Genomic DNA, 230686 nt, shown 5'->3' on the forward strand with positions numbered 1-230686 from the left:
GCCAACACAATTGTTCAATTTCCGATTATTTATGGCTGCCGGACCTCTTCAAGTAGTAGTTACTTTTGCGTTCGTCTTAGTCTTATTTTATACTTCAGTTTATGTAGCGGTAACTTGGTTTATTGACTATTTTTACCCGCAACACACTTTCTCCAAACGCTGATTGAATTTTTATTTCTTTTAGTCCTTTTAATTCCTAAAAAAAGCCGCTGACAACTAATTCTCAGGTTGTCAGCGGCTTTTCACATCTAAGGTCAACTAGTTTTAAATTTCAACTTCGTTCTGTGTACAATTAGTAAATGCAGCCCAAAGAGTATCAACATAACAATTGCACTCATCAGAAACGGAACACCGTGACCTACATGGTCCCATAGTCTCCCTGATATCACTGGTCCTGCCACCATCCCTGAGCCTTGCAAGGTCAAGAAAAGCCCCCAGACAGTCCCTCGTTCCCCCTTAGGCACTTGCTTAGCCAGAAAGGCGTTCCATGCCGGGAGAATAAGCGCGTAGCTTATACCGACCAATGCCACCGCGATAAAAGCAAGCGGGAGCCAGCGTACCTGTGAGAACAGGGCAAGGGAAAAGGCGGCAAGCAAAAAGCCAATGTTCAGAAACACAGTTGTTCCTATTCGGTCCACCAGCTTGCCTGCTGGAATTAGAGCAAGCACCGTAATTCCCCCACCTGCAATCAGAAGCAGACTAAATTGATTCGGACTAACATGAAGCTCCGTACGTGCAAACAAGGTAACTACAGGCGTCATCAAGCCAATGGCAAAAGCCTGAAGAAATAAGGCCGGATATAGTAGGCGACTGACTTTAAGCGTCGTTCTGACCTGATGCAGTGTTCTTTTTATACTTTCTAATGGACTGATTTTTTTACGCTCAATAGCTCCGCCGAGCCCCTGCATGTCCCTTACAACTGCATGAGTGCCACTTGACGAGATTCTTTTAGGTAGAAAAAGCGCAACTACAACTACTACAGCAGCACACCCTAGCAGGACCAAAAAGGCTACACGATAGCTTTGTCCACCCTGATCCATCAAAAAATTCACTACAATCGGACCGATTCCCGTTCCTGCGAGCGATGCCATCTCTACAGCACCCATAGCTGCTCCACTGCTGCCGCTTTTAGTAGATCCCGCCAATTCCGTTATTCCGGTCATCACACAAGGCCAAAGCGGGGATGTCCCGATCCCAAGAATAAGACAGGCAATCGAGAGCGTAACTGCTGTTTTGGCATATATTATCATTCCAACAGCTACTAGGATCAACAGCAAGGCACTTGTCATGGTCCAGCGAAATCCTATGCGCTCCATAACCCAGCCAGAAGGACTGCGGAATAGATTATCCCCCAAATACTGGAGTGCAAAGGCAAAGCCTACTACCGTAACAGATAGACCCAAAATATTCTCCATATATACGGGTAACAAAGCGACAAGTAGCGACCCTTTAACAAACTCAACTAAAAAAATAATTACCCACATCTCCATGATAAATGGCGACGTCAAACTGATATGTGTACGTTGCGCAGCTTTTGTGGACATTCTATCACATCCAAATCCTAGTATTCTGTAGATTGTTTTGTTATACTGATGCTTGCCTTAAATTTTAATATTCGCGAAAGGTTGTGACAGCATTAAATGAATCAACACCGTACTCCCCTCTTCACAGCTTTAAAAAAGCATGCCGCCGGCAATCCCGTTCAATTTCATATCCCGGGGCATAAGAAGGGGCTAGGAACCGATGCCGAATTCCGTGAGTTTATCGGCGATAACGCTCTATCCATCGATCTAATCAACATCGCACCGCTTGATGATCTACATCAGCCAACTGGAGTAATCCAGGAAGCTCAGAAGCTGGCTGCGAAGGCTTTCGGCGCCGACTATACGTATTTTAGCGTACAGGGCACGAGCAATGCCATCATGACGATGATCCTCTCTGTCTGCTCACCGGGTGATAAAATAATTGTGCCGCGCAACATTCATAAATCTGTGATGTCGGCCATTATCTTCTCCGGAGCCAAGCCTGTGTTTGTCTCGCCTGTTCAGGATGAGAATCTCGGGATAGATCACGGCATAACGACCAGTTCGCTGGAACGAGCGTTAAGGCGTCATCCAGACGCCAAAGGAGTTCTAGTAATCAATCCCACGTACTTCGGTGTATGCGCCGACCTGCGTTCGATTGTCGACCTGGCTCACCGTTACGGTGTACCCGTATTGGTGGACGAGGCACATGGAGTACTGATTCATTTTCATGAGGATCTGCCGGTATCGGCCATGCAGGCCGGAGCGGACATCGCTGCCACTAGTGTGCATAAACTTGGCGGCTCCATGACGCAAAGCTCGGTACTGAATCTTAATGCTAAGACGGGTCTGATTAACCCGCAACGGGTACAGACCATTATGAGCATGCTGACTACAACATCTACCTCATATATTTTATTAGCGTCTTTGGATACATCAAGACGTAATCTCGCGCTGAACGGTCATGAAATGGCGGAAAGAACCATCAGACTGTCCAACTATGCACGCGAAACGATCAATACGATCGAAGGCCTGTACAGCTTTGGAAAAGAGATCCTTGGGACAGAAGCTACATTTGATCATGACCCAACTAAGCTCAACATTCATGTGCGCCATTTAGGGATCACAGGATACGAAACCGAAAACTGGCTGCGCGAGAAGTACAACATCGAAGTAGAACTAAGTGACATGTATAATATTCTTTGCCTTATTACCCCAGGTGATACCCAAGAATCAGTAGATAAATTATTAGCTGCACTTCGGGTGTTGTCCGCCATTCATTACAGCAAGGGTGAAATCTACGAACTTAAGGTTCAGGTTCCAGAAATTCCACAGCTTGCTCTGATTCCAAGGGACGCTTTTTATGCGGATACGCAGTTAGTTCCATTCCGTGAATCTGCTGGCTACATTATTGCAGAGTTTATATATGTATATCCGCCTGGAATTCCTATTCTTCTCCCTGGCGAGGTTATCACTCAGGATAACATCGATTATATTATTGACCATGTGGAGATCGGACTTCCGGTTAAAGGTCCTGAAGATCGCAGCATCACGAACATAAAAGTGATTGTAGAAGCCGATCCTATTTCCTAAGCCCCATCATTTTCCTAAAAAACTTCATTCATTTATACAAAAACCCGATACCATAATAAGTATCGGGTTTCTGTATATAAACATCAACTGTCATATACACAATAGAACAGCTTAATTTAGTCGCTAAAATCTATTCTTGCTGAGCAAGCAGATTGTTGTAAGCTTCTTCAACAGCTTTCCATTCTTCTTCATCTTCGATATTGTACAATACCATTTCTTCGTCTTCTTCTTCCATACGCAGAATAATGCCATCCGCTTCAGGATTTTCCTTTTCTAACAGCAGCGCGTATAGTTTCTCACCGATGTCGAAAGTTTCAACCAATACCATTTCAACATCTTCGCCCTGCTCGTTCGTCAAGGTCAGCACAAACTCCTCGTGCTCATGGTCGTGATCATGCCCGCAACCGCATGCTTCACCATGCTCATGTTTGTGATCGCTCATTGTAATACCTCACTTTGAATTGTATTATCCTACATCTGGTATACTACCACGTTAGATTAGTTCAGGTCAATTTAGAACCCTTAATTAAGAGCTGTAATTACCTTTTCTGACACAAGAACGTAATCTGCATTTTTGGAAGCTTTCATGTAGAAGCCTACCCGATATTTGCCGGTTTCTTTAAAATCATAAGTAAACTCCGAGGTCGGAAACCAGAAATTATCCTTCTGCGAGCCTTCAAGCTCCTGCGACTGAATATCCTTAACATTACCAGAGGGGTCCGTTATGGCTACTTTTACAGCTGAAACCTCTTCTGTTAAGCTATCTACCTGGGTTAATATTTTAATCTTAAGCTTGCCTACGTTTACGTTACCAAAGACCGTATTATCCTTAAAAAGAACAATATGAACATTAGGCTTAAGAATCGTCACTTTTCCAGATCCATCCCAATTCACTACCCCGCCCGCTTCTCTTGCGGGAATATATGTTTTTCCATCAATCAAATAACCGCCGTCTACAATTTCCGTCCCGTTGCTCCATACCCTGATTTTCTTACTCACAGAATCGGCGAACAATAAGGAGCCACCCATCAAGGAAAAAGCAAACACACATAAAGTGACTTTTTTCCATCTATTCATTTGAAACCCTCCAAATAATTCATGCTATTAATGTATACTTACTTTGTCTCAGCAAGTTGCGCTAATTGTAGGTAAATATTTCATTCATCTTCCGAAAAATGATATTATGTACTTGTTCAAAGTTGATATATTAGCTAACAGCGATTTCAGGAGGGTACTTTCTTATGAGTCTGAGCCTACAAATGCTAGGAACTGGCAATGCTTTTGCAAAAAATTTTTTCAACAATAACGCCCTGCTACTAGCTGATGATTATACCCTACTGATTGATTGCGGGATTACTGCCCCACTTGCCATACATACCATCGGGAAATCCTTCAGTGACGTTAACGCTACTCTAATTACGCATATTCATGCGGACCATGTTGGAGGTCTAGAAGAGCTAGCACTTACGCTAAAACACGTATACGGGAAAACAATGAGATTACATTTACCAGAGACGCTTGTTGAGCCACTTTGGAACAACACCTTAAAGGGTGGATTATATCAAAAAGATGCAGTAGCCTCCCTGACCGATATCTTCGAGGTTAAACCTATGAAACCCGGAATTACGTACAAGCTCGCTCCTTCTCTTTCGCTCGAGATCATACATACGCCGCATATTCCTGGCAAAGATAGCTATTCCCTTCTAATAAATAATGAGATTTTCTACAGCGCGGACATGACTTTTCAGCCGGATCTACTTATACGCCTTGTCCGTGAGCATGGCATCCGTATGATTCTGCATGACTGTCAGCTTGGTGGATCAGGTGTTGTTCACACCACGCTGGAGGAGTTAATGTCTTTACCTGAAGATGTTCGACGTATCATCAAGCTCATGCATTATAGCGATGAACAACCTCAATTCGTCGGACTTACTGGAGAGATGGAGTTTATTGAGCAGCATGTAATTTATAAACTCTGATTTGATAAAAAAAAAGACCGTACATTGACGTCCGATGACGTATGTACGGTCTTTGCCTTTTGAACTATGAGAAACTCGGAAGATTATCCAAATTGTTGGTTGGATCCCCATCCGCGTCGCCGCGAATATAAGTTCCTCCGTCTTTACCTTTAAAAGCATTCACTCCGGCAATATTTCCGGCCTGTACTTCTTGAAGCGCTTGGTCATACGCCAGGACACGTCCTGTAGAGGTCTGGAAACTGGTTAAATCTCCGTCTCCATTTTTCTGTACAGCTACGAAACTTTCGCGTTCGTTATTTGGCACTTCAGCTCGCCCCTTGCACTTGGATTTGCCATCATATGGCACATCCTAGCTTGCTTCATAGAACGGTAAATTATGTGCACTATTTTTAAAGAGTTTTCTGCATCCGTACATGTAGAATACCTGCGTCATAAAAAGGTTCCGTAGAAATCACTTCATATCCTAGCTTCTTGTAGAAATTCTCAGCTTGGCACTGTGCATCAAGAATCGAAGCTTCCAGTCCAAGCTCCCGAGCAAGCTCTTCCATAGCTAGCAACAGAACACGTCCGTATCCTTTGACTCGATAATCTTTCAGTACGGCGATACGCTGCATTTTGGCTGTACCTGCTTTGTAATAAATCAATCTTCCCGTAGCCACAGGTACACCTTCATCTATAATTAGAATATGGTGCGCATTCGGACCTATAACATCGTATTCATCAATTTCTTCCTCAGCCGGTACCATTTGTTCCTCTACAAATACTTTAGTACGAATATCCAACCCCATCTGAAGCTGTTCCTCTGTAGTTACCCGTAAGATTTCTGCCGCCATGTTAGTCCCAAACTCCTCTCTCTATGTATCCAACGATAGTTGTCTATTATATAAAAATTCGACTAGAAAGAAAAGCCTGAGCATGAGAAATCATCTTCTACGCTGCTCTAATCTGCAGAATATACTTCTTCAGGAATCGAACGATTGTATGTGTCTTGCATCACTGGTGACAATGGAGGGTACTGACCTTTTGGCTTTCCATCTAGGTTAGTCATTTCTTTGATTTCCATGACTTTTGTTGGCTTCGCCTCGGAACATCCTCCCAAGACCATCAGTAACAGCAGACAAACGCCGACTTCCCATTTCAAAAATTTAAGCATGGTTTTACTCCTTTCACCGTTCAACTGCGGTTATTCTCATTACAGCTTTGACGGTTCATGAGTTTTATAAACCATTGGATCACTTCATTGCCCGATTCTAACCCTTATAGATTCACATTTCCAACGGCATGGACCATGTACATCATTCCTCCCAAAAAGCCAGCTAATACAAAATAAGTGATACCGTATTTCCAGCGTGAGCTAGCCGGCACATCGTAATACTTGTCGTTCTCATAGACAGAATAGCTGATATCACAATTCATCTTTAGATGAAGCCCATTCTCTAAGGTCACAGGCTCTAGCTGCGAGATACGTACCTTTTCAATGATGCATTGCTGCGGAAGCGCAGCTCTACCAATGTAGTTCAGTTGATCCCATCTCACCCCTACATACTGCTGTCTTTCCAAATCACTGTAAGTAGTAAAAGGTAAATCTCTTCTATGCTCTGGTCCTGGAATCATGTAGCCTGCATCTCTAAGTGGCTCTACTGGAATTAAGAAACTCTTCGTTACAGAATAAAGGCGATTGTTAGTGCGTCTCTTCACATATTTGTTATACAGATCGTAAGCAAATAACGCCCAAATAATAAAGAACAAGATCGAACGCATATAGATGATGATGGCTAAACCACCCACGAGCCCCACAAGCCACAGCCAGCGCGTCACCGCGGTTGCAATACGGCCGCCGTCAAGCGGGTGAATCGGCAGCAGATTGATCAAATTAAGTAAAAAACCTATATAAGCCAAGGAATAGAGAAGTGGACTATCCATGTAATAAGCCGCCCAAAAAACGGCTGTAGCCCCAATGGTTCCTAAGATCGGACCTCCAAAAGCAATATAAGCTTCCGTCTGGGCATCCAGCGGTTGTTTTTTCATTGTAATTAAAGCTCCCAAAAACGGTATAAACAGCGGAGCGCTGACTGGAAGCCCGATCCGTTTCGCTGCTATTACATGTCCTAATTCATGGACTAGCAAGAGCAGGACAAAGCCCACGGCAAACCCCCACGGGTAAATCAAAGCATAAGCCCATATTGAAATCATCATTGATATTAACGGCCCGGCAATTTTACCTATTTTCAGAAGAGACAAAATCGCCTTTCCTTTAATCAGGAGCATCGCCGCCCCGCCCCCCAACCATTTCCATGGCGTGGAAGAATTCTTTTTCTGCTCATTTTGCGGCAAGATCTCAAGCTCCTTTTTCTTTCAATTTTTATCTAACTGCTGTACATTACCCTCCATTTTATCATAAGTGCTTAAGGAGTATTTCCATAAAAAAGCACTCGGCTAAGTATACGACGCAACTTTTAGAATCGTTTCAAGGTCAAACAAACAGATAATGGATAATTTTCACTATTATTTAAGGGAAGAAAGTGATTCCGCTCCAATACACAACCACCACCTCACACAAAATAACCCGAATTTTATGGTTACCCTATAGGCTAACGCCGTGAACGTTATAGGCTACGAACCATAGACTGTTATCAGGGTTATTCAATTGAGGAGGTTATTTATGGATACAAATGCAAATTTACATCAACAGGTCAGTTGGAATTGTATGAACAAATACGTTGGTATTACAACGACTGACGGTCAGTCCTTTGATGGCTTTATTGCCCATGTAGATCAAAACTATGTTACTCTTGCGGTTCCTAGCAACGAAATGGTAGAACGTTTAAACGGAATGCCTACACACGAATCGGCGTATAGACAATTTGGCTTCCGGCCTGGCTTTTTCCCAAGACGTCGCTTCTTTCCACGACGCATCCCTTTTTTCGGTATAAGCGATATATTTCTACTCCCGTTCTTTATCTGACGTGGCTCATGGGGATGGAGCGGCATCCCCTTTTCTTATTATTTTAAAGACTATGTAAACTATCATCCCTATAGATTGTAAAAAAAGAATTGCCATCCTACTCTATCGTATGGTATTATGAAATTCGTCGCAGGACGGTAGCTCAGCGGGAGAGCACTATCTTGACAGGGTAGGGGTCATGGGTTCGAACCCCATCCGTCCTATATGTGAAAGCCTTGATATTCAAGGCTTTTTTTGTTTTCTATTCACTTATCATTCTATTAAAAATCCCTGTGATACGAATTTGATACGAATCGCGTTTACTTTTCGTATCAGTTCATGTGATCCTCTGGGAAAATATCATCGCTTCTATCCTCCAACCAATTCCTAAATTCCGCTTTACTGATATATAATTTCCTTCCCACTTTTGCAACATGAAATACGTGGAAGCCTGTTTACAATCCTTTCAATTCTATCGCTGTCCATGCCATCTTCAGGCTCATGGAATCAGAGCCAAAAGAGAAAGAAGCCGCTACTGAAAGCAGCAGCAATATTCCTAGGAGTAAAAACAGACCGAAATACGATTTCCCTCTTAAATTAGGGATAACAGCTGTTTTATCATCTAGATTTCTATTTTTTTCATACGTTGACACTAGCTTCTCAACTACAAAATCTAGCTGCTTATCAAGAGATTAGATATCGGAATAATATGAAAAATCAATATATAGCCTTGCAGCTTGTCCCCAGGCTCCATCACAGCATGTCGAATATCCAGCACTTTAACGGCTGCATAATTCCATGCGGCAATATGATCTTCCAACTTCATCTTGCATTTCACTCCGATCCGTTACACAATCTGTTTAAGTTAATTACATCTTAAACATTGATAATGATTATCAATTATATCTGGAACCGTTTATCTCTCATAATGGGGCATCATGCCTATGGTTCCTTATATAAACGTTACTTGAACTAAACAAGAACAATCTCTCAATATTGCATCCCCTATAATTTAGCATTAATATAAAATAATGAGACTTACTGAAAATCGTTAATGAGTATTGTTTTGAGGATTATTGCATTTTCGCAAACTCACTAAGGAGTAGGAGTGTTTTTTATATGTTATAGGGGAAAACGAATATTGGGACCAATGACTGAAGCTGATGCTCTACGTGAATGGTTTACTCTTTCCGGTACAGTGAAGGACATTTATATTATTGAGGTTGATGAGAACAATAAAGTAAGGCGCCAGATTGGACCCACAAAGAAGAAAAAAAAATAAGCATAGCCTGCAGCAACCTACTATAACTTGATTGAAAAAGAGATAAAACGTAAAAAAGCCCCACCGACCTTTATTGGTTGATGGGGTGTTTTATTAAAATGGAAATTTAGTAAGCGAGAATATTAAGAGTACCATCCCAACAATCGAAGACAGAGCAGCCATTTTATCTTTAGTTTTAAAATAGGTAGCTCCTCCATTAAAAATCAGAGCTCCACACATCCCCATCATTGTCCAAGACATGATCACTTGATCCTGACCGCGGAAAAATAGTATTGCCAGAATGATTGTTGCTGCACTAAATAAAATACCGAACAACCTTAGTGCTTTCAGCAAAAAATCCCCTCCCGAAATTAATGGGCTAATGAATTTGCAGCTTACTCGATATTACAAGAAAAAATGTAGCCAATGGGCCACAAAGCAAAGAAATTAAAAACCAGTTTAATCCACTCCTATTTTTACCTTGTGCTAACCCGGCATTTATTAATGCCAATGTACCCCATCCAACAAAATACCCGTTATCCATCACGCACACGACCTTTCAACATCATTTTATAGGAATACGAATATCCAATATAATGGTTTCATCATAAGCAAATGTTGCAGGGATTTGTTATACATGCTGAGATTTCAACAACTACTTTATTCTTGTGGCGATAAGCTGTATCGTTTCATCAGAGTCTTTTACAAGACATTTCAAAGTAATGCCCAGGACAAGTGAAAATAAAGAGATCATAAAACTAATGACTGTAATCATTGCTCCTCTTAAGTCATTTGTGAAATTATAACGCAAGATTTCTGAGAAGCTGCTAGTAGAAAAGAAAATTATAGTCAAAATAAAAAACAATCCAAAAACACAAAATAAAATGTTTGATATTTTATTAACTCTTTCAAAATAGCTCATATATTCAACTCCTCTGATCAAGATAATAATCCACCAAGACATAAATGGAACCGGCAATACCAAAAAGGATAATGGCTATACTACTATTCAAATGATATTCCTGTATAAAGCGTTCATCGTATGCCTTGTAAAAGAAAACATATCCCCCGATACCACTCAGAAGCAATATCATTATGCGGGTAATCAAAGGATTTGCAATCATTCGAACAACCCAAGAGAAAGGAAAAATTATAATTGGGTAAAGAACGGCTGAAAAAAGAAATGCTAAGAAAATAAAAACAAACCCTATATTTTGAAACCCATAGTATTCAGTCGTACTGATCTTATTTCCTTCCCATAGCTCTAATCCAAAAGTGGCCAAGGTGAATAAAATCGTCGAAACAAACCATAACATGATATGCTTTACTACACGCAAAGTAATCCCACCAATTTTATGCTTTATATATCAGCCATTTTATTCATAAGTTCTATTGTTAAATCTGCTTCCAATAATCATTTAGCACTTGGTTCTATTGAAGTTAAAAAAGGTTTTTGCCCTATTCTACTATTATAGGAAACAAAGTACTCCTCATTTATATTAATCAACTTAAATATTCCTTTTGGGATTGTGACTGTAGTTTGATCACCGCTCATATTTTGTACTACTATTTCTCTTTTATCTACTGACACTACATTAACAACAGCAGATGTACTTGCCATCAAAAGGTACCATATTATAAATAAAAAAATGATCAAAGGAAGAAATGAGAAGATTTTACGATTATTCATATCTATCACCTCAGAGTAAGGATCATCTAATGGGCATGGTAGTTACCTCCTATCCATTGCCGAACAATTCTTGTATGTATTTTTCCGACATATATTCTCTAAATTCTTTATCTAATAAGTATATTTCATCTTGTTTTATCCACTGGTAGTTAAAAACAGTTCCACAGTCCTCTCCTTCACCCTCTCCAGTGAATCTCCACTTTTCAGGTAATCTTGTTTCTGGAATCAGAAGGTAGTCATGTCTTTCAACATTTGCATCTATATAATCCTTATAATAATATTGTGTTCCTATTTTCTTTACTAATTTAAATTGTTTAAGTCCACTTTCTTCTTGAATTTCCCTGAATAAGGCTTCTTCTTCTGTTTCCCCGGCATCGACATTACCACCTACTAATCTAAAGGGTACTTCTGGTACATTAAGATAAACTAATAAGGTCTTTTCTCCAACTTCATTGTCTTGCAAAATAAATCCGTATACCTTCTTTCTAATCGGTTTCCCTATTTTCATCGTGTCCCCCTTATTTAGCTTTTTATAAACGAAAATAAAAAAGTATTTGATCATTGATCAAATACTTGCTCAGTCGTACGGTGTTATGAATATATGCTCCCTTGTGGTCATCTACGTTTACGCTATTCGAACATCCATAAATTTACTTTATTGTATTCTGAAAACCTGAATTAAACAAGTGTAACTCTTTAATTCCCACCGCTGATCAAAATAGCACTCCGCTTCTGTTTAGCACATTACAATCTATTGTGCATTTTATATAGAGAAGCTTAATAGAAAGGGGTGGATCAGAATGGCAACTCGTCAACCTGATTTGGTATTGATCACTTGGAGCAGAAATCCTTTGGTTCGTGGCTCTGCACGTAGGATTATCTCTGTCCGCATCATTGGAAATGCTGAGCCTTGTCGACCTAGCTTAAGACCCAACGGGCTACTTGACACCGCCTTAGCTTGTTTATTAGATAATGACATTGGTTTTAAAGTTGTGTTTCGTAAAAAAACTTCAAGGATTAGCGGCTATTTGCTGTTACAACGCCATTAATATTTTCAGAGGGCAGCTAAGTTGCTGCTCTTTTTTAACGTTGAATAGAACCTGAATCTGATCGAAATTAGGTGAGTCCATGAACTTACAAGATGTAAAGAAGAGCTATGATTTAATCGTAAACTTAGGTATGTCTTGTGCTCCTGCTATAAATATGCAAAGAAATAACTTGAGAACATTCTCCATGCCTCTTGACTGGATGATTTCTTATTCATTAACTGATGTAACCAGACTTTATAAGAATAGATTTCAGAATTTCATGGAGTTCACAAATCTGAAGATGCTCGAAGAGACACATTTTTTTCTAGAGGATGGAGTGCCCGCTTATCCTAATGGAAACAAGAAAGCGTTAGTGAAATCGTATTTTATTCAGGATACCTTTTATAACATTATCTCTGTACATGATTTCCCAATCACTTTGGGTAAACATTGGTCTACGACCTATCCATCTTATAAAGCAAAGCTGGATTTACGAATTAAGAGATTTTGGGACAAATTACTAAGCAGTAAAAAAATTCTATTCATTAGATGGTTCGCCACATACGAACAGGCTGTAGAGCTACAAGCGATTTTGTCTGATATATTAAAGCCGAACGAATTCACTGTCCTTATCCTTTATCCTGTTCGTGAATTAACATCAGTACGAGAAATCCATTGGAATATTAATCATATTTGTGTGTTAGAATTTCCTGATGATATGAACGATTATGATAACTGGGATTATATTTTGAAAGATATACAAGTAACGAGCGATTAATTTATCTCTTATTAAAAAATGACCCTCTCATGGGTCATTAATGTTGACGGCTTCGGTCAATCAAATGATTAATCATTTCTTGCGCAGCAAAAACATATGGATTCAGATATAACCTACTGATACCTACAAATATAGCAATAGGGTTACTGACTCCAAAATCGCTTTGGCTCCAAAGTGATTTTGGATTTGTAAGTTCAGGCTCTACAAGATCATACTTTTCCATCAGCCTTTCCTTTGTGTCACTTTCCATTACAGCTCCGTTTCCTTTATCCGCAAAGACTGCTCCTGATGAAAAACACGCCATGATCAGAACAAAGGAAATGATGAGTGTTGCTAGTTTCTTTTTACGCATAATACAGCTCCTAATTCTTTCTTTGGTCTACACTAAACTCTAAACCTTGTACCAACTCAAATATTTCTCGGGTAATCGCAGGAAATCTATGTATTCGACATTCTTGATCAGTTCTAGATCATATTCTATAAAAATAATGGGATAAAAAGTATTAAATTCTATAATACACCTTTCTTCATATAAAAACAAAAGCACCCCACAGTTAAAATTAGTAGGGTGCTTTAGAATAATTCTCCGTATTTACAATACCAACATCCCACTAAATATTCTATGGGGTTGGAGTTCCGCCATTGGCATTTAGCGTTTCGCCACTAATATAGCTCGATTCCTGGCTAGCAAGAAATACATACGCCGGAGCCATCTCTGCAGGCTGTCCCGGACGACCTAGTGGTGTGCTCGCACCGAACTCCTTCAGCACTTCCTCTGGTTGCCCACCCACCACCTGAAGAGGTGTCCATACGGGACCTGGCGCCACTACATTGACTCGAATCCCCTTATCAGCTACTTGCTGAGCGAGAGATTTACTGAATGTATTGATCGCAGCCTTGGTCGTCGCGTAGTCCAACAGGATGGGCGAAGGGTTATAGGCTTGAATGGAAGAAGTGTTGATGATGGTGCTACCCGGTTGCATATGTTTCACTGCCGCTTTACACAGCCAGAACATAGCATATACGTTCGTTTTAAAGGTATCGTCAAAATGCTTCGTAGTAAGATCAGCAATATCGGGGACGAATTGCTGTTTGCCCGCTACATTGGCTAAAATATCAATCCCACCCAGCTGCTTGACTGCAGTATCGACGAGCTGTTCACAGTACTCCTCGTCCTTAAGATCACCTGGGATGGCGATTGCGGTTCGTCCTGCTTCCTGCACCAGCTTGAGAACCTGCTTTGCATCCTCTTCTTCCTCCGGCATGTAGGATAAGACAACATCTGCGCCTTCACGAGCAAAAGCAATCGCAACAGCTCGGCCTATCCCGCTGTCTGCCCCTGTAACAATCGCTTTTCGTCCAGTCAGACGTCCGGTGCCTTGATAGGTATCTTCACCTGTATCAGGCACGGGATTCATCATCTTCTGAAGCCCCGGCTCTTGTTGCTGCTGTTGAAATTCAGGTCCTGCCTTGGTGTACTGAGTGGTAGGATCTTGCATCGTATATTGGTTAGACATCGATCAATTCCTCCTTTATTTTTAGAAAACCATTTTTTATTTAACGAACTCTTTTTTATGTAAACACAACAGTACACCGCTAAACATACCTCATCGATAGCATAGTCCTGAATATTTCCACAAAAAATACCCCAACTACCTGTTAAGGTAGCTAGGGTATCTCATACTTTAAGTATCATTAATCATTTAATGGCCTTAAATTTCCTCTGATCTGTCTGGAACCGACTCATAACGAGTACGTATTTCACGATTTTTAGCGTAGATGTATAAATCTAAAGCCGCTATTCCTCTACGTGCCAATTTTACTAGCAGAACGAAGAAGTAGATTCCCAAGCCAATTGATATCAACCAAATTAAAAAGAACAAAACACCTACTCCCCCTCCGAAAAAAAGACCTGTGTGTTCCATACGATTTATCCGCTCCTTAAGCAATTTTCATTTTTTATCAGTCTATATTGCATAAGCTTAAATAAATATATGGAAACTCACACATGAATCGGGACACCCTCCATACAGTTTCGCGTATACATTACATAAAGGAGTGATAAATCATGGGCTTTTTTATTTTCCTCTTTGTTCTGTTAGCGCTACTTAACATCTTTTTCCCACGATTCGGATGGTACATGAGATACGGATGGATGGTCAAAGGTGACGTTGAGCCGAGTGAGGCTTATTTATTAATGACCCGCGTCAGCAGTATAGTGGCACTTATTGTCCTCTTTTTTATCTGGTCTAGTTTCTGACTTATCCTAACGCTCTTAATACATCCTCAATCTTACGCTGATGCGACAATACGCCGTAATTCATCCAGGCCATGAAATCCACCTCATATACGCTGCCGTTACGTACAGCAGGTAAGTTGCGCCAGAGTTGTGTATCCAGCAGTTCCCGTCCTCCCCCTTCAAGCTGATCAAAGGTAATAAACAAATGATCCGCAGTCAGATTGGCAAGCTCTTCTTTTGTCAGGTTCACCCGATTCTTTCCACGGGTCAACTTCCGAACCAAGCTATGGGGTTGCAAGCCCAAATCATGATGAAGCACACTTCCTGTATACCCCAAATGCTCACATCCATAAAGAGTGATTCCGTAGACTGAGATTCTTAAACAAGCTATGGTCTGACTATGGACGGAACGGGTAAGCAGCTGCTTGGCTTGCTGTGCCTGATGCTCATAATTGTCGATCACTTCCTGGACACGTTCCGTTCTGCCAAAGACGGCTGCTGCGGAATACAAAGTGGCACGCCAATCCTCTTGATGAACAGGCAGCTTGAACAACGGAGCGATCCGGCTGCACTCCTCCAGATGCCAACGATGAAAGCCATTATCCAGCAAGATCAATTCGGGCGTATACCGGGAGAGCTCCTGCCAATTACGAGTCGAAATATCTACCTCAGGCACATTGTGGAGAGCCAAGTACTCTTGTTTCCCCCACTCGGCGTGAGAATATTGCGCCACAGGCGTAATATCCAGAGCCAATAGATAATCTTCCAAAAAAGGAGCAAACACCCTCAATCCATCCTGATGGAAGCTTCTGTATTGGCCTGGAGTAACACCCACCGATCTTTTAAAACGCCGATTAAAATAATACTCATTACTATATCCGACGGATACCGCGATATCATGCATACGGTCATTCGTCAGCAGTAGCTGCTGCTGTGCTCTTTCGATACGAAGCCCGTTCAAATGCTCCAAGGGAACCCTCCCTGTCACCTCTTTAAATGTTTGTGTGTAACGCGCACGTGTAATACCTGCAACTTCAGCCAACTGATCAACGGTTACGGCTTGGTTATAATGCTCCTCCATATAGTGAATGGAACGCTGTATTGCCTCATGATCACCCGTGACCTGAACGAAAGAGGAATTTGCACGCATGATTAGCAGTAGCAGCTCCTGAAAGCGCGTATGGCCTGCGAACCATTCGATCTCATCTGTGCTTCTACGGCTATGGTAGATAGCCTCTAGCAGTAATTTACATTGTGAAAAGGGTCTACAGCTTAACAAACCAGATCGAAGGAGGTCCTCTTTAGTCCTTCCTTCTATTTCACTCTGCCTGTTTTCCCCGGTTTCGATGATTTCAAAAGTAAGCCGATAAAAGCTAAGCCCCCGCTCCTCGGCATTGATTTTGCTTAATAACCCTGGTTCGAACAAGAACCCATTACCTTTTTCCAGTGGAAACTGCCTCAACTCAGCCTCAACATACCCCTGTCCTTCCGATACAATGAGTAGTGTATGATCCTGAAACACCTCACTCTGTCCGCTTCCTGACAGGGATTGGGTTTCTATATTTATCAAGCTATAGAATAGCTTCCTTCTATTGCTGTCTTGCAAATCTTTTGCCATTCTCCCGCCCCCAATTGAGAACCATTTTCATTCACTTCAGTGTAAAACAAAAAAGAAGGTCTATCAAGGGTGCTGATAGACCTTCTTTTTGCTATTCCTTCAAGGCAGCTGCCATTTATTTCACCATAGCTTCCAGCAGGTCATCAAGCTTCATCGAATTGGCCGTGATGGCACCAGTCTGCCAGTGGGAACGTTCCATTCTATAAACATTCCCGTTCTTCACTGCGGGTAGGCTCTTCCACAGCGGCCCATCAAGAATTTGGATCGCTTCCTGATTCGCTTCAGTATCCCAGCCCCCGTTGTCAGGGAATACGATGATATGATCCGCTTCGAGCTGAGGAATAAGTTCTTCGGAAATAATAGATTGATATTCGGTCATTTCTGCAGCCATAGGCACGGGTGTCAGGCCAAATTGAGAATAAATCACACCGATAAAACGGTTTTTAACACCGAACAAAGCAAAGGTCTTATCCGCTACGTTGAGCCGGATCACTGCTACTTTTTCTTGCCCCAGAGCCTGTTGCAGTTTAGCTTTTCCATCTGCCACTTTCTGATCATACTCGGCGAGCACAGCCTCAGCCTTCTCCGGAATACCGAGCGCATCTGCAATCGCTGTAAGCACTTGTCTTGAGTCCTGCAGCGCCGCCTCAGGGAGACGATACGTTGGTGCTATCTTGGAATATTGTTCATACCTCGCCGCATCCGCGCCTCCGTCCGCAATAATCAAGTCAGGGTCTTTCTCCAACAACGCTTCCAAGCTTCCGGTGATATCAAATTCTGGCACATCGAGATTTAAGTAATCCTGTTTGCCCCAGCTTGGATGATACCACTGAACCACCGGGGTAATCCCCAATGCCTTCAAATAATCTTCAAGGTAAATCCCGGCCACCCGTTTAGGGTTGACTGGAATCTCAACATCTCCGAATTCTCCTGTAATCGTCCGAGTTGCAACCTCTTCCGAAGCATTTCCACTTCCTTCGCTCGGTGTGCTGCTAGCTGAGGTTGATTCCTCTGCATTCTCTGTTTTAGCAACATTATCTTTTGTAGTATTGCTATTCGTTCCGCATGCCGCCAGCGCGGTCAATGCCATAATAAGTACTGCTGACCATAAAAACTTCCGACCCCATCTTACCATTATCCCTTCACTCCAATGCTATATTTTCATTGATTATCATTCTCAATAATCATTATCACAATAGTAGCATGACTTTTATAGCTTTCAATGCACTTTCTCTGCAAAAATCTTATACAAACTATTAACTAGTTTCTTCCCTTCTTCACAAATTTCTTATTATTTACGATTGATTTATACAATGCTATCGCTTACAATAAACTCATAAACGCGCGTTTATGAAAAGAGGGGAAACATGCGCAGCGAAGATATAGCTAAGTTGGCCGGGGTTTCCCGAAGTACGGTATCCCGCGTGATCAACAATTATTCCAACGTCCCTGAAGAGACCCGGGCCAAAGTGCTGCGGGTGATTGAGCAACATCAGTACGAACCGAACAGCTTTGCAAGGGCTTTAGCCGGTAAGAAGACCGATACGATCGGACTCTTCGCCATCAGTATGAATGAGAAGGAGAATACTACCCGAATTTATCAGAACAATTACTTTGCTCCATTCGTTGATGCCGTAGTCGACACCTCGAATGCCCGAGGATGTTATGTACTGATTCATACAGTTTACTCTCCCGACGATTTCATCAAGGTAAAGCAAGCTTTTCTTCAAAAACGGATTGACGGCGGTATCATTGTCGGCACTCAGAAGGATATTAATATCGTCCGAGAAATGGTAGGGCTCGACTCTCCTCTCGTATTAATTGATTATGATATTTCTGAGATTATGTCGGAGCATCTTGACCGCAATCATCTGGCCATTGTGAACTCCAAAGATTACGAGGGCACCACAGAAGCGATTGAATATTTGATCTCTCTGGGTCATCAAGAGATTGGCATCATCTGTGGGCAAATGAATACGTACTCTGGACGAGAGCGTTATACGGCTTATGAAGATACGCTGAAGAAACATGGCCTGCCTGTAAATGAGAGATTTATTCTGAAAGGTGATTTTCTGAAAGAGACTGCTTACGAAGAGGTTAAGAAGCTCCTTGCTTCTGGTGAACCTTTGCCAACGGCCTTCTTCTCCTCCAACGATGATATGGCTATATCAGCGATGGAAGCGTTCTCCGAGCACGGAATCATTGTCCCTGAAGATCTCTCCATGGTTGGATTTGATGACATTCAGCTAGCATCCCGTATTCAGCCTAAGCTGACCTCTGTACGCTTGCCGATCTATGAAATGTCTAAGGCTGCAGTTGAAAAAGTAATCGAGCTGTGTGATTCACAGCAGCCGACGTTTAGCACGATCAGCTTTCCAGCTCGTTTAGTGGAGAGAGATTCCTGTCAACCGCCGAAGAAATAGCTTAAGATCAATCCTTCGCTGAAGAAATCTACATATTTTTCCGTGAAGCTGCTATTTGATTCGGTATCGAAACTACTGCTTTAATTGTCTTGCTTAAAAGCATTGAAAAAACTCCCTTCCCTCGAGGGAATTTTTTCTGAAACTTATAAACGCGCGTTCACAATCGAAAGGAGACTTTCTCACATGAAATTCGGAACCTTTGACGACACTCGAAAAGAGTATGTAATTAACACACCTAAAACCCCTTACCCTTGGATTAACTATCTTGGTAATGAGCAATTTTTCGGACTTATTTCCAATACAGCTGGTGGCTACACCTTCTATAGGGACGCTCGTCTCAGAAGATTGACCCGTTACCGTTATAACAATATCCCACTGGATACCGGCGGCCGCTACTACTATCTTTATGACGATGGTGATTTCTGGACCCCAGGCTGGATGCCAGTAAAACGTGATCTCGACTTCTATGAATGCCGTCACGGTCTTGGCTACACTTCCATTACTGGCGAACGGAACGGAATTTCTGTGAACCAGCTTGCTTTTGTCCCTATGGGTCATAATGCTGAAGTACATCGTCTTGTAGTGAAGAACACGAGCTCTGCTAAAAAATCCGTGAAACTGTTCTCTTTTGCAGAGTTCTGTCTCTGGAATGCACAAGATGATATGACTAACTTCCAACGCAATCTCAGCACCGGTGAGGTTGAAGTGAAGGATTCCGTTATCTATCACAAAACTGAATATCGTGAGCGCAGAAATCACTATGCTTTCTACTCCGTAAATAAAGAAATCGCTGGTTTCGATACTGATCGTGAAGCTTTCGTAGGGATGTACAACGGTCTGGAAAGCCCACAAGCTGTAGTTGCAGGCGAACCTACTAACTCCGTAGCTAGCGGTTGGTCCCCTATCGGATCACACGCACTTAACATTACGCTTGAACCAGGTGAAGAACAAAGCTTCATCTTTGTACTCGGCTACATCGAGAACCCTGAAGAAGATAAATGGGAATCCCTGAATGTAATCAACAAAAAACCAGCAGAAGCTATGATCGCACAATTTGCTACAGATGCTCAAGTAGATGCTGCACTCGCTGCACTTGCTGCTCACTGGGATAACCTGCTGTCTAAATATCAAATCCAAAGCGGCGACGAGAAACTGGATCGCATGGTTAACATCTGGAATCCATATCAATGTATGGTTACCTTCAACATGTCCCGTTCTGCTTCCTACTTTGAATCCGGTATTGGCCGTGGTATGGGCTTCCGTGATTCTAACCAAGACTTGCTCGGATTTGTTCATCAAATTCCTGAACGTGCTAAAGAACGTATTCTCGATATTGCGGCTACACAATTTGAAGATGGCAGTGCCTATCACCAATACCAACCGCTCACTAAAAAAGGGAACAACGAAGTCGGCACCGGCTTTAACGATGATCCGCTTTGGTTGATCCTAGGAACGGCTGCTTACATTAAAGAAACTGGTGATACCTCGATTCTTGATGAGCAGGTTCCTTTTGACAGTGATCCGAATAACACCGCTACGCTGTTTGAGCACTTGAAACGTTCCTTCGAGCATGTAACTAACAATCTCGGACCTCACGGCTTGCCGCTGATCGGGCGCGCAGACTGGAATGACTGCTTGAACCTCAACTGCTTCTCTACTGAGCCAGGTGAATCTTTCCAAACTACTGCCAACATCGAAGGTCGCGTTGCGGAATCTGTATTTATCGCGGGTCTGTTCGTCTTCGTTGGACCGGACTATGCTGAAATCTGCCGGATGCGCGGACTTAACGATGTAGCTGTGGATGCTGAAGCTAAGATTGACAACATGAAAGAAATCACATTGACGCACGGCTTCGATGGCGATTGGTTCCTTCGTGCTTATGATCACTATGGCGACAAGATCGGTTCCAAAGAAAATGAAGAAGGTAAAATCTTCATCGAACCACAAGGGATCTGCGTAATGGCCGGTATCGGTGTGGAAAATGGTCAAGCTGAAAAAGCTCTATCATCCGTACAAGAGCATTTGGATACTAAATACGGTATCGTATTGCAACAGCCACCGTATTCCAAGTACTATCTGAACCTGGGTGAAATTTCTACGTACCCTCCGGGCTACAAAGAAAATGCCGGTATTTTCTGCCATAATAACCCTTGGATCATGATCGCTGAAACTGTACTTGGACATGGCGACAGAGCGTTTGAAATTTACGCAAAAATTGCTCCTGCTTACCTGGAGGATATCAGCGAAATTCACCGCACAGAGCCTTATGTCTACTCCCAAATGATCGCAGGTAAAGATGCCGTTCGTCACGGGGAAGCTAAAAACTCCTGGTTGACTGGTACTGCTGCATGGAACTATGTAGCCATCACTCAATCGATCCTTGGCATCCAAGCGGATTTCAATGGTCTGAAGATCGATCCTTGTATTCCTACTGAATGGGATAGCTTTGAAATCACACGTGTCTTCCGTGGAGATACTTATGTGATTCAAATCAAGAACCCGAACCATGTATCCAAAGGTGTAGTTAGTCTTACCCTGGATGGCACAGCTGTCGAAGGTAACATCATTGCTCCAGTTGGAGACGGTGCAGTACACCACGTAGTTGTAGAACTGGGTTAAAAAAATCCGCTCAACCGTTCACTTGAACGATTGGGCGGATCTATAATTAACGCTGGATGACTCCTGAACTCTTCAGGGGTCTTTTTTTTACCCTTCCACAACATCTGCTCTTAAATCACTCGCAACCTCAAGCATTCTCGGGATCACAGCTTCATTATTTCCAGAAACGTAAATATCCCCTTGATAATGCCTAAATGGGATTGTAGTATCACCAAAGCTCCACATAAAGAAATCTCCCTCAATAGACATCGTAGTGGCGCCTGCTACTGTATAAACTGATGTATAGGTGAAATCAGGTTTGGATGCGAAATACTGCTTGCACTCTTCTAAAGATATGGTTTGTGTTGAACCTCCATCATTTTGCATAGCTCGTGTAATTCGATAACGTTTGCTCATTGTGATGCCTCCAATATTTTCTGTAAAATGATCAGCTACCTTGTCCCGATCAAATATAGCATACAATAAAGCGTAAATCCCAGCTATCCTAAACCTTAAATTACTTTGCCTGTCCCATAACTCACATACTACCTTCCGGAATCCATACCTTCATTTCACCACTGCCACGATTGCCCCACAAGTAATATGGAACAGCTTTGACCTTAACGGATTGAAGGGGTGCTTTCTCTCTGCTGTAAAGTCCACCACTCCAGCTCTCTTGATCAACACACAGTCCATCTGCCTCGACAACAACAGCGCCACCAAGCAAAGTCTCATCAAAAGCCGCCGTAAGTTCACCGTCTTCTTTTAAAGAAATAGAGCTTAAAGGCTCACCATTATCGATACTTTCAAGGCAATACACAAGCGGTCCGCGTTGAATCGTTACTTTTTGAGCATCTGCACGCAAATTGGGATGAGCGTAAATGCGATGTGCCTCCATTGGGTCATTCACTAAGATTATGTCTCCTGCTCTCCACATTCTCCGAATAACGAGGTAGCCCTGCTCGATGTTCTCAGCAGTGTTCAGCGCTTCACCATTGACGCTGATTTCCATTCCTAGACTCCACGATGGAATCCGTAAAGCAATCCCGAACTCCACTTCCTCTTTCGGATTGATCTTCATCGAGACTGTACCTTTCCATGGATAGTTGCACTCTTGCTGAATCGTAACATCCGTTCCACTCAGCTTAGTGTTCAGATTACTTCCAATATACAAATTCGTATAGAGTGTATCGCCATGAACCGTGTAAATATATTGATTGAGCGAAGTAAGTAGACGCGCGACATTCGGAGGGCAGCAGGCGCAGCCAAACCAGCCTTGACGTTCAGACTTCACATGATGTTTCTCCGGGTTGCAACTGCATGCCTGAGGCCATACTTCCAGTGGGTTCACATAAAAATAGTGCTTGCCATCCTGTGCCATCGAGCCCAGTACATTGTTGTAAAGCGCCCGCTCCATGACATCGGCATACCGTGCATCCGGTGATATTCTCAGCATACGCTGTGCAAAAAAGATCAGCCCAATAGAGGCACAAGTCTCTGCGTACACCGAATCGTTTGGCAGATCATAATCGAAGGTGAACGCCTCCCCTCTATGTGTAGAGCCGATCCCGCCTGTAATGTACATTTGCTTGTTCGTAATGTTATTCCACAGCCTCTCGCATGCTTCACGGAGTGATTCATCTCCCGTAATAGCGGCAAGGTCAGCCATAGCAGTATACATATAAACCGCACGTACAGCATGGCCTACAGCCACTTCCTGCTCTCTTACTGGAAGATGACTCTGGTAATATTTTAAATCAAGATTCTCCTTCCGACCTGTGAAAAAATTGATGTTCCCCAGATTATTCCATTGTTCCTTTAAGAAATTAGGCTGTTGACCTCGCTCATTAATAAAAAAGCTGCTGAGCTTCAAATATCGTTCCTCACCTGTCAATCGATACAACTTAACCAGCGCGAGTTCAATCTCCTGATGCCCATCATAGCCCTGCATTTTACCTTCTTCCGGTCCAAACACAGAATCGATATGATCAACCATTCGGCACATGATGTCGAGCAGTTTTCTTTTGCCAGTAGCTTCATAATAAGAAACGGCAGCTTCTATGAAATGTCCAGCACAGTACAGCTCATGACAATCGTTCAAATTGGTCCAGCGTTTACCCGGTTCTTTTATCGTAAAATAAGTATTTAAGTATCCATCTTCCTGCTGCGCCTCGCCAACGAGGTCAATCACTTCATCCGCTTGACGCTCTAGCTCAGGATCACGTGTGATGCTTAAGGAATAACCAACAGCCTCCAGCCACTTAGCCACATCACTATCTTGAAATACCCAGCCGTAAAACTCGCCAGTCTTCCTGCCCGCAGCAATCTCAAAATTAGCAATGGCATGACTGGGTTCAGCTCCCAGTGCTCTATCGTGCAATGCCTCATATTGATAGGGGATAACAACGTTCTGGACCAGCCTAATGTATCCGCCCCAGAAATCATCTTGAATGGTAACAGTTTGATCTTTTACAACTTCTTGATCCTGTATAATTTTGTTCATCTTCATCTTCCCCTCAGCCTTATTTCATACTCGCTAATAATAATTATAGGGGGTAGAATAGATTAAAAATACGAACAGAAGCAACCCCTTTTTTGTACTATTTCACACTTTAGAAAGGAGGGATAATTACAAAATGGGCCTTTCATTTATACATTTCGCTGCGCCGCCATTTCCTTATTTTCTAGAATGCAATCGCACGGTTTATCAACCCGGGGATCAGCATCCAAATAGAAGCCATATTGGGGTGTTTGATCTACTTATTGTAGAACAAGGCTGTCTATTTATTGGGGAGGACCATAATCAATGGGAGGTTTCGGCGGGACATACACTGCTATTGCTGCCCGATCGCTATCATTACTCCGTTAAGCCATGTGATGAGACCACTTCATTTATATGGATTCATTTTCATACCCTTGCAGATTGGTCTAGCTCTGAGGGTGGACCCGTGTATATCAACCGTGAAACACATTTTCGGCAGTTTCTTACTTATCCGTATACCGTTCGAGTGCCACAGTTCGGTCCCCTCCCTGACCCTTTTGAACGGAGTGGACAAGCCGAGATGCTATTACAGCTGTCTACAGGCCGGCGTTCCAGCGCAGTTTGGCAGCAGCAACGGATATTTGAAGAAATGCTGCGGATGATGGATCTGGCACAGCATGATACTTCAGAAAGTCACGCGGTGGAAATCGCAGAGCAGACGGAGACTTATATCCGTAATCATTATGCGGAGCCTCTCTCCAATGCCTCACTAGCGGACGCACTGCATTTTCACTATAACTACCTTACTCGCTGCATGAAACGAGTATATGGGCTGACTCCGATGGAGTATTTGACGGATTACCGTTTGGAACAGGCTAAGCTATTGCTGCTTAAGACTGAGCTTTCTATAGCCGGAATCGCAGAACGTACCGGCTTCGAGAGCGCCGCCTACTTCTCGCGTCGATTTGCTCAGCAGATCGGAATCTCTCCGCTTCGCTTTCGTAAGCGTTACTCCCGTTAAAAACACAAGCAGCACGTCTCCGATTATTGGACACGTGCTAATTCCTCCATACAGTAACATTCATACTTTCATTTCTGAATTGTTTACGCTTAGTTACTTGGTGTCTTTTGAGCGTTAGGAACCAGCTATCCCTCACACACTATGTAATATAAGACTTTTTAACCCTGATTCATAATCAGGTTTTTTTGTTCAACTGCAATTTTTTGGAAGTGACAAGCATATTTATAGACATGCCTTTAATGTGGAGATGTTAAATATGCGGCCATTAAGATACCTTATCATTCTTTTAGGAAGCTTACTCGTTGCTACGGGAACTAATTTTTTTCTCGTACCATATAAAATCCTGGATGGGGGAATAATAGGGATAGCCCTCATTATTAATTATTTATCCGACGCTAAAATTGGCGTAGCTATAATTCTCTGCAGCTTTCCTATCTTTCTGCTCGCTTGGTTAAAGGAACGCGATATCTTTTACAACAGTGTACTCGGCCTATTGATCTCATCATTTCTAATCGAGCTTCTCGGTCCTTTCCAATATCACTTTCTATATTATTTTGAGTTTGGTTCCATTTCTAGCGCCATTATTGGCGGTTTTTTGATGGGAACGGGACTTGGGATTATGCTGCGGTTTAAAGCAAGTACGGGGGGCACCGATCTGCTCGCTCAATTTATAAAAAGGTATGTCCCGCTGAACCTTGGATTCATCATTTTTTTGACCGACTTTATGATTATCGGCGCGGGAGGACTCCTGATTTCCAAGGAAACCTTCTTCCACTCCATCCTCACGATTATCTCTGGGGGCGTGGCTACGGGTCTATGCACACTTGAGACGAAATAAATGGAAATAAATAAGAATACACACGATCATACGTTCGTATTATAATAAGGAGAAAAAATATAAGGTATCTCTACCTCACCTGGAGCGTGTGAACCTATGAATAAAGAGCGTGTCATTATGCTATCTGATTGCCAAAGCTTCTATGCCTCTGTGGAAAAAGCCTCTAATCCGCAGTACAGCAATAAGCCGCTGATCGTTGCTGGAGACCCAGCTAGACGGAGCGGTATTGTGCTGGCTGCCTGCCCTATAGCCAAATCCTATGGCATTACTACCGCTGAGACGTTGAAGGAAGCGCTGGCAAAATGCCCCGAAGTCATCGTGGTCAGACCACATATGCAGCAATATATCGATGTCTCCTCTCAAATCACAGATATTCTACGTAAGTTTAGCGACCAGGTAGAGCCCTATTCTATCGATGAACAGTTTATTGATGTCAGCGGTAGCCTCCGCTTATTTGGCAGTCCAAGGGAGATCGCTACCGCCATTCAGGATCTAATTCGTAGAAACACAGGTGTGCGTGCGCGCATCGGCATTGGATATTCCAAGGTTACCGCCAAAATGGCTTGCGACCTGTGGGCCAAGAAGAACGCGGATGGTATATTCACCCTCGCTAACGAGGAGCTTCCGAATGTGCTCTGGCCTCTCCCCATTAGCGAGCTGTTCATGGTAGGTCGCCGCATGTCCGCCCATTTCCAAAGCATGGGTATTACGACAATTGGACATTTGGCACAGATGCCGCTAAGCGAGCTGAAATGGCGCATGCGGGAGAAATTTCACAAAAAATGTGATATCGACGCCGAGCTATATTGGCGGATAGCCAATGGCATCGATGACAGCCCCGTGAGCCCAAGCACCTATGAAGTCGCACCCAAGAGTGTCGGGCACCAAATGACGCTTCCAAGGGATTACTATAAGCTGCAAGATATTAAGACCATCATTCTTGAGCTATCTGAGCTTGTATGTAGACGTTGCCGCAAATTGAAAGTACATGGTGCAGTCGTGTCTATCGGCTGCCAAGGTGCCAGCTTTGATGACCCCACAGGCTTCTCAAGACAAACTAGAATGAGCGATCCTACAAATGCCACCCTGCTGGTATATGAGGCAGCTCTTTCTCTCTTCAAGCTCCACTGGGACGGTCAGCCTGTGCGTAGAATCCACTTAAGCCTGTCCAATCTATCTGACGAAAGCCAGTACCAGCTAACCCTATTTGAGTCTCGCCCTCGCTATCGTGAACTCGAACGTGCGACCGATGCCCTCAAGAATAAATATGGGGAGACGATCATTGGGCGAGCAGCTTCTTTTACAGATGCCGGGCAGCTTAAGGACAGATCTGGAAAGATCGGCGGACACTATAAATAAAAACTATATTAAAATACACACCATATCGTTTATAATGCTATATTGGGGTTGTTATTTTCACGTAGATGAAGCGACAATCGAAATATGTAAACATAGATAATCACATTCCAGAGGAGGACCGGAGAAGTTGGATAGCACGAGCAACACTAACACTACGTATTATGAAATCGTTGATCTCTGTCTTCTTGCTGGCAAGATCATGCTGCAGAATGGTGCAGAAACATCCAGAGTTGAAGATACGATGACACGAATGGCAGGATCCCTCGGGTTCCCAGGAGCACATAGCTATGTGACGCCAACCGTTATTATGTTCACCACAAATAGAATAGAACCTGTTAAGTTATACAGAATTGCGGAGCGAACAACAGATCTGCAGAAGGTATCGGAGGTCAATGACATTTCTCGGCGTCTAAGCGAACGTCAGATTACAGCTGAGGAAGCTCGTGCAAAATTAGGAGAAGTCGATGAAGCCTCACCTGTCTATCCCGTATGGCTGCAGATCTTAGCAGCCGCCCTTACTGGTGCTTGCTTCACCGTTATGTTTAAAGGCAGTTTGTGGGATGCTCTCCCCGCCTTGCCGATTTCCGGACTGGGCTTCGCTGCGGTCATTTATCTGCATCGTTTAGTGCAGACTAAATTCTTCGCAGAGTTTTCTGCTTCCTTCCTGATCGGACTTCTAGCCTTCTGTTCTGTAAAGCTGGGGATTGGTCAAGAGATGGACAAAATCATTATCGGCTCCGTTATGCCTCTAGTACCCGGACTACTCATTACTAATGCCGTTCGTGATCTGATGGCCGGTCATCTGGTCTCAGGCATATCCAAGGGAGCCGATGCCTTTCTAACTGCATTTGCGATCGGTACAGGTATCGGGCTTGTACTATCACTATTTTAATATCCATGTGAAAGAGGTTAGCCCTTCATGATTTTGCAACTTATAACCAGTTTTATCGCCGCGGCAACCTTCTGTATTCTATTTAATGCGCCTAAGCGCTCACTACTACAGTGTGGTTTTGCCGGAATGGTGGGCTGGATGGTGTATGTGCTTCTTAATGTAGAGTTCGGGCCTGTTGTAGCTACGTTTGCAGCTAGTGTAATAGTGGGCATCGTCAGCCAATTTTTTGCGCGATCCTTCAAAATGCCGGTTATTATTTTTAGTGTAGGTGGTATTATCCCGCTTGTTCCGGGTGGTCTCGCTTACGATGCTATGCGTAAATTTGTGGAAGAGGACTATACTCTGGCTGTTGAAATCGCTGTTCGGGCATTAATGCTCTCTGGAGCCATTGCAGCTGGACTTGTGCTAAGTGATGTAATTGGACAAATGTTCCGTCGTCGTGCAATCAAATAACAGCATACTTCTTCAAAAAAAAGAAATCGCCTGTTGGTACAATGGTGGTCACCCATCCATCTCCCAAGGAGCGATTTCTTTGCTCATCTCTATGCAAATAACGCTTCAGGGAAGACTAAAGGCGCAGCACCCGGATGAATACTATTGATGCTAGTGTTCTTGATCCAGGACAGCCCTACAGTACCCTCACCCGCATGAACAGCCACAGCAGGAATATAGGTCATAATCTCAGTTCGTATGTCAGGCGCCATTGCTTTGATGTCCTCTTCTAGCTTGAGTGCCATCTCTAAATTATTCGAATGCATGATACATACATCACTAACAAGCCCTACATCCTGTTTAAATATCTCCAAAAGCGCTTGTTGCGTCTTCTTCATTGTACGGATTTTCTCCACAACAACGACCTTCCCTTCGTCAAAACGAAGCAGCAAGTTTATACGCAGCAATTGGCTAAGTACAAATTGTGATCCAGAAACACGTCCACTGCGATGAAGTTGTGTCAAGCTTGCAGGAATTAAGTAAAAGGACATATTCTCAATAATATTTTCAATCTTCGCTTTAATTTCTAGTCCAGAAAGACCCTTCTTCTGCCAATGTATACCGCGCATGATCATTTCTCGGATTGGATAAGCGCCAACCTTGGCATCAATTCCAATTACATTGGCCTCCGCTATTTCGGCGCCTTGCATCGAAGCATTGTAAGTGCCACTGAGCTCTGAAGAAAGATGTACAGCAATAATTTCATCGTATTCTTCCTTCAACCGTTCGTATAGCTCAATAAACTCACCGATTGGAGGCTGTGAGCTGCCTACCTTTTCATGCTGGCGCATTTTCTCATAGAAGTCATCGATCGTAATATCTATATTCTCTTTATAACATTCGTTGTTAATAATAATCCGTAACGGAATAATATATACATGATTATTCTTAGCGAACTCCGGATCTATGATACTTGTACTGTCGGTTACCCAGGCAATTGATTTCATGGTCATTTGTCACTTCTCTCTCTCATAAAAAGGAATAGTAGAATGAATGAGGAGACAAGGGCCAAGAATTCCAGACCAGTGAATCACACGCTCATCCTGAATAATCAACTTAAGAATTGAACAGCGGTTAAGTAATCCGCGTATTCGTAAATTATACAGGATAACAAGCGTTAATATAGGCAAAACAGGTCTTTCATGCAAATTTCAATCCATTTAATTCAACATTATTCGACATTTTTTCACATTATATATGACGAATATACCTATCCTAATAGAGCCACTTCATGTTATGAAAAAGCTAAACCACAGCAAAAATATCCCCGTTCCCGGCATCTGTCAGTTTTCCAACTTCAACTCATCCATCTGCTTCTGAATCTGAGCGACATCTACCGTTCTTTGAAAACGAACCTCCGAGCGACTATAACGATCCTGAGTAATGGAAGTCTGTTCAAGCAAATCGCTAAACAGCTTGCGTAGCTGTAGCATTTTGTCCCGTTCCGCTAGCGCATCGGCGATCGATTGATCACTCGGATCAAAATCGTCTGCTCATTCACAGCTCTTTCTAACTCCTGCAAAAGAGCTTCAGGTTGTTCAGCCGGCTCCTCACCCTCTTGAACTTTAACGACTCGCTCCAGCCGCTGCTTTAGCTGAACGATTTTACGGGTTAGATCATTTCGATTCACTAACGCTTCCGCAAGTTTCAGATCTGGACTCCCCCTATAATTTTCTGATAGCTAGCGAATAAGGCTCGTGTGAAAAGATGCCGTGGTGTTCAGCACAGCTAATCCTCCCAAATCGATGTCTCTAAATGATCTACGAACTTGCGTAATTTACCGGCTAGCTTGCGGTTAATGGTTCCATCCTGATACATTTGCTGCACCTTATCCCGCTGCTCTTGAATGGCTTTCAGCTTCATTTCAAGTTTTTGATCATCAACAAGCCCATCCTTTGTCCAGCCTTTCCCTTGCTCCAGACGAGAAATTAACTGCTCATAACTGCATGCAACCTTCTCGGCTGCACTTCGGTTGTTCTCGTTCTTACAGACATTAATAGCAGCTATAGCAGCATGGGCCATGGCAATTTTCGCTTCTCTAGCACACTCAGCCTGTTGCAGCATTTGTTGGCTAGCTTCCCCTTCATTCTGACCTGAGAACATTCCCGCAAACAGTCGTCTGATCTCGGTAATCGATATTCTGATTTGTGAATTTAGACTTCTGGCTAGAAAGACCTCACTATGATCCAAGAATTCTCCCAGCTTCTGAGCCACTGAGGCGGGAATCTCATTGTTCTCTAGCAATCGGTTCAGTTCTTTACGTTCAGCTTGCAGACCCACAATCCTCGCTTCAACACCCAGTCGGCGGAAGTTCTCGAGTGCTGGATCATTCGATTGGTCCTCACGGTTTAGACTATAAACCTTTTCTCTAAATTCACTCAAAGCCGGTTGTGCGGATTCCTTACTTTCTTCTGTCATCATACTTTGCAGCATGGTTAAACCGGCAGCAATAACTTTAGACTTGGCCGCCTGCTCGGCTCCTGTCTCACCTGATTCGGCAACTGGCTCTTCTTTACCTGCTAGAATTGGCAAAAAGATACTAGCGATCAGCAGCGACATTAGAATAACACCTGCGGCGATAAAGATGATTAAATCACGCTCAGGAAATGGCGATCCATCCCCAAGAAAAAAGGGAATCGAGAACGCACCGGCTAAGGTAACCGCTCCACGCACTCCTGAAATCGTGAGGATTAATAGTGACTTAACAGATGATTTCTCCATTTTCCGCAGACGAGATCCTACTAAAGAGAACACATACACCCATACAAACCGTAGTACAAACAGCAGCAAAGTAATGGCTAATACATAACCTACAACTATAAGATTATCCACGGCCGTATCACGGTAGATCACTTCAATAACATCTGGAATAGATAAGCCAAGAATAAGAAAGACCAGGCCATTCAATATATAGAGCAGAACAGACCATGTACTAGCGGATACCAGTTGTAGCTTATACTGCGGAGATACGGCACGGTCCTTCTCAACCGCATGAATAATTCCCCCTGCAACCACTGCCAAAATGCCAGATACCCCTATCTCTTCACTGATCAAATAAATAATAAAAGGAGTTAGGATTTGCAGCAGCACATGCACTGTGATATCCTCCATCCCCAGTCTGCGAATAATTACGCTTAGCCGAATCAGAAGAAAAGCCAATAATGCCCCAACGATCAACCCACCTGCAGCTATAATTACAAAGCTAATGGAGGCTTTCGGTAAAGAAAACATACCCGTAACTGCTGCAGCAATGGCAAAGTTAAAGGCAACAAGCCCGGAAGCATCATTCATTAATGATTCGCCCTCTAGAATGCGGTGAATACTCTTAGGAAGATGCACTCTTCCAGCGATTGCGCTGACCGCGACCGCATCTGTAGGTGACAAGATCGCTGCCAGAGCAAATGCAGCTGCTAGCGGGATCGTTGGAATCATCCAGTTGATCGAATATCCAGCAATAAGCACCGTAGCAAAAACCAATCCCAGCGCCAGCATTAATATCGGACCCCGTAAGTTCCATAATTCATTTCTTGGCGTCCGTTTCCCATCATTGAACAAAAGCGGTGCAATAAACAATACGAAAAACAGCTCTGGTTCCAATGTCATATGTATTCCCAAAGGCATTAACACAACCATTACACCCAGACCAATTTGAATTAACGGTATTGGCACAAAGGGAATAAATCGGTTTATGATGTTGGAAATTGCGATAAGGCCCAGTAGGACGAGTACAACTAGAAAAGTCTCCAAACCACATCAACTCCCTTTTTTATTTGGTTATTATATCGTAAAGCTTCGGGTAAGGGAAAAATATAGAAATAGAAGTTCTCAACAATAATGTCCCCTAGAAATCACACAAAAAATACACCAGATATATATTGACAAAAATATTTATTTATGTTATAATAATAAATTACGCTATTGAAATTACATTTTATTTTAAGTATTATATGCATTAGCCTAACGGCATCGCTCTTATCATCAATCATGGAGGGATCTTATGCATATTGCTAGTGGAATAGAAATGTTAGAGATTACAGCACAGGTTATGGGCGGGAGTGATACGATTTACCCCACGCTGCTCTGGGATCAAAATTCTGCTGTACTCGTAGACACTGGATTTCCGGGCCTGCTCCCAAAATTCAAAGAAGCTCTAAAAGAAACCCATGTGCCTTGGGAACAACTGCGCACCGTAATCATCACACATCAAGATCTAGATCACATCGGGAGCTTACCTGATTTACTGTCAGAAGAATGTCTAGAACTGACAGTTCTGGCTCACGAAATCGAGCAGCCTTATATTGAAGGAGAGCGAATGCTCCTTAAACACACCCCCGAAGCTTTAGCTGCGGCAGAAGCCATGATCCCCCCTCATGTACCAGAGGAATGGCGCCGCGCTTTCCTATCCGTGTTATCTCATCCCCCTAAAGGAAGAGTAGATCAAACCATAGTGGATGGGGAAATACTGCCTCTTGCCGGTGGAATTACGATTATCCATACACCAGGACATAGCCCTGGACATCTGAGTCTATACCATCATGATAGCCGTACGCTAATTGCCGCGGATGCTCTTACCGTTCAAGGCGGTGAACTGCACGGCCCCACTCCTTCGGCAACGCCTGACATGAAGCAAGCTTTAATCTCTCTGACAAAGTTCGCCGAGTATGAGATTGAAACGGTCATTTGCTATCATGGCGGAATTTATCGCGGACACGCAAACAAACGGATTGCTGAAATTGCGGAAGCAAGAGAATAGACTGATGCAAGAAAGCAGAGCCCTTATCTGGCTCTGCTTTCTTTTTATATATAGTCCTTACTCGTTATACTCACTTATGATTCCGAAACAACTGTAAACCGTTCACGAATATGCTGCGGCTGTTCAATTTCATCTACAATAGCAATCGCATAATCTTCATAGCTGACATAGCTCTCACCTTTGGAATTCACAAGCAGATGATCTTTGCCTTTCACATAAGAACCCGTTCTTGTCCCAATTGCAAAATTAGCGGATGGACTAACGAAGGTCCAAGACAGCGAGTCTGTACCTTGCAGGATCTCCAGGTTCTTCCCTTGATTCGTAGCCGTTGGCTTGATAAAGTCAGGGAAATCAGGGGTATCTACCACTTTAAGCGTCTTAGCTTCATCTACATATAAACTTCCCGCACCTCCAACTACAATCAATCTTGTATTAGGGGCATCCTTTAATGCTTCAATAAGCACATTTCCGGCATCCACATGCAGATGCTCTTGTCCAAATGGTGCTCCAAAAGCATTCACAACAACATCAAAACCCTTCAAATCTTCAGCGGTAAGTGCAAATACATCCTTTTCGATGACCTTTGCCTTACGATTTGCAACTTTCGATGCATCCCGTACAATGGCTGTAACTTCATGGCCTCTATCTAGCGCTTCCTGAGTGATTCGGCTTCCGGCTTTTCCACTTGCTCCTACAACTGCGATTTTCATATTATTTCCTCCTGTATATGTTTACGATGTTTTTACTTTAGTATTTATATCAAGGAGATCCTGAACGATGCTTCTGTCGATATCGAGATCAAACTTTCTCCCCCAAAAGCATTCTGTACCCGTACTAGTGATCCGGTCATAATCTTCTATCGTTAGTGTTCTTGGATAATCCGGTCCTGTTTCCCAGTCTGTATACCTCTTAATTTCACTCCGTACATTGTTCTTAAACCCACTATTCAAAATAATCGTATGGAAGAAGATTTCATCTCCACATAATGTGTTCTTAAAAAATCTAACATACTCTGGAGAAGTAGAAGTAAACTCCATGATGTATTCCATACATTCACCTGTAATAGACATCCAGTTAGAGCCTTTATACAGCGATTTTGGCAGAACACCCAACCTTCTATGCAAGAATGGAACGTTCATTACTGCTTTAATATACCTCATTCTAATGGCAGCCATACGCCTGGTTCTTGAGATCAGGAATCTAGGATAATAAACCGACACCCGCTCATAACATCCCCACGTTTCAGAAGTATTCGGTAATTGCTGATGCTTCACAAATTCGTTCCCCTGATTCTTCTTAAAGAAATCAAGAATAACTTCGTTGGAAGCTAAGGGCAGATCCTGACCACTTATGATGTGTATATAATTGAATTTCCCATGTTCTTTGATCAGCGCAAAACACTTCAAAACACATTCAATCTGACTGTAATGTCCCCACCTTACATCAATAGGCTCTTTCACAAAATGAATATCGTTACGATGAGTAATATCACCTTCAATACCACTCTTCTGATCGACATGTAGGAAAAACTCGACGGAGTCATTAGTTAAACTATCGATTAGCATATTGATCTGCTCAGGATTTTTGTGACAAAGGATCACATACGCCATTTTGAATGATTCCAACAACCTTCACCCTTCCGCCCATCTTTTTTCCAAATATTATAAAATAAATGGACAAAAATGGATAGTTCTTTCTATCCAGAAAAAGGTGAATTCGCTGGGTGATTAGTTACTTCGTATGACTTTTCACTATAAGTCTGATTCCAATGTTCCATGGATCTTTGAATGTAGGGGCTCCATTCTCTTCAACAACGGTGTAACCCGCCTGCTTAACACGCTCCACTACAGACGTACGCTCCTCTTCATTCGGAAGAAGTAAGGTGAAATAATCAATTCCTACTGCATCAGCAGGTGCCACAGGTGCGCCTTGCCCTGCCCATATATTCAATCCAATGTGGTGATGATACCCACCTGCTGAGATAAACATTGCCGCACTGCCATAATTAGCTACTAGATCAAAACCAAGCAAACCAACGTAGAACTCCTTCGCCTTAGTTAAATTACCCACATGAAAGTGTACATGTCCGATCACCGTTCCGGCTGGCAGCCCGTTCCATTGTAAACCTTCAGAAGCCGCCAACAAACCATCTACATCCACTGGGTCCGTTGTCATCATTACATGCCCTTCCGCATCATACTTCCATGTATCCCTAGGACGATCTCTATAAATTTCGATTCCGTTGTTATCCGGGTCCTGAATATACAGTGCTTCACTCACCAAATGATCTCCCTGACCCACTTCAATTCCCGATGCGATCAAATTGCGTACAACGAGTCCCAAGCTAGGACGATCCGGAACAAGGATAGCAAAATGATACAATCCAGCCACTGAGTTCGGACGAAGAACCTTTGCATTCTCAATCTCCCGCAGAATCAATAACACATTCTGACCGTCAGCAGTCATTTCCACCTCACGGCCAGATTGCCGCAAGACACTTAACCCCACCACGTTCTGATAAAAAGTGAGCGAACGCTCTAAATTACTTACTCTAATTTGTACCAGACCAATCTCTACATCCGGATGAAGTGTTGTTTTAGTTGTCATTATATTTCCTCCCACTATTCCTGTAACTTAATCAGTTACAAATTAACTATCTTTAGTATAGTTACCTTCTATATGTTTGTCAATTACCAACAAAAAAATCATGCTGACTGATTCACAGCCAAACATGATTCATAAGAACACCTCATCCTTAGGAGTGCCATTCCTGTAAATATTCAGATACACTGGATTCAAGAAGTCCAATTAAGTCTTCATCCATATACTTATAATCATCTGATATATTCAAACAAATTATTCTTTTGCCGATTACACCGTCTCTGAATTTATCTTGAATTCTTCGAACATGCTTCTTCTCCATCACAAAAATAACATCCGCCCAGCCCACATGTCCTTCAGAAAGTTTGATTCTGGCATGATCCTCTGTTCCAGCAGATCTCACTTCATGACCATCAATTCCTTGAAATATCTTCTCCGCAGTTAAACTCCGCCAGCGATTCTGGCTGCAGACAAACAGTAGTTTAATAGAGAGCACCTTCCTTATCCGATTAATACCTTATTTCGTTTGTCGGTTTAGATAAACCCTCCTATTTAAGGAGGCATCCGAAACCCATGTTGTTAATAAGTCTTTGTTAAAAAGATATTCATTACCAACTCTGATATAAGGGAACATAGTCCCTTCAAAAATGCCCGATCTACTTAAATTCTCATGCTCCGTTTTAATAATATTCATCACTTGATCTTCAGTCAGATTTAAGTATAAGGCCGTCTCTTTAATATCCATCAAAAGCTTATCTGCCGTTACTATGGATGGAGTCTGGTCTTGATCAACTTCCAACTCTTTATCGCCATTAGTTATTGAACATCCAATAATAAATGAAATCCCTAGAATAAGACTCGCCACGATAATTGAGATTTGATTAGACTTCATTGATCACCTCCACCGTACACTTCATAAAGAGGTCTGTAGCTTGGGTGTTCTTCGATTTGCGTAACGACAACACCTTGCTCTGAGTCCATCACACGGTAGGCTTTAGATTCTTCTCTTGTCGACATCACCTTATATTCATTATCCTTGTAGATGATGGCACAGTTATTATCCACTGCGATTCCGAGCAAACCTCCGTCTTTTACCATACGCGAAAAATCCTCAACCCGAATATCCTCATTATAATGCGGACAATGAATACCTGGCAGAATCCCCATCGCTTCAAGCTTAATATACTGCCAGTTCCCTTGGTCGTCGAACGCTTCAGAGTCACTATGCCCATATTCAAACCAGCAAATGGAACCTGCACTCAGCCCTGCCAAAATAGTCCCCGAGTTGTACGCTTCTTTTATAAGAGCATCTACGCCGGTATTTTTCCAAATCTCCAGCATCTTTCGGGTATTACCACCACCAACATAAATCAGATCAGCGGATATAATTAACTCTGCGATTTCTTCATGGGTATAGGTTTGGCTCACAAGCAATAAATGACTTGTTTCACATCCTAGAATCTCGCCGTACACTTTGTTGAACGTATCACAATAACCTGGTGCATCACTACTAGCTGTTGGAATAAATAACGCTTTCGGATTAACTTTCTGGGTTAACTTCACAACTTCACGATCCATTTCAAGCGTTTCTAAATCGATTAGCTCTCCCCCACCGATTACCACGATAGTCCCCATAATCTCCCCTACTTTCACTAGGATCTGTTTTCTCCCTTTCTGTATTCCTCTGCAAGAATGCTGTAAATCTCCAAATCAATGAGCCCTTTACCTGACCATACATGGGCTTGTCTTAACGTCCCCTCTTTCAGAAAGCCACTTTTCAAAAGGACCCGCTTGGACCGCTCATTAAAAGGCATGACTTCAGCTTGGATTCGATTGACCTCTGCCGTCTCAAATAAATATTTTTTCACCATTTCAACGGCCTGAGTTGCAATCCCTTTCCCCCAATAAGACTCCGCCAAAAAATAACCAATCGTGACCATATCCACTTTTTGATTAAAATCCATAGCTTCGATGATACCTAGCAGTATGTACGGATTATTTTTACGGAAAATTCCCCACTTCACTCTTAACCCTTTATTAAAATCACGTTCGAAATGTCCGATCATATTCTTTACTGTATCTTTATTATGTTTCGGAATAATTCCGCAGTACTCAAACACTTGATCATTGCTATAAATTCCAAATACCTCTTCAAGGTTACTAACTTCAATTTTTTTCAGTGTTAGTTGTTCGGTTTCTAAAGTAGGGAATTGCTCAAATACATGACTAAGCTTCAATTCGTTCCCTCCGTTACTTTTTGATGTTGCGAATCAAGGTTACCGCTCGAAAGCTCATCTTCTATCCCCGCGCATTCCCTCTATACTGCGCAGTTCTAAGCTCTCGAATATAGGGCTCTGTAGCTGGCATAACTGCATCTATGGCTTGTTGAATGGCTAACTCAATATCATAAGGAACTCTTACAAATTGTATATTAAAAGATGCTGTTGTCAGGCCTCCATACTCCCCCTCCAAAATCACATAAGATGCCTGAGTGACATCTAGAGGATTCCCCACACTGCCAACATTAAATAAAGTCTTCCCTTCTAAATGTTGTATAAAAGCATTGTGAATGTCCCCATAACCTACGATATCCGCTTGTCGCTTCTCCTGGCAGAGATCAGAACAACCAAACATAGATAACCGCTTCTCATAATCGTCCCAAGGCTGAATCCGTTCATAGTAGCTTCGCGGTGAAGCATGAAATAATCGGATAAACTTACCACTCATCATAAACTCAATCGAGAACGGTAATGTACCTAAATAAGCGAGGCGGTCTTTACCTAACAAATTCCGACTCCACCGGGCCATTTCAAAGTCAACATCCTGATTCATTAAATCATCCCAGTTTCCCATAACACTGATTTCACAATTGTTCTTAATGATATCAACGGCTAGATCTGAATTTGGTCCTTTACCAACAATATCACCTAGACAAAATATCCTGCTAATTCCACGCTGCTTAATATCCTCTAATACGGCTGTCAAAGCCGGGATATTTCCATGAATATCTGAAATTAATGCGATTTGTTCCACTGTAAATCCTCCGTTCATTTTCCACTTCAGCATATTAGAGTTTCCCTATATGAAGTATTATCTGTTTTATGCCTTCTAAATACAGATTCTATGATTACGCCCTACTTCCCTTCTTTAAGTCACTACTCTCCTGACCCGAGCCATTCGGAGCCTCTTGATATGTTTCCAATAAAAAAAGACCACAATCACGTTAGCACATGTTGTGGTCTTCATTCTACGTTGCGATATGGAGTGGTTATATTTCAGGCATTTCATTCACAATCTGCTCCAAAGTAACCTCCTGAAGGACATTCTCCATCGCCTTTTGCGCGAGCGAGAATACCGGCACAATGGCGCTGGCTATATTTTTGCCGACTGGACAATCCGGGTTAGGGTGCTCATGAACCGAGAACAACGAATCCTCCTCCACCGCGTTTACTGCCTTATAAATCTGAAGTAGTGTAATCTCAGCGCTACTACGTGAAAGTGAGGCTCCTGCGACTCCGGGGCGGGCCGTTACCAGTCCTGCTTTTTGCAACATACTAGTTAGCCGGCGGATAACTACAGGGTTGGTGTTCACACTACCAGCTATCCACTCCGAGGTACTTTTACCCTCTTTATTACTGTCGATTAACGTTAATATATGAATGGCTACCGCAAATCGGGTGCTGATGTTCACTATAAATCTCTCCTTTTGCCATACTACCCGGCTAGCAACAAGTGCATTAATCAGATGCAACAATAATAGTTACATTTTATGCATTTGTCAAACACTTAAGGAGATGCACTTCAGGATCTTAATTAGTGAATATTATGCTTTTTGAAATTACCACCCTTAACTTCTGCTACATCATATACTACAACAAAAGCGTTAGGGTCAATTTCATGAATGATTTCCTTGATTTTGCTTTCTTCCAGACGGTTAATTACACAGGTAATTTCTTTGAATTGTTCATTGGAGTAACCACCGTATGCATCAGTATAGGTTGCCCCACGTCCCAATCGGTCACGAATCGTTTCCACCATAATTTCCGGTTGAACGGTGATGATTTTGAAAGTTTTAGATCCGCTCAAACCTTCCTCAACGATATGAATCACTTTAGAAGCAATAAAATAAGCAAGTGCGGATAGAATCGCCCCTTGTAGACCAAATGCAGTTGAAACAACAATAAAGACAAACATGTTTAGGAATAAGATTAGATCACTTGTCCCAAAAGGTATTTTTCGTGAAAGCAATACAGCCAACATGTCGATCCCATCTAACGCTCCACCATTACGTAACGCTAAGCCCATACCAAAACCGATAATAATCCCGCCTACAACAGTAATTAATAATGTATCTCCTTCAATAATCGTTGGCACATGGTGCATAAGGCTTGTACCAATGGCTAATGAAGCAATACCGATAATGGAATAAATAGCAAAGCTTTTACCAATTTGCTTATACCCTAACCAAACAAATGGGATGTTAATTATAACAATTAGCAGCCCTAACGGTAATCCAAACAGCTGTGAGCCAACGATACTTAGGCCTGTTACACCACCATCTGAAACGTTGTTAGGTATTAATACGGATTCCAGGCCATATGAAGTTATAAGTGCCCCTATAATAATTAATATGACTTTTGAAAATATCTTCAGCTTATTTGATTTTTGATGCTGTCTTATTCCATGCATTCCATTTCCCCACTTCAAATTAGTTTTTTATATCACTGCAAGTGAAAAACATCCACTGGACAAAAGCCGACAAAAAACAGTCTATAATAAATGTCACCACTTTGGCAAATCAGACGCCGCTAGTATGATATCTATTATTTTACCCATATGACTTAAAATAATCTTATCGTTCCATAAAAAATGAAAAAACCAGACTACGAAAATTCGTAATCTGGTACTCTTCTCTATCACACCTTCAAGTATTCGTTATATAATTCCTCAAAAGTATCGTATCGTTCAACTTTCCTTCCCACCTTATTATATTCTTCCAGATATTCATCCATGACCTGCAGGAACTGCTCTTTAAATAAATGCAGATGATCTGAATCAAAATACTGCATAATATCAAACTTTTTTGTTCCCCTTGATTCTGTCATTTCATCAAGAAAATTTTGTGTGCCCATGGCTGCATAATAAGCATAAGATTTATCATTTAATTCCACACTTGCTATAACCTTATTGCGGCAGTTACACCATAATTCCTCAAAGGTGCCACCAAGATTATCATAGGTTGGGACAGGCTGAATCACAAAATCCTTATACATTTTATTATATAAATCATTGACGCTTTCTAAAAATCTATATGATGCACTTCTGATTTCAACGATAGTCTTCGCATCGATCACAGCCATATATATATTTTCAAAATCATCAGGAACATAACGATACGTAGCTATTTCCTCCAGATATCTCTTAAGTCCCCTTTTAAAATAGGTATTGTTCAAATGTGTTAGAGCATTTACCGAATTGTATACAACTTCGCATGAAGCATACCTCACTGCTCCGATATCTTCAGAAAGTAATGTATTCGTATATTCTTGTTTTGCTATGTCTATATTCTTTTTCGCTCTACTAATACATTCACTCCCTATAGGCTTAGCCAAAGCATCGAGAGCTCTTTGTTTATATAAGTTTAGCTTTTCCAGATATTCGGGTTTCGCACAATATAACAGCTCTAAATCTATCAGACACGAAATCATTGGGCTCTCAAGATTCGCTTGATCTTCTATCCTTGTTTCCCATGGCGTACAATAGATGTCGTATCCAACATCCTCCAGAATAAAACACGAAGATATCCCCCAGCCTTGGGCCGTGTTATTAATTATAATTAGATCAAGATCGCTTTTTTCATGAAAATCTCCGGTACTGAAAGAACCTGTAAGCCCAATGATTGCAATGTCATCAGGAAAATCTCTCTTAGCACGTTCAATAACCATACTAATAAGTCTGTCATTTTTATTTAGAATTTTTTGTCTAATATCCGCATCCATATCCAATTCTCCCCTTAATCCATATTAATTCCATTGTATATGGATATCGCTCAAGTAAATATCCCGACTTTATCTATATTCAATCTATACCAAGAAAATCTCATCTAAAGGTCTTCCGTCACAAGGATTAAAATCAATCCCTAAAATCTTTGCCATCGTAGGAGCTATATCTACCATTTTGAGATCCCCTATGGGAAAATCACTTTTCACCTTATTCCCTGAGATCACCAAGTTGCATCTATAATCCTCTTTATCGGGAGAGTAGCCATGCGTAGCATATTTAATCCCTTGTTTGTCCAAATCAACAATCGTAGGTTCATCCATGCTCTCATCGAAACAATAGCCTCTTCTAGCTTCAAGCATATATTTAGTAGATGGGCCCACATGAAGTTGATTCAGCCGCTCTCTAGTATACATTTCCTCTATACCTGAAGCGTCATCATCCATATATTCCTGAATAACAGCTAACGCTAATTGTTCAGCTTCTTCATCACCTTCTTTAATATGCAGATAAGCGGATCCGCCCCCACACTGAAAGTAAGCTCTCCACTTCATTTCGCCGTTCTCTTTATAGATCAACCCTTTTTCCTGCAAAAGGTTGTTCAAATGCACTTTGTACCGAACATTGAACTGGCCATGGTCACCCAAAACTAAAAAAACCGTGTCATCCTTTATCCCGGCTTCATCCACTGCTTGCATTATATCACCTAATCTCTTATCCATACGTGTGATTACCCGCTTCACTTCACCGCTGTCAGTACCGTAGACATGCTTGGCGTCATCCAGATCAATCAAATGCATCATAAGAAGATTAGGCTTTTTACGCTTAATCGTTTCCATCGCACACTTTGTCGTGAAGTCATCCAGATAAGGCTGTTCAATTCCTTTTCGAAGCCGTCCATATTTCAGCTCCATTTTAATGCAATATAACGGGCTCCCGCTTTTTAACACCTTCAGTGCCTGATTTTCGTTGTTGATGGCTCTGATTTCAGGGATATTATATTGGATTGAGGATTTCCCTGATACCGGCCAGAGGATTCCTGCGGTACTCATGTTATGCTCGCGCGCAGCATCATAAATCGTGGGCACCTTTATCGCATTTCTGAACCAGAACCAGCTTTGCTCCTTTTCCTTCACAAACGGCTGAAATGGATTATTATGGTGGATACCATGCTTATCTGGATATACACCGGTTGCTATCGTAGTGTGTACCACATAAGTGAGCGTGGGATATACACTTTTTAATTGATTACTATGCGCTCCGTTCTTAATCAATTTCGATAGGTTTGGAAGACGGCTGGCCATTTCCCATTGGTCTTCTGAAAAGGCATCGTAAGAGATGACAATCAGATGTTTGGCCATTGCCGTTTGTTCTTTGCTTGACTTCATAGGATAAGTCCCTTCGGTTCATCTTGTTCAAGCTTCTCTTTTGGTAAAGTTATAAATACGAAGAATCCAATAATGAATAGTGGGATAATCGCTAAAATACTAAATTTAGCGTTGCCTGTTAGGGTAGTTGTTAATGACATTACAGCAGGACCCACAATCGCCGCAAACTTGCCAAAGATATTGTAAAAGCCAAAGAATTCATTGGATTTTTCCTTAGGAATAATCTTCGCATAATAAGATCTGCTAAGCGCTTGAATCCCTCCCTGGGCAGATCCAATTAGCGCTCCCAGAATAAATATATGCCACACTGAAGTAATAAAGTAAGCCGCGATACAAGAAATAATATATGTAAAAATCCCCACGATGATCATCGTTCTAGCTGAGTATTTTTTGGCAAGATTACCGTACAGAATAGCACACGGAAATGCGATGATCTGGATAACTAATAATATCCCCAGTAAAGTAAAGGTATCAAAAGCATCCGCACCCAGTACCGATGTGGCATATGGCACTACCATTTTAATAATCGTATCTACCCCATCAATATAGAGAAAGTAGGCGATCAAGAATACAAATACTACTTTATGCTGTCTGACATTTTTAAACGTGTCTCCCAGTCTTTTAAAGCTATTAATGACCGGTTTGGGTTCAGGTTCTATGTAATATCTTTGCTGCACATCCTTGATCATAGGCATGGTCAGCAGTCCCCACCAAAGGGCAGTGATTATAAATCCAATCTGATAGCCGATTGATTTATCCATCCCCATAAACAGAATCAGCAGTAAGCTGATACCGAATGGAATAACGCTGGCGATATATCCAAAAGCAAACCCTTTTGAGGATACCTTATCCATCCTTTCATCCGTGGTTACATCCACCAGAAAAGAATCATAAAAAATATTGGCCCCGGCAAATCCTATGACTGACAAAATATAAAATACAATCAATAACTGCCACTGCCCACTCGCAGGTGCAACTAAAGCCAGCGAAGCAGTAGCTATCACACCGATCAATGAGAAAAATATGAAGAAGCGTTTTTTCTTATCCTTATAATCTGCCATCGTTCCTAAAATCGGGCTAAGGATGGCCACCAGAATACTCGCTATGGAATTAAAATACCCCAAATCCATGCTGTTGTTAACATTCGAAAACATCCCAAATACAATAGGCAGTAAAGCCGTTGTAACCGCCATCGAATACGCCGAATTTCCACAGTCATATAAAATCCATGATTTTTCCTCTTTACTTAGTTTCATCTAACAGCCACCTTTTCACCTAGTTCCTTCTGTTATATCACTTAAGCATATGTGGCATGTTAAATGCATGTAAAACTACACTTCATAATTCCACTGGAGAGCTGATCCTCATGTCCTCTCCTGTATTGTCAAATTTTTAAGGACCTCAGCAACCTGTAGAGCATACTTTTTACTCAAACGTGACTTACCAAGATTACTCTTCACAATCTTAATCATTCGGGTATCTCGGCTCTTAGCGAATTTCTCCAGCATGGCAAAGCCCGCTTCAGGTTCACTCGCCACAAATACACTTAAGCTGTATTCAAGCCCCTTAGATAATACACGAAAATGCTCAGCGTCCTCATATTGCACTTCCCCACTACCCATATTTTCCATGATTCGAGTAGCCAACTGAAGACAATAAAGCGTATTCTCTTTCTCTTTTAAAAGAGGAGGATGCGCTAACGCTGCTACAAAAGCTCTTTGTTCAAGCCCGTTCGCACCCTCCTCCCACATGTCGATCAACTGCCTGATAAGGGCAAAACCATCCTCCCCTATACTTTGCAGCGCCATAGCAGACGCTTCACGCATCCTCCATCTGGAGTCGTTCATGGCTGTCTTAATGATGCTCTGAATCATAATTCGCTGCTCTTCTTCAGCGTAGCTGTAATAAGCGCCCAGCGCTCTAACCGCACAAAACGGCAGAAACTCACGGGGATCATTCACCCCAGCTTCTGCCTCTGTAAGATTAGCCCAGGAATTAAGAAACTCCCAGTCTGTCCCTGTTAGTTTAGGATGGGCAAAATGTTTGGCAAAATTTCCTGATAGCTCCAAATTCACTCGTGGTCCGGGAAGATTGCTCTCCTTCATCAGCAAATCTCTAAGCTGTACCCACTGCTCCTTATCGCTTACCCATTGCTGAAACAGCATATCAACCATTTTTTGTCCAGCCATCTCTGGTCCCTCCGGTATTTACCTTTAGATTTGAACAATCCCCTGCATCTCGTATGGATAATCAATCTGCTTTTTTACCGAATTCATCGCTGCTTCTCCAGCCAAGCGTGAAATCAGATATAACCCCAGATCAATGGAAGTGGACACTCCACCACCTGTAATCACATTACCATCATGCACAATACGGGTCTCCACAACTTCTTCACAGTAAGGTTTTAGTAATTCATAGGCAGATGGATGGGTAGTAGCTTTCTTCCCTCCTAGCAGCCCCGCAGCCCCAAGCAGCAGTGAGCCTGTGCAGACAGATACCTTATAAGGAACATTGTGAGCACCAGCAATCCACGAGACAAAACCTTCATCATAACGAAGTTTCCGTGTCCCCATCCCTCCAGGTACAAATACCATGTCATACTCCGAAAGCTCTGGCAGCACTTTTCCAGCTTTAACTGTGAAACCTAACTCATCCGTCACTTCCTCCGACGCTGCACATATATCCCAAGACAAATTTTTGCCGATTTCAAATTGCCCCAATCGATAAATAACATCATAGAACCCCGCAAAATCTAAGAACGTAATCCCGTCAAAAAGTATAAAGGCGATTTTCAATTTCGCACTCTCCTCTTTATGGCTTGGTTAGGATAATAGGCTCACCTTTAGTCACAATAATCGTATGTTCAAACTGTGCTACCCGGCCATTGTCTACGACACTCAGTGTCCATCCATCCGACTGCTGCTCCACGTAATCTGCTCCAGTAGAAAGGAAGGGTTCAACCGTAATCACCTGTCCCTCTTTTAACACTGTAGTCACTCTTGGATTGTAGAAAGGTAAGATTTCAAAAGGCTTCTCATGGAGTGATTTGCCAATCCCGTGGCTGCACAGATTACGTACCACTCTATAGCCGCGTTTCCGAGCTTCGAGTTCCATCATTCTGCCAATCTCATTGACCTTCATCCCTGCTCTCAGATGATTGATCACGCTCATCATAGTTTCCTCTGCACTCTGGCATAGTCGAAGAATGTCATCATTATAAGGTGGTAGTTGAAACGAAACTCCGGCGTCCCCATAATAACCATTCAGTTCAGCAGATACATCAATATTGATCAAATCACCAGCATTAATCACTCTAGGACCAGGAATCCCATGAGCAACCTCTTCATTCACACTGATGCAGGTGCTGCCTGGAAAATTATACGTTATCATTGGGGCTGAAGATGCACCGAATTCCGCTAGAATTTCAGCTCCAATCTTATCAAGCTCCGCTGTTGTCATACCTGGAGTTACTTTCTTTTTCATCTCGGCGATGGTATGTCCTACTACTTTCCCTATGGCTTTTAGCCCTTCTAAATCTTGTATGGTATCACTCGTCATCTATCACACAACCCTCTCACTTCTGGTATGAATCACTTGTCTAACTTCTGAAATGCACTTCCATTCCACTGAAAAATATCTTCCATCTGTTTACCCGCTACATTATCGTAATAACTTCTCTTGAAGCTATGATCATCCACTTTATCAAGCTTTATCGAATACCCCTTTGGACTGCTGATAAATAAATCAGAGCCGAGTTTGATCCCTAATTCCTCTATAACGTTATTTTTTCTAAGCGTAAATAGCTTGTAGTAGTAACCGTTACTGGATCCGTACTGACCAATCGTAAAATCCGGATCGCCGTCGCCATTATAGTCCTCAAACTGAATTTGAAAAAAATCATTAAATATTATGGGATCCTCAAAATGTTCACTGAGTGGAAAGCTATTCAAAGTTCTCCCTTGATTATCGATAAGAACAAGCCCAAATCTGCCACTCCAATTCCTTCCCATCAACGGACCTGGTATTGTCCAATCCTCACTGTAGGTTCCATCTAAAAGCTGCAGATTCAAGAATCCAGTTCTATTAGTTAAGGGATAGAGATCATTATGTGATATCGTTACTGGCCCTGTAACCTTAACAGAAGACTCCAGCGACTCCGTCTGTTCTATGTTCGCCTGATCTGCTGTTCCATAGATGAGTTGTCTTATTTGATCTGCGTTTTTCACCGGAATAGAGTAGCCCTGACCACCATTCTCAGCTGTAGTAAATACTCCTTTATAACCGGGTTCATCACCTATTGCTATGTAATAATCCTTCGAGTAGCCATCACCATAAACAAGTTCCATTTTAAATTCAGGGGCCCAATCCAGCTCCCCCGATAATTTATTGCTCTTGTTCATAGCCTCCGAAAGCGCCTTAATCAGAGCGGAGTCCTTCAGTATTAGGGTCTCAAAATGTTCGGGTCGATCAACTTGGTTCTGATCACTAGTTGTTACAGGAGTTAAAGACACTCCGGCGATCCACCTTGCATTGATGAAGCCCACCTCATTCTTACACCCGCTTAAAAGAGCAACCAAGAACAAGGGTACAACCCATAGTAATTTCCTAATGCGAACCACCTCCAAGAAAAGAAACATAACCTAATTATAACAGCGTCCATAAATATAAAGAAATCGACTTTCCGAACCATTACAAGCATAAACGCCTTCGGCTTCCCTATAAGGACGGCAAGTGTTTAAGCGAGAAATATAAGGATAATTTATAGCATGGAGCATATAAATTCTTATATTTTTAAAAAAAGACTATAACCTGCTCCTTTAATGAGTGGTTCTAGTCTTATAAAATCAAGTAAATATGTAGTGATATGATCAGACGATTAAGCTTGAATTGCGCTAACCGTCTTAAGCCAAGCCTCTGCAATAAGTGCATGGCCCGCAGGTGATGGATGTACTCCATCCGGAGCCCAATAAGCAGGCTCTGCTTTCACGGATGCCGCAGCAAACAGGCCATCCAACGGAACAAGTAATGCACCATATTCACGTGCCAATTCACGAACAATGTGAATTTTAGGGTCCAAATCCTGGCGCCAAGTTCTACGATCTTCTGGGACAGGCAACACAAATGGCTCGATTAAGACTAAATTAGCAGCCAGCGAATGCTGCGTGCGTTCGATCAGGTCACGATATGCAGCTTCAAATTGTTCAGGCGTTGTTTCCTGACCAGAATCAAAGCGGCGCCAAGTGTCATTTATCCCAATATATATGGACACCCAAGTCGGCTTCAGATTCAGGCAATCCTTCTCCCAGCGTTCCTGCAAATCTACTGCACGGTTGCCGCTAATTCCACGATTATAGAACGTAAGATTCTTCTCAGGATATAAATGCCCCAGACGAGCGGCGACCATCAATGCATAACCTACACCAAGCGATGAAGCATCATCATAATTACGACCCCAATCCGTTATACTGTCGCCTTGAAACAGAATGACATCGTTTTGTCGGAATAACATCACGTAATCCTCCCCTATTTTCCCCTGTTAATATTAGCCAATATAGTATATCAAAAATGAATACTACGTACTAGGACAATCATTAACAATTCATGGTAGAAACCACTAGAGATCAACAAAAAAACCTGCTCAAATTAGAGCAGGTTTTCCTAATAATACAATTAATAAGCTAAGCTAAACAATCCTTTAATGTGGGACAAGTAACGAATATTACTTGCTTCCTTCATCAAGGTTGCAGGCAATCCTTTTAGCGGAGTTGAGCTAGCACCAACGATGGCTACACCGTCTTTACGACCTAAGCTCGCAAGCGTACCTGAGTTGATCGGACTAAAGGATTCAAATGATTTATCCTTCAAGTATGCATAAAGATTGTACCCGATCAATTCGCCCATTTGCCAAGCGATTTGTGCAGTCGGTGGATATGGACGACCATCTTCGGCAAAGACAACGGCGCTGTCACCTGCAACGAATACGTCTTTGTGTGATGTGGATTGCAAGAACTCATTTACCGTTGCACGACCACGGTTCACTTCAAGACCGGATTCACCAATCAGTGGATTTCCTTGTACGCCGCCAGTCCATACGAAGGTGTTAGCAATAATTTTTTGACCATCTTTCAAGTCAATGACATTATCCGCTACATTCGTAACAGGTAGTCCTGTCAAGAATTGAACACCACGTTTTTCTAAGCTTGCCACTGCGCGTTCGATCAATGCATCTGGCAATACTGGTAAAATCTTAGGACCCGCTTCAACCAGCATCAGTTTAATTTCTTTAGGATCCACGCCATATTTCTTAGTGAGTGTTGGCAACACATCAGCGATTTCACCAACAAGTTCAACACCTGTTAAGCCACCGCCACCGATTAGGATGCTTGCATCCGCTGGATTTTTAGACTTCGCATATTCACGGATACGCTCATCAATATGACGATGAATTCTGTTAGCATCTGCTGCCGATTTCAAAACCATACTGTATTGCTCAAGACCTGGAATGCCAAAATAAGCCGTAGTGCTTCCAAGACCCACAACTAAAGCATCGTAGGACAATGTCACACCATCAGATAGTGTAATTTGTTTGTTTTCAACAGAAAAAGAATTCACCTTTGCAATTTTCAGGTCGATATCTTTACCTGCAAAAAGCTTAGCTAATGGCATAGCAACAGCACCTTCTGCAACACTACCCGCTGCAAGACGATGCAATTCTGTAATAATTTGATGTGTAGGATATTGATTAACGACTGTAATTTTAGCTTCGTCCTTCTTCAGGTACTTGCGTACAGTTAAGGCGCTTAGTAGACCACCATAACCTGCTCCTAGAATGACAATATGTTTAGACATGATGTTTCCTCCGTCCTTACGAATGAGATATAAAAAATATTATTTCTGTTGACTGCGTTCGCCGGCAACTTGAAGATAAGCATTTACGAAACGGAAAAGCTTCTGTGCTTGTGGATCTTTCATCATCTTCATAAGACCAAATACACCGATCACATCGCTATTTTCATTCGCACGATCTTGCGCTTCGATCACTGTAGCTGCCATATTCTTCGCCGAATGCACCACTGGTTCAGCAAGTTCTTTAATTGCACTTACCGTATCACTTTTCAAGACTTCATCCGCAGCAACAGTTTGAACAAAGTCATATGACTTTGTGAGCACGCCGACAAGCTCTGTTAATTTTGGCAACTGTTCCACTAAGACAGTTAACGACTCCTGAACTTCAGGCTTCAATAGCTGCTCTAGAACATTCATTTGTTCTTGAGTGACAGCTAATTTTGGTGATTCTTGCTCAGGTTGTGTTTGAGTGATTGTTTCTGACATATCCGAATCTCCTCTGCAAATAAGCTTTGCTGCTTAATAGTAATAAAAAAATAAAAACTTATAACGCCATATTTCTATTATAGCACTTATCAAGTTATAAATGTCACAAAGTTTTTGATTTTTTCTAAAGTTTTGTGATTTTTATTACATTAAAATAAATTAGTCATAATTTTCGATATTTTATACATGCATAGATGATTAAATGCTTATTGTGTAAATTTATTCAAATTCATCTCCGCTTTCAATAAAACCTCGACCATTGCCGGATTGTTCTTTAATGGTAGCAATCTAAAATACAGAGAACGAACGAAATTTTTGGTGTTCACACGAGCAACGTACTGGCCACGGCTTCTCGGCCACCCCCCACATTGCTCCAAGTTGCGAATCCAGTCGACAATAGATTGTTGTGGAAGTAAATGATGATCTATCATTGTAGCTACAATCGTAGCGATCCGTTCATCTTCTTCGTCGCTAAATATGTGCTGATCGTTGTAAAGCATCCTTTGGATGACTGCCAAAACCTCTTCCCTTATTGCAGCATCACTCTCCGAGCAGAGTACCAGTTCATCCAAGGCATCTGCGCCATGGGCTGCAGCATGAGCCCAGCCTTCTTCAGGCATAAATCCTCGTAAATCCTGTTCTTCCTCATAATATCTAATCAGCGCTTCCTTCACATTTGTAAACTCTGCGCTAGCTAAAAAAGCCTGTTCCCTATGCCGCTGAAGAATCAGCGCAACGATCAGTACCGAAAACGTTCTTGTGAACACAGCCTGATCTTCTTTGCTGCCAATGTGATAGAACAAATGCTGCTCGTCAAGGAGAATCAAAAGTAGTTCACGAAGCTCCGCATCACTAAACCATTGTTTCTCGTTAATCCATTTGTAGAAGGTGGAATAAATCAAGTCGTCTCGTAGCTTCGGCTGCGGATCTCCTATGTACTCAAGCATCAATTTCACATAATCCCTTAATTGTTCTCCACTTCTAAGCTCGTAATCGTTCTCTTCAATTCTTTGCAAGTCTTTTATCAACTGCTCTCTAGTATCGTTCAACATTCCCACCCTTTCATTAATAAAAGCAATTTAAATTTTTCGTATCCTAATATCCTAATTTACATCCCAATATTTTACAACATAGTAATTATTCTTCGACATTCCAAAGTACTTAGAGAGCTGAATGTAAATGAAGTGAATTTAATCATTGACGAATATAATTAACTGTGCTATTTTGAGTTAGTAACTAATAGTTAGTACATTTATAAATATCACTTATTTATAATTAACAAGCAAATACATAATATATGGAGGAATAACTCATGAGCGCTTTTACAGATTTGATTGAATCCCGCAGGTCTGCTATGAATTTTGTTGAAGGGGTGAAGATCCCTCAGAATGAACTAGAGGAAATGTTCTCTTACGCCAGATTGGCTCCATCTGCATATAATCTTCAACATGCCAATTATAAAGTGGTTGCTAATGAGAATTTAAAAGAAGAGATTCGTAAAGCGGCTTACGGTCAATATAAAATCCACTCCGCCTCAGCGGTAATAGTGGTGCTCGGGGATAAGAATGCTTATCTAAAAGCCCCAGAAATCTTCGGAGGACTTAAAGCTTTAGGGGCTATGAGTCAAGAGGATTATGATGCAGAGATAGAAACGATTAACAATGCATACAAAGGAAATGATGCTTTCCAAAGAGATGAGGCTATTCGGAATGCTTCTCTGTCTGCCATGCACTTCATGCTGATTGCCAAAGATAAAGGCTGGGATACCTGCCCGATGATCGGCTTTGATCCGGAAGCGATTCAATCCACTTTAAATCTACCCGATCATATGGTACCGGTTATGCTGATCACTATCGGCAAAGACAAGAAACATAAAATCAGACCACGTGGCTATCGTAAACCGGTCAATGAATTCGTTGAATTTATCTGAGGGATATTGGAAGATATCGATAGATATAACAAAAGCGTTTCATCCGATATTTGAAGTTCGGATGGAACGCTTTTTTACTAAGGATGTGAAGCTTAAATCTTTCTTCACTACTTAGCATACTGAAGAATTGCAATTGCTGCTCGTTCCCGTCGTTCGGCGTTCTCACTAACAAGAGCTTCCTTCAATATATCGAGCGCCATTGATAATGTCTCTTCATCCACATGCATTCGATTACTCACCGCTTGCTCTGAATCAGAAGAACCTGTAATCCACAGATCCACACGAGCACTAGGCATCGGCCCCTTATACTGTTTGACCACTCCACTATCGCTAAGAAACTCTTTTATCCCTGCGTTTAGATCGGTTATAGGAAGACTTTTCAGCCAAGTTACACCACGTCGATGGCATGTACCGATGTCTGGCGCGTCAAATAATTCATTGTAAAAATAATCGCCAAGATCTCCTAGATGTACCCAGTCGCCATCACACACCAGCACATAATCGCCATCCTGCATCGTATGTACAAAGAGTTGAATGGCTTGTATATGTTCTGTAAGCTCCAACTCACTGTATTGGTATGTATGAATCATCCGATCACGGAGGTCCACTTTACTGATGTTCTCCAAATCCCCTATTCCGGGATATCCGATACTCACATAATTATCCTCTAAAAATGCTGTGATTCGTTCGGTCCCAAGCGGTTTTGATCCCATCTGAAACAGATTCATAGATCATCCCTCCAAGTAATTAATATAATATTTTTCCAGCAAAGAGAACTCTTCATAGCAAGCTCATATGCCTATCCTCCATCCTGCGTCCTCATTGGTGTAATTAAAAAAAGTGTGGATGAAGTCATGTCTACAGGCTGTATCACCAGTGGTCTTTCTTTTCCAGCAAATTTTATTCTAAGCGTCTCACTATCGATCGCCCGAAGGATGTCTCTGAAATATTTCCCGTTAAAAGCTACTCGAAAATATTCACCTTCTAGATACTCCAATGGAATCTCCTCTTTTGCCTCACCTACATCGGCGGTCCTGGATATTAAATGAAGTATACCGGAGGGATATACACCGAGCGTTACACTTTCACCAGCCAATATAGCAATACGTTCAACCACACGTAACAAACGCTCTGTCTTAACGATCACTTCAGATATATATACTTGTGGAATTAAATTATCGACATAGGGATAAGTGCCCTCAAGTAGCGCAGACTGAACCCTCAAGCCATCAGAAATAAATCTGATTTGTTTCTGACCTATATCGATTTGGATGCTGCTGCCCTCATCATCGTTTATTATTTTTAAAAGATCCTCAAGGGTGCTGCCCGGTATAATGACATTTAAAGGACTTGCTCCGTAATCTTCTACGTTTTCAACAACATGCTGAGCGAGGCGGATGCCATCAGTGGCGACTACGCGAATGTTTTGATTATCTATTTGAAGTGAAACACCTGTGAGCACAGGTCTAGTCTCCAACGAAGAGACCGCAAAAACCACATGTTTAAATATTTGCTTCAAAAGTGTGTTCTTCATGCGTATCTTTTTGGTGTTTGGATGATCCACGTAATGGATTCTCGGAAATTCTGCAGTGTCCATCCCGCATAAACGAAACTGAGTATTGCCCGATTGGATATTTAGAATCAATGTCTCTGCGATTTCCAGCCTAATTAATCCAGGGTCAAGCTTGCGGATGATCTCATAAAAATAACGAGCGGGCACTACGATCTCACCTGGTTTGTGTACAATCATCGAATCAATCTTCACAGGAAGCTTATATTCAATGGTCATTCTTATATTGCTGGCTGTTAAAGTCAGACCCTCCGCTTGCGCCTGAATATGTATTCCGGAAAGAACACGGGAGGAACTATTCGCGGATATAGCTTTTAAGGCTGCTTGTAGTGCAGTGCTAAGAGAATCTTTTGACACATGGATTAGCAAAGACCTCACCTAACTCTCCTTAGATTCCTTTGCAAAATGTGCCTCAATAATGTTCCGAAATACCTGGGAGCGAGATACGTTCTGTTCCTCACAGGCCTGCTCTATCTCCTGCCAGATGTTTTCTGGTAACGTCAAAGATACCTTTTTAGTTATACCGGTGCTTTTTCTGCCAGCCCCTTCCCGAAGACCTCCCCTCGTAAAAAGAAACCCTAACTGCCCGTCTTTAGTAGCTACGCCTACCTTAACTTTATCCTTAGAGCTGCTTGTGATATCGCTTGTGATTTTAGAATTGAATTCACTTAAAATTTCATCTCTGTGTTCGTCTTCGAATTTATGATCACTCAATCCTCACACCTCATAATTTGAATTTAGTAACTAAAATCAATAAATCCACTATTTTCATAATACCATACATGCCAATAATCCACCACCATTCTAGACACAAAAAAAACACCCCATAGATCGGAGTGTGTGGTTAGCTGGGTAAGCGTTCGAAATTGTGATTGTAAGAGTTAATTACCACACTATCTCAAGATATTCTGGTAATTTGGTGTAAGGTCAGACTTTCGTGGGTCTCTCAAATGCTTGAATGATTCTAACTTCACCTTAGGACCAGGAGTGATTCTAAAAGTCATAGTGTCCTCTCCAACGGAAAGATGTGGACCCACTGTAGGGTGTATATTGAGTGTAATTAAGAAATCAAACCGACGAAATCCATTCACTCGCTTTATATCTGTAACATCTACTAAATAAGGATACACTGTAGGAGTTACCGTCAGAAGTGGCGCATAAATCTCAGCCATTTTTTTCTCAATATGGGGTAAAAGGAAGAGCATTAGTGTGTCTTTGTACATGAGCTCGCGGGAATCCTGATCTGGAAGCTTCGGTTCCGATTCAGATCTAAGCGGAGCCTCAGATTGCGGTTGAACTAAGCCATTAGCGGAGCAAGGTTGTTGCCCCAGCAAGAACATACCTGCGATAAGAAGAGGAGCAATCCAGCTTTTTTTCATCAAAATAGCCTCCTTAGGGAACTTTTTATAAATTCCCCAATGAGGCCCTATTTTTATACGCTAAATCTCAATTGTGTTAAAAAGAAAGGGATCTCCCCTAAGATAATTCCTTAGAATCGCTTGCGCATAAGGCTGTTCTGCTTTCAGTCCCTCGGTTTCTCTAGGGTCGGGTGCGTGATGGCAATAATTTTCGATCATAACCATGACCGTAAAATTCTCTAAAGTCTGAAACCACTCCCCATCAAGCTTGGCCACACTTTCGTAACCCTTAATGACCAGTACTCTTTGTAAAGGATACAACCCTAGAATGGTATGTGCCACATCATAAAGATAATATCCCCAGCCACATCTTCCGAAATCAATCGGTCGAGGTTCACCCTCTTTAAATATGATGTTCCCTTGATGTAAATCACCATGGATAACCCCATAAGTCCTTCTGTTCTTATTTTTATGCTGCTTGCTTAACCAGCCGTATAATTTCTCAGCCGCAGACTGATACAGCACGAACTCATCATCCGAAAGAAAACTATGGTAGTGCAGCTTTAATCGGAGCATTGCTTTTCTAAAACTATGTTCATCCCACACAGGACGATTAAAGCCTGGAGGTAACTCAAGCTGCTGTGCCGCTTTATGTAGCTTGGCTAATAGAACGCCTTCTTTGTAAATTTGTTCTTCGGTAAGTCTTTCGTTCGCATGTTCGCCTTCAACCCAGCGCATTAACGATGCATATATACCATCCTCATTACCTTGCTCCACTTTGAACGTAACAGAACCCGTTCGATCATGAACGCCTTTCGGCAGAGGGACATCGATTTTGCTCTTCAAAAGCTCCAGCCAAGCGATTTCGGAGTTAATTTCTTCTTTAGATCTCCCCGAGTGAAGACGCAGCAAAAAAGTCCCCTCTTTATTAGTCTCTATTACAAAAGTGCAGGTGTCCGATCGTTGGATAAAACGAATCTGTGTCCAATCGAGGTCAAAGTGCCAGAGCGCCATTAAAGCTGCTTGCTTATAATTATTTCTCATCGCAATGGAATGTACACATCAACCTCATCAGGCCACGTAGGATTAGCAAACTGATAAACTTCAATAGCCAGTGCATGATCATACTGCTCTCTCTTCATCGCTTCTACTCTTTCCGTCTCGTGCCCTACAAAAGAAGAAGTAATACTCAAGCCTATTAGCTTCATCTCCGGTAATTCGAGCACTTGGGTTACACCTTCATCCATCATGAATAATTCATCCCTTCTATGATTATTTAAAATGAAAATATCTGAAATAAATATTTCTCTTGAAAATAATTTCAGAAAACTAAATAATATAAAGCAGTACTACTTGTCGGATCTATCATCTTAATAAGGGTGGAGCTTCATTACAGACAGAAGAAAGGTTGAACATCGGCACCATGAACGCAATTCCAAACCTCAACAAGGAACCAGCCCGTGTGGAAAAAACACGCAAAGAACCTTTTCCCATCTCTATTCTTTCGCTTACGGTAGGCGCTTTTGCCATTGGAATGACTGAATTTGTCATCATGGGTATTTTACCAAATGTCGCCAAAGATTTACAGGTTAGTATTTCTACTGCAGGTCAGCTCATCACGATGTATGCCCTTGGGGTAGCCGTCGGTGCTCCTATTCTAACCATCCTTACACAACGAATTCCGCAAAAGAATCTGTTATGCCTGCTCATGGTATTATTTATTCTAGGCAACGGAATCTCTGTATTTGCTCCAAACTATACCGTTCTTATGGTTGCTCGTATCATCACAGCTTTAACACACGGGACTTTCTTTGGCGTTGGTGCAGTGATCGCTTCTAATCTGGTCAAGCCCAATAGGCGGGCCGGAGCCGTATCCATTATGATGGCTGGTCTAACGATTGCTAATATCGTCGGTGTTCCTCTAGGAACATTTATTGGGCAAAACATGGGCTGGCGCGCCTCATTTGCTGCGATAGCAGTCATGGGCGTCGCTGCACTAATCGGCATTCTTATTTTCATTCCAAAGATTAAACAAGACAAACCTGCTAGTGTAATCCAGCAAATTTCTGCGCTAGCTAATCCTAAACTGCTTCTATTCTTACTGATCGGTGCACTTGGTAACGCCAGCTTATTCACAGTGTTCACTTATATAGCGCCACTGCTAATGGAAGTTACCGGCTTTGCCGAGCATAGTGTGACATGGATTCTAGTTCTCTTCGGCTGTGGTGTAACCATCGGGAATATCGTTGGCGGGAAGCTTGCAGATTGGAAGCTGATGCCTTCTATCGTGGGACTTTATTTCGCGGTTAGTGTCATTCTTACGATCTTTTCCTTCACAATGCATAGTCCAGTAGCCGCGGTCATCACAATATTCTTCTGGGGTTTGGTATCCTTTGCGGTCATGCCAGGACTACAAATACGGATCATGAGTCTGGCTCAGGCCGCTCCTGCCCTCGCTTCTACAACCAGTCATTCTGCAGGTAATCTCGGAAACGCAACAGGTGCCTTCATCGGCGGATGGGTCATTTCTCATCTTGCGATTACTTCGCTGCCATGGGTCGGTGCCGTTCTGGTAGGACTCGGTCTGGTACTGGGGATTGCTTGTTATGTAGCAGAACGTAAAGAGAAAGTGGCGTAATTTTTATAGGCTTATATTAAAAAACGAGGGTGTCTCCAAAGCGATGAAAATGGCTTAGGGACGCCCTCGTGTTTCATTTTACAAACTATAGCTATCTACTATCTTATGGCTTCATTCTTCTAATGCTCAGCATCTGATTTGCCCCTTTTTGAAATTCATAAGGAACCTCCATCTCCTCCACAGCGAATCCTTGTTGAACCATCTCATCTATAAGGCGATTTAAATGCTCATATCTTTTGCAAGACAGATCAACTAAAGGGAAAATACGAAGCTCTCCGCTAGTCACCCGCATAAGTTCATTAATAGTCCTTAGATGAAAATCATAGTCCAGCCGATCACTATACATAAATAGGAAATGCGCAGACAAAGTCAGATCAAAATCCTCATCATTGAACGGCAGATTAGGTAAAATCACAGGAACATATCGCTCCGGGGTTTGTCTCTGATCCCTGATGTTATCGTTTAAAGCCCTACTCCTCGTTTGTGTCAAATCCTCTATAGACTCGAAGTAGTCCCATACAAAATTGCTCTGTACCTTAACCAGTTCAGACATAGCATGCTCAATATCTTGAACACCTTTATCTTCAAGCTCATCCGCAGAGTAATAATAAGCGATATCCGCAGCAGTCACGTCACTCCCTAACTGATTCGATATCGCTGTAAAAGAGCAGGCACCTGCAGGACAATCCAAAATCCGCCTGCCTACAAGATCCGCTTCTTTCAATTTGAACATCTGTAAATATTCCTCAAAGGTCCTTCCTATAAAAACAATCCTCTCCAACTCAAGCTTTCCCTCTACTCCGCTCATCTCATCTCACCTTTCCTCATCTCGGCTAATACTGCTCGCTTTTTACTTCTGTTTAAATATATGTATAAGATAATCTATAAGAAGTCCTAGAATCAGGAACGACCCAAAATGAATAACATACGTGGGAAATCTGACGCTGATTAATATACTGCTTGCAGCCCATTCCGTATTATTAACATCAACCATCCAGTTTGCAAAGGGCTTCATGAAAATCAGCGTATCTATAATTGGATTAAGTCGTACAAGAATGATGTTTGCGATCTCAATCCCCAAATAATCACCCAGACAGATGATGATACTAATAATCGAAAACCAGAAACTGAATTTTCTCCTTAAAAACATCAAGCACCGCCCTCTCTTTTTTTCCTAATACATACAATTCGTTTAAAATTTAAAATATCCTTGTCGCGGATAGCTCCTGCTTTAAAAAATGATACAATCTGGAGCTCGCCAGCTTCAAGGGATAATCCGAAAGTTTACATAGGATACCGCAGGTCATATCGATAACCTTTCCCTCCAGTTTTCGCACTACCGTTCCTGCAGGGGCCGGATTCAAGACTATCTCAGGGACAAGAGCGACGCCTAAGCCACTTTCCACAAAATATTTTAGAGCCGACATGCTTCCAATCTCCATAGTATCGAACGGTGCACCACCTGATTCCTGTAGCATACTTTCTAATTTTTTGCGATAAGGACAGTTTGCTGCCGTAATAAGTAACCTATGATCCTGTAAATCCTCTGGCGTGATATTCTCCTTGTAAGCTAGCGGATGCTCTTCTGGCATAAGTAACACAAATTCCTCCGTAAATAAGGGTTCAAAATAAAGCTCCTTACCCAGCTCTGGCGCTGAACATACAGCCATATCAATTTCGCCTCGCAAAAGCAGTTCACTGAGTGCAACGGTTCCCGCGATCTCCACGGAGACTTTCACTTTCGGAAACTGCGTCATAAAGCTGCTTAACAGCTGCGGCAAACGATAGCTCGCCGTCGGATCCGTTACCCCTATGCGGAGGTTGCCCGCCTCACCTATCTTCAAATCGACCAAACGGCTCTGCAACCGCTCCATATCCTTAACAATATGTAAGCTCTCTTCATAAAACAATCTGCCAGCTTCACTTAAGCTGATTTGTTTTCCCCGCTCAAGCAGTTGACATCCTAAGTCGGATTCAAGCCTCTGCATTTGCATCGTGACCGTGGATTGGGCATAATTCAATTCCTCTGCTGCACGGTTAAAGCTTCCTGAACTCACAATGGTTTGAAAGGTTTTTATTGTTTTTAGATCCATTCCTGAGCCCTCCACTACTTAATTCAAATAAATTGAACCAAACCTTCAATTAATTCAATTATACGAAATCCAATAATCACTATAGAATACTCTATATCAACAACATACGCCAACCAAAGGAGTGAATAAGGATGGATCTTAACAATAAAGTAGCCTTAGTAACTGGTGGAGGTACTGGAATTGGCAGAGCTGTAAGTCTAGAATTAGCCCGACGCGGAGCCCTTGTTGCAGTGAACTATTCTAGATCCGAGGCGGAAGGTAATGAAACCGTGAATACGATTATGAATCAAGGTGGACAAGCGATAGCAGTACAAGCCGATGTTTCTAAGGATCAGGAAGTGCGAAGTATGGTCCATTCGATTATTCAGCATTTTGGGACGTTAGATCTGCTGGTGAATAACGCCAGTATTACTAAACATATTGCGCTGGGTGATCTGGAAAAAGCAACGGAGGAAGTCTGGGATGAACTCTATGATGTAAATGTGAAAGGAATGTTTTTCTGCGCCAGAGCAGTTGCACCATATATGAACCTGAGCGGTTCAGGCACCATCGTCAATCTCGGCAGCATCGCCGGACAAACTGGCTTAGGCTCTTCCCTTCCTTATGCGGTCTCCAAAGCTGCTGTTCATGGCCTCACGAAATCTCTAGCCCATGCGCTAGCTCCAACTATTAGAGTGAACTGTGTCGCACCGGGAGCTGTTGCTACCAGATGGTGGTCTGGTCGAGAAGAACAGATGCATAAATTAGCACCTAATCTGCTGCTCCAGCGTCTATCATCCACTGAGGATATCGCTCAATTCGTCTGCGCGACACTCGAACAGGAAGCAATGACCGGACAGATCATTACGGTAGATAGTGGACAAACGTTGTAACAACTAAACAAATGGCATATCAATTGAAGCGCCGATAGAATAATTAGGGAATTTCTCCCTGTAATTCTGAAATATCTACTCATCCAAATAGTAATTACGGAAAACCTCCCTATAATTTAGCTGATTTGCTAGAAAATAAAGAAATCTCCCTGATTTTTAGGGAGGAATTCCTTGTTTTCGTTCATTTAAGGCTAAACTCGGCTATTTTCGGGGGAGTTATTCCCTAATTCCTCTCTAGCCTGCTCGATCGTCGTTTGGTCTATTTATTAAAGATAGAAGCTGCCCCAAAAGTAGAATTCTCTACTTCTAGGACAGCCACTATTGCATAAATATTGGTGATGTCTTTAGTTAGGTTCACTACCCCAAATCAAGTTTCCTGACACGTATGCTGGTGTTTTGCTCCAGTCCACATAGTTGGTATCTACCGCATTAAAGGAATAATCTCCGGTTTGAGTGTAATTCGTCCAATCCTCTTTAGACACACGCACCTGAATGTCGATGCTCGCACCCGCCGCAAGTGAACCTGCTGCACTTGAGAAACCAACCTCCAGATAATAATCCGCATTTGCTTTAGCTGTTGGCAATTTTACAAATGTTCCTGTTACATTCGCGCTTCCCACCTGTGACCAGTCGCAGAAGAAGCTTTGTGCCTTCTCACCATCAATAGTGTAATAGTATCTCACTTTCACATCAGAGAGTGTCACAGCACTTGTGCTCGTATTCACCAGCTTAAACTTTGGATTCAACGTATTTCCGGAAGCAGACAATGAACTATTATACATCTGTACTTTCAATGCTGCAGTAGGAGCTACTGTCGTATCCGCAATCGTGACAACCAAGGATTGTGTGGTTCCTGCACTAAACTCAAAGGTCAGCGTAGTGCTTCCCAACGCTTGGGTTGCCAGATACTCTTTCTTAATCGTTACTGTAGAACCACTCACTGTATAATCTGTGCTTGCTACGAGGGTGGCTGTTCCGTTTTTGATCGTGCTGAGCGTGTTTCCATTCAGCGTCATGGTTACTGCGACGTCGGCCTGATTCGCTGTTTTCTTATCAAAGCTTGCGGTTGTTGGTGTTATCGTGGAGTTACTTACTGGTGTTGTCGTATCCGTCACTGCAACCGCTAAGGATTGCGTCGCTCCTGCGCTAAAGCTGAACGTCAGCGTGGTCGTTCCTACCGCTTGCGTCGCTAGATACGCCTTTTTAAGGGTTACTGTTGAACCGCTGACAGTATAGTCCGTTCCAGCTGCAAGGCTTGCCGTTCCGTTCTTGATTGTGCTGAGCGTGTTTCCATTCAGCGTCATGGTTACTGCGACGTCGGCCTGATTCGCTGTTTTCTTATCAAAGCTTGCGGTTGTTGGTGTTATCGTGGAGTTACTTACTGGTGTTGTCGTATCCGTCACCGCAACCGCCAATGATTGATTAGCCCCTGCGCTAAAGCTAAACGTCAGCGTGGTCGTTCCTACCGCTTGCGTCGCTAGATACGTTTTTTTAAGGGTCACAGTAGATCCACTGACCGTATAATCTGTACCAGTAACCAATGTCGCCGTTCCGTTCTTGATCGTGCTGAGCGTATTTCCATTCAGTGTCAGCGTTACTGCGACGTCGGCCTGATTCGCTGTTTTCTTATCAAAGCTTGCAGTTGTTGGAGTAATGGTTGAGCCTGTAGCTGGTAGATTGACAGGATCAGCATACAATGTGCCTCGGCCATTCGTTCCGAGATATACACGTCCGTAAATTCTTGGGTCACCAGTAATCGCCATATTAATCTTGGCGTATTGGTGGGCATCGTCATTAATACGAACCCAAGTTGCGCCAACATCATCGGAACGGAAGACACCCCGCACGCCATCAATCTTCGCTACCGTGTATAATGCCATGTAAGTTTGACCCGGCGCAGCCTTTCCATAACCAATGAGATCAGCTTCTTGTACGTTGGTTAACTTCGTGAAGCTCGCACCAGAGTTCGTGGAGTGCCACAAACCATACTTATTCTCAGTCGTATTTCCTCCTGCAAACCAGATGTCACCTTCAATACCTGGTACTGCTGTCATGCTGATCTGAGCTTCATTCGGCTGTAATCCAGCTACATTATTGGTTGGGAAACCTGAAGCTGAAGTGGCAGTAAATGTAGCTCCGCCATCCACACTAACATAGAAGACCCCAGCAAAAAAACCATAAAATTTGTTAGCATTCACTCGGTCAGATGCTACTTTTGCTCCTACAGGTAATCCGGCGCTTGCTGTCCAAGAGTTACCTGTTGTTTTGGAGTAGTACACACCAATATCCGAGGTGCTCCACAAAATAGAGTTCCCACTTGCAGACACAGCTACTTGTCCATGCCCTACTGTTGTTTTGGTGCCATTTGACGGTTCGGAATTTGGCATGTACCAGTTCACACCACCATCGTTAGAGATACCAATGGATTTCATACTTGGTGTCTTCTCTTTATCTGCACTGCCTACCCGTACCATATAAGATGGACTCAACTCTGCATAGTCGATACTCATTGTTGTTGCCCATGAAGGACTGGTCTGGAATTTAGTTGGAGCTACCGACAAATCCTCATGACGGAAACCAGAAACGTCACCAAGTGCAGTGATCAAATGGGAGGTTCCCGTTGGCGGGCTTATCAGTCCGAGCACAGCCGTTTCCTCCACACCCTTGGCCATAACCGAGATATTCACCTTGCCTCCGGTATCCCATGAGGTCAAATTGTTCGAGCCATAAATGGTGGCCCCCGTCCCATACATCATCCGGTTAGAGTTGAAAGGATCAATTTCCAGATCGCCCATCATCCAGCCCAGTTTTGGTGAAGGATCAAGAGAGGTCGAAGTCGTTCCGTGATCGAGCCAAGGTGCTGCTGTGATATCCATACTGAACTTATAAGTTCGTTCTGGATAATTGCCCCAGTCCCAAATTCGGCTCCATGTTGCACCACCGTTAGTACTGCGGAAAATCACTTCATCAGGCCACCAAGCGTTTAAACTGGATACCATAACTGTGTTAGGATTCTGTGCATCCACAGCTAAACCACCGAAGCCATACCAATTATCCGTTCCGGTTGAAGGACTGATATTCGTCCAAGCACCGCTTGTTTTATTGTATTTCCAAACCTCACCTTTACTTCCGTCATAAGGACCTACACCATTGCTATAAGTAATATACAGATCGCCTGTAGATGAAAGCACGCCATGATGTGGCAAGTAGCCTGTAGGTTGTCCTGCCAGAGCTGTCCAAGTCACGCCTCCATCTGTACTGCGATAAACGCTGCTTGCTGTGTCGGCAACCCCTACGTATATCGTTTGAGTCGCATTGCCAAGTGTTCCTGTGCTCTTATCGAACGTAATCCAGGATAAGCCAACGAGATCATTTCCGTAATCCAGTGTCGGATTCTGAATATATGTTCCTACATTCGTAAAAGAGGTTACCTTCGACCAAGTAACACCGGAGTCCGTACTTTTCCAGAGCCCATTGCCACTTCTGGCTCCGAAGAATAAAATATTATTCTTATTCGGGTCAATGACAAGGCGTTCACCCGCAGAGCGGCCCGGCATATTGCCACCTACCTTAAAAGGCAGCGGAGTGGTTTGCCAGGTGTTTCCCCGGTCACTAGAGCGCATGATCTGACCGTTATTATCCCAGGAGTTAGTATAAGTACCTGTTGCCATATAGACTTTGTTCGGATCAATAGGATCTGTAGCAAGGGCATCTACACCATTCTTATTCCAATCGACCCAGCCTACGGAGTCACTAATCGAAGTCCAACTAGAGGTAGCCTGATTCCATCGATACGCACCCCCGATATCTGTTCTGGCATAAATTAAATTGGGTTCGGACTGATTAAAAATAATTCCGGGTACAAAACCACCGCCGGCTCCCGTTACAACACTCTTCCAATTGTAAGGTTCACTTGCGGCCGCATGAGTAGTAGCTGGGAATGCAGAGAATAAAGAGCCTATCATCGCGCCAAGCAGGATTAACAATCCAGTTTTTCGGATACGATTACGAATCACGTTTTACGCCTCCTACAATTTTATTGGTTTGCTTTTGCTTTCCTCCTACTCTGTATCCCTGCTTCTTCCCTCCCCCCTAAATTCGACTATTTAAATTTTTCTGATAACGCTTTCATTATAATGGTAATGTTTTTCATAATCGATAGAAAATGGTTGTATTTTCATGAAGTTTGTCTCTAAAAATCGTACCATTTTCACACCTTAGATTACATTTCACAAGCATAAATGCCTCCCCTAAGAGGAGTGTCAAATCAAAAATCCAGAAGAATCCCAAAAAAGCCCTCTCCACCCTAATGGTGAAGAAAGCTACTACTGGTTAATGCGTAAGCACAAATTCATCCAGCATCTTACCATCCACATCATAAGCCTGATAAGTCAAACTATCCTTGGTAACACTAATCCCTGCGAACATTTGCTTGTAGTTTTGAAAATGCACCGCATGATAGAACTGATCCTCTTTTTTCTCATTAAACTTCCCACCAGATGCATTGGTCACCACATATACCGTACCTTTTTTAGCACCTACCGGATTCTCACCTTCAGGAACGATTTTTCCAGCCCGCAAAGGGTAGGATCTGGAGTACTCATGATTATGACCCTGCAGCACCAGATCGACCTCATATGTATCAAAAATATCCGTCCAATCTTCAACCTTCTTATATGAATTGCCCCCGTATGCCGGACGGTGCATCGCAACAATCTTCCATTCCTTATCCGTGCTCTTCAAATCTTGCTTCAGCCACTCAGCTTGCTTTTTCAAATTGCTCTCCGTATTCAATACAGACACATGTACAGGACCGTAATCGAAGGAATACGAGGTGCCCGCAATAGAACCTTTTGCCCCGTTATCTGGCAGGTTGAAATGAGAAGTAAAGTCCGTCGCATCGTCATCAACCTGATCATGATTTCCCGTAACAGGCATTAAGGGTATCGCAGAAAGCAAGCCTTGCACGTTACCAAAAAATTGATCCCAGCCCGCCGAATCCTCCGGGTCCTCCGTTAAGTCACCATTATGCACAATAAACTTGGCCTCTGGAAAGGTCTGAAAGGCCTTGCTCAATGTCTTCCCCCACAGTTTAAAATCATCCGCCCTCTCCCCTTGAGAATCCGCGACGTTGATAAACGTAACACTATCTAGTCCAACCTCTTCCGTGGTAAATTCCGCAACTGAACTCCATCCTCCCTCAAGCCCGCTGCCCACTCTGTAAGAATATAACGTCCCAGGTTCAAGTCCTGTAACCTCCGCTTTGTGAAAACCTCTGGGACCATGGTCCGTTTTGATGGCGCTACTATTTGCTTCTACCCTTAGTACATCCGATTCTACAAAAGAGGACATCTGTCCCTTTACTAACTCCAGAACTCCTGCGGAATTGGAATCGCTAGTATACCAAGTAAACGCACGACTCGTTCCCGCATCTCCCTTAAAGGTGGTAACAAGATCATACGGGGCTGATGATTTCTTGGAGCTCCCGGATTTGGACCACTCCATCCCAACAGCCACCAAGATCAGAACAATCACTACTATCCCTAGGATGATGGCGAATTTATAGTCTTTCATCACGGCTCCTCCTTCATTTTTCTCTCTAGTCTTCTAACTAAGATAGCCTTCCAGAAAGTCAGAAGTCAAATCTATAGATCTATACTTTTGTTAACGCAGTGTAAAACATTCAGCTAACATTCAGTCTATTTTAAGTTAAGCATAAGGTCTGTCTCCTAGAATTAGTTGTGCAACAAGGTTAGCCAACGACAGAGATAGAGATAGAAACGAGGTGGGAAAATGAGTAACAAGCTTCAATTCCGGCATGAACTAAAATTCTTCATTAACTATCATCAATACCTTGTATTACGCCAACGATTACAGAGTTTGATTGATACAGACCAGCATGCCAATGAAAGTGGCGAATATCATATCCGCAGTTTGTATTTTGACGACATCAACAACTCGGCGCTTGCCGACAAACTCGGAGGTCTCAGAGAACGCGCCAAATATCGTATTCGTATCTACAACATTCAAGACAACATCATTCACTTTGAGAAAAAAATCAAAATGGACGATTATATCGCCAAAATTAAAGAGCCGCTGACCCGTCAAATGTACGACGAGATCATGGCAGGTAACTATGAGGTCCTGAATGTCCCGGACAGTCCACTGTTCATGGAATTATACAATCAGATGCGCCATAACCTTCTTCGGCCGAAGGTCATCGTGGATTATGTTCGCGAGCCCTATGTTTGCCACAACGGCAACGTGCGGATCACGTTCGATAAAGAATTACGAACCGGTCTGCATTCGACGGATATTTTTGATAAGGATTTGCATCCGATTCGGGCGATTGATGAGAACTTTATTATTTTTGAAGTGAAATTCGATGAGTACATTCCGGAATACATTAAGATTGCGCTGCAGTTAGAGGGGCTGAACAGACAGTCCGCTTCAAAATATGTGATCTGCCGCAAATTCTTAAAAACCAACACTTGGGAGGATTATTGATTATGAATGCATCACTAGCAACAATGGCAGCAACCGCAACAACAGATACAACCACAAATACTTTTTCAGATATCATTAAAAACTCGGTGATAGACAACTTTGTCTCCGATATAAGCATCTCGAAAATGCTAATCACGTTAGGTGTGGCTTTTCTGATCGGATACTTTATTTATCTGCTCTATAAACGTGTATTTAGCGGAGTGTTATACTCCAAAAGCTTCAACGTCTCGCTAATGGGCATGACCATGATTACAGCCACTGTCATTATCGCTATCAACTCTAACCTGGTTCTGTCCCTCGGTATGGTCGGCGCATTGTCCATCGTTCGTTTCAGAACGCCGATCAAAGATCCAACTGATCTGATCTTCTTATTCTGGGCAGCAGTCGCAGGGATTGTAACTGGCGCAGGCTTCTTCACTTTGGCTATTGTGGGTTCAATCATAATCGGTCTAATTCTGTTCCTCTTCATCAAGCATTCTTCTATCGAAACACCATATTTGCTGGTCATTAACTGTGATAGCGATGAGAGTGAACATGAAGTCCACAACCATATCACCAAATCCGTGAAACGCTACAACGTGAAGCAAAAAACAGTATCTGCAAACAATATCGAATTAACACTAGAGCTTCGTCTGGATGATAAAGTAGGTGGCTTTGTCAACACAGTTTCCGACCTTAAAGGTGTAAAAAATGCACTTCTGATTAGCTACAGCGGTGACTATGTATCCTAAACATAATAAGATGAAAGGCGGTGCCCCAGATGAAAGCAAGAGGTAAATCTATCCTGCTGAGTCTTTGTTGCCTGCTGCTGGTCATCGCTGTAGCTGGGTGCCAGAACGCAAGTCCATCGGCAACAAACGAAACTGCAACAGATTCTAAGGATAAGGTAGTCTCGAGCGACGAGAAAAATCTAGACGAGCAGGTCTTTCCAAAAGATAAGGTCGTCGATGTCAAAATCACTTTGGACCCGGATGATTTTCAGGATATGCTGGATAATGCCAGCGCGGAAGAATATAAAACCGCATCGGTTGAGTACAACGGCGTTAAATTCGATAACGTTGCCGTGCGGACCAAAGGAAATCTTAGTCTCAGAAGTGTAGTACAGATGACAGACTCTGATCGGTACAGCTTTAAAATTTCTTTTGATGAATATGTGAACCAGAACTTATTCGGCATCAATAAGATCAACCTGAATAACAATTACAGCGATGCTTCTTATATGCGTGAATTTCTGACCTATGAGCTCGCTGAGAGTGTCGGACTCCCGACGCCGAAATATTCCTTCGTTAATGTATACGTCAACGATGAACTGAAGGGCTTCTACCTCGCGGTGGAACAGATCGGCGACGCATATTTGGAACGCAATTTCGGGAACTCTTACGGCGCACTTTATAAAGGGGAAATGACCGGTCAGGGCAGTGACTTGACTTGGCTTGGTGACGACCCTTCCCTCTATACCGGATTAGTAATGAAGTCGGATAAATCTAACGATGAAATTCTGATCGATATGCTGAATGAGCTTAATAACGGCACCGATTATGAAAAATACATCGACGTAGAGGAATCGCTGAAGTATATCGCTCTAAATGCGGTCACGGCAAATATGGACAGTTATTTAGGTGGTAATAAACAAAATTATTACTTATATGAAGACGAAGGCGTCTTCTCGATCCTGCCGTGGGATTATAATATGGCTTTTGGCGGCATGGGCAGCGCAGACGTACTGATTGACGAGCCTACACAAGGCACGCTGGCTGAACGTCCTCTGATTGCGAAGCTACTTGCTAACGACGAATACAAAGCGAAATATCACGAGATCGTCAGCGAAATGATTAATGGCTATCTAGCGGATGATACGTTTCAAACTAGAATGGATCAGCTGGACATGATGATTTCCAGCTATGTCAAAGCAGATCCTTCTGCTTTCTACACCTTCGAGCAATATGAAGAAGGGATTAAGTCTGTTAAGACCTTCATGTCGAACATGGCTAAAAATATCCAGCAGCAGCTCGACGGAACCATCCCTTCCTCCGGTGACGGATCGGGAAGCGGTATGGGTGGTGGCATGGGCGGCGGCGGCTTTGGAGGTGGTGCTAGGAATGGCGCTGGTGCTGGAGAAGGCGCGAACGGCGCGGGTAACGGGCAGACTGGCGCGGGGGCGGATCAGAGCGCGGGTGGTGCTGCACCGAACGCCGAAAGCGGGCAAGCTGCCACGGATGGGCAGGCTCCTCAGGGCGGCGCAGGCGGTGAGCCCGGTGCCATGGGCGGACCGGCTATCCCTGATGCCGGCGCGGGTCCCGGCAGTAACACGCAAGCAACAGCTGGCGGGCAAGCTGCTCAAGGTGGTCAAACCAACACCGACGGGCAAGCCGCTCAGGGTGCGCAGACCAATACCGATGGGCAAGCCGCTCAAGGTGGATTCACTGGAGGGCCTGGCGGTGCACCGGGTGCCATGGGTGGACCAGCTATCCCTGAAGGTGGAAATGGCCCTGGCGGTGGCGGAATGGGTGGCGGTATGGGTGGCGGTATGCCTGGTGGCATGGGTGGTAACTTTGGCGGCAGTGCTGGCGCTATGCAGCAAAAAGGCAGCACGAGTGAAGCCATCACTACTGGGGTCGCGATACTTCTCTTACTGCTGACTGCAGTCTTTGTGACCTTCTATAAGCGGAAACGGCTGTAGCCAAGTAAAAGTAATTCACAACAAAAAAACATAAAAGAAGCTCCCGTCGTTTATCGGCTGGGGCTTCTTTCATGTCCTAAAGATCATATGCCAAATTTCCACAAAAAAACCGTGAACAGTCTCAAACTTCACTCGAGACTGTTCACAGTTATAAATTCAAACTTTTCTCTTATCAAAGTATCCAACTCAGATCACGGAATCCAACGATCTCCGCTTACTCTTTCCGCCCGCGCAATATACTTATAGCCGCTATTAAAAAGGCAAGTAAAGATATCCCGACTGCGATGTAGACCATTGGATTGACACTGTTTGATTTTTCCTCATCTTTCATAATAGCATTATGCTCTTCCATGCTCATGGAATCGCTCTTGACATTGGAACCGTGAGAATGTTCATCCCCACCGGAAGCTTGTACAATTGTAGTAATGGAATGCGGATTCTCTGTTCCAGCCTCACCGGACCATTGCACCAAGCTTCCATCGGCATAGTGCTGATAAGCATCCCATGCAATGTCGCCAGCGCCATCAGGGTTCTTGGCCGTAAAGTAGAAGCGTTGGAATTGCCCCTTCTGAATGCCCTCACCATTAGCTATCCAGCTAACCTTATTCCCCTCAATGGTAACATCCCATCCGGGTGTAGCCTCATATTGTTTAAACTCGGCACCTGCTGGAACTCGTAGATCAACTTGTACAGTTGCCACGTCTTTTTCCGAAGGAACCTTTAATGTATAAGTCTCCCATGCCCCCGTGCTAGATTGTGCTGGTGCCACGGTTACGTGCGCGCTAGCCACTGCTGCGAACAATAACAGTGTTGCTGCAGCTGGTGCGAATAACATCATTATTTTTCGAGATAATCTGTTCATAGTTAGCCTCTTCTCATCAATAATTATATATCTTCGTCCTTAATTCCCTGCTATACATCTTTCGAAAAATCTCGTTTACGCGAAGCAAGCCCTTGCTCCAAGGCATAACGCGTCAGCTGCGTTCGGTTTTGGAGTTGCAGCTTTTGGAGGATGTTCTTCAAATGGTTTTTTACGGTATGCTCCGAAATCCCCAAGCTCACTGCAATCTCCTTGTTTTTTGATCCAGAAGATACACAGCTTAAAATTTCTTTCTCTCTAGCCGTCAACGACTCCCCTTCATCCGTTACAGAGGGTACGGTGAACTCCTTCAAGATTTGAAAAGCCAGCTCCCGACTAAGCGGTGCTTCTTCATTAACAATGGCCTGCAAATATTGAATCCAGGTGGAAGGTGCCAGATTCTTTAGCAAATACCCCTGTGCTCCTTGCTTTAGCGCTTCGAGGAGGTGGGAAATTTCGTCCGATACGGTAACGATAACGATTTTGACATAAGGATATTCCTGCTTGATCCGGCGAGTCGTCTCCAGCCCGTCCATTTCCGGCATCTGAATATCGATTAGGATGAGATCAGGCATCCACTGGGCTGTGAAAGCGATCGCTTCAGCACCACTCTCCACTACTCCAATGACCTCAAAACTATCATCCATGGACAAAATCTCGCACATCGCCTCACGTGCATGCGCATGGTCATCTACAACTAAAACCCGGTATCGGCTCATGGACTGACTTCCCCTTTCGTAATTTCAACCTGGGTGCCTGTGTCACCAGAAGTCAGCCTAAGCTTCCAGCCCATCCCCTCGACACGTTCCTTCATGATCTGAAGTCCGTAGCTGCCACTCACTTCAAATGGATCATACTGAAATCCTTCTCCATTGTCTGTAACAACTACCCTCCAGTTCTTCTCATCGCCAGCGCCAGTAATTGAAACCAGTCCAGCTCGTGTATGCTTACGAACATTAATGATCGCTTCGCGAATACAGGATAACAATTCTGATTTTTCCGAAGGGGAGAGCGCATCATCTTGCAGGCTCCATTCGAGAGAGGCTTCAATCATAATCTCGTTCGCCATCTGGGTTAGCTGATCTTTTACCGACTGTTCCAATGAAAAAGAACTCTGCTCTGAGAACGGAATCTTCAGATTGGCAATGGCCTGCCGCACATAACGGTTCACCTCATGGACCGTCTTTTTGATCTGATCCACATTTTCCTCACTGACCTCACCATTCTTGCGGCTTGCTTCTAACCGGTCGATTTTGACAGATAAGAGAAATAAAGATTGCGCCATTCCATCATGCAGTTCTTTGGCAAGTCCTTCCCGAGCCTTCATTGCATCTTTAAGCGCACGTTCCTGCTCCAGCTCCCGCTGATTCCGTTCCATAAGAGAGAACAAAGGGACGAGCAACACAAGACTGACTAAAAACACCAGGACTGGCGTCAAATAGTTCCCCAAATCCATAGAAATATAAGGCATTAGAAACTGGTGACGCACAATCTCCCAGATCCCCACCATTAGCGTTGGCAATAACAGGATCATATACTTTATTTGTTTATACGTTGCCGTCCCCTCCTGCACATCTTATGCTTAACAATATCACCGTCTCATCTAAGCGACATGACTCGATCGGGCTATATAGACCCATTAATGTTACAAATTTAAGTATTTTAAAAGGTGATTGCTGACATTCATAATATCATAAGCAGGCTTTCTTATATTGTAGCAAAAAAAAGATACATCTCACGATGCACCATGTCATTTCTACTTTTACTGCGAAATCCTACCTAAAGTGGTGAAGTATAACGTCCATATTGGATATCCATTTCTTTAAACGAATCTCCCTCTCCTTTCAGAAAAAACGTATTTACTCCCTCTGAGCCCCACCAATTCAGGCCGAGTAATGGGCCCTCTGAGGTATCAGCAGCAAAAAGGATGGAGAACATTTCAGGCATAACCTCTCCGCCATCATCCACCCGCCAGACCGAATATTCATCTCCTTGAATCACCGCTGGATAGTCCATGAAGGTAAATTCATCTTTTTCTTTCCAAACGAGACTAAATAACATATTCTGATCCAGCCTTACGAATTGAACGAGATACAGCTGTCGATCTGTAGATAGGTCTGCCAGCTTCCAGATTTTCTGAATTTCACGTTTTTTCGTATCTACAATACGCTGTCGAATACTTTCCTCCACAGTAGATAAAGCTTCTTGACCCTCTAAGGATTCAATAGGCAAAAGCGCATCAACCTTAAAGTCTGTTTGATCCGTCAAATAGTAGGTTTCATCCGGGGTCGCACTTGCTTCTTCCACCGTAAAAAGATAACCCGCCAGATTTACAAAATTATGTGCCATCTCCCGGCCATTGCTGTTCTCTGTTCCATCCTGCCATTTATTAAATTTAACCTTTAACACATTCCCCTGATCACCAATAGCCTCATTTAATTGTGCCATCTCCTGATCCAGCCCTTTTTCATGCCCGGTAACTAGAATATTCCGCCCCTCTGCATCCGCAAAGCCAAAATTCGTCTTCAGCTTCTCAGTATCTAGATAAGCTTCAGTCTTCTGCTTGCTTGGAGTTGGTAATGGCTCTGCGCTTGGAGGAAGCGTTGGTGAAGGTAGTACAGTTTCAGCACTTTGTTCCGGTGTAGACTCAACATGATCGCCATCACTGGTCATAGAGTTGTTGCTGGAACAACCCACCAACATAAGAGCAATAAAGAAACTTACCATAAGCTTATTCATTCTTTTTCCTCCAAACGAAGTTAGAATATTCCCATGCTCAGGTAACGTTCCCCCGCATCAGGTGCAATACATAGCACTCGCTTGCCGGCCCCGAGGCGCCGTGCTTCCTGCAATGCTGTCCATACTGCGGCTCCACCTGATGGTCCAAGCAGAATTCCTTCCTGTGCTGCCAGCATTCTCACGGTATTCAGTGCATCTTCATCCGAAACTTGAACAATTTCATCGTAGACCTTTGTATTCAGAATGGCGGGTATAAAGCCCGGACTGGTTCCAACCAGCTTATGCGGTCCAGGCTTTCCACCGGATAATACTGGTGAGCCCTGCGGCTCAACAACTAGAATGCGAATATCTGGAAGCTGCTCACGCAACACTTCCCCAGTTCCAGTTATCGTACCACCTGTTCCCGAAGAAGCAACGAACACGTCCAGCTTCCCTTCCATTTGCTCCATAATTTCAAGAGCTGTCGTAGTACGGTGAATGTCAGGGTTCGCTTTGTTCTCAAATTGCTGTGGAATAAAGCTGTTTGCCACTTCTTTCCCTAGCGCAATTGCTTTTGCAATAGCTCCCGGCATCCGCTCCGCTGCAGGAGTCAGCACAACTTCAGCGCCATAAGCCTTTAGAATATTGATTCGTTCCTTCGTCATATTGTCAGGCATGACAAGAATCGCTTTATAGCCTTTTGCAGCGGCATTCATAGCCAATCCAATGCCTGTATTTCCGCTTGTCGGCTCTATAATGGTCCCTCCGGGCTTCAGCAGCCCGGCTAGTTCTGCTTGCAGGATCAGATTATAAGCTGCTCTATCCTTTACACTGCCACTGGGATTGAAGCGTTCCAGCTTTACATATAGTTCTGCATCTTGGGGGGTGGTCAACCGATTTAGTCGCACAACCGGTGTATTCCCAATCAGCTCAGTTATATTGTTAACAACTAGTGGTGTCATATATAGTGCCTCCTTCATTACTTTACATACCCTTCATTGTAACTTGAGTGGCACCTCCTGTCGATTCTGGAGCTTGCAAGCTCCCTAAGTTAAAAAGCCGCCTCCCAAATTTATGGGCAGGCGGCTTCATTATAACTGACTACTGATCTACAATTTACGGATTCACGTTAATGGTAAAAGTAGAAGTATTATTCTTAATATTTGTTACCGTGTTCGTAATCTTCAGATTGTTGAAGGTTGCTGAGCCTCTGGCTGGACCTTGACCAGCCTCAGCAGCTTCATTCACCCAGATACCCACTCCGGATTTACTATCAAAAGCATCGCCGCTCTTCTGCGCACCGGTAATTGTAACATTATTAAAGATGGTATCTGTTACAGGGAATTGTGGAGTGGAACCTACATAGTTGGTCTGGAACATGATGCCATGATAGGTCGGATCAATGATATCCACATCATTGACTCGGATACCTTGGAAGACCTTGGAGGCCGAGAATACCCAGATCGCCGGGAAAGTCTGCGCGCCCCAGAAATGCCCACCTGCACGAACAATAGAAATATTCTCAAAATTCGTAGTCGGTGAAGCTCCGAAGCCATTCATCGGATATCCAAAGTCTAAAGAGCTGATTGTAATCCCGGAGTAGCAAAGTGTATCCGCAATATAAATATTACGGAAGGTATTTGCGTATCCACCATAGACAGCTACACCAGCAGCACGCCAAGTCAAGATTGAAGTGAGGTTCTCATAGATGTTATCCTTCATATCTGCACCACCAGAATCAATCGCCGAGAACAATGCAAAGCTATCATCACCTGTTGCCCGTGCTTCAATATTAGACACCAGGTTATTCGTGCTTCCATTAGTCATATTGATACCGTCAGCGAAGGTGTTACGTATACGGGAGTTTTTAATCACCATGTTATCGGTATTGGCTCCCCAGTACATACAGACCTGATGTTCAGTCCAGATGTTGTCGATCGTAATGTTCGCCACATTGGAGAAATCAAATACTTTACCAGGACCGTCGATACGAGAAGTATAGTTTCCGAAATAAGCGAAATTCGCAAAGGTAGATCCATTCGCAGTATCACTGGCTCGGAATCCGACATCGGTATTCTCTTGGTTAGTTGGAGCAATGAACCTTGTATACCAAGGACCCGCACCGATAACCTTCACTGCCTTGCCGTAGACCTGAAACTTGTTAGAGGTCTGATAGTTTCCTGGTGGCAAATATACACCTACGAGATTTCCTGTGGTGTCCATCCGCACTTTATCAAGCGCATTTTGAACATCCTGATGCGTAAAGCCTGCAGGAACAGTGTATTTAGCCGGATCTGGATTAGCAATCGGTGAAACCTGCTCAAGACTGATGAAGTCGATGGCGTATTGGGAAGTGTTAGCGGTATCCTTTTGTAAACGGATCGTACTTCCTGCCGGAATGGTACTATCAAACATAATGTTAGCTTCATCATAAATATGCCGTGGAGAACCTGCGCTTGGCGAATTTCCAGGACTTGTCTCAGAACCGTACAACCATGCATATTTAGAGGTTAAGTTAATAGCTTTGCTAAAGACACCATTAACATAGATGTTAAGCGTAGCATTTGTGCCGTCACCACTCGCTGAATCTGGAATCGAGAAACGAGTAACCAGAGTGTTCGTGCTGGCTTTTGTCGTGAATTCAACATAGCTACCTGTGGTGTTCAGAGTGACTGCTCTTCTGCCTGAAGCCTCACCTGCAGGATCGCCGATGGTCCGGTTGGCTGAAAGCTTTACGGCCCCACCGCCAATAACTCCATCCTCAGCCTCATACATGTCGTAAGGCATGTTCGCACCTCGACCGATGAACAGTGACTGCGTCTGAATATTATTAGCCCGTTTTACAGGCAGCTCATTAGCATCTACTGCAATTTCACTCTTCACAGTATATTTGCCATTTCCTGCAGTCCAATTACCAAGAGCTACAGGCGCTGTGGTCACCCCACTTGCGATCACGCCGTTATAGGAGCCTGTTAGAGTCTTAACCACCGCATTCGTAGTAGCATCTAAAACCGTCAGAGTTATGTTATGCGCACCACTCGCGGAAGCTGCTGTACCTTGATTCTTAATGGCAACTGAGAAGCTTACAGTGTTGCCGCCTGCTGGATTGCCAGGTGTCCAACTGACGGAGGAAGCAACCAGATCAGAACTGGACACTGGAGCAATAATAAGGGAAGCCGGACTAGTAAAACTATTATTCCCCTCATTTGATTCAATCACTGTATTATTCTCATCGACCTTTGCACTTAATGAGTAGGTTGCTGCATCTTTTGCACCCAGGTTAAGAGATACGCTCGTTGATGCGCCAGCAGCTAGAGCACCTACTGGGCTAGTCCCTACAAGGGTAGTACCCAAATAAAAATTCACATTAGTGGCAGCAGATGCTAGAGATCCGATATTCTTAACTGTTGCATTAAGAGTAATGGCATCCGTCTCAATTGGAGAGGTTGGAGTCCATGTAAGAGCAGTCACCGTCAAATCTGGATTCGCAGATGGTGTACCAATTACCTGAAATTCAGCAATTTGTCCAGCACTTGAACCTGAGTTGGTAGTGATCTTTAGCTGCAATTCACTAGCTGTAGCCGTGACCGGAATCGTCACTGTATTACCGGTTGCCGGATTAAAGGTATACACGGTCGCAGGTACAAGACTCGTAAAAGCCGTTGTATTCTGATTATGCCCAAGCACTTGAATGGTCTGAGTACGTGTCGACCACGCCGATGCAGGATTCAGCTTGAGAACAACCGATGTAACATCAGCATTGCTGCCCAAATTAACAGTTAATGTGTTCGGATAACTTCCCCCTGCCCCCTCCCAATAAGTAGTTACATCACCGTCATTCGCATTCGTCTGCACAAAGGTAAAGACCGAGGACGACGCAGTTATACTTTTGTTCACAGCCAAATTTGAACCCGTCCCAGGTGTTGGGGTTACCGTTGGTGTCGGTGTTACTGTCGGTGTTGGTGTTGGCGTTGGTGTTGCCGTTGGTGTTGCCGTTGGTGTTGCCGTTGGTGTTGGGGTTACTGTCGGTGTTGGTGTTGGTGTTGCCGTTGGTGTGGCCGTTGGCATTGGGGTTGACGTTGCTGTTGGTGATGGTGTTGCTGTCGGTGCTGAAGATGGAGTAAGGATCAGGTTGTCCAGATTCACGTTTCCAGTATCACCAGCGTCATATTTATAAGTAATCGTATTAGCACCAGCATTCAAGGCTAGCGTTTCAACCTTTGTGGACCATGTATTCCAGTTGGCCAGATTTAAAAGAGAAGATTGCTTTAATTTCGTCCCATTTACATAAATACTTACCGTTTTTGTGCTGCCTGAAGCATTTGCATATTTTAATGCGGCATCATAGTTTCCAGCAGAGGCAACATTAACACTAAAGGCAGTCGTTGCTCCTTGTGTCAAATAGCCATCTACAAATCCGGTTCCGGTATAACCGGTATGATCTGTATTGACTTTTGCTCCACCGGATAAAGCAGCATTCTCCGCTTCATATCCTGTTGTTGGAAGTGTCGTTGTGCTGCCATAAATCTCAAATTCCGATAACTGTGCTGCTGGCCATCCTGTATTTGCCGTGAAGTTCAATTTAACATATCTAGCACTCGCAGCTGTAAAATTAATGGTCACAGTATTAGATCCGCTTGCTGGATTAAAGGTGTAATTGGCAGAGGCTGCTAAATTAGTGTAAGTAGAATCATCAGAGCTTCCCTCCACCGACAACGTTTGGGTTCTTGTTTCCCAGTTCGTCGGCAGTTTTAGAACAACCTGATTGACACTGCTTACGTCGCCTAAGTCCACTTTAATCCATTGCGGGAATGCGTTACTTACACTCTCCCAATACGTTCCTTGATTGCTGTCATTGGCATTAGTTGCTACATAAACATCGCCAAATGAGCTTGAAGTAATGCTTTTACCTTGGGCTAAATTCCCCGCAGCTAAACTCACCGAGGGGTACAACGCTAATTGACCTACAAACAATATTACAATCAAAAAATACATTACTGCCGACTTACCCGTAATTTTTTTAGAAGCTGCTATCATTAGAGAACCACCTCCCAAAGTTTTGTGAAGCTATGCAGCCAATAAGAATACGCTTTCAAAATAGTATTGTTATAGACATTCGCCTCCTAAAATGGACCTGATAGTTTTCAACGAGACTTAACAATCGTTTTATTATTAGCTGCCTGTCCTCCCGTATCCTTGACTCTGACTTCAATAAGTCACTGATCTATACCCAGAGGTTGACCACAAACTAACTAATAATGGTAATAATATAAGTTATAGGCAGGTGGACGTCGATGGCAATTTCTATGCTTAGTATGTGGGATATTACGTTCAACCAAATAAAAAAAGAAAGCTCCAGAGAGCACTGGGATTCCCCCTCAACTCTCCGAAGCTCGCCTTATACATTAAATCTAGCTACCAGCCCCTGTAGTCCATGAGCCATTAAGTTTAATTCACTTGCAGAGGAAGCAATTTGTTCCACCGAAGCCCTTTGCTCTTGTGAGGCTGCCGACACATGTTGTGTACTCGCTGCAGTCGTTTCTGCAATTGTCGTAACACTTCGAAGCGATTCCACAATCTCTTCCGTAGCTGCTGTTATCTCTTCCACAGCTCCGGATACTTCCTGAACCTGCTCGGCTAGTGAATCTATAGATAACCGAATCTCACCAAAGGAACGTCCAGCCTGCTGAATAATCTCCGTGCCTCCCCTTACTTCACTCATACTACTCATCATAACCTTCATCGCATTATCTGCTTCACTTTGAATCCCGCTCGCCATTTCCGCAATTTGATTAGCGGATTCTGCGGATTGCTCTGCCAGCTTACGAACCTGGTCGGCAACTACAGCGAAGCCTCTCCCTTGCTCACCCGCGCGGGCTGCCTCAATAGTCGCATTTAACGCCAGCATATTCGTTTGCGAAGCGATCCCTTTTATAACTCCTACAGCACCGCCAATTTCCTGTGATCGATTTACAAAGCCTTGGACTTGCTGTGACAAAGAATGTATAGATCGATTAATGGATTCCATCTGCTGACCTGCCGCCAGAAGTGATTCATCTCCGGCAATAGCAAACGACGCAGAACGATGCGAGGCTTCAGAAATATCCTGAACACTGGAGGCAATTTGACCGATTCCAATCGATATTTCTGAAATTGTTATTGTATTGGTCTGTAGATCATTCATCTGTTTAGCAGTTCCCGAAGCTACTTCACCCATAATATCCGATATTCGTTCTGTCGCTCCTGCTGTCACTCCACTATCCGAGGTAAGATTTGTAGAGGAATTCGCGAGACTATTCGCCGATAGCTTCACTTGTTCAATCATCGAGCCCAAATTTTCTGTCATTTTATTAAAATTAAACGCCAGTTCACCTATCTCATCTTTTGACCGGACGTTTAGCTTGCGAGTAAGATCGGCATCTCCATCTGCAATCTCCTTCAGCTGTGTGTTCACATCCCGAAGTGGTTTAATAATTCGTCCAGATATTAATAGTGCAAGAATTAGGGCAAGAACAACCGATAATCCGGTCACACCAAAGCTAGTAATCATAGCGTTATTACGATGGGCTTCTGCTTGACTCTGCCCGTTCTGTATTTCCTCCATGAGCATGCTCTGGAATACAATCTGAGATTCAATCATTGCATCTAAAGATAAATTGGTAAACTTCTTCTGCGCTTCCGGGAAGTTTCCGTCCTTGGCTAAGGCGAAGGCTTCCTTCAAAACGATCAAATAATCATTCCATTTCCCCTTCAGCTCCGTTACACCCTTTAGTTCTTCTTCACTTAATCTAACACTCTCCAGCTCCTTGATGGCATTCTCAATCGATGGGAGCGTCTCTTCGTACTTAGACAGATATGATTTCCGCTCAGCCTCTGTGTTGCTCATCACATAACGAGCCCCTAGCTCATCTGCCGTACGAATTTTATCCGTTAATCCCTGTACAAGCGACAGCTTGTTCCAGTTGCGATTGACCTGATCCGTCAGCATCGTAGCCTTTCCTTGAAACCATGTATTTCCTGCTATTGCCACTAGAAAGACCACAATCACAGCAGTAAATCCCAATATCATTTTTCCGCGGATATTTCTGAACATCGTTGTTCCTCATCTCTATATGTATAGTAGGTTTCTAATTGGTACTTTTATCCTACTATCGTTCCCTTAAGCCACTCTGAATTTGAACTGAATGTTCGCTTAAAAAAACAAAAAGACCTCTACGTCCGGCCCAAGGCTGGAACTAATGGTCTTTAGAGATCTTTTTATTCGTATAAATTTCCGTTCGCCAGCTCCGCGAGCTTCCCTTCGTCCAGTACGCTTAGGCGTCCACGATTTCGTGTAATAATTCCTTCATCAATGAACCGACGCACGATCCGGTTAAGATGCCGATAACTTGTACCTAGCAACTCTGCTGTCTCTATAAGGCTTGAGGTCCGAATCTCCTCCACACGTCGGTCACCGTTTTTATCGGCGAATAAAGACATCAAATAGCTGGCAAATCGATTCTCGACCGGATACAACAGGTTAAGTGCGGAGGCTTGGCCGAGCGTATGCAATTTGTGACTAAGTTCCCCTACGAGAAAACGTAACAAAGCTGTATTTTCCTCAAGCTCTCTCAGTAGTAATCTTCTCCCGGCAAAAAGAATCAAGCTCTCACCCACAGACTCCACTTGATTCTTAACAGGAAAGCGATGAAGCAGCTCCACATCCCCAATCACTGATATCGGATTTGTAAACCGCACCAGCATAGATTTGCCGTTCGGCAGCAGTGTCTGAATTTTGAGCTTGCCCTCAACCAATATGAACATCCCATCCAACTGATCGCCAACCAAACACAGCTTCTCTTCACCCGTATAACGTCTCAATTCCATTTTATATGTGACTAGCGGGCTAAAAATTCCGTCCAGACCGTTCTTCACTGCCAAGGCACGGACAGCTTCACGGTCATTTATCGTTTGCATGTGGTGCCCCCCTCTATTGTTTGCTCAAATAAGTGTAATTTAGAATACCCCACAAAAAAAGGACATATGTCCTTTTTAATAATATAAGAAAGTATAAGTTTCACACAATACTATATTTCTTATATTTCTCGCTTAACCGCTTACCGACCTTGTAAAGGAAGCCGAAGGCGTTTATGCTTGTAAGGAAATCCCAAAACATCTTACATCACAACAGAGTCCACACTATATCGGATCATATTCACTTTCTGATCTTGTAACCAAAATTCTAAATTCCGATGATTGATTTTATCCACATACCCGATAATCTCAGCCCCTTGTTCCCCTCTTTTATAATAAGAAGTGCCATAAGCTTCAATCACATCATCTGTAGAAGACCCCACATGAATACCTCTGGCAGTACTCATCTTCAGATCTGAATAGACGCTAATTAGAATGATTTTATCGTCACCACGCGCTGTGGCTACTGTTGTTTCGTTGTCCAAATGATAATATTGATACCGTTCAATATCGTCACGTGGTTTAGGTGCCTGGGTGAGCGATTCGAGACTCTGAAGCAGCTGGATGCCTCCCAGACGTTCCTGCTCTAGATTGCTGCTGGATACGCGAGAGTAATGACTTTGTCTTGGGGCATTGTATAAATAAATATGATAGATCCCATAACTTAAACCTACCGTAATAAAAATGATGATAAATAACCAGCCGTTACTAAATGGCTTTTTTCTCACTTTCCTCACACCTTCTTCTAACCTTTACTGTGCAAAATACTTCTCCAGCTCACGCTGCGCCTGATATTCCGGGAAATTAAAGGACTGCCACTTCCGCTCTCGCTGAGCACCATCCCACCATTTGTTTTTCAAAAATTGATCTAGTATCCCGTCTTCCTTACGACTGAACTTAATCAGAGAAGGGATGACTTCCGGTGACAGACCAACCAAATAATCTGCATCCAGCTTACCACTCACCTCATAACGCTCCATATTCTTATTAGCTATAATGACATCCATACCTATATAGTTCATAACAACATAAGAGGTCAGACCTAGCACAATATAACATTTAGCCAACGGCAAACGGGGCACTACAATCCGTACAGCTGCAAGAATCAACAGCAAACCCATAAATATCATAAATGCATGAACTAGGAAACGAATCGTAGTATATCCATACGCCTCTTCATATAGGGTTAGTCTAGTATAGGCAGAATACAACATGACAGTTGAACAGCCAACTAAGATATACAGCATAATATTAATGACTTTTTGGAGCAGTCCTCCCCTCTTTCCTTCTGATCCCAATGCCAGCATTAGAATCACGAAATTAATCGCGGTCACCATAATTAACTCGAAGAATCCACTACGAGCGTAATCAGCATAGGAACTACCCTCTGGTAACATCCCTTCCCAAGCTCCAAACAAGTAAGAAAATTGGACGAATACGAACAGAACATATACCGTGTTAATGGCTATAAGAATTGTCGTCATAATTACTGGATCAACCTTAAAGGTCACAGGCGCCTGCACAGGTCCGTACTCCCTTGGTTGCACATTCCAGTCATAGACCTTCGAATCTACAAAGCCCCATACTAAGCCGAACAATCCCATGCCTATCAGGAGTACCCATAACGTCCGTACAATAATTTCACCAAATGAAATTCGATCCAGCATATTTGGCAGCCATATTAGCACATGATGAAACACACCATCGGCCGAGGCCAGCAGGGTAATCACAACAAGCAGTATCGGTAAAGAGATCGCAAGTCCTGTAAACACTTTCCCCAGCACTTGCTTGCGTCCATCCTTCACCTTACTATCACTGCTACTTTTGACGTCCTTGAACACAGTACCCCAGTGGCGAAAGTTCTGGGGAAGCAAATGCTCTAGTGTATCCCAAAGTATTCTGAATTGACTCCAAGAGGGGCGTTTATCACTTAGCAAATAAGTCATATGTAATAAAATCAGCATAGGGATTACTAATAGGTTCAACCCAAAGTAGAAAAGATTATGAAACAACACATAGGTCATCGAGAGTAGAAAAATCGCTCCAAACCAGAAATAACTGAGTTTGGTCAGTTTGCGCATTTTAGCCTTAGCGTAATAAAGCATATAAACATAAAACAGACAAACGAAGATAGGATAAGAAACACCTGGCAACTTTCCGTAGAACAACAACTGATGAACAATCGCCAGTAAGAAGGCAACAATTAAAGCGGCAAGTGATCGATTAAGCTTAAGCTCCGTTTCATCGGTCATGGTAAACACCCCCATATTCTTACTTTCTTATCCTTATTCTAAGTGATAAAATAAGAAAAAAAAGAGAAAGAATTTTTTAATAATTTCCTATTTTCTGAAAGGGACTTAAACCATGAAGCTGCATAGCCAATATTTAAAGCTGCACTCACAGTTTGGGGGAGTCACAGAAATCTCAGTTACGATGGATGAGCTAGCCTTGACCTTCGGATGTACACACCGCAATGCCATGCATATTGTGAATAAAATGATGCAGCTGGAATGGGTCCAATGGACGCCGAAGCGCGGACGTGGAAGTCGTTCCTTATTACAGTTCCTTGTCCCTTCCGAAGAAATTGCGCTTCAATCCATGATGCAGGCTATCAGCCGTAAAGATGTTCACAAAGCTATTGATGGCATCAAAACCCATGCCAGCTCTTCCTCGCTGCAGGATACTTTACAAGGCTGGCTGCTGACCTATTTTGGTCATCATTCCGAAATCCGAAGTGACAAACAGATTGATACCCTGCGGCTTCCCATCACCCAGCAGCTACATACCTTCGACCCGCTTCATATGAATCTATTGGCAGAGTCTTTTGTTTCCAGTCATGTCTTCGACGGATTAGTGAGACGTAGCGGGGAACGGGATAAGATTGTGCCTAGTCTTGCTCATGCCTGGGAAGTGGATGAGAGCCGTACGATTTGGACTTTTTTTCTTCGCAAAGAAGTGCTGTTTCATCATGGAAAAGTACTGACGGCAAAAGATGTAGTCTATTCCTTGGGACGGCTGATGCAAACCTCAAAGCGGACACTCTATAGCTATATTTTCAAAGAAATCCAGCAAGTTATCGCACTAAACCCATCCACCGTTCAAATTACACTTAAACAGCCCAATGAGCTATTCCTCCCTTTCTTGTGTACGAGTAGAGCGGCAATTGTTCCGCGTGATTTAGAAGGAATGGACGAACCTAGCTTTGGCCGCAGACCTGTGGGGACAGGACCATTTAAGGTTGTGGACATGAATGAGGACACTTGTGTGCTGGAGGTTTTTCCTTATTATTTTCTAGGAAGAGCTCATTTAGATCGAGTCGAAATAATGTATGTTCCGTGGGAAACTGCGTCCGATTCCTCAGATACTGGCTCGGCTTTTCATGTGATTCAGAATCCTTCATCCAACAATTCTTCTTCTTGGAGTCGGATTCATTCAGAGTCCTACATCCGTAAATTTGTTACCTGCAATACACAAAAAAAAGGACCGCTTAGCGACCCCCTTCTTCGGGCAAAGATCGTATCCTGTTTAAAAGATGATTCAGAGTCTGTAACGCTTAAGTCGATGGAAGACCTTGAGGTCACCTTGCAAATAACCACCATTCCGCAATATGCTAACGATGCTGAATGTATTGCTGCTAAACTAGAGCGTCAAGGTTATCCGTGTACGGTTGTTTCCGTGTCTCCAGAGGAGTTCAAGGGCCCGATCCGACTGGAGTCCGACCTGATTGTTTTTTCATTATTTCGTGACGAGGATGAACAGCTTCGTTTATTTGATCTATATCTCACGCTTTCCCAGCATATAGAACCGCATACTCGTGCGGATATTGAAGGCTGGCTCTATACCATTGCACGAGAACCTAACCCTGAGGCTAGATCCGAGAGCTTTAGTATGATCGAGAACCGTCTTCTTGAGGAACATCATCTGCACATCTTGTATGAAAAACCCACCCAAACTGCTTATCTCCCCTCGGTCCGAGGCGTAAGCTTCAATAGTCAGGGCTGGGTTGATCTTCGTCATTTGTGGTTCCCGCCGCTGCTCTCCAGCGACAGTACTTCATGATATACGCAATGCCCAGTCGATTGCAGAATCATCGGAGCCCTTTTCCAATCAAATTGGCAGAAACTGGCTCCTTCCCGATTTCCCTTGCCCAAACGGACAACTGTCCGACATGATGAATTTCATGAGCGATCACATGGCGCATCACTTCACCCCAAGTATCCGTCACGATCCGGCCATCCGCCAGGTGATCCTCAAAAATATTCCGCTCCAAACCCGCATGCCAAGAAAGTACAAAGGGCTCTACATCGGGCCGGAATTTCGCATCTAGTTCTCTTACCCGCTGCAAAGACTTGTAATGTTCGAAATCCTCCTGAAAATCCGGTTTACCTTGCAATACTTGAATCCAGCTCCACTCCACATCAACAATATGAAACAGAGTCTTCAATATGCTGCCTACACCACCAGTACGTGCCCCAAGTAGCTCTTCTTCAGAAATACTCTCACACCACTCGTACCATTGTTCACGAACTATCCAGTTATATTGAAAGAATGTTTGCAGATCAAGACCTCCTTTTAATGGGAACTTAGATGTTTCCGGTACCCTTCCACCTTCTCATCTCTATACCCTAACGATTCATAAAAAATATGCGCTTCCTTACGCTTCTCTCCAGAGACTAAAATGATATAAAAGCAGTCTCTCTCGTGAGCCATTTCTTCAATGGCAAGCATTAGTTTTTTACCCACACCTTGACGACGGGCCCGCGATGAAACTACTACATTCTCAATTACCATAAACGGTTTGCAATCTCCTACCAGGTCATGACAGACAATCCCCATCAAAGACCCCATCAAAGACCCGTCCACAAAAGCGCCCAACAATATGTACCGACGATCTGTCTTAACTACTTTAAATACTTTTTCTAGTTTATTAAGATCCGATGGTTGATCCATCAGCTCCTGATATAAATCACCAAGTTCATGGAGAGACTCCAATTCTATTTCTTTAATAACGACCATGGATGTTCAACCTGCTTTCTTTAATTTAAGAATCTTTTTCATACATGCTCCACTATTTAAGTACCTTCAGTTCAAATTCATCCTTCTGCCCATCCCACTCTACAACAACCTTAATAATCGAGTCCTCGTGTTCAAACGCCCCGCTTCCAGCTCTTTTGGACTTCAGCTCACTTTTTCTTACTCCCTCGACATCTTCTAAGGTTTTACTTCCTCCACCTGATGTTCCCTTGAAGCTATATTTAAAAGAATTAATCTTATCAAGATCCGTTTGCTCACCTTTATATTTAAGCTCAAATGTAGATTGCTGCGAGGTTTCATAATCTGGTCTCTCACCCTTTTTATCGATGAACTTCTCTGTTGCCTTTTGAACATATTCAGCCGACCATACTTTTCCTTCACCTGTAAATGTGTAATTGTGTTTATAGGTAGTTGTATTGCAGGCAGCAAGAAGAACTATGATTATTCCAGACAGCATCAGCGCGGATAGCTTCTTAATCATTATAGATCCCTCCCGATTCTGATAAAAAGCGAATAGTAACTGTTGTCCCCTTACCTTTAGAGCTATTATAATAAATTTCCCCACCATATTTTTCTACAATATTAAAGCAAATCATTAACCCTAAACCGGTTCCATTACTTTTTAATGAATAAAAAGGCGTGCCCAGCGACTTAACCTCAGCCTCGGACATCCCACTTCCTTCATCGGTGATCATGATCTCGATAAAATTATTATTTCTATTTGCTATGACTGAGACGGATTTCCCTACATCCGAGGCTTCTAGCGCATTTTTTATAATATTAATGAGTAACTGCTTAAACTCAATTTTATTAATGGAAATAAAACAATCTTCCTCTACCTTTATATCGATTTGGTTATCAGATAGCATGGCATAGGAATGAAGCAGACCCGTAACACTTTGAAGAACATCCTTCACATCTACTTTCTCTAGTCTTTGATCTCCATTTGGTTTGGATAGGGTTAGAAATTGAGAGATAATCTGTTCTACTGTGTTTAATTCATCAATCATTAAGTTGAACTTACTTTTTTTAGAATCATCAAATGAATCGTCCTCTTTGAACAATTGCAAAAAACCTCTAACCACGGTTATAGGATTTCGTATTTCATGTGCAACAGCAGCTGTTAATTGTCCTACCATCTTTAACCGCTCGGATTGCTGTAATTGTTCATAATACAGTTGCTGCTTTTTCATCCGTTTAAATGATAGATGGAAAATGAAAAATAATAATGCTTGAACAGCTATTATATTTATAATGTTGCCTATAATGTCATGATGTAAGTAACTATATAATGCACCTTTATCAATGAAGATGACATAACTAAAAGTAATTACCATCAATATTCCATTTATAATAAAGGAAAAGTAGAACAATTTTAAATCGAAAAATAGTATAGAAAGTGCAGGAATAAGGCAAATCAAAATATAGGTGGTCCAAGTTTGAGGATATAAAAAGAAAAGCGTATAGAAGTACGCAAATCCAAAAAGAATGATGATCTTTCTAAAGGTATATGTCTCATACTTAGGATAGATCCATAAACTAATGGATAGAATTATCACGCACAAAAAATGTACCATATATCCAAAATTAATCCCATTCAACTCTGTTGTAGACAGTATTAATCCAGATATCATAAGGGTAATGTTTAATATCATTACAATGTAATAGATTTTTCGATTCACCTGACTGTAAAACTCTTTCATGAATTCACCACTTCTATATTAATTTAACCCTTTTTTGGATACTACCCTCTCTAGAGGCAAAATTTAAGGGCACCCACTTGGATGCCCTTTCTACATCTCATACATTATTGTAATTATATCAGCCACTTTACTAAAATGGGAATAAATACTTTTAGCCCTAATTATGATAAGCCTCTCAGTTATGTGTCAATCTATAAAAAAATAGACTGCTCTCTCACTAAGCAAAGCAGTCCATTTATAGTATCGCTTTTATTCCATATCCTTATCAATATCCTTAGGGATCCGGCGGGCTACATCCGTTGCAATAGCTGCATGGATCACTGCCAGACGCACTAACTCTACCACTTTTTCGTTAAAAATACTTGGGATTACGTATTGCTCATTAACCTCATCCGGATGAACGACTGAAGCAATCGCTTTTGCCGCGGCTAGCTTCATTTCAAGGTTCACTGTTTTTGCTCTGCAATCCAGTGCGCCACGGAAGATACCCGGAAAACACAGCACATTGTTGATCTGATTCGGATAGTCACTTCTACCTGTCGCTAACACGCGAACAAAAGGCTCGGCCAATTCTGGTTCAATCTCCGGTGTCGGATTAGCCATTGCAAACACAATGTTATCGCTGGCCATACTCTTGAGATGATCGACGGATAGAATCCCACCACGTGACACCCCAATAAAGACATCTGCTCCCTGTATAACCTCCGTCAGTCCACCTTCAATACCTTCCGGGTTAGTTGCATCAGCAAGCTTCCGCCATTCCTGATTATCATACTGAAGATCTTTTCTAAGAACACCTTCACGATCTACCGCGTAGATTTTGCGAGCTCCTGCCGCCAGAAGCATATTACAGATGGACACACCAGCCGCACCTATACCCACAACGACAATTCGAACATCTTCGATAGATTTATTTACTACTTTAAGCGCATTCAAAAGACCTGCCAAAACTACAACAGATGTACCGTGCTGATCATCATGAAATACCGGAATATCCAGCTCTTCGGCAAGCCGACGTTCAATCTCGAAACAGCGCGGAGAACTGATATCTTCTAAGTTGATTCCCCCAAATCCAGGAGATACTGCTTTAACGATATTAATGATTTCATCTGAATCTTTAGTATTTAAGCATAGTGGAAAAGCATCGATGTTCGCTAATTGCTTAAACAGCATAGCCTTACCTTCCATGACAGGCATAGCCGCTTCCGGTCCAATATCCCCTAGTCCAAGCACAGCCGTTCCGTCTGTAACGACGGCTACTGTATTCCGCTTCATCGTCAAAGAATAGGCTTTGTTCGGATCTTCAGCAATCGCCGTACACACTCGGGCAACTCCCGGGGTATACACCAGCGATAAATCCTCCCGATTTTTGATTGGCATTTTAGGTGTGATTTCAATCTTCCCGCCTAGATGAGCTAGAAATGTTCGATCTGACACATTAATTACTTTGACCCCTGGCATCTTCGATAGTATAGACATCATTTCTCCATTCGAGGCATCTTGCACGTTTATTGTTATATCTCGAGTTGTTACATCCTTACCTGCACGAATCACGTCAATAGCAACGATATCTCCACCTGCAGTGGCAATTCCTGAAGCAACATCACCAAAAGAAGCAACCGATTTCCGAATTTCGAGCCTGACAATCATCGTTGTTGCAATAGCCATGAATTAGCCTCTCTTTCTTCAACCCTAAGATTTCAAATACACTATACTATACCATTTAAACAAACTTTCTTCCTATTGAATAGATCACCTTAGTATTTTTCTTAAGATAGTATTCCCTTCGGCACCCGGACCAAATACATCAGGGATTGTAGCGACGGGCACAAAGCCGTTTTTACCGTAAAAAGCAATCACATCATAATCTTCTGCATAGGTCAGCATAAGTAAACAGTAAGCTCCCCTGCTCTTAACAACTTCTTCTACATGCTGAAGTAAAATACCTCCTATTCCTTTTCTGCGATGATCTTTACATACTCCAATATCTAGGACTTCGGCTCTTGCTCCAAGCGCGGGAATGCCAATCGGTGCCTCCTCATGCAGAACGGCAACAATACCAAAAGCATCGTCTTGTTCCTTCTCATGATAGGCATAAAACAACGCCCCCCGCTGAAAATGTGATTGTATGCGGCGTCTCAGCCACTGCTCATGGTTAGGATTGTTTCTATCCAGATGGATATGTTCAACCTCAGCTAAGAGGTCCAAATACGGTTCGATCTCATGTTCACGAATTAACTTTATAATAGACATTTCAACAATTCTCCCTTAATAACAAGTTATATACCAGCAGTCTGAACTTAACACGTCCACTGTACAAATAACATGTAGAGTTCGATTATAATGTTACAATACACAATGAAAGAGTCCTACACTACGTCTAACTTGCGTTATATCATAGACAATGACAAGTTGACTGATCAGAATAAATAATATATACATGTCTTACCTATAACGTAGTTGAAGGAGCTTACACTTATGACAGAATCATTTCAAGCATTAGTTGTCGACAAAACAGAATCATCATTCTCCGTCGCTGTTAAGCCGGTTACCTTAGAAGAACTACCCGCAGGAGAAGTTGTAATTAAGGTTGCATACTCCAGTGTGAATTATAAAGACGGATTAGCCAGTATCCCTAACGGAAAAATTGTAAGATCATACCCTTTTATTCCAGGCATCGACTTATCCGGTACTGTGGTGTCTTCTACAGACGAGCGGTTTCATGAAGGACAGCAAGTTATCGCTACAGGGTATGGTATGGGTGTATCTCACTTTGGAGGATATAGCGAATATACACGAATTCCTGCCGCTTGGATCACCCCACTGCCGGAAGGACTTACACTAAGAGAAGCTATGATTTATGGTACAGCTGGACTAACTGCAGCCTTGTCCATTCAAGCTCTGGAAGACAATGACTTAGCACCAGACAAAGGCAAAGTACTCGTAACGGGAGCGACCGGTGGTGTGGGTGGATCGGCTATCGCTATGCTAAGCACAAAAGGCTATAGCGTAGTGGCCAGCACTGGTAATACAGAAGCTAACGAATATTTGAAAACTCTTGGCGCGGAGGAAGTCATTTCACGCGAGGAGGTTACGGGCGGATCTAGCAAACCATTAGAAAAGCAACTATGGCAAGGTGCTGTTGATTCCGTTGGTGGAAACTCACTTGCTTCGATTTTGAGTAAAATCTCCTACAGAGGTTCTGTTGCTGCAAGCGGCCTGACCGGTGGCACTTCTGTTCCAACAACCGTCCTTCCCTTTATTCTTCGAGGGGTTAACCTGCTCGGTATTGATTCCGTAGAGTGTCCTGCTGAGCTACGCGAAAAGGTGTGGACACGGATGGCGACTGATTTGAAGCCTGCACAGCTTGAGAACCTTGTAGATCGTGAAGTAACCTTGAATGAACTGCCACAAGCATTGGAAGATATTCTGCAAGGAAACACACGAGGCAGAGTGCTTGTCCGTTTATCTTAAGCCCTAACAAGAAAACCTCCCGGGAGATTTAATCTCAGGAGGTTTTTTGTTGTTACTCTTGATTATTTGAATATTGATAATTCGGCTGTTGTTGTACATAAGGCTGTTGGCGATAGTGCTGTTCATAGCCTTGAGTGTAGTATCCTTGCATTGGGTAAGGCTGATAATTAAATGCTTGCGTCGCTGGAGGCATTTGTGAAGATATAGGGATGGGCTGAGCTTGCATATGAGCATATGGCTGCATGTTTGGATGCATGTTAGGTTGCATATTTGGTTTCATATTTGCATGCATATTCATATTGGGAGCCATATTCGGGGCCATATTATTGACTCCCTTTACTTTATCTTCTTCACAGCAGTCGGCAGGTGGGCCGATAAAGGTGCCAGGTTTAATAGGAGCTAACGCTTCCTTTACCAATGCTTCATTCAAACAGTAAGTATGGGCCAATACATTTGCCGGAGTTTTGCTCAAAATATCCGAACCTAAGATAACCTCAGGAATAGGTGCGTCAAAAATGGCAAGCAGATGTGTATTATCGACAGTAGCTACTTCATAATGCCACCAGCCTTGCGGCACATTCGCCACTTGACCTGGACATATTGGGAAATGAAGAAGTTCATTTGTAAACGGATTGAGTATAGACACTACTGCTGAACCGCAGATACAATAGACAAGCTCTGCCGCATTTTGATGATAATGAGGCTCCACCACATTCGATTTGCTAAGAAAAATATCAAGGAGTGAGGTATTCTCCAGTGTGTTCAGCTGCTTAACCGACAGCAAATTAATGTAGTTGTTGGCATCCTTTTTAAAGAGAGTATTAGTGTTCACATCGAAAGTAAATTGTGTATCAGGGGACGTATAATCCATGTATGAAGTCACTGTTTATTCCTACCCTTCTGTTCCCGTAAATTTTTGATTTCCTAGAACAACATATGCGTTTGCCTATGCCTAGGTGCCGGAGATTCACTGACTCCAATAAAAATTCATCTTTCTCTGTCAATCGGGGCATCCTCTATAATGTTAAATTCTCACACTATACAGGAGGCAAAGTATGAAATCGATTCACATTAAAATAGTATTTGCGTTATGCATCTCTATCTTCACCATTATGGGGTTGCAGCCTTTGAATCAACACCCCGCGGTTGCAGCCGCTAACCACAAATCCTCTACCAAACAGACTCCATTAACCTTTGTTCTGATCCATGGGTCTTGGGCTACAGCAGGTTTTTGGGATGAAACAGCCGCAGAGCTTCGTAAGTTAGGGCACACCGTCTACACACCGGAATATGCAGGACATGGCGCGGATAAGAATAATAATGTAACACATGAGCAAATCACAAAGTCCGTTGTCGACTATATCAAACAAAAAGACTTGAAGGATTTTATTCTGCTCGGACATAGCTTTGGCGGATCAGTCATTCAAACAGTTTCCCAGCAAGTACCTGATCGGATCAAACGGATCGTGTTCTTTGATGCCTTCGCTCCGCTTGACGGACAAAGTGTGGCAGATCAATTTCCTGCTGAGTCACTTAAATCCTTTGAACAGCTAAGAGACGCTTCCGGTAATAACACCATCACGCTCCCTTTCCCGCTCTTCCGGGATACCTTCGTCAACACTGCCAGTCTTGCGCAAGCACAAGCCTTTTATAAACAAGCTCCGCCTGAACCAGCTACCCCACTGTTTGAAAAGCTGGATCTCAAGAAATTCTACAGTCTCCAAATCCCTAAAAGTTATCTTTATTTGACGGAAGACACGGCTATCCCACAAGGTCCATATGGGTTTCACCCGACTCAATCCAGTCATTTGGGCGTTTTCCGCTTCATCGAGGGCAAAGGTGATCATATGACCACTGTCCGAACCGAGCCAAAAATGATGGCGGAATTGATGGTCAAGGCGGGTAGAGATTAGTCGCGTAATAGCGGAATAATGCATTCAGGCAGTAAAAAAGAGCAAGCGTACGGGAATGTTCCCTACTACGCTTGCTCTTTTTACAATTCTCCGCATGTCATTTAAGGATTCGGCTTCACTCCGGTAATCACCCAGCTATTATGATCTTTAACAAGTGAGATCGTCAGTAGCATGGATGGTTCCGGACCATTTGAAGTCGCGGAATCTATGCGCATTTCTATGACCTCTGAATTTTGGTTAATTACTGTTTCTTTAGTAACCTCGTACTTTGTGATCCATGGGCTGGATACACCAGTTACCCAGTTCAGTTCAACAAACTGTGGATACATAACCTTTTTGAGTTCTTTGGAAAAGATCGAATATTGAATCGACGCATTCCTGTGCTGTAAACCGAACCCGTATAACTCAGCCGCTTGAAATGCTGTTGGTAATATGATTCGTTTAGACTCCGGGGCTGGCAAAGGCATGGCTGAGAGCAGCTTTCCATTAGACTGAATCACCGTTCCGTTATCAGGTGCACCTATTGCGATACCTGGCAGAAGCAATACGCCTGCGATCAGGGTAGCCGCCAATTTCTTTTTACTAATCAGAATCACCTCATAAAAAGCTTTTTCACCTCATGTGAATTGAATTCTAATTATTCCCCGTTACCGCTAACTTTTATGTAACCAAAATGCCAACAAAAAAAGCGACCGTGACAATAACGGAATCGCCTGTGAGAAATAGAAATCTATTATCGTTCTACCGATTGTTTAAGCCGTTGATCAGGCGTGAAAAAGAGTCGGTAGCTCAGTACACTTAGCAGTATACTTGTTATGGCCGCAGAAGCGGTGAATGAGAACACAATCAGAATCTGGTAGCGAACAGCGATTACCGGATCAGCGCCTGCTATAATCATCCCCGTCATCATACCTGGAAGCTGGACAAGTCCTACTGTCTTCATTCCGTCGATGGTAGGGATCATGCTGAATTTCACAGATCTTTTTCTAACTTCATGGATCGCTTGCGGAACGGTAGCACCGAGTGACAGCAGGGTCTCGATTTCCCCTTTGCTCTGCTGTATTTCGTGCTTGATATGGTTAATGAACAAACCCGAGACAACCATAGCGCTACCAATGGTCATGCCACTAATGGGAATGATATATTGTGGGGTCGCCTCAATAATATGTAAGCCGAGCAGAATCCCCATCATAAGGAGCTCCATAGTAGCGATCGCAAGTCCAATTCTCCACACTAATCCACGTAGACCTTTTCCTCTTTTCGCTGCATTCCATGCGGCTACACTTATCATAAAGATTATTATCAAAATAACATAGATCATCTGATCGGTTTTAAAAATAAATTGCAGTACATATCCGACCGCAAGCAATTGAATTGCCGACCTTATAGTGCCTACAATAATATCTTTTTCTAGTCCGAGCTTTTGCCATACCGAGACCAACATCGTCCCTAACACAAACAGAAGCGTGAAACTCAGTGCAGTATAACTCATAAGAATGACGCTCCTTCTAACGGTCGAATAAATCTTTTTGCCAAGTTTTCCGCAGATTCAGCAAAAAAAGATTCACTCAAGTGCTGTTCCAGCTTACCATTCCCCATAAACCATGTAGTAGTGCTTATTCGGCTAGCCTGTTTAAGGTCATGGGTCACCCAAATCATTGAAGTCCCTTCTTCTTTATGCCACTGTTCTAGTAGATCCTCTACCCTTTGAGTGCTGTCAATGTCTAGTGATGCAGTGATTTCATCGAGCAGTAGAACATTAGGTCGCAGCAGCAATGACCGAATCAGGGATATCCGCTGCTTTTCACCGCCAGAGCAATCTGCTGCTTTTTTACTCAAATCCAATTGTTCCAGCCCTATTTGTTCCAATAGCCGCTGTACTAATTTATGGTCATATGGTCTGTCATGCAGCTTGCTGACAGTTCTTAGGTTATCCTCCACACTGCCAGGCAACATAACCGCTTGTTGAGCCACAAACCCGATTTTCATTCTCCACAGCTTTGAATCCATATTTTTGAATGAAGTGCCCTTGACAAGCATATCCCCTTCATCTGGAGCATCCAGCAGAGCCATTATTCTAAGTAGTGTGCTTTTACCTTGACCCGAGGCACCGATCAGAGCGATTCGGTCCGATTCAGATATTTCAGCGGAGATGTCCGAGAATAGATATTTCGAAGCTTGTTCGCTACTTTTCCAGTTCAATTTTGCAAGTCTTTGAATTTCAAAAATACTGCTCAATGCCTTACCTCCTATTGCCAATCGAGAAAATATCATACCATTTCGTATTATAGCATTTTAGCTACATAAAAAAAGAGAAAGGCATCTCCCCCATGAGACATGCCTTTCCCATATATTAATTAATTTATTGATTAAACCGAGCTGTAACGAACACCGCAGGTGAATTCCAGTAGATCGTTACCTCATTCGTAGAATAACTAAGTTCATGATCGGCAAAGCACTGAGCGGCTGGTTTTCCTTGTAAATGTTCTACTACATATTCATCATGAAGCCCACTATCTGGCCCCCCAGATACAAGACCCGGCACAGGATCAACCACATGGTCACCAACAGATGGACGATGATGCGGATGCATCACTGGATGATCGCCAAATCCGGTAACATAACTGATATCCAGTACGTTACGACCCATCAGATAGTGCAAATGATCTAGCGCACAGTCCGCAAAGCTCGAATCTCCACTAAAATATTCAGCCACTAGCAGCAGCATAGCATTGTTCATTACTAGCATATTGCTACCCCAAATATAGTCTTCCTCTTTTAAGGAGATCCTATAGCCATCCTCGCGACTCTGTTCAGATAAACATCCAGCTTCAGCTAGAAGTCCTTCTCTTAAGGAAGCATACAAAGCACGGTCTGCTAGATCTTCACCATTTAATAGATACGCAAGTGTGCCGTAGCCCCCCATATCTGCCCAGCCTAGACTGTATTTTGAAAAAGACAACTGCACCAGTTGCAGAACAGCTTGATGGTATTCTTCTTTCCCCGTCGTACGATAGAGCTCCGCAGCTGCCCAATACCGCTCATCCTTGTCGTTCCCATCTCCATATTCACCGGTGCTAATTTCTGGCGGATTTATAAACCCTGGCGCATCTGGGTGTTGAACAAGCCATTCCCAAGCTAGTGTTGCGGCATCCAGACATTTCTTCGCATAGGCTGAGTCAAAGGGCTCATATATCCGCGCTGCCATGGCCATGACTCCAGCAAAATCTCCAGTGGCGGTTGCTGACACCGGTGAGAAATATAGATCTGCTGTATCAGCCTCTGGCATCACATCCAAATCTGGAAAGCTCAGCGTAGTCAGCTTATGATACACTCCACCTGTTCTATAGTCTTGCATTTTGAATAACCAATCCAGCTCCACTTTGCATTCCAGCAGTATATCTGGAGTTATCCCCCCACTTTCAGGAATCGGGATAGCGCTTACAAAAGCAGATGGATATAACTCATAGGCTAGTAAGAGATCGGCGATGGCCTTGGCTCCGGGTCCACTATATTTACCATAATCACCTGCATCATGCCAGCCTCCAGAACAATCTAGCCGACGCTCCGTTTCACCATATACAATTCCCTCTGCTGTATGACATGCCTTATGCTTCCAATCTCCAGCATACTCTTCAGTCAACTCAACCCCGCAACGATAATAATAAAAGGCCTTCAGCAAGCCCTGTTGAAGCTCCTGATAAGGTTTATCTGAGATTATAAATGATGCCGAAGCTATCCCCTCACCTTGCTCAATCCGGTATCTGCCCACTGCATGAACCTCAGAAAAGTCACCTGTATGTACAGTTACTCCGCTTGCCTCATCAAATCTGGGAGTACCTGTCTGCCCTTCGAATACAACATTTCCATGATCAACATCAACAACCTGAAAGTCATGTCCAGCACCAGTAAACACTGCAATCTTTTCTCCACCCACCGGATATCCGATTTGATTTACAGTAATGGTTCGGAGTTTACGCTCACTCATCTTCATTCTCCTTCATATCAATTTGATGAAGCCAATGATTACAAGTCTCTCTTTCAAGTTGAGAATACTCTATTCTAGTTGTACGTGGCAATGATAACTACAATAAAAAAACCTAGAGTTAACCAGAAACGGTAACTCTAGGTGATATGATCAGCTTATTTGTCTCCAAGCAGCTTAATAAAGTTAGCTGGAAGTGTGAATTGCTGATTGTGAATCACTATACGGCGAAGCTCTTCAAAGGAACTAAGATCATCATCTTCATCGTCGTCTTTGATTTCCTTAATGTCCCGATGCAGTCGCTCCATTTGCAGATCAAGTGCATGAGCGGCATCCGCTGCATTTTTCAATTCACGCGTCATACTCTCTGGTACTGACTTATTATATTTATAGAAAATTTTATGTTCGAGACTTGCCCAGAAATCCATAGCAATGGTACGAATTTGTACCTCAACGCACACTAACTCCTGACGATCTGACATAAATACAGGTACCTGAATCAGCAAATGCAAACTTTGATAACCGTTAGGCTTGGGATTCTTAATATAATCCTTCACTTCAAGAACCGTTAAGTCGTCCTGCTTCTGAAGCATTTCACTTACATGATAAATATCTGAGATAAAAGAACAGGTAATTCGTAGACCTGCAATGTCTTTAATACAATTTCTCACAGAATCTAGAGATAATTCTCCATTTTTGCGGAGCATTTTGTTCATAATACTCTCGGGAGACTTGATTCTCGATTTGGTATGTTCAATAGGACTGTAATCGTGTAGAGACTGAAACTCCTGTTTGAGGATCTCAATCTTCGTCTCCATCTCATCAAGCGCAAATTTATAAATCAACATAAACCGGGTGATCTCGTGCTTAAGCTTCTTAAATTGTTCGATTTGATTCTCGGGGGTCATTATCCATTTCTCCTCTTGTAGCTTTTCTCTATATTTATCATAGCCAATCCACTAGTGAAATTCAAATTCAGCGAGCGAATGTGAGGTTATTCAAAGTTAATTTGATTCAAATCCCATATTTCAAATGGGGTATTAACCTACCCATATTCTACCACAACCAATGATTAGCAGAAAAAGAGCTCCCTCTCGGCAGCCCTTTCATCTGTTACAGTAACTGTTCTTTAGTTAAGCTGTTTCCACTTTTGCTCCAACGTTTGAGGGACATAGCTTTCTAATTTTTTTAATAGTTCCAAGGGTTCTTGATCTATATTTAACAAGCTAAGATGCGAAGCGTTAGAAAATCCCTCGTTAATGCTATGTTGAATTAGATTCATCAGAGGATCAAAATAATTCCTGATATTTAAAACCCCTACCGGTTTCTTATGTATACCGATTTGTGACCAGCACAAAACCTCAAACAGCTCTTCATACGTTCCAAAACCGCCGGGTAAAGCAATAAACCCATCCGCCAATTCTCCCATTTTTGCTTTACGTCCATGCATATCGTCCACTTCTATCAGCTGCGTTAATTCTCTATGTACCATCTCTCCATTAAACAATCCCCTAGGCATAACTCCGATCACCTCACCTCCACCGTTCAAAACAGCATTGGCGACTTCACCCATTAATCCAATTTTTGACCCCCCGTAAATTAAGCGATAATCGTTCATAGCCATGTAGTTTCCAAGTTCAACAGCTTTGACTTTATATTCCTCATGCACCCCTAAATTCGATCCTGCAAAAACACAAATTGATTTCAAATCCTCATCTCCAAACTATATATTGATAATATCCGACATCTAATATACTATATGTTGGAGAATAAATCATATAAAAGATTAAGGAGAGCTACATAATATGGAGATCAATGAAGTGCAGAAATGGATTAAAAGTTATTATGGACAAAGAGGCTGGACCGATTATGGTCCTTTTATACGGGTTGGATTTCTTATGGAAGAGACAGGTGAGGTTGCACGGGCAGTACGATCCTATGAAATCGGAAGAGATCGCCCAGATGAATCTACCCCTCCACCAGAGCAACTGAAACAAGACTTGATTGAGGAAATTGGTGATGTGCTAGGCAATATAGCCTTGTTAGCCGATTTGTATGGTATCACTTTAGAAGAGGCATTTACTGCACATAAGGAAAAATTAGTTAAACGCTTTAATTCCTAAGGAGAAGTAGAAAAAGGGCTACAATCGGCATCACCGTATTGTAACCCTTCTTTATCTAACTATTTAAGCCTCGTTAACTATTACTGCCTAATGTATGATTCGAAATAGCATTAATTATTGTTTCCCAATCATCTGGGTGAACTTCGTGACCCGTTCCTTCTAGGGTTAGTAGCGACGCATTAGGAATTTCATCGGCAAGCGCCAGACCATGCTCCAAGGGAAGTACGCTATCTTCTGTACCGTGGATAACTAAGGTAGAAACTATGATATTTTTCGCCTTCCCCTCGTAGTCATCCACTCCTGTAAGAAGCGAATGATTAAACATGCTGAGCAAGTTGTTTGCACGTTTTATTTCCATCCTAACTTGTTTATACGCTCTTTTCTCATCGAATTTATGTTTTGATCCACAGAGTATGCTGGAACCGGAAACCAAGTAATCTGCGACCGCTTTTTCATCTGACCAATCCAGACTAGCTCCATTTGCATGAAAAGCGAGGATCCTCTCATCCATTGGAGGTAAGTTCCGGTCATTATCATCAGATTCAAAAATGCTAGATGCGACCAATGTTAAGGTTAGAACCTTTTGGGGATGACGTATAGCAAGGACTTGTGCAATCATTCCACCTAAGGACATCCCAACGATATTTGCCTGTTCTATATTATAAGCGTCAAGTAACCCAGCAGCATCATCGGCCATATCAATTACCGTATAATTAGAACTCCCAGGCTCATATACAACAGAACGTCCCACATCCCGGTTATCATACCTTATAACATATCGTCCTGTATCTGCTAATCGTTGACAAAACTCCTCATCCCAATAAACCATTGAACAAGTGGCACCCATAATTAGTAATATTGCAGGATTGCTGGGGTCTCCAAAACTATCCGAACATATATCAATTCCGTTTACTTTAAATATCTTTTCGCTCATTGTTTATTCCTCATTTCATTCGAATTTGGTAATCAAAGAATGCACACTTAAATAAGACCCGTCACATTTTGAAATAAATGGATGTTGGTGTCATTGAATTGCACCTCGAATTAACGCAAACGAATGAACTTGATAATCACGATAAGCACTCTCCTACTTCATATTAAAGGGTTGTTAACCCAATTTCGATTATAACATAAAAAGACTATCCTCTGATTTTGAATCAGGAGATAGCCTTTCCATTTATCCAGATAAAACTATTCGTTAAATAAATACTTCCTCAACGGTCAAATTTCGCTCCTTGGATAAATCCCTAAACGTAGTTTCATCTACTTTCACTAACGGTTTAAAAATATCCAAAGGGTTGTTCATAATAATCGTACCTTGCTCTCCGTTGCTAAGCTGAACACTTTTACCTACGAAGTTCGGCAGTAAATGTCCAATCAAAGCTTGTACCGCATTTCCATTCAGCTTGCCAAAGCCCAGCTCATGCACCTTGCGCAGAACGGTAATCAGCCCTTGTTTGGGTTGATTCACTCTTGCAGAGGTCATCCCAACATAGGCATTAGCAACAGCCACAATCAGTGTATACGGGTGCAGGTCCGCCTTACGAAGCATATTAGGATAACCAGTCCCATCCTCGAATTCATGATGCTGAAGCGCCACCAGAGCGGTCTTCTCGTCATTCATAGATTTAAGAATAATATCGTATCCATACGAAGTGTGACGCTTTAGTTCTTCAGTTTCCTCAGGGGTTAAGATCCCCGTCTTATTTAAGATAGATGGGTCGATCTGACTTTTTCCTATGTCGTGTAAATACCCTGCCCGGCTAATCTCGTAGCGTTCTTCTTTGGTATAACCTAACCAAGTCGCTATGTAAAATGATAGCAGTCCCACCTGTAATGAATGATTGTATGTACCAACGTCTTCTCGTTCAAGCAACAGCAATAAGGAAACTACATCCTTATGTTCATCCATTTTTTCCAGCAAGGGCTGCAACGTAAGATCAACATCTGACTGCGTGAAACTGCCCTTGCTGAGTGCTTCTAGAAAAATAGATTCATAGTTTTGGATTGCTAGATCAAAGTTTCCATTTAAGCTTTGCTCCAGATTCGTTCCCTCATTATCCATCGCAATGCTGCGAGGTTCAATATCGACATAATCGATACGATGTCTCATCAGGAGGGTGATTTCTTCTTGGTAAACAATTGTCCCTTTTGGGAGCACGTGTAAACCAACACTATTAAAAGTGTCCAACATAAGACAATCGCCATGTTTGAGATCCGTGACATGAGCTTTCAAAATTCTGCACCCTTCCTATCAATAGGTATATTTTACCTTAAGGATAGCTAAATTATTCCAAAGTCACAATATGGTTAAAGTCTCATTAACACTATCAATTAGTTCAAAAGACCCCCGCAACATCACCTAAAAAGGAATACTAAAGTCCGCTATCACTTTTCCAATCAACTGATCCTTCGCTACAAAAGGAGTAGCCCAGAGATGAGCATCGTAGCTTATATTCCGGTTATCTCCGAGAAAAAAGTAATGGTCCGACGGAACCGTAACGGGTCCAAAAGTATAATTCATCCGCTCATTAAGATAGGGTTCATTGATCTCCGTTCCATTTCTGTAAAGGGCCCCATCTTTAATTTCAATGGTATCACCTGGCAACCCTATCAACCGCTTTACATATCTTTTATTCTCATCACCTGCTACCGGAGGCGTAAACACGACGATATCTCCATGATCGAGTGTCGTCATCCATAACATTTTTTCAACGATTAGACGGTCATTAATTTCAATTGTAGGAATCATAGAGCCAGTAGGAACCCTCATGGCTTCAGCAACATAAGTTCTTACAAACAAAGATAGGACCACTGCGATAGCAACACTAGGCAAATATTGTTTGATAAATTTCAACATAATTGCTCACCTCATATTCATTTTATAAACTCTTTGATCGGTGCAGAAGCTTTTTTCGCTCGTTCATATTCAGTTCATATTGTCGTCATGTATAGTTCATCTTCATCGGGTAAGCTTCCTTTAGCAATTCGTTAAGGTACTAAAATAAAGCGATTAGAACAGGAGAAGATACGAGTGAAACCAGAAGAAGAGGTTATTAAAAAAAGGATGAATAAACCGCTTAAAATTATACTTATTTCCATAGGGGCTTTAGCTACTGCAATAGTACTTTTTCTAGTGACTGTTTTTGTCGCTAATATTTTCCTCAACAAATCGGACCAAGCTAAAATAAAACCCTATGGTCAGTCTGTAAGCGTCGATGGTAAAAATATGAACGTTTTGATTCAAGGAAAGGGTGAAGAGACAGTCGTGCTCTTACCTGGTTATGGAACGGTGGCACCGGGACTTGATTTTAAGCTGTTAATAGATGAACTATCTCCATTTTACAAAGTTGTCGTGATTGAGCCTTTCGGTTATGGATTAAGTGATAGAACTGAAAAAGAGCGAACCACAGAAAACATTGTGAGTGAAATTCATGAAGCTGTAAAGCAGCTTAATATTGACCGTTATATTCTAATGGCACACTCTATTTCCGGTATGTACAGTTTGAATTATGTGAACAAATATCCAAACGAAGTGAGTGCATTTGTCGGGATTGATAATAGTATTGCAACGGAAGACAGAATAGGTGTTAAAATACCAACAGGAAAATTAAAACTACTTAGAGAATCAGGCTTGGGCAGATTGTTATTTAAATCAAGTGGAAATCCCTATGCTGAATTGCCGTTTGATGATGAAACTAAAGAACAATTGAGATTGCTTACGCTTAGAAACACTTATAATTACACTAACTTAAATGAAGTGGAACATATGTCTTCTAATTATAAAGGGGCTCTAAATTCAACTTTTCCAAAGGATCTCCCCCTTTTGCTCTTTGTTCAAGGGGATGATACTCTCTTAAAAGATTGGATATCATTGCATGAAGAGCAAGTCAAAAATTCCGTACAAGGAAAATTGGTAAAACTTGATGCAGGACATTATCTGCACCATACCAAATCAAAAGAAATCGCCGAAAATTTTAAGACATTTATGAAAGAAATAAAATAAGTATAGATTGTATCGCTCAGATTGTCTAAAGCGTTTCACCTATTCTCCATGCTGCTGCATCATGTGCAAGCTTCCTTGCATTTCATGCCGCAGCATTTTTTTTCTTATTCATAATCGTTAATATTTACGTACCCACACTTCTAAAACCGCTCAATAATGCGATTCATTTCCCCATCTACGTCCATCAAAGTATTCTTAGGTATATGAATGACCAACAAACCGCCAAAGATCTGTTCACATTTCCCATCATTCTCTGTAATCCGTTGTTTAAAAGCAGAAATGGCTGCTGAATCAACAGCCTCTTTACTGAGGAGCCAAGCGTACCTTTTGAAATGAGATTTCTGTACAGTTTCCTGATAGTAATAGATCCCTAGCTCTTCTTTCACCCGTATAATATCACCCATTGTAACACTTGGATTAAAGATCGGCGTCTCTTCGATGCGGTATTTATCTTTACCGACTGGAGTAACATCAAGGATTTCTATTTCACGGCCTGCTGGATCGAAGCAAATATGTAGTCCTGACGAATCTAGCATCAGCACACCTCAATTCTATTCAAAATCTGATCTTGATGATTCTAAATAACACAAAACACAATAAATACATTAAGCTTGTAATCCCGAACAACCTGAAGATTCCCGGCGTTAAAAACATATATAAACTGTATGGAAAACTCCAAATAAAGGCGAGAAGCATGAGAAGGCTTCTGTTTAAAGAGACACCTATCGCAAGTAATCCGGCAGGCAACACCAGCATTACCATACTTATTATAATACTGGATTGATTCGTAACCTCAGCATACGGATTAATGAATATAAATATAAACCATAAAAAAACGGTCATCAAACTGGATACATATCCAATGAGTTTAATGATTGTTAAGTTTATGGATTGCTCCATTCCATCACCTCAATTCTTTCGCAATAATTCTCTCCAGCCATTTCCACGGGAGCAGCGTTTTGCCTAAGATCAAGATCCGGGTGCCTTTGCCGATAGGATACCGAAGCCTCGGTGACTTCATTTCAGTAATACGACCGATGAGATCTGCCACTTGCTTTGGATCAGGTGCAGTTTCAGCGGTATGCTTGGAATATCGTAGCACAGCGTCCAGACGGTCTCTATAAGGAGAATCCTCGACTTGACGAATTTGTGCCATTCCTTTTCCCCAAATCGGAGTACGGAAGGAGCCAGGTTCAATTAATACTACACGTATTCCATAAGGAGACATTTCATGACGCAGACTTTCACTGAATCCTTCTACTGCAAATTTGGAAGCTGCATATGGAGCATACCCCGGAAACCCGGACAACCCGCTTATACTCCCCACGTTAATAATCGTACCACTTTTCTGTTCTCGCATAACTGGCAGCACAGCTTTTGTGACCGCGACTAATCCGAAAAAATTCGTCTCCATTTGCTGACGCCATTCTTCCATGGATATCTCTTCTATGAAGCCGCCTATAGCAAAGCCTGCATTATTTACCAAAACATCAATTCTTCCGAATGTTTCATGTACTGAGGTTATAGTCGCCTGTATAGAATCACTATCGGTAACATCCATGGTCATAAAATGAAGCTGCTTCAAGAGTCCTGCTTGCTCTGCCTGCTGTTCAAGCTCGCCTTTACGACTCAAATCGCGCATGGTTGCTACAACTTTGAATCCCTGTCCTGCTAGTTTAAGGGCTGTGAGCAGTCCAAATCCACTAGAGGTTCCGGTTATTAAGGCCACTCGATCATGCATTCGATCTAGATGTGAATTCATCTTTGACTCTCCTTATGTTTCATTATTTCAAAAAAGCAAACAAATGTTCTTTTTCGGATTGACTATCCATTAATTTCAAGTTATAGTAAGTGTATCATTTATATTCCTGCGGGAGAAGCACCTCGCAAGATAGGCATTCATGCCTATCTTGGAGGTGCTTTTTTTGCGCACATAGACTAATTAAGGAGCTGAAATGAATGTTTATTCACAATTTTAGTTATTTAAAGAGATTTGTCCAATTAATCCTAGTAGTAGCTCTCCTCAACATCAACCTTACATTAGCTTCTGCAGGTACAGACTGGGATTCAGCCTTAGATGACATTAACGGTCTCCATGGTAATTATATCTCGCTTCAAGCAGCCCTCAAGTCCGATAGCTCAAAAATTCAAATGCTACGTAAGCAGAACAATGAAACTCTGAAATCTATTCACTCTGTCATAGAGTCAACAGATAAGGTTCTGCTGAGTCGTTTATCATCTGAAGCAACGTCGGCTCAGAAGAAACATGCTCCTCTACTGGACCAATACAGCACACTCAGTAAGCAGTCTACCGCAGCCAAGAAAGCTAAGGACTTTAAGACAGCCACTCTCCTGGATCTAAGACGCAATAAGCTCAAAGCTGCGGTAACACTCGCTAGAACTGAAATTAAGGCCAAGACAGACGCTTTGGCAACTGCCCGCAAGCAAACAGCTGCCAAGATCAAGCCTATCAAAGATGCTCTGGCACCAATCACAGCTCTGAAGAAGCAAATCACCGCCGAGAACAAGAATATCGCTGTAGCGCAGAAAGTTCGTTCAGAAGCAGATAAACAATATAAATCGGCTGTAAAACAAGGGGATGCAATTAAGGCAGTATCAGAAATGAAAATATCCTATGAGCAAATGAAACGAATTCATGACATGCATCAGAATATTTACAGCTGGGAGCAGAAGATCTCCCTAGCTCTACGATCTGCAGAGTCTAAGCTTCCATAAGGATTCGCTCCCAACGGCTCATATCAGCTTCACTAACATACTAATTAGTTGGGCTGCGGGCACAATTAGGAGCTGAGCAAATATAGTACCTATAAAACGTGAACCCATCAATACCACATATATTTTTCCTAGTTGATCACGGTATTCTACATTTTCAGTGGCTTTATGGGTAATAAGACCAAGCTGTGGGTCGATAAATATGGTCAGCAGTATAGTCGCCATTCCGTTAATCAATCCTGAGGCTTGAGAAGCAGTCGTGCTATATTGAGGCATTAGATGAGCAGCATACAAAGATGATATGACCCCTACGGTGTAAAAGGCTGTAACAAAAACATTCATAACAATAAAACGTTTAGGAATCCCCAGGTATCTGAAGTTATATAGATTCACTTTTGGTTTTCTTATGTATTTTCTAGTATTTTTTAACTGCCCGATCGTTACGCTCGTAAGCAGCTTGGGAATAGAACCTTCGATTTCAAGCTTTGAGATGATTCTCCCAAACAAGCCTACAAAAGTAGGGAAAATAGCAATGGCAATTAATGTCCCTAATGAAGAAGCTAACAATATAATTCTCAAGTAATTAAGAAGTGGGAAATCAGAATGTATTTTGGCATAATCTACGAATTTAGCCGTCAGTGGAGCTTGAATCATGTTTGCAGTTCTTGACACGAGAACAATAATGCCTGTCAGAGACAAAGCAATAGCTATCTTGTTCAGCTTCACCCCGGCGTATCTTACCGAATAAGATAAGGTTTCTGCTGTATGAATAATCATTGTAAGCAAGCATACTACAATCAAGCTATTTACCATTTTTAGGTTCATCTCCATTAAAAGCTATTTATCTATTCGGTGCAGTTTTGGGCGAAAGTATTGATCCAGTCCGTAAGAAAGCGTAATTCCAACGGTATATCGAACAAGGTCAATCCATAGGAATCCCTTTCCGAGAATCAACCCACCGAGTATGGTAGCACGGATGCTGTTGATCCACTCTGCTTGATACAGTTGGCTAAATTCTATGCCGAAACTAAACATCAGGCTCCACATAAAAGCGATCCACAGCTTCCGGTTCACTAGCAGTACACGAAACATAAAGTAAACCATGCTGCCCCAAAGCGCATCTCCAAAATGTCTCGTTACAAACAAAGGTAGCTGTTCCGAGAATGCTCTAGAGCATAACCCCAGTACAATAACAATTAAGCAGATGCATCCATAAATAACTCTTTCTTTTAAAGCATTGACTCTCATTTCCATCCTCTATCCTGCGTCTGACTTGAAATTTATGCTTGATATAATATTAATCATCACGATATAAAACGGATAAATAATCATGGCCCCTATTATGATTAACCCCGTTACCGGAACTGGTTTATCCGCAGCTTCTGTAATCGGGAACCATGCTGCGAATAAATTAATAAACAGAACCAAATAGGGAAACCACAGGATCGTAGTGAAATATATGGATTTTTTACCGCTCAAATATTTTCTTGTCATCCAAACAAACCCCATAGAAAAAAATATAAACATCACAAATATGAAAATAAGCTGCAAGTTATTCACTTTATCCAGCTCCAAGCCAGAAATTCTACTAATACGATAAATATTTACTAGTAGCTCTATTACGACAAACAACATAAAGGCATAAAGTACGCTTAACGAATTCAGCTTAATAAAATACTTCATTTGCTCAGGACTTCGGGGTTCCACATTCGTTCCACACTAGTAAGCTCTAATTCATCAAATTCCAGCCTATAAATATCTGGTTTCGAAGTCTGTTCAAAGAACTCATAACCATACTCTTTATTGAAGTAATTCAGGATAATGGTCATGATATTCCCGTGGGTACCTAGTGCTATTTTGCCGCCTTTATTTTGCTGGATCAATTGCTTCATGATGGGGATCGCACGCTCTTGCGCTTCCTGAGTACTCTCACCATTTGGCATTTTATATTGTAAGTCTGTGAATGATGTCTGGATACCCTGAAGAAATTCTTGTTCACTGATCTCGATTTCAACGCTTGCGATGGCTCTTTCTCTAAGTTCCTCATACAGCTCAATTTCTTGATCCGATGCCTCAGCCAAATACTTAATCGTATCTATGGCTCGCCTATAAGGACTAGAAACAAAATGTGTGATCTCTTCCTCCGCCAACAGTTCTTTAATTCTATATGCGTCCTCATGCCCTTTATCAGATAATCCTCGTTCTCTCTCATCCCCAAGCACAAAAGGTGATACTGCGTGCCTAATCATATAAATAAAAGTCTTCATGAGTTACTCCTCTCCAGCTCATTCAAATATCGTTTTTGCCACTTCGCGGTCTTTCTTGAAAATCTCCACTGGATAGGGAATGGCCATCTCGGGCAGCTCACTCTCTTTAAAGAACTTAAATTCTTCGACTTCTCCATCCATTGCTCTCAGCGTTCCACGGATGATAGAACACTCAAATACGATGACTGTATATTCCACCTGGTCTCCATTGTTATATTCGTATCTATATTTCCCTCCACCAAAAACCCCAAGAATGGAAGTAGGATGCACCATTAATCCAGTCTCTTCATATACTTCTCTGCGCAAAGTTCTTCCCGGCCGTTCCCCTGGCTCGATGGCGCCTGCTGGCAATCCCCACAAGGACTCTTCAGGTTTTCGAATAAATAGAATTTCATCTTCTTTATTTCTTATTACTGCAGCTACGGAAGGCATCATTAATAACTCTGAACCCACTTTTCCTCGGATCTCCTGATAATACTCAGACATCGGCACGCTATTCATCCATCCTCTCACACCGTTTTGTAGAACATCATCCTATTTTCCTCCGGCTTCCCAAAAACCCACATTATGTATATATTAGACATCACTGTGATGGAATCCTTTAGAATCGGTAATATGCTTAGCGTGGAACAAAAAAAGCTTCCGAACGGCTCAATACTTTCTGAGGTCCGGAAGCAGTTACAATGAGGTGAGACTTTGAGCTTAATGTTTCCCTTTGTAGCCGGCAAGCTGTACGATCATGATGACAAGAACAAGCAATGAAATGAGCTGGTCAATACTCATCTGCGTCCGCCTCCAATCCCAAATGAAGGATGGCTCTTCGGACGGCATTTCCTCTCCCAAGGACACTGCTTCGTTCCCCTTATACACACTATGTAACGTGAGTTCGATTTATTACTTTAAGAATGACTTACCCCTCCATACGAGCAAGTTCTTTCTCCACTTCATCTAGTTGATCTTCGCCGAACACTTTAAAGCCATTTTGCCGTAATAACTCCGTAGTTGTACCTTCTCCTGACATCTTCGTATCCCTAAAAGTACCATCATAAATATAAAGACTACCACAAGAAGGACTATCCTGTTTTAATATTGCAAATGTAACTTGATGTTCTGTAGCCAGCTTCAGCGTTGCTTGAGCACCCTTCATAAAAGGTTCCGTAACATCCACACCTGCACCTGTTACTACCCGCTCACCTTGCCGCTGGGCATCTGGACGAGGCGTTGATAACCCTCCGACTACCTCAGGACAAATGTGGACAAAACGCCCTTCCTCATACCACTTCAAGAAACGAGCATCGAGACACGGTACATCACCATTATCAAAACGCACTTTATGTCCTAACAGACATGCGCTTACTAGAATCTTCCCTGTCATCGTAATCTCCACCAGTCCGTCTAGTATTTAATATATGGCTATATTATTTACGACACAAAACTGATATGCAAGATCGAAATGCTTGTCACTGAAATGTTTGTGCTTCATATACAAAAGAATGCTTATTATGCCCATATAGGCATCATTAATCTTGATATTGGGGGGTCTTCTCACTTCTATACCGACTCCAGCAAGTCCACAATAAATCAGCCATAAGATAGAGTCCCACGAAAGGAAATATAATTCCCCAAACATTATAGACTAGTGAATACAAACGCTCCATAAACGGCTGAATCCCATATACACAAGCTACCGATAGCGCCCACCAATATAGGGAGAATCGAAGGCAAATATGCCCTTGCAGTTGATAAGACATCCCTGAGTAATCCCACCATTGCTTTTGAAAGACAGACTTCAGCAGCCAACCACTTACATATTCAACAGCTGAAGGAACGACTAACGCAAGCAGGAGGAAAATTGGGAAAGGCAGGGTTAAGTCTCTGGCAATCAATAGAAGCAGTGGTGCAAATCCATACATTGGTTTAAAAGGGCCTTTTAGAAAGCCTTCTTTGCGAAAGCTTCCATTACTATATAAGTTATATGTACCTTCCAATACCCAGCCTAAAAAAGAGTAGATCATAAAATAAAAGAAATATTGGCCCGCCACTGCCATCGCAGAATCTCCGCTTGAAGAAAATATAGAAGTCATCATGTTATACAGCACTCCTAGTTGTCATTATTTTCTTAAATATCCATCCGGCCCTATTATGCCTTAATCCTTCAGGAGATATGCGCAACAAAAAAGACATAACCCGAAGGTTATGTCTTCATTACAAATTATAAAAAGTGAAGCGGATTCTCTATCCATCCACGCTTATGGTTTAAGCCGTTCTTCATGATTCTGAGCCGATATTAGCAACTGGTCGTCGTCTTGTTTCTTTAACGTATCCGTTGAAAGTTCACTACGTACGCCAAAGTTTGAACCATACTTTTTCTCAAAGTTGCCTGCAAGGGCCTCACCACGTTTTTGCCGATATCGGCTGTTCTCATTCCGACTACGCATTTCATTTCCTCCCTGCTACATGAATGGCTGAGATCTGTGAAATTTGCGAAAAACTACTAGGAACTTGGAGAAAACTCTCTGATGAGGTTGTACCTGAATTCATTATACAATAATTGTTAAAATCATCTCAAGCAAAAACAGACTGCCCAATGAAGGACAGCCTGTCTTCCGAATCATTTAGTCCAAATCGTTAGGAAGCGGATCAGGATGCGAGGACTCTGCAGGCTTGGCTACCCAATCGTCTGCTTCTGGCTCGATGTCCACACCATTCTCCATCTTCTTAATTTCAGCTAATGAATCGCCGTCTTTATTTTCCTTGTTGCGGATTTCCGCTTCATCTTGAGAATAATCTGACATGTGAAATCCTCCTCAGGTGCTTTGCTTTATTTGTTCCTTAGTTATAGTTACCCGATGGAGTGTTTTGCAAACATAGTTACGATGAATGAATTTAAGGGTACATGATCCAAGCTACCACCGGACCGATACATGAACCGACAATAGCACAAACGGTCATCGCTACAGAGCTCATTGAAACTGACTGTTCACCGTATTCCAGTGCCTTTGCAGTCCCAAGTGCATGAGAACCCGTTCCTAACCCGATCCCAATCCCAACTTCGCTTCGAATCTTAAACAGTTTAATAATGAGAGGACCGCCAATCGCACCTGTAAATCCGGCAATCATTACAAATACGGAGGTTAGCGAGGAGTCCCCACCTAAACCATTTGAGATTTGTATCGCCACAGGTGTTGTGATCGATTTTGGCAAAATGGACAGAACATACAATTTAGAGAATCCTAGACCAGCCGCCAAAAGCAGACCACTAAACATCCCTAATAACAGACCTGCAATCGCCCCCCCTAGGATGGCTGGAAGATTCTCAACTAACACATTACGTTGTTTATACAATGGGTAGGCTAGCGCCACTACAGCAGGACCGAGTAACTGATTGATCCACTGACCGCCTATCATATATGTATCATACGGAATATGAAAATATAGAAGTATTGCTACAACAAGGACAGTTGCTGTTAACGCGGGAATCAGTACAGGAAACCGAAAACGTCTATAAATTACGGACATCATCAAATAAATAGCAACATTAAGCAGGACAATTCCTGTCGCGATAAAAAACATTATAATTCCTTCCCCTTTTCGCTTAAGCTCTTGCTGCTCCAGCCCGCCTTGCTCTTTCCTTTCAAGGTTGAAAGCCATTGACTCGTATGTGCTGCTGCTGCAATTGTGAGGACGCTGCTAACGATAAGAATCAAGATTAAGAGCAAACCTCTTCCACTAAAAATATCCATATGCTTCACGATCCCAGCCGTCGCTGGAATAAAAAATAACGGAAGATAAGCTAATATTGTTGTTGCACCATCTTCAATCCACTTCACTGGTACAACCTTGAATAGCAATAAAACAAAGAGCAGCAGTAATCCGACGATACTCCCAGAAACGGGAAGTTGCAGCTGCTTTTGCAGGAAGTCTCCAGCCAAGTAGAACAAATAAAGCAGGAACACTTGGATAATTATGCGAATGATTTTCATGATGCAGGATCCCTTCATTATTAAATTAACTCGATAAAGCTTAAAATGGGTCACCTCAATAAGAGTATCAGAGTTTTCATGAAAATTTCAATTACTTTTCGAATCTTGTAAGAATTAAACAAAAATAACCTGCATGATCTCCAAGACACTGGAGACTTTGCAGGTTTCATTATTTTCGTTATGCAGCTCAAAAATGAGATTCCAGCTTAGTTAAACCCACTGAACGACTTGCCCTGCGCTTTGTCTTGTTTTTCCACGTGGTTCATTCAAACGATACCCAAAGGCTACCATGCAGGAGATTCCAAAATGTTCGGCATCCATAATCCCCTCTTCGGCAAGAACTTGCTCTATCTTCGCCTTATCGAAACCTTCCATTGGGCAAGAATCGATTCCGATTAAAGCGGCTGATGTCATCATATTACCAAGGGCTATATAAGTCTGACGGCAGCTCCATTCGAACATTGCACGCTCATTCTCCATCAATCCGAAATCAACCTTTAAGAACTTATCGAACATATTACCTTTCCCCTCCATCACTTCTGGAGGTAGCTCCTGCACATGCTCCATGATCCCTTTAATATAATCTGAATCAGCAGCCATATCTTTAGGAAGACGTGAGAGAATCAATACAAAATGACTTGCGGTTGACAATTGCTTTTGTGCTCCCCAGGCATGAGCACGTAATTTCTCACGTATTTCCGGACTTTGTACTACGACAAAACGCCAAGGCTCGAATCCGAATGAACTTGGTGACAGACGTCCTGTTTCCAGAATAAACTGAAAGTCTGACTCACTAATTTTTTTATGACTATCAAATTCTTTAGTTGCATGTCTGAACTGGTAAGCAGACAGGATTTCATTCTTGTTTAATGATAAAGTATCCATATTTAACACTCCTTTTATTTGCTTAGAATCAACGGCCCATTTGACTGTTTGCCGTTCTCATGCTTAATATTAGAATATATATCACTTCTTTAAAAGTACGCACATTAATGTTATGTAGTATACAAAATGATACTATGGGAGTTGAACGGCTATGCGTGATCGAAAAGGTGGATTCGGAGATTTCCCAGGAGGCAATAAGGAAGCTTGCCCTGTGGAATTTACGCTCGATGTTATAGGAGGAAAATGGAAGGGGATTCTCATCTATCACTTGATGGATGGAACGAAACGCTTTAACGAATTTCGCCGAATATGCCCAGGAATCACTCAACGCATGTTAACCTTGCAGCTTAGAGAGCTGGAAGAAGATGGAGTTGTTCACCGTGAGGTCTACCATCAGGTTCCCCCGAAAGTCGAATACTCGTTAACTGAATTTGGCAAGACACTGACCCCTATTATTAAACTCATGAAAGACTGGGGAGAGGTTTACAAAACAAAACAGCTTTCCGCAGAAAGCTGTCCAGAAGGTATGGATATTACGGTGTAGCTTAAAGCTGCACCTTTTATTTTTCAAAAAATGCCTCGGCCTTTTCCTTATGTTCGTTGGTTACCTGACCAGATATCGCTTTAATGCCTGCTGCAATGATCGCTGCATCATCTGTAAATCCAAGGCCGAGAATCGCATCGGGTATCGCATCAATCGGGGAGATGAAATAAGCCAACGCTCCGAAGGCAATTCCTTTTGCCCATAAAGGGGTCTTTGCGTCGACTGCGCAATAATACATCGCAATAGCATCTTTAGTAAATGGGATCTTTCCTGCGAACTTTTTAGTTTTAGTCCAAAAACTCCGCGTCACCATCTCCTCGTTCTCTTTACTGTATGGAAACTTCTCTGCTGTGAGTTCCGCAGTGATCTTATCATCATCTTTCTTCATTAGATTTTCCCTCCGCAAGGTTCATATGAAGTACATACAGTCAGTATACCCTCAGCTATTATTTATATCTTTAAGATAAACTATAGCTCGTTCTATGAAACTTACACAATATCATTTAATTTCTTTGATCTTATTCAAATCACTGCTGCATAACGCTTCAAGATTCTTAAAGATTCGCTCGGCATCCCAATCCCACCACTTAAGCGCTTCTAGATGTTCGATCAATTCATCATCAAAACGTTTTCTAATTACTTTACATGGATTTCCTCCAGCCACACTATAAGCCGGAATATCTTTCACAACTGTTGAATTGGCCGCGATGACGGCCCCATTCCCAATATGTACACCCGGCATAACCGTAACATTCTGCCCTATCCACACATCGTTGCCGATCACCGTATCTCCTTTTAAGGGTAGCTCTGATAGTTCTGGAACCGCATGCTCCCAGCCATTAGACATGATATTAAAAGGGTAGGTCGTAACAGAATTCATTCGATGGTTCGCACCATTCATGACAAATTCAATACCTTTGGCAATCGCACAGAATTTCCCAATAATAAGCTTGTCTCCAATAAAATCATAATGATGAGTCACATGCTCCTCAAACTTTTCCGCACCGTCTATATCATCATAGTAAGTATAATCGCCAACCATAATATTGTTCCTTGTAATCACATTTTTAATATAACAGATGCTTTTGATCTGTTCATTCGGATAGAGCGAATTCGGATTCGGTCCATATTTCTCCATAATATCGCCTCCTTCTCTTTTGATAAAACATAGCAGAGATCACAGATCTTTTCAAATAAGTACGAATCATGAACATAAAAAGCGGCTACCGTGTGGTAACCGCCATTACAAGTACTTTATCGCTTTGATAAAACATCTACTTCGTATTGCTTCACATCGCTCAGCCAACTTTCTCGGACAGGCACACCATTCGTCGCACAATAATAATCCCAAATAGCTCCGAACGGATAAGATTTCAATTCCTCTACCAATGCAAGTCTAGTAGTATAATCCCCATCCAGTTCAATTTGCTTCAATAGCTCTATCGGTTCCAGCATCGCACGTAGCAGGGCTTTGATTGTGTTACGTGTTCCGATCACCCAAGCGGCAATGTGATTAATACTTCCGTCAAAGAAATCGAGTCCAATATGAGTTCTTTCTAGGAATTGACCTCTAACTAGTTCACGAGCAATCTCCAGCAGTTCATCATCCATAGTCACCACATGATCGCTGTCCCAGCGTACTGGACGGCTAACATGCAGCAACAATTGATCACCAAACAGCAGCCAAGAGGATAATTTATTGGAGATGGTCTCGGTCGGATGGAAATGCCCAGCATCGAAGCAAACCGCTTTGCCCCGACTTAGTGCATAACCCATATAAAATTCATGCGAACCTACCACATAACTTTCTGAACCAATTCCGAACAGCTTGCTTTCTACAGCATCAATGTTATATTGCTGATCGATCTCCTCGCTGAAGATCTCGTCCAGTGATTGCTGAAGTCGCACTCTCGGTGACAGACGGTCGATCGGTGTATCTTTATATCCATCTGGAACCCAGAAGTTGGTTACACAAGGCTGACCTAGTGCCTGACCGAAAGATTCGGAGATTCGGCGTGAAGCCTTGCAATGAGCAATCCAGAAATTGCGGATTTCAGGATCCGAGTGGCTTAGTGTAAAGCCATCATTAGCTTTTTCATGAGAGAAGCAAGTGGGATTGAAATCTAATCCAAGTCCCTGCTCCTTAGCCCAGTCCACCCATCTTTCAAAATGCTTAGGCTCTAGCGCATCAAGATCTACAGTTTCTTCCGTATCAGCATAAATAGCATGTAAATTAACTTTATGACGTCCAGGGATAAGTGCTAGTGCTTGCTCCAAATCACGGCGCAGCTCCTCCGGATTTCTAGCTCGCCCCGGGTAACTGCCCGTGACCGCGATCCCGCCACTTAGTTCCTTTTCCTTATTCATGAAGCCCTTTACATCGTCTCCCTGCCAACAGTGCAATGAAATTTTAATTGCCGCAAGCTGTTCTAATACTTTATCTACGTCAATGCCATGCTGTGCGTAGAGCTTTTTCGCTTCATTATAGCTCGTCTGAATGCTCTTTAAGCTTTCTGTACTCTGCTCCATGCTTGAGCCTCCTGATCTTGTCTTAGTGATTTCATTTAGGGGTATTTTTCCCCTTCTTTTGCTCGTTTTCCGCTTTTTGCGCTCAATGATGGGGATTTATACCCTTCTTTTGCTCGTTTTCCGCTTTTTGCGCTCAATGAGGGGGATTTATACCCTTCTTTTGCTCGTTTTCCGCTTTTTGCGCACAATGAGGGAGATTTATACCCTTCTTTTACTCGTTTTCCGCTATTTACGCTCAATGTGGGGCATTTATACTTTTCTTTTACTCTTTTTCTGCTTTTTCCGCTCAATGTGGGGTATTTATACCCTTCTTTTGCTCATCCATAGCTATTTAATAGTCATCCCATATATTCTCGGTTACTTTATTAGTTACTCTTAAACGATCTGCAGTCGAGCAAACTCAGCTAATGCCGCGGTTTTTAGGAAAGAGTCCATCTCTTGTGGAATATAGATTGTTACATCAAATGAACGATATATAATTTCTCTTGCTTCTTTAATATCTGTGACTGTACCCACGCTGATCATTTGCATAACCACATTACCTAATGCGGTTGATTCCGTTGGTCCAGCATAAATTTCCATCTCTAGCAAATCGGCCGCAATCTGGCATAGCAATCCGTTGTTCGCCCCTCCGCCTACGATGTGCAGCCGCTCCCATTTTTCACCGGTCAATAGCTGAAGATCCTGAACGTAGAAATAATAAGAAAGAGCAAGACTGTCAAACACACATCTGGCAATCTCCCCTGGTGTCTTTGGTACCCACTGTCCGACTTCCGCACAATAGCTCTGTATCTCGCTGATCATGTTGGATGGATTCATGAATCGTTCATCATTGCAGTAGATGATGGATCTAAAAGGAATTTCTTGCGCTGCCAATTCTACCAGTTCGCCGAAGCTGTATTGACCACCATATTCCTCACGAACCTTTTGGATCAGCCACATCCCCATAATGTTCTTAAGAAAACGGAATGAGCCGAAGGCTCCCCATTCGTTTGTATAATTGCGCTCCATCGCTTCTGGACTTGTAATGGCTGAAGCTCGTTCCACCCCGATGAGTGACCAAGTACCACTACTGAGAAATCCCCATTTGTCGCTACTTGCAGGAACGCCTAGTACAGCTGATGCTGTATCATGTGTGGCAACTGCTATGAACTCACAATCTGGAAGATCACTCCGTGCCACCAAGTCATCAGTCAATCTGCCAATTCGTTCCCCAGGTTCCGTTAAGGGAGGAAACTGCTCTTTTGAAAGACCAAGCAGTGCCAGTAAATCAGTATCATAATCCCGAGTTTGCAGATTCAGCAGACCCGTGGTTGAAGCATTCGTGACTTCACTAATTCTTCGTCCCGTAAGCCGATAGTAGAGATAATCAGCGACTAACAGGATTGAATGTGCTGCTTCAAGATCTGCCTGATCATGCACAAACAGCTGGTACAACGTATTAATCGGGAGAACTTGTATCCCCGTCTTTCGGTAAACGCTTTCAGTTGATATATTGCGATGTACGCTTTGTACCGCTCCATCTGTTCGGGAATCACGATAAGAAAAAACTTCATGAATTCGTGTACCCTTCTGATCTAGAAGTACGTAATCCACGGCCCAAGTATCAATTCCGACGGTACAATGCTCAATTCCTTTTGACTTCGCCTTCTGCAAGCCTTTTACAATTTCAGCAAATAAATAATCGACGTCCCAATAAAGATTACCATTCTTCTCAGAGAACCCATTACTAAAACGGTGAATTTCTGTTAATGATAAGGTTCCTTCCGGTTCTTGCAAGGTTCCGCAAACGACTCTCCCACTAGAGGCTCCAATATCAATAGCAATATGATTCTGACCCTGTTTATGTGCCCCAGCATTCATTCTTAAACAACACTCCTTATCTCCTCATCAGCCTACCAGCAAGGCGAATACGATTCCAGGGCCATGCACACCTATCGTCAGATCATTCTCAATATCCGCTGAACGGCTAGGTCCAGAGATAAAGTGAATACCTGCGGGGAGACCCGATTGTCCCGCTTCATCAAAATCAATAAGCACCTCACCCAGACGAGTCTTCAGCCGCTCCAGCGGAACGATGGCAATTAATGCGGTTGGCAACAGGCTGACAGAGCGCCCTTTATCCGCAGAAGATAACACTGTAATAGAGCCTGTATAAGCAACTGCATAATCCGCGATCACAATCCCAATATCGGCTTCCGCCGCCCTAGCTTTCCATGCTTCTTGCATATCCGTATTCCAGACAGATACCCGCGAATCTACAAGTTCTTCTTCTAGCCGAAGTGCCGCAAGCTCAGCTACATTTTGCCGGAGAATATAACGGGCGAGCATATCACTCGCTTTATTGACGATAAAAGCTTTAGCTTCATCCATCGTTGCCATGCGAAACACATGTCCACCTGCACTTTGAAAATTCGCAGTAAATTGATCGATGCGTTCTTCTGGACTCCACTGGAATTCTTGCCAATAATCTGGAGCACCGCGAAAAGGATGTAACGGAGCCGCAGTCGTTCTTGGCCGCTTCAGGCGACGAGCGATATCGATCATGAATGCCTGCTGTTTCTCACGAGAATCATGGTCCATACGCTCCAGCCATTCTCTGTGCGTTTCCTCAGTCATATCCGGGCTCTCCTTTCAGTTCTTCCGCCTTCCGTTTCGCTAATAAATCTTCCATCCGTTTCTGTATCGACGGGTCCATCTCGCGACTATTTTTGTCTAACTCCTCCTGCAGCTCTTTCCAACTCTCGCGGAAGGATTCATCCGCCAGCTTCGGAGCGATCCGGTAGTTATTCCAGCCTTTCAGCGGCCCAAGCTTTGACGGAATTCCGCCGTCCCTCACAAGTAGCTTTTGTCCGATTCTACCTACTTTCATCACACTACTGAATCGCTGTGACTTCGCCATAATCGCACCAAAACCTTTCATGCCAAGACCTTCCGCTTTGTCTCCATAACCTCTCTCTACCTTACGTCGCCGTAAATAGATAAGCATATCATGCAGAGGGATTTTGACTGGACAAGCTTCATAACACGCACCGCATAGACTCGATGCACCTGCGATATCATCCCATTGATCTACATTTTTGTTCAGCGCTGGGGTCAACACTGCTCCGATCGGTCCGCTATAAGTTCCACCATAGGCATGACCGCCAATATGACGATAGACAGGGCAGGCATTCAGACAAGCTCCACAGCGGATGCAGTTCAATAGCTCCTGAAACTCTGGATCGCCGAGCTGCTCAGATCGACCATTATCAAGGATAATAATATGCTGCTCTTCCGGTCCGTCCCCATCATCCTTTCTACGGGGTCCTGAAATACCGGACATATACACTGTTAGCTTCTGGCCAGTTGCTGAACGAGGTAATAACGTAGCCATCACCTCAAGGTCGCTCCAAGAAGGAATAATCCGCTCCATCCCCATCAAAGTGATTTGCGTCTTTGGCAAGGTGGTGACCATGCGAGCATTGCCCTCATTCTCGAATAGCACCATGGAACCTGTCTCTGCAATTGCAAAATTGCATCCCGTCATCCCAATATCCGCTTCTAGGAATTTCTCCCGTAGCTTGCGCCGTACAAATCCTGCAAGGATTGTAGTCTCAGGCAAAAGCTCCTCCCCTGCCTCCTTGGACAACAGCTCAGCAATCTGATAGCGGTTCTTATGGATGGCTGGGATAATGATATGAGACGGAGTTTCTCCGGCAAGCTGGATAATATATTCGCCAAGATCTGTTTCAATCGTCTCCACGTCAATGGATTCAAGAGCCGTATTCAAATGCAACTCCTCAGTCACCATCGATTTTGATTTGACCACGGAAGCCGCTTGTTTTCGCTGTGCAATCTCTAAAGCAATCTTCACTGCCTCTTCACCCGTTGCCGCAAAATGAATATGCGTGCCGTTCGCTCTTGCATTGTCCGCAAATAGATTTAAGTAATAATCCAGATGAGCGATCGTATGCAGGCGAATTTGCCGCCCACGTTCGCGCCATTCTTCCCAGTGTCCATGATCGTTCGCCGCTTTCTGTTTCCCGTCACGCAGCCTTTCCGTAGTAAAGCGAACCGCCTTGCGCAAAAAGTCATTATTCAGCGCCAAGTCGGCACGCTCTTTTACCGTAGCTGGCTTCACATTAATCGATTCCGATTTAGTCTGAGCGGCATTCTGACTCATTGTCCACTCACCCCCTCATACAGTAGCTCTGCTAAATGCATGACTCGGACCGGTTTGTGGCGATAACGCAAATTCCCAGCAATATTCATGAGACAGCCCATATCCAGACCCGTTAAGACTTCTGCTTCCGACTCCAGCACATGATCTGACTTCTCGGTGACCATCGCCCCGGAGATATCAGACATCTTCACCGCAAAGGTTCCACCAAACCCACAACAGTCCTCAGCAAAAGGTAATGGCACTAGCTCCATCGCCTTCACATTCTGCATAAGTAACATAGGCTCATCACGAATCCCCAGAATCCGAGTGCCATGACAGGAAGGATGATAGGTAACTTTATGCGGAAATACGGCCCCAAGATCCGTTACGCCAAGCACCTGTACCATGAACTGGCTGAACTCATAGGATTTACGCTGCAAATTCTGCGCCTTGACCAAATTAATCGGATCATCCTGAAACAGTTTCGGGTAATGATGAAGCATCCCGGTGCAAGACCCGGAAGGAGCAATGACAAAGTCACTGTCTTCGAAAGCCTGCAAAATCGTAAGTGCAGCTTGACGTGCCTCATTCCAGTAGCCACTATTGTACGCAGGCTGTCCGCAGCAGGTCTGCACTTCGGGAAAATCCAGCTGCACGCCATATCTGGAAAGCAGACGTGCCATCGCTTCTCCGACCTTCGGGTACACAGCATCACTGATGCAAGTAATAAACATCGATACCTTCATGTCTTCACCTCCTGCAACACTATTTTCTACACGGTTGTTATTGCGATGTTCAGCTCCTGTAGCTGCTTTAGCTGTTCTGTGGCAGGGCTGTAATCCGTTATCACAACATCCAATTCACTAGTCGTGGCAACATGTGTGAACGCTTGAATTCCGAATTTGCTGGAGTCACAAAGTAGGATCACCTGCTCCGCGATAGAAATCATCTTTCGCTTCACCATCGCTTGCAGCTCATTCGATTCGCTGGCACCGCGTTCGAGATGAAATCCTTTGCAGGAAAAAAACATCTTATCCACGTGATACAACTCAAGCGAACGCTCGGCTAAATGACCAACAAAGGACATCGATCTGCGGCTCAGTTGACCGCCAGTTGAGATCACATCTATTCGTTCCTTCCCACTTAACTCCGCAGCTACCCTAATAGAATTAGTCAGTACAGTTAGTGGCATATCCGGCAAATGTGAGGCCATATACCATGCAGTTGTGCTAGCATCCAGCAAAATCCGATCTCCCGGCTTTATCATCATCACTGCTTCACGAGCAATCTGCTGCTTCTCCGCTGCGTTCATAATTTCACGTTCAGCATATGGCGTCTCTGGCTGACGATCACGTAGACTAACTGCACCGCCGTGCGAGCGTAGCAGCCTCCCCGCCTTTTCCAAGCGATCAAGATCCCGGCGGATGGTCTCCTCCGTCACTTGGCATAATGTACTCAGTTCCGAGACACGAATGCTGCCACGTTCATTCACTAGTTCTACGATTCTTTCATATCTGTCTGCAATCAGCATGGCTTCCCTCCGTTATATCTATCTATATTCCATCTTCAACTTATCTAGTAAAAGCTGCCGGCACTCCACCGTCAATCGTCAGCATGCAGCCCGTAGTCTTCTCTGACTTGGATGAAGCGAAAAAGGCCACCCCTTCAGCAATATCACGTGGATAAATATTTACAAGCAGTGTTGTGCGTTTACGATAATGTTCCTCTAGTTGATCTGGCTCAATCCCGTAAGCAGCAGCCCGTTCATTCCGCCAGTTCGAATTCCAAATCGCTGAGCCTTGTAGAATGGCATCCGGCAAAATGGTATTGGCGCGAATACCGAACTCTCCACCTTCAGCTGCAATACAGCGAGCTAAATGTGCTTCGAGTGCTTTGGCAGAACTGTAAGCCGATACGCTTTTTCCAGCAAATATAGAGTTCTTAGAGCCAATAAATACCATGCTACCACCGATCTTTTGCTCCTTCATCACCTTGAAGGCTTCACGTGCAACGAGGAAATATCCAGTTCCTAGCACGGAAATGTTCAAGTTCCACTCTTTTAATGAAGTCTCATCAAAAGGACTGGAAGTCGCAAGCCCAGCATTGTTCACAATAATATCTACTCCGCCATAAAAAAGTGCTGTATCTGCATAAGCTGCGGTAACTTGCTCCTCCTGCGTTACATCCATTTTAACAGCGAACGCACGATTCTCACCGTATTTATCGTTAATCTCCTCGGCAATTTTCTGTGCGCCCTCCAGATTGAGATCTGCTAGCACAACATGCGCCCCTTCGGACACTAGACGACGAGCAGTTTCGCTCCCGATTCCTCCTGCGCCACCAGTAATGAACGCAACCTTACGCGAGAATTCTGCTTCTGCTGGTGCCAGCGATAATTTATATAATTCCAAAGGCCAATATTCCACATTGTACGATTCGTTCTCACTTAGAGAGACGAAATCTCCCAATGCGGTAGCTCCGCGCATAACAGCAATCGCCCGGTGATACAAGGCGCCGCTAATTTTAGAGTTGCTCCAGCTTTTGCCTGTGTTGATCATTCCCACTCCGGGAATTAGAATCACACGCGGTGCGGCTTCGAACATTACATCTCCCTCATGCTTATTGCGATCGAAGTAAGCTTTATACTGCTCTTTGTATGCGGTAATCGCTTCGTTCAGCTTCGTCTTTAAACCATCAATATCACTGGCATTTGGTTCCCAATTCACAAATAGTGGCAGCATTTTGGTATGTACCAAATGATCCGGACAAGCTGCACCTACACTGGATAATTTCTCCGAGTTAACTCCACCTACAAAACGCAGCACATCCTCTGCGTCATCAAAGGTCAGTATCATTTTGCGCTCATCACTGACTGCGCCTCTAATCAATGGCATTACTGCAGCTGCTACAGCCCGCCGCTCTTCTTCAGGAAGCGCTTCCGATTTGCGACCTCCGAACAGATTCTCATCTTCAATTCTATCTTGGATGTAACGCTCTGCTTCATTAATGATAGAAATCGTCTTCGCGTAACAAGCTTCCGGCGTATCCCCCCAAGTCACGAGGCCATGCTTCTCCATCAACACCAATTCTGCTTGAGGATTAGCAAGTACGCCTTCAGCGATCATTTTGGATAAAGTGAACCCAGGACGAATGTAAGGCACCCATACGAAACGATCCCCATAGATTTCCCGCGCAATATCTTTACCGTTATGAGCACAGCATAAGCTGATAATCGCATCTGGATGCGTATGATCTACATGTTTGAATGGTAAAAAAGCATGCAGCAGCGTCTCAATTGAAGCACGCGGATGCTTAGGATCAATCATACAATTCGCGAGGTAAGCCACCATTTCCTCATCAGGCATTTCCTCCCGATCAAACAAAGGTGCAATATCCTCAAGCCGCAATCCGGTAAAATTGCCTGCTTTCATCGTAGCTAGGTCAGAGCCGCTACCCTTCACCCACATGACTTCAACCTCACGACCACGGAAATCTAATTCTATAGTTTTACTAGAGGTATTCCCTCCTCCAAAATTACAGACTCTACGATCTTCACCCAACAGATTGGAGCGATAGACCAGTGCATCCAGACCTCCGTTGATGACTTTTTCCCGTGCAGAATCCCATAAACTTTGTACCATTTGTGAATACCTCCGTTTTTGAATGTTTATTTTTTTGTTTATTTTTGTTTGTTTTGATTTTAATCTATTTGTTTGTGTTTGAATAGAGCGTTTTCAACAAAATTTAAAATTTATTTCACAAGTTAGACAATTCCTCCTTGGATGAACTGAAATTCCATTGCGAAAAAACAAAAAAAGAGTTGCCAATTAGCAACTCCTTCACCCCTACTATTCAGCAACGACTCGACTCATAAACTAATCCAGTAATTACATTTCCCATCCTCGATACCGCTAAGTATTCCTCTGTTTTCTTCAATAACCTTTCTCGAAGATACATTGTTCGGCTCACAAGTCAGCATGACCTTATCAATCCCCAGATCCGCAGCTTTTTTTAACAACTCTGCTAAAAAAATCTTGCCAAAGCCCTTTCCTCGTTCACTAGGCCTGATGCTATATCCGATGTGCCCACCTGATTTTCTTAATTGATCATTTAAGGAATGTCTTAGCTTTCCAACACCAACAGGATAAGAGTCAATCAGTAACCAATAGTTGGTTTGCGGGACATAGTTTGGTAGGAGATTATCGCCTCTTGAGAGTGCTATCCGATCTCTGATGAAATCAGGAAACTCACTGTAAGCCAAATCAAACCCATTGTTAACGAATCCATTCTCCCCAGGGCCGATCTCCATAATCATTTCAAAAATATCGCGTCCATCTGACAAACTAGCTTCCTTTAGCTCAATCAACATCATAATCCCCCCTAGAACACAAAGTTGCTTACCATATCAAAAAATTTTACTGCAAAAAAGAGCCCTCTGCATTATTTAATTGCACTTTCTACAACTAAAATTAACTTCAGTACGCCTGTCTATCGTTAAGTGTACTTTGTGCAACTAAATTCCCCCAATTAAGCTGTATCCGCTGATTTCCAGAGATATAGTTGTACAAAGTACATCTATATCACAATAACCGGAGTAAAGTAGCTGTTTAGTTGTATAAAATACACTTATCTGCTCCGCCCTCTTTTTCACAGTAATATTTCTATTTCTATCTCCTCCTTGCGAACTCTCGTAGTATACTAATTGGAATAAGATACAAATGTTTTATTTTGGATAAGGAGGTTTGAGATGGTAAATAGCTTTAAGAATGCCAAGGCGCAAGAACGAGTGTGGCACTCCTATGAGCAGATGATTGAGCAGTGGCCCATTCCGCTTGAGGAGCTCGATGTTCCAACCACATATGGACTGACGCATTGTATCCTTGCTGGTCAAAAGAATAATCCACCTTTACTACTGTTTCATGGTGTTGGTGATAACTCGGCGGTCATGTGGATCTTAAATATCGAGGAGTTATCGAAGCATTTTTATTGCATCGCGATTGATACTTTGGGTGGACCCGGAAAAAGCATACCTACCGAGCAGTTTAACAAACAGAAGTTTGAGCAAGTAAAATGGATTAATGAAATAGCGATGTATCTGAATATAGACGTCTTTAATATTGCGGGTGTGTCCAATGGCGCTTATATTGCTTTTAATTATGCGACCAAGCAACCGGACAAAGTGAACCGTGTCGTTTGTTTGGAGGGCGGGATGGTCACTGCACCGTTTAAAGCCATGATCCAAACTTTAATGATGATGTTCCCGGAGATTCTGATTCCAACGGATCGCAATTTACTGAAAGTTCTGAAGAAGTTAAGTGCACCTCACTCCCCTTTATTTGACAACCATCCAGCATTAGCTGCTCATCTGATCCTTTTAATGCGCACTCATAATCAGCAAGCTATGTTTGTGCATAAGCTTCATCCATACGATAAAAACGCTGCAGTCGCAGTTAGAGACAAGCTCTATTTTCTAGTTGGAGAACACGCGCTAAAACAATCGAAGGATTTCATAAATATTTTAGAAGATGGAAAGTTCTATTACCAAGTCATCCCCCATGCGGGACACGGGATTAATCATGAGCAACCGGATAGAGTAAACACTGAGATCATCAATTTCCTGATAGACGATAAGGATAAATCACTTGCATCCAGATGAAAGCGCTACTATTATGTTTGTAATTACACATACCTATCCTAGATAAGGAGATGATTTCCATCAGATACGGAACATTAGCGCATACATTTGGTTGTTTACCCCTCAAATCGTTGACAGCAACGCTTCAGATTTATGATATCGATTTTGTTCAACTTGCTTTATCCAAAGCTATTCAGGACATCGATACCTCCACAGGTAAATTAAGTCCAGGCCTCGCAAACTATATTGGCGAACAATTTGACAGAGCAGGTATACGTATCGGGGTGTTAGGCTGTTATATCAATCCCATTCACCCGGATCCTGTTATTCGGAGATTAGAAATAGATCGCTTTAAAGAACATCTTCGGTATGCCCGCCAATTCGGCGCCCCTATGGTGGCTACGGAGACGGGCGCACTGACTACTTTCCAAGCACAAGATCCGCTCCATTACGAAGAGATCGGCTGGGATATATTAAGGGCAACTGTACAAGAGCTTGCGGAGGAAGCTGAAAAATGAGGTGTTTTTCTCGGATTGGAGGGTGTCTGCACACATACTCTTTCTACACCAGACAAGATGCACCGCATCTTAGATGAAATCCCCTCTGGCAATATTGGGGTTGTCCTGGATCCATGCAATTTTATTGGTGACGCTGTAGATATGCAGGATCAAATTGTTGATGACGCCTTCAGGTTGTTCGGGGATCGGATCATTTTGGCGCATTTAAAAGACATCTATCAAGATGGAGAGAGAATTTACCACGGTAAGGCTGGTGGAGGGCATTTTCATACCGAAGCTTTCCTGAGCAAACTCCAAAAATATAAGCCCATGATCGACCTATCTTTAGAAGATATAACGAACCTCGAGATTAATGAGACCGTTGCTTTACTGAAGAATATTTCTCATATGGAAAAATAACGCTTTTCAAAATTAGCTAAATGGTACCTTTCTATGCGAGTTGAATAAAATAAGAAACAGAACGATTGAGTAACATCGTTTGACGATTAAGCCCTAACTTGGAAGGGACGGGATTACCGATGAGATTCACATTCCCTATTCTGACCTTATCTCATGGTGGAGCTCAACGCATGCTGGTAGAACTCGCCAATGGGCTAACAGCTATGGGGCATCAGGTTACTATCCTCATGCCTGTGGATGGGGTTGTTTCCTATGATGTCCGCTCCACCTTAATCCGTTCCACACATATGGAGCTTCAAGAACAGGACTATCCCATAGGCGATGTTATTGTTTCTAATTTCCATACGACAGTCCCTACCTCTCAAGCAGCTAGCAATCAAGGAAAAGGAATTCATGTAAGATTGTCATTATGTTATGAACCCCCCTTTTTACCAGATAGTTCGCTGTCGTTCCCTTCTTATCATGTCACAGAGCATCTAATTGTTTTATCGCATTGGCAGCAGGAGCTGATTCGTTTAAATCATGGGATCACAGGAAAAATCGTGCCCATTGGCATTAGCTCCTCCTTCAAGAATATGAATATCCGTTACAGTCTTCAGGAGCCTTTAAACATAACAGCTATATTAAGAAAAGCAGAACGTGGATTCTCATGGCACCGTGAGCAAGACTATCTTATAGAGCAGCTGGATCACGTGAAAAATCAATGTCCCAATGTAAATATTAACTTTATCAGTCCGCCCGACGAGTTCAACACTTCAGAAGTTCTCCAAAGAATGAAAGCTACTGGCAAATATCGATTCTTCACACCTGCTAATGATGAGGAGCTCTGTTACCATTACAACGGTGCAGATATCTTTGTTAGTTCTAGTATTTTTGATACGGGTTCTTTGCCGGGGCTTGAAGCCATGCGGTGTGGCGCAGCACTCGTCTGTGTTTATTCAGGCGGAAATATGGAATACGCAAATCACGAGAAGAATTGCCTGCTCTCCTATCGGTACGAGAATCGGCTTGGTGAAGATGTCATCCGCCTAATTCGAGACCCAAACTTAAGAACTAAATTAGCCGTACAAGGTGAAAGATCTTCCCTCAAATGGACATGGGCAAATAGTGTCAGGTTATTTGAGCAAGCGGTTAGGGACTTCTTGTTAAAAACTAGACGATCTTAAAATAGTGAAGGCTACTCTCTCTTACGATAGTTGCCTGGTGAGACGCCATAACGTTCCCGAAATACCCTGTGGAAATAGGTGTAGCTTCCAAACCCCGTCTCCTCTGCTATTCGCTCTAAGGTATAATTGGTGTTGTCCATTAATCGAAGTGCCATAGCAAGCCGAATTTGCCCAGCATATTGCATAATAGAGTAGCCGAATTGAATTTTGAATACATGTACGGCCCTCGTTACACTAATTCCGGCATGGGCAGCTACATCCTTTAGCCTGATTTCTGATGTAGCATGCTCCTCTACATAACTCTTCATCTTAAGCCCGTGTAACAGTGAGGCTGATGATGATGCAGGTGCTTCTTCCATTGCCCGATCTAACAGCAGACATAGCGCTTTAAACAGCGCCTCAAGTATTTCAGAGCTACCCCCATCTAGTCTTCTATTCTCCAGATCAAGCTGTTGCCATATACTTTGCAGCTTGCCATCATCCGCAATTCTAACCTTCTTCGGTCTTTCGCGCAGGTTCCACCACTGATCCACCCATTCCCCTGTACACATTACAAAATAGTCCACACTATGTCCCAGCGGACTCTTCTTTTCCCCGATTCTCAGATCATATATATCTTGAGGCTTAAATAATAACAGATCACCAGGCACCACGGATACCATGTCCCCATCGATCAGTACTTCACACTCCCCTTCTGCTTGCAGCCTGATGATATAGGTATCCAGCCCACTGCGATATAATTGCCGAAAAGGCTGAGTATGGCGAATAAAGCCGCATAGGCTTATTTGGACACTATTAGTTTTTATAGCATTCACTCCTCTTCTCTAAGTAGTCGATGACCAGATCGTTGAGGTTCTTAGCCATATTGTTTCTTCAAAGAGCAGTGAATCTCCTTCTATAATAAAGACAGAATTTATATGTACAGGAGGTTACCAACCACTATGAGTAAAATTGTCCGCGTCATTCAAACAGCAAAAGAAACTACCGACCGTCTGACAGAAAAAGACCCTCTGATCTTCCTCCCCGATACATCAGGCGTCGAATCAGAGCTCATCAATATTTATGATGATCTGGAGTATCAGGAAATGGAAGGTTTCGGTGGTGCACTTACCGAGGCTTCTGCTGTTACCATCGCTAAACTAAGTGAAGCTAAACAAAAAGAAATCATCGACGCTTATTTTGATCCTGAGCACGGAATTGGGTATACCCTTTGCCGCTCGCATATCCAGAGCTGTGACTTCTCACTCGGCAACTATGCTTATGTAGAAGAAGGCGATGCAGAGCTCCGTTCGTTCGATATTTCCAGAGATCAAGAGTCAATTATCCCCCTAATCAAAAATGCTGCAACAGCTGTTGGTGAAGATTTCCGTTTGTTCTCCTCTCCTTGGAGTCCGCCAGCTTTTATGAAAACGAACGGTCAAATGAACGGTGGTGGAGCTCTTAAGCCTGAATACCGTGAGGCTTGGGCCAACATGTTCGTAAAATATATTCAGGCTTACGCAGCTGAAGGCATCGATATTTGGGCTGTTAGTGTTCAGAATGAAGCGAAGGCTGTTCAAATCTGGGATTCTTGCCTTTATACTGCCGAAGAAGAAAAAGATTTTGTTCGTGATTACTTGGGACCTGCCTTGGAACAAGCCGGTTTGGCTCATGTAAAGGTTATGATCTGGGATCATAACAAGGAGCGCGTGTATGATCGTGCCAAGGTTGCTTTTGAAGATCAAGAAGCTTCCAAATACATTTGGGGAATTTGCTTCCACTGGTACTCCGGAGATCACTTCGAAGCCCTATCGGCCGTTCATGATCGCTTCCCAGACAAGAAGCTGTTCTTCAGTGAAGGCTGCCAAGAAGGTGGCGTTCATCTCGGCTCATGGAACACAGGCGAACGTTACGGCCATGATATCATTGGTAACCTGAACAACTGGATGTCAAGCTGGACGGACTGGAATATTGTCTTGGACGAGCAAGGGGGCCCTAACCATGTAGGTAACTACTGCGATGCTCCAATTATTGGAGATACGAAAAACGATGAAATTATATTTGAGAGCTCCTTCTATTACATCGGGCATTTCAGTAAATACATTCGCCCAGGTGCTAGACGAATTGGGCACTCTAAATATACTGATAAGCTTGAAACAACGGCTTTCCGTAACCCAGATGGCACCATTGCTGTTATCGTTATGAACCGCACGGAACAAGAGCTTCCTTTCACCCTGCGCTTCCATAACAACTTGGCTGAGAACATGATTCCGGCTCATGCCATTCAAACCCTGCTAATAAAGTAAAAAGAATAAGGAGGTTCTCTTTATGCCACTCGCAAAGAGAGAACCTCCTTTGTTTAAATAAGTGAAATAGGATGTTACAGCCTAGCCGTCAGTATTTCACATAATACTCTATTCTACATTCACATAACGACTGTAAGCATCGGTACGAATTTTAACCAGCTTCTCCAGTCCCATTCCCCGCAGCTGTTTCACATAATCAGCCCAGCCCTCGTCAATTTTACCTGTAATTATAAACTGAGCACGCATTGTATTGACATAACTATCGATGTCCGTAGTCAAAGTCGGCAGCAGCTGAAACTCTTCAGCGGTGTACATTACATCAGGGAAAGGTGGCGTTGTATAATCGCTTCCCAGCTTATCGAGCTGCAGCTTCAGTCCATCTCCGGTTTTTGGGTTTAGAAAGATGGATTTTTCAAACACTGGACTGACATATTTCGGCCCGAAATCCCGGAGTGATTGATCCCAATACCAGGCATCAGCACTGGTACCCATCGGTGGGTCCATCAATGTATAAGAACCGTTAATATTTTTCTTAATAACGGTGTCTATCGCTCCCCAGAAATTTTGAATGCTTGCTTCATTGGTGTAGAACTGATCAGCCCAGCGGGCAGCAATCTCTGGGTATTTGCAAGAAGTGGAAATTAGCAGCTCGTTGCGCTCCAGATTCATTCCATACGGATTTCCTATGGTGTAGCGCTTACCATCCGGTCCTGCAATCGGAGGAATCGTGATATATTGATCACTCCATTTGCCAAATACGGCATCCGGCGTCCACTGATACGAGAATCCTACGATAGGAGCATCCGGATTAAGAAACTTGGCTGATCTCATCGTTTCATCTTGCGTGAATAATTCTTTATCAAGCAAACCTTCGACAAACAATTTATGCTCCCATTTGAGCCCTTCTTTGTACGCCTCTGAAACAGGGTAATATACCGCATTTCCGTCCTGGACGACCATAAAGTTATTGTTCAGATCCGTGATTCCGAAAGGACTGATAAGATCATTACTTACTTCGATAACAGGTATCTCATCCAGCCTTCCATTCCCATTAGGGTCACGTTCTTTAAATGCTTTTAGCACGTTGTATAAATCATCAATCGTATCGGGAATCTTCAATCCCAATTTATCCAGCCAGGTTTTGTTAATCACGGGTTGGCGTGAGCTTTTAGGACGTAAAGGTAATCTTGCAGGCAAAGAGTAGATTTTCCCATCAGGAAAAGCACTGATTTTTTTCAATTCAGGCTCTTCCTGCATGGCTGCTTTGAGGTTAGGCATATAGCTTTCGATATAGTCATCAAGCGGCCTGAATAAGCTTAAATTATTGACGATATCCGAATCTCCGAAGGTCTCACTCCCTAAAATGATATCTGGAAGTGTACCGCTTGCCAGCATAATGGACTTCCGCTCACTCCAATCATTAGCAGACATCACCTGCCATTCGATTTTGACATTCGTATTTTTTTCCAAATCCTTCAGCCATTGATTCTGGATAAAGTTATCTCCCATGCTTCCCCACCGAACCGTTAGAACCTTCAGCGTCATGGGCTTATCCACGATTGGCAAACCTTCTTTATGAAATTGACCCGGATCAGATTCAACAGAGTTTACCCCTTTATCCCCTTTACAGGCTGTAAGGCTAGCAAGCAACGTTGTAACTAGAAGAATGACGGTGATTGTTCTATTGATACTGTTTTTGGGTTGCTTTTTCATTACGGTCTTGCTCCCTCACAAATGTTAGTTGAAAAGTAGAAGAGCTTATTCCTTCACTGCGCCGATCATTACCCCTTGGTTAAAGTATTTTTGCACAAATGGGTATACACACATAATTGGAACAGTTGCTACGATAATAACCGAATACCGCATCATATTTGCGAGCCGTAACGCGATTTGTGCGGCTTCTCCGGTCCCCATACCAGACTGCATCTGATTGGTAATCAGAATATTTCGCAGGATCAGCTGCAAAGGATACATATTAGGATTTTTCAAATAAATCAAGGCATTAAAATATGAATTCCAATAACCTACAGCGATCCATAAACCTAACACTGCAATAATAGCCTTCGACAACGGTAGAACTATCTGTGCAAAATAACGGAGATTGCCACATCCATCAATTTGCGCTGCTTCCCATAAATCGCCCGGAATACTAGTCTGGAAAAAAGTTCGTGCCACTATGATATTAAAAACTCCAACTGCGAAAGGAAGTACCATTACCAAGAAAGTATCATAGAGATGGAAATCACGAACCGTTAAAAAAGTAGGAATCAACCCCCCGTTAAAGAACATTGTAAATATGAAAAACAGCGAAATGTATTTCCGCCCCACAAGGTCCTTTCTTGACAACGCATAGGCAGCTGAAATATTAACTACTAAACCGATTGCAGTCCCAACCACCGTGTACAGGATGGTATTCCAATACCCGATCCAAATATTCTCATGACGAAGTAGCTCTTTATAACCATCAAAAGTAAACCCTTTAGGAAATAACCAAACTTGACCTCCAGCAACCGCAGAAGGATCACTAAACGAAGCAATGACGATAAAATACAGCGGATAGATCAGGATGATTAGAAAAATTGCTGATATAACGTACATCACAATTTCCATTATAGTATCTGAGGAGCGATTCTTCTTTATTTTTCCTACATTTCCTTTAGTCGCTGTCTCTAAACCTCCCATTTCAATGCTCCTCCCTTCTACCACAAGCTATTTTCGCTTAATTTTTTAGAAATCTGATTGACCATGATCAATAAAATAAAATTAATGACCGTGTTGAACAGGTTGATCGCCGACGAAAAGCTATACTGACTGCTGAGCAGACCAATTTTGTAGACATAAGTAGACAGAATTTCACTTGAAGTGATGTTCAAGTCATTTTGCATTAAGTACACCTTTTCAAATCCAACCCCTAGCAGTCCCCCGACCCGCAGGATAAGCAATGTTATCGCTGTTGGCATCAGCATCGGAATATCGATGTAACGAATTTTATGCATCCGACTTGCGCCGTCTACGGTTGCAGCCTCATACAAACTAGGATCAACAGCAGAGAGAGCAGCGATAAAGATAATGCTGTCCCAGCCGACATGCTGCCACACATCCGACCAGACGTACACACTGCTGAATAATCCGGCAGAGCCCATTAGATCAGGAGCTTCTTTTCCAAAAAGACTATATACATTGCCCAGTAGTCCGGTGCTAGGTGAGAACAGAATCATCATTAAGCCCACCATAACTACGGTTGAGATAAAATGTGGCATATAGGATACCGTCTGAAAAAACCGTCTAAAACGGTTTGGTCTCATCTGGTTAACCATCAGCGCAAGTATAATCGGAATCGGAAACGTAATCAGACTGTACACACTGATAATTAGCGTATTTTTGATCGTTGCAGAAAATTGATAGGAATTAAAAAACTTCTCGAAGTATTTGAATCCGGCCCATGGACTTCCGCCTATTCCCAACGCCGGGCTATAATCCTTAAAGGCAATGAGCACCCCATACATGGGTTTATATGCGAATAATAACGTAAGGACTACTGCAGGAAAAAGCAACGTATATAAACCCCAGTTTTGTTTGATTTGTCCGAGTTTCCGACTCAAATGAATTGGATCAGATTTCATAACATCCCCTCCTTATTAAAAATAGAGAATGCTACCCCACAAATTTATGTAGGGCAGCACCTTTTTCGAAAGACGAATAGGTTATTTCACACTCATATAACGACTGTAAGCATCTGTGCGAATCTTAACTAATTTTTCAAGCCCCATTTTATTAAGCTGTTTGACATAATCATCCCAGCCTTCGTCAATTCCGCCTTTGCTAATAAATTGAGCGCGCATTGTATTCACATAACCGTCGATATCCGTGGTCAAGGTTGGCAGCTCCTCGAACTCATCGGAGGTATACATAACGTTAGGGAAAGGCTCTGTTACATATTCACTACCCAGCTTATCCAGCTGCAGCTTCAGTCCATCTCCACTTTCAGGATTAAGAACGATTTTCTGTTCAAAGGACGGGCTCACATATTTTGGTCCGAAATCTCGAAGAGACTGATCCCAATACCAGGCATCTGCGCTGGTTCCAGCTGGTGGATCCATCAATGTATAGGTGCTGTCATCATTCTTCTTAATTACAGTTCCAATCGCACCCCAAAAATTCTGAATGCTCGCTTCGTTCGTGTAGAACTGATCTGCCCAACGCGCAGCAACCTCTGGATACTTACTCGAAGTAGTAATCAGCAGTTCATTACGGTTAAGACTCATCCCAATTGGATTACCGATTGTATAACGCTTACCATCCGGTCCGGCAATCGGTGGAATCGTCACATATTGATCGCTCCATTTACCAAACACAGCGTCCGGGGTCCACTGATACGTAAAGCCTACGATTGGAGCATCCGGATTTTGGAACTTCGCCGATCTCATCGTATCATCCTGAGTGAATACCTCTTTATCTAATAAACCTTCCGCATACAATTTATTTTCCCATTTAAGGCCTTCTTTGAACTCCTCCGAAACAGGGAAATAGATCGCTTTTCCGTCCTTGATGATCATATTGTTGTTATTCAAGTCGGCAATTCCGAAAGGACTGATCAAGTCATTCCCAATTTCAATAAAAGGAATCTCATCTTGTTTGCCATTTCCGTTTGGATCTTGTTCTTTGAAAGCTTTAAGTACGTTGTATAACTCATCAATCGTTTCAGGAGCCTTCAGGCCCAATTTATCGAGCCAAGTTTTGTTAATCACAGGCTGACGAGAGCTTTTTGGACGCGATGGAAGTCTTGTTGGCAGTGAATAGATTTTCCCGTCAGGAAAAGTGCTGATTTTTTTCAACTCAGGCGTTTCTTCCATGGCCGCTTTAAGATTTGGCATATTTTTTTCAATATAATCATCTAACGGCCGGAAAAAGCTTAGATTATTAACGATATCAGAATCTCCGAAGGTTTGATTTCCGAGGATAATGTCTGGAAGTGTACCGCTAGCCAGCAGAATGGACTTCTGTTCGGCCCAGTCATTGGAGGACATCACTTGCCATTCGATTTTGACATTTGTATTTTTCTCCAGATCCTTCAGCCATTGGTTCTGCGTAAACGTGTCTCCCATGCTTCCCCAACGTACGGTCAGCACCTTGAGTGTTACAGGCTCATTAACAATTGGCAGACCTTCTTTGTTGTAACTGCTCGTCTCACTAGTTGCAGCATTATTCCCGTCTTTTCCACCGCAGCCAGCAATACCAAATACCATAGCCGCCGCCAGCAGACCCACAGTCCATTTCTTTGCCGTCTTTTTCTTACTGTGTTGACTCATCCTCTTAATCCCCCATTTCAATTAATCAAAGATTATCTGAATAGCTTAATCATAACGTCTTATTTTTTCGTATTCCGGACCCTTTAAGACGGTTATCCAGACCTTTGAATCCGCTTACAAAAAACACAAAATCAAAAGCCTTCGCTTGAAGGGACTTAATAACAGTATCCCGACTTCTGTATGTGCTTTCCGGACTTTGCGGTAAATCGCTAGCGAGTTCTCCTGTATTTTTCCTGCAGAGGTCTTATAATGATTTTATGAACAAAAAAACAGCGAAGCACAAAACCTACCCCATTCGTCATTATATAAAAGTCATGATGGCAGTCTCGTTCACAGTCCTCATTCTGGATTTAGCGATCAGCATTACTTCCATTTCTATCGTTAAGCAGCAGTCCACTCGAAATTTACAGGATACTGCGGCACTCTACATTAATCGTATCAATCATGATTTCGCTTACATTAATCACTATATGGGCTGGACGCTTGGGAACGATGAGAGCTTGCTTGCGATGAATACTTACGGGGTCAACAGTATCGAGTTCTTGAAGGCAAATGATAATCTGCATAAACGCTTTACCGAGCTGCAAAAAAACTACGGACATGAGTACAACTTTTTCTACTATTTGAAAAATGAGAACTACTTTTTAAATTGTGCACCGATCAGTGTGACCTATACGGATTACAGGCAGCTCAAAACGAAGATTATTTCTTATATTGATGATAAGGAGATGTATGAGAAGTTTTATTCCAAATGGACGCCTATCCTTGTTAACAACCACTACTACGTAATTAATATCGTTCCTTATTACAATCGTTATTTAATTGGACTGATCTCCGCCGATAATCTGATCCGTCCTCTACGCCAAATTAATCTGGGTGCCAATGGTTATGTTTCTCTCGTAGATGAGAATGAACAGCCTTTATCGAGTCCCATATCGAACAGCGGAAAGCTGATAACGGAAGAGAGAGGCTTCTCTAATCTTTTGCAATCGCGTACAACAATCAACAGCGCCTTCTCGGACACCACCTTCAGCACTAAAATGGTCATTAAATATGGCATATTCGAAAAAATAATCATTGCTCAGCTGCTTATAATGTTACTCTTCTTCATTGTCACTTCCACTTTATGCATCGTCCTGCTGTTTTTCAAGAAAAGAGTACTAGGCCCGATTCAAAGCTTCTCTGAGAACCTTGCTTTCATTAATGAGGCTGGGCAACCCGCAGATTTCAAAAGCAGTGAGATTATAGAGCTGGAACAAGCAAACACACAGTTTAAAGATTTAGTTGATCAAATCAAAACCTTCAAAATCGCTATGTACGAGCAGGAACTGGAGAAGCAGCGGATACAACTGGATTATATGAAGCTACAGATCAAGCCCCACTTTTTCTTAAATTGCCTGACTAGCATCTATAGCATGGCCCAAATTGAAATGTATAAAGAAATTGAGAATATGACGTTATCTACGTCGAAATATTTCCGTTATATTTTTCAAAATGGAGAGAATTTTGTCCGGCTGGAGGATGAAATTGAACATGTCCGAACCTATCTAGAGATTCAAAAGCAACGATATCAGGATGCATTTATTTACAATATTGAGCAAGAGGATCAGGCAAGCTGTGTGGAAATTCCGCCATTAGTGCTGCAAACCTTCATTGAAAATTCTATTAAATATGCGATTTCACGAGAACATGAAGTAGAGATCAGGCTTACAGTCCAGCGATTACGGATTGAAGAGGAAGACATGCTCGTTATCCAGCTCACCGACACCGGTCCCGGTTTTCCACCGCAAGTGTTAGAGAAGCTTAATCTTGGTGAGCCCTTGGATCAAAGCAACGGTATGCAGATCGGTATTATGAATACGCTTAAACGGCTGGAATATCTCTATTTAAAAAGAGCAACTATCACCTTTTCCAATTTGGAGAGCGGCGGCGCTAGTGTAATCTTATCTCTTCCGGAGCTTCCTAAAAAAATCTAAATGAATGGAGAGCTAACTATGAATGTACTGCTTGTTGATGATGACTTTTATGTTATTGCTGCATTGCAAAAGAGAATAGATTGGGAATCGTTACACATTGATACTGTCTATACAGCAAATAATGTCGCTCAGGCACGTGAAATAATAGAAAAGCATTCTATTCAAATTCTAATTTCGGATATTGAAATGCCTCAGGGCAGCGGATTGGAATTACTGGCATGGATTCGCGAAGGGAATTATAGTATTCAGACTATACTTCTTACTAATTATGCGGATTTCAACTATGCCCAGAAAGCGATTGAATTGCAAAGCTTTGAATATTTTCTGAAGCCCATCGAATTTGATAAGCTGATGCTGATTATCCATAAGGCTGTCACACAGGCTAAAGAGCAGCAAAGAAATGAAAAAGCCATTCAAGGCGGTTACTTTTGGCAAAAAAACCAAGCGAAGATTCTCGAGCATTTTTGGCGTAAGTTGGTTAGTGGAAGCACATCATTTCCGATTAAATTAGCGGACATCACCCTTGCCATTGAGGAACAGAACCTCTCCTATCAAATGAGTGACACTCTGCAGCCTTTAATCTTTAACCTATTTCCTTACAACGGCAGTATGGGAAAAGAAGAGAAGGATCTTTTTGATTTTGCTCTGCTGAACGTATTATATGAATTGTTACAGAGTCCTTGCTTTACCATCGAGAGTATTCTGGAATATAAAGATTATAATTGGATCGCCATATTAAAATGGAATCAGACACCCGACACGTCCTTGCTTGAAGAATTATGCTCTTCCTTTATTCAAAAGGCGATTCCTTATTTAAAATGCGACGTCTGCTGCAATATTGGTTTATACGATAAACTGAATCATGTGGGGAATGTTCTGAAACAATCGCTTCGCATGGATGAGGAAATTACGAGATGCAGAAATCAGACTTTTTTAGTGGAAGCCTATCTCTATCAAAATAAAACTGGCTATACGCCACCGGATCTTGTCTATTTGGAAGAGCTGCTGAACCAGAATCAGTTTACTACTTTTCTTGAGGAAGTTACGAAATCTCTAAGGGTTATGCTTAACAATAGAACTCTGGAGACCTCTGTCCTTAGCTTGTTCCGCTTAGATATTGTTCAGCTAGTCTATTCATTTCTCAACCTCAAAGGGATACGGTCACACAAACTATACTCCGGCAAAACTAACGATAAATTATCCTTGCACTCTCTGAACTCGATCGAGGATATGGAAGAATATCTTAAATATCTAGTGACTACAGCGATGAAATACCGTGAGTTTGCCGCACAGACCAAATCCGTCGCGGAGGAAATCAAACAATACATTCATTCGCATTACGGTGATGATCTGACACGAAATGATTTGGCCGAAATTGTCTACCTCAATCCTGATTATCTGGCAAGAATATTCAAACGAGAAACTGGTGTTTCATTAGGCAGCTACGTCATCCAAGTTAGAATCGCGGCTGCAAAGCATCTATTGGAAACCACAAATATGTCTGTTTATACTGTCGCAAACAAGGTTGGCTATAACAACTACTCCTATTTCTCTAAGCTGTTCAAACAAGAGGTTGGACTCCCTCCCAACGATTACAAAAAAGAACAACAATACAATCCAGCATATTAAAAAGAGGGTGTCTTAACGACGAAAACCCCCAGAGTCAAAATCATGACTACTGGGGGCATTTTTGTTAAGCTTGAATCGCTACATATTTGTCGCCAAGCAGATTTTTAAAATAAGTGCGGTTATATAACATGCTAGGATGGGACGGATAAAAGTTCAACGCCGTTTCATTATGATGATTCGCTAACTCGTGTTGGCCAAGGCGATCATAACAGAGTGCCAATTGGAGATGCGGCAGCCAGGTATAAAAAATCCCATTTTTCATCCCCATCGAATCGTTATCCCGTGGCAGCTGTATCGCAAGCTCATACCAGTATGTTGCTGGGTGCAATTGACCCTTTTCCAATAGAAGGGCCCCAAGTCGGCAGCAGAACTCTGAACGTGGTTTATCGTACTGTAACGTTCTGCATAATGCTTCATATGCACCGTCTTTATCCCCCAGCCGTTCCCGGCATTCGGCAAGCCTTAAGCAAGCTTGAAAATTATCTTCTATCCAGCCCTGTCCACCCGCCAAAAACAGCTCGTAGTATTTGCAAGCCTCTTCATTTATAGCATGATCCCTTAATTCATTCGCATAATAATACTGATCCCTTGGAGAGAATGCTTCACCCTCGGCCACTCTTTTTTGGTAAATCCGCAAATTACGGTCTGTATATTCCTTATCCTTCTCATGGGTAATACAGACATCGCTACTAAAGGAAGGGCCACTTACCTCTAGATATTCATGTACTGGGCCAATCCATTGAAAATTGCAGCTCCGGCGAACTAGCCGATTCCGACGCAAGCTAGCTGTGACATTCCCCGCCTCGTCAAAAGCCAAATTATACTGCATGTTCACGCTGTGAAAATGCCCTGGCAGAATCTCCTTTAGCTTTTTAAACAGAATCTGATCCGCTTCCTTTATATAGTCATCCGCATCCAGCCACAAAATATACTCCTGAGTAGCTTTACTGAAGGCAAAATTACGTGCGGCACTAAAGTTATCGATCCATTCAAAATCGTAAATCACAGCTCCGTAGGACATTGCGATCTCTTTAGTCTTATCCGTCGAGCCTGTATCCACGATAACCACTTCATCTACAAGATTTGCAACGCTAGACAAACATTTATGCAGGCTTTTTTCTTCATTTCGTACAATCATACATAAACTAATCGTGACCATACTCGCCCTCCTAAGCGTTTTGTTTAAAATTTCTTTCTATATTGATATGCAGGGTTAGTGAAATGGAATCCTACACTTGCTTTTTAGAAAGACTTAGGTGCTATTTTTTGTTATAATCAATGCAATGCGTTGTTTATAAATTCAGACATATATAAAGGGGACGTTACCATGACTCAAATTATTAAAACTCTAACTATTGCAGGCAGCGACTCCAGTGGTGGCGCAGGCATCCAAGCGGATCTAAAAACATTTGAAGAGTATGGTACCTACGGCTTTAGTGCCTTGACAACTATCGTTACAATGGACCCGGACAACGGCTGGCACCATAATGTTTATCCAATTGACGCCTCCATTGTTGCTGAGCAGCTAAAAACTATTTTCGCAGGTGGTCCAGTAAATGCCATGAAGACAGGTATGCTGGGAAGTGTTGAAATTGTGCGTGTTGCTGAGCAAGCGATCAAAGAAAATCTACAGACCAATGTAGTGATTGATCCGGTCATGGTCTGCAAGGGTGAAGATGAAGTCTTGAACCCAGACAGCGCGGAGGCTATTCGTGATTTACTGCTGCCACTTGCCACTGTGGTTACACCAAATCTGTTTGAAGCTGGCGTTCTTTCAGGTCTTGGCAAACTTTCTACCCTAGAGGATATGAAAGAAGCTGCTCGTCTGATTCATAAGCTCGGAGCAAGTAATGTCGTGGTTAAAGGCGGCAAAGCACTCGGGGGCGATCAAGCGATTGATGTCTTCTTCGACGGTGCTGAGTACACCGTATTTCAAACAGCCAAAATCGAGCCTGCTCACAATCATGGGGCTGGATGTACCTTTGCCGCTGCCATTACAGGCGGTTTAGCTAACGGTCTGTCCGTTCATGAAGCTGTAGCAAAAGCTAAAGATTTTGTCTCCGCTGCCATTCGCAATGGCTTTGCGTTCAATGAATATGTGGGTCCTGTATTTCATGGTGGCTATCGTTTAGAACGTTAGAACCCTAAGCTACAGATCCTGAAACAAAAATGGCAGTCCAGATGCTGTATTTCAGCACTGAACTGCCATTTTTTTATTGGGTGAGTATAATTACTTAAACCCTGGAAAATCAGCCAGATCGGAAAGACGGATGAAAAATACAATAATTGCTAACACGCCAAGCAGGATAATCGGAAACGTCTCTTTGAACGAATCTTTTTCGCGTATATGAACCAGAATTCCGCCGATAGCTGTAACGCCAAGTATAAGTGCGCCTGCTGCTGCCCAGCTAGGCTCCCAGTAGCCAACAACCAATACTGCCGCTGCCACAATCTCAACTAGACCCGTTACTACTCGAAACCATTGTGGTAAACGCCATTTTTTAAAGTTATCCACGTGCATTTTTGAACCCGCTACTTTTCCCGACCCTGCCATAACGAAAGCAAGTATCAACAAGCTTTGTAATACGATGGATACAATATTCATGATCATCACTCCCTAAAATAATTTGCAACTATAATAAGCACATATTAAAGTACATGAACCCACTGCTAAACAATAGATGTTACTTACGCTACTCCGCTTTGTTTATTCCCCCTTGCTATTATATGTGCTCACCTCAAGCACAATACCTACAAAATAAAATTGCAGTGCCGACTGCAACTCACTTTATTATAGTAGCTTAATAAATATTTTACCAGTACCTTTTTTATTGAAAATTAAAATATTAAGAAAAAAACTCTACCCGCTCCATCACATTAGTAATCGTATATTGGCGTAAATATTGAATGGTCCGTTGTTCTGTCTCCTGGAGAATTTTTTCAAGCTCTACATCGAGCAAAGCACTTGCTCCACAGGCCATATCCACTTCTAACTCCTCCGTCGTTGTACTAACTGCTTCATAAATCTCTCCCAGTGTAATCTCATCGGCAGATTTCAGAAGAACGTACCCGCCTTCTCTTCCACCTTTGGACTCCACGATTCCCGCAGTTGCCAAAGACTGCATCACTCTACGCATAAAGGTCGCGTGTGAATTGACTTGGCTTGCAATCATTGCACTAGATAAAATGCTTCCGCTTTTAGCCAGCCAAACGATGGAATGTACCGCTATTTTAAAACGGGGAGGTCCGATGTTCACTCCGCGATTAGCTGTACTCATGCCCCATCTCCCCTTTCAACTGCAATTATATAAAGCACATTATAGAGTATAACAAGGGATGGAGCAAACCAACGAGGGCACATCCCATTGGAAATTGCCCTGTAATATTTAGTATTTCTCCGATCAACTATTCAAAACCAGTAAATTTAATACTTTGTTTATGCTTACGTCTATTCTGATCATTCCACGAGAGAACGACTTCCAGTTCTTTTGCCCCATTCATTATAAAAAAATGGCTAAAGCTAACCGTCTCATTCGGCTGCATAGCATAGCTAAATGGATCTACTAAGATGATTTGCTCCTGATTAGGATCCTGCATTGGTCGGTACAACTCAAACGTTACATCTATGGTATCTTCACTTAAGTTAGTGACTAATAGCTCGTAGCTCTTATATTTTTCCGGCTGTGGCGAAGGCAGTTTACTTTTATGAAGCTCCACCGCCCATTTGGGTGTTTCATTCTTTAAGGGTAAAACACTTGTAACAGCAAAAATACTAGAACCACCAGTAATCATTAAACACAGAACTAGCAGTGTCAGTAAAAGCTTTCTATTCAATGCTCATATCTCCTCGCTATAGGTATGCGTTTAAGATTCACGAACACTGATTTTTTATGCGTTTTTCGGCAAAAAAAAGTACTCGAATCAAAATTCGAGCACTTCATACACACATTATTTTATTAAAATAGATAAGGCACTTTTAGAGGCCAAACGGAACGATAAACCATCCTTGCCCTGCAATTTCACAGCTACATTCTCGTCCTTTTCACTATCGTTGAACAGAACAACCGCAATGGAGTGATCTGTATTCTTAAAAGCTACGGAACGAATCACTTCTTGATTAGTGGAAACGTCAATACGCACAGCCTTAGGACGTATGAATTTGCTGAAATGTGCCAGTGCATAGTAGTCCAACGTATACGTAAGTTCTTTAGTCTCTTGGTTGACCGTCACCACACCGCGACAAGTACTTTTGCCAAAGCCCGGTACAGTTGGACCGTTCTTCTCATCTAAGGCCATATTCCACAAGACAAAGGATTTACTATGGTTTCTGAGAATATCAATCCCTGTTCTCATGACATTCGAGAAGGCTTGTTCAAACGGAGGAATCCATTCCCCACCAGAACCTTCTGTAAAATGCACTTCTTTATCCGCGAAAGCTTTTAGAACCTCTGATTGTGCTGACGCATTCCCGCCATACCAGTGCCAAGCTACACCGTCCACTTCATCTTTCGCATAATCCAGCACCGTTAGTGGATAATCTGGACGGTCCCAGTTGTGATCGTAGCAAAGAATTTTTGTGTTGATGTTGTGCTTCACGAAGCTAGGCTTGAGATAGTTTTTAATGAAATCTCTTTGCGCTTCAGGCAGCATTAACATACTTGGATAGTGCTTTGGTTCAAACAGAGGCTCGTTCTGCGGTGTTACTGCATAAGTTGGCAGACCGTGCTTTTCAAAGGCTTGAATGTATCGTACAAAATAATCGGCATAAGCCTGGTAATGTTCATGTTTAAGCTCACCAGCAATCATAGATCCGCTAGTCTTCATCCAGCCTGGTGCACTCCAAGGTGAAGCCATCAGCTTGATCTCAGGATTAAGCTCCAATGCTTGTTGTAACAAAGGGATAATATCAGCTTCATCATGTGCGATGGAGAAATGAGTTAATTCTGTATCCGTTTCCTGAGCAGGCATATCGTCATAGCTATAAATATCTCTAGCATAATCCGATGCTCCCATTGGATTTCTTAATACGGACAAGCCAATTCCATCTTGGGAATCAAAAAGCTTGCTCATGACTTCTTTTTTCTGTTCATTATTCAGGACTTGGTTAATCAAGTAGGCGGATGAATCCGTAAAGGATGCCCCAAAGCCATCCATTTCCTGAAAGGTTTGATTCTCATCGAGGTTTACAGTAGTGACCGGCTCATCTGAAGCCATTGGAGTCAATTGTTCTAGCGTTTGCTCTACGAACAATTCATTTTCCCCTGTAGATTGATAAATTTTAAGTTTTGTCATGTTGTTTCCCTCCACTTTTCTATATATTTTGCTATGTTTCTGTATGATAAGGCCCCGGTAAAGGGGCCCCATCCAGCCTTTTACTTATTTAAGACCTAATTTTTCTTTGTTGCTCTTCATTTTTTCAGTGCGAATTTCTGCGATCTTATCCCAGTTGTTATCCTTCAAGAATGATTTGTAAGCAGCCAAGGTGCTATCAAATGTTGCTTCATCCTTAGCACGAATCATACTCACAAGCGTAGTGTTCCAATTTGTATCGATTGCAGATAGGCTACGAGCTTCAGGCGTTCCTTGAGCCGGGTTGATATTTTCAAGAATAAAGTGTGGTTTCAGCTTTCCTTTACCCCACTCTTGCATTTGTTTAATAGAATCTGCGAATGCGTCATTACTTAGAGCTTTATCGCGGTCATGTCCAAAGAACATAAATTCGCCCATCCGGTAATCCTTTTTAAATTTATCGGCATTATTCAATTGAAGATCTTTGATTTCAGGTAAAAATTCAATTTTACCCGCTTCGTTAACCTTATAGGTTTCCCCTTCAATACCATAGTTCATAAGCTTTTGTCCTTCTTCACTCAATAGATAAGTGTAGATCTGAATCGCTTTGGCAGGGTCTTTAGCCTTTTTAGTGACATAGGTAATCATCCAGCCTGTAATTCCTGACTGATTCAACGTTGGCTCATGTCCAACTGTGCTTTGCGGTCCATCAATAGCGATATATTCTTTGTCTGGATTTTCTGTCATGAAGATTTGCAGGTTACCACTTTGTTGAGGTGTTCCATCGAGCATCAGCGTTGCATATTTACCGGATTTCAATTTTTCTTCAAAAGCCGTCCCGTCATCTGCAAAGCTGTCATCGCTGATGTCACCATTTCTGTAGACTTCATTTAATGTTTTCAACCAAGTCAGATAATCCTCATCTAGGTTACGGTTGTAGAATTCACCATTTTCGGTTTCCATCGGTACGCCGATGAAATCCTGAAGAACATCTCCCAAAGAACCAGTGCCTGTGCCAATAGAGTTAAAACCAAAAGGAATCATTGCCGGGAATTGCTTTTTGATTTGCTGCATAACACTCTTGAATTCTTCAGGAGTTCCAATGGTTAGTTTTCCAATCGCTTCGTAAACATCCTTGCGGATTACAAATGCCGTTTTAGCAGGAATGTTACCGCTGTCAAAATCGTTTTGCGTATTAGAATAGTTAGGATAGCCATAAGTCTTACCGTCTGCTAATTGGAACCAGTTCATCGTATCTTTTGCTGCTACTTTATTGAAATAAGGATCATATTTATCCGCCAGGTCATTCAAAGGCAATGCCCAAGTTGCGGCCTTTTGTACCACTGGTGAGTTCGAATCAAAGATAGTCAACATATCCGGCATTTCGCCACCGGCAAAAATAGTATTTAACTTCGTGTCGTCCCCAGTAATGAATTTAATATTGATGTTCAGGTCCTCTTTAATCTTTTTAGTAACGAGGTCCTTACCAAAGTCTGTGTTCCACCAATCCGCATTTACATACCAAGTGAGATCCGTAGTTTCTTCTTTTTTATCAAGCTTCCAAGCTGGTGTTTCTGGGTCAATTGTATATCGCCCTTCAATGGAGCTTAATTCTTTGCTGGAGTTATCAGAACTACCCTTCGATCCACAACCCGTAAATACCAATACAACAGCCATAAGCGCAGTACAAAGTTTGAGTCCTTTTTTCCCAAATGCTTTGTTCATCCCTTGTTTCCCCCTAAAAAAGTTTTGGTAGTAACGGAAGTGTAGATCTGATAGTACAAGCTACACTTCCGATGGATCATTTCGTACATAAGTGTTTGTTATAAAATCCCTCCAATCTTTCTATTCTTTCACCGCCCCCATCATCATTCCTGAAATAAAGTACCTCTGTAATATTGGATACATCACAACAATCGGCAAAGTTGTAATGACAATTGTTGCTAGTTGAACCCCTTTAGTAGTAGTTTCGATAATCGCAGATCCGCCGACATTTTGCATGGATTGCGTTTGCGACTGAACGATAATTTCATAGAGCTTCATCTGCAGCGGATACAGTGCTTGATCGGTAATGTATAATTTGGTAGTCATAAAGTCATTCCACTGCCCAACCCCGTTAAATAACGCGATCGTAGCCATAGCCGGCATGGAAAGAGGGATAAAAATCTTCAGGAATATACGCCAGTCACCTGCACCATCGATTTTGGCCGACTCTTCAAGTGAATCCGGTACGTTTCTAAAGAAGTTCATTAGAATAACTACGTCATAATAACTGAACAAGGCTGGGATAATATAAACCCAAAAGCTGTTCAATAGACCGAGTGATTTAATCAATAAATAGGTTGGAATCATACCACCTGAGAAGAACATGGTGATTACACCCATGGCAACGTATAGCTTGCGGCCACGTATGTATTTTTTACTCAAGCCATAACCGATCATCGCGCAAAAGAATACGTGGGTAATGACACCGATGAACGTTTTGGCAATGGAGACTAGAAAGGCTAATCCTATCGTCTCGTCATTAAACACTGCGCGGTAATTCTCTAAGGAGAAATCAGTAGACCAGAATATAAATCCACCTTCCGCGAGCGCTTTACCTGAGCTTAAGGAGGATATGACCACATTCCATAAAGGAACAACGATAATTACAGTACAGATACAGAGTAAAATAATATTTATAGTGTTAAAGATTCGACTGTCGAGATCTTCTTTAGCTACCGTACGATTCACAAAAATGCCTCCTTCTACAGAACTGATTGATTATCATTTAATTTGCTGGACACTTTGTTGGCACTAATCAGTAGGATCACAGAAACAATGGAGACACCTAAACCAACAGCAGTAGCATAAGAGAAGTCACCTTGCGTCATACCCATACGATACACATAAGAATTGATTACCTCTGCTTTGGCACGGTTCTGAGAATTCATCAAGACCAATGTTTGATCCAGATTCGATCCTAATAAACCGCTTACAGTCAGAATCAGATTTAAACTGATAATTGGCTTCATATTAGGTAGGGTAATATTCCAAATTTGTCTCATACGACTTGCCCCATCTATTTTGGCAGCTTCATAATAAGTAGGGTCAATTTTGGACATGATGGCTAAGTATAAAATTGTTCCCCAACCTGCCTCTTTCCAAATATCCGATAACGTTGCAATCCACCAATACTTGTTCACATCAAGCAAGATATTTACCGGTTTCGAAATGATCCCCAAATTGAGCAGGATTTCGTTAAACATACCGGAGGAAGAGAACCAAGCAATCAACATCCCGCCCAGAACGATCCAGGACAAAAAGTGTGGTAAATAAGAGATTGTCTGTACTATTTTCTTAAAGCGTCCACCGCTTAATTCATAAATCATGACGGATAGAATAATTGGAATAACAAAACCTATAGCTAATTTCAGAAAGCTGATCCCCAAGGTATTGACTACAGCATCCCAAAAATATTTGTCTGATAAAATAATTCTGAAATTATCAAGCCCCACCCATGGTGCAGAATCGAGCGTGTCTATTACGGTGTAGCTCTTAAAAGCAATCGTTAATCCGTAAATAGGAATGAAACAAAAGATAATCATAAAAATGATTCCCGGGATGACCATGGACTGAATCTCCCATTGCCTCTTATAATCAATCACAAATTCTTTGACCCTCTGTCCCATAGGTTTCTTACTGTTCATTGGATTCTTCCCGTTCACTGGCACTACGGCTAATTTATCCACGTTTTTCTTCTCCCCTCCAAATCATGATCCCCATAACAATAAAAACGTTTTTATTTCTTTTTAAAAAAAACCTCCTAAAAGCAATAAAATTATCAAGCATAAACGCCTTCAGTGTCCTTATCAGGACGATATACTTTCTTATATTTAAAAAATGATCGGATACTATCTTGTTGCCCTTCTTGAAAGCGTTAGTACCGATCAATCTTCACTTGAGTAGAACCACGTACAATTAGTTCACCTGGCAATTTCATCATTTCGCCCTGTTCCTTCTTCTGAATCATGCGAACCAGGTGATTTATGGATAGAATACCTTGTCTGGCAATTTGATTTCTTACCGTCGTTAATGGCGGTGAGAAATACTGCGCGATATCAATATCGTCAAACCCCATAACGCTTATATCCAACGGGACTTCATATCCATTCGATTTCAAAGCTTGAATACATCCAATGGCACTCAAATCATTCCCCGCTAAAAAAGCATCAGGCATTTTTTCAGGACTTAAATGAACTAGAGACTTTATAGCGTTATAGGTGCTCTCTTCCTCAAAATATCCTTGGATAATATACTCTTCGTTCGTAGGAAGCTGATATTGACGCAAAGCGGCCAAGTATCCTTCTTTCCGCTGAACACTGTCATACATCTCATCTACACCAGATATGTAAGCAATTTTCTTGTGTCCCAGACTGATTAAATATTTAGTTGCTTCGTAAGCAGATTCAAACGAATTAAAGATTACGCTTCCCATCGTTTCATTCTTAAGTGGTCGATCCAGAAACACAGCCTTGATCTTGTCTTTTACCATTGCGGCAATTTCTTCTTCATCTATTCTCAGCTCTTCATAGATAATGATACCATCCACACGTCGACCTAGAATATTGCTCATAATTACTTGTTTATCCTTTGTAACAAATACATTTAATCCATAACCTAACCGATCACATTCACGAGACATGGACTCCACCAGCTTATAGAAGTACGGGCCCGCTACACTTGTCGTGAAAAAACCTAGCATTTTAGTTTTTCCGTTCCTTAGGAGCTTGCCATTTAGGTTTGGAACATAATTTAATTGCTTCGCAACCTTAAGCACATGTGATTTGGTCTCCGGATTTAATACATCAACGTCATTTAGTGCGTTGGAAACTGTAGAAATGGACACTCCAGCCTCTCTAGCAACGTCTTTGATAGTTACCTTTTCCATAACGATTCAATCTTCCTTTACAAATAAAAACGTTTTTATAAATTTAAATTATCATAAAAACGTTTTCATTACAATATGTTTTTTTTATTTTTATTAATTCTCTATTTCGTATCATTCACAATATCTGATTAGCAGATTCCCCGAGATCCTGATAATTTAATCTGCAGGCAGTTCGTAGACAGTGAGCAATACTTATATGTCCCTCCATCCACACGTCTCATTTTAGAGTTAATCAGGCCTGCTTTTTGTAGCTTGGCAACATGGGTGCTAACCATCGCACTACTTATATAGAGCTCGGCAGCCAGTTCTTTAATATGCATCTCTTTTCGGTCTAGTAGTTCGATAATCCTTAACCTGACTTCACTTGCAAGTGCTTCATAGACTCGAAGCGATTCTGAATCTGTAGTTAAGTGCATTTTATTGTCTCCTATGCCTTTGAATTAGTATTTTTATGTATTCACAAATCAGTTCCTTAGTTAACAATAATATTAATCATTAATTTAACATAAGCGAGATAAGTATGGATGCAGTGTAGCTACTACCTGTGATTATATTCAAGCTAAGAAAAAGAGCAAGAAGAAAATTAAAGTTCGAAGATGTATACCCACTAGAAGAACACTGGTCGTGGCTGCTGTCTCATTACATTACTAAAACATGTGAACCGTGTAAAGATGGTCTGCGTCGGCCAGCTATTAATGATATTGCACCTATCATGACCGAGAATATCCTAGAATGTGATCGTCTATGGGTGAACAGCTATACAACCGGACATAAACGCCCCTTTGAACCTTTTTAACACTAAGGATTCAGAGGGGCGTTTTTAGTTTTTATTTTATTCTAAAAATCGTTACGGATTGTTTAGGGAACTCATAAGAAAAACTGCTGCCCATCGTCGTAAAATTGGTTTGCTTAGGGGAGACAAACTCTTTATTCTCGAAGTTATTTTCATCCTCAAGCTGGTAATCTGATAGTTCATATACTTCGATGGACAAGTCCTTTTTTGCCATCTCTTCTAATATAATCTCAGCAGAAACGCTGTTCTCTTGTACATTCACTGTCTTAAGAATGATATCCCCTGTGGAATCCTCCACACTTGCTGTGTAATAAAGCGGTTCGATGACCGGAAGTTTGTCCTCCGTCTCATTGATCAGCTCTCCGTTAATATAAGTACGAATATGTCTGCCTGATACTTCTAGCATCAGATTGTATTCTACGTCTGTTTCAACTCTAAACATAGAATGTGTAAGCACAGAGTTTCTCCCGTTAATAATTGATGCCACAATGGAATCCTGATTCTGCCAGCCACCTAGTTCCCAATACAAATGACTCTGATCATCTGCTTTACCAAAATAGAACACAAACCCTTTATTCCCTGCGGTTCTAGTAGCCTTAAAATTCAAGGTATAGCTCTCCCACTCCGTCTCTCCAAGCTCTAGTGTTCGTTTGGCCGTTCCGTTCTGAGCAGGATCAAGCAGGTTTGATACTTCTTCTGACAACTCAGAATACGTCTTCACTTCTCCCGTAACATTGTTGACCAGTGTGATTTCTGAATATCGAGCAGCGGATGCATCCACACCCAAGCTAATCGCTCCTGTGATCGCTTCAACTTTGCGTTCCTCAGGTACTGTGAAGCCGTTCGCTTTTATCTCCAGTAGCTGATCTCCCTGATGGTTCATGAATAGCTTTTGAACATAGTAGTTCGCAGTTCCGTACACTTCATGATTATTAAACCAGATTAGATCCGGCTTCCAGTTGATATAATCCACATTGCAGAGCATAGGAGCATAACATGCCAAACCAACCGCATGAGCGTTGTTCTGAAGTCCCGTCATAAAAGCCGCTTCCACTAATGCGTTATAATAGGTATTGCCCCATGAAGCATATTCACCTAAGAATACTTTCGGTTCGTCGCCCTTAAAGTCATCATAACGATGATGATTCGCCAGGAACCATTCAGGTGTACAGTAATAATGCTCGTCTACAAGATCAGACTTATTCTCTTTTGCCGATGTCCAGCCCCGCTCATATTCCTTACCAGCAGAGAATGGACCGCTCGAATTAATGACCTTAATATCCGGATATTTCTCTTTAATGGCTTGATGAAAGTATGGATATCTCTCGAAAAAGGGTGCACCTACCTCTTCATTGCCGATGCCGATATACTCTAACCCAAAAGGTTCCGGGTGCCCAAGGTTCGCACGTATCCTTCCCCACTTCGATGAAATGTCCCCATTGGCAAATTCGATCAAATCCAGTGCATCCTCAACCCAGGGCATTAATTCACCCAGCGGCACCATACGTTTATGATGCGGATCGTAGCCGCCCGGAAGAACGGGAATCGGCTTAGCTCCAATATCCTCACAGAACTGAAAATATTCAAAGTATCCTAACCCAAGCGTCTGATTGTAAGACCAGTTATTCCGCCTTGCCGGCCTTTGTGCCACATCCCCTATTGTATTCTTCCATCTGTACATAGAATCTCTGTCATCTGGATTTAAGGAACCGTCATGTACCAGACAACCTCCCGGAAACCGCATGAATTTAGGCTTTAAGTCGGCGAGTAACAGTGAAATATCTTCACGCATGCCCCCAGGTCTGTTCATAAAGGTCTTCTCCGGAAACAGAGAAACCATGTCCAGATATACCCTCCCGCTGCCTTTGGTAACGATTACAAGACGTGAACTAGTATCTGTAGCCTTAGACTTAATAACTGCTTCGTATCGAGTCCATTCGGAGTGATTCACAGCGATTTCCGCTTCACCATGAATGATACCATTTGTACTTTCAATGGATATGATAAGGGGTACGTCAAAGCTTGTCTCCCGACGAGCATATACCGAGAACTTATAATTCTCGCCCTCTTTTACCGGAATACCACTATTGAATCCCAGATTCATTAACCCAACGCCGTCACCTTCAGCCACAACATCAATGGCTACATAATGTGGATTACGATCATTCAAGGGCTCGCTATCTTCCACGGTGATTACAGTTTTCCCATCTCCACGTTCTACAGGCTCCCAAGCCATTAACGCATGATAATCGGCCCGATCGATCGGATCAAATTCAAAGGATCGATTCTGAACTAGCTCAGCATAAAGTCCACCATCTGCCGCATGATTTAAATCCTCAAAGAAGATTCCAAATAAATCACCTAATGCTGCACCATGCTTCTGTGTATGTATTGTCAGAGTTCCTTCTGTCTTCATTCTTTCATCACTCCCTTGTAAAATTCTGTTTAGTTTATAATTATATTACTTAGTTCATATCTATATAAATAATTATAGTGAGTTCACTTCACATTCGTCAATTCAGATGCTTTGAATGTACAACAAAAAAGCCGATATCGTATGAGAATCCATACAACATCGGCCTTTATAACACAGGTCCATTTATACCTACTCATTTATTTAGCAGTCATTTGCCCTACTAAGAACTCAACAAAATCAGTTGATTTGTTCTTATCTTCATCTTCTCCAAACACCCCAATGATCATCTTCCGTGAATGAATTGGAAGGTCTGTAGCAAATTTCGTATCTGTGATATCTACGCCTGTGATCCATTCTTCACCGTTCTCCGTATTTTTTATACGTTTCAAACGAATATCATCTAGAGGAAGTCCCGCTGATTTAACAAACGGCTCTAGATTCTTAAGTCCCTGCTGTTGTCCAATCCAATCAAAAGTAGCATCATCCAAAATAAGAATATTCGGACGATCCGCCGCCAGCATCGCCATCGCGCGCTGGATATAAGTCATATCTAACGCGCCTCCACCTTCTCCACCTGTTGAGGGAAGGTATACGACTTCCGTCTTTACCCGCTTCCAAGCTGGATAACGATTGACGATTTCTTGTTTAAGCTCTTCATCCTTACCTGATGGATCTTGAGATTCATAATTTCCTAGGAACATGATAGTTACATCCACTGGCGGGAGTGAAGCTTCATATTTTTTGGCTTGATATTGATTATAAAGAGCATTACCTCCAAAGATTAGCACTAACAGCACAACGATAGATACAAATGTATGGACTTTATATAGCCTAAAAAAATTCTCCGATTTACGCGCTATGCCGGAAAATGCTCCCCATTTCTCTAGCCGCTTGTCCTCTGCCTCCTGAATTTCCTGCTGATCTAAGCCGTCTAAGATCGTTTTGTAAGCCAGAAATTCTTCTTCATAGGCTGCAGCCTCAGTTTCTGAGGAATTTGATTTACGGCGTTTCAAGTGCAAATCAAACTTTTTATTCAATTCCTCCCGGGTAATGTCTACAGGCAAGTCCAAACGTTCGTATGCCTCTTTTAACTTCTCATTCAAATTGATGACTCCTTCCTGATGCTTTGCTAGATATCTGATCGTAAATTTGGTTCTATGTATTGAATTAGATTGGACATACACATATTGCAAAAAAATGAGCGAATTCGTGAAAAATACAATATATGAACTCAATTAAACTATATCATGGAGTGCTAGACGCTAACAAGTAAGCGTTTATCATAGGGCTTAGAGGCATTCTATTACTCTAGTCCAAACCATGCAGCTGTTTAAATTGCTCTGGACTCATTCCAGTCAACCGCTTAAACACTAGACAAAAGTAGCTGGCATTTTCGAAGCCCACTAACTGAGCAATTTCATACATTTTTTTATCTCGTTCATTGAACATTAGCTGTTTACTCAAGTTAATACGTTGCTTGTTGATATAGGTTACAGGTCGATCATGAATTGTTTTTTGAAAAAGCCTGCATAAATACTGTGGCGACACTGCAATAACCTCCGCAAGTTCCTTTAATGGGAGGGTCCTATGAAGATTCCTTTCTATATGTCGCAACACCGGTTTAATTCGCTCCAATTCAAGAGCCTCGTTTAGAGGAGAAACTAGGTTGCTTTTTAAATCCAGTAGCAGCGCGTATAGTTGTTTGGATCGTTCCAGATTCGTTTCCAGTTCATTACTATCTGACAAGTTGAGCATTTCTTTTAAAGGATTTAGCCACTTATCCTCCTTCAACCTTGCAGGGCCTGATTCGCGGATTCCTGCGTACAGCAGCATTTGACCGGCCTCTCTACCATTAAATGAAATCCATGACAGCTTCCACTTACTACTTATTGGCGCATACGAATGCGTAATATTCGGGAACAAAAAGAATACATCCCCTGAACCCACAATATATCGTTTCTCCTGAATGACAAGTTCGCCTTTGCCTTCGTGAATCTGATGTATTTGGTAATCCGGAAATCCGGTAGGACGTAAGGTTTCTGCCTGATGCTCCCAAAATCCAATGGTTGTAGCATACAGCGGCAGCATATTCGTATCTTCCGTTTGGCAAAAAATTATTTTACTCTCCATCTGATCACTCGTTTCATATTTTGTTATATTGGATGAAAAATCTTTTATATCTCTTACCATTACTCCAATTTATAATATGAATATAATAACATCACTATTATAAAGGAGATTTACTCATGCGAGCAAAATTTGTTTACCAGCCTCCTGCAAATGGTTATCCAGAATGGAATAATAATCCGGAAATCTTCGAACTAAATCGCTTGGATGCACATGCTTCCATGATCCCTTATAGCAATCTAACGCAAGCCCTGGTGGGAGATAAAGAAACCTCACCATACTACAAAACGCTTAATGGTATTTGGAAGTTCTCTTTTTCCGAAACACCTGATCTACGGGTCGTGGATTTTTATAAAGCTGATTTCGATTGCAGCAATTGGGCTACGATTCCTGTACCTTCTCACTGGCAATTCCATGGGTATGATTACCCGCAATATACGAATGTCCGATATCCTTGGGCGGAATCTGAACCTGATCTCAAGCCACCCTTTGCTCCGACAAAATATAATCCCGTAGGCTCGTACATTCGAACCTTTACTGTACCTGAATCTTGGAACGGTCAACCTGTATACCTTAGCTTTCAGGGGGTTGAATCCGCTTTCTATGTATGGATAAACGGAGAACGGGTCGGTTACTGTGAAGACACCTTTACACCTTCCGAGTTCGATATTACCCCTTATTTAATTGCTGGTGATAATAAACTAGCTGTCGAGGTCTATCGTTGGTGTGATGCCAGTTGGCTGGAGGATCAAGATTTTTGGAGGCTTAGCGGTATTTTTCGGGAGGTCTATCTGTACACGGCCCCTTCTGTTCATGTTGCTGATTTTTTCGTTAAAACCGAGCTAGATGAAGCTTTCGTACATGCGGATTTAAACGTAGACATCAAAGTAGAGAATTATTTTAACGAGAAACTAAACCCTTATACACTCCAAATGCAGCTATACAATAAAGAGGAACAGCCTGTATGGGAGGCTCCAATATCTACGTTTACTTCCTTTGATCAAGAGGGCGTTCATCATTTCAAGCTTTCTGAGCATGTAGAATATCCTTATAAGTGGAGTGCTGAGACACCGTATCTGTATACATTGGTTCTCTCCATGATTGACGATAAAGGAAACACTACTGAAACGGTCAGCTGTAAGGTCGGATTCCGTACCTTTGAGATCAAAGACGGACTTATGAAGATCAACGGCAAAAGAATTGTACTTAAAGGCGTTAACCGGCACGAGTTCTCTTGTGACACAGGACGTGCGCTATCCAAAGACGAAATGATCCGAGATATCAAACTGATGAAAACACATAATATTAATGCGGTTCGGACCTCTCACTACCCGAATCAATCTGTTTGGTATGAGCTTTGTGATGAATACGGACTTTACGTAATCGATGAAACCAATCTGGAAACGCACGGTACTTGGCAGTATGGGCAACAAGGTATACATGAGGGAAATGTACCTGCTAGCAAACCAGAATGGCGGGCCAATGTGATTGACCGTTGCAACTCCATGATGCAAAGAGACAAAAACCATCCTTCGGTTATCATCTGGTCACTGGGGAATGAGTCCTACGGTGGTGATAATTTTATCGCCATGCATGACTATCTCAGAGAAGCTGACCCGACACGACCTGTTCATTATGAAGGAATCTTCCATTGCAGAGAGTCAGAAGCAGCTAGTGATATAGAGTCGACTATGTATGCTAAACCGCACGATGTTGAAAAATATGCGCTAAGTCATCCTCTGAAGCCTTACATCATCTGCGAATACAGCCATGCTATGGGGAATTCTTGCGGTGGATTACACCTATACACCGATATGTTTGACAAGTACGATGTATTTCAAGGTGCATTTATTTGGGATTGGGTGGATCAGGCTATCCGAACCAAAACATCCGAAGGTGTCCCATATTTAGCATATGGTGGTGATTTTGGTGAGTCGCCACATGATGGAAATTTTAGCGGAAACGGATTGCTTTTTGCCGATCGCTCGGTTACTCCAAAGCTATTTGAGGTCAAAAAATGCTATCAAAATATTAAAGTAACTGCTTTAAATATCCGTGAAGGTCTCTATCAGATTCGTAATAATTTTTTATTTACCGATATTGAACAATACGAACTTAAATGGGAAGTTTCTTTAGACGGAGTAACTGCGCAAGAAGGTTTGCTGCAAATCTCTGCTGCACCAGGAGAAATCGTTGAATGCACTATCCCTTATGAACTGATTTCACATAGAGGTGATCATGAAGCTATTCTGAATCTCTCCTTTATTCAGCGTTCAGAAACTTCTTGGGCTGATGCTGACCACGAAATCGCTTGGGAACAGTTTATTTTATCCCCGCGTATCGTGACAAAGGCTCCAAAGACAACGGATGGAACGTTACATGTGCAGGAACATGAAGGTGCATTGACCGTACAGGGTGGGAATTTCACTCTAAACTTTAATACAACAACTGGTGAGCTAAACTCATACTATGCTGCCGGTAAAGAACATCTGCTTGAACCCGTAAGACCTAACTTCTGGAGAGCGGTCACGGATAATGATCTTGGCAATGGATTGCCAAAGCGCTGTGCAGTGTGGAAGCAGGCTTCTAATGAGCGGAATCTGTTGAGCATGAAATATAGAACTGAAGGAAATCTCTGTTTCGTTTCCACCACTTACCTTCTGCCAACGAATCCGTACTCTACCCTTCTGATTCAGTATGAGATTCGCCCTGACGGATCTTTAGAGATCCTGCAAGAACTGAATCCGGGTAGTAGCGCTCTGCCAGAAATTCCTGAGTTCGGAATGATGTTCGTGCTTGCTGGAAGACTCGATACCCTTTCATGGTACGGCCGTGGACCCCATGAGAATTATTGGGACAGACAGACTGGAGCACCTCTTGGCCGCTATACGGGCAAAGTCAGTGACCAGTTCATCCCTTATCTTAGACCGCAGGAGTGCGGCAATAAGACGGATGTCAGATTTGCTTCGATTACAGATGGCAACGACGGATCAGGACTTTATTTTGATAGTGCAATCCCTATGGAGATTAATGCTCTGCCTTGGAAACCCGAGGAATTGGAAGCACATGATCACGTATATAAATTGCCAGTCTCGAACAAAAGCGTACTGAGAGTCAACTACAAGCAAATGGGAGTTGGGGGTGACGATAGCTGGGGTGCACCAACCCACGAAGAGTTCACTCTGCTGGCTAATCGCCCATATTCATTCCGCTTCACCCTTTCTCTTCTCTAATTTTTTCTATTAAAAAGGCCGTCTCTGGTTGGTTTCTACCAAACAAGACGGCCTTCTTCTATTTATTTCAATCTCACCGACAGAGTTTTGCGTGCTCCTCAATGACTTCCTAGCCTTATCAATCTTTTTTTCTGGCTATCAACTCCAATAACAATAGGCTTGTTGTACAAATCAAATAGCCATAATGTGTTTTGTCCATTGAGTAAAAGGAAACTTTAATTTATGATAGTTTTCGTCGAGAATGATTATCATTATTGGTGATCGCTACATATTTTAGGGAGGCAATATTATATGAATAAGGTAAGACAACCGTTCGCCGTATTATGTGTACTCTTTCTGATGACCACAATACTACTCGCCTGCGGAAACTCAGGAGAACAACCAGCCAAGAACAATTCGTCGAACGCAGCCGGAAATAATACTTCAGCTACCACTGTACCTTCTCCAGAAACATCCGACAAGGGCACTAATGAAACTGCGGCAACTACTCGCTCCTACACGGATTACATAGGCCATACCGTAGAAATACCTGTTAACCCGAAGCGCGTGATTTATTCAGGAGAAACCTATGGAGATCTACTTGCACTTGGTGTGCAAGCGGTAGGATATCCACTTTCCATGGGTGAGGGTCAGGTTTTTGAAGATCAGCTACAAGGTGTCGAAGATGTAGGGTTCCCTATCAATCTGGAAAAGACGCTGGAACTTCAGCCTGATTTGATTATCTATGCAGGAACTGATGAAGCTGATTTCGAGCAGCTGTCCAAAATCGCACCCACGATAATATTTGATACATTTGCCCCACTAAATGAACGGATGCTTGATATTGGTGGAATTCTTGGGAAAACGACCGAAGCAGAGGCATGGCTGGCTAAGTATAAAACGAGTGAAGATGCCATGTGGGAACAATTAAAGGCAGCGGGCATAAAAGAAGGAGAAACAGCTTCGGTCTTTACTTATTATCCTGGTGACAGACTATTTGTTATGGCGACGACCGGACTTTCCCAAGTCCTTTATGGAGAGAATGGCTTCAAGCCAACCCCAGCAATTCAGAAGGTCCTTGATGAAGGTATGGGATTCCAGGAAGTATCCATGGAAGTGCTTAAAGAATATGCCGGAGATCGGATTTTCATTCTAACTCCTGTGGCCGATGAAGCCAAGCAATCCACAGCTACTCTATTAAAGAGTCCGATCTGGAAAGGTCTCCCTGCCGTTAAGAACGGATATGTCTATACTCAAGATATTATGAAGACTTCAAGTGATGCAACAACAAGAGAATGGCTGCTCGGTGAACTCCCACAGCTTTTGAATATGAAATAATTTTCACCTTCATGAAGCGTTTGGCACTTAGCTGATAGAAAACTGCAAGAAGCATGTCAACAGCTGTTGATATGCTTCTTTATTTTATATACAATGAATTAATTGATAATGATTCTCACCAAATGAACGGAGGCTTCCTCTTGCTGCAAACATTACCCGTCGCTGCACCGCTCCGCTCGTTGCTGTTTCAGCTGACTGATGCGGAACTACATATTCAACCGGCAGGCTCTTGCACTAAGGCTCTTTCAGCTCACTTTTATAGACTTCTAATATTCACTGGCGGTAGTGGACAGCTGATCCTTAGCGATCAAACCATAACACTGACTACAGATACATGTTATCTCCTATCTCCTGGAACTTCCTATAGCACGGACAATCAAGAGACGACTCTTTATTATTATCTCATCACTTTTACAGCAATTAATAACGCCGAGTTTCCCGAATATTATTCAGAGGAACTCCTTCCAGGTAGGCAGGAGCTAATTGTCCACCCGTTCACTAGGGTAATCCGCCTTGCGGAAGATCTGCTTATGAGCAAAAAAAATGCCGATGATGTGCATTTTTTTAAGCGGCAATTAAAATTCCAAGAATTGCTGCTCTTACTCTTTGAGCATAATTATCCTTCCGAGCAGGTGCCAAGTCCCGCGGATTCCGTGGAAAAGACCATCCAATATATGCAAGATCACTATACGGAGAGTATCACCGTGAAGCAACTGGCTGAGCTCGCAGGGATAACATTGTGGCAATATACTCCGATCTTTCAAAAGCTTACCGGAAAAAGACCGCTCGATTACCTGACCGAACTGCGCATTAACCATTCGAAGCGTTTCCTTCTGGAATCCTCTGAACCGCTGCGTGAGATTGCTCGTCTGGTTGGCTTCTCCGATGAATATTATTTTAGTCGCCGGTTTCGTCAAAAGACTGGAATTACACCCGGACAATATGCGCATCAGCAAGGTCGGAAGCTTACTGTGGAAGACTGGACTGGCCATGTGGTGGATATTCCGGAGCGTCCAAAGCGCATTGTCTACCATGGTGAGACGCTTGGCGATCTGCTCGCATTAGGTATAAAGCCTATCGGAGGAGATGAGGTCTTTGCATGGAACAGAGTCTATAAACATCGACTTAAGAAGCTCTCTAACGTTGGCTTTCCTCTGGATCCGAAGCTTACCGCTTCATTACATCCTGACCTAATTATTATAGCTAATTCAGATGATAAGGCCTATCGAGCAGTCGTCGACATCGCCCCGACACTTACCTTTGATTCATTTGCTCCACTTGAACACCGTATGCGGACACTTGGAAGCTGGTTGGGTAAGCAGCACGAAGCAGAAGCATGGCTGGATTCATTCGCAGCAAAAAATGCTGCCATGTGGCAGCAGCTTTATATGAATACTCTTCGACCTGGAGAAACAGCTTCTGCATTGATTTATGACCATGGAAATCATCTATATGCTATGGGAATGTCCGGTTTGTCTACTGCTCTCTATGCCCCTAACGGTTTACAGCCCACAGATGAGATCAAAGCGATTCTCGATGGAGAGTTAGGATTTGCAGAGGTCGATCCAGCAAGGCTGCCTTTCTACGCCGGAGATCATATCTTTATGCTTATTCCGGAACGTCAAGACTCGCGAGTTGCTATGGAGAAACTACTAGACAGCTCACTATGGAAGAATATACCCGCTGTACGTAAGGGGCAAGCTTATCTGCTTGACGGAAGCAAATGGAACTATGGAGATGCTTTAACACGTGAAAAGCTTCTAACGCTGTTGCCTAAGCTGCTTGGAGGAGGCTAATCAATCAGCTCTTTTAATAAAAATCCTGACCATGATGCTCAGAAGACTCAAGTGAAATAGAAGTCCCACCATAAAGTATGCAAGCACAATAAAACCACTAGAAGCTTCTATAACAAAAAATAACTTGGCAGGCCAATAGGTAGGAATCCACGCCCCGATAAATTGCCATGGTGATGGAACAAAATAAGCTACGATTGGTCCTGCTATAAACAGACCACCGATCTTTGATAAAGCTAATCCTTCTACCTTATTTGCAGCGAAAGAAGCTAGGAATAATGCAAAACAAGGGGCTTCAAATGCTAATAGTATAAGGATGTATATATGCTCTAATTGGAAGCTAGATAAGCCGGAGACTATAAAAAATAGCGATGAAAGAAATGTACAGAGAAGAGATGGAAGAACTAGACGATACACCATGTACCCTCTGCGCATTAATGGTGTAACCGCGTAATAAGAGATGACATTCTCATCTCTTTCATCAAGCATTAAAAGACCTGTCATCATACCGGTTAGCATGGGAAAGGTCATGACTAAGAAAATCGCAGCAAAGCTCCTATATTTATATAAATCGAAAGCATAACCGTTCGTAAGCCAATCGGCTATCATTGGAAATCCAAATCTTGAGACGACTAGAAGTGCTAAAGGAGCAAAGATGCCGACCATAAGCACTGGGTCCAAACCAGTATGCCGGATATCGCTTATAAAAAGCATACGATACTTCTTCATTTTCTTGCTCCTCCCTTACCTATGCGCATCATTACATGATTTTCGAAGGACATTTTTGCCCATACGTATATCACAACATTCCATAGCAGTAATATCGATATGGAGTAGATGTAATTGCCAAATGACATAGCCGAGGTTCCCGAACTCAACAAGCGAAGTGTTCCTTCCGTAGGAAGCCATAAAAAAAGTTTGGAGTTCCACACCTTAAAATAACCAAGCAATGGAAGTATAAAAGGCAATGCGAATACTTGTGATAGTAGAATGAAACCATTAATTGTCTGACAACGAGCCACAACTCCAATCGACAATAACGTCATAAAGCTTGACGTTAGAATGATTCCAGTAGAAAAGCCAAACGGGGATTGCGGAATCCCGCTTGCTACTACATGAATAACCCAAGCGGCTAACAGGGATAGTACAGACAATGAGCCTGCTTTTGAAAGCAAATATTCTCTAACACGAATCGGAGTAACAAATAAAGGATCATGGATGCCCTGGTCTCTTTCCAGCAGCACAATCCCCCCTGCGAGAATAAGCCCTAAAGCACTCGGATCACTAAAGGTCAATAACAACATCGTTTGTTCTCGATAATGATCAGGAATAAGATGCAGCAATACCAAATAAAACGCACAGATAATGACGTAGATCCAATAAAACCCATGCCTCCATTGAAACCGGATGTCAAAGGCAAACGCAGATCTGAATCTCATGTTAACTGCCTCCCAGTTACGTCAATAAATATTTGCTCCAAAGACGCCTCCTGCGAATGAATGGTTTCTATTGGATGTTCACGAACAAGCTTTAAGAAATATTCATTCTCCCCTATACCATCAAGTGAGAATTCCTCATTTCTAACTTCATTATGATGGCGGTATTCCAGCCGCACTCGTTTTTTTCCATTTAGAAGCTTAAGCTCCCGAGGAGAATCAATCAACTTAATCTGACCGTCTACAATAAAAGCGACCCTGTCGCAGAGCTCCTCAGCGGCTTGCATATTATGTGTTGTAATAATTACAGTTGTCCCATTTGCCTTTTTTTCCAGGATTAAATCCTTCATTCGTTTCGCATTAACGGGGTCGAGCCCGGAAGTGGGTTCATCCAGAAATAGAATTTGCGGGTTATTTAAGAGTGCTCTACAGAAATTCAGCCGCATCTTCATCCCCTTCGATAACTGGGAGACCTTCAAATTTGCAGCTTCAGTGAGATTTACTTGCTCCAGGAGAAACCTCGGTTCCGCTGTTCTCCCTGAATACAGAGAGCGAAATAGCTGCAAATTTTCCAGCGCAGTAAACTTCGAATAGAAATTTGGAAACTCAAAAGCTACCCCTATTCGCTCAAAATACTCCGGTCCGGTATTTCTTATTTCCTTGCCCATTACGTTAACGCTGCCGAGATAATTTTTTAAGACTCCAATTAGTATTTTTTGTGTTGTGCTTTTACCCGCTCCCGAAGGACCGAGAAAACCAAACACTTCTCCTTGAGGTATGGAAAAGTTAAGTCCACTAAGGGTTGGCTCTTTTATTTTTGGGTAGGTAAAATGAAGCTCCTTCACTTCGATCATTTCATACTCCCCCAGTCATATTATCTTTCAAAGAAGTCATCCCCTCAGCCAGAACCCCTATCAAAAGCTCTATAGTTGCCTGATAGCGTTCATCACCGATCTCTTCCTTATGCAAAGACAGAAGGACTACAGAGCGAATCATGCTTACGATTAATTCCGGGTCAATCCCAACCATGATACCTTCGGCTTGCCATGATTGAATGAAAGGAATAAAAAAGTCTTTATCCTCTGTAAAATTTTGTTCCAACAACTCATTAGGTAACTTTCTTAATAGCTGCTCCATTTCGCTTCTTACGAACATCTGGCGGACGATCGGACTCTCTTCCATAATGCGGAAAGATTTCAGTAAAAATAATCTGATTTCTTCCTTATTTACAGGCACGCCTACGCTAAATGAATCGAACATTGTACTACGAATTCGTTGTTCCTCTTCAAGCAATATGTGATAGAACAATTCCTCTTTCGATCCAAAGAACATGTAAAACGAACCTTGCGCAATCCCGGCAGCTTTTGTTAATTCTTCAACACTAGTTTTTTTAATGCCATGTACTTCAAAACAGCGGCGACCTTCTGTCAACAATTTATGTTTAATCCATTCTCTTTCTTGTTCTGTGAATTTCTTAGGCATACATCTCAACTCGCTTTTATGGTTTTATGAATAATTTTATTTTATATTCACAAGTTAACCCGACAACCATATTTTGTCAATCTATTTCTCTGTAAGCGCCAAATTAGCTTGAAAAATCTATGCTATAATCATGCAGTAACACGAAATGGACTAATGGGTGGGAATACACAAATGAAATTGGAACGTTTGATTTCTATGATCTACAAGCTGTTGAACCACGAAGTTTTATCTGCCTCCAAGCTGGCTGAAGAGTTTCAGGTTTCCCAGAGAACTATCTATAGGGATATCGATGTCATTTGTGCCGCAGGCATCCCGGTCGTATCGTATCAGGGAACTAAAGGCGGATATGGCATCATGGACGGATATAAAATGGATAAAAGCCTGCTCCGTTCTTATGATGTCACTTCTTTGATTACCGTGCTGAACAGTCTCTCTTCCGTGTTTGAAGACGAACAAGCGCAAGGAACCATTGAACGGCTGCAAACGATTGGAACAGAACAACAGACTTCTAGTCTAGCGGTGGATTTTGAAACACGTCGTATGGATCCCGATGCACTTTCTCTTTTACGTACGGCTATTACGGAACGAAATATCGTCCGTTTTGATTACATCAATGTAAAAAACGAACGCACAGCCCGTAATATGGAACCAGTAAAGCTTCATTTTAAATATAGCAACTGGTACATCTATGGTTATTGCCAGGAACGACAGGATTATCGAGAGTTCCGGCTATCCCGGATGATGAATTTGCTTCTGACACAGAATACCTTTCATTCCCAACATGAGGTACCCATAGAGGCCGTTTGTTCAAACAGGGTCGATCAGGTTGAGGAAGTCGTGATCCGGGTGGGACCTGAGGCTTTGGCAGAAGCGCTGGATCAATTTCACCAGGTAGATAAGGAATTTCATACCGATGAGAGCATGACGATGCGAATTCCTGTGTATAAACCATTGGAAGCCCGCTGGCTATGGTCAATTCTGCTAAGTTTCGGCAGCGGCGCTGAAGTCCTCGAGCCTCTTGCACTGCGAGGTATCTTAAAAAAGCAGTTGCAAAATACCCTAAATCTTTATGAAGAAGTATGACAGTCTGCTGTCATACTTCTTCTTTTATATTAACAACAGCTACAAAATAATCTATCACAACTCAAAAGGAGATCATACAATGACCAATCATCCAGTAGAAATGTTTAATTACCACATTTGGGCGAACCAAACGATCTTGGGAAGAATCAAGGAACTCTCTCCCTCTGTGCTAAATCAAGAAGTGAATAGCTCTTTTCCCACCATCGCTCATGCCCTTAGCCATATCTATGCGGTGGATACGATGTGGTATCTGGTTTTAACAGGCACTGGTATGCCTGAGGCTTTTCAAAAAAGTATCCCGCTAAATATGAGCATTCTAGATTCGGTTGATGAATACGCTAATCTTTTTGCCCAGCTATCTGAACAATACAAAGAATGGATACAAAACCAAACCGATTTGGAGAAGACTATTCTACTTGATAACCCATTCGCTGGAATCCGGCAAACACGTCTATCAGAAATTGTGCTGCATACCGCCAATCACGGGACTTATCATAGAGGTAATATATCTACTATGTTACGTCAGTTAGGACACGCTTCTACCATGAACGACTATTCCCTTTTTTGGTATCAGATGCCTGCGGAAGCTATTTAATTTATGCAGATTGAAAATCTAATTAAAGTGAAATCGAGAGAACATTTAAGAGCTTGGCTTCAGGAAAATTGTAAGACTGAAAAATCTTGTTGGGTACTCGTAAGTATGACGCCAACCCCAGAAACATTGCTATATTTGGATGTGGTTGAGGAATGTTTGTGCTTTGGATGGATCGATGGAGTGAAAAAGAAAGTTTCTGAAACGGAGCTGGCGCAGCGACTGTCTCCCAGAAGCAAACGAAGCTCTTGGACAGAATTAAATAAAGAACGTGTCCGCCGCCTCGAAAAACTGGGGTTAATGAGTGACGAAGGAAGAAAGTTACTTCCCGATATGAATCTCGCTTCTTTTAAAGTCGATAGGGTTATAGAACAAAGGTTAAAAGAGGAGCAGCAGGTATTTGAGAACTTCTTAACCTTTCCCGCTCTTTATAAAAGAGTCAGGATCGACACGATACAAAGCAATACACATCAACCAGAATTATTTAAGCGTAAATTAGATAAATTTATAAAAAACACTAAAGAAAATAAAATGTACGGTCAATGGCATGATCATGGACGGCTTCTAAATTATTAAACTGCTAGATCATAAGAATGCTTTGTAACTCTTGCAGATTGATTAATAAAGATGAGAAACCCAGTCATTCTCATGACCTTGGGTTTCTCTTTTTATATTTAAATATGGAAAAATAGCATAATGAACGACTTCCAGCTTACTTGAGCTCAGCGTTCAGCCTCTCAATCAACTCTAGCAATTGCAGCGGCTCACTAACTGTATACGTCGGACGCTCAGTCTCATCTGCCGGCTCATGGGAATAACGGGGCGTCCAGCTCTGAAAAATGCTGGTGATGCCTAGCGCATTGGCCCCCTTCATGTCACGGCTAAGATTGTTGCCAATCATAACGGTACGGGAGAAATCCGCTTCAGACAAATCAAGCGCACCAATAGCAGCCTTAAACATGCGCGGGCTTGGCTTGACTGCTTTGATATTCTCGGAAATAATCATGGCGCTGAAATAATCGCTTAGTCCATGCTGCTTAAATACATTTTTGAAGGATTGCGCATCACCGTCTGCAACCAGAGCAAGCGTGTATCCTCTCTCATACAGGGTCTGAATCGTGATATCTGCTCCCGGAATCAGATCCGCACTCTGTACGATTCCTTCTTCATCCCTAATTTCAGTCGATTCATCAACAATGGTATCTCCGCTGTCAAAAAAGATAATTAACCTTTTCTCGTCCATGTTCTCAATAACCGTCCTCTTTATTTAATGGGTGAGTTGCCTGTGGATTCTCGGATCACCAGTTCAGGCTGCAATACAATTCTTTGCTTGATATCATCTGTATGATCCAGACTGCCGATCAGCAAATCAAATGCCATCTTCACCATCTGATTCATCGGTTGAGCAATAGTTGTTAACGTTGGATTCGTCACGGTTGACAAAATGGTATCGTCATAACCAATGATAGAGAGCTGTTCCGGTACAGATATTCCCTCTTCCTTCGCAGCCTGGAGTGCGCCGATGGCAAGCAAGTCGTTGCAACAGAATAATGCTGTCGGACGCTCCATGCCGCGGAGAATCTCGGATGCTACCCGTTTACCGTCTTTGATATTCGACTCACACGCAAAGATATTCTTCGGGTCCAGTGAAATTCCAGCCTCAAATAATCCAAAGCGGAAACCCCTGACCCGCTCAAAGCTGCTGCTTACATTGAAATCCTCGGACAAAACCGCCATCTTGCGATGACCTTTTTCAAGCAAATGTTCAGCGGCAATAGCGCCTCCTTTGAAGTCATCGTTCAATACACGGTGGACAGCTATGTCTGCGGTCTCCCGCGCAATCATAACAATGGGGAAGGATTTCTCTACATGCAGCGCCAAAATATCCGCATTTCCCACACCTGTTCCGATCAGAATACCGTCAACATTTTTTTGCTCCAACAGCCGAATGTATTTCTCTACGCGTTCATCTTTGTTATCTGTGCTGCACACAATAACACTATACCCCTCGGAGTGTGCCAGATCCTCTACGGTTCTAGCTATCTCGGAAAAAAAGGGATTCGAGACATCTGGAATAAGAAGACCAATGGTATAGGTCTTCTTCCCCATTAGTGCCGAAGCAATGACACTGGGCTGATATTGCAGCCGCTTCATCACCTCAAGGATTTCATCTCGCTTCTTGTTGCTTACTTTTCCTTTACCGTTAATCGCATTGGAGACGGTAGCAATTGATACGCCCGCTTCCCTGGCAACATCATATATCGTGGTCGTTTTCATGGCATTAACCTCATTATAAATATTAAGTGGATTGGAGTCTTTGCATCCTCCCTTCACATAAGTTAAGCGCTTAACCTAATGTTACTATGACGACAGCAATAAATTCAATTCATTTTTCTTGGAGGTTTAGATGCTTCGTCTTCTGCCGCTCAATGCTAGGCTTGGTGAATACGCCGGAACACACAAAGAAGTGCCCCGAAGCCATGAATTGTATGGCTTCGGGGCACTCTCTTTTTTCCAAATGGATATCTAATTTAAAATGGATTAAAGCCCCTCAGCCAGAATCCGTTTCAAGAACATCCCTGTATAAGATTCCTGTACTTCAGCGACCTGCTCCGGTGTGCCTTCAGCTACAAGCCTACCTCCAACTGTCCCCCCTTCAGGGCCAATGTCCATCACCCAGTCAGACTCCCGAATCAGTTCTAAGCTGTGCTCCACAACAACAACCGTATTTCCCGTATCTACCAATTTGCTCAATAAGGTATGAAGTTGCTTGATGTCTGACGGATGTAGACCTGTCGTTGGTTCATCGAGCAAATAGAGCGTATGATTTTTAGATGGCTTGCTCAGCTCTTTGGCCAGCCTGATCCGTTGTCCTTCGCCGCCTGATAAGGTTTTGACAGATTGTCCCCATTTAAGGTATCCAAGACCCACCTCACATAACGTCTCAATAATACCGGCCATTTTGGCCTCCGGCTTAAGAATCGGCAAGCTTTCCTGTATAGACATATCCAACAGATCTGAGATAGAGAAGCCATCATACTTCACCTGTAAGACCTCATCCGTAAACCGTCTTCCTTTGCAGGCGTGACACTTTACTTCTAGATCAGGCAGAAAGTTCATGTCTACGGACAATACACCAAGTCCCTGACAGGTTTCGCACCGTCCCCCCGGTGTGTTAAAGGAGAAATGCTTGGAGGTCAGTTTTCTTTTCTTCGCCTCTGGCAAAGCCGCAAATAACTGACGCAGATGTGTAAATACATCGGTATAGGTCGCTACATTAGAACGCTGCATCCTACCCATGGGTGATTGGTCAAAGATCACTATACTCCCGACTTCACCTAGACCCGTAATCTCCTTACAGCCTGTTTGTTCATGACCATTAGAGCTTCCTTGCGCAAGAATATCAAATATAAGCGTAGACTTACCCGAACCCGAAACCCCTGTTACAGATACAAGACAACCAAGTGGAATGGAGACTTCTTGAATATCAATATTCCGGTACTGTGCCTGCCGGATAGTGATCTGCTTTCCGTTCCCTTTTCGGCGAATACGTGTGGGAACTTCGAGACGCTCTTCTCTGAGATAAGCTCCTGTAACCGAAAGCTCGCTTGCCATCAAATCTTCTAAACCACCTTCACCAACAACGATTCCACCATGCAATCCAGCACCTGGACCCATATCAATAATATGATCCGCAGCACGCATCATCTCAATATCATGTTCAATAACGAGCACAGTATTCCCAAGATCACGCAGCTCCTGAAGCACACGAATAAGGCCAACTGTATCCCGAGGATGTAGTCCCGTCGTCGGTTCATCCAGAATGTATAACACACCGGTCAACCCTGAACCCAGCAGTGATGCTAGACGCAGGCGCTGTGCTTCCCCGCCAGATAAAGAGACTGTCTGCCGGTTCATGGAAAGATAACCTAGGCCAACATCGATAATCCGCTTTAGTCTAGTAGGCATATCATGAAGGATCGGTTCAAGTAGATGTAGTCCTTCGGCAGGCAGTGCCGCCTCCAGTCCTTTCGTCCACTCATATACCTCACTAAGCGACCAGTCGGATACATCTATGATCGATGCGTCAGCTACTCGAACTAGACGAACTTCTTTTTTCAGGCGAGCTCCTAGGCATTCCGGGCATTGCTGCTCATGAAAAAATCCGCCATCTTTCTCCTGCGTACCAGCCTCCCCTTCCTTCTCCTTATACCGCCGCCACAAACCGGGTATAACACCTTCAAACTTCGTCCCTTGGATTGGCTTAATATTAGGGAAATGGCGTTTAAAAGCTTCACTCTCCACACCGTAGTAGAGCAAATCACGCTGAATCTCACCGTAATCCTTCAACGGTTGATCCGGGTCAAACACAAATCTGAAATGTTTTCCCGCCGCTACTAATATCCGCATCTGTATATCCCGATGAACGCCATTCAGAGAAGCTACTCCCCCCTCTTTCATGCTAAGCTCTGGATTAAATACCGCTGCTTCATTTATAGTCGCCACAGACCCAAGTCCACCACAAGCTTCACAAGCCCCTTCCGGTTTATTGAAGGAAAAATGTGACATGCCAAGTTTCTCAAGCTCAGCTCCGCAATGCGGACAGCCCATCGACTGACCTTCCATTTCCTCGTCTTCTTCTATTAGTAGCCCCCTCGCTTCAAAAGAAGGTGGTATGCTACCCTTGCAAGAAGGGCAAATCCGCTCCCCTAATCTAGAAAAAATAAACCTGACAAAGGTATAGATGTCAGTTACAGTCCCTACTGTCGAGCGTGGATTACGATTCGTAACATGCTGTCCAACGCTAATGGATGGAGACAGTCCAACAATGGACTCGACCTTTGGTTTACTGATCGTATCTGAAGTCATGCCCATGGAATCTAAATACTGTCTTTGGCATTCCCGCTGAAGTGTATCCATAGCTAACGTCGATTTTCCTGATCCCGAAGGTCCCGTCAGAACAACAAGCTTATACTTAGGAATCGTGAGCGAGACATTCTTCAGATTGTTCTCTCGTGCACCTTTAATAACAATAGCTTCTTTCACCATGATTCCCCTCTCAATTAAAGCAATCACACTAGATATATCTCTTATCCATAACCATTTACGAATGCTGTCATACTACTTTTTTTGCAAAAGTATGCTTAATTCGATAGAATGTATTTGTAAAATAACACATTTTAAAATAACTTCATAATCAAATATCTCGATTGACGAGATATAAAGATTTTAAAAGGGGCGTTATCCTTTGTCAAGCCATGAACAAGCACAACCTACACCAGAGCAAGAACAATTCACCTTACTCATGCGTGGTCTGGGAACCCGAACGGTGGTATACCAGCAAAACGTAGCCGCCTCTCTTGGGTTATACAATAATGATTTTTTGTCTGTGGATATCCTGCGTGAAAAAGGCCCCATTACCGCTGGAGAGCTGTCCAAACTAACTGGACTTGCCACAGGTAGCGTTACTGCATTAATAGATCGTCTCGAAAAAAACGGATACGTTCGCAGACAAAATGACCCTAATGATCGCCGTAAAGTAATTATTGTCCCGTTGTATGAAAATAAAGAAGATGTCATTGACACGTACATGCCACTTCATACCGCTATGGTTAAATTGGCTGCTTCCTATACGGATGAAGAACTTGCCCTCATTTCACAATTTTTAGGCAAAGCCAGCACCGTTCTAGACGAGCAGATTGATCATCTCAGTTCCCCAACGCGTAGTAAGTCTTCTTCTTAAAGCTCATAGTTATAAACTTAAAAGGACGATAACCAAAGAGTCGAATGACTTTTGGTTATCGTCCTTTTGTTAAATTATAAGAAAAAAATAAGTTAATTCTATCTCCGAATACCAATCGTTACAATTTCGCATGGACCGATCTGTAAGGCCGAACTACCTTTCTCTTCGCTAGAGAGTGGGTTACTCTCCTCTTCCAGGATCGACGTCTTATAGAAATACTGCTGCGGTATCGTTGAACGGATGGTCAGGTCGGTACTTTGCTGACTCATGTTGTACCAGCGAAGCAGCAGGTCTCCAGTCTGCTCGTTCATTTTTAGAGAGGAAAATGCGAGCTCCTGACTCTCCCATTCGAATGGAGTATACACCGGAGCAATCGCTCCTTCATGTACATCAGTCTGACATACGACCCAAGGAATCTGGAATTGATAAGCTTCAGCAAAAGCACCTGAGGTTATACCATCTCCTGTGTGTGGGATGAGCTCCATACCTACAACATGCTCTCCGAGACATTGCGCTTCCGGAGTTGGGAACAAACCCCAGTCTCCCAATTCGCCCACACTGCGGAGTAATGTAATCGCAATGGTGTTACGACCATCTCTTAGCACTTCATATTCATTTAATCCAAAGTTAGCGACGGTTAGACCGGCTGTTTCATTACTGATATCAACAAAGGCCTGCTGATGCTGCGTGTTACTCGGATTCATCCATTCTGTAGCTGGCTCAATATTCCGCTCCGCAACCTCAAACATCGAATCCACATGATGTGTGACGGCGTTCAAATCTGTCGGAAATAACACACGAATCCGGTGATCTTTGGCTTTATTGTCTATCGTCGTTTCGATATGCAGCCCTTTCCCGCCCCGCTCCAAGCTAATTACGGTACGAAGTTTAAGAATGACTGTGTCACTACTGCGCTGCGCTTTCCGCTCGGGGTAGTACACAAGGGCACGCTGTTCCTCGTCCAGCTTATTATCTGCTGAGGCTGGAATCTCCCAGTCATGCTTAATTTGCACAGATGCTCGATAAGGTGTATTTTCCAAAACGCAAATATTCGCCTGTAGTCCCTTGGTCGTTAAAGCTTGTTCACCCTCTGGCTGTTTATACATGTATTCATTCCCGATATCACCTGTGTTCTCATACACACCAAGATCCCGGTAGGTCATGCCACTGGCTTTGTCACTTAGCGTAAATGAACCATTATCATGGATCACTACTTTGATGGCCTCATTCTCCAACACCCGATCCCCTTGAAGCAAAGATTCAGGAGCTATAGGCAACCCTGCGTTAGCACGACGAACCCACGCATATGCACGAAGACCCAGCGCCGGAACTTGCACAGCTTCAAAGGTAAGTCTTACTCGGCGGCACATATAGGGCTGGCGGAATTTATCGTCAGGCAAATCATAACCAAACTGAAGACCCAAATCCTCCATCTGGCATGTAATGGTATTCCCTTGATCGTCTACTAATTCACGACCGTTTAAGTCAATATCTTTCATACGGCTGGCCGTTTCTTCTAGAGAGAAACCCTCTCTCAAATATAGACGTGCCGCATCAATTTCTATGCTCACTGTACCCGTGCGTCTCCACCCTGTCATATTCATGACTACTAACGGAAGCACTTCTTCACCATATGCTGCAAAACCGGACGTATTCACAGCTTCAGCGATCATGCGCTTACTATCATCAACAATGGTCTCTGCTACATGACGGCTTTTATCAAAGCGTGTTACCATTTCGCGATGTACCTCATCCACGCTGCAGCCACAAATGCTGTCGTGAGGATGGTTCTGCATTAACGTCTTCCAGGCATAGGTGAACAGATGATGAGGGTAATCTTTGCCCAATACATGTGCGAATGAAGCGAGTGGCTCAGCCACCTTTTCAAGCAAGACTTGCCCTTCCTGATTCATCTGTTTCAAATAGACACGAGCAGATGCAGTATTCACTAACGTCCCCCATCCGTCAGTGTGCTGGCTCCGCAGTTCGCCCTTTACGGTCGACAAGTTGTTGTGATCCATTACATCTTCTACAGCTTTAAGGTAATCAGGGAAGTTGGAATGGATAAATTCCATATCTGGATATAACCGCTTCGCAGTTTCAATAGCCTCCGGCAAATCCAGTTGAGCCGGTTGATGATCGCAGCCGTTCATGAATAATAACTCGCCTGTAGAGGCAAATTTCCGAGCATCTGCTAACTTCTTCTCCCAGAACTCTTTTGCCTCTGCTTCATTCACTGGCACTTCGTTTCCGTTCGAATACCAATTCGCAAATAGAATTCCAAGTACTTTCGATCCATCCGGACCTTCCCATATCAGCTCAGAGAACGAAGATTCATATCCACCGTCCGATACTGTATTGTTGAATCCAGTCGGCTTTACACCTCTTCCAAAAAAGGCATTATTGATGCCTGATTGCTTCATTAATTGTGGAGTCTGACCCACTAGACCAAAGGTGTCCGGAAAATAACCGATCTTAGAAGGTTCACCGTAACGCTTCGAATCCTGATGACCAATCTGCATATTACGTACATTTGCCTCTCCGCTGGTAAGGAAAGCATCTTGCAGAATATACCAAGGTCCAATCAGAAGACGACCTTCCGTAATATGTTTTTGTAGACGATCTTGATTCTCGGGACGAACTTGAAGATAATCTTCCAGAATGATTGTCTGTCCGTCAAGATAAAAACTCTTAAATTCACCATCCTCATCCAATCGATCCAGCAATTCATCGACCAGTTTAATCAGGCGTACATGATGCTTTTCATATGGAAGATACCATTCCCGGTCCCAGTGAGTATGAGAAATAATATGGGCAGTCTGAGGTTTAATAGATTTATTTGAGCTATCCAATGTGAAGACCTCCTTATATGCAATACGTACTCTCTACTAAGATCCTTAATGTAGTAGATGTGGATAAGTTATATGGATTTCAACTTCCTGCTGGCGATACACGCCAAGAAGATCACCTTTATAGTCCGTAGCAAACAGGACTGAACGTTCCTGTTCCAACAAGAACGCGTAGGTTCGACCAGTGGCTGAATCCTTCACCTCGATTTTCGCATCCTGAGCATATTCCGATACGAAGGTGAAGAGCGCTCCTGTAGCAAAGCTCAATTTCCGTCCGTAGATACCTACTAAGTCCCCTCCGCTAATCCACTCCAAGTCACACTCCACATTAGCAGCATGGAGCGCGTAGCGATACAGTGCAGACGTAGTATCACTTCGGTCGCTCAATTCAACGGGCAGTGGACTCCATAGGAGACGACCCTTGCCAAGCGGGATGTTTATGACTGAGTCTATAGTAGAGCTTCCGCTTCCGCCGGATTCGTGAATCATCATTTCCTTCGATACCTCAGCAATCCGTCGGTGACCGAAGGAGACGGGGAGTTCTTGGCCTTGAAGGCTAAGCACTTCTTCACGGCGCACATTACGCAATTCACGCTTGCCAAGAATATCACTTAAGCGCTCTGAAGAACGCCAGTAAGCATCAATGTCGAGCGGGCCTGTAGCAAGCAATACCGCACCAGTCTCTTCAACGATGTGTAACAATCTTTCCATCGCTGCATCATCGAAGTTATGCGCGCTTGGCAGTATAATAAGCTTCACAGGATGGTTCTCCAAATCATCTAGATGGTATTCAGAAGCCCCTCTGAAAGGCATCTTTAGATCATATGAAAGAATACGGGTAAGCTCTGTTGTAGCAGCGAAAGCCAGCTTCCGGTTAGAGAAATCATTCGAATACGGAAACACCACAGCGATCTCTTCCAGTTTCCGATCTCCAAATACGTCACGAATGCCTTCTATAAACTTCCCGAAGTCATAAGAGACATCCGCCTCTGGCTTTTCAGTTCCATCTGCTCTCAATGCTCCGATATGTGACTCATTCGCATTATCCATATAGAAGTTCGTATTCCAAATCCAGTGTATGGCCCCCGCACCAGCAGTTCCAAACGCATAGGCATATTTGCGTTCGAGAAGATTTCGCAGCTCTAGCTCCGAACGTTTGGCTCGTCCATCAGGAGTTTCTACATACATGACGCCAGTCTCTTGAATTAGGTTTGGCTTATTAGGTGTCTTGGCAAAGATGCCGTCCCACACCAGATAATCATTAAACCACCAGGAATGTACAGTGGTGTAATCCACCGCCTCCTCGTAGAAGAACGGCGAAGGTCGCTGTGCCCCTAGCCCTTCATCCTGACCGACCGTAACCATCTGATCTGGACATTGCTCCTTAATGGCGTCAGATAACTGCTTCACCCAGCGGTTATGCATATCCATGGAGAACAAGCAATAATCAAGCCAACGCGTCCCTCTTTTAGCGCTGTGCATATCCTGTACATCGAAGTTCATCTCTTTCGCTTCTGGCAGCCCTGCCGATTCAAAGTCAGGAAGCTGTGCGGGTGTCATATTCCAACGTTCCTGTAGTACTTCGATTTCCCCATGTCTATGTCGAAGCCATTCTATGAAAGCTTGTTGCTCGAAGCGATCATGACATGAACTCGGACCATCCGAGAAAATCCGTGCCGGATCAAACATCGATGGTTCATTAATAAGATCCCAATCTACATTCGAAGACGCTTTATGACGAGATACAATAGAACGAATGAACCGCTTCTGAGCCTCAACACTTTGTGGGTCCAAATAAGGATTCACCCCACCCCACGTTTCCGGTGTGAAGGAGAAGAACGTGAAAGTCACCTGAAGATCATGCTTCTTCGCCGTCATGATAAAGGCATCAATCGCTCGCAGTACCTCTTCTGAAACATGACCATCGTCTTGCATCACGTTACGATAAGCAGTCCAGATTCCTGTTCGGATCCAGTTAATCCCTGCCTTCCGCATTTGACCCATATCGCGATCCCATACCCCAACGTTCGGCAGAAATAGAAATTTCCGTGCCACATCACTCGTCATATAAGTCATCCCCACAACAGGTAGCGGACGCCCATCTTTTATGAAATAATCTCTTCCACTCGTTACCGGTTCACCTGCTGCTAGAAGTTCAGGGGCATGCCCCCAGAACCCTTGACGTAGAATACGGACCTCACCATCACTGGCTTCCGCTTCGCAGATCACTTGGAACAGACCACTCCTAATTTCCAGAGGAATAGGCACCCGAACGATGTTAAGCTCAGCATTAGCCTTCATCTCCAAACAATCGGACCAACGCAAGGAGGGATCGGATTCATGCTCAACATTCATTGTTAACTTCCAATTGTCTTCATTTCGCAAAGAAGGTTGTACCCGCTCAAGCTGCTGAATCTGAAGTGTCAGAGAAGCCCGTTCTCCTGACTCATATGACGCGTAATTTGGCTTAACCCACATTTCCGTTACACCCTTACTACAGAAACGAACCCACTCAGTCATCGCGGACAGCCCTTTTTCCTTCCATAAAGAAGCCGTTGCAGCCGTATTTACGAACAGCCAGCGTGAGCCTGCAAATAAACCAATCGTATTCTCCCAAAGAACTACTGGAGCAGCAGTTTCCCGCCCCTCATGCGTAATTCCCTTCAAAAGCGGGTAAATCCGTGTGCTCATCGGACCTGCTGACCCCATTTGATGGGGTAAATCACTCGTCTTCGTCGTATGTGGCACAAGGTTCCATGTCTCTTCACTCGCTATAAAAAGAGCTTCTTGCCCCTTAAGCAGAGGAATGACATCTGATGCAAGCAAGGACTGGTTGCGAGAACAATCAACACGCAGTACCTCATGAATAGACAGCTCTTGGTGATAAGAGGTCTGCTCTGCTTCCACATGCCATTGTTCATTTTTCCAGCGAACGGGTTGTTTGAAGGGGGCACCTCCAATGCTGATCAGCCCACCACCTCTTTGCAAATATCCAAGAATGTCTATCCATGCCGCTTTTGGAAAATAGGGTGCATGCAGATTAATGAAACATCCACCTTCGGTTTCCTTAAGCGTTGCTGCAAGCTGATTCGCATTCACAATCATACCGAACTCACGCATGGATTTAACCGCATCACTAGGAATAGAATTGGAAATTGGGAAATCAGAATCATAGAATATGATTACAGGTCTGCTCATAGTAGTCCTTCCTTCATCGATTTGTAGACTAGTTGGGAGAACAGACTATTGGACCAGGCAAACCATTTTCTAGTGAATATATTCGGGTCATCGACATGAAATCCTTCATGCATAAAACCAGTCCCCGCATCCGTTGCCTCTAGCATCGCAAGCATGTCCAGCTTCTCTTCCTTCGTGGAAGCCGTCAAACCTTGCATAGACAATGCCATATGCCAGATATAATCTTTCGGAGTATGTGGACTGCCAATCCCTTTCGCTGCTGTTCCTTCGAAGTAAAAAGGATTCTCCTTGCTCAGCGCAAATCGCCGTGTATTCTGATAAATCTCATCATCTGCCGTAACATAGCCGAGATAAGGAATCGACATGAGCCCCGGTGTTCCCGCATCATCCATCAAGCAGTAGTTGCCGTAGCCGTCGGTCTCATAGGCGTAGATTGGTCCGAATCTCGGATGACGATAAATACCATACAGCTTGATTCCATGATCAATGTCCGCTTCTAATGCTTTAAGCTCTTTTAGAAATTCAAGATCACGGAATACCCATTCTGCGAATTCCTGCATATGACGTAATGCAACAACGGCGAACATATTCCCCGGGATATTGTAATGGAAGTCGCAAGCATCATCGCTTGATCGGAACCCGGACCAGACCATCCCCGTGTAATTTACAGGCATACCAAGACCGTTGTTGCGTAACGTATCTTCAGGTATTCCATTATTACGCATAAAGCTGTAAGGAGATAATTCAGCATGGCGCTGCTCAGTTTTAAATAAGTTGTATATTTTGACCATTGCTGCCTTAAATCCAGCGTCGAATATATCAGTCTTCCCCGTTTCTTTCCAATAGGCATAAGCCAGACGCATAGAAAAACAGAGAGAATCGATCTCGAATTTACGTTCCCACACCCAAGGGGACATTTCCGTAATATCGCTAGTGCTCCAATGCCAATCATTCGCTGTTTCGTTAAACGCATTAGCATACGGATCAATATGTATATACTGAATATGTCGTTTAATTAGACCGCTAATGATACGTTGAAGATCCGGATCATTCTTCGCAAATGGCACATAGTGCATAACCTGCTCCACAGAATCTCGCAACCAGGAAGCAGGGATATCACCAGTAATGATGAATGTTGTTCCATCATCCATGAGCTTAGTCGTTGTCTCAAGTGTATTCGGGAAGCAGTTCTTGAAGAGCTGCAATAGTTTAGGCCGATGCGCTAATTTCTCCTCTGCTTCGTTCAATACTTCTTGAATCGATTGTGGAAGCGGAAGCTTCGGCATTGAGATGGTTGGCAGTCTGAATTGTTCCATATTCCCACTCCTCTTGATAAAAATGAGTATAGATAGAGAGACGGGCAGCATAGCTGCCCGTCTCCACTAATCCTATTTGTGTTACCTTTAGATTAATCGTAGGCGTGTTACGTTCAAAGCTTATTTCTTTGTCTGGTTCCACTCATCAAGCTGCTTTTGAACTTCAGCAATGACTTTTTCCAGTCCAGCTTCTTTAAATTTCTTGGTTGCTTTTGGCAGATATGTTTTAGGATCAACAGAACCTGTGTATAGAGCTGGCATAAATTCTTTAGTTACGTTGTTGATGGCCGCTACTTCTGTTTTTACAGGTGTAGGATCAAATGCAAAACCGAAGGTAGGAGCTTCTTTTGACGAATCATTAAACTTCTTGAAAGCATCCCATTTATCAGCAGGGTCATCAGCATGCAGATAAGTCAGTAACATATTTCCAAGCGTGAAGCCTGGCATTGCATAGCTATCTTGCATAGCTGGCAGATCTTCAATGACATTCTCGGAAATTTTCTTGTAATGAGTGCCTTCAATACCATAGTTGAGCAAATTGCGTAAGTACTTATCTGTATTCAAAAGATTCAAGAACATCATAGCCCGTTCAGGATCACCTGAGGTTACGGAAATAGCGTGCATCGAACCTGCGGCGGACTGTGTATACACATAAGGCTCATGCATAGGCGAAGTTACAATTTCATAACCTGCTGAACGAGACCAACCTTTTTCTGCATAAGGCTGTGTAATTTCGCGATCGGCAAACCATTTACCGGTCTTAATATTATCAATACCTTCAAGTGTTGCAACGTCTGGGCGTAAGTAACCTGCTGTGTAAAGTCTGCGCATCGTATCTAACGATGTTGCAAGTTCAGGTGTCTCCAGAATATTAACAACCTTGCCATCTGTGGAATCCATATAGACCCCGATAGGTAACTCATCACCTAGTACATAGTCAAATGGCATGAATGGTTTAAAGCCTTTAGGAACAGCTAGCGGTGTAATATCCGCAGGCTCATTCTCTTTAATCGTTTTAAGAAGTGGCTCTAGATCATCTAATGTACGAATATTGGAAATGTCCATGTTGTATTTATCAACATATTTCTTATTGAAGCGCCATACCCATTGCTGTCCAAGCTCCTTATTTACAGGAACACCATAGATCTCACCTTTAATCTTAGTTCCTTCTAAGAAACGTGGGTCCAAAACCTCTTTCGTTTCCTTTCCATACTTATCTAGCAGATCGTTCAGACCCAAGAAGGTACCGTTAGCTGCGTTACGGCGGAAATCATTTGTCCAAGAAGAGGTAAAGGCAATGTCATAAGGCTCACCAGAAGCGGTAATGACTTGCATCTTCTTATCGTAATCACCCCAATCGAACATCGTAATGTTCAACGTCGCATTAATTTTTTCTTGGGTATATTTATTAACTTCTTTTAATACAAGATCCAAGTCCTTTTGAGGTCCACCAATTAAATACATCTTCAGCTCATATGGCTTTAATTCCGATGTACTCCCTGCTGAATTCCCTGCTGCCGCTGAATTGTTTGTTTCTTTAGCAGCATTTGTATTATTATTCGAACCACATCCAGCAAGTAGGCCAGACAAAAGCATTGTTCCAGCAAGAGCGAGCGTTAAACTTTTTTTCACTTTCATTTCTATTTTCCCCCTTTAGTTTAATGAACTCTTTATTTATATCGACTCCTATTCTAGCGATTCGAATAAATACATCTTATTAGTGTTACTCTTTTAAAGAGCCCACAGTTAAACCTTTTACAAAATACTTTTGGAAGAAGGGATACGCTAGTGCTATAGGCAAGGTCGCCAGTACAACCATCGCCATACGAACAGTTTCTGTCGGCAATGTCGCAGCAATCTCAAAGCTTGATCCCATCTGCATGCTGTTCTGGATAACAAACTCCATATTATTCTGAATTCGCATCAGCATCGCTTGGAGCGGCACAAGACTCGCATCATCTATATACAGCAGCGCATTAAACCAATCATTCCAATAACCCAGCGTACAGAACAATCCAATCGTTGCAATCCCCGGTAATGAGATCGGAAGTACAATTTGCAGGAACGTCCGAAACTCCCCTGAACCGTCAATTTTGGCTGCCTCAATGAGTGCATCAGGCACTGAAGTCTGGAAGAAGGTTCTCATCACTAGGATGAAAAAGGCATTCATCGCTATTGGCAATATCAAAGCCCATATCGTGTTGTACAAATGTAAAAACTGTGTGGCCACAATATAGTTTGGAACCATTCCGCCTGAGAATAACATCGTGAAGAAGGCGAAGAAGCTGAAAAAATTACGATAGCGAAATGATCTTCGAGAAAGAACATAGGCGTAAGTTGTAATTAGAAATAAGCTAATGAGCGTACCTAGTACAGTAACAAGTAAGGTAACTCCAAAGGAACGAAATAACTGATCACCTGTGTTAAAAACAAACTGATACGCCGCCATACTAAATTTTTCTGGAATTAAGCTAAATCCATTTAAAGCGAGTACTTTCTCATCTGTAAAAGAAATGGCTATGACAAACAAGAACGGAAACACACAGGTAAAGGCGAAAACTCCAATCACAATATTGAGTACCACATTCCAAAAAGGAGTAATGGCGTTGTTGTCGACTTCTTTCGGCTTACGTTTGAATACTTCCATAACGTCAATTGACTCCTTTCTAGAATATCGCGTTTTCTTTGCTGATCTTTTTCACAATAGAATTCGTTACAATTACCATGATAAATCCAACGATCGATTGATATAGACCCGCTGCTGTACTCATCCCCAGGTTTCCTGTCGTACTCATGCTTCGATAGATATAAGTATCGATAACATTCGTTACGGAGTATAGAACACCGGAATCCCGAGGTATTTGATAGAATAGACCGAAGTCAGATCTAAAAATACCACCAATCGCTAGAATAGTTAGCGTTACCATTAAAGGCTTAAGCAAAGGAAGTGTAATAAACTTAATTTGCTGCCATTTGCTGGCCCCATCAATCATTGCCGCTTCATAGTAGGACTTGTCGATACCCGCTATAGCCGCTAAGTAAACAACACTTGAATAACCAATTGATTTCCAAATTCCCATGAAAATTAGGATATATGGCCAAAAGCGAGTATCACCATACCAGGAAACAGGATCGCCTCCGAAGTAAACAATCACTTGATTCAAGATCCCTTTATCTACACTTAGGAAGCTGAATGTAAAGAAGCTAATAATAACCCAAGAAAGAAAATAAGGCATAAACATCGCCGTTTGATAAACTTTGGCCATCCGTTTGTTCACAAGTTCGTTCAAGGTGATTGCAATGCCCACCGCAAGAACTAAACCGAGAGAGATCAACGCCACGTTATACAGTATCGTATTTCTTGTAATAATATAGGCGTCCTCTGTCGAGAACAAAAAGTTGAAATTTTCAAGGCCAACCCACTTACTATTTAAAACGCTTGCAAAGAATCCGTCCCGATGAATCTTGAAATCCTTAAATGCAATAATGGTTCCGAACATCGGTAAGTAACAAAAGATTAGGAACCATATTGTCCCTGGTAATACCATAAACCACAGTACTTTATCCTTATTTAAGCTTTTGAAAAATGCAGACACTATTCCACATCCCCCTTCTCTATCCCCAAACAATCCCCGTAATACCCTTTCGATCTTATTTCCTTGCCCCTTTAACTATCTTTAATTCTGCGCTATAAAAGCGGTTTCATAAAGTTGAAAAACTCCAGAATGATATGTAAAAATTAAAGATCGCAAGAAAAAACGACCTCCGTGAGGCTTGAAAATCCTTAAGATTTGAACAAAAAAAAGGAAACATTCCCGTGACCAACGTTCGTGAACCCTCCACTTGAACGTGATACCGGGGAACATTTCCTAAATCCTACGCCTTTTCTTTTTTATACATATTTCGAAGTTCTGTTGGAGATATGCCTACTGATTTTTTGAACTGGCGATAAAAATACGCTGGATCTAGATACCCTACTTCAGCTGCAATTTCATTGGTTAATAACGTAGTTTGAAGCAGCAGTTGTCTTGCTTTTTCAATTCGGAATTGATTCACATAATCAGAGAAGCTTCGCCCCATCTCCTTCTGAAATAGCTGTCCCAAGTAAGTAGGATGCATATTCATTCGCTGACTGAGCGTCTTCAGAGATAGTTCTTCTCTATAATGTTTGCTCACTTGATCCACCATATATCTCATATTCGGACTGAGTTCCTCACTCACTAGCGATAATTGGTCCAGCGTTTCATTCACACTTTCCTGCACATGATGAAGCAACTGCTCAATGGTATGGATGCGTAGCAAAGGATTAAACACAGCACTGAAATTACAGTTCTTCTCCATATTCTTAGCGATCAACATTAATTCAATCGCCACGTTGTAATTATCAATGCGTGTAATCACGCCACATCCGAACAGCTTTTGGAATGTTTCTGCGATAAATTGATTTGCCGCCTCACGCTCGCCAGATAATAATAATTTAGTAAATGCTTCATAATCAATTTCGAGCTTTTCCTCATGTAACACCATCTTAGACAGTTGGTCCACATCTATAATCGGGTAGCCCGGCAGCATCAGATGATCCACATATAAACTTTTCGCTTTTTTATAACTTTGTGGTACTTCTTGAAAAGTATATTCCTTACTTCCTATCGTAATCCAGACAGACTTTCCTAATTCATGCATAATCTCACATTGCACTTGTTGCAGCATGCAATACATTTCTTCTTTGTTCTCATCTTCAGTCGACTCCGCAACAATAAGAACAAGATCACCTTCCATATCAATAAATACAATAACTGTTCCGCGCTCTGCTACGGACTGCACAGCGATACGATAACATTCTTCCATAAGTTGATTAGGGTGCAGTTGACCCTCATCCTCTTCATGTTCCGTAATAAGCCGAATTGCAGCCACCGTAAAACATGAACAGTCCAGGGAAATATTTAAGACTTTTGAACGATGCAATAGCTCCTGTCGATCTATATTTCCAGTGACCCAACGATTTAGAATATTGTTACGTAAAACTTGCTGATCCTCCTTCGCATGAAATTGTTCAACATCCTCTTGATTGAGGACCTCAACAATTTGCTCAATGGTCGATTCCAATTCTTTTATATTAATGGGTTTAAGAATATAATTCTCAATGCCTAGACTCATTCCAGCTTTTAAATACTCAAATTGTTCATAGCCGCTTAAGATAATAAATCTCATTTTTGAATCAAAAGACTTAATTTGTTGAATGAGTTCAAGTCCCGTAAGCTTTGGCATCGTAATATCTGTAATTAATATGTCAATGGCTTCATTATGGCTATGCAAAAATTCTAAAGCTTCTTCCCCATTACTCGCTTGCCCTGCGATTCTTAGTCCATAATCTTCCCATTCGATCACTGAACGTAATCCTTCAAGAATAAGAGGTTCATCATCCACAATAAGTATGTTGTGCATTATTTAATACTCTCCCTTACCACTGGTATATTCATGATGACTGTTGTTCCTACACCGATCTCACTAGCAATCGATAATCCATATTCAATCCCATAATAAAGCTTAATTCGCTCATTCACATTACATAGTCCAAGCGAGGAAGGTGGTGCATCCATTCGCATACTGACTTGAAGTGTTTTTTGAAGTTCCGTTAGCCTGCTGGGAATAATCCCATTTCCGTTATCTCTAATAGCAATTTGAATGCTACCGTCTGATTCAGTTACTTCAATGCGGATTAGGTTATCAGAGCGTTCGGGCCTGAATCCGTGAACAATATAATTTTCAATGACCGGCTGAATCAGCAGTTTAACGATAGAACAATTCATAGCCACTGGACTTATTCGTGACTCGATTTGAAGCTTATCTTTATGCCTAATCTGAAACAGCTCAAGATATAGATTGCAATATTCAATCTCATCAGCGATGGTAACAACCATACTTTTCTTAATCATCGTTCGGAATAACGTAGATAAAATGTAAATCATCTGACCTACATCCTTCGCACCTTGCGAAATAGCCCGCATCCTTATAGCTTCAAGCGTATTATATAAAAAATGCGGATTAATCTGCGATTGAAGAGCAACGAGTTCTGCATTTTTTTGCGTAATTTCTGAAATGTAAACTTTATTAATATACAGTTCTAGTCTTTCACACATATAGTTAAAATTGTTGGCAATGAGCTGCAATTCATCCTCCCGGTTAAGATGAATGCGCGTGCTTAAGTCGCCTTCCTGTAAGCGCTTCATAGATTTGACAATGATCTTCACTTTTTTAGAGAAACGTAAAATTATTCCGTATGTAATGGACATTGCCGCAACAATTAGTGCTGCCGTAATCCCGATAATCCAATTTCGTACTACCACCATTTCTTTGTTTACCTGCGACTTCTGAATGATTCCTGCCACAATAAGACCTGAGCTATTCGTTGTATTTAAGTTAACTTTGGATAATCCATCCAGTGCAGTCCAGTTGTCTGAATAAAGACCAGCGATATGCGGATACTGCTGTCCCATATACCTTCCTAAGGAATCATATATGACGTCACCGCTTGGTGTTAGAACCAACACTTGGCCATTATTCTCTGTACCTTTCGTACCAAGCCATTTTGAAATAAGTTCAGCATCAAAATCTATAATGAGCATACCGATCGTTTTCAATGAAATCGGATCTTTAAGCTCCCTAGTCATCGTATACAAATTGTTATTGTCTTCCCTTATTTCCTTAAGTAATAATTTTTTCTCATGCGAAACCCAACCATTCTTAGGTATGGGTGATTTTTGCTCCGAAATATCTATATCTCTTTTGTAGAGCTGTCGTGTATTATTTTTATATAAATAATAAAATTCTTTCTCAGTGCTGTATAAGATAACGTCAGAGATACCACTTTTCTGATTCAAATACGTTTTGAAGTAAGTATCGAATGTATGGGGTACGAAGCTCCCAATTTCAGCAAACTGATCTAAACGATATTTAAGATAATCTCCATAATCATGTTGCAAAAAGTAGGACAAATCCTCACTTACAGAAGCATCACTATAAATTTGCTGGATGGCCAATTGAATCCCTTCGTACTGCTGATTCATATATAAACTCACGTAATCCAGTACCTCTCGATTAGCATCAACATGTTGACGCGTGATCGTCTGTTCATAGTATTTATAAACGGTAATGGAAGAGGCAATAAGCGTAATAATGATGATGGATGAATATATAGCTAAAATTTTATTAAACAGCTTTTTTCGTAAATGATTTTGATAAAATTTCTTTATATTCAACAAATTCACCTTCCTTCAAAATCTAGCCTTTAGGATTAGAAGCTTAACACCACCTTTCTTTTTGTGCAATGGGAGCGCATTCATTTTTAGATGTAAATCTTTCCTCCTTGCAACCTTTTTCTTTATCATGAGTTTACATCTCGCTAAAAATCGTCTATAGTTGGTTTCTACCCCCAAACAAACCTGTAATCACCCTATAAGTCTTATAATCCTCGTCCCCCATCAAGATAATGGAGGGCTATTACTCATGTTTCTAACCAAACGTAAACTCAACTCCCAACTAAACGAGATTTCCGAATATCGTTACCGGGATCGAATACACATTCCTTTTTTCAATTCTATGATTGACGAACAAGGTGAAATTGCAGCGGAACCACCCGTGGATGGAGAATGGTCTAAGCTACAGGTTGGCGATACCTGGAAAGGCCGCGATTTGTATTTATGGCTAACGACACAGATAGACGTACCCGCCTCTTGGGCAGGACGCAGGGTACTGGGTCGATTTGATTTTGGCGAGACGGGTGCCGGAAACAACTCCGGCTTTGAATCTTTATTCTTTTACAATGGTAAACCCTATCAAGGTGTAGATTCCAATCATACAGAAGTGTTCTTGCCGGATGAAACGGTAGGTACGCAGCTTCCTCTTACCTTCCGTTTATGGTCGGGACTAGAAGGTGGCGGTCCTAAAAAAGATCAAACGCATGGCATTCGTATGGCAGAAATTTGTTGGCTGGACGATGCAACGGATGATTTCTACTTTACTGCACTTGCTGTAGTTGAGACGCTGAACGTACTCGATTCAAAAACACCAGAATATACACAGCTGCTAAGTACAGTAGACCGCTCGTTTCTTCTGATTGACTGGTCTCGTCCAGGTTCAGAGGTCTTCTACGCTTCGATCGAGGAAGCTCGTAACTATTTGCGTGATGAAATTAATAAAATGGAAAAGTCTTCGCCAGTTACTGTTACCTGTATTGGTCATACCCATATTGATGTAGCTTGGTTATGGCAATTGAAGCATACCCGTGAGAAATGTGCGCGTTCCTTCTCGACCGTACTCCGTCTGATGGAAATGTTCCCTGACTATACTTTTTTACAGACTCAACCTCAGCTCTATGAATACATCAAAAACGATTATCCAGAAATCTATGAGAAGATTCGTGAACGTGTTGCTGAAGGACGCTGGGAAGCTGGCGGTGGCATGTGGCTCGAGGCAGATTGTAACTTGACCTCAGGTGAGTCTCTTGTCCGTCAATTGCTATATGGTACTCGCTTCTTGCGTAATGAATTTGGTGTTGAATGTGATTATTTATGGCTGCCGGACGTATTTGGCTACAGCTGGTCCTTGCCACAAATTCTAAAAAAATCAGGAATTAATACGTTCATGACCACCAAAATTAGCTGGAATCAATACAACCGCATGCCACATGATACCTTCCAATGGCGTGGTATTGATGGCACTGAAGTATTAACACACTTCATTACAACACCAGAGCCTTGGTCTGAAGAAGATTCTTGGTTCTACACCTATAATGGCCGCATCATTCCTAAGACTGTAAAAGGAATTTGGGATACGTACCGGGATAAAGAAGTGAATCGCAATTTATTACTTTCTTACGGATATGGTGATGGCGGCGGTGGGGTTAACCGCGAAATGCTAGAGATGCGCCGCAGACTCAACGATCTCCCAGGACTACCGAAGATTGAAACAGGAACAGCAGGAGATTACTTCCGTAATCTGCAAGAAACCGTTGCTAATACAGATCGTTATGTCCATGTATGGGATGGTGAGCTTTACTTAGAATATCACCGTGGCACGTACACTAGCCAAGCCTACAATAAGCGGATGAACCGCAAGCTTGAACTGCTATACCGCGAGGCGGAATGGCTAAACGCACTGCAAAGTGTGGTGTCTGAAGATTGGTCGAACTATCGTCAGACCGATTTAGACGAGGGTTGGAGAATTATTTTGCGTAACCAATTCCATGATATTATTCCTGGTTCTTCAATTCGTGAAGTGTACGAAGACAGTACGATTGAATATGCTCAAGCCGAAGCCATTGGTCAATCTGTATGGGAACAATCTACGAACCTACTAGTGAACGGAAGTGAAGCCGGTAAATATACCATCTGGAACAATGCTTCTTGGGAATTAACTGAGCTCGTAGAAATTACTATAGAGCCTGGCATGGAAACAGGACATTGGATAAACACAGAAGGTAAACCCTTACAAGCTCAGCGTGAAGGTGATCGTTGGATCATTGAAGTGTCCGACATTCCTTCTCTCGGATACACCACCATCTCCTTCGTGGCAGATGTGAATTCTGAGCCACTAAGCACTCCATTCAAGCTGAATGAATCAGGAATTTCAACGCCTCACCTTGAAATAGCGTGGAACGAGCAAGGTCAATTGTCATCCATCTTTGATAAACACGAACAGCGTCAAGTATTAGCTAATGGAAGTCACGGTAATGTGTTCCAAGTATTTGAGGATAAACCATTAGCACATGAAGCTTGGGACATTGACATCTACTACCAGCAAAAAATGCGCGAAGTGATCGACTGCACTAGTATTGAAGTCATAGAAAATGGTTCATTGCGTTGTATTGTGCAATTCACATGGAGCTATATGGATTCCACGATTAAACAGCAAATGATCTTACACGCTGGGCATCGTCGTATCGACTTCGTGACGAACGTAGACTGGCATGAGAAAAAACAGCTAATGAAAGTAGCCTTCCCTGTTGCGATACGAGCTACCGAAGCCACTTATGATATCCAGTTCGGTAATGTTAAGCGTCCAACACACTGGAACACTAGCTGGGATTACGCTAGATTCGAGACTGTGGGTCATCAGTGGGCAGATTTATCAGATCGTGGTTATGGCGTTAGCTTGCTGAATGACTGCAAATATGGCTACGACATCAAGGATAATGTGATGCGTCTATCCCTAATCAAATCGGCAACACACCCTGACCCTGATGCGGATCAAGGCGAACATTCATTCACCTACTCTATCCTGCCTCATACTGGGGATTGGCTACAAGGTGATACCGTCCGTCAAGCCTGGTCCATCAACAATCCACTGCGGAGCACCATGGGGCAAGCTGAAGTAGAAACAAAGTCCATGATTCGTCTTTCTATGAATACGGTTATGGTTTCTGCCCTTAAGAAATCTGAAGATGGTCAAAAATTAGTTGTACGTGTTCACGACTATTCCGGAAGCCGCCAGCAGATTGATATGACGAGCGACTTGAACATTATTTCGTGGCAAGAATGTAATCTAATGGAACGTCCTGAAGGTGAGGTTCACACTGAACCTGTCATTACCTTTGTACTTGAACCTTACGAAATTAGAACATTTGAAATCGAAGTATAGAATCTAATTAAATGAAGTAACATACAAAATCGGGGTGTCCCTGTAGCCATGTATAAAAGGCTGCGAGGACACCCCGTTTTTCGATTATGATTGTTTATTTTGAATTTAAGTATACACATTGCGCAATGAGTTAACGTAGCGTATACTCCAATTAAGGGAGAGATGTATATGAGAAGAATGGGGAAAATTACGATATTCACATGCATTGGATTATTGAGCCTTGCTTTGATTGCTATTCTTGCGATTAGCGCTTTTGTGATCAAGAGACCGGCCACCGCCACCCCCGTAATCACGGAAGTGAAGCCTTATGAGTGGAATAAAGTCAAGCTGGACGGAAATGTCATTTCAAGTGATGGATCAGAGTATTTTATCTGGAATAAAAAGGGAGAGACTAATAACTGGATTATCTTTTTTTCCGGGGGAGGGGCCAGTTGGGATGCCCAAAGCGCCGCGCACCCAATCAAGCTAATGAACTTCATTAAAGGTGGAGATACGGGCAACTATTTCCAGAACATCCCCTTCTATATGCTGACATTGCTGAGAGGTATGATGGATACGGATAACCCTGCCAATCCTTTTCATGGATGGAATGTGGTCTACCTTCCCTATTCGACGGGTGATTTCCATATCGGTAACCGTACGGCTGAATATAAAAAAGAGGACGGCAGTACCTTTACAATGCGTTATAACGGCAGCAATAATGTGCGAAGCAGCCTTGATTGGATATATGCCAACGTGGAAAAGCCCGGCAAACTGCTAATTGCAGGTGAAAGTGCTGGTGGATTCGGGTCCGCCTTCTGGGCTCCGGAGATCGCCTCTCATTACAAAGACTCCGAGATCTTCCAATATTCAGACAGTTCCTTCCTGAAATCAGACAAGTGGCCAAATGTTGTGAATAAGGAATGGCAGGCAGACTTCGTTAAGAATTTTGGGTATACCCCTGAAGCGGATATCATCGGGGCAGCATTTAAAGCGAACGGTCATCTACTGCCTGCGAATACGGTAATATTGCAATCCTACTCGGTATTTGACGAGATTCTGATCCACTTTCAGAACAACATCAACGATTACAAGGGGCCCAGAGATCAACGCATTATTAATGAATGGTCACAGGAAATGCGGCAATCTGTATCTTCTTTAGCTGCCACTTTACCTAATTATTATTACTATCTGACCGACTATGGGCTAAATGCTAAGACGGGTACAACCCCGCACACTTTTGCAACCAGAGAGACCTTCTTTCAGGCTGAACAAGATGGTGTGAAGCTTCTGAAATGGCTAGGTGATGCAGTCAACCATCAGAAACCCTATTCAGTTGGGAGCAAGTTCCTCATGACGTCGAAGCCAGCTCAGAAATAGCACAGAATTAGCGAAATACTCGCACAAGGCAGGAGAGAAAATTAATGAATTTGCGTGAAAAGCAGATGCAAATGACGAGGGAGATCATTAAGGATACAGCGCTCAGCTTGTTCTGTGCTCAAGGTATTGAGCGCACGGATATGGCTCAAATTGCAGAACAAGCCGGGGTCTCCCGGCGCACTTTGTATCATCATTATAAGGACAAAGAAGAATTAGCCGCTCAAATCTATGTCCTTAACCTGGAGCGGATGTTTGGACAGCTGCTGTTTGATTTTGATTTTGAACAGCCGGTACAATCACTGGAGAACATTCTGGATAAATATTTGGCGCTAAGAGATCATCAGGAATCACTGATCTACTATGATGCCATTTTTGGAGTTTACTACAGCACGCTTTCTAAGAATCCTGCAGAACTGCCTGACTTTAAGAAGGCTATGGAAGGCTGGTATTCGCGACTTATACTGCTTGACACAATAGCAGTGGCTCCGGAGGAAAAAAATAAGTGGTTGAACATTCTGCAGAAGTCCACCCACCTGTATTTCATGTATTTACAAAAAGCCGTTATTATTACGCATCAGCGGGGCGGTGTGGTTACGGAGGAAGACCGGGCAACGGACCGACAATTCAAGGATTTCATTATGCATGGCGTACGGCATTCCCGATGATTAAAAGAGTCTTTTCGTAATAGGTTTCATTTCGGTATAATATACCAATCGGTATTCGTACGGCTCTAGTTATATGGAAGGAGCAATGGCTGAAATGGACATTGGCAAATATGAGAATCTAGTTCCGAATGTTTTTTTGTTCGTCGACCGCAGATCCTTCCCGGATTGGGAGATAACGAGGAGCAAAATTGATTTCCATGACCTTACCTTCATTGTGGAAGGGAAATCGAACTATTTTATTAATGGGGAGAAATTTACGGTTGAAGCTGGTGATATGCTCTATGCACCTTCCGGAAGTATTCGGGAAGCGCAGACCTTTAAGGAGGCACCCATGCGTTCTTTTGCGTTTAATTTCTTCTGGCAGGGGGAGGACAATCATGTGCAGCTCCCTTTTGAGACCGTAACTAAAAACTGGAGAACTAAAGAGATCCTAGCGGACATCAAAGATTTCTCGCATGTATGGATGGGCAAACAGCCTTTTTATAAAATGAAGGCCAGAGCCATTTTTCAACTGATCGTGTATCGCCTGTTAAGCATAACCCACCATCAAGAGACACCTCTGATCGATCTGAGAATCCAAAAAGTAATGACCTATATTATGGATCATTATTCGGAGGAAGTTGCGATCAAGGAACTAGCTGATTTGGTTACCTTAAATCCTGTATATCTTGGCAAGCTGTTCAAGCAAAACACCGGTTCCACCTATAAGGAATTCATAAATAAAGTACGGGTGAACAATGCCGAGATGATTCTGTCCGCAGGTGGCTTCAATGTGTCCGAAGTAGCAGCGCACTGTGGTTATCAAGATGTCGCCTACTTCAGTAATGTTTTCAAAAATATCAAGGGTTATCCTCCGTCATCTGCCTTGAAATAACGGAGGACCCTGAACCATTCGGGGATTCAGCCCTTCAATTAGCTCTAACTATGAATTAGTGCGTCCCCCTAGTATAGAAGCTCTCCTCTGGGCCCAAATAGGAATACGGCAGCTCCGCAGCGGACAACACAAGCTTTTGCAGGACCAGGCCCGCATCCAATCCGTAAAAGCGGAGGGTATGGATCCCCTTCGTTAAAGCATGAATGGTGGTCACGGTATGGATATTATTCATAACCGCGCGGCACCACGGTTCATTATCATGATTGCCGCCCGCAAAATCCGTAGGTAAAGCATCCGTAATCACTGCCGTCTGTGCATCGAAGCCTACCGCATATTTTAATCCACTGAACTGTGACAGGTTATTTGTCGGAGCAATATACGCGGTTAAGCTGTAATCTGCATTCTGCTGTACTAAAACCTGATATTCCAGATAAGGCGCATTCTCCGGCTGTTCAAAAGATACCGTATCCGGAAACATTTTAACCGAGGATAAAGAACGCCCATAGTTAGCAATGGTCTTCCATTCCACCCCTGATTGTGCAACACGACTTGAGGTATGCTCCGCTTCAATTGCCACTCTATTATTAGCCTCGATAAAGGTCATCGCTGGCACATCCTGAATGTCAGTGAAGTTCACAGCTACACTAACCATAACGGTGCCTCCGGCACCAGAGATCGTAATTTCACCCGTCGATGTCTCGCGAACCTTTTCCCAATCTACAGAAACCTGTAAGCTCTCCCCAGCCTTGATCCAACCCGATGTTTTCTCAAGCTTGATCCAAGCTGCACTGCTACTTGCCTGATATTCAAAGCCCGCTTCTCCACCGTTGCTGATAGTAATGCAATAGTTTTCTTTTTGCAGATTTGTAAATACCGGAAGCTTTGCCGTCCCCGCAACATACGCTTGCTCCGTACCTTCAACATCAACAATCAATATAGAACCTTTAGCGGGAATCAACGTGCTCACCTCTGGATATTTCCACCCTTCTGCATTCCAGTGAACATACCCGACATGAGGGGAACTCATCATTCCTTGCCATTTTCCTTCTGTAATTCCGCTATTATAAACCTGCTCCAGGTGTTTATCCCTATCGATGGCTTCATGAGTCAGGGTAGCGTAGGTATTGGCCAATACACTGCCTCGTCCAGCATATAGCTTGTTAAGTCCAGCATATATTTGCATTTTGAGCACATTGGCTGATGCAGCAGCAGGGAAATATACAAGCTGGTAGTACGCATCTTTTAATGATTCAGGAATAAGAGCATAGTATTGGTCAGCGGCATTCTCCATCCTAATCGCCTGCTTCAGCACTCTCTGTGCCTCATTGTAATGGATAGGACTGAAGGTTGACGGATAAATAATCTCCGGCTTGCGGCGGCCGTTCATTCGGGTATACTCACTCAGCAATTGCGCGATGCCCAGGCATGTCTCATGTTCCAGTGCATATCCGAACTGCTGCTCTACCCATCGTTTGGTATATTCCTCAGTCCGGTTAATCGCTCCGGTACCCCAAGCTTCAAAATCATAGGCCAATTCCATAAAGTAGGAAATAGGCAATTCCATAGGCTTCAAATCCCCGACGTTCACAATCCATACATCACGGATGCCATAGTCGAATGCCATACACATTTGCTCCCAAACCTTCTCCAGCGGAATCGTGTTTAACCATTCATAGGAATGTGGACCCCCATGATAGTCAAAATGATAGTACATCCCCCACCCTGCACTTCGATCGCGTTCGTGTTCCGTTGGGATTTTGCGGAGATTGCCAAAGTTATCATCTGCCAGCAGGATCGTAACATCATTCAGGACTTCCCAGTCCTTCAAGCCTTCAACCTCAGCAGTGCCATACCAATACTTCTCCACTTCCTTGTATACGGCTAGAATTTGGGGCGAGTGCTCAAGATTATATTTCTTTAATAATTCTTTTTGCGTAAGGATGATATCCTTCAGCAGGTCAATATTCTCCTGGTCGGAGCCCTCCAGCGCAGAATCACTTTCTCCCCGCATCCCTAGTGTGATTAAATTGTCAAAGTCCTGATTCCGTTTGATTCCATCTTCCCAGAAATCCGTAATAGCTTGTTTGTTTCGGGCAAAATCCCATAAGTTACTTGTTCCATATTGGTTGTATACCTTCTGCCATTCACTGCCTGCCCGAAATAAAGGTTCATGATGGGAGGTTCCCATTATAATGCCGTATTCCTGTGCATGCTGGGTGTTGGCGATTGGATTGCTTTTACCGTTAAGGCTGAATTCGGCACTCCACATCGCTGGCCATAAATAATTCCCCTTTAATCGAAGAATTAGTTCAAACACCTTGTCATAGAAATCTTCATTAAAATCACCAAATCTTTGAGTTACCCAAGAGCCCAAGGACGGCCAGTCGTCATTCAAAAAAATCCCTCTGTATTTAACCGAAGGTTCTTTGGAAATCCTATGTAGCTGGCTATCAGGTAAGATCAAATCTGCTTTTTTCTCTGGTATAACATCTGCCCAATATTTCCACGGACTAACGCCAATTTTTTCAGAGATAGAATAAATCCCGTACATCGTCCCGCGTTTATCGCTTCCCACAATGACGAGTGCCTTGTCCACTCCTGCTGTCGGTTCTTCAACTACCTGAATTTTATAACATTCCCTTTTCCCTTGGATGGCGGACACATCCACTGTCCCCTTCGCAATTAAACGATCAATAAGCTCATTACTTCCGATCGATCCAGCGATTACAACGGTTCCATCCAATGCCTCCAATTGTGTATGTATTTCAGGTTCAACCTCTGTTACCTGTTTAACATCTGCTGCAAAAGACTGAGCCACGCGGCGCAAACCGGCATAATCCTTCCCTTTGAGATCCACGTAAATCTTGGCAGCTTTGCCCTGCTTCACAAGGATTAATTCCTGCTTAGGCATGATTATTCTCCCCTTAAGCATCCTATTTTCGTATGACTAGGCACATTATATAAGTAAGCGATTTCAACTTCCATGTGTAAACTAGCAAGTTTTTGTAATTATTAAATGAAACTTTGTTTATTGGTTGAACAATCTAGATATTTGGTGTTACTGTTAACAGGTATTCCCCTGTAGCAGAATCATTTCATTTGCAAGCGCATCCATAATAAGAGACCCTTACAAAGCGAGGATGATCCATATGGAAAAGAATAACGAACTCATTGCAGGCGAACAGATTGAAGGTCCGAAGGCTCCAAAGGACCCGGCTGATCGTAGAAACGGCTTTTTTGTGCTGTATGAAACAGCAATTGAAGCAACAGCAAGAGCCGAAGGAAAACCTTCACAAGAAGTTTATCTGGAAGGCAGCTATCTGATCGATAAGACCAGATTTATAGGCGGCGTCACAGATAAAGCAATTCTGGAGCTTCTGGGGAACAGTGCAGGATTTCGCAAATTAGTCCACAGTATTGGAGTATCCGTGAGAAGGACTAACGCGCAGGAAGATCCAGTCACTTTTTTATTGCAGCACTGGGGCAAAACTAGTAAATATGAAACCGGCAGTTATTTACGTGTACCCTGCCCCGCCGATGGTTCAGAGGTTATTTTGAAGTTAGCAGATAATCCGGGTTCTGAAGAAGATGATGTGCTCGGAAAATTTGCTTTTGAATTTAATCACGCAGGCGAACTGGCGATTGCGAGTGTTATTTTTTATTTGCATGACGGTTATTCTGTTCCAGAGCTAATCCTTGAACCACCAGTTGCTTTTGAATCGAATGAGTACCAAAAGATCATTACACAATCCTTGCTGCACGCTGGCAATAATAAAAGATTAAAAGCTGCCATGAATAAGGCTATAAAGGGCGAGGAAGTCACGATCGCTTATATTGGAGGTTCCATTACTCAAGGAGCCGGTGCTAAGCCGATACACACGGAATGTTATGCCTATCAGTCGTATTTAAGATTTAAAGACTTATTCGGCACAAATGGTGGCGAGAACATCCATTTTGTGAAGGCTGGGGTCGGCGGAACACCCTCCGAGCTTGGCGTCATCCGCTATGAAAGAGATATTCTTAGAGACGGTTCCGTAACACCAGATATCGTGGTAGTGGAATTTGCGGTAAACGACGAAGGGGATGAAACGAAAGGCAATTGTTTTGAAAGCTTATGCTTAAAAATACTTTCCGCCGATCATCAGCCAGCCGTAATCCTTCTGTTCAGTGTGTTTATGAATGACTGGAACCTGCAGGATCGGCTCTCCCCCATTGGCCGCCATTATAATCTTCCTATGGTTAGTGTAAAGGATGCCGTATCCGAGCAGTTCCGCCTGAGTAAAGCTGAAGGCAACATCATCTCTAAACGGCAATTTTTCTATGATATCTATCATCCGACAAATGAGGGGCACCGGGTAATGGCTGATTGTCTCGCTTATTTATTCACCGAAACCCATAAATCACTAATGAATGAAGATGAGATCTTATTGGATCAACGACCGGTTATCGGGAATGATTTTACAGGAACCCTCCTGCTGGATCGAAAAAACTATATTGACGCAGGTAAGATCGAAGTAGGTGGATTTTCGGGGATCGATACCGATTTGCAGCGGGTAGAAATGGATGCTGACTCTCACGGTACTCCGGAATTCCCTCATAATTGGATGCATTCAAGAGCGTCTGGAGAAGAAAGCTTCAAGCTGACAATAACGAGTAAAAATCTCATCCTCATATACAAGGATTCCGGCAGCAGCGAATTCGGCAAGGCGGATATCTTCGTAGACGGCAGCCTTGCAGTTACTGCTGATCCTCACGTGAACAACTGGACACATTGCAATCCGGTAATTCTATATCAAAACGAAGCTAGCAGTGAGCATCAGATAGAAATCAAAATGGTGCCCGAAGATCAGGATAAGTGTTTTACTATACTAGGCTTCGGTTATACCCTTTAATCAGTTGCACCAGTTGCAAGACAGCCCCGATGTATTCTTCATCAGGGCTGTCTTTATTGTATCGCTTGGAATTTTGTCCATTTCCCACTAATATACCGCCAAATAAACAATGCTGCTTTAATCAACCAATCACAATAGACTGCAATCCACGTTGCAAACATATCCATATGAAACCAATATACTAGTGCATAAGCGAACGCAATTCTACAACAAATCATAGTAATCATGCTTACGACCATAGGAAATTTCGCATCTCCTGCCGCCCGAAAAACACTTGGCAGTGCATTTCCAAAAGGCCAGATCAGCATCATGACGATCGCATGGCTCCATACGATCATGGTTGCCCATTGCTCCGCTTCCTCTGAAAAATGATACATACGTAGTAGGCTTGGAAACAAAGCTAGACTTACAACAGAACTAACGATCTGTGCCACATAGATCATGCCAATAATCTTCCTTGTATAATACCTAGCCTGAGCATACTCGCCAGCACCCACACATCTCGAAATCACAACAGACATTCCTAATCCAATAGCCATTCCAGGTAACGCTTGCAAGGAAGCGATCGTACTGCCAACTGAATTTGCTGCAATAGCCGCTGTTCCAAATGTGGAGACTAAACTCAATATCAATAACCGTCCAATATAAAACATTCCATTTTCCATTCCATAAGGTACACCAATTCTCATCATCTGCTTGATCATCTTGCCATCAAATTTATGCCGCAAGGTCTTTTTCAAAGATAAGAGATTCTTTGGATTAGATACTAGAACAAGAATACAAACTGCAGCCCCCATTCTGGAAAATAACGTTGGAATAGCGATACCTGCCGTTCCCATGTCAAGTCCATATACCATCAAGGCATTCCCTGCTATATTCACAAGGTTCACAACCAACATTATTTGCATAGGTAGTTTGGAGTTCCCCATCGTTCTGAATACGGCTGCACCTGCATTATAAAGCGCTAAAAAAGGAACTGAAACCCCAACAATTAATAAATAAGTATTCGCGTGTCCATACACTTCAGTTGTAATCGTTCCAAATAAACCATGTAAAATAAATCCTTTCAGTAAATAAATCAAAACCATAATCACTAGCCCCACACTACCAACAAACCAAACTAATTGATTCGCTGCTTCTCTAGCCTGATTCTCCCGCTTACTTCCAAGATATTGACCCACAATTACAGTACCTCCAGTAGCGAGCGCTGCAAATATACTAATCAACAGTAACATCACCATTTCTACTAAAGATACACCCGATACTGCTGACTCCCCAACAGAGGCTACCATGACAGAATTCACCAATCCCATCATAGCTTCTAATAATTGCTCTATCATTAAGGGGAGAAATAATTTCTTTAGTTGTAGATTGGAAAATAATAATGGTTTCGTAATTGCAGTTTCTAGTTTGCTCATTTGTATAACTCCATTTTGTAGTCGTTTTAAGTCACAGAACTCATACTTCCATGGTAGTTTCTAAAGCAATAAATATCTAATGCCTATGATGAATTACGTATCATGCTTAATACGTATCGTTTAATCTGGGAATTCTAGATGTTATTATTAAATGAGGTAACAACAGAGGAGGAATGAACAATCATGGATGTTCGTGTTCTCAGATATTTTTTAACAGTGGCTAAGATAGGCAATATAACAAAAGCAGCAGAAATCCTCCACATTACCCAGCCCACTCTAAGCAGACAGCTAATGGATCTGGAAGAAGAATTGGATACCCGCTTGTTTATTCGGGGAAAACGGCAGATTACTCTAACAGACAGTGGACTTCTGTTTCAACAGCGAGTAAAAGAGATCGTTTCACTACTAGATAAAACAGAAAGAGATTTGGCAGAACAAAAAGATTTGCTTGGTGGAGTAGTTTCTATCGGATGTGTGGAGTCCACCGTATCCAGGGCGTTGCCGGAGTTATTAGAGGGATTTTCCAATCGACACCCTAGGGTACAATATGAATTGTATAGTGCGGATGGGGATGATATTCGGGAGAAGCTGGACCGAGGTAATATTGACATAGGTATATTATTAGAGCCCATTGAAGCCGCTAAATATGATTATATTCGCTTGCCTTATCAGGAACAGTGGGGAATTCTGATGCGACGAGATGATCTTCTCGCCCAGAAGTCTTCTATTGGTATTCAGGATATTCTTACTTTACCGCTAATCCTACCTCGACGTACCATTGTGCAAAATGAGATTGCAAGCTGGCTTGGGGTCGAGAATGAGAGTCTTCGTATCTTTGCCTCACATAATCTTTTGACAAACGCCATGCTTCTAGTAGAACGAAAGCTTGGCTATGCCATTTGTGTGAGTGGCTCATATTCTATCCGGGAAAGTGAACGTACCTGTTTTGTTCCATTTGAACCTGAACGAACTACAAGTCATGTTTTGGCTTGGAAAAAAAATAATTTATTCAGCTCGGCCACTGCACATTTTATTCAATTTATAAAAGATACCTATGATGCATAACATAATGAAAAACCCGCTCAATAAGCGGGTTATCGCTGTTATATGGACAGAATTGCTCTCATTCTTGCTCTCCTTACTCCAGCTCGGTCCCTATCCCTTTTTCCCTCGCCTTGTTTACGTAATACACCGCTGTAGCGATATCAAAGACGGCCATCCCCATCGGGCAAAAGAAGATCGGTTCATCTTCGCCGAATTCATCTAGGCTATGGCGCAAGACAACATCGGTAATCATCTGGGTGTCAGCACGAGTGAGCCCCTGCTCCAAATGAAGCTGCTCAATATCCGTATTCTCACGGCACACTTCATCCCAATCGTCGACGATAATGGCTTTTAACGAAGCTAACGCCTCCGGCTTATAATCGCGCAGTGAAACATTCAACAGAAGACTACCTTTTTCAGGATATAGATCGATATACCGATGTTCGGATACAGTACAAGTAATAAAGATATTCGAATGCTGATAAACGTCCGCCCACGTCTCAGCCACTTCCATCCTATCTCTATAGAGAGATGAGATTCCTGATAAATCTACTCCCTTGATATCGAAAATCCGGATACGTTCGACTTGATCCCCATACAGAGCCATAACCATTTGACAATGAACCTGCCCAATCGGTCCCCAGCCGATAATGCCTAGATGAATCCGCTCCACTGAACGCGCCTGCAAAAAGTAACGAATCATCAGTCCGCTGATGGAAGCCGTCCTAATAATACTGGGAAGCGGAGAGTTCAAGACGGCTGAAGGCTGGCCTGTACTTGGTTCATTCAATACAATGATACTATGCGCGCGAGGTAGATCAGCCTCAATATTATCTGGGAAGCTAGAAATCCACTTTATCCCTGCCGCGTTCACCTCTCCCCCTACGTATGCGGGCATTGCAATAATCCGGTTTTGTGGACTCTTATACCTTAGGTAAGGCTTTATCGGCTGCACATAATCACCTGAATCGATGATACCTACAGCAGTCTCTACCGATTCCACAAGAATAGGCCAATCAACACCTACTGCCCGTATATCTCGATCATTTAAGTACAGCATACCGTCACCTCCTTATGAAACATATCGTTTCTTACATCTCAGTGAGATCATCACATTCAGCCAACAGCTCCTGACCGAATTGGTTATGAATCCATGAGTCAGAATATACGGTATCGAGGTAACGCTCTCCCTTATCATGCAGAATGACTGCGCAGACAGCTCCCGGGGTCAATTCTGGCTCCATCTGCTTAACGGCGGCAATGATTCCCCCGGAGGATGCGCCAGCCAGGATGGATTCGTTCTGTGCCAACATCCGGCAACCTTTTACGATATCGGAATCCGAGACATGCACGATATGGTCGATTATATCTGTTCTGCAGAAAGGTGGCACGATGCCTGCACCCAGTCCCGGGAAGCGCCGTGTACTCTTATTTCCGCCAAAAACCGCACTTCCCTCTGCATCAACAGCCACGATCTTGGTCCGAAGTCCGTGATCTCTTGCGTATTCCGCAAGACCCCGTATGGTTCCGCATGTACTAACGCTGCAAAATAAATAATCCACTCGTTCAAGAACAGTCACGATTTCTTTCATTGTCGTATGGTAGTGAGCTAAATAATTATTTGCGTTTGCATACTGATTCGGCCAGTAGCTGCCCGGTATTTCCGCCAATAACTGCTGCACACGTTTCAGTCTAGCAGGAAGAAACTCTCCTGTTACGGGATCTGGATTGGCGACATAGTCGATTTTGGCATCCAACGCCTTCAGAATTTGCAGATTCGTTTCCGTGGTTCTTGGATCAATAACGCTGATAAAACGCATCCCCAAATACTTACAAATCATGGCCAAGCTGATCGCCATATTACCAGAGCTTGATTCAATGATGGTAGTTCCCGGGCCTATTGTTCCTTCCTTCCATGCCGCTTGGATCATCCGCAGGGCGGGACGATCTTTGGCGCTTCCCCCCGGGTTCATCAGCTCCATTTTTGCATAGACGTCAAACTCACTTTTATAGAACAAGCTCTTCAGCTTGATTAAGGGTGTATTTCCGATAGTCGACAAAATACCGTCAGTGAAGGCCATCTCTACACGATCTCTATCTTTCTGGTAATATAGCTTTTTGTTCTTAACCTTTCCGCTGTCCATCGGCTCGTCTTTGCCTACTATAATGACCTCAATATCATCCAGCAGATGGTTTCGAATCATCATGCCGATTTCCGGAATGCATTCCCTAATTTCCTCTTTGATCTTCGAGACAATGGAGTTATCCGCAGATTTACTTTTGATATAAACGGTCAGCGCATTCTTCCTCACTTTGACCCGAATGATCGCATCTTCAAGATGTCGGTATACGACCTGTTCGATATCGTACAGGCTTATTTTCTCCCCGTGCTTCAGCTCCCGACCCACCCGTTTGACGATGGAACTAAAGCTCTGCTTCTCCACACCATCTATCATCACAGACCTAAAGTCCCTTACAACATCATAGGTAACGAAACGAATAGCTGGCAGCATTTTGCGAACCATGGAGGTAAGAACAAGAACACTTTCATCATTACTAAGCGGACTTAGTTCTTCGCTAATCTCCTGCGCCCCGACCCCTTCCGCAAAAATCCCATCAGCAAAAATATACCTGCCAAGATCATGTGAATAATAAGCAATCGTGCCTATTTCAATAGAGCCATACGTATCAATGATGTCGCGCGGTTCAAGACCGAACAGACGGGCCATATTCCGCTGCCAACCTAATGAGGCGATTTCCCCAACCAAAATAATCTTTCGGATTCCAAAAGCCCGCGGATCTCTAGTAGCATGTACGATATGATCAAGGATGGAAGGCATTGTGTAGAGTAAGTCAGGCTTGAAGGTTTGAAGCTGTTCAATATGCTGCTCGATCGGCAATTCGAAGGGAATTGAATGATGTTCCAATCCTAACCGCTCAAAAATGGACAGTGCAGTGTTCGCCGCATGCCCAGTACCCATATCCGCCAAAGCGCTAACACATCCGCTTCCCGCAATAAGATCACCGTACAGCTTCGTTTTAATATCTATATAGTGCTTATCGTCTTCCTTAGAGTAAAGTATGGCTTTTCGACGGCCAGTGCTTGTACCCGACGTCCTATATACGGTCAAAGAAGGATCAAAAGGTTGATTATAATAATAGGTATCTAGCGTTGTCGACGTCATAAGCGGAAGCGTCTCTAAGCTATAATTCGCTCTTTCACCGCCGATCAGCCCCTTATACCAGGGAAATGCCTCAATTACTTCAAGTAACTTATCCTGCAATTTGTCTTTGTCGAGCAGCATGATGGCCGCCTCCTGTTGACCGCAAGCTGCAGCCCATAGATAAATACCTACCATAATCATATGTAGAGTTCTTTCAGTGTGTTCTACGATTCGGTGGTTGCCCAATCAAAAGCTGAGGCATTTCCGTAATATAGCCTATGGATCTTTTGAGACGGAGGGACAAAATGATGAAGCAGATAAGTCGTATATCCAATAAGCTGACGAAGACAAGGGTGCTGGTTAGAAATCAAGAGTTAAATAAACATGTCCCGCTTACAAAAAAAATGGATAAGAACACTCTCTATGAAATGCTACAAAAATATAAGATGGTGTACATTAAGCCTTGCTGCGGATCTTTAGGACAGGGCGTGATACGGGTTGAACTTACTCGTGCACAATACAGCTATCAGTCCGGTACCCACGTACACAAATTCTCTAATTACGACACGGCATATCGGGCCCTCTTACGAGAAGCCCAAGGGAAGTCCTATTTAGTTCAAAAGGGGATCAGGCTGTTGGTGTACGATGGCCGCCCATTCGATATCCGGGTGATGGTGCAGCGAAATTCTAAAGGTGGGTGGGAAGCAACAGGGGTTGCAGGACGCGTGGCGCATCCTCGCAAAGTAGTTACAAACGGGAGTCAAGGAGGAACGATTTATCCGGTTGAGGAATTATTGAAAGCCTACACAAGCGCAGAGAATTGTACAATATTGATCCGATCCATGAAGCAAATTGGAGTGAAATCCGCCAGACAGCTTAGCACTGTCTATCCTGGCCTTCAGGAAATCGGTGTAGATATTGCCTTAGATCAACGTCTCAAGCCATGGATCTTGGAAGTGAATACGGCTCCCGATCCGTGCCCGTTTACTAAGCTGAAAGACACCCGTATGATTGACCGAATTGTCAGATATGCAAAAGTATACGGTCGCACATACAATCTTAAGTGCATGAAATCAAAACAGGGTGTCGTGTGAAGCATAGTAGAATCCATGTGCCGCGGCGAACTGTGAATTTACAAGTCCACAGCTCGCCTTTTGTACGGAGTATAGGGTCTGTGTATTCAGAGGATAGACGAAAAAAGACGAGAAATCCCCTCTTTAAATTTGATTATAAGGGACCTTTCTTTATAACGCTCAGGGGTAAGCTCTGTACTTAACTGGCTATCTTCATGAAACAATTCTTGAAGCTGTTTAGCAACTTGCTCATCATAAACAATTGCATTAACTTCGAAATTGAGTCTAAAGCTCCGGGAATCAATATTCATTGTCCCTACGGACGCTACTTCTTCATCTACCACAATCGTCTTGGCATGCAAGAAACCATTTTCATATAACAGAATTTTCGCTCCATAATTCAATAATTCACCTGCATACGCCCAAGTTGCCCAGTATACAAAAGGGTGATCAGGCTTATTTGGAATCATAATACGTACATCCACACCGGATAGGAGTGCAATTTTACACGCATCCATAAAACTGCTATCTGGAATGAAGTATGGCGTCTGAATATATACACTCCGTTTGGCGTTCAAGATCAGCTTAATATACATATTTTTCAGATGCTCAACTAGCGAGTTAGGACCACTAGACACAATTTGAGCGGGACTTGATCCGGCATGACTTCCAGTAGTAAAGGAAAATTGATCGAAGCTTACCTGCTCGTGTTTCCGGGCATGTTTCCAATCCAGAAGAAACCTGCCTTGAATTTGATTAACGGAACCACCCTTCATTCTAAAATGTGTATCCCGCCAATATCCAAACTTTTTATCTATCCCTAAGTATTCATTTCCCACATTAAATCCACCAATATAAGCAATTTCCCCATCGATGATACATAGTTTTCTATGATTTCGATTATTCATTCGAAAATTTATCGGTCTAAGCAGTGATGGAAAGAATACCTCTACTTCTCCACCAGCAGAAAGTAGTTCTTTAAAGAACTTAAGAGAAAGTCTCTTGGAGCCGATTTCGTCATAGAGAACCCTCACTTTTACTCCTTCTTTGGCTTTTTTAGTTAATTCATCTCTTAATTTTGTCCCTAAATCGTCAGGCTGGATGATGTAATATTGAATGTTGACCTCTTTTTTGGCATTTCTAATATCATTAAATAAAGAGTCAAACTTTTGTTTACCATCGTTAAAAATAGCTATCTCGTTATCTGTTGTCATTAGCGCATTCGATGAAACAAGGTTCATATGAATTAAATCAGCATATTTCGTTAACAAAGCGTTCTGATTCTCGCGTTGATCCTTTAATGTAGCCAATTGATGATCTACAGTTGATTGTAGATATTTACTTTCTTCAGCTGAAAGGCCAAAGAAATTCTTTTTTGCTAAATTACGACCAAGAAAGAGATAAATAATAAAGCCCAAAATGGGAATGAAATAAAAAACCATAAGCCACGCCCACGTATAACCAATATCTCTCCTCTCAAAAAATAAAAAACCAGCAGAGAGCAATATGTTTATAATCATAACAAATGAAAGTATCCACGTGACCAGACTGCCGTTGTCCATAAGGAGTTCCTGCCTTTCTTATCTTTCTATAGATGTCGGTATTTCTAGTTTTGCCAAAAGTCAGTTTATTCATCGTCTGATAAATCAATACTTCTGTAAATGACTAGATAGAGTACTATAGCATAATTGTCCATCTAAGAAAACATTTGATAAAAAACTCAATAATTAAAAGATAAAATCATAAAAATCCACATAAAAACAATAGCCCTAGTGCAGTAGTTCTGCATCAGGGCTATTATTGTGACTTTTCAATTAGTGTGAGAAATATTCAACAAACTCATTATATATTAAGAACGATTTCTCTCCCAAAATGAGTGACAATGGTTAACGTTCCCTCGCTGAACTTAACTTTCAAATCTTGCTCAGGTGAATGCTTGAGGACCTCATCAGCTTGATCAGCCTGAATATCCAAAGCCCCCTCTGAGGGACAACCATAGACGGCCGAAGCGTGCCAATGAATTCCCGGCTCAAGGGTGCTCGTCAGCATCGGCAGCACCGTTCGAGGGTGAAGCAGGTTCGTATTGGCGTTCGGCCAGACCAACTCACCCTTCCGACAACCTAGCAAATCCTTGATTGCGCTGGTTCCCCAAGCAGTGGAGGCCATCGCACCAGCCACATCGATCTTCGATATCATTTCATTCTCTTGACCAAGTGCGAATCCACCCTCTGCGGTATCCAGCGACCGTCCAGTTTCGACTCGATGAATCCGAATATGCCAAGGAAGTCCGGCGACAACCCAAGTCTGAACCTCGACATTGGCCCACGGTTTCCAGACGGAACGTAGGACGTTGTCTATCATCTCAGACTCTATATTCTGGCGTCGTACCCGGTATAAGTTGTCTCCGCGCTCGCTCAGCGCAAGCATAGCGTCGAACGCTCCTTGGGAGAGCCCCCATTCGGAGCGGGGCACGCTGAAGCCGAAGCCTGTTGAATACACGAATTTTTCGTATTTGGCCGAGGTGTGGGTATGTTCATTCGTGTATAAATGTCCGCTATTGAAGGCCGCTACATGACCGGAAGCGTGCTCGCGGACGATGACAAGATGTGCAGGCTTCTGAACCATGACAGCCGGAATGGACGGTAGCGGCAGTTCCTCTTCCTTCCAGAACGGATGATCCACCCCTAGAGCCAGCGGCAAGAAAGTCTTTAACGCCCAATACGGAGATCCGGGGGCATTGTAATTCTCCGCCATGACCAGATTCGGGTAAGTATATCCGATGGTCAGTACGCCATCGGCGTCAACAATCGGCTGGCTGAACCACCAACGCAGATTTCGCAGCACTAGACCTTTCACCACGCCTGCGGGAAATCCTTCAACATCTGCGTAGGCAACGGCGCTCCAAAATGCCGACTGGGCAAAGCGGTAAGTCAAGCTACGTCCATAAGGAAGTGCGGAACCGTCGGGTGCGAACCAGCCGATGAAATCGACAGCAAACAATCGAGCCCGTTCTTTGAACACACGGGAACGTTCGGGGTCTTCCTGTTCCATCAGCTTTGCGTACAGCAGTGCGTAGTAATGAATAGCAAAAGGTACGTAATAATCGCTGTGACCATTAATCCCGTCGCTGTACCAGCCCTCTCCCAAATAGAAATCATCCATGCGCTTTAAATTGCTCTCCAGTTGTCCTGCGTCGTAGGGACGACCGATTTTGCGGAATCCGATATTGACTAGAACGTTAAAGAACAGCCAATTGCAATCATAGCAAGGATGGGCGTTTATTTGATTCAGCCAACGGTATAATTGATCCTGCTCATTCGGAGCAAGCGGCAACCAAATCTGTTCCGGAATGGCTGCCAATGCGAAGCCGAAGACCGCCATTTCGACCAAACGCTGATCGTAGTCCTTCACCTCTCCCCAATATTCTTCATGAGAAGGATCGGTGCCATGCCGAATGCCATCCAGCACGATGTGCCAGAGTTCGCTGTCTCCACCACCAATGAGCAGGGGTACCAGACCCCACAACACCCGCGAGAAACCTTCCATTTCAGCAGTTGCTGCCGAATAGCTCGCCCCTGTTTTGCCAATTTTAAGTCGTGAGCCACCTTTGCTGTAGAACGGCCGAAGTGGATTCGTAAGCTGCTCAAGAGCGATCACCAGATCCTCACGGGTCTTTAGCGGATTATCTCCAATACGAAAAAAAGATTTCTCATTGTTCATCATAATTCCCCCTATTCCCAATAGAAGGGTCCTGCTGCTTTAAGTCGAGCCAGTGCTTCGACATAGAAAAAATCACCGTAGATAAGCGGAACATCTATATTCCGGTTCTCAGGGTAGTTACTTGTACCATGAAGCAGCAACCCTTCCTCGTCCGCATTGTCCCAACTGCCATAATTCCTGTAGAGAGATTCCACTATTCTTATAGCCCCGTTCCGGTACACATGGGACTCCGAATCATCCACCTGGTCGGCTAGCAGCAGCAATCCACTCGCTGCGCAGGAACCAGCGGAGCTATCACGTATCTCGCCGACTTCACCGGGAGCGCGGAAATCCCAATGTGGAACGTGATCATCCGGCAGTCGGGTCAAGAAGAAATGCGCTACCTGCTTGGCTGCATCCAAGTAGCTTCGCTTTCCCGTATGATGATAGGCAAGCGCTAGGCCGTAAATAGCCCAAGCCGTGCCGCGTGACCAAGCCGATTCGGGTGCAAAGCCTTGCCCACCAAGCTTCTCCACCACTTCACCCGTCTCCGGGTTGAATTTGACGATGTGGTATACGGAGCCGTCTGATCGGATAAAATGCTCCAGCACAGTATCCATATGCGCCTCTGCGATATGACGATAGCGGGGATCACCCGTTGTCTCGGAAGCCCAGAACAACAGGCTGGTGTTCATGCAGCAGTCGATAATAGCAACTCCGCTGTTGTCCTCCCCTACACTCCATGGATTCCAAGCCCGAATATAATGCCCTTTCAGATTGAAGCGGGCTGCCAGGTAGTTGGCTGCCTTTAATGCCCGAATTTGCGACTCTTCGCTACCCGTCAACTTATAATTTGCCACACTGGTAAGAATCCACATGAAGCCTAAATCGTGATCCAGCTTAACGTAGCCATCCAGTACCTCGTCGAGTCTCTCTTCGCAGCGCTCTGCGATCATTTTAAGGCTTTCTTCCCCACTTTCAGAATAAAACTGCCAGAGCATTCCCGGCCAGAACCCTGCTGTCCACCAGTTCGGCGCTTCAAGCAAGTATTTACCATCTTGACTCGCGTGTGGAAATTCTGCACCGATCTTTTCACTGTTACATCTTGTCTTTTCAAGTGCCTTGTTCCAAGCTTCATCCAGCCAAGTAGGGTTTTCCGTTATATTCATTTCAAACACCGCCTTCTTAGAATGATTCACTATTTCTTTCATGATTTATATAAATTGAAAGGTGAATACTAATTTCCCTTCAGAACCGGGCTGAAGAGCATGAAAGTCTAGCGTATGCCAGACCGTATCCCTGCCAAAATGATCCCGGTACTCACGTGCAGTAATCTCTGGCTCAACGATCTGAACATCATAATTCAGTTCCACTCCGCCTACTCCAGTTCCGGGCAGCAGCACAACACCAGAACGCAGCATTTTCGGACGACGCAAGGTAACGAACCGCTCTGTCCAGCTCACTGACTTACCGTTATACTGGTACTCGTCCATTAACTCCAAGCGAGGATGCTGCCCCTTGTACCAAACCATAGAGCGGATCAGGGATTGAAGCTCTTCCACTTCGTATGCCTGAGACAGCTCCAGCTTCAGTTCATCTTTTTCAACCGCAGCCGACGCGTACAGAACTGTAGCACTATGCTTCCTGCCAGCCAGTTGATACTGGCCGCCGATGATCGGAACCGAATGTCCCTGCGAGCCGTTACAATCATATTGATAACGGCCAGCCCCAAAATATTCAGCCGTATACTCTCCACTGCCGAGATCAGCTGCATAGATTTCGCCTCCACCTGACAGAATGAACTGTCCCAGATCATTGTGATTATGAGGTTCAGCGTTATGTCCTCCCTTAGCCGCAAAACCGAACGAACTTCCTCCGGACTGATAACGCGAGACAAGCCATCCCGCATCAGGAAGATAATAACTGGCAGCTCCCCAATCCTGATCCTGTTTCTCATCGCCGGTCCTTCTCCAGATGAGATTTCGAAAAGCCGGAGCCCAGCGGCTGCAGTGATCCTTAGCGTAAGGAGTGCGAAGCACAGGCGGAGGACATTCTACTTCTGGATAGGTATCAGCTAAATAATGGGACAAGCCCATATGTATGTGAATTCGAGGCTCTGAGTCAGAGAAATTGGCGACAAAATTGCCACCGATGAAAATTTTCTGTTGGAACTGAGCGATACTTCGCACTTTGTCCGTTGCAAACCAGTCTACTCTTCCCTCACTTCTAACCCGGAGAAGATCGCTGTAATACGTGAAATAGCCAAATCCGTAGTTCCAGTAACTCAGACCTTCCAGGCAGGCCCCATCATCCCCGAAGCCTTCCAGATAGTAGCTCATGCTGCGCTCTGTCTTCAGCAGGATATTCGTCAGCACAGCAGGATCATCCAATATCAATAAGGCGGCTGCCCCGATCGACCCTGCGCACACTGCTGCCCAGTTATGACGTGCAGTCTCCCATTCATAAGGACCACATTCAATAAAAGGTCGAAATATTCTCTTTTCTACTTCATGTCTGATTCGGGATCGAAGAAGCAGCGGAAGTCGTTCTCCCAGTAATAGAGAAATTTCGGCAAGGGTAAAAGCGGTCTCCGAGGAGAACAGATCAATAAACTGATCAATGTTCTCTGTATTATGATCTGCAGGAAGATGGGCTGGCAGGCACCATGTGTACTCTTCGCATATAGACCATAGGATATTTTCCAGGTTCTCCAGAAGTCTGACATTATCCGGCTCAAGCAAGGTCATAAATACATATGTATTCAGCCTTCTTCTCCGTTCGAAATAGACCCGTTCATATTCTAACCTCGAACCCGTGCGCGAAAAAATTGAAAATAGCGTATCCGTCAGCTCTGATATAGGCTGGCTGTCTAATCTTTGAGCCTCCTCGCGGATTTCGCTGATATCTTCCTTTAATGCCTCGGATAATAAGGCTTGTTTCCAAAAAGCATCCGACTCTCCATCAGGATAATACAAGCTCAGATTTGCTGGCTTCATTTCTTGGACAATTCCGAAAAGCTCCTGTCTGTTCATGCTTTTCCCCTCCCTTTGACCGATTAGATCAGATCCCCCTATCTACTCAAGGCATGATCTCTCATAACATCCTCTCCGGCTGCGATTCTTTGTGCTGTCCATTTCAGTTCTGTCCCTGCCCAGAAAGGATCTGAAGGAAGTAACCCCAGAGGAAGAAATACTGAAGCGCATAAATAGAGACTTCCCGTATTGATATAGCTCTCCGCAAGCTCGGGCTGGTAACCATACACCCCCGGACGTAGCCACCCGTCCTCATCCAGCGTCCCTGGAAATCCCATAGTCCGTGTGATTACAGCGGTCAAGGCGCAGCGTACCTGTGCGGGTGATAGCGCATCCTCCAGAAAATGCTGTAGCGCCGCTTGTGATAGCAGCTGAAACGCACCAAAACGGTAAACGATAGAGCGCCCGATAAACGGATACGTTCCGTCCGGCGCAATCATCCGTTCCAGAACAGTTGAGTATCTTTGTGCCCGCTCCAGAATCAATGGCCTCAATGCGGAGTATTGCTCCGAGTCCCGTTCAAAAAGTGTAACCACATCCACAAGCATCGGCTGAATGACAAAGCTATTGTAATGATCCCAGTGAAAGTCCTTGCCATCCCCGTAGATACCATCGCCTTTATACCAATCCATGAACATGTGGATCGCATAACCAACACGCATCCGGTCATATTCTGAATCGCCGAGTATATACAAAGCTGCTTCAACCATTGCGCTAAACAGCAGCCAATTGCTCCCGCTGGGTGCAGTCCGGCGTGTTCGCTTCAAAGCTGTTATTAAATTACCTTTGACCCGCTCATTCAGCCGCCCGGCAAGCTGCTTCGGTGCACGCACCAACGCATGAGCGAGGAATGCCGCATCGACCAACGGTTGGCCTTCGGACTTAAAATCCATATAGTCAGGTGATGATGGATCAACAGCGGCATCGATGCATTCCAGCATCAATAGGACATAACGAGCCCTGAGCTCTTCTTCTTCACCCTCCAGCCCTTCAAGCTCTAGCCATGGGGCCATTCCACAGGCCAGCCTGGCGAATGCCTCCAAATGCGCAAACTTGCTCCTGTCACTATGAAACTCGGTGGGCAGCCGTTCCTTTAATTTTCTTTGCGACAAGGCGTCAAGTACTGGGTTCCCGATCTGTAGCATCGTATCCAACCAATATTTGCGGTGTTTCGTACTATTCATACACCATCCACCCTTTCAATTGCGTCTATTCAGCAGATGCAGATCCGTCCTACTCATATTCAGACCAGCTATATACTTGGCTTATTGCGTAATCTTCTTCTATAGTTTAGTGTTGTATTATTGCAATGTCTTTGCGATTAATGATTATTTATTGCGTTTGTTGCTATTAATCTGAAAGGGGTTATCCGGATGAAACATGCCCAGTATTATCAGCCGTTCGAAGGCGACATACTGGCGGGCATCGGCAATTCACCGATCTCACCCACCAAAGATTTTCATATTCATGATCACTTTGAAATCTTCCTATTTTTAGGGGGCACGGTGAACGGATTTGTGGATCAGTACAGCTATCCGCTTCAACGTGGCAATGTGCTCTTATTCAACAATCACGAGATTCATAAAATCATTAATCTATCTCCGGAGCCTTACGAACGATTAACAATTCATTTCAAAGCTCCACTTGTATATCCCTTCTGCACCGCAACCACAAATCTGCTCGCCTGTTTCCAGAACCGTCAGCCCGGAGAGCAGAATCTCGCTCAAATGGATGAAACACTGCTTGCAGAGTACATGACCCTTGCCTATCGCCTGATTGCAATTTTGGAGAATCCTCAATACGGCAGTGAGGTTCTGGCTTTAACTTATCTGATCCAGATTCTGGTCCTCATTAATGAGCTATATAGCCGTACTAGTTCCACCATACCCAGTATTATTTCATCGCATATTCAATCGGCCATGCGCTATATCGATAACCATCTGCATCTGAATCTGTCGCTAGAGCAGATCGCTGGTGAATTAAACATCGATAAATATTATCTTAGTCACCTGTTCAAGCAGCAGACAGGAGGAACGATCTACCGGTACGTCCTGCTTAAAAAAATCGCTTTATCCAAACAGCTCCTATCCTCCGGAAACTCCGTATCCGAAACCTGTTATCTATCCGGCTTCAATGACTATGCCAATTTCATACGTACTTTCAAGAACATCACGGGCATTCCACCTGGAAAATACGGCAAAAAAAGCTGACATTGCCACTTATCGACGCCTCGCAATTGTATAAACCCTTCTTTGAACTTATAAAAAAACCTGGCACCCGCTAAATGCAGCTGCCAGGTTCATGGAAGTGCGGCTTACAAATATCCCAGCAGATTGGCGATGACTTGCGCACTTTCGGCACGGGTCATCATCTCTTGCGGTGCGAATTGCATATTGCCGCGTCCTTTTATCAGCCCTGCCTGCTCAGCGAAACTTGCTGATTTCTGTGCCCAGTCATGAATTAGGGAATAATCACTGAACGAGCCTGCTGAAACTTCATTTACCTTGCTGCCTTGTAAATATTCATAAGCCCTAACGATCATTACGGCCATTTCCTCGCGGGTAATGCTGCGGTCCGGTGCGAATGAATCCGAACTACGTCCGAGCACTATGCCCGCTTCGTTTACGGCTGCAACGTACTCTGCATACCAAGCTTTGGAGTCCACATCAATAAACGTTGAATGACTTCCTGCCTCTAAGCCTAGCGCTCTTGCAATCATGGTCGCGAATTGTGCTCTTGTCACTTTCCCTTGCGGATTAAACTCAGTATCGGAAATACCTTGGATAATATGTTTAGCCGCCATTGTCTTAATAACATCCCTCGCCCAGCTATCCGTACTGACATCCAAGAATGTCTTGTCATATTCCAGGACTGCAAACTGGCTGAAATGCTGTATTTCCGTACTCCATTTTCCATCAGCTAGCGTTCCGCCCATAAATTCAAGAGCTCCGTTCCCGGCTATATTGTAGATGCCCAGCAAATTAGGATTGGAATCTGAATCTAATATGAAGGTAAGCGTCAGTGGCTTATCAAAACGGGTTACCGGTACGGCAGTGCCATTCGTACTAATAACTTCCAAACTGAAGTTAATTACATCACTTACAGCAGATAACTGAACCGAGCCGTTGACAGCTGGGTTATTCATATGCTGTTCCACGGCAACTCTGGATGCCTTCACGGCCGAGAGTTTGATTCGTGCTCCATCCACTTGACCTCCTGCAGCTTTCTCCTGGATACTCTTTAGCGCTTCTGGGGTCAGTTGGATAGCAAATGTATTCCATACGAGACGCAGCGTGTTCACTCCGATGATATTTGACACTCCCACAGGAAGCAGTACGGAATCAGTAGCTTCTGTGAGCTGAACTGTTATTCCCCCTCCAACCGGAGCCGTGAAATCGTCACTGTTAAGAATCCGCGTGGTCTGCGGCAGCGGTGTTGGTGTTGGCGATACCGTCGGTGCTGTGGTCGACACCGGCCCTGAGGTTACTTCAGGTACAGGTGTTGGTGTAGGATTTGCTGTGGGTTCAACTGTCGGTGTTGGTTCTACCGTTGGTGTTGAAGTCGGCGGTTGCTGTGCTTCTCCCACTGTAACTATTCTTATAACTTCAACAGCCGTATTGCCCGCGGAATCGCTCACATTATAATGATAAATGTAAGTGCCTGCTGATGAGGTATCTAACGTCTCCGTATGATTCCCATCCTTCGTAATCGTCGCCACAATACGTTCTGTAATATCGCCATCGCGGTTATCCATTGCGGTGGCTCCGGCATCTGTATAGCTTGCGCCATTGTCCAGTTGAACAGATGGTTCACCAAGCAGTGTAATGACCGGCTTCAGTACATCTGGATCTTCCGATACGATTACTTTTCGGGTGACTTCCGCAGCCGTGTTGCCTGCGGCATCGCTGACATTGTAATGGAAGGTGTAGATATCCGCTTGCGCTGTATCTAACTCAGTCAGACCATACACTTCACTGCTGACCGTTGTATTGATGCGGTCTGTGATATCACCGTCTTGGTCGTCATACGCAGTGGCTCCGGCATCCGTATATTCAGAACCGATCTGCAGATTGACTATGGCTTCACCTATCAAGGTAATCTCCGGCTGCTTCATATCTGGCTCCGGTAGCTTAATTGTTCCGCTAGCCGCAGCTTCTGCCTTCGCCTCGCCCTTGTTCAGTAATACTGTGAAGCTGAAGCTGCCGGCTGTGTCATCAGTAGCTTCCTGGAATGAAGATAGGGTGATATCACCCAGCGTAACCCCCGTATCACTGAACCCGATTAAACCGTTCATCGTTTGGAGCAGCCAGGTCCGGACTCCATCTTCGCTGTTAGCTGTTTCCTTCTGCACGCTATATGCAGCACCTTCTATAATACTTTTAGCCTCGTTTACAGCCTGCTCATTGACAATGCTGACCCTGTCCTTCGCCACTGCTAAGTAACTGATCACAGATGCCTGACTATTCGTATTGTTTATCGAATATTTCACGACGCCGCTCACCGGCAGCGTAAAGTTATGAGTGATCGTGACGCCATTAGGACCTGCGAGTACACCGGTCTTGACCGTTTCGTTCACTGTCTTCCCTTCAGCATTAGTGTAGCTAAGCGTGATATCCATCGTGCGGTTGCTCATATTCCACCAGTCCCGATGGAACGATGTAATCGTGTACTTTCCTGCGCTCAGAGGGAGGGTGTAGATCAGAGGTGTATTCTTTGTATTCGAGCTGTAGACACCTGTCTGAGTTTTATCCGTGATAACCACGGCACCGCCAAGCCCTTTGAGATTATAATTTGCCCCTGTATTGATATGACCCCACACAGCGCCTGTTGATAGTTGATCCGCGGTGCTATTCAGAAGGCTGTCGCCCACGAAATTCTTGATCACCGTATAGGGTGGTGTGACGACATCCGCCGAAACACCGACATCCAAAAAGTACACGAGACCTTCTGGCACTACTTCCACATTAGCAGTGGTTTTTAGATTGCCATAAGTGCCGGTTACAGCTACTCTTTCAAAGGGAGTATTGAAGCTGACCGCGTCTAAATTCCACTTCACAGACACCTGCAATTTGGATCCATCTTCTCGGATAGCCTCCAACTTATCTGGAAGATTCGGCAATTTCCCGACATAAGTGGCAATATCCTGAGGAGCAGCAAGCTCCCGTATATCCCCTGTTGTCAATTGGTTCTGGACAGAGATCAGACGTACCGCGAGTTGCACAGCTCCTTCCTGATCCAGTCTGAAATCAGCAGCATTGTCTAGTGCTTCTTGGGCGGTGTTCTGTGCAGCTGCAAAAAGCTGCCAGTCTCTATCCGAATATTCATCCAGTTTGGTAACTTCTTTCGCTGCTATTACCGCTGATTGAAGAGCAGCTGTATCCACAGCACCCTTTACTTCACCGGAAACAACCGCTACCGCGTCCACTACCAAAGTACCGCTTAATACCTTTATCTGAACGTTATGCTGTCCATATTTAAGTCCGCGAAGCGTGTACGTTTGGTAGAGTTCTTTAGAGGCCATCGTATCGGCTGACAGTGTGACAATTTCATCATCAACAGTCACTTCTAACTTAGCCGATCCATTATTCGGTCCCAGAATATCTAACCCGGTGCCTTCAAAAGAATATTCCATCGTAGCAGCTGCACCTTGACTGGTAGATAGGGAACGTTGATAAATATACATACCAGCCCCGTTTTGATGACTCCACAAACCGCCGTATTTTAATTTAGGGTTTGGTGTAGCAGCCAGATCATACATTTCAAGATTATCCAGTAATTCGGAATAGTATGGCGTATAGCCGTCAATCGTCTCGACCTTCAGATTATCGAAACGAACATGATAATATCCACTGGCTAAATCTACCCGACCAGACAATTCAGGGTTCGGATCAGTATAAGAAGCCAGTTTCACATCGTCCAAATAGGCAGTCACATTATCACCTGCAACCTGAATGGCAATGTTATGCCAGGCATCATGTGCGGTGTTAAATCCATCCAGCTTTACTCCACCGGAACCGCTCACTACATTGCCACTCGCTACTGCGCTATTATTGACCAGCAGCTGCCAACCTCCGTCAAACCAGAACTTCAGTACATAAGGTGTGCCGTTTATAGTGTGAGAGCTGCCGCCTCCTTGATACCGTGCGCCAATCGCAGCATAGTTAGCTCCGCCCTGCGTACTGTTCGTCTCGAACGAAACATCTACACTGGCCTTGTAATTCGTCCACCGGTTATCACCGATTGCCGTTACGGGATCTCCACCGTTCCAAGTACCACCCAGCCCCATAATTTCCGTATCCAGCTGTTGGCGCAGAACATAGTTGTCAGACCCGTCCGGAAGATACGCCTCAAATGCACCGTTGCGGTCGTGCGTATACCTTGGTATCACACTTTTGGAACCGCCGCGGGATTCAATATAGCTTTGGGTGCCAGCATTCTGCCCACCTGCCCCGATCTTCACAACGGATTGATTGGAGTAGTCAAAATCATCGGCGTACAGGATATTGTCCGCTGTATTTTGAATCCTCCCTGTGGCGTCGGTATCAAGCACGATGCGGTCGCCTTCTACAGGTAACGGTGTTTGATACGCCTCATTGTCCTTGTTCTTCAGAGTGGTCACAGTCAATGTCGAATATGGTTTGACATGAATGGTATAAACCCCACTGCCATCAACAGCGACATCCCCGAGATATTTCATATAATTGCTGTTGAAAGCTTCGCCCGCGTCTGCCGCACGAGTCTCCCATACTTCCAATGAGGGATTACCCACAAAGTTCATATTTACCGTCTGAAGCTTATAGGTTTTGGCATATTCACTATCGTTCACGATAACGGTTGAAAAATCGCTTCTGTCAGGTGAAGCAAGCGTCATATAGCTAGGAGAACCGTTGCGACCGCTAACAGGGTTAGTGCCTGTTGCTCCCGTGGAGCTAGCCTTAGGAACTGCTCTCCAAATCCCTGCCGTATTATCCTCGTTCTCCCAGCCCACATTGGCGAACCAGCTGTAATGCTGCAGAGCAACAAGAGCTGCATCATAATGAATCCATCCCGACCACGGATCACGTGCGCTAAGTAGTTCCTTAAACGAATATTGTCCACCTTCGTAGAAGGAGCCGATTGCCGGCTGATAAATAAAGTGCGTCCGGCGGGAATTGACGAATCCTTTAATAATCGTATTGCTCATCTCCAGTGGACTGCCAACACCGCCGATGCCGGTTCCTTCCACTGTAGGGTCCTTCACATTATTGTTGGGACGGAAGGCGGAGTTACTGAAGGTGGACTGTGCCTCACTGTTCCATACTTCAATATCATATTGTTCCGCGAGCTTTTTGAAATTCCCTGCGCTGTCGTCGTCAGTGTTATAGTGATATCCGGCGATCGGAGCCGCATCCCTTAGAGAAGCGTCGCTTACCATACTGCCGCCAAATGAACCAATCCCTACTTCATCAGAGATCACAACTTTGATCTGGTTATAGAGCGCTTGCTCTTCTGGGCTTGTAAAACCTTCGTTATCTGTTTTAACACGCTCAGCGTACTGCTTGGTCCAGGTCAAATCAGGCGTATGCTCGTTGATATGAGGATTGACGTAGTCGACCATATAGCCATACTCACGGTAAGCAGCAAGAATTGTATCTTTATACCAGGTATAGATTTTATCATTGTTGCTTGCCCAGGCCGGAGCACTCCATCGAAGGATGCTGACCTTGAGATCCGGATTCGTAGCCTTGGCGTCAGCCGCAAGCTGGAATCCGGGATGCCTAGTGACATTGGCTTCTTCATCGGCCGTACGCATAGTAGCCGGGTCCGGGCCGGTAGAGTTGTTACGGTCATTGCCCATCTCGATTTTCACATGCGTCATAATGGGATGCTCTCCACCGAACAGAATCCGCAACATTTCTGCGTAAGCTTCCGGATGCTCAGCCTTATAATCCATCAACAGGGCACTGGTGCTGTTGGCACTTAGTACGCCAAATCCCTTGAACGTTAGGCCGTTGACATTGTCCGCTTTAATATCGTTGCCGTCGAGTAGAACCTTGACCATGGAAGCTGCATTCTGCCGAGCATCTTCGATCTCTTTTTGAATCCCGCCTTTGGCAACGGCGAACCAGCTCAAGATTGGTTTCTCACCGGAAACATAGGCATAGGTCAATGTCATAGGGCTACTAGCGTCGATATCACCGGGAATAGTGAATTCGCCGGAAATAAGCGGAGTCACATTAGTATTGAATTGTGCAAACGAGATCGTCTTTGCTGCCCCATTTGTATCCTTATATTCGATCTGAGGCTGTATTACTCGAGTGCGGCTGCCATACCAATCATGGAAACCACTACTGAGTGTATAGGTTCCAGCTTCTGGAGCCATTAATTTATATACAATATGATTGCTAGTAGGGTCGGCACGAAGTCCTACTGTCCATATGGATGGATCAGTTGCAGGATCGGTAAGTCCTCCGTCTTTGGAGTTCTTCACCTTGTTTATGGAATCATCAAATCCCCAGGCAGTCGTTCCGGTGACATATTTCTGATCTGGTGACGGGTTGAGCAACGTGCTACCGGACAGCGTTTTGACTGCTTCGTACAGTGGCGAAGAAGTAGGACCATTACCTACGGAATCGCCCCCCCTGCCGCTATCCACAAAGTAAACCAATGGATTCCTTGAAGGTGGAATAACTTCTACATTGGCAACAACCGGCCCACCATTCGCTGTACCCGTGACTGTCACTGTGTCATAAGGAACAGCAAAGGTATCTTCACCTATATTCCATTTCACAGTCGCAGACTGGCCTCCAATGTCAATGCTAGCAGGCAAAGTAGTGTCAGCAGATGTCTTCGCCCCCATATAGGCGGCTGCGAAGATAGTATCCACTGTAGCCGCAGATACAGACGGCATATGGAGTGCCGGAAACATTCCAACTACAAGCGCAGTGGTCATCATCATTGAGAATAGCTTTTTTCTAACGAAGTGTTTTCTGCTCATTCTTTAATCCTCCTTTTGCTATAAATGGTCTCTCGACATGTTTCATGCTTGATTTGACTTTATCGCCCAGCAAACAAAGAAAGCGCATTCATTTCATTAATAAGCTAAAAAAAACTGGCAGCATGCGAAAACTGCAACTGCCAGGTTCAAACCTGTCTAGCCTTTAATACCAGATGCTGCGACGCCTTGAACGAAGTACTTCTGAAGTGCCAAGAAAACAATCACAACCGGAATAATGGAAACCACACTTGCAGCCATTATCAGACCGTACTCGGCGGAATATTGCGAAATGAACATTCGTAGTCCAATTTGTATAGTCTTGAGTTTCGTATCCGTCAAATAAATCATCGGCCCCAAGAAGTCATTCCAAGTGGCAACAAAGGTAAAAATCGTCAAGGTGGACAAAGCCGGCTTGGATAGTGGCAGCATAATTCTCGCCCAAATCCCATATTCGCTCAAGCCATCGATTCGGGCCGCCTCGCATAATTCATCTGGGACTCCCTGATAGAACTGGCGCATCAGAAATACTCCGAAAGCCGAGAATGCCTGCAATAGAATGATTGCCAGATGGGTATTGTTAAGTCCCATGTAACGCATCAAGATAAATTGCGGCACCATATATGCCTGCCAAGGAATCGCGATCGTAGCGATATATCCAAGGAATAAAACATTTTTCCCTCTGAATTGCAGTTTGGAGAATGCATACGCAGCAAAACTTGAAGTCAATAGCTGCAAAATCGTTACGATAATTGATAATTTCGCCGTGTTATAAATGAAGCGGTCCAGTGGAATACGGGTCCAGATATCCACGAAATTTCCCCAGCGCGGATTCGCCGGAATCCATTGCATCGGGAATGAGAACACATCCTTGTTCAGCTTGAGCGAAGAAGACAACATCCATATATATGGAACAAGCATACAGAGCACCGTAGCAAACAACAAAATATACACTAGCACCATCGTGCCGATTCTAATTCCTTTATTTGTACCCACCATATCTTTTGAATCCTCCTATTGTCCGTATTTCTTCTCGCCGCGGAACTGGACGATGGTGATGCCAAGTACCAGCAGAAACAATACAATGGCCATGGCACTGGCATATCCGTAATCAAGCGAACGGAACGCCGTATTGTAGATTTGATAAACCATAACCCTTGTAGAATCGTTCAACTGGTTATCAGCGCCGGCAAATAGGTTGATAAAAATATCGTAGACTTTGAACGAATTGATGACTAGAATCATCAGCACAAAGAAGGATGTAGGCGCCAGTTGAGGGATCGTCACATTGCGGAATCTTCTCCAGGCGTTAGCACCATCAAGTTCAGCAGCCTCATACAACTCAGGGTTGATCCCCTGTAGACCTGCCAAGTAAATGACCATGTAATAACCCATGTTTTTCCACACAGTGAACAGTATTACTGTGAACATCGCCCAGTGTTTATCCGCCGCCCATCGGGGAAGATCCTCTAGTGGGATACCGGTAAGGGTATGCAAAATATTGTTGATCGGCCCCATCGTAGGGCTGAAGATAAAGTTCCATACGGCAGCAACGGCTACCAAGGATGCCACATATGGGAAAAAGAATACGGTTCTCATGAAATTGCGGGCCATGATCTTCTGATTAAGCAAAATCGCCAGCGCCAGCGCAACAATCATGGTGAACGGTACTACGCCAATAGTGTAAACAATGGTATTCCATAATGCTTTATGAAAAGTTGTATCTTTAATAAGCCGGGTGAAATTGTCCAATCCGATATATTTCATTGGATTGGCCCCATCCCATTTCACAAAAGCTAGGATAAAGGCAAAAAACATGGGTACTAGTGTAAACACGGCAAATCCGATAAAGTTCGGCGCAATGAAGCTGTACGCTACCAGGTTTTCCCGGACACCTTTTGACAAATGACGTTTAGGGATTTTTTTTGTATCCAATATGGTTTCGTTCTGCATTCTTTCTCCTCCAAACCTTTCTATAAAAGGCGGGCTTTCACCCGCCCTTAGAATTCACCAACTCTCTTCAGGTTAATTGTTCAAGAGCTGCTGTACGCGCGTATTCATATCCTTCAAGCCTTCGTCGATCGAAGCGTTTTTGGTCATAATGTTATCGTGGGCTTCGTTCAGGATTACTTCAATGTCCGCACTCTTTTCATGCATTGGCATTTCCAAATACGTCTGAACCGTAGTCAGTGCCGCTTTGCTGTTATCATCCGTAGGGAAACCGTCAATGGAAGTAATGGAACTGATAACTTCATCGTTCTTAATCGCTGGAATGGTTCCGGTGGAAGCAATGACCTTAGCACCTTCTTCACCAGTCACAAAGTTCATGAAATCAAGTGCCGCTTCTTTATTTTTGGATTTCTGATTTACAGCCAGGGAAGTAATTGTACCCAGTGTTGTACCGGCTTCCACACCATCCGGGTGAGGGTATTTCACAATTCCCCAGTTGGTTGATTGAGACTCGCCGCTCTTCACCTTTTCAATTTGAGTCGCTATAAACCAGCTGCCCATGTTCATCATCGCAACGGAATTGTTGTAGAACACACCGGAATAATGCGTGCTTGAAGTCTTTAGTGTGGCGTAATCCATAACGATACCATCTTCCTGTTCTTTCAAGATCCGTTCATAGGTTGGCTTCAGGAAATCGTAGTTTCCACCGACAACGTTGTTCTTACCGTCAAGAATACCGAACAATTGAACCGCGCTCCGCCAAGTATGATAATGGGCTCCGTATACTTTTTCAGAACCGCTGCCGTAGGTCATTTTTCTAGCAAGTTCATCATATTGGTCGAATGTCATATCATTACTTGGATACTCCACTCCCGCTTTATCGAACAAGTCCTTATTATAGTAGACAACCCAGAAATCACTCCGGAAAGGAAGCGCATACACTTCATCGTTCACTTCGATCTGTTCTACAGTACCGCCATAGACAGATGGATCAATGTTTTTGTCTCCCATGAATCCCTTGAGCGGCTCCAAGTGATTTTGTTTCACAAGGTTTGAGTATCCAGGAATATCCTTAATCGTAAGAACATCCAGATCTGCACCACCGGACAACTGTGTACTTAGCATTGTCATATAGTCGGTGGAACCAAGATCGACATATTCGATCGTTACATTCGGATGCTCAGCTTTATAGGCATCGATCAACGGCTGATAGTATGCTGTGGCTTCCCAATCCCACAATGCCCATTTCAAGGTCACAGGGTCCTGTTTCGGTTCAGCGGAAGCGTTTGCAGTATTGCCCGTTTCTGGAGCAGCTGTTGCAGCACTGCCTTCGTTGTTGTTATTACCGGAACATCCGGCTAGCGCACTTAGGGAGAGTATTGTGGCAAAAGTCATGCCATAGAATCTTTTCAATTTCATATAAAAATCCCCTTTTCCTTCTGATTGTTTACACTGATCGGCTCATCCGATCTATTTCAAAGTTTAAGACTTTCCCATCTAGAATGGCATGTATTTTCAAACTCAGTTCATTCACTTTTCTTTGTTCTTCTCTTCCTCCTTGCTTCAAACCTGTAAAATCCTATTTAAAACATGTAAATTTCTCAGCACCTCTGCCTTCCACTGTATGGAATCACAGGAATATGCTATGGTGTTAATATGGATATCGGTAAACTAGTTAAGCATATTATAAATAGAAGATTAACTTTGAACATGCATTAATTGAAAGATATTTTTGAAACCGCTTTATATTTTTCCGCATTTTGTAGAGGAGTGTTCAATACGGTAAGAAAATCAACCATTAAGAGCCGCATTATTCTGATCATGACCATCTTTGCGCTACTGATCGCCGCTCTGCTATCCTTTTTCAGCTATGAATTGATTACCTATTATCAGCGTAAAACAACCATCCAGGCGACTGAGTTCAACCTGCAGCTAGTTTCCCATATTATTGAACAAGATTTGATTAATCTCTCCTCATTAGCGATGACCAATAGCACCAACTCGTCCACCAATACATTACTCACTGATTATTTTGTATCTCCAAAGGCAAGCGCCAAGGATGCTGTTAATGTATTTAACTCCATGCAGGAGGACTTTCGGATCAATCGCTCCAATAGCTATGTCCGCCGCTTGATTGTTACGGGTAACAACGGAAAGTTCCTGCAGGTGGATAATTCCGTCAGCACTTCAATTCCACTTACTGTGCACAATATCGGTCTAATTCCCGGACTAAATAAAGATGCTGTGGAGCAGTGGGAACAAGTAATTAAGGACCCGCTCTCCACCACAAACGGAATTCCTTTTGTTCTACCTATTTATGGAGATGGGGCTGCCCGGATTGGAACGGTCTACTTACTCGCCAATACTTCCTTAATTACCGACAAGTTGAAGGGGTATTCCCTGCCTAAGAACTCCCGAATGCTGTTGACGCTCGGCAATCATCATTATCAGCTCATTGGCGATAAAGTGACTGCAATGACTACGCCGTATGAACCTGTAGCCTATACCGATGATAAGCCTGTCGGTCCACAAACCGAGCTGTCCATGATCAAGCTGGAGGATGAAGAAAGCCAAATCGTGGTCTCTTATCCCGTGCGGAGTGGAGTGATTCTGTCGCAGACTTTATCCAATGATCAATTCGCTCCCAAAGCAAATATATGGATTCTGGTAATGCTTGGCGTTTGTTTACTAGTCATCGTCTTAAGCGGCATTATTACTTTGTACTTAACCCGTAACATCAGTCTCCCGGTAGAGAAATTAAAGAAGCGAATTGATAAGATTGCCCAGGGCAACTTCTTGCTGGACCGCAATATCGAATGGAACAGTGAACTAGGTGATGTTGGTCGAGGTATCAACCGTCTATCACAGGACATTGTTGCGCTCATGGATAGCCGGCTCGCTGACGAGAAGCAGAAACAGGAGCTAGAGTACAGGATGCTGCAAAGTCAGATCAATCCCCACTTCTTGTACAACACACTGAATTCGATCAAATGGATGGCTACGATTCAGAATGCTACCGGCATTGCAGAAATGACTACTTCACTCTCCAGACTGCTGCGAAGCATCGCCAAAGACAACCGGAGACTAATGCCACTGAATGATGAGTTAAGCCTGCTCGATGACTATTTTCTGATTCAGAAATACCGGTATGGCAGTACAGTCTCGATGGTGAAGGAAATTGAAGATGAGGAACTACTCTCCGGCCTGATTCCCCGTTTCACGTTACAACCTCTGGTTGAGAATGCTATCTTCCATGGCATCGAGCCCAAAGGTAGAGGAGATATTCTCATCACGGTGAAAAAAAGCGGCTTTGCCGATATCCTGGTCACGATTGAAGACAATGGTGTAGGCATGAAGGAAGAACAAATCTCCACCATTCTGTGTGATTCGGAGGATGGAACTAGGGGAGTTTTCGAGAACGTTGGACTCCATAGTGTAAATGAGCGTTTACGGCTAGCCTTTGGGGAGAATTACGGTCTTTCGATTGAGAGTGAAATGGGCCAGTATACTCTAATGAAAATCCTTCTACCATTTATACAAAAAGAGTAGAATGGCAAATCTAGCAAGGATGTGGTCAAATTGATTAAATTATTAATTGCCGACGACGAAGCTCTTGTCTGTATCGGCTTGCAGTCTATGCTGAAATGGGAGCAATATAATATAGAGATTGTCGGTATCGCGCACAACGGTGCTCAAGAAGAAGAGATGATTGACACTCTCCGCCCGGACATTGTAATCAGCGATATCAAAATGCCAATTAAGAGCGGTTTAGAGGTTGCCGCTTCGATACGCCAAAAATATGGTCGACTTCCGCTATTCATTATGTTGACTAGTTATGAAGAATTTCAATACGCACGCGCAGCTATAGAGGTGCAGGCCACGGATTATCTAGTAAAGCTGGAACTCACTCCGGAAGCACTGGCCGAATCCATCCGAAAGGCTATTTCCTTTCTAGAGAGTTACCAGACGATGGAAAGCTACCCAAAGCTGGTTCACCGTGGCAACCTTCAGGCGCAGCGTGATAAATTCTTCATTCGTCTGTTCAATAACCTGTTCGAGAATAAGAACCAGTATCTCCTGCAGAAAGAGGATTTGGCGTTAGAGTTTTCCGAGCCCGCCTACCTAGTCTGTACTTGCCGCATTCTGGGTCCAGACACTGTTCCTCCCCGTGGAGATAAGCTGGTTGCCTTATGCTCAAGCACTGTGCAAATGGCAAAGGATACGCTTACTTCTATACAACCCTGTTATGTCACCAGTCTTGACTTACGTAATTTCGCCGTTGCTCTACCTGTCCCCGAAGTCGATCCCCGTCACTGGATGTCTGACATTGAGAAGCAACTTACCGACATGGCATCCGTATTACATAACTATTTCAATGTAACGATTATTGGTGCCATAGGGTTTGCCGTCGAGGACCCTTATTTAATGCGGGAGAGCTACCTAGCAGCTCGAAAGGCATTGCCAGTTGCCGTGCAAGAACGGTCTTTTGTTTTCTTCGATGAGAATGAACCTCTAGAGCAGGAACATCCGTTGTTTGATTTCTCTGAATCTCGTTCGGAGATCCGCCGTGCTTTTGAAGAACTAGATACCCTTGCTTTATACACCATCATCTCCAAAATGATTGAAATCTTCGAAGACCGACCTGACTTACTGGTGCCCGCCACCGATGCTGCCTGCAATATTCTGTATATGGCCACTTCGCTTCTTGCGGATGGAGAAAACATTGTAGAGCATATCTTCGAAAATGAACCGGAAGGATACCGGGCCATCTATCAGATGCATACGATTGAAGAGATCGCCGGCTGGTTGATTCAGTTCCGTGATGGCTGCTCGGAAATTCTCTCTACTCGAAGACAAAGCTATAAAGAACAAATCGTCAAAAATGTCCAGGAATATATCAAAAGAAATCTCGGCACTAAGCTTTCACTGAATCAAGTAGCAGATGTCTTCAATTTCAGTCCAAACTATTTAAGCCATCTGTTCTCCAAAGTCGCTAAGGTCAATTATGTAGAATATATCACGGAGACTAAAATCACTGTGGCCAAGGAAATGATGATGCGCGGTGAAGGTCGTATTTACGAAATTTCCCAAAAACTCGGTTATGAAAGTGCCTTCTATTTCAGTAAGGTCTTCAAGAAAGTGACGGGGATTTCACCCAGAGAATATATGCAACAAATTGAAGCAGGCTGATAGTGATCGCCAGCCCCTCCAAAAAGAAACAGCATTCTTTAGCAATAATAGTGACACTCCGTCCGACAACAAAAAATCTCGTTTCCAAGACAAATGTCTAGGAAACGAGATTTTTTCGGAGTGCCCCTATTCGGCAAGCTTTCACTAGGGACAAGCACCAGTAACTATTTCATTTGAGCTTGTTCTTCTCTAGTAGGACCAATTACGCCAGGTACACGAAGACCTGCTTGACGTAAGAGGACAGTCATTTGACCACGATGATGTGTCTGGTGATCTATAAGCGATCTAAGCATTGCACCACGAGGCATTAAACCAGCAAAGGTCTGTACACTCTCAACCATTTGCTCGTCCGTTAATTTCTCAACCTCAGAAGCAATATTAGCCGCGATATTCTTATAAGCTTCAACAATCACAGCCGCATGAGCCGGAACTTCCTTCGGATTGCCTACTGGAGTAAGTGTTAACCCTACCTGACCACCAAAAAACATCGGACAGGTTGCCAAGTGCCAACCTAACCATCCCAATGAGTTGTGACCTTCAACAATTACCTGATCTAATTTATCATCGGTAAGTGATTCAAGAACGCGAATTGTCCCTGCAGAAGCGCTTGCCCATTCTCCTAGAAAATCTTGAACTGTTCTGTACATTTGAAATCCCCTTTATTGGTCGTTAAATAACGATTACTTAGTCATACCAATTAAATTATAACCTGTCACAGGGTCTGTTACAAATAATCTAAAGGACCAACATATTTTTCACTTAACTTGAGAAAAAGGGGACTTTCGGAGTATTACTGATTTTGGCATAATATAACGCCCTCTTAATGGTCTCTATTTCATCTAAAATCTGGTCTATGGTTTGGGAGGTTACATTTCTACTCGATTAAATCGCAATCTGAAAGTATTTCCGGTTTATGGCGCATGCTATCCTGATTGGTTATTTTACGGATCACCTTACACGGTACACCTGCAGCAAAAGAATTTTCTGGGATGTCCTGAGTCACGACACTACCTGCACCTATTACGCATCGATCACCAATCGTAACACCTCCACATACAGTTACATTTGCTGAGAGCCAAACATCGTTACCAATGCTAACAGGCTTTGCATAGCATAAAGACGCAGCATCACCATTTTGATCAAGCATTTGCCTACGCTCGGAGGCAACGAATGGGTGAATAGGCGTAACGATGGTTACATTAGGTCCAAAACTCACATGATCACCTATCGTAACCTGTGCATCATCCTGGACTGTAAGGTTATAGTTTCCAAAAAAATGATCACCAATTTTTGTATGAACACCATAATGAAAAAAAATGGGACCCTGGATAAAAGAATGCTCCCCTATGCTATCAAGTAACTGTGACAATATCGCTTCCCGCTCCTCTGTCTGATCCTCAAATGTTCGGCTATATTGACTACTCAAATTGTGGGCGAGAAGCTTTTTACGCTTTAGTTCTATGTTACCTGGATTGTATAATATCCCTTTGAATATTCGTTCTTCTTCTGTCAAATTGTTCACCTCTTTTAGTTTTTAGACAGTAAGTTCAATTTGAATATTTTCTGGCCCTAAAATACTGCTTTCATAATATCCGTCACCTGTGGTCCGTGGTCCACTTAACGTTCTAAATCCCGCTTCTGCCAAATGCTTGGTTAGCAGATCGACTTGTTCCTTACTGCCTAAGCTGAAAGCTAAATGAGTTAAGCCCGTCCGCAAGAGATCATGAACTCCTTCTACCATATCCGGTCTGCTCATAATCTCCAATCTCGCGCCGCCCTCAAACGTGAGAAAATAGGTTCTTAATCCCGTTTTGGGATTATGGTATTGTCGATTTGACTTCGCATTAAAGAATTGACTATAAAATTGTCTGCAGCTTTCTAAATCTTGTACATACATAGCAATATGTTCAATTTTCATAAAAATCTCCTTTCCGTCCCTACATGTATTAGTTTTGAACATAATTCCTCGTAATATCGTTAAGCCATTTAAATTTAAAATAACGTATTAAGGCAATCGGGGCTTTAATAACCTCGTCTAAATTGATGATAATAAATATCGTTAGAGGGGAGAGATGCCACACAAACGCACTCATGTATCCTAATGGTAATATGATGCCCCACATTACAATCGTGTCACACCAAAAGCCAAATCTAGAATCTCCTCCAGCAACAAATATTCCTCCAATCGTCGTGGAGTTTATCGATTTCGGAATACAACAATAAGCACAGACAAGAAGCATTCCACTCAAATATATTTGTGCTTGATCATCCAAATTAACAAGTAGAAACACTATAGGCTTCAGTAATAGCAAAGTAATACCTGCAACAATGCCAAACAAAATAGCATATACATTTAATATTTTCCCAGCTCTTTTAGCCATTTCAATTTCGCCATTGCCTAGATATTTACCAACAAGTACGGAGCCACCACTTGCAATACCTCCACATAATACAATGACCAGATTCTTAACGACCGAGGCAACTGAATTTGCAGCGACCATATCTGCATTGACATGTCCAATAATTGCAGATGTCACAGTTAATGCGCATCCCCAAACAATATAATTTCCTTGGACGGGTAGTGTATACCTCAAAAAATCCTTAATCAAATTACGCTGAACCATGTCACGTAAAGGTAACCTAAACTTTATATTTGATTTGATCGAGTGGATGATACAGCAACCAAATTCAACGATACGTGCCAAAACTGTAGAGAAAGCAACTGCCACTACAGCCTTTTCTGAATTACCCGGATAAAGTATGAAAATACTTAATACATTCAAGAGAATGTTCAATATAAGACACATAGAACTGATCCAGGCACTCACACGGGCATTTTCCATGCTTCTAATTACACTAAAGTACAT

At 43.1% G+C, this 230686-nt stretch carries 206 protein-coding genes, 1 tRNA gene and 5 pseudogenes (1 of these 212 only partly in view); 56 read left to right on the forward strand and 156 right to left on the reverse strand.

Going from position 1 to position 230686, the window contains the following annotated elements; translation table 11 throughout:
- Window positions 1-254: 254 nt before the first annotated feature.
- The gene (locus ACQKMP_RS02925) at window positions 255-1544 is read right to left on the reverse strand and encodes an MFS transporter (RefSeq protein WP_042187302.1); all 1290 of its coding nucleotides are present in this window, start codon (window positions 1542-1544) and stop codon (window positions 255-257) included.
- A 96-nt stretch (window positions 1545-1640) separates the two neighbouring features.
- Here ACQKMP_RS02925 and ACQKMP_RS02930 point away from each other — a divergent pair, with 96 nt between their 5' ends.
- Entirely contained in the window at window positions 1641-3116 is a 1476-nt protein-coding gene (locus tag ACQKMP_RS02930) for an aminotransferase class I/II-fold pyridoxal phosphate-dependent enzyme (RefSeq protein WP_042126789.1), read from the forward strand.
- A gap of 130 nt (window positions 3117-3246) precedes the next feature.
- On the opposite strand, the gene ACQKMP_RS02935 is transcribed toward ACQKMP_RS02930, so the two are convergent.
- Both ACQKMP_RS02935 and ACQKMP_RS02940 read right to left on the reverse strand, forming a co-directional pair.
- Complete coding sequence (locus tag ACQKMP_RS02935) at window positions 3247-3558, reverse strand: DUF1292 domain-containing protein (RefSeq protein WP_042187300.1); 312 nt, start codon at window positions 3556-3558, stop codon at window positions 3247-3249.
- Between the two features lie 80 nt (window positions 3559-3638).
- Entirely contained in the window at window positions 3639-4193 is a 555-nt protein-coding gene (locus tag ACQKMP_RS02940) for a copper amine oxidase (RefSeq protein WP_427468787.1), read from the reverse strand.
- Window positions 4194-4357: 164 nt separating this feature from the next.
- On the opposite strand from ACQKMP_RS02940, the gene ACQKMP_RS02945 reads away from it, so the two are divergent.
- The gene (locus tag ACQKMP_RS02945; RefSeq protein ID WP_427468788.1) at window positions 4358-5095 is read left to right on the forward strand and encodes an MBL fold metallo-hydrolase; all 738 of its coding nucleotides are present in this window, start codon (window positions 4358-4360) and stop codon (window positions 5093-5095) included.
- Between the two features lie 64 nt (window positions 5096-5159).
- Here the strand turns inward: ACQKMP_RS02945 and ACQKMP_RS02950 are convergent, their stop codons facing one another.
- The 4 genes from ACQKMP_RS02950 to ACQKMP_RS02965 form a co-directional block, all read right to left on the reverse strand.
- Entirely contained in the window at window positions 5160-5399 is a 240-nt protein-coding gene (locus tag ACQKMP_RS02950; protein ID WP_042187294.1) for a DUF3892 domain-containing protein, read from the reverse strand.
- Window positions 5400-5484: 85 nt separating this feature from the next.
- Window positions 5485-5928 (reverse strand): GNAT family N-acetyltransferase, encoded by a 444-nt coding sequence (locus tag ACQKMP_RS02955; RefSeq protein ID WP_042187292.1) that lies wholly within the window; start codon window positions 5926-5928, stop codon window positions 5485-5487.
- Window positions 5929-6035: 107 nt separating this feature from the next.
- The gene (locus ACQKMP_RS02960; RefSeq protein WP_427468789.1) at window positions 6036-6248 is read right to left on the reverse strand and encodes a hypothetical protein; all 213 of its coding nucleotides are present in this window, start codon (window positions 6246-6248) and stop codon (window positions 6036-6038) included.
- A 104-nt stretch (window positions 6249-6352) separates the two neighbouring features.
- Window positions 6353-7429: a site-2 protease family protein gene (locus ACQKMP_RS02965; RefSeq protein ID WP_427468790.1), complete on the reverse strand. Its 1077-nt coding sequence runs from the start codon at window positions 7427-7429 to the stop codon at window positions 6353-6355.
- Window positions 7430-7757: 328 nt separating this feature from the next.
- On the opposite strand from ACQKMP_RS02965, the gene ACQKMP_RS02970 reads away from it, so the two are divergent.
- Both ACQKMP_RS02970 and ACQKMP_RS02975 read left to right on the forward strand, forming a co-directional pair.
- Window positions 7758-8060 (forward strand): hypothetical protein, encoded by a 303-nt coding sequence (locus ACQKMP_RS02970; RefSeq protein WP_042187286.1) that lies wholly within the window; start codon window positions 7758-7760, stop codon window positions 8058-8060.
- A gap of 131 nt (window positions 8061-8191) precedes the next feature.
- Window positions 8192-8263 (forward strand) — tRNA-Val (locus tag ACQKMP_RS02975).
- 449 nt (window positions 8264-8712) lie between these two features.
- Here the strand turns inward: ACQKMP_RS02975 and ACQKMP_RS02980 are convergent.
- Window positions 8713-8865, reverse strand: coding sequence for a hypothetical protein (locus tag ACQKMP_RS02980; protein WP_340968957.1), 153 nt, complete (start codon window positions 8863-8865; stop codon window positions 8713-8715).
- A 315-nt stretch (window positions 8866-9180) separates the two neighbouring features.
- Between ACQKMP_RS02980 and ACQKMP_RS02985 the strand changes: the two genes are divergently transcribed.
- Entirely contained in the window at window positions 9181-9321 is a 141-nt protein-coding gene (locus ACQKMP_RS02985; RefSeq protein ID WP_156113100.1) for a hypothetical protein, read from the forward strand.
- Window positions 9322-9414: 93 nt separating this feature from the next.
- Here the strand turns inward: ACQKMP_RS02985 and ACQKMP_RS02990 are convergent, their stop codons facing one another.
- The 5 genes from ACQKMP_RS02990 to ACQKMP_RS03010 form a co-directional block, all read right to left on the reverse strand.
- A complete protein-coding gene (locus ACQKMP_RS02990) occupies window positions 9415-9654 on the reverse strand; it encodes a hypothetical protein (protein ID WP_076282962.1) in 240 nt (79 codons plus the stop codon).
- A gap of 301 nt (window positions 9655-9955) precedes the next feature.
- Entirely contained in the window at window positions 9956-10222 is a 267-nt protein-coding gene (locus ACQKMP_RS02995) for a hypothetical protein (protein ID WP_427468791.1), read from the reverse strand.
- A 4-nt stretch (window positions 10223-10226) separates the two neighbouring features.
- Window positions 10227-10637: a hypothetical protein gene (locus ACQKMP_RS03000; protein ID WP_149644140.1), complete on the reverse strand. Its 411-nt coding sequence runs from the start codon at window positions 10635-10637 to the stop codon at window positions 10227-10229.
- Window positions 10638-10714: 77 nt separating this feature from the next.
- The gene (locus ACQKMP_RS03005; protein WP_143763994.1) at window positions 10715-10990 is read right to left on the reverse strand and encodes a hypothetical protein; all 276 of its coding nucleotides are present in this window, start codon (window positions 10988-10990) and stop codon (window positions 10715-10717) included.
- 49 nt (window positions 10991-11039) lie between these two features.
- Window positions 11040-11498, reverse strand: a complete 459-nt coding sequence (locus ACQKMP_RS03010; protein WP_052404253.1) for an NUDIX domain-containing protein — start codon at window positions 11496-11498, stop codon at window positions 11040-11042.
- Window positions 11499-11790: 292 nt separating this feature from the next.
- Between ACQKMP_RS03010 and ACQKMP_RS03015 the strand changes: the two genes are divergently transcribed.
- Both ACQKMP_RS03015 and ACQKMP_RS03020 read left to right on the forward strand, forming a co-directional pair.
- A complete protein-coding gene (locus tag ACQKMP_RS03015) occupies window positions 11791-12039 on the forward strand; it encodes a hypothetical protein (RefSeq protein WP_076299475.1) in 249 nt (82 codons plus the stop codon).
- Window positions 12040-12118: 79 nt separating this feature from the next.
- Window positions 12119-12796 (forward strand): DUF1796 family putative cysteine peptidase, encoded by a 678-nt coding sequence (locus ACQKMP_RS03020; protein WP_427468793.1) that lies wholly within the window; start codon window positions 12119-12121, stop codon window positions 12794-12796.
- A 37-nt stretch (window positions 12797-12833) separates the two neighbouring features.
- Here the strand turns inward: ACQKMP_RS03020 and ACQKMP_RS03025 are convergent, their stop codons facing one another.
- On the reverse strand, window positions 12834-13148 hold the full coding sequence (locus ACQKMP_RS03025) for a hypothetical protein (RefSeq protein WP_427468794.1): 315 nt from the start codon (window positions 13146-13148) through the stop codon (window positions 12834-12836).
- Between the two features lie 268 nt (window positions 13149-13416).
- A complete protein-coding gene (locus ACQKMP_RS03030; RefSeq protein ID WP_427468795.1) occupies window positions 13417-14313 on the reverse strand; it encodes an SDR family oxidoreductase in 897 nt (298 codons plus the stop codon).
- Window positions 14314-14864: 551 nt separating this feature from the next.
- On the opposite strand from ACQKMP_RS03030, the gene ACQKMP_RS03035 reads away from it, so the two are divergent.
- Window positions 14865-15056, forward strand: coding sequence for a DUF6199 family natural product biosynthesis protein (locus tag ACQKMP_RS03035; RefSeq protein WP_042187270.1), 192 nt, complete (start codon window positions 14865-14867; stop codon window positions 15054-15056).
- Window position 15057: 1 nt separating this feature from the next.
- Here ACQKMP_RS03035 and ACQKMP_RS03040 read toward each other — a convergent pair whose 3' ends face one another.
- Window positions 15058-16653 (reverse strand): helix-turn-helix domain-containing protein, encoded by a 1596-nt coding sequence (locus ACQKMP_RS03040; RefSeq protein WP_427468796.1) that lies wholly within the window; start codon window positions 16651-16653, stop codon window positions 15058-15060.
- A 115-nt stretch (window positions 16654-16768) separates the two neighbouring features.
- Window positions 16769-17788, reverse strand: coding sequence for an ABC transporter substrate-binding protein (locus ACQKMP_RS03045; protein WP_427468797.1), 1020 nt, complete (start codon window positions 17786-17788; stop codon window positions 16769-16771).
- A gap of 232 nt (window positions 17789-18020) precedes the next feature.
- Between ACQKMP_RS03045 and ACQKMP_RS03050 the strand changes: the two genes are divergently transcribed.
- Together ACQKMP_RS03050 and ACQKMP_RS03055 are read left to right on the forward strand one after the other, a co-directional pair.
- Complete coding sequence (locus tag ACQKMP_RS03050) at window positions 18021-19076, forward strand: LacI family DNA-binding transcriptional regulator (protein WP_042187264.1); 1056 nt, start codon at window positions 18021-18023, stop codon at window positions 19074-19076.
- Window positions 19077-19259: 183 nt separating this feature from the next.
- Window positions 19260-21695 (forward strand): GH36-type glycosyl hydrolase domain-containing protein, encoded by a 2436-nt coding sequence (locus ACQKMP_RS03055; RefSeq protein WP_427468798.1) that lies wholly within the window; start codon window positions 19260-19262, stop codon window positions 21693-21695.
- 87 nt (window positions 21696-21782) lie between these two features.
- Here the strand turns inward: ACQKMP_RS03055 and ACQKMP_RS03060 are convergent, their stop codons facing one another.
- A complete protein-coding gene (locus tag ACQKMP_RS03060; RefSeq protein ID WP_042187261.1) occupies window positions 21783-22091 on the reverse strand; it encodes a hypothetical protein in 309 nt (102 codons plus the stop codon).
- Window positions 22092-22212: 121 nt separating this feature from the next.
- Window positions 22213-24177 (reverse strand): glycoside hydrolase family 127 protein, encoded by a 1965-nt coding sequence (locus ACQKMP_RS03065; protein ID WP_427468799.1) that lies wholly within the window; start codon window positions 24175-24177, stop codon window positions 22213-22215.
- Between the two features lie 133 nt (window positions 24178-24310).
- On the opposite strand from ACQKMP_RS03065, the gene ACQKMP_RS03070 reads away from it, so the two are divergent.
- The 5 genes from ACQKMP_RS03070 (at window position 24311) to ACQKMP_RS03090 (ending at window position 28719) form a co-directional block, all read left to right on the forward strand.
- Window positions 24311-25177, forward strand: a complete 867-nt coding sequence (locus ACQKMP_RS03070; protein WP_427468801.1) for a helix-turn-helix transcriptional regulator — start codon at window positions 24311-24313, stop codon at window positions 25175-25177.
- 247 nt (window positions 25178-25424) lie between these two features.
- The gene (locus ACQKMP_RS03075; protein WP_339247323.1) at window positions 25425-26015 is read left to right on the forward strand and encodes a YitT family protein; all 591 of its coding nucleotides are present in this window, start codon (window positions 25425-25427) and stop codon (window positions 26013-26015) included.
- Between the two features lie 96 nt (window positions 26016-26111).
- The gene (locus ACQKMP_RS03080; protein WP_427468802.1) at window positions 26112-27374 is read left to right on the forward strand and encodes a DNA polymerase IV; all 1263 of its coding nucleotides are present in this window, start codon (window positions 26112-26114) and stop codon (window positions 27372-27374) included.
- Window positions 27375-27501: 127 nt separating this feature from the next.
- Window positions 27502-28266, forward strand: a complete 765-nt coding sequence (locus ACQKMP_RS03085; RefSeq protein ID WP_042187254.1) for a threonine/serine exporter family protein — start codon at window positions 27502-27504, stop codon at window positions 28264-28266.
- Window positions 28267-28293: 27 nt separating this feature from the next.
- The gene (locus ACQKMP_RS03090; RefSeq protein WP_042126727.1) at window positions 28294-28719 is read left to right on the forward strand and encodes a threonine/serine exporter family protein; all 426 of its coding nucleotides are present in this window, start codon (window positions 28294-28296) and stop codon (window positions 28717-28719) included.
- Between the two features lie 89 nt (window positions 28720-28808).
- Here ACQKMP_RS03090 and ACQKMP_RS03095 read toward each other — a convergent pair whose 3' ends face one another.
- From ACQKMP_RS03095 to ACQKMP_RS03105, 3 genes and pseudogenes are all read right to left on the reverse strand, one after another.
- Window positions 28809-29711, reverse strand: coding sequence for a DegV family protein (locus ACQKMP_RS03095; protein ID WP_331281430.1), 903 nt, complete (start codon window positions 29709-29711; stop codon window positions 28809-28811).
- A 330-nt stretch (window positions 29712-30041) separates the two neighbouring features.
- Window positions 30042-30388: pseudogene (locus ACQKMP_RS03100) on the reverse strand (DIP1984 family protein).
- A gap of 98 nt (window positions 30389-30486) precedes the next feature.
- Window positions 30487-32505, reverse strand: a complete 2019-nt coding sequence (locus tag ACQKMP_RS03105) for a Na+/H+ antiporter (protein WP_339247318.1) — start codon at window positions 32503-32505, stop codon at window positions 30487-30489.
- Window positions 32506-32755: 250 nt separating this feature from the next.
- Between ACQKMP_RS03105 and ACQKMP_RS03110 the strand changes: the two genes are divergently transcribed.
- The gene (locus tag ACQKMP_RS03110) at window positions 32756-33511 is read left to right on the forward strand and encodes an MBL fold metallo-hydrolase (protein ID WP_339247317.1); all 756 of its coding nucleotides are present in this window, start codon (window positions 32756-32758) and stop codon (window positions 33509-33511) included.
- A gap of 74 nt (window positions 33512-33585) precedes the next feature.
- Here ACQKMP_RS03110 and ACQKMP_RS03115 read toward each other — a convergent pair whose 3' ends face one another.
- The 21 genes from ACQKMP_RS03115 to ACQKMP_RS03215 all read right to left on the reverse strand — a co-directional run bounded on the left by ACQKMP_RS03115 (window position 33586) and on the right by ACQKMP_RS03215 (window position 51881).
- Window positions 33586-34221, reverse strand: coding sequence for an NAD(P)-dependent oxidoreductase (locus ACQKMP_RS03115; protein ID WP_042187246.1), 636 nt, complete (start codon window positions 34219-34221; stop codon window positions 33586-33588).
- Window positions 34222-34242: 21 nt separating this feature from the next.
- Window positions 34243-35136 carry a beta-1,6-N-acetylglucosaminyltransferase gene (locus tag ACQKMP_RS03120; protein ID WP_156113098.1) on the reverse strand — a complete coding sequence of 298 codons (894 nt, stop codon included), beginning with the start codon at window positions 35134-35136 and terminating at the stop codon, window positions 34243-34245.
- Window positions 35137-35242: 106 nt separating this feature from the next.
- On the reverse strand, window positions 35243-36118 hold the full coding sequence (locus ACQKMP_RS03125) for a VOC family protein (RefSeq protein WP_076282982.1): 876 nt from the start codon (window positions 36116-36118) through the stop codon (window positions 35243-35245).
- Window positions 36119-36266: 148 nt separating this feature from the next.
- The gene (locus tag ACQKMP_RS03130; protein ID WP_179086694.1) at window positions 36267-36599 is read right to left on the reverse strand and encodes a low molecular weight protein tyrosine phosphatase family protein; all 333 of its coding nucleotides are present in this window, start codon (window positions 36597-36599) and stop codon (window positions 36267-36269) included.
- 30 nt (window positions 36600-36629) lie between these two features.
- A complete protein-coding gene (locus ACQKMP_RS03135; RefSeq protein WP_076282983.1) occupies window positions 36630-37004 on the reverse strand; it encodes a hypothetical protein in 375 nt (124 codons plus the stop codon).
- On the reverse strand, window positions 37001-37747 hold the full coding sequence (locus ACQKMP_RS03140) for a Type 1 glutamine amidotransferase-like domain-containing protein (protein ID WP_379421901.1): 747 nt from the start codon (window positions 37745-37747) through the stop codon (window positions 37001-37003). The genes ACQKMP_RS03135 and ACQKMP_RS03140 overlap by 4 nt, the downstream gene beginning before the upstream one ends.
- Before the next feature lie 17 nt (window positions 37748-37764).
- Window positions 37765-38349 carry a GNAT family N-acetyltransferase gene (locus tag ACQKMP_RS03145; protein ID WP_339247307.1) on the reverse strand — a complete coding sequence of 195 codons (585 nt, stop codon included), beginning with the start codon at window positions 38347-38349 and terminating at the stop codon, window positions 37765-37767.
- Window positions 38350-38410: 61 nt separating this feature from the next.
- Window positions 38411-39145 carry a metallophosphoesterase family protein gene (locus ACQKMP_RS03150; protein WP_379423486.1) on the reverse strand — a complete coding sequence of 245 codons (735 nt, stop codon included), beginning with the start codon at window positions 39143-39145 and terminating at the stop codon, window positions 38411-38413.
- 235 nt (window positions 39146-39380) lie between these two features.
- Window positions 39381-39803: an Rrf2 family transcriptional regulator gene (locus ACQKMP_RS03155; RefSeq protein WP_042187235.1), complete on the reverse strand. Its 423-nt coding sequence runs from the start codon at window positions 39801-39803 to the stop codon at window positions 39381-39383.
- Between the two features lie 122 nt (window positions 39804-39925).
- The gene (locus ACQKMP_RS03160; protein WP_179085712.1) at window positions 39926-40801 is read right to left on the reverse strand and encodes a YitT family protein; all 876 of its coding nucleotides are present in this window, start codon (window positions 40799-40801) and stop codon (window positions 39926-39928) included.
- A 227-nt stretch (window positions 40802-41028) separates the two neighbouring features.
- Window positions 41029-42111, reverse strand: coding sequence for a nucleotidyltransferase domain-containing protein (locus ACQKMP_RS03165; RefSeq protein ID WP_339802822.1), 1083 nt, complete (start codon window positions 42109-42111; stop codon window positions 41029-41031).
- Between the two features lie 84 nt (window positions 42112-42195).
- Window positions 42196-43500: an alkaline phosphatase family protein gene (locus ACQKMP_RS03170; protein WP_427468803.1), complete on the reverse strand. Its 1305-nt coding sequence runs from the start codon at window positions 43498-43500 to the stop codon at window positions 42196-42198.
- On the reverse strand, window positions 43497-44756 hold the full coding sequence (locus ACQKMP_RS03175) for an MFS transporter (protein ID WP_427468804.1): 1260 nt from the start codon (window positions 44754-44756) through the stop codon (window positions 43497-43499). The genes ACQKMP_RS03170 and ACQKMP_RS03175 overlap by 4 nt, the downstream gene beginning before the upstream one ends.
- 108 nt (window positions 44757-44864) lie before the next feature.
- The gene (locus ACQKMP_RS03180; protein WP_427468805.1) at window positions 44865-45689 is read right to left on the reverse strand and encodes a hypothetical protein; all 825 of its coding nucleotides are present in this window, start codon (window positions 45687-45689) and stop codon (window positions 44865-44867) included.
- Window positions 45690-45713: 24 nt separating this feature from the next.
- Window positions 45714-46295: a DJ-1/PfpI family protein gene (locus ACQKMP_RS03185; RefSeq protein ID WP_339247294.1), complete on the reverse strand. Its 582-nt coding sequence runs from the start codon at window positions 46293-46295 to the stop codon at window positions 45714-45716.
- 16 nt (window positions 46296-46311) lie between these two features.
- Complete coding sequence (map, locus tag ACQKMP_RS03190) at window positions 46312-47058, reverse strand: type I methionyl aminopeptidase (RefSeq protein ID WP_076299489.1); 747 nt, start codon at window positions 47056-47058, stop codon at window positions 46312-46314.
- Window positions 47059-47090: 32 nt separating this feature from the next.
- Window positions 47091-48011: a hypothetical protein gene (locus ACQKMP_RS03195; protein WP_379421910.1), complete on the reverse strand. Its 921-nt coding sequence runs from the start codon at window positions 48009-48011 to the stop codon at window positions 47091-47093.
- A 365-nt stretch (window positions 48012-48376) separates the two neighbouring features.
- Window positions 48377-49009: an SGNH/GDSL hydrolase family protein gene (locus tag ACQKMP_RS03200; protein ID WP_076282991.1), complete on the reverse strand. Its 633-nt coding sequence runs from the start codon at window positions 49007-49009 to the stop codon at window positions 48377-48379.
- A gap of 161 nt (window positions 49010-49170) precedes the next feature.
- Window positions 49171-50349 carry an NAD(P)/FAD-dependent oxidoreductase gene (locus ACQKMP_RS03205; protein ID WP_042187216.1) on the reverse strand — a complete coding sequence of 393 codons (1179 nt, stop codon included), beginning with the start codon at window positions 50347-50349 and terminating at the stop codon, window positions 49171-49173.
- Between the two features lie 39 nt (window positions 50350-50388).
- Entirely contained in the window at window positions 50389-50832 is a 444-nt protein-coding gene (locus ACQKMP_RS03210) for a DUF1641 domain-containing protein (RefSeq protein WP_042187214.1), read from the reverse strand.
- Between the two features lie 206 nt (window positions 50833-51038).
- Window positions 51039-51881, reverse strand: coding sequence for a DUF2785 domain-containing protein (locus tag ACQKMP_RS03215; RefSeq protein ID WP_427469203.1), 843 nt, complete (start codon window positions 51879-51881; stop codon window positions 51039-51041).
- Window positions 51882-52144: 263 nt separating this feature from the next.
- Between ACQKMP_RS03215 and ACQKMP_RS03220 the strand changes: the two genes are divergently transcribed.
- Complete coding sequence (locus tag ACQKMP_RS03220) at window positions 52145-52762, forward strand: nitroreductase family protein (protein ID WP_339247283.1); 618 nt, start codon at window positions 52145-52147, stop codon at window positions 52760-52762.
- A gap of 107 nt (window positions 52763-52869) precedes the next feature.
- Here the strand turns inward: ACQKMP_RS03220 and ACQKMP_RS03225 are convergent, their stop codons facing one another.
- The 6 genes from ACQKMP_RS03225 to ACQKMP_RS03250 form a co-directional block, all read right to left on the reverse strand.
- Complete coding sequence (locus ACQKMP_RS03225; protein WP_340968910.1) at window positions 52870-53490, reverse strand: hypothetical protein; 621 nt, start codon at window positions 53488-53490, stop codon at window positions 52870-52872.
- A gap of 71 nt (window positions 53491-53561) precedes the next feature.
- Window positions 53562-54710, reverse strand: a complete 1149-nt coding sequence (gene dnaN / locus ACQKMP_RS03230; protein ID WP_427468806.1) for a DNA polymerase III subunit beta — start codon at window positions 54708-54710, stop codon at window positions 53562-53564.
- Window positions 54711-55046 (reverse strand): hypothetical protein, encoded by a 336-nt coding sequence (locus ACQKMP_RS03235; RefSeq protein WP_231573432.1) that lies wholly within the window; start codon window positions 55044-55046, stop codon window positions 54711-54713. It lies immediately after the preceding gene.
- A gap of 179 nt (window positions 55047-55225) precedes the next feature.
- A complete protein-coding gene (locus tag ACQKMP_RS03240; RefSeq protein ID WP_081951092.1) occupies window positions 55226-55711 on the reverse strand; it encodes a DUF3888 domain-containing protein in 486 nt (161 codons plus the stop codon).
- A gap of 60 nt (window positions 55712-55771) precedes the next feature.
- On the reverse strand, window positions 55772-56734 hold the full coding sequence (locus ACQKMP_RS03245) for a phosphotransferase enzyme family protein (protein ID WP_427468807.1): 963 nt from the start codon (window positions 56732-56734) through the stop codon (window positions 55772-55774).
- Window positions 56731-56940: a hypothetical protein gene (locus ACQKMP_RS03250; protein WP_427468808.1), complete on the reverse strand. Its 210-nt coding sequence runs from the start codon at window positions 56938-56940 to the stop codon at window positions 56731-56733. The genes ACQKMP_RS03245 and ACQKMP_RS03250 overlap by 4 nt, the downstream gene beginning before the upstream one ends.
- Window positions 56941-57113: 173 nt before the next feature.
- Here ACQKMP_RS03250 and ACQKMP_RS03255 point away from each other — a divergent pair, with 173 nt between their 5' ends.
- Window positions 57114-58328 (forward strand): MFS transporter, encoded by a 1215-nt coding sequence (locus tag ACQKMP_RS03255; protein WP_427468809.1) that lies wholly within the window; start codon window positions 57114-57116, stop codon window positions 58326-58328.
- A 103-nt stretch (window positions 58329-58431) separates the two neighbouring features.
- On the opposite strand, the gene ACQKMP_RS03260 is transcribed toward ACQKMP_RS03255, so the two are convergent.
- The 3 genes from ACQKMP_RS03260 to ACQKMP_RS03270 are packed head-to-tail and all read right to left on the reverse strand — an operon-like array spanning window position 58432 to window position 60421.
- Window positions 58432-59136 (reverse strand): SAM-dependent methyltransferase, encoded by a 705-nt coding sequence (locus ACQKMP_RS03260; RefSeq protein WP_427468810.1) that lies wholly within the window; start codon window positions 59134-59136, stop codon window positions 58432-58434.
- A 42-nt stretch (window positions 59137-59178) separates the two neighbouring features.
- Window positions 59179-59478: a hypothetical protein gene (locus ACQKMP_RS03265; protein ID WP_042187201.1), complete on the reverse strand. Its 300-nt coding sequence runs from the start codon at window positions 59476-59478 to the stop codon at window positions 59179-59181.
- Window positions 59479-59527: 49 nt separating this feature from the next.
- On the reverse strand, window positions 59528-60421 hold the full coding sequence (locus ACQKMP_RS03270) for a LysR family transcriptional regulator (RefSeq protein ID WP_427468811.1): 894 nt from the start codon (window positions 60419-60421) through the stop codon (window positions 59528-59530).
- Window positions 60422-60552: 131 nt separating this feature from the next.
- Here ACQKMP_RS03270 and ACQKMP_RS03275 point away from each other — a divergent pair, with 131 nt between their 5' ends.
- Window positions 60553-61293, forward strand: coding sequence for an SDR family NAD(P)-dependent oxidoreductase (locus tag ACQKMP_RS03275; RefSeq protein ID WP_427468812.1), 741 nt, complete (start codon window positions 60553-60555; stop codon window positions 61291-61293).
- Between the two features lie 344 nt (window positions 61294-61637).
- Here ACQKMP_RS03275 and ACQKMP_RS03280 read toward each other — a convergent pair whose 3' ends face one another.
- The gene (locus ACQKMP_RS03280; protein WP_427469204.1) at window positions 61638-65258 is read right to left on the reverse strand and encodes a X2-like carbohydrate binding domain-containing protein; all 3621 of its coding nucleotides are present in this window, start codon (window positions 65256-65258) and stop codon (window positions 61638-61640) included.
- A 367-nt stretch (window positions 65259-65625) separates the two neighbouring features.
- Window positions 65626-66867 (reverse strand): purple acid phosphatase family protein, encoded by a 1242-nt coding sequence (locus ACQKMP_RS03285; RefSeq protein WP_427468813.1) that lies wholly within the window; start codon window positions 66865-66867, stop codon window positions 65626-65628.
- Window positions 66868-67086: 219 nt separating this feature from the next.
- On the opposite strand from ACQKMP_RS03285, the gene ACQKMP_RS03290 reads away from it, so the two are divergent.
- Genes ACQKMP_RS03290 through ACQKMP_RS03300 form a run of 3 tightly spaced genes read left to right on the forward strand, consistent with a single transcriptional unit; the run spans window position 67087 to window position 70480 of the window.
- Window positions 67087-67800, forward strand: a complete 714-nt coding sequence (locus tag ACQKMP_RS03290; RefSeq protein ID WP_076298420.1) for a polyphosphate polymerase domain-containing protein — start codon at window positions 67087-67089, stop codon at window positions 67798-67800.
- A 23-nt stretch (window positions 67801-67823) separates the two neighbouring features.
- Entirely contained in the window at window positions 67824-68531 is a 708-nt protein-coding gene (locus tag ACQKMP_RS03295; RefSeq protein WP_339248529.1) for a DUF4956 domain-containing protein, read from the forward strand.
- 29 nt (window positions 68532-68560) lie between these two features.
- Window positions 68561-70480 carry a CotH kinase family protein gene (locus ACQKMP_RS03300; RefSeq protein WP_427468814.1) on the forward strand — a complete coding sequence of 640 codons (1920 nt, stop codon included), beginning with the start codon at window positions 68561-68563 and terminating at the stop codon, window positions 70478-70480.
- Window positions 70481-70694: 214 nt separating this feature from the next.
- Here ACQKMP_RS03300 and ACQKMP_RS03305 read toward each other — a convergent pair whose 3' ends face one another.
- From ACQKMP_RS03305 to ACQKMP_RS03350, 10 genes are all read right to left on the reverse strand, one after another.
- Window positions 70695-71342 (reverse strand): DUF1775 domain-containing protein, encoded by a 648-nt coding sequence (locus ACQKMP_RS03305; protein WP_427468815.1) that lies wholly within the window; start codon window positions 71340-71342, stop codon window positions 70695-70697.
- Window positions 71343-71392: 50 nt separating this feature from the next.
- Window positions 71393-72058 (reverse strand): response regulator, encoded by a 666-nt coding sequence (locus tag ACQKMP_RS03310; protein ID WP_042187189.1) that lies wholly within the window; start codon window positions 72056-72058, stop codon window positions 71393-71395.
- Window positions 72055-72828: a sensor histidine kinase gene (locus tag ACQKMP_RS03315; RefSeq protein WP_427468816.1), complete on the reverse strand. Its 774-nt coding sequence runs from the start codon at window positions 72826-72828 to the stop codon at window positions 72055-72057. Before ACQKMP_RS03315 ends, ACQKMP_RS03310 begins: the two co-directional genes overlap by 4 nt.
- 290 nt (window positions 72829-73118) lie before the next feature.
- Window positions 73119-74078, reverse strand: coding sequence for a hypothetical protein (locus tag ACQKMP_RS03320; protein WP_427468817.1), 960 nt, complete (start codon window positions 74076-74078; stop codon window positions 73119-73121).
- A gap of 20 nt (window positions 74079-74098) precedes the next feature.
- Window positions 74099-75019 (reverse strand): cysteine synthase A, encoded by a 921-nt coding sequence (gene cysK, locus ACQKMP_RS03325; protein ID WP_042187183.1) that lies wholly within the window; start codon window positions 75017-75019, stop codon window positions 74099-74101.
- Between the two features lie 154 nt (window positions 75020-75173).
- On the reverse strand, window positions 75174-79094 hold the full coding sequence (locus ACQKMP_RS03330) for a discoidin domain-containing protein (protein ID WP_427468818.1): 3921 nt from the start codon (window positions 79092-79094) through the stop codon (window positions 75174-75176).
- A 361-nt stretch (window positions 79095-79455) separates the two neighbouring features.
- Window positions 79456-81150, reverse strand: a complete 1695-nt coding sequence (locus ACQKMP_RS03335; RefSeq protein ID WP_052404249.1) for a methyl-accepting chemotaxis protein — start codon at window positions 81148-81150, stop codon at window positions 79456-79458.
- A gap of 164 nt (window positions 81151-81314) precedes the next feature.
- Complete coding sequence (locus ACQKMP_RS03340; protein ID WP_427468819.1) at window positions 81315-82013, reverse strand: Crp/Fnr family transcriptional regulator; 699 nt, start codon at window positions 82011-82013, stop codon at window positions 81315-81317.
- 200 nt (window positions 82014-82213) lie between these two features.
- The gene (locus ACQKMP_RS03345; protein WP_405176264.1) at window positions 82214-82738 is read right to left on the reverse strand and encodes a hypothetical protein; all 525 of its coding nucleotides are present in this window, start codon (window positions 82736-82738) and stop codon (window positions 82214-82216) included.
- Between the two features lie 24 nt (window positions 82739-82762).
- Complete coding sequence (locus tag ACQKMP_RS03350) at window positions 82763-84262, reverse strand: DUF4153 domain-containing protein (protein WP_427468820.1); 1500 nt, start codon at window positions 84260-84262, stop codon at window positions 82763-82765.
- 112 nt (window positions 84263-84374) lie between these two features.
- Here ACQKMP_RS03350 and ACQKMP_RS03355 point away from each other — a divergent pair, with 112 nt between their 5' ends.
- A complete protein-coding gene (locus ACQKMP_RS03355) occupies window positions 84375-86069 on the forward strand; it encodes an ABC transporter substrate-binding protein (protein ID WP_427468821.1) in 1695 nt (564 codons plus the stop codon).
- A 28-nt stretch (window positions 86070-86097) separates the two neighbouring features.
- Here the strand turns inward: ACQKMP_RS03355 and ACQKMP_RS03360 are convergent, their stop codons facing one another.
- From ACQKMP_RS03360 to ACQKMP_RS03385, 6 genes are all read right to left on the reverse strand, one after another.
- A complete protein-coding gene (locus ACQKMP_RS03360; RefSeq protein ID WP_427469205.1) occupies window positions 86098-86568 on the reverse strand; it encodes a DinB family protein in 471 nt (156 codons plus the stop codon).
- A gap of 14 nt (window positions 86569-86582) precedes the next feature.
- Complete coding sequence (locus ACQKMP_RS03365; RefSeq protein WP_427468822.1) at window positions 86583-87026, reverse strand: GNAT family N-acetyltransferase; 444 nt, start codon at window positions 87024-87026, stop codon at window positions 86583-86585.
- Between the two features lie 52 nt (window positions 87027-87078).
- Window positions 87079-87525, reverse strand: a complete 447-nt coding sequence (locus ACQKMP_RS03370; RefSeq protein ID WP_427468823.1) for a hypothetical protein — start codon at window positions 87523-87525, stop codon at window positions 87079-87081.
- On the reverse strand, window positions 87518-88381 hold the full coding sequence (locus ACQKMP_RS03375; protein ID WP_339247230.1) for a HAMP domain-containing sensor histidine kinase: 864 nt from the start codon (window positions 88379-88381) through the stop codon (window positions 87518-87520). The genes ACQKMP_RS03370 and ACQKMP_RS03375 overlap by 8 nt, the downstream gene beginning before the upstream one ends.
- 615 nt (window positions 88382-88996) lie before the next feature.
- Entirely contained in the window at window positions 88997-90415 is a 1419-nt protein-coding gene (locus tag ACQKMP_RS03380; RefSeq protein WP_042187166.1) for an NAD-dependent malic enzyme, read from the reverse strand.
- Window positions 90416-90499: 84 nt separating this feature from the next.
- The gene (locus tag ACQKMP_RS03385) at window positions 90500-91000 is read right to left on the reverse strand and encodes a GNAT family N-acetyltransferase (RefSeq protein ID WP_379421959.1); all 501 of its coding nucleotides are present in this window, start codon (window positions 90998-91000) and stop codon (window positions 90500-90502) included.
- A gap of 225 nt (window positions 91001-91225) precedes the next feature.
- On the opposite strand from ACQKMP_RS03385, the gene ACQKMP_RS03390 reads away from it, so the two are divergent.
- The gene (locus ACQKMP_RS03390) at window positions 91226-92221 is read left to right on the forward strand and encodes an acryloyl-CoA reductase (RefSeq protein ID WP_042187162.1); all 996 of its coding nucleotides are present in this window, start codon (window positions 91226-91228) and stop codon (window positions 92219-92221) included.
- A gap of 295 nt (window positions 92222-92516) precedes the next feature.
- Here the strand turns inward: ACQKMP_RS03390 and ACQKMP_RS03395 are convergent.
- Window positions 92517-93104: pseudogene (locus ACQKMP_RS03395) on the reverse strand (cupin domain-containing protein); the annotation flags it as partial.
- 172 nt (window positions 93105-93276) lie between these two features.
- Here ACQKMP_RS03395 and ACQKMP_RS03400 point away from each other — a divergent pair.
- Window positions 93277-94134 (forward strand): alpha/beta hydrolase, encoded by an 858-nt coding sequence (locus tag ACQKMP_RS03400; protein ID WP_052404246.1) that lies wholly within the window; start codon window positions 93277-93279, stop codon window positions 94132-94134.
- Window positions 94135-94235: 101 nt separating this feature from the next.
- On the opposite strand, the gene ACQKMP_RS03405 is transcribed toward ACQKMP_RS03400, so the two are convergent.
- Window positions 94236-94730, reverse strand: a complete 495-nt coding sequence (locus tag ACQKMP_RS03405) for a hypothetical protein (protein WP_339802737.1) — start codon at window positions 94728-94730, stop codon at window positions 94236-94238.
- An 82-nt stretch (window positions 94731-94812) separates the two neighbouring features.
- Here ACQKMP_RS03405 and ACQKMP_RS03410 point away from each other — a divergent pair.
- Window positions 94813-94860: pseudogene (locus tag ACQKMP_RS03410) on the forward strand (excalibur calcium-binding domain-containing protein); the annotation flags it as partial.
- A gap of 7 nt (window positions 94861-94867) precedes the next feature.
- On the opposite strand, the gene ACQKMP_RS03415 reads toward ACQKMP_RS03410, so the two are convergent.
- The 5 genes from ACQKMP_RS03415 to ACQKMP_RS03435 all read right to left on the reverse strand — a co-directional run bounded on the left by ACQKMP_RS03415 (window position 94868) and on the right by ACQKMP_RS03435 (window position 99827).
- Complete coding sequence (locus ACQKMP_RS03415) at window positions 94868-95626, reverse strand: ABC transporter permease (RefSeq protein WP_042187159.1); 759 nt, start codon at window positions 95624-95626, stop codon at window positions 94868-94870.
- On the reverse strand, window positions 95623-96372 hold the full coding sequence (locus ACQKMP_RS03420) for an ABC transporter ATP-binding protein (RefSeq protein WP_339247218.1): 750 nt from the start codon (window positions 96370-96372) through the stop codon (window positions 95623-95625). Before ACQKMP_RS03420 ends, ACQKMP_RS03415 begins: the two co-directional genes overlap by 4 nt.
- Before the next feature lie 124 nt (window positions 96373-96496).
- Window positions 96497-98122, reverse strand: coding sequence for a glycoside hydrolase family 9 protein (locus ACQKMP_RS03425; RefSeq protein WP_427468824.1), 1626 nt, complete (start codon window positions 98120-98122; stop codon window positions 96497-96499).
- A 155-nt stretch (window positions 98123-98277) separates the two neighbouring features.
- Complete coding sequence (locus ACQKMP_RS03430) at window positions 98278-99027, reverse strand: GTP pyrophosphokinase (protein ID WP_042187155.1); 750 nt, start codon at window positions 99025-99027, stop codon at window positions 98278-98280.
- Between the two features lie 221 nt (window positions 99028-99248).
- On the reverse strand, window positions 99249-99827 hold the full coding sequence (locus tag ACQKMP_RS03435) for a TIGR00730 family Rossman fold protein (protein ID WP_339247212.1): 579 nt from the start codon (window positions 99825-99827) through the stop codon (window positions 99249-99251).
- Window positions 99828-99924: 97 nt separating this feature from the next.
- Here ACQKMP_RS03435 and ACQKMP_RS03440 point away from each other — a divergent pair, with 97 nt between their 5' ends.
- On the forward strand, window positions 99925-100242 hold the full coding sequence (locus ACQKMP_RS03440) for a MazG nucleotide pyrophosphohydrolase domain-containing protein (RefSeq protein ID WP_042187151.1): 318 nt from the start codon (window positions 99925-99927) through the stop codon (window positions 100240-100242).
- A gap of 73 nt (window positions 100243-100315) precedes the next feature.
- On the opposite strand, the gene ACQKMP_RS03445 is transcribed toward ACQKMP_RS03440, so the two are convergent.
- From ACQKMP_RS03445 to lepB, 3 genes are all read right to left on the reverse strand, one after another.
- Window positions 100316-101176: an alpha/beta fold hydrolase gene (locus tag ACQKMP_RS03445; RefSeq protein WP_341060446.1), complete on the reverse strand. Its 861-nt coding sequence runs from the start codon at window positions 101174-101176 to the stop codon at window positions 100316-100318.
- A 264-nt stretch (window positions 101177-101440) separates the two neighbouring features.
- On the reverse strand, window positions 101441-102478 hold the full coding sequence (locus ACQKMP_RS03450; protein WP_042187147.1) for an HD-GYP domain-containing protein: 1038 nt from the start codon (window positions 102476-102478) through the stop codon (window positions 101441-101443).
- Between the two features lie 126 nt (window positions 102479-102604).
- Window positions 102605-103102 carry a signal peptidase I gene (gene lepB, locus ACQKMP_RS03455; RefSeq protein WP_042187138.1) on the reverse strand — a complete coding sequence of 166 codons (498 nt, stop codon included), beginning with the start codon at window positions 103100-103102 and terminating at the stop codon, window positions 102605-102607.
- Window positions 103103-103309: 207 nt separating this feature from the next.
- Here lepB and ACQKMP_RS03460 point away from each other — a divergent pair, with 207 nt between their 5' ends.
- Window positions 103310-104248, forward strand: coding sequence for an alpha/beta hydrolase (locus ACQKMP_RS03460; protein ID WP_042193683.1), 939 nt, complete (start codon window positions 103310-103312; stop codon window positions 104246-104248).
- A gap of 140 nt (window positions 104249-104388) precedes the next feature.
- Here the strand turns inward: ACQKMP_RS03460 and ACQKMP_RS03465 are convergent, their stop codons facing one another.
- Both ACQKMP_RS03465 and ACQKMP_RS03470 read right to left on the reverse strand, forming a co-directional pair.
- Window positions 104389-104784 (reverse strand): DUF4265 domain-containing protein, encoded by a 396-nt coding sequence (locus ACQKMP_RS03465; protein ID WP_042187136.1) that lies wholly within the window; start codon window positions 104782-104784, stop codon window positions 104389-104391.
- A gap of 368 nt (window positions 104785-105152) precedes the next feature.
- Window positions 105153-106010 carry an SDR family oxidoreductase gene (locus ACQKMP_RS03470; RefSeq protein WP_042187132.1) on the reverse strand — a complete coding sequence of 286 codons (858 nt, stop codon included), beginning with the start codon at window positions 106008-106010 and terminating at the stop codon, window positions 105153-105155.
- 197 nt (window positions 106011-106207) lie between these two features.
- On the opposite strand from ACQKMP_RS03470, the gene ACQKMP_RS03475 reads away from it, so the two are divergent.
- Window positions 106208-106984 carry a hypothetical protein gene (locus ACQKMP_RS03475; RefSeq protein WP_427468825.1) on the forward strand — a complete coding sequence of 259 codons (777 nt, stop codon included), beginning with the start codon at window positions 106208-106210 and terminating at the stop codon, window positions 106982-106984.
- A gap of 18 nt (window positions 106985-107002) precedes the next feature.
- Here ACQKMP_RS03475 and ACQKMP_RS03480 read toward each other — a convergent pair whose 3' ends face one another.
- From ACQKMP_RS03480 to ACQKMP_RS03540, 13 genes are all read right to left on the reverse strand, one after another.
- Complete coding sequence (locus ACQKMP_RS03480) at window positions 107003-107794, reverse strand: lipid II flippase Amj family protein (protein WP_042187128.1); 792 nt, start codon at window positions 107792-107794, stop codon at window positions 107003-107005.
- Between the two features lie 24 nt (window positions 107795-107818).
- Entirely contained in the window at window positions 107819-108229 is a 411-nt protein-coding gene (locus tag ACQKMP_RS03485; RefSeq protein WP_081382731.1) for a DUF2809 domain-containing protein, read from the reverse strand.
- Window positions 108230-108238: 9 nt separating this feature from the next.
- Window positions 108239-108664, reverse strand: coding sequence for a hypothetical protein (locus ACQKMP_RS03490; protein WP_042187124.1), 426 nt, complete (start codon window positions 108662-108664; stop codon window positions 108239-108241).
- Window positions 108661-109248 (reverse strand): histidine phosphatase family protein, encoded by a 588-nt coding sequence (locus ACQKMP_RS03495; RefSeq protein WP_339247196.1) that lies wholly within the window; start codon window positions 109246-109248, stop codon window positions 108661-108663. The genes ACQKMP_RS03490 and ACQKMP_RS03495 overlap by 4 nt, the downstream gene beginning before the upstream one ends.
- An 18-nt stretch (window positions 109249-109266) precedes the next feature.
- Complete coding sequence (locus ACQKMP_RS03500) at window positions 109267-109740, reverse strand: NUDIX domain-containing protein (protein WP_042193681.1); 474 nt, start codon at window positions 109738-109740, stop codon at window positions 109267-109269.
- Between the two features lie 210 nt (window positions 109741-109950).
- The gene (locus ACQKMP_RS03505; RefSeq protein WP_156113097.1) at window positions 109951-110097 is read right to left on the reverse strand and encodes a hypothetical protein; all 147 of its coding nucleotides are present in this window, start codon (window positions 110095-110097) and stop codon (window positions 109951-109953) included.
- 61 nt (window positions 110098-110158) lie between these two features.
- Window positions 110159-110623 (reverse strand): DUF523 domain-containing protein, encoded by a 465-nt coding sequence (locus ACQKMP_RS03510; RefSeq protein WP_427468826.1) that lies wholly within the window; start codon window positions 110621-110623, stop codon window positions 110159-110161.
- A gap of 145 nt (window positions 110624-110768) precedes the next feature.
- Entirely contained in the window at window positions 110769-111335 is a 567-nt protein-coding gene (locus ACQKMP_RS03515; RefSeq protein ID WP_427468827.1) for a putative ABC transporter permease, read from the reverse strand.
- A gap of 162 nt (window positions 111336-111497) precedes the next feature.
- The gene (locus ACQKMP_RS03520; RefSeq protein WP_427468828.1) at window positions 111498-111686 is read right to left on the reverse strand and encodes a hypothetical protein; all 189 of its coding nucleotides are present in this window, start codon (window positions 111684-111686) and stop codon (window positions 111498-111500) included.
- A 177-nt stretch (window positions 111687-111863) separates the two neighbouring features.
- Window positions 111864-112043 carry a hypothetical protein gene (locus ACQKMP_RS03525; protein WP_042126589.1) on the reverse strand — a complete coding sequence of 60 codons (180 nt, stop codon included), beginning with the start codon at window positions 112041-112043 and terminating at the stop codon, window positions 111864-111866.
- Window positions 112044-112134: 91 nt separating this feature from the next.
- Complete coding sequence (locus ACQKMP_RS03530) at window positions 112135-112821, reverse strand: LrgB family protein (RefSeq protein ID WP_042187114.1); 687 nt, start codon at window positions 112819-112821, stop codon at window positions 112135-112137.
- On the reverse strand, window positions 112821-113231 hold the full coding sequence (locus ACQKMP_RS03535; RefSeq protein ID WP_042187112.1) for a CidA/LrgA family holin-like protein: 411 nt from the start codon (window positions 113229-113231) through the stop codon (window positions 112821-112823). The genes ACQKMP_RS03530 and ACQKMP_RS03535 overlap by 1 nt, the downstream gene beginning before the upstream one ends.
- A gap of 210 nt (window positions 113232-113441) precedes the next feature.
- Entirely contained in the window at window positions 113442-114116 is a 675-nt protein-coding gene (locus ACQKMP_RS03540) for an NAD(P)H-dependent oxidoreductase (protein WP_042187111.1), read from the reverse strand.
- Between the two features lie 151 nt (window positions 114117-114267).
- Between ACQKMP_RS03540 and ACQKMP_RS03545 the strand changes: the two genes are divergently transcribed.
- Window positions 114268-114660 carry a winged helix-turn-helix transcriptional regulator gene (locus ACQKMP_RS03545; RefSeq protein ID WP_042187109.1) on the forward strand — a complete coding sequence of 131 codons (393 nt, stop codon included), beginning with the start codon at window positions 114268-114270 and terminating at the stop codon, window positions 114658-114660.
- A gap of 16 nt (window positions 114661-114676) precedes the next feature.
- Here the strand turns inward: ACQKMP_RS03545 and ACQKMP_RS03550 are convergent, their stop codons facing one another.
- The 11 genes from ACQKMP_RS03550 to ACQKMP_RS03600 all read right to left on the reverse strand — a co-directional run bounded on the left by ACQKMP_RS03550 (window position 114677) and on the right by ACQKMP_RS03600 (window position 125705).
- Window positions 114677-115048 carry a YkvA family protein gene (locus tag ACQKMP_RS03550; protein WP_427468830.1) on the reverse strand — a complete coding sequence of 124 codons (372 nt, stop codon included), beginning with the start codon at window positions 115046-115048 and terminating at the stop codon, window positions 114677-114679.
- 111 nt (window positions 115049-115159) lie between these two features.
- Entirely contained in the window at window positions 115160-115798 is a 639-nt protein-coding gene (locus ACQKMP_RS03555) for a Vat family streptogramin A O-acetyltransferase (RefSeq protein ID WP_042187105.1), read from the reverse strand.
- A gap of 116 nt (window positions 115799-115914) precedes the next feature.
- Window positions 115915-117189, reverse strand: coding sequence for an L-rhamnose isomerase (gene rhaA / locus ACQKMP_RS03560; protein ID WP_427468831.1), 1275 nt, complete (start codon window positions 117187-117189; stop codon window positions 115915-115917).
- Window positions 117190-117224: 35 nt separating this feature from the next.
- Window positions 117225-117479 (reverse strand): hypothetical protein, encoded by a 255-nt coding sequence (locus tag ACQKMP_RS03565; RefSeq protein ID WP_427468832.1) that lies wholly within the window; start codon window positions 117477-117479, stop codon window positions 117225-117227.
- 85 nt (window positions 117480-117564) lie between these two features.
- Window positions 117565-119052, reverse strand: coding sequence for a rhamnulokinase (gene rhaB / locus ACQKMP_RS03570; protein ID WP_427468833.1), 1488 nt, complete (start codon window positions 119050-119052; stop codon window positions 117565-117567).
- A gap of 27 nt (window positions 119053-119079) precedes the next feature.
- Window positions 119080-119808 (reverse strand): LutC/YkgG family protein, encoded by a 729-nt coding sequence (locus ACQKMP_RS03575; RefSeq protein WP_427468834.1) that lies wholly within the window; start codon window positions 119806-119808, stop codon window positions 119080-119082.
- Entirely contained in the window at window positions 119801-121354 is a 1554-nt protein-coding gene (locus ACQKMP_RS03580; protein WP_341127793.1) for a LutB/LldF family L-lactate oxidation iron-sulfur protein, read from the reverse strand. Before ACQKMP_RS03580 ends, ACQKMP_RS03575 begins: the two co-directional genes overlap by 8 nt.
- A complete protein-coding gene (locus tag ACQKMP_RS03585; RefSeq protein ID WP_427468835.1) occupies window positions 121351-122079 on the reverse strand; it encodes a (Fe-S)-binding protein in 729 nt (242 codons plus the stop codon). The genes ACQKMP_RS03580 and ACQKMP_RS03585 overlap by 4 nt, the downstream gene beginning before the upstream one ends.
- Before the next feature lie 26 nt (window positions 122080-122105).
- Window positions 122106-122864, reverse strand: coding sequence for a DeoR/GlpR family DNA-binding transcription regulator (locus ACQKMP_RS03590; RefSeq protein ID WP_042187090.1), 759 nt, complete (start codon window positions 122862-122864; stop codon window positions 122106-122108).
- A gap of 40 nt (window positions 122865-122904) precedes the next feature.
- Window positions 122905-124974 (reverse strand): bifunctional aldolase/short-chain dehydrogenase, encoded by a 2070-nt coding sequence (locus ACQKMP_RS03595; protein ID WP_427468836.1) that lies wholly within the window; start codon window positions 124972-124974, stop codon window positions 122905-122907.
- A gap of 227 nt (window positions 124975-125201) precedes the next feature.
- Window positions 125202-125705, reverse strand: a complete 504-nt coding sequence (locus tag ACQKMP_RS03600) for a GNAT family N-acetyltransferase (RefSeq protein WP_339247171.1) — start codon at window positions 125703-125705, stop codon at window positions 125202-125204.
- Between the two features lie 375 nt (window positions 125706-126080).
- Here ACQKMP_RS03600 and ACQKMP_RS03605 point away from each other — a divergent pair, with 375 nt between their 5' ends.
- The 3 genes and pseudogenes from ACQKMP_RS03605 to ACQKMP_RS03615 all read left to right on the forward strand — a co-directional run bounded on the left by ACQKMP_RS03605 (window position 126081) and on the right by ACQKMP_RS03615 (window position 129051).
- Window positions 126081-126989 (forward strand): alpha/beta fold hydrolase, encoded by a 909-nt coding sequence (locus ACQKMP_RS03605; RefSeq protein WP_427468837.1) that lies wholly within the window; start codon window positions 126081-126083, stop codon window positions 126987-126989.
- Between the two features lie 50 nt (window positions 126990-127039).
- Window positions 127040-127885, forward strand: a pseudogene (locus tag ACQKMP_RS03610) (sugar phosphate isomerase/epimerase family protein).
- Window positions 127886-128004: 119 nt separating this feature from the next.
- On the forward strand, window positions 128005-129051 hold the full coding sequence (locus ACQKMP_RS03615) for a glycosyltransferase family 4 protein (protein WP_042187080.1): 1047 nt from the start codon (window positions 128005-128007) through the stop codon (window positions 129049-129051).
- An 11-nt stretch (window positions 129052-129062) separates the two neighbouring features.
- On the opposite strand, the gene ACQKMP_RS03620 is transcribed toward ACQKMP_RS03615, so the two are convergent.
- Window positions 129063-129866, reverse strand: a complete 804-nt coding sequence (locus ACQKMP_RS03620; protein ID WP_081951089.1) for an AraC family transcriptional regulator — start codon at window positions 129864-129866, stop codon at window positions 129063-129065.
- A gap of 126 nt (window positions 129867-129992) precedes the next feature.
- On the opposite strand from ACQKMP_RS03620, the gene ACQKMP_RS03625 reads away from it, so the two are divergent.
- Window positions 129993-131336: a glycoside hydrolase family 30 protein gene (locus ACQKMP_RS03625; protein ID WP_427468838.1), complete on the forward strand. Its 1344-nt coding sequence runs from the start codon at window positions 129993-129995 to the stop codon at window positions 131334-131336.
- A 108-nt stretch (window positions 131337-131444) separates the two neighbouring features.
- On the opposite strand, the gene ACQKMP_RS03630 is transcribed toward ACQKMP_RS03625, so the two are convergent.
- The 4 genes from ACQKMP_RS03630 to ACQKMP_RS03645 form a co-directional block, all read right to left on the reverse strand.
- Window positions 131445-133049 (reverse strand): extracellular solute-binding protein, encoded by a 1605-nt coding sequence (locus ACQKMP_RS03630; RefSeq protein WP_340968856.1) that lies wholly within the window; start codon window positions 133047-133049, stop codon window positions 131445-131447.
- 45 nt (window positions 133050-133094) lie between these two features.
- Complete coding sequence (locus ACQKMP_RS03635) at window positions 133095-134018, reverse strand: carbohydrate ABC transporter permease (RefSeq protein WP_042187073.1); 924 nt, start codon at window positions 134016-134018, stop codon at window positions 133095-133097.
- A gap of 17 nt (window positions 134019-134035) precedes the next feature.
- The gene (locus ACQKMP_RS03640; RefSeq protein WP_042187071.1) at window positions 134036-134959 is read right to left on the reverse strand and encodes an ABC transporter permease; all 924 of its coding nucleotides are present in this window, start codon (window positions 134957-134959) and stop codon (window positions 134036-134038) included.
- A gap of 81 nt (window positions 134960-135040) precedes the next feature.
- On the reverse strand, window positions 135041-136645 hold the full coding sequence (locus ACQKMP_RS03645) for an extracellular solute-binding protein (protein WP_076283055.1): 1605 nt from the start codon (window positions 136643-136645) through the stop codon (window positions 135041-135043).
- A gap of 257 nt (window positions 136646-136902) precedes the next feature.
- Here ACQKMP_RS03645 and ACQKMP_RS03650 point away from each other — a divergent pair, with 257 nt between their 5' ends.
- On the forward strand, window positions 136903-138621 hold the full coding sequence (locus ACQKMP_RS03650; RefSeq protein ID WP_076283056.1) for a sensor histidine kinase: 1719 nt from the start codon (window positions 136903-136905) through the stop codon (window positions 138619-138621).
- An 18-nt stretch (window positions 138622-138639) separates the two neighbouring features.
- On the forward strand, window positions 138640-140250 hold the full coding sequence (locus ACQKMP_RS03655; protein WP_042187065.1) for a response regulator transcription factor: 1611 nt from the start codon (window positions 138640-138642) through the stop codon (window positions 140248-140250).
- A 64-nt stretch (window positions 140251-140314) separates the two neighbouring features.
- On the opposite strand, the gene ACQKMP_RS03660 is transcribed toward ACQKMP_RS03655, so the two are convergent.
- Window positions 140315-141409 carry a glycosyltransferase family 2 protein gene (locus ACQKMP_RS03660; protein ID WP_042187063.1) on the reverse strand — a complete coding sequence of 365 codons (1095 nt, stop codon included), beginning with the start codon at window positions 141407-141409 and terminating at the stop codon, window positions 140315-140317.
- Between the two features lie 168 nt (window positions 141410-141577).
- Between ACQKMP_RS03660 and thiD the strand changes: the two genes are divergently transcribed.
- Window positions 141578-142390, forward strand: coding sequence for a bifunctional hydroxymethylpyrimidine kinase/phosphomethylpyrimidine kinase (gene thiD, locus ACQKMP_RS03665; protein WP_042187061.1), 813 nt, complete (start codon window positions 141578-141580; stop codon window positions 142388-142390).
- Between the two features lie 90 nt (window positions 142391-142480).
- On the opposite strand, the gene ACQKMP_RS03670 is transcribed toward thiD, so the two are convergent.
- From ACQKMP_RS03670 to ACQKMP_RS03710, 9 genes are all read right to left on the reverse strand, one after another.
- Window positions 142481-142855: a DoxX family protein gene (locus ACQKMP_RS03670; protein ID WP_042187059.1), complete on the reverse strand. Its 375-nt coding sequence runs from the start codon at window positions 142853-142855 to the stop codon at window positions 142481-142483.
- Between the two features lie 241 nt (window positions 142856-143096).
- Window positions 143097-143528, reverse strand: coding sequence for an RrF2 family transcriptional regulator (locus ACQKMP_RS03675; RefSeq protein ID WP_042187057.1), 432 nt, complete (start codon window positions 143526-143528; stop codon window positions 143097-143099).
- Window positions 143529-143655: 127 nt separating this feature from the next.
- Entirely contained in the window at window positions 143656-144084 is a 429-nt protein-coding gene (locus ACQKMP_RS03680; RefSeq protein ID WP_042187055.1) for a hypothetical protein, read from the reverse strand.
- Window positions 144085-144198: 114 nt separating this feature from the next.
- On the reverse strand, window positions 144199-145542 hold the full coding sequence (locus ACQKMP_RS03685; protein ID WP_042187053.1) for a glycoside hydrolase family 30 protein: 1344 nt from the start codon (window positions 145540-145542) through the stop codon (window positions 144199-144201).
- Window positions 145543-145626: 84 nt separating this feature from the next.
- A complete protein-coding gene (locus ACQKMP_RS03690) occupies window positions 145627-147264 on the reverse strand; it encodes a sugar ABC transporter substrate-binding protein (RefSeq protein ID WP_427468839.1) in 1638 nt (545 codons plus the stop codon).
- Between the two features lie 120 nt (window positions 147265-147384).
- Window positions 147385-148272, reverse strand: coding sequence for a carbohydrate ABC transporter permease (locus ACQKMP_RS03695; protein ID WP_042187049.1), 888 nt, complete (start codon window positions 148270-148272; stop codon window positions 147385-147387).
- 14 nt (window positions 148273-148286) lie between these two features.
- Window positions 148287-149228 (reverse strand): ABC transporter permease, encoded by a 942-nt coding sequence (locus ACQKMP_RS03700; protein WP_427469206.1) that lies wholly within the window; start codon window positions 149226-149228, stop codon window positions 148287-148289.
- A gap of 230 nt (window positions 149229-149458) precedes the next feature.
- The gene (locus tag ACQKMP_RS03705) at window positions 149459-150469 is read right to left on the reverse strand and encodes a LacI family DNA-binding transcriptional regulator (protein ID WP_427468840.1); all 1011 of its coding nucleotides are present in this window, start codon (window positions 150467-150469) and stop codon (window positions 149459-149461) included.
- 128 nt (window positions 150470-150597) lie between these two features.
- The gene (locus ACQKMP_RS03710) at window positions 150598-150885 is read right to left on the reverse strand and encodes an ArsR/SmtB family transcription factor (protein WP_042187043.1); all 288 of its coding nucleotides are present in this window, start codon (window positions 150883-150885) and stop codon (window positions 150598-150600) included.
- Window positions 150886-151095: 210 nt separating this feature from the next.
- Between ACQKMP_RS03710 and ACQKMP_RS03715 the strand changes: the two are divergent.
- Window positions 151096-151190 (forward strand): annotated as a pseudogene (locus ACQKMP_RS03715) (alpha-L-arabinofuranosidase C-terminal domain-containing protein); the annotation flags it as partial.
- Between the two features lie 106 nt (window positions 151191-151296).
- Here the strand turns inward: ACQKMP_RS03715 and ACQKMP_RS03720 are convergent.
- The 3 genes from ACQKMP_RS03720 to ACQKMP_RS03730 form a co-directional block, all read right to left on the reverse strand.
- The gene (locus ACQKMP_RS03720; protein ID WP_427468841.1) at window positions 151297-153678 is read right to left on the reverse strand and encodes an alpha-L-arabinofuranosidase C-terminal domain-containing protein; all 2382 of its coding nucleotides are present in this window, start codon (window positions 153676-153678) and stop codon (window positions 151297-151299) included.
- A 197-nt stretch (window positions 153679-153875) separates the two neighbouring features.
- Window positions 153876-154781, reverse strand: coding sequence for a hypothetical protein (locus ACQKMP_RS03725; RefSeq protein WP_042187039.1), 906 nt, complete (start codon window positions 154779-154781; stop codon window positions 153876-153878).
- Between the two features lie 205 nt (window positions 154782-154986).
- Window positions 154987-155808 (reverse strand): AraC family transcriptional regulator, encoded by an 822-nt coding sequence (locus ACQKMP_RS03730; RefSeq protein WP_042193672.1) that lies wholly within the window; start codon window positions 155806-155808, stop codon window positions 154987-154989.
- Between the two features lie 116 nt (window positions 155809-155924).
- Between ACQKMP_RS03730 and ACQKMP_RS03735 the strand changes: the two genes are divergently transcribed.
- From ACQKMP_RS03735 to ACQKMP_RS03745, 3 genes are all read left to right on the forward strand, one after another.
- Window positions 155925-159038: a glycoside hydrolase family 2 TIM barrel-domain containing protein gene (locus tag ACQKMP_RS03735; RefSeq protein WP_427468842.1), complete on the forward strand. Its 3114-nt coding sequence runs from the start codon at window positions 155925-155927 to the stop codon at window positions 159036-159038.
- Between the two features lie 291 nt (window positions 159039-159329).
- The gene (locus ACQKMP_RS03740; protein WP_339247132.1) at window positions 159330-160355 is read left to right on the forward strand and encodes an ABC transporter substrate-binding protein; all 1026 of its coding nucleotides are present in this window, start codon (window positions 159330-159332) and stop codon (window positions 160353-160355) included.
- Window positions 160356-160495: 140 nt separating this feature from the next.
- Window positions 160496-162151, forward strand: coding sequence for an AraC family transcriptional regulator (locus ACQKMP_RS03745; protein WP_339247130.1), 1656 nt, complete (start codon window positions 160496-160498; stop codon window positions 162149-162151).
- On the opposite strand, the gene ACQKMP_RS03750 is transcribed toward ACQKMP_RS03745, so the two are convergent.
- The 4 genes from ACQKMP_RS03750 to ACQKMP_RS03765 are packed head-to-tail and all read right to left on the reverse strand — an operon-like array spanning window position 162152 to window position 165066.
- Complete coding sequence (locus ACQKMP_RS03750) at window positions 162152-162877, reverse strand: hypothetical protein (protein ID WP_339247127.1); 726 nt, start codon at window positions 162875-162877, stop codon at window positions 162152-162154.
- On the reverse strand, window positions 162874-163587 hold the full coding sequence (locus ACQKMP_RS03755) for a hypothetical protein (protein ID WP_042187031.1): 714 nt from the start codon (window positions 163585-163587) through the stop codon (window positions 162874-162876). The genes ACQKMP_RS03750 and ACQKMP_RS03755 overlap by 4 nt, the downstream gene beginning before the upstream one ends.
- Window positions 163584-164438 carry an ABC transporter ATP-binding protein gene (locus tag ACQKMP_RS03760; RefSeq protein ID WP_339247123.1) on the reverse strand — a complete coding sequence of 285 codons (855 nt, stop codon included), beginning with the start codon at window positions 164436-164438 and terminating at the stop codon, window positions 163584-163586. The genes ACQKMP_RS03755 and ACQKMP_RS03760 overlap by 4 nt, the downstream gene beginning before the upstream one ends.
- A 1-nt stretch (window position 164439) precedes the next feature.
- Window positions 164440-165066, reverse strand: coding sequence for a TetR/AcrR family transcriptional regulator (locus ACQKMP_RS03765; RefSeq protein WP_042187027.1), 627 nt, complete (start codon window positions 165064-165066; stop codon window positions 164440-164442).
- 171 nt (window positions 165067-165237) lie between these two features.
- Between ACQKMP_RS03765 and ACQKMP_RS03770 the strand changes: the two genes are divergently transcribed.
- The 3 genes from ACQKMP_RS03770 (at window position 165238) to ACQKMP_RS03780 (ending at window position 167317) form a co-directional block, all read left to right on the forward strand.
- Window positions 165238-166149: a helix-turn-helix transcriptional regulator gene (locus ACQKMP_RS03770; RefSeq protein ID WP_042187025.1), complete on the forward strand. Its 912-nt coding sequence runs from the start codon at window positions 165238-165240 to the stop codon at window positions 166147-166149.
- A gap of 79 nt (window positions 166150-166228) precedes the next feature.
- Window positions 166229-166744, forward strand: coding sequence for a DinB family protein (locus tag ACQKMP_RS03775; protein ID WP_339247117.1), 516 nt, complete (start codon window positions 166229-166231; stop codon window positions 166742-166744).
- Between the two features lie 3 nt (window positions 166745-166747).
- On the forward strand, window positions 166748-167317 hold the full coding sequence (locus ACQKMP_RS03780) for a YdeI/OmpD-associated family protein (protein ID WP_042187021.1): 570 nt from the start codon (window positions 166748-166750) through the stop codon (window positions 167315-167317).
- Window positions 167318-167453: 136 nt separating this feature from the next.
- Here the strand turns inward: ACQKMP_RS03780 and ACQKMP_RS03785 are convergent, their stop codons facing one another.
- Window positions 167454-167984: an HAD family hydrolase gene (locus tag ACQKMP_RS03785; protein WP_339247115.1), complete on the reverse strand. Its 531-nt coding sequence runs from the start codon at window positions 167982-167984 to the stop codon at window positions 167454-167456.
- A 20-nt stretch (window positions 167985-168004) separates the two neighbouring features.
- Window positions 168005-169018, reverse strand: a complete 1014-nt coding sequence (locus ACQKMP_RS03790; RefSeq protein WP_427468843.1) for a LacI family DNA-binding transcriptional regulator — start codon at window positions 169016-169018, stop codon at window positions 168005-168007.
- 130 nt (window positions 169019-169148) lie between these two features.
- On the opposite strand from ACQKMP_RS03790, the gene ACQKMP_RS03795 reads away from it, so the two are divergent.
- Window positions 169149-169271, forward strand: a complete 123-nt coding sequence (locus ACQKMP_RS03795) for a hypothetical protein (protein ID WP_427468844.1) — start codon at window positions 169149-169151, stop codon at window positions 169269-169271.
- 11 nt (window positions 169272-169282) lie between these two features.
- On the opposite strand, the gene uvrA is transcribed toward ACQKMP_RS03795, so the two are convergent.
- Entirely contained in the window at window positions 169283-171787 is a 2505-nt protein-coding gene (gene uvrA / locus ACQKMP_RS03800) for an excinuclease ABC subunit UvrA (protein ID WP_427469207.1), read from the reverse strand.
- A gap of 259 nt (window positions 171788-172046) precedes the next feature.
- Here uvrA and ACQKMP_RS03805 point away from each other — a divergent pair, with 259 nt between their 5' ends.
- Window positions 172047-172484, forward strand: coding sequence for a MarR family transcriptional regulator (locus tag ACQKMP_RS03805; protein ID WP_231573481.1), 438 nt, complete (start codon window positions 172047-172049; stop codon window positions 172482-172484).
- Between the two features lie 98 nt (window positions 172485-172582).
- Here ACQKMP_RS03805 and ACQKMP_RS03810 read toward each other — a convergent pair whose 3' ends face one another.
- The 8 genes from ACQKMP_RS03810 to ACQKMP_RS03845 all read right to left on the reverse strand — a co-directional run bounded on the left by ACQKMP_RS03810 (window position 172583) and on the right by ACQKMP_RS03845 (window position 187106).
- Window positions 172583-175336: an alpha-mannosidase gene (locus ACQKMP_RS03810; RefSeq protein WP_427468845.1), complete on the reverse strand. Its 2754-nt coding sequence runs from the start codon at window positions 175334-175336 to the stop codon at window positions 172583-172585.
- Window positions 175337-175381: 45 nt separating this feature from the next.
- Entirely contained in the window at window positions 175382-178531 is a 3150-nt protein-coding gene (locus ACQKMP_RS03815; protein ID WP_379422041.1) for a beta-galactosidase, read from the reverse strand.
- Complete coding sequence (locus ACQKMP_RS03820; RefSeq protein WP_379422043.1) at window positions 178528-179847, reverse strand: glycoside hydrolase family 125 protein; 1320 nt, start codon at window positions 179845-179847, stop codon at window positions 178528-178530. Before ACQKMP_RS03820 ends, ACQKMP_RS03815 begins: the two co-directional genes overlap by 4 nt.
- 120 nt (window positions 179848-179967) lie before the next feature.
- Entirely contained in the window at window positions 179968-181485 is a 1518-nt protein-coding gene (locus tag ACQKMP_RS03825; protein WP_339247101.1) for an ABC transporter substrate-binding protein, read from the reverse strand.
- Between the two features lie 85 nt (window positions 181486-181570).
- Window positions 181571-182494 carry a carbohydrate ABC transporter permease gene (locus ACQKMP_RS03830; protein ID WP_042187007.1) on the reverse strand — a complete coding sequence of 308 codons (924 nt, stop codon included), beginning with the start codon at window positions 182492-182494 and terminating at the stop codon, window positions 181571-181573.
- 19 nt (window positions 182495-182513) lie between these two features.
- The gene (locus tag ACQKMP_RS03835; RefSeq protein WP_042193664.1) at window positions 182514-183395 is read right to left on the reverse strand and encodes an ABC transporter permease; all 882 of its coding nucleotides are present in this window, start codon (window positions 183393-183395) and stop codon (window positions 182514-182516) included.
- A 328-nt stretch (window positions 183396-183723) separates the two neighbouring features.
- The gene (locus ACQKMP_RS03840; protein WP_427468846.1) at window positions 183724-185292 is read right to left on the reverse strand and encodes a response regulator; all 1569 of its coding nucleotides are present in this window, start codon (window positions 185290-185292) and stop codon (window positions 183724-183726) included.
- Window positions 185292-187106 carry a sensor histidine kinase gene (locus ACQKMP_RS03845; RefSeq protein ID WP_052404244.1) on the reverse strand — a complete coding sequence of 605 codons (1815 nt, stop codon included), beginning with the start codon at window positions 187104-187106 and terminating at the stop codon, window positions 185292-185294. The genes ACQKMP_RS03840 and ACQKMP_RS03845 overlap by 1 nt, the downstream gene beginning before the upstream one ends.
- A gap of 247 nt (window positions 187107-187353) precedes the next feature.
- On the opposite strand from ACQKMP_RS03845, the gene ACQKMP_RS03850 reads away from it, so the two are divergent.
- From ACQKMP_RS03850 to ACQKMP_RS03865, 4 genes are all read left to right on the forward strand, one after another.
- Window positions 187354-190485 (forward strand): alpha-mannosidase, encoded by a 3132-nt coding sequence (locus ACQKMP_RS03850; RefSeq protein ID WP_427468847.1) that lies wholly within the window; start codon window positions 187354-187356, stop codon window positions 190483-190485.
- A 168-nt stretch (window positions 190486-190653) separates the two neighbouring features.
- On the forward strand, window positions 190654-191844 hold the full coding sequence (locus tag ACQKMP_RS03855) for a pectin acetylesterase-family hydrolase (protein WP_339247092.1): 1191 nt from the start codon (window positions 190654-190656) through the stop codon (window positions 191842-191844).
- Window positions 191845-191888: 44 nt separating this feature from the next.
- Window positions 191889-192509, forward strand: coding sequence for a TetR/AcrR family transcriptional regulator (locus ACQKMP_RS03860; protein ID WP_052404243.1), 621 nt, complete (start codon window positions 191889-191891; stop codon window positions 192507-192509).
- Between the two features lie 94 nt (window positions 192510-192603).
- Window positions 192604-193383 carry a helix-turn-helix domain-containing protein gene (locus ACQKMP_RS03865; RefSeq protein WP_339247087.1) on the forward strand — a complete coding sequence of 260 codons (780 nt, stop codon included), beginning with the start codon at window positions 192604-192606 and terminating at the stop codon, window positions 193381-193383.
- A gap of 55 nt (window positions 193384-193438) precedes the next feature.
- Here ACQKMP_RS03865 and ACQKMP_RS03870 read toward each other — a convergent pair whose 3' ends face one another.
- Complete coding sequence (locus tag ACQKMP_RS03870) at window positions 193439-196294, reverse strand: glycosyl hydrolase 115 family protein (RefSeq protein WP_427468848.1); 2856 nt, start codon at window positions 196292-196294, stop codon at window positions 193439-193441.
- 238 nt (window positions 196295-196532) lie between these two features.
- On the opposite strand from ACQKMP_RS03870, the gene ACQKMP_RS03875 reads away from it, so the two are divergent.
- Window positions 196533-198275, forward strand: coding sequence for an SGNH/GDSL hydrolase family protein (locus tag ACQKMP_RS03875; protein WP_427468849.1), 1743 nt, complete (start codon window positions 196533-196535; stop codon window positions 198273-198275).
- A gap of 53 nt (window positions 198276-198328) precedes the next feature.
- Here the strand turns inward: ACQKMP_RS03875 and ACQKMP_RS03880 are convergent, their stop codons facing one another.
- The gene (locus ACQKMP_RS03880) at window positions 198329-199693 is read right to left on the reverse strand and encodes an MATE family efflux transporter (RefSeq protein ID WP_339247080.1); all 1365 of its coding nucleotides are present in this window, start codon (window positions 199691-199693) and stop codon (window positions 198329-198331) included.
- Window positions 199694-199876: 183 nt separating this feature from the next.
- Between ACQKMP_RS03880 and ACQKMP_RS03885 the strand changes: the two genes are divergently transcribed.
- Window positions 199877-200758, forward strand: a complete 882-nt coding sequence (locus ACQKMP_RS03885) for a LysR family transcriptional regulator (RefSeq protein ID WP_339247077.1) — start codon at window positions 199877-199879, stop codon at window positions 200756-200758.
- Between the two features lie 73 nt (window positions 200759-200831).
- On the opposite strand, the gene ACQKMP_RS03890 is transcribed toward ACQKMP_RS03885, so the two are convergent.
- Both ACQKMP_RS03890 and sbnA read right to left on the reverse strand, forming a co-directional pair.
- Window positions 200832-201797 (reverse strand): 2,3-diaminopropionate biosynthesis protein SbnB, encoded by a 966-nt coding sequence (locus ACQKMP_RS03890; RefSeq protein WP_427468850.1) that lies wholly within the window; start codon window positions 201795-201797, stop codon window positions 200832-200834.
- 31 nt (window positions 201798-201828) lie between these two features.
- On the reverse strand, window positions 201829-204042 hold the full coding sequence (sbnA, locus tag ACQKMP_RS03895; protein WP_427468851.1) for a 2,3-diaminopropionate biosynthesis protein SbnA: 2214 nt from the start codon (window positions 204040-204042) through the stop codon (window positions 201829-201831).
- A 164-nt stretch (window positions 204043-204206) separates the two neighbouring features.
- Here sbnA and ACQKMP_RS03900 point away from each other — a divergent pair, with 164 nt between their 5' ends.
- Window positions 204207-204995: a YheC/YheD family protein gene (locus ACQKMP_RS03900; protein ID WP_427468852.1), complete on the forward strand. Its 789-nt coding sequence runs from the start codon at window positions 204207-204209 to the stop codon at window positions 204993-204995.
- A gap of 86 nt (window positions 204996-205081) precedes the next feature.
- Here the strand turns inward: ACQKMP_RS03900 and cls are convergent, their stop codons facing one another.
- From cls to ACQKMP_RS03925, 5 genes are all read right to left on the reverse strand, one after another.
- On the reverse strand, window positions 205082-206536 hold the full coding sequence (gene cls, locus ACQKMP_RS03905; protein ID WP_042186986.1) for a cardiolipin synthase: 1455 nt from the start codon (window positions 206534-206536) through the stop codon (window positions 205082-205084).
- A gap of 280 nt (window positions 206537-206816) precedes the next feature.
- Window positions 206817-208694, reverse strand: coding sequence for a DUF2264 domain-containing protein (locus ACQKMP_RS03910; protein ID WP_427469208.1), 1878 nt, complete (start codon window positions 208692-208694; stop codon window positions 206817-206819).
- An 11-nt stretch (window positions 208695-208705) separates the two neighbouring features.
- Complete coding sequence (locus tag ACQKMP_RS03915; RefSeq protein ID WP_427468853.1) at window positions 208706-209842, reverse strand: glycoside hydrolase family 88 protein; 1137 nt, start codon at window positions 209840-209842, stop codon at window positions 208706-208708.
- A 45-nt stretch (window positions 209843-209887) separates the two neighbouring features.
- Window positions 209888-211705, reverse strand: coding sequence for a hypothetical protein (locus ACQKMP_RS03920; protein WP_427468854.1), 1818 nt, complete (start codon window positions 211703-211705; stop codon window positions 209888-209890).
- Window positions 211706-211743: 38 nt separating this feature from the next.
- Window positions 211744-212889 (reverse strand): DUF2264 domain-containing protein, encoded by a 1146-nt coding sequence (locus ACQKMP_RS03925; RefSeq protein WP_427468855.1) that lies wholly within the window; start codon window positions 212887-212889, stop codon window positions 211744-211746.
- A gap of 189 nt (window positions 212890-213078) precedes the next feature.
- Here ACQKMP_RS03925 and ACQKMP_RS03930 point away from each other — a divergent pair, with 189 nt between their 5' ends.
- Window positions 213079-213915: a helix-turn-helix domain-containing protein gene (locus tag ACQKMP_RS03930; protein WP_052404241.1), complete on the forward strand. Its 837-nt coding sequence runs from the start codon at window positions 213079-213081 to the stop codon at window positions 213913-213915.
- A gap of 104 nt (window positions 213916-214019) precedes the next feature.
- Here ACQKMP_RS03930 and ACQKMP_RS03935 read toward each other — a convergent pair whose 3' ends face one another.
- The 4 genes from ACQKMP_RS03935 to ACQKMP_RS03950 all read right to left on the reverse strand — a co-directional run bounded on the left by ACQKMP_RS03935 (window position 214020) and on the right by ACQKMP_RS03950 (window position 224048).
- Window positions 214020-220682 carry an S-layer homology domain-containing protein gene (locus tag ACQKMP_RS03935; protein WP_427468856.1) on the reverse strand — a complete coding sequence of 2221 codons (6663 nt, stop codon included), beginning with the start codon at window positions 220680-220682 and terminating at the stop codon, window positions 214020-214022.
- Window positions 220683-220838: 156 nt separating this feature from the next.
- Window positions 220839-221678, reverse strand: coding sequence for a carbohydrate ABC transporter permease (locus ACQKMP_RS03940; protein ID WP_081392974.1), 840 nt, complete (start codon window positions 221676-221678; stop codon window positions 220839-220841).
- A 15-nt stretch (window positions 221679-221693) separates the two neighbouring features.
- Window positions 221694-222632, reverse strand: a complete 939-nt coding sequence (locus ACQKMP_RS03945) for a carbohydrate ABC transporter permease (RefSeq protein ID WP_042186976.1) — start codon at window positions 222630-222632, stop codon at window positions 221694-221696.
- A gap of 72 nt (window positions 222633-222704) precedes the next feature.
- The gene (locus ACQKMP_RS03950; RefSeq protein ID WP_427468857.1) at window positions 222705-224048 is read right to left on the reverse strand and encodes an ABC transporter substrate-binding protein; all 1344 of its coding nucleotides are present in this window, start codon (window positions 224046-224048) and stop codon (window positions 222705-222707) included.
- A gap of 351 nt (window positions 224049-224399) precedes the next feature.
- Here ACQKMP_RS03950 and ACQKMP_RS03955 point away from each other — a divergent pair, with 351 nt between their 5' ends.
- Window positions 224400-226178: a sensor histidine kinase gene (locus ACQKMP_RS03955; protein ID WP_427468858.1), complete on the forward strand. Its 1779-nt coding sequence runs from the start codon at window positions 224400-224402 to the stop codon at window positions 226176-226178.
- Between the two features lie 30 nt (window positions 226179-226208).
- Window positions 226209-227819, forward strand: a complete 1611-nt coding sequence (locus ACQKMP_RS03960; protein ID WP_149644010.1) for a response regulator — start codon at window positions 226209-226211, stop codon at window positions 227817-227819.
- A 164-nt stretch (window positions 227820-227983) separates the two neighbouring features.
- Here ACQKMP_RS03960 and ACQKMP_RS03965 read toward each other — a convergent pair whose 3' ends face one another.
- The 4 genes from ACQKMP_RS03965 to ACQKMP_RS03980 form a co-directional block, all read right to left on the reverse strand.
- The gene (locus ACQKMP_RS03965; protein ID WP_042186968.1) at window positions 227984-228466 is read right to left on the reverse strand and encodes a DinB family protein; all 483 of its coding nucleotides are present in this window, start codon (window positions 228464-228466) and stop codon (window positions 227984-227986) included.
- A gap of 227 nt (window positions 228467-228693) precedes the next feature.
- Window positions 228694-229341 carry a sugar O-acetyltransferase gene (locus ACQKMP_RS03970; RefSeq protein WP_340968782.1) on the reverse strand — a complete coding sequence of 216 codons (648 nt, stop codon included), beginning with the start codon at window positions 229339-229341 and terminating at the stop codon, window positions 228694-228696.
- 12 nt (window positions 229342-229353) lie between these two features.
- Window positions 229354-229737, reverse strand: a complete 384-nt coding sequence (locus tag ACQKMP_RS03975; protein WP_427468859.1) for a VOC family protein — start codon at window positions 229735-229737, stop codon at window positions 229354-229356.
- A gap of 28 nt (window positions 229738-229765) precedes the next feature.
- On the reverse strand, window positions 229766-230686 hold the 3' portion of the coding sequence (locus tag ACQKMP_RS03980) for an MATE family efflux transporter (RefSeq protein WP_427468860.1). It continues 432 nt past the right edge of the window; only the last 921 of its 1353 coding nucleotides appear in the window; its start codon lies off the right edge, out of view; the stop codon is at window positions 229766-229768.

Source organism: Paenibacillus sp. NPDC101420 (genome assembly GCF_050277435.1).
Taxonomy (GTDB): Bacteria; Bacillota; Bacilli; order Paenibacillales; family Paenibacillaceae; genus Paenibacillus_AQ.

Excerpts from the sequence above, each read along its gene's own strand:
- ACQKMP_RS03365 (WP_427468822.1), bottom strand. The coding sequence starts at position 87,026 with ATGGTCGTTATTAAAGAAATAGAATTGGAGTCTCTCCATGAACTTGGT.
- ACQKMP_RS03835 (WP_042193664.1), bottom strand. The coding sequence starts at position 183,395 with ATGGTATTACCAGGGACAATATGGTTCCTAATCTTTTGTTACTTACCG.
- ACQKMP_RS03280 (WP_427469204.1), bottom strand. The coding sequence starts at position 65,258 with ATGATAGGCTCTTTATTCTCTGCATTCCCAGCTACTACTCATGCGGCC.
- ACQKMP_RS03295 (WP_339248529.1), top strand. The coding sequence starts at position 67,824 with ATGGCAGCAACCGCAACAACAGATACAACCACAAATACTTTTTCAGAT.
- ACQKMP_RS03615 (WP_042187080.1), top strand. The coding sequence starts at position 128,005 with ATGAGATTCACATTCCCTATTCTGACCTTATCTCATGGTGGAGCTCAA.
- ACQKMP_RS03495 (WP_339247196.1), bottom strand. The coding sequence starts at position 109,248 with ATGAAGACTTTTATTTATATGATTAGGCACGCAGTATCACCTTTTGTG.
- ACQKMP_RS03350 (WP_427468820.1), bottom strand. The coding sequence starts at position 84,262 with ATGACCGATGAAACGGAGCTTAAGCTTAATCGATCACTTGCCGCTTTA.
- rhaA (WP_427468831.1), bottom strand. The coding sequence starts at position 117,189 with ATGGAGCAGAGTACAGAAAGCTTAAAGAGCATTCAGACGAGCTATAAT.
- ACQKMP_RS03030 (WP_427468795.1), bottom strand. The coding sequence starts at position 14,313 with ATGTCTAACCAATATACGATGCAAGATCCTACCACTCAGTACACCAAG.
- ACQKMP_RS03775 (WP_339247117.1), top strand. The coding sequence starts at position 166,229 with ATGACCAATCATCCAGTAGAAATGTTTAATTACCACATTTGGGCGAAC.
- ACQKMP_RS03270 (WP_427468811.1), bottom strand. The coding sequence starts at position 60,421 with ATGGATCTAAAAACAATAAAAACCTTTCAAACCATTGTGAGTTCAGGA.
- ACQKMP_RS03630 (WP_340968856.1), bottom strand. The coding sequence starts at position 133,049 with ATGAAAAAGCAACCCAAAAACAGTATCAATAGAACAATCACCGTCATT.
- ACQKMP_RS03355 (WP_427468821.1), top strand. The coding sequence starts at position 84,375 with ATGAAGCTGCATAGCCAATATTTAAAGCTGCACTCACAGTTTGGGGGA.
- ACQKMP_RS03440 (WP_042187151.1), top strand. The coding sequence starts at position 99,925 with ATGGAGATCAATGAAGTGCAGAAATGGATTAAAAGTTATTATGGACAA.
- ACQKMP_RS03600 (WP_339247171.1), bottom strand. The coding sequence starts at position 125,705 with ATGATGTTGATTGAGCTAAAGGAAGCTAGTTTGTCAGATGGACGCGAT.
- ACQKMP_RS03815 (WP_379422041.1), bottom strand. The coding sequence starts at position 178,531 with ATGAGCAGACCTGTAATCATATTCTATGATTCTGATTTCCCAATTTCC.
- ACQKMP_RS03385 (WP_379421959.1), bottom strand. The coding sequence starts at position 91,000 with ATGTCTATTATAAAGTTAATTCGTGAACATGAGATCGAACCGTATTTG.
- ACQKMP_RS03755 (WP_042187031.1), bottom strand. The coding sequence starts at position 163,587 with ATGAGATTCAGATCTGCGTTTGCCTTTGACATCCGGTTTCAATGGAGG.
- ACQKMP_RS03170 (WP_427468803.1), bottom strand. The coding sequence starts at position 43,500 with ATGAAGTCAAGCAAAGAACAAACGGCAATGGCCAAACATCTGATTGTC.
- ACQKMP_RS03925 (WP_427468855.1), bottom strand. The coding sequence starts at position 212,889 with ATGAATAGTACGAAACACCGCAAATATTGGTTGGATACGATGCTACAG.
- ACQKMP_RS03945 (WP_042186976.1), bottom strand. The coding sequence starts at position 222,632 with ATGCAGAACGAAACCATATTGGATACAAAAAAAATCCCTAAACGTCAT.
- ACQKMP_RS03730 (WP_042193672.1), bottom strand. The coding sequence starts at position 155,808 with ATGGAGAGTAAAATAATTTTTTGCCAAACGGAAGATACGAATATGCTG.
- ACQKMP_RS03125 (WP_076282982.1), bottom strand. The coding sequence starts at position 36,118 with ATGACAACTAAAACAACACTTCATCCGGATGTAGAGATTGGTCTGGTA.
- ACQKMP_RS03915 (WP_427468853.1), bottom strand. The coding sequence starts at position 209,842 with ATGAATATAACGGAAAACCCTACTTGGCTGGATGAAGCTTGGAACAAG.
- ACQKMP_RS03675 (WP_042187057.1), bottom strand. The coding sequence starts at position 143,528 with ATGAGTACAGCTAATCGCGGAGTGAACATCGGACCTCCCCGTTTTAAA.
- ACQKMP_RS03790 (WP_427468843.1), bottom strand. The coding sequence starts at position 169,018 with ATGAAAACGACCACGATATATGATGTTGCCAGGGAAGCGGGCGTATCA.
- ACQKMP_RS03300 (WP_427468814.1), top strand. The coding sequence starts at position 68,561 with ATGAAAGCAAGAGGTAAATCTATCCTGCTGAGTCTTTGTTGCCTGCTG.
- ACQKMP_RS03545 (WP_042187109.1), top strand. The coding sequence starts at position 114,268 with ATGCGTGATCGAAAAGGTGGATTCGGAGATTTCCCAGGAGGCAATAAG.
- ACQKMP_RS03110 (WP_339247317.1), top strand. The coding sequence starts at position 32,756 with ATGCATATTGCTAGTGGAATAGAAATGTTAGAGATTACAGCACAGGTT.
- ACQKMP_RS03910 (WP_427469208.1), bottom strand. The coding sequence starts at position 208,694 with ATGAACAATGAGAAATCTTTTTTTCGTATTGGAGATAATCCGCTAAAG.
- ACQKMP_RS03520 (WP_427468828.1), bottom strand. The coding sequence starts at position 111,686 with ATGCGTAGTCGGAATGAGAACAGCCGATATCGGCAAAAACGTGGTGAG.
- ACQKMP_RS03390 (WP_042187162.1), top strand. The coding sequence starts at position 91,226 with ATGACAGAATCATTTCAAGCATTAGTTGTCGACAAAACAGAATCATCA.
- ACQKMP_RS03310 (WP_042187189.1), bottom strand. The coding sequence starts at position 72,058 with ATGAGCCGATACCGGGTTTTAGTTGTAGATGACCATGCGCATGCACGT.
- ACQKMP_RS03115 (WP_042187246.1), bottom strand. The coding sequence starts at position 34,221 with ATGAAAATCGCAGTTGTAGGAGCAAGTGGAAAAGCCGGAAGCCGAATC.
- rhaB (WP_427468833.1), bottom strand. The coding sequence starts at position 119,052 with ATGAATGCTGGGGCACATAAACAGGGTCAGAATCATATTGCTATTGAT.
- ACQKMP_RS03160 (WP_179085712.1), bottom strand. The coding sequence starts at position 40,801 with ATGCATGGAATAAGACAGCATCAAAAATCAAATAAGCTGAAGATATTT.
- ACQKMP_RS03490 (WP_042187124.1), bottom strand. The coding sequence starts at position 108,664 with ATGAAGTATTTTATTAAGCTGAATTCGTTAAGCGTACTTTATGCCTTT.
- ACQKMP_RS03070 (WP_427468801.1), top strand. The coding sequence starts at position 24,311 with ATGGGCCTTTCATTTATACATTTCGCTGCGCCGCCATTTCCTTATTTT.
- ACQKMP_RS03370 (WP_427468823.1), bottom strand. The coding sequence starts at position 87,525 with ATGATTAAGAAGCTATCCGCGCTGATGCTGTCTGGAATAATCATAGTT.
- ACQKMP_RS03625 (WP_427468838.1), top strand. The coding sequence starts at position 129,993 with ATGAGTAAAATTGTCCGCGTCATTCAAACAGCAAAAGAAACTACCGAC.
- ACQKMP_RS03090 (WP_042126727.1), top strand. The coding sequence starts at position 28,294 with ATGATTTTGCAACTTATAACCAGTTTTATCGCCGCGGCAACCTTCTGT.
- ACQKMP_RS03340 (WP_427468819.1), bottom strand. The coding sequence starts at position 82,013 with ATGCAAACGATAAATGACCGTGAAGCTGTCCGTGCCTTGGCAGTGAAG.
- ACQKMP_RS03710 (WP_042187043.1), bottom strand. The coding sequence starts at position 150,885 with ATGCACTTAACTACAGATTCAGAATCGCTTCGAGTCTATGAAGCACTT.
- ACQKMP_RS03415 (WP_042187159.1), bottom strand. The coding sequence starts at position 95,626 with ATGAGTTATACTGCACTGAGTTTCACGCTTCTGTTTGTGTTAGGGACG.
- ACQKMP_RS03375 (WP_339247230.1), bottom strand. The coding sequence starts at position 88,381 with ATGGTAATTACTTTTAGTTATGTCATCTTCATTGATAAAGGTGCATTA.
- ACQKMP_RS03530 (WP_042187114.1), bottom strand. The coding sequence starts at position 112,821 with ATGTTTTTTATCGCGACAGGAATTGTCCTGCTTAATGTTGCTATTTAT.
- ACQKMP_RS03065 (WP_427468799.1), bottom strand. The coding sequence starts at position 24,177 with ATGAACAAAATTATACAGGATCAAGAAGTTGTAAAAGATCAAACTGTT.
- ACQKMP_RS03670 (WP_042187059.1), bottom strand. The coding sequence starts at position 142,855 with ATGAATATTGTATCCATCGTATTACAAAGCTTGTTGATACTTGCTTTC.
- ACQKMP_RS03140 (WP_379421901.1), bottom strand. The coding sequence starts at position 37,747 with ATGGGGACTATCGTGGTAATCGGTGGGGGAGAGCTAATCGATTTAGAA.
- ACQKMP_RS03875 (WP_427468849.1), top strand. The coding sequence starts at position 196,533 with ATGGAAAAGAATAACGAACTCATTGCAGGCGAACAGATTGAAGGTCCG.
- ACQKMP_RS03585 (WP_427468835.1), bottom strand. The coding sequence starts at position 122,079 with ATGAAGGTATCGATGTTTATTACTTGCATCAGTGATGCTGTGTACCCG.
- ACQKMP_RS03900 (WP_427468852.1), top strand. The coding sequence starts at position 204,207 with ATGATGAAGCAGATAAGTCGTATATCCAATAAGCTGACGAAGACAAGG.
- ACQKMP_RS02940 (WP_427468787.1), bottom strand. The coding sequence starts at position 4,193 with ATGAATAGATGGAAAAAAGTCACTTTATGTGTGTTTGCTTTTTCCTTG.
- ACQKMP_RS03175 (WP_427468804.1), bottom strand. The coding sequence starts at position 44,756 with ATGAAACTAAGTAAAGAGGAAAAATCATGGATTTTATATGACTGTGGA.
- ACQKMP_RS03240 (WP_081951092.1), bottom strand. The coding sequence starts at position 55,711 with ATGAAAAAAAGCTGGATTGCTCCTCTTCTTATCGCAGGTATGTTCTTG.
- ACQKMP_RS03040 (WP_427468796.1), bottom strand. The coding sequence starts at position 16,653 with ATGGCAAAAGATTTGCAAGACAGCAATAGAAGGAAGCTATTCTATAGC.
- ACQKMP_RS03020 (WP_427468793.1), top strand. The coding sequence starts at position 12,119 with ATGAACTTACAAGATGTAAAGAAGAGCTATGATTTAATCGTAAACTTA.
- ACQKMP_RS03220 (WP_339247283.1), top strand. The coding sequence starts at position 52,145 with ATGAGCGCTTTTACAGATTTGATTGAATCCCGCAGGTCTGCTATGAAT.
- ACQKMP_RS03225 (WP_340968910.1), bottom strand. The coding sequence starts at position 53,490 with ATGAATCTGTTTCAGATGGGATCAAAACCGCTTGGGACCGAACGAATC.
- map (WP_076299489.1), bottom strand. The coding sequence starts at position 47,058 with ATGACGAGTGATACCATACAAGATTTAGAAGGGCTAAAAGCCATAGGG.
- ACQKMP_RS03480 (WP_042187128.1), bottom strand. The coding sequence starts at position 107,794 with ATGGTAAATAGCTTGATTGTAGTATGCTTGCTTACAATGATTATTCAT.
- ACQKMP_RS03245 (WP_427468807.1), bottom strand. The coding sequence starts at position 56,734 with ATGAGAAATAATTATAAGCAAGCAGCTTTAATGGCGCTCTGGCACTTT.
- ACQKMP_RS03400 (WP_052404246.1), top strand. The coding sequence starts at position 93,277 with ATGAAATCGATTCACATTAAAATAGTATTTGCGTTATGCATCTCTATC.
- ACQKMP_RS03950 (WP_427468857.1), bottom strand. The coding sequence starts at position 224,048 with ATGAAATTGAAAAGATTCTATGGCATGACTTTTGCCACAATACTCTCC.
- ACQKMP_RS03635 (WP_042187073.1), bottom strand. The coding sequence starts at position 134,018 with ATGGGAGGTTTAGAGACAGCGACTAAAGGAAATGTAGGAAAAATAAAG.
- ACQKMP_RS03205 (WP_042187216.1), bottom strand. The coding sequence starts at position 50,349 with ATGTCTAAACATATTGTCATTCTAGGAGCAGGTTATGGTGGTCTACTA.
- ACQKMP_RS03930 (WP_052404241.1), top strand. The coding sequence starts at position 213,079 with ATGAAACATGCCCAGTATTATCAGCCGTTCGAAGGCGACATACTGGCG.
- sbnA (WP_427468851.1), bottom strand. The coding sequence starts at position 204,042 with ATGCTGCTCGACAAAGACAAATTGCAGGATAAGTTACTTGAAGTAATT.
- ACQKMP_RS03780 (WP_042187021.1), top strand. The coding sequence starts at position 166,748 with ATGCAGATTGAAAATCTAATTAAAGTGAAATCGAGAGAACATTTAAGA.
- ACQKMP_RS03825 (WP_339247101.1), bottom strand. The coding sequence starts at position 181,485 with ATGAAAGTGAAAAAAAGTTTAACGCTCGCTCTTGCTGGAACAATGCTT.
- ACQKMP_RS03830 (WP_042187007.1), bottom strand. The coding sequence starts at position 182,494 with ATGGAAGTATTCAAACGTAAGCCGAAAGAAGTCGACAACAACGCCATT.
- ACQKMP_RS03550 (WP_427468830.1), bottom strand. The coding sequence starts at position 115,048 with ATGAAGAAAGATGATGATAAGATCACTGCGGAACTCACAGCAGAGAAG.
- ACQKMP_RS03655 (WP_042187065.1), top strand. The coding sequence starts at position 138,640 with ATGAATGTACTGCTTGTTGATGATGACTTTTATGTTATTGCTGCATTG.
- ACQKMP_RS03580 (WP_341127793.1), bottom strand. The coding sequence starts at position 121,354 with ATGAGTCAGAATGCCGCTCAGACTAAATCGGAATCGATTAATGTGAAG.
- ACQKMP_RS03265 (WP_042187201.1), bottom strand. The coding sequence starts at position 59,478 with ATGTTTTTAAGGAGAAAATTCAGTTTCTGGTTTTCGATTATTAGTATC.
- ACQKMP_RS03290 (WP_076298420.1), top strand. The coding sequence starts at position 67,087 with ATGAGTAACAAGCTTCAATTCCGGCATGAACTAAAATTCTTCATTAAC.
- thiD (WP_042187061.1), top strand. The coding sequence starts at position 141,578 with ATGACTCAAATTATTAAAACTCTAACTATTGCAGGCAGCGACTCCAGT.
- ACQKMP_RS03050 (WP_042187264.1), top strand. The coding sequence starts at position 18,021 with ATGCGCAGCGAAGATATAGCTAAGTTGGCCGGGGTTTCCCGAAGTACG.
- ACQKMP_RS03705 (WP_427468840.1), bottom strand. The coding sequence starts at position 150,469 with ATGGAAAAGGTAACTATCAAAGACGTTGCTAGAGAGGCTGGAGTGTCC.
- ACQKMP_RS03870 (WP_427468848.1), bottom strand. The coding sequence starts at position 196,294 with ATGCCTAAGCAGGAATTAATCCTTGTGAAGCAGGGCAAAGCTGCCAAG.
- ACQKMP_RS03805 (WP_231573481.1), top strand. The coding sequence starts at position 172,047 with ATGCGTGGTCTGGGAACCCGAACGGTGGTATACCAGCAAAACGTAGCC.
- ACQKMP_RS03250 (WP_427468808.1), bottom strand. The coding sequence starts at position 56,940 with ATGATGGATGAAGGTGTAACCCAAGTGCTCGAATTACCGGAGATGAAG.
- ACQKMP_RS03180 (WP_427468805.1), bottom strand. The coding sequence starts at position 45,689 with ATGGCTGGACAAAAAATGGTTGATATGCTGTTTCAGCAATGGGTAAGC.
- ACQKMP_RS03595 (WP_427468836.1), bottom strand. The coding sequence starts at position 124,974 with ATGGTACAAAGTTTATGGGATTCTGCACGGGAAAAAGTCATCAACGGA.
- ACQKMP_RS03260 (WP_427468810.1), bottom strand. The coding sequence starts at position 59,136 with ATGAGCGGAGTAGAGGGAAAGCTTGAGTTGGAGAGGATTGTTTTTATA.
- ACQKMP_RS03855 (WP_339247092.1), top strand. The coding sequence starts at position 190,654 with ATGAGAAGAATGGGGAAAATTACGATATTCACATGCATTGGATTATTG.
- ACQKMP_RS03770 (WP_042187025.1), top strand. The coding sequence starts at position 165,238 with ATGAAATTGGAACGTTTGATTTCTATGATCTACAAGCTGTTGAACCAC.
- ACQKMP_RS03850 (WP_427468847.1), top strand. The coding sequence starts at position 187,354 with ATGTTTCTAACCAAACGTAAACTCAACTCCCAACTAAACGAGATTTCC.
- ACQKMP_RS03760 (WP_339247123.1), bottom strand. The coding sequence starts at position 164,438 with ATGATCGAAGTGAAGGAGCTTCATTTTACCTACCCAAAAATAAAAGAG.
- ACQKMP_RS03935 (WP_427468856.1), bottom strand. The coding sequence starts at position 220,682 with ATGAGCAGAAAACACTTCGTTAGAAAAAAGCTATTCTCAATGATGATG.
- ACQKMP_RS02960 (WP_427468789.1), bottom strand. The coding sequence starts at position 6,248 with ATGCTTAAATTTTTGAAATGGGAAGTCGGCGTTTGTCTGCTGTTACTG.
- ACQKMP_RS03540 (WP_042187111.1), bottom strand. The coding sequence starts at position 114,116 with ATGGATACTTTATCATTAAACAAGAATGAAATCCTGTCTGCTTACCAG.
- ACQKMP_RS03890 (WP_427468850.1), bottom strand. The coding sequence starts at position 201,797 with ATGCTGTACTTAAATGATCGAGATATACGGGCAGTAGGTGTTGATTGG.
- ACQKMP_RS03525 (WP_042126589.1), bottom strand. The coding sequence starts at position 112,043 with ATGTCAGATTATTCTCAAGATGAAGCGGAAATCCGCAACAAGGAAAAT.
- ACQKMP_RS03255 (WP_427468809.1), top strand. The coding sequence starts at position 57,114 with ATGAACGCAATTCCAAACCTCAACAAGGAACCAGCCCGTGTGGAAAAA.
- ACQKMP_RS03750 (WP_339247127.1), bottom strand. The coding sequence starts at position 162,877 with ATGAAGAAGTATCGTATGCTTTTTATAAGCGATATCCGGCATACTGGT.
- ACQKMP_RS03575 (WP_427468834.1), bottom strand. The coding sequence starts at position 119,808 with ATGACTGAGGAAACGCACAGAGAATGGCTGGAGCGTATGGACCATGAT.
- ACQKMP_RS02945 (WP_427468788.1), top strand. The coding sequence starts at position 4,358 with ATGAGTCTGAGCCTACAAATGCTAGGAACTGGCAATGCTTTTGCAAAA.
- cysK (WP_042187183.1), bottom strand. The coding sequence starts at position 75,019 with ATGACACCACTAGTTGTTAACAATATAACTGAGCTGATTGGGAATACA.
- ACQKMP_RS03515 (WP_427468827.1), bottom strand. The coding sequence starts at position 111,335 with ATGATGACTTCTATATTTTCTTCAAGCGGAGATTCTGCGATGGCAGTG.
- lepB (WP_042187138.1), bottom strand. The coding sequence starts at position 103,102 with ATGTTGAAATTTATCAAACAATATTTGCCTAGTGTTGCTATCGCAGTG.
- ACQKMP_RS02970 (WP_042187286.1), top strand. The coding sequence starts at position 7,758 with ATGGATACAAATGCAAATTTACATCAACAGGTCAGTTGGAATTGTATG.
- ACQKMP_RS03880 (WP_339247080.1), bottom strand. The coding sequence starts at position 199,693 with ATGAGCAAACTAGAAACTGCAATTACGAAACCATTATTATTTTCCAAT.
- ACQKMP_RS03080 (WP_427468802.1), top strand. The coding sequence starts at position 26,112 with ATGAATAAAGAGCGTGTCATTATGCTATCTGATTGCCAAAGCTTCTAT.
- ACQKMP_RS03795 (WP_427468844.1), top strand. The coding sequence starts at position 169,149 with ATGCTTCGTCTTCTGCCGCTCAATGCTAGGCTTGGTGAATACGCCGGA.
- ACQKMP_RS03590 (WP_042187090.1), bottom strand. The coding sequence starts at position 122,864 with ATGCTGATTGCAGACAGATATGAAAGAATCGTAGAACTAGTGAATGAA.
- ACQKMP_RS03720 (WP_427468841.1), bottom strand. The coding sequence starts at position 153,678 with ATGAAGACAGAAGGAACTCTGACAATACATACACAGAAGCATGGTGCA.
- ACQKMP_RS03200 (WP_076282991.1), bottom strand. The coding sequence starts at position 49,009 with ATGTTATTCCGACAAAACGATGTCATTCTGTTTCAAGGCGACAGTATA.
- ACQKMP_RS03430 (WP_042187155.1), bottom strand. The coding sequence starts at position 99,027 with ATGACCCCCGAGAATCAAATCGAACAATTTAAGAAGCTTAAGCACGAG.
- ACQKMP_RS03165 (WP_339802822.1), bottom strand. The coding sequence starts at position 42,111 with ATGGATGCGGATATTAGACAAAAAATTCTAAATAAAAATGACAGACTT.
- ACQKMP_RS03055 (WP_427468798.1), top strand. The coding sequence starts at position 19,260 with ATGAAATTCGGAACCTTTGACGACACTCGAAAAGAGTATGTAATTAAC.
- ACQKMP_RS03475 (WP_427468825.1), top strand. The coding sequence starts at position 106,208 with ATGTTTATTCACAATTTTAGTTATTTAAAGAGATTTGTCCAATTAATC.
- ACQKMP_RS03940 (WP_081392974.1), bottom strand. The coding sequence starts at position 221,678 with ATGGTGGGTACAAATAAAGGAATTAGAATCGGCACGATGGTGCTAGTG.
- ACQKMP_RS03840 (WP_427468846.1), bottom strand. The coding sequence starts at position 185,292 with ATGCACAACATACTTATTGTGGATGATGAACCTCTTATTCTTGAAGGA.
- ACQKMP_RS02980 (WP_340968957.1), bottom strand. The coding sequence starts at position 8,865 with ATGAAGTTGGAAGATCATATTGCCGCATGGAATTATGCAGCCGTTAAA.
- ACQKMP_RS02930 (WP_042126789.1), top strand. The coding sequence starts at position 1,641 with ATGAATCAACACCGTACTCCCCTCTTCACAGCTTTAAAAAAGCATGCC.
- ACQKMP_RS03785 (WP_339247115.1), bottom strand. The coding sequence starts at position 167,984 with ATGGACGAGAAAAGGTTAATTATCTTTTTTGACAGCGGAGATACCATT.
- ACQKMP_RS03320 (WP_427468817.1), bottom strand. The coding sequence starts at position 74,078 with ATGAATAAGCTTATGGTAAGTTTCTTTATTGCTCTTATGTTGGTGGGT.
- ACQKMP_RS03975 (WP_427468859.1), bottom strand. The coding sequence starts at position 229,737 with ATGAAAATTGAACATATTGCTATGTATGTACAAGATTTAGAAAGCTGC.
- ACQKMP_RS03555 (WP_042187105.1), bottom strand. The coding sequence starts at position 115,798 with ATGGAGAAATATGGACCGAATCCGAATTCGCTCTATCCGAATGAACAG.
- ACQKMP_RS03045 (WP_427468797.1), bottom strand. The coding sequence starts at position 17,788 with ATGGTAAGATGGGGTCGGAAGTTTTTATGGTCAGCAGTACTTATTATG.
- ACQKMP_RS03060 (WP_042187261.1), bottom strand. The coding sequence starts at position 22,091 with ATGAGCAAACGTTATCGAATTACACGAGCTATGCAAAATGATGGAGGT.
- ACQKMP_RS03005 (WP_143763994.1), bottom strand. The coding sequence starts at position 10,990 with ATGAATAATCGTAAAATCTTCTCATTTCTTCCTTTGATCATTTTTTTA.
- ACQKMP_RS03965 (WP_042186968.1), bottom strand. The coding sequence starts at position 228,466 with ATGTACAGAACAGTTCAAGATTTTCTAGGAGAATGGGCAAGCGCTTCT.
- ACQKMP_RS03690 (WP_427468839.1), bottom strand. The coding sequence starts at position 147,264 with ATGAACAAAGCATTTGGGAAAAAAGGACTCAAACTTTGTACTGCGCTT.
- ACQKMP_RS02995 (WP_427468791.1), bottom strand. The coding sequence starts at position 10,222 with ATGAGCTATTTTGAAAGAGTTAATAAAATATCAAACATTTTATTTTGT.
- ACQKMP_RS03015 (WP_076299475.1), top strand. The coding sequence starts at position 11,791 with ATGGCAACTCGTCAACCTGATTTGGTATTGATCACTTGGAGCAGAAAT.
- ACQKMP_RS03095 (WP_331281430.1), bottom strand. The coding sequence starts at position 29,711 with ATGACCATGAAATCAATTGCCTGGGTAACCGACAGTACAAGTATCATA.
- cls (WP_042186986.1), bottom strand. The coding sequence starts at position 206,536 with ATGGACAACGGCAGTCTGGTCACGTGGATACTTTCATTTGTTATGATT.
- ACQKMP_RS03510 (WP_427468826.1), bottom strand. The coding sequence starts at position 110,623 with ATGACAGGGAAGATTCTAGTAAGCGCATGTCTGTTAGGACATAAAGTG.
- ACQKMP_RS03330 (WP_427468818.1), bottom strand. The coding sequence starts at position 79,094 with ATGATAGCAGCTTCTAAAAAAATTACGGGTAAGTCGGCAGTAATGTAT.
- ACQKMP_RS03650 (WP_076283056.1), top strand. The coding sequence starts at position 136,903 with ATGAACAAAAAAACAGCGAAGCACAAAACCTACCCCATTCGTCATTAT.
- ACQKMP_RS03700 (WP_427469206.1), bottom strand. The coding sequence starts at position 149,228 with ATGAACAGTAAGAAACCTATGGGACAGAGGGTCAAAGAATTTGTGATT.
- ACQKMP_RS03380 (WP_042187166.1), bottom strand. The coding sequence starts at position 90,415 with ATGGCTATTGCAACAACGATGATTGTCAGGCTCGAAATTCGGAAATCG.
- ACQKMP_RS03860 (WP_052404243.1), top strand. The coding sequence starts at position 191,889 with ATGAATTTGCGTGAAAAGCAGATGCAAATGACGAGGGAGATCATTAAG.
- ACQKMP_RS03465 (WP_042187136.1), bottom strand. The coding sequence starts at position 104,784 with ATGCTAGATTCGTCAGGACTACATATTTGCTTCGATCCAGCAGGCCGT.
- ACQKMP_RS02935 (WP_042187300.1), bottom strand. The coding sequence starts at position 3,558 with ATGAGCGATCACAAACATGAGCATGGTGAAGCATGCGGTTGCGGGCAT.
- ACQKMP_RS03765 (WP_042187027.1), bottom strand. The coding sequence starts at position 165,066 with ATGCCTAAGAAATTCACAGAACAAGAAAGAGAATGGATTAAACATAAA.
- ACQKMP_RS03485 (WP_081382731.1), bottom strand. The coding sequence starts at position 108,229 with ATGAGAGTCAATGCTTTAAAAGAAAGAGTTATTTATGGATGCATCTGC.
- ACQKMP_RS03210 (WP_042187214.1), bottom strand. The coding sequence starts at position 50,832 with ATGTCAGAAACAATCACTCAAACACAACCTGAGCAAGAATCACCAAAA.
- ACQKMP_RS03470 (WP_042187132.1), bottom strand. The coding sequence starts at position 106,010 with ATGAATTCACATCTAGATCGAATGCATGATCGAGTGGCCTTAATAACC.
- ACQKMP_RS02955 (WP_042187292.1), bottom strand. The coding sequence starts at position 5,928 with ATGGCGGCAGAAATCTTACGGGTAACTACAGAGGAACAGCTTCAGATG.
- ACQKMP_RS03920 (WP_427468854.1), bottom strand. The coding sequence starts at position 211,705 with ATGAACAGACAGGAGCTTTTCGGAATTGTCCAAGAAATGAAGCCAGCA.
- ACQKMP_RS03010 (WP_052404253.1), bottom strand. The coding sequence starts at position 11,498 with ATGAAAATAGGGAAACCGATTAGAAAGAAGGTATACGGATTTATTTTG.
- ACQKMP_RS03605 (WP_427468837.1), top strand. The coding sequence starts at position 126,081 with ATGGTAAATAGCTTTAAGAATGCCAAGGCGCAAGAACGAGTGTGGCAC.
- ACQKMP_RS03025 (WP_427468794.1), bottom strand. The coding sequence starts at position 13,148 with ATGCGTAAAAAGAAACTAGCAACACTCATCATTTCCTTTGTTCTGATC.
- ACQKMP_RS03885 (WP_339247077.1), top strand. The coding sequence starts at position 199,877 with ATGGATGTTCGTGTTCTCAGATATTTTTTAACAGTGGCTAAGATAGGC.
- ACQKMP_RS03135 (WP_076282983.1), bottom strand. The coding sequence starts at position 37,004 with ATGAAGTCTAATCAAATCTCAATTATCGTGGCGAGTCTTATTCTAGGG.
- ACQKMP_RS03425 (WP_427468824.1), bottom strand. The coding sequence starts at position 98,122 with ATGAGTGAGCGTAAACTCCGAACCATTACTGTAAATCAAATCGGATAT.
- ACQKMP_RS03460 (WP_042193683.1), top strand. The coding sequence starts at position 103,310 with ATGAATAAACCGCTTAAAATTATACTTATTTCCATAGGGGCTTTAGCT.
- ACQKMP_RS03735 (WP_427468842.1), top strand. The coding sequence starts at position 155,925 with ATGCGAGCAAAATTTGTTTACCAGCCTCCTGCAAATGGTTATCCAGAA.
- ACQKMP_RS03740 (WP_339247132.1), top strand. The coding sequence starts at position 159,330 with ATGAATAAGGTAAGACAACCGTTCGCCGTATTATGTGTACTCTTTCTG.
- ACQKMP_RS03075 (WP_339247323.1), top strand. The coding sequence starts at position 25,425 with ATGTTAAATATGCGGCCATTAAGATACCTTATCATTCTTTTAGGAAGC.
- ACQKMP_RS03660 (WP_042187063.1), bottom strand. The coding sequence starts at position 141,409 with ATGGTCACGATTAGTTTATGTATGATTGTACGAAATGAAGAAAAAAGC.
- ACQKMP_RS03335 (WP_052404249.1), bottom strand. The coding sequence starts at position 81,150 with ATGTTCAGAAATATCCGCGGAAAAATGATATTGGGATTTACTGCTGTG.
- ACQKMP_RS03275 (WP_427468812.1), top strand. The coding sequence starts at position 60,553 with ATGGATCTTAACAATAAAGTAGCCTTAGTAACTGGTGGAGGTACTGGA.
- ACQKMP_RS03535 (WP_042187112.1), bottom strand. The coding sequence starts at position 113,231 with ATGAAAATCATTCGCATAATTATCCAAGTGTTCCTGCTTTATTTGTTC.
- ACQKMP_RS03305 (WP_427468815.1), bottom strand. The coding sequence starts at position 71,342 with ATGAACAGATTATCTCGAAAAATAATGATGTTATTCGCACCAGCTGCA.
- ACQKMP_RS03035 (WP_042187270.1), top strand. The coding sequence starts at position 14,865 with ATGGGCTTTTTTATTTTCCTCTTTGTTCTGTTAGCGCTACTTAACATC.
- ACQKMP_RS03685 (WP_042187053.1), bottom strand. The coding sequence starts at position 145,542 with ATGACAAAACTTAAAATTTATCAATCTACAGGGGAAAATGAATTGTTC.
- ACQKMP_RS03865 (WP_339247087.1), top strand. The coding sequence starts at position 192,604 with ATGGACATTGGCAAATATGAGAATCTAGTTCCGAATGTTTTTTTGTTC.
- ACQKMP_RS03645 (WP_076283055.1), bottom strand. The coding sequence starts at position 136,645 with ATGAGTCAACACAGTAAGAAAAAGACGGCAAAGAAATGGACTGTGGGT.
- ACQKMP_RS03640 (WP_042187071.1), bottom strand. The coding sequence starts at position 134,959 with ATGAAATCTGATCCAATTCATTTGAGTCGGAAACTCGGACAAATCAAA.
- ACQKMP_RS03820 (WP_379422043.1), bottom strand. The coding sequence starts at position 179,847 with ATGGAACAATTCAGACTGCCAACCATCTCAATGCCGAAGCTTCCGCTT.
- ACQKMP_RS03285 (WP_427468813.1), bottom strand. The coding sequence starts at position 66,867 with ATGAAAGACTATAAATTCGCCATCATCCTAGGGATAGTAGTGATTGTT.
- ACQKMP_RS03445 (WP_341060446.1), bottom strand. The coding sequence starts at position 101,176 with ATGAGCGAAAAGATATTTAAAGTAAACGGAATTGATATATGTTCGGAT.
- ACQKMP_RS02925 (WP_042187302.1), bottom strand. The coding sequence starts at position 1,544 with ATGTCCACAAAAGCTGCGCAACGTACACATATCAGTTTGACGTCGCCA.